Below are 230,686 nucleotides of genomic sequence, written 5' to 3'. Positions count from 1 at the left end.
CCGGAGGTCAGCGAGTTCCTGAGCGGCATTGCCCTCAACGAGGGCGTCTACGGCGCGCTCAAGGCGTACGCGGCCACGCCCGAGGCCGCGGCGCTGACCGGCCCGCGGCGCCGCTTCTTGAAGAAGACCCTCGACGATTTCCGGAGGAGCGGCGCCGAGCTCGACCCGGCTGGCAAGAAGCGCCTCTCCGAGATCGACGTCGAGCTCGCCACGCTCACCCTGCGCTTCTCGCAGAACGTGCTCGACGCGACGAACGCCTTCGAGTTCGTGGTCGAGGACGCTGCCCGCCTCGCCGGCCTGCCGCCGAGCGCGGTCGAGGCGGCCCGCCAGGGCGCCAAGGACAGGGGCATCGAGGGCTACCGCTTCACGCTGCAGGCGCCGAGCTACATCCCGGTGCTCACGCACCTCGACGACGCCACGATCCGCGAGCGCTTCTACCGCGCCTTCAACACGCGGGCGACCGAGGGCGACCACGACAACCGCCCGCTCATCCGCCGCATCCTCGAGCTCCGCGGGGAGAAGGCGAGGCTGCTCGGCTACGCGAGCTTCGCCGATCTCGTGCTCGAGGACCGGATGGCGAAGACGGGCGCCGCGGCGCGCCGCTTCGTCGACACGCTGCGGGCGCGCACCGAGCCGGTCTTCGCCCGCGAGAAGGAGGAGCTCGCCGCCTTCCGCCGCGAGATCGAGGGCCCGGACGCGCCGCCGCTCGCGCCGTGGGACGTCGCCTACTACGCCGAGAAGCTCCGCCGCGCCCGCTACGATTTCGACGACGAGGCGCTCCGCCCCTATTTCCCGCTGGATCGCGTCGTCTCCGGCCTGTTCGAGATCGCCCACCGCCTTTACGGCGTGCGCATCGCGCCCTGGCAGGCCGCCCCCACGTGGCACCCGAGCGTCCGCGCCTACCAGCTCGTCGAGCCGGAGGGCGCCCAGAGCGCCGCCTTCTATCTGGACTTCGTGCCGCGGGAGCAGAAGCGCGACGGCGCCTGGATGCACGGGCTCGTCACGGGCGCGCCGAGCGAGGATGGGCGCGCGAACGGCGAGGACGCGCGCCACCTCGAGGTCCTCGCGGGCAGCTTCACCCCGCCGGTCGGCGGCCGCCCCGCGCTGCTCAACCACCGCGAGGTCGAGACCCTGTTCCACGAGTTCGGCCACATGATGCACCACGCCTCGAGCCGGGTGCCGATCCGGAGCCTCGCCGGCACCAACGTCGCCTGGGACTTCGTCGAGCTCCCCTCGCAGATCATGGAGAACTGGTGCTGGGAGCGGGAGGCGCTCGACCTCTTCGCGCGCCACCACGAGACGGGCGCGCCGGTCCCGGACGACCTGCTCCAGCGGATGCGCGCGGCCCGCACGTTCCGCGCGGGCGCCGTGACGATGCGGCAGCTCGGCTTCGCCGAGATCGACCTCGCGCTCCACATGGACTGGACTGGAGAGCAGGGCGATGTCGTCGAGTTCGCGCGCGAGGTCCTCGGGCGTTACTCGCCCGTCCCGCTGCCCGAGGGCTACGCCATGATCGCCGGCTTCTCGCACCTCTTCTCGAGCCCGGTGGGCTACGCCGCGGGCTATTACTCGTACAAATGGGCCGAGGTGCTGGACGCCGACGCCTTCTCCCGCTTCCAGGAAGAGGGACTGTTCAGCCGGAAGGTGGGCGACGCGTTCCGGGGCCAGATCCTCGCGCTCGGCGACACGCAGGACCCGATGGATCTCTACAAGAGCTTCCGGGGCCGCGAGCCCACGCTCGACGCCCTGCTCCAGCGCAGCGGACTCGCCTGAGCCTCCGGGGCGGGCGGGGGGCCGCAGCCATCACGGCGACAAACTCCCGCTCTGGCCATGTGACCGAGCGAGCTCTCGTGAGGCGTTAGCCAAGCTCGTTCGGTCACGCTCAGGGCATGAAGGCGCCGCTCTCCACCCCGCCATCGCTCACCAACGTGGAAGTTTACGTGGTCGTGGACGTTTACGTGGTCGTGGTCGTGGTCGTCAACGATAGGCCGTGAACGACCACGGCCACGACCACGGCCACGACCACGACCACGTAAACGACCACGTAAACGTCCACGTAAACGACCACGTAAACGTCCACGTAAACGTTCGGATGTAGGAGGATGCGGCGCGAAGCTTGGTTAACGCCTACGCCTCATCGCCCCCCGTAGGCGCGAAGAGACCGTGTTCTTCGCGCGGCGAGGGGAGGGCCGATGTCTGAGCCCAAATGACAAAGCTCCTCCGGCGAAGCCGGAGGAGCTTTGTCTCAGGCGAGTCCGGCGGGGCCCCCGCGCCGCGCGAAGAACACGGTCTCTTCGCGCCGGGCCACCTCGGACGACCGCCCCAAGGAGCCGCCGGCGCTCATCGCGCCGGCCCCCCGTGGGATCACTGTATCTTGAAGTTGCAGGCCGACAGCGTGGCCGTCCCGATCGTCTGCGTCATCGCCCAGTTCGCGAGCGAAGCGACGCTGGCCTGCTCGGACCTGAACGCGTAGTTGTTCGCGAGCTGCACCTCGGCGCCGTTCTTCGGCCGGATGTACACCGAGTACCGCTTCGCCGCCACGTCGACCACCATCCGGACGGTATAGGTCGTCCCGCCGGTGTACGGGAACACCTGGAGCGCCTGGTACCTCGCGCCGTTCCGGACGCGGACATTGCCTTCCTCGTCGAAGATGACGATCGCGGCGAGCTGGGTCCACTGGCTCGCGGAGCTGGTCGAGAGGCCGACCACGGCGTCGATCTTCGACGCGCTCGGCGTCACGTCCCAGGTCGCCGTGAAGGTGCCCCGCTGGGTCGACGGCAGCGACGTATTGAACCACTGGCCAGCGTTGACGACCGAGCACACCGGCGTCGTGGGCGTGGGCGTGGTCGGCGTGGGCGTCGGCGTCGTGGGCGTCGGCGTGGGGGTCGTGGGCGTCGGCGTCGTGGTCGTCGTCGTCCCGAACTCGAACGCGCCGATGTCGACCGCGCCCACGGCCGTCCGCCGCTGCGCGGTGCCGACGGCCTGGAGCGCCGCCCTCGGCGGGTGGTAGAGCGGCATCGCCAGCGGCGACGGGAACGTGCGCCCCGAGATCCCCGTCGTCGAGCTGACACCCGTGTTCCGCAGCGGGCTCGTCGAGAGCAGCGTCACGTCGCGGTTGCCGATGCTCGTGAAGCCGGGATCGCTCACGATCAGCGTCCCCGTGAAGCCGGAAGGCACCGTCGTGCCCGTGGGCACCGCGTTGTTGACGCCCTTGATGAGCGGGCTGCCGGTCGTCCAGCTCGCGTCGTCACGGAAGACCTGAACGCTCCCGCCCCCGACGCGATAGAAGATGTTGTTGTGCAGCTCGATGCTCTCGATGCCATCGAACAGGTGGATCGCCGCGCTCGACCCCGCCATCAGCAGGAACGTGTTGTTCACGAACCGATAACGCCCGTTGGTGTCGCCGGTGCCGTCGCCGCCGACGCGGATCACGTACTGCGTGTGCGTCTTGCGGAAGACGTTGCCGACCACATCGGAGTCCTCCCGCGCGAGCCCCGGATCCTGCCCGTCGGGGCCGATGAGCTCGAGGTCCTTGTAGAGCCCGCCCTCGATCCAGTTGTAATAGATCTCGTTCCGCTCCGCGCGGGTCTTCACCGCGTTGCCACCGATTGCATCGTGGACATAGCTGTGCTGCATCCGGAACACGGAGCCCGGGTAGGCGGACTCGTCCGTTGCGATGTAGATCGGGTGCTTCTGCGTACCGTTACCGCAGTTATAGACCTCCACGTATTCCACCGTCAGCGAACCTGAATCGCTGTCGGCGCCCAGGATCCCGTGCGATGGGCAATCGTGGATCACGGAGTCACGGATCGTGACATCGTGCCCGTGCTGGAAGATGCACCGCGAGGTGCCGCCCGTCACATCGAACCCCTCGAAGACGATGTGGTTGGCGTTGAGCTCGATCGTGTTGGTCCCGCCCTTCAGGACGGGGCGCTTCCCGCCGACCCGCACGCCGCGGATCGTGATCTTCGAGGTGGGCGTGCCCCATTTCGTGAGCCTGATGTCACCCGAGTACGTCGCGTTGCCGTCGACCTCCACCACGTCGCCCGCCTGCAGTCTGCCGGCTACCTCACCGATGGTCTTGTAGGTGCGCGTGGGACCGACTTGATACGTCGTGCCGGCCGCCTGCTCCTCCGCGTCCAGCTCCTCTGCGGTCACGTCCTCGTCGAGCGGCGCGCAGCCGAAACCGACGATCGACACCGCCACGAGCGAAGCGATGAACTTACCGGCGGCAAACGACCGCGACCCAAAGCCTTGAGAAATCGAATGCATGGCTTTTTCTCCCCCGGCGTCGTTGAACCCCTGTGGTGAACAGGACCGTAACGGGCGAAAGCATCAGGGGGCAGAAGAGGAGCCTCCCGCTGCGTGCCTTCGCGCCGCGAACCATCGGTGCAGACCATTCAGCACCAGAGGGGCGGATACCGGCGCTCTCGTGAAACAACTTATTCCCGGATTAACACGACGGGTCAAGACGAAATGCTTTCGAAAACGAAACGAACACCCAATTAGGTCGCACACCTCGGCCGCTTTTCACATCGCGGTTGCAAATTTTCGATGCAGAACTGCAATGCGCAGTCCGTCCGCTGATGTAAGGAAGGTATAGAGAAGTGGTCGTCCGCTCGCTTGAATCCAGACAAAATCCCCGGGAAATGTGGGTAAACCTCCAATGCGACTGGGTTCTCCATGTCAGCCAACGACCTTTACCTACCTTCCCCCGCATTCGCTATCTCGGCCGCGGCGCCTGTGACCCGAGTTAGGCCGCGCGCTTCCTCGGCGCACCGCTGCGCTGCAAGCAAGAAACAGCTCGCAGTCCTGCTCGATTGCTTGGCGGACGGTCAGCTATCCGGGTCGCCGCTGGCCTGCGAAGGTCGAGCGCCGTTCGCCGTGCCCTTCGTGCGCGCGGTCGTGAGCCGCGCCGCCGGGGTCCATGCGCGCGACGCGGGCTCGCGGGAGATCGTGGAGAGGGACGACGGGCCGGCGTTCGACGGGGAGATCGGGGCGTCCGCGCGGCGCGCGCGCGGCTCGCCGAGCGCGGGAGATGGGCGAGAATCGGTGGGTATCGGCGGGAATCGGCGGGCAGGAGAGCGCTCAGCGCCTCCCCTTGAAGCCCATCATCTGCTGCACCACCGCCTCGCTCTCCTCGGCGATCGCGCCCTCCTGCGCCGCGCGGTCGGCGCAGTCCTCACAGACCTTCTTCTTCTTGCTTCCGACCTTGATCGTCTTGAGCTCGTCGACCTCGCTATTGCATTCGCGGCACGTGGGCATCGCCAGACCTTCCTTTCGCCGCGCCAGCATATCGCACCGATCCCGCGCGCGCCGAGATCGCGCCGCGAGCGGACCGCGGGGCTCGCCCGCCCGATGTTTGGCCCGGACGAGCCCCGCGACCTAGGCTCGCCGCGTCACGAGGACACCCAAGGAGGCTCCCATGGATCGGAGGCAGGGCGCGCGCGCTCAGGTTGACTTCCCCGTCTCGGCGCTCGTCGATGGCCACCGGCACCGGTGCCGCGCGATCGATCTCTCCCCCACGGGCATGGTCGTCGAGCGCGCGCCCGCGCTGGCAGGCCGGGCGCTGCCTGCCGTGACCCCGTTCGAGCTCGACCTCGGGGTCGGGCGCCCCATCCGGCTGCGCGCCCGCCCGGTCTGGGACCGCGACAACCTGCTCGCCGTCCGCTTCGTCGTCATGAGCGACGCCGACCGGCTCACCATCGCCGAGCACCTCGATCAGCGCGCCCACCGCCGCGAACCCCTCCATTAGAGCGGCGGTCTCCCGCTTCGGATACGGGCCCACCTCGACGTTTTCGGTGCTCAGCGCACCGGAGTGCGCTTGCGCGCCGAAAACGCCGATCTGGGCCCGTCTCCTGTGCGGGAGACCGCCGCTCTGCTCGGGATGGGGCAGAGGGGGCGGAAACCGCTGGAGATGGGGTAGACGCCCCCGGGGGTGAACGCATTGAGCTGGATCGGGGGGGCACGTCCCCGACACGATGCTCGCCTGCAAGAATGAAATCGCAGGATTGCAACACGGGGAGGATGCGCCCGGGACATCTATGCGAAATTTAAATCTATTTCCATCTTCTCGCAGTGGCATGTGAGCTGCTAATTCACGGACGAGCGTTGCTGGTGCGGCCTCTCCCCCCCCGGGCCCCGGCGACGCTTTTTTCTTTTTGTCGCTCGATGAAGCGACGAGCGGTGGGCCACGCTCTACGTGCGTGGCTCTCTTCGCCGCCGCGCAGCGGAGATCGACGCGCGCGGAATGCTGGCGGCGGAGCGGCGAAGCTCGTCGAGCGCGTGCTCGGGCAGGCGCGGGGCGCGCGGCTCGGCGGCGCCTGGGTCGGGGGGGGCGGCGCCTGGGTCGGGGGGGGCGGCGCCTGGGTCGGGAGGGGCGGCGGGCGCGCGGGCGCCCAGGTACGGCCAGAGGCTCTCGCGGATGGGCGCCGGCAGGACGTTCTCCAGGTACTCGAGCGCGGTCCCGCGGAGGTGGGCGTCGTCGGCGTGGAGCGCCCTGTAGGCGATCTCGAGCGGCTCACGCTCGAGGCAGAGGGAGAGGACGCGGAACACGTGCTCCAGGCTGCGGCTCGTCCGCTCGACGAGCAGGCGCTCGGCCAGCGGCGCCTCGACCGGGGGCGCGACGTTGGGGGGCTGGGCGTCCCACACGCGGCGACCGATCGCGATCTCCCGCATCGCCGCCTCGATCACGTCGTCGCGCCGCAGGTGGACAGGCGCGCGCTGCTGGAGGAGCCGCGCGAGCGCGACGCCGCACTGATAACGCACCTCGAAGCGCTCGTCGGCGAGGCCGAGCATCAGGCCCTCGGCGGCGCGCTGGGTGGGACAGGCCTGGAGCACCCGCGGGATGCGGCGCCGGAGGGCGACGCTCACGGACGGGTCGAGGAGCGCGTCGAGGAGCTGGCCGGTCGCGCGGGGGGCGACGGCGCGGAGCGCCCGGATCGCCTCGGAGGCGAGCCCCTCGCGCTCCAGGAGCGGGAGGAGGTGCGGCACGAGCGCGGGATCCGGCTCCCGGACGAGCGCACGGCGGATCCGCTCGGGATCACCGGAGCGGAGGTCGGCCGTGGCGGCGAGCACCGGATCCGACGCCAGCGCGGCCGAGGCGGCGCGCGCGGACAGCGGCCCGTCGACGCCCCTGCGATCGCCCGCCGGAGGCCGCGGCGAGCCCCCGGGGGCGTGGCCGGAGAGCGGCGCGGGGCCGGGGCCGGAGAGCGGTGAGCGGCCGGAGAGCGGCGGGCCGGGGTGCGACGTGCGCTCGCCGTCGGCAGGGCCGCGCCCGACGTCGGGCCGCGCCGCCGCGCTCCGGAGCGCAGCGAGCTCGGCGAGGACCTTGTCGCGGCTGAGCGCGTCGACGGTGCCGCTCAGGGTGCGGCGGGTGGTCGCGTCGACGACGTTCGTCGGGTCGAGCGAGACGGCGCCGGAGCGCAGGCTGCCCTCGAGCGCGGCGACGTAGCCCCGGTGCAGCCGCGGCGTGAAGAGCAGCGTGACGCCCGCGGCCGCCGCGCCGAGGCCGAGCAGCAGCGGGAGCGACCCGCCCGGGGCGAGCACGAGCAGGCCCATCGCGAGGCCGCTGCCCGCCGCGGTGCCGATGCGGTCGAAGCCGACGTCGATGAGCGTCTTGATCGACCGCTTCTGGTCCGGAGGCAGGGGCGTGTAGAGGAGCTCGTAGCCCGAGCGGAACAGCGAGTTCCGGAGCACCGCGTCGGTCGCGCGGACGATCGAGGCGGCCCAGAGCCGCGGCGCGACCACGAGGGAGAGGGTGCTGGTGACGACCGCGGCCGGAAGGATGCCGATGGTGGCGGCGAGCCCGAGCCGGTCGAGCGAGAAGGTGGCGGCGAGCGACTGCACAAGGAAAGAGAGCACGCTCACCGAGAGGTGGAAGAGCGCGAAGAACGAGAGCAGCGCGTTGTGGTCGGTCATCGCGGCGGCCGCCTCGGCGCTGAGGGCGACGTCGAACAGCGCGCCGCTCACGGCGCCGAGGCCGACGAGCAGGCCGAGGTCGCGCAGGTGGCTGCTGTCGCGCAGCGCGGCGAGCCCCGACCCGCCGGCGCCAACCTCGGTGCGCCCGGCCTCAACCTCGGTGCGCCCGGCCTCAACCTCGGTGCGCGCCACCTCAACCTCGGTGCGCCCCGCCCCGCCGGCGGCGCCGGCCGCGCGCGCCAGGCCGGCGCCCAGGTGGTGGGTGGCCCAGGCGGTGAGCGCGCTCACCGCGGAGAGGGCGAGGAGCATCGTCGGGGCGTCGATGAGGCGGCTGGCGCGCCAGGCGAACAGGCCGCCGATCACCCCGCCGACCGTCCCGCCGCCCGCGATGCGCCCGATGGAGTGGCGGGCGGTGTGGGGGTCGAAGCGCTCGTTGACGAGCGACCAGAAGGCGGAGATGAGGGTCGCGCCGAAGACGGCGATGTGCAGGTAGAAGACAAGGGCGGCGGCGCCGGGCGCGCGCCGGGCGAGGCCCCACTCCAGGGCGAGGAGCGCGGAGCTCGCGGCGAACGTGGCCGGGACGACGCGCGCGGGAGAGAGCTGGAGGAGCGCGCGCGAGAGCAGGACGACCGCGCCGAACGACAGGACCGCGCCAGCGGCCATGACCTTGGGGACATCGGCCGCGCCGAAGCTGGCGAGGAAGAGGGCGTCGCGCGTCGCCCGGCCGGCGACCTGCTGGGCGATCATCGCGCCCGAGGCGATGGCCGCGACGAGAACGGGCCTGTCGCTCGCGATGTCCTCTCCCACCTGTGCCCTGGGCATCCTAGGCCGGTTCGGCGGCGAGCACGCGGGCGTCGGTGACGATGGCCCCGAGCGGGACGTCGCCCGGGGTCGCCGGCACCTCGGCGACGAGCTGGAAGTCGAACACGACGCCCACGGAATGCGCCGGCGGGCAAAAGCGCGGCAGGGTGCTGTCGTAGTAGCCGGCGCCATAGCCGATCCGGTGCCCTCGCGGATCGATCTGCAGGGCGGGCACGACGATGACGTCGAGCGCAGCGGCCTCCTCGTCGGTCGCGTCGGGCTCGCGGAAGCCGAGGCCGCGCTCCTGCATGGCCTCGGGGTCCTCGACGAAGCGGAAGGTCATGGCGCGCGACTCGGGGTCGATGGAGGGGTAAGCAACCCGGGCGCCGCGGGCCCGCAGGAGCGGATCGAGCCCCCGGAGGTCGACCTCGTTGCGCCCCTCGATCGGGTAGAAGAGCGCGACCCGCCGGGCCGCGGCGAGGGCCGGCAGCTCGGCGAGCGCGCGCTGGATCCGGCGCGATCGCTCGAGGATGGCCTCGGCCGGGATGGAGCTGCGGACGGCCCGGGCGCGCTTCCGTAGCTCGGCTTTGGCGCGGTAGCGCAGGGCGGCCTCGGCATCGGGGTCCATGGCTCGGTGGTTCCTCCGGCGCGCATCCTAGAGAGCCGCCCCGGGCCGGGGAACCGCCATGTGCGAAATCGATGGGAGGTGGCGCAGTTGGCCCCAGGTGTGGCGCTCTTGCACCGAGCGCGGGGGCAGCGGCTCGCGCTGCGAGCGCGGGGGAGCGGGACGGCCGGGGGCTCGGTGCGCGCAGGGAGCGGGCGGAGAGAGCGGGAGCGACCGCGCGGAGGGCGCAATTGCGAGCGGCTGGCCGGGGTGAGCCCACGGACGAGCCCGGTGGCACCGTTCGTGCTATTCGCGACGACCGCGGCGCCTGCGTGGATGGCGGCGACCGCCGCCACCGCGCGATCCGCGCAGACAGCACCCTGATCGCGGAGAGGCGACAGCGGAACGGGGCCACGGCGAAAGCAGGAGCCCCCGACGCCGGAGGAAGCGATGTTCTGGGAGGATTTCAAGAAGTTCGCGATTCGAGGCAATGTCGTCGACATGGCCGTGGGCGTCGTGATCGGCGCGGCGTTCGGCAACATCGTCAAGGCGCTGGTGGATAACCTGATCATGCCGCCGATAGGCCTCCTGACGGGCGGCATCGATTTCAGCCGGCACTACATCGTCCTGAAGCCCCCGAGCGGCCCCGGTCCGTACGCGACCCCCGAGGAGATGGTGAAGGCCGGCGCGGTGCTCCTCCAGTACGGGGTCGTCATCAACAACCTGGTCAGCTTCTTCATCGTCGCGCTCTGCGTCTTTCTCCTGGTGCGGCTCATGGGGAAGCTTCATAGGCAGCGCGCGGAGGAGGTGACGACGAAGGAGTGCCCCGAGTGCGCGATGAGCATCCCCATCAAGGCGGTGCGCTGCGGGCACTGCACGGCGGCTCTGAAGGGCGCCTAACGCATAACGGAGAGATCACCGCGCGGGCGGCGCTGCGGGCGCGGCTCGCCGGTGAGCGGGCTCCCCGTCGACGCAGCGCCCGTTGACGCCTGTATCGTCCGGAGGGGAGCGCGGCAGCGGAGCGCCGCGCTCTGGCTCAATGATTCTCGACGGGCACGCCGGCCTCGAGCACGGCCTTCTTCAGCGTCAGAATCTCTTGCTGGCTGTCGGTGAGCTCCATCGAATGAAAGCCGGGTGGAGCGGTCGGGCCCATGTGGATCGGGGCGACCGCGGTCTCCAGGATCGGGATGCCATCGAGCCGGCGCTGGTCGGTGCGGGGCCTCGGCTCGCTGAGCACGGGGAGCAGGCTCGGAGACGCCGTGACCCGAGGGCTCAGCGCGTTCACGCGATCGGGCGCGAACAGCTCGAGCGCGGTGCGCGCGATGCACGTATGATCGAGTGTGCCGTGGAACGGCACGCCGCGCGGCGCCCACGGCGAGATGACCAGGGCCGGCACGCGAACGCCGAGCGTATCGAACGGCGCCGCCTCGCTCGCGGGCGACGGCGGCGGGCGCACGTGGTCGTAGAACCCGCCATGCTCGTCGTAGGTCACGACCAGCGCCACGTGCGGCCAGGCCGGGCTCGCGATGAGGTGGTTGTAGATGCGCGCGATCAGGTTCTGACCGCGCGCCACGTCGGCCGGCGGATGGTCGTCGTTCGCCCAGTTCAGCAGCGCGTCCACGTCGACCAGCGTGAAGTTCGGGTCGATCCACGAGACGCTTGGCAGCGTGCCTTCGCGGCAGGCCCTGTAGAACGAGGAGATCTTCGCGATCGGCAGCCCGCGGTGGCCCTTGTATTTCTCGACGGTGCGCAAGAACGCGATGTCGTGCGAGTAGTAGCGCCACGAATCGGCCGGCAACAGGTCGAAGAACGTCGCGCGGTCGATCCATTGCAGGTTCCCCGTGCGCCCGGCGCTGGTTCCGCAGAGCGCGAAGAACCGGTTCGGCCACGTCGGGCCCGCGAACGAAGCGAACCACCGGTCGCAAACGACGTACTGGCGCGCGAGGCTATCGTACGTCAGCAGATCGCGCTGGTCGTACCAGCTCATGATCTCCGCGACGTGGCTGTTCGTGCTGTAGCCTTTCACGAAGCCGTCCATCGCGCCGCCGTTGATCTGCCGCACGACGTCCGTTCGTAGATGATGCGGGCGGATCCGGGCTCTCGTGCTCTCGAGATGATATCCCGTGATCGGCGTACCGTTATCGTCCGAGTTCGTCGCGCCGATCACCCCATCGACGTCCATGCCTGTGCTGCGCAGGTAACCAATCATGTGATCGAAAGAGCGGTTCTCGAGCATCACGATGACCAGATGACGGATGTCTGCCATGTTCCACCGCTCGCTTTCCCATGCGGCTCAGCGTTCTGTCGGCCGACGCGGCCGCGCAGGGCCGGTTTCACTATCTTGAATTCATCTACCGCAATCTGCCAGGGGAGAAGAAAATCCAAACATTTCGAAGACGTCAAGCCCCAGCTGCGGGGCCCCGCCCGGGTCGCCCGAACGTTTTCTATGCGCTCCGCCATCCCCCGAAAAGCGGTGCCACTTCACAGGGTCACCTACGTGCACGCCACGGGGCTCGTGTTCGAGGGCCTCTCGACCCTGCTCGACGAGCGCATCCCGCCGCCGCGCCGAGCCACGGCCCTCGCGCGGCTCCGGCGGTACGCCGGGCTGGAGGCGGGCGACGCGCCGATCGCCGAGCAGGCGAGGAAGAGGCTCGACCAGGTCGCCCGGGCCGTCTTCGCGGAGAACAGCGCCAACATGGAGGGGTGGGCTCGTTACTCCGAGGCCATCCTGCTCCCGTTCATGCCGCCCGAGGGCCAGCTCGTCTCCCTGCAACACCGCCTGGTCCGGGCCGCCCGAGGCTTCCTGGACCCGGAGCTCCAGGCGGGCAAGATCACGCCGGCCGCCGCGCGGACCTTCCTGGAGAAAGAGGTGGTCCTCTCGCCGCTCCTCGCGCAATCGGAGGTGGAGCGTTACACCTTCCGCGCACCGGGGCAGGCGACCTCGTACTTCTACGGGTTCACCCGGCTGATGGAGCTGCGACGAGAGGTCGAGTCCATGATGGGCCCGCGCTTCGACGCGCAGCGATTCCACGATTTCGTGCTCGCCCAGGGCATCCTGCCGCCGAAGCTGCTTCGCAAATCCGTCATCGAGCGTTTCGTGCCGGCACAGCGGACGCCCTGAGCGGCGGAGGGCCCGCGGCGCGCTCTGGATGAGCTCTCGCAGGCTGTCGCCAGGATCGGATCCGGGCTCAGCCACACATTGCTCCGCGGGTCGTAGTACCGCGCCCCGAAGTAGTAGAGCCCCGTCGCCTGGTCGAGCTCCTTGCCCGTGAACACGTACGCCCGCCTGAGCTCGTAGCGCGAGTCCGACGCGTCGATCCACAGCTCCCCGCTCGGGAAGTACTCGTCCCGCTGCGTCAGCGTCTGCTCGTTGTTCGACGCGAAGCTCGTGCTGCCCAGGTGGTCCGGGTGGTAGTACAGCGTCGGCGGGTCACGGAACCAGTCCGGATCCATCTTGCTCGCGATCCGCGTCTGCCCCGCATAGATGTGCTTCGTCACGAACCGCCCGTCCCGCAGCGTCAGGTGCTGGTCGTGGTACGCCGTCTCCTCCTCGCCGCTCACGTGGTGCAGGTGCACCCGCCGCTCGCCGTCGCCGTCGTACAGCATCCGCGACAGCACCTGACCGTTCTGGCTCACCCGCGTGACCCGGTTCTCCTCGTTCCAGTCCGTCGTCCGCGTGTCCGAGCCACGGTACGTCCAGCCGGTCTGGTTGCCGCTCGCGCCCGGTTGAACGGCAGCAGGTACCCTCACCGCGAGCACGGCGTAGACCAGGCGCTCGCAGCATTACCATGAACCACCCAGAAAACTTCTTCTACCCAAACCACACAACAAGTCTTACCCCATCGTCACCAAATCTCTCCGCGAGACAACCCATGAGCTTCATTAACAGACCAAATTCCGTTCCCACAATCGCATCTGACCTACGCAAAACAGGCCTGCGAAATACCCGATCTCCAACCACCACCTCTTGCTCAGTCTCCAGCACCTGACACACCCAGTCATACCCCGACTTGTTCAGCCACTTTCCAGCCAACCGCTCCCTCCCGTCACCACAAACAACAAACTCGCTAACCCTCCGATCCCTAGTCAACGCCAATTCGTCCCAGTTGACCCGAAGAAGCTCGCCATACCCAACCCAGCTTGGCGAACTATCGCCACGAACATATTCAGCCACTCTCTCACTCAAATTGACACCACAGTCTCCAGGCACTCCCCGCTCAGCAAACAGTGGCACAAAATTAGCGTAGTTATCCACACCAAATAAGCATGCGTTGAGGTCGTAATGCTGCAAGAGCAAACTGCTAACGTTGACAACATCGTACCATTCGCCCCCAACCCGAAACTCGACAGCTCCATAGATCTGAGACATCAGCCATCACTCCGGAAGCCTGAGCACATTATCCGCCCCAATTCTCTTCGCAGTGAAATCAACGACTCTTTGCGGGGTATCAGCCGAGAAGCATGCTCGCACCCCAACCTTCCGCTCTCCTGCTGCATGTTGATATAACCTGATGACGCGTCCCAGATTGCCCAGATCATCTCCTTTTTTTGGCCCTCCAACCATCACAAGATCTCCGTTTTTTGCCACGACGTCAACATCCGTGCTCCCGAGATTGGGTGCCTCAATTCTCTCGCCGGAAACCTTTCCCTCAGTAAGCTTGGCCGCCGCGGCCTCACGAGCAGCACCGACCGCCTGACGTTGTGCCCCACGTGAGCCCTGTGGCCCCAACTTGGCTTCGGTGCCCTTCTGGGCAGGGGCCCCCGCCTGCGCCGTCTTCGCCGCGGGCGCCGGCTGCGGGCCTTTAGCCGGCTGCGCGGCCTGCGGCGGCTGCGCCGGCGCAGCGGCTGGCTGCGCCGGCGGCCGTGCAGCCTGCTGCTGCTGCATGACGAACCTGAACAGCAGCCGGCGCATGCCGTCCCCGATACCGCGAGACGTGCGTCCCGCCGCCGCAGCGGAGCCAGCGTTCATCCGCTGCAGCATCTGCTCCTGGTGGAACTTGCCGCCCTCCGGCCCGTTGAAGCAGCTCGGGTGCCGGCACCCATTGGCCCCGGGAGGGAAGTTCCGGCTCGCCCCTTGCGTCTGCCGCCCATCCGGGTCGACGAGGTTTACCGGGTTGTTCAGCGTGTAGCTGTACAGCCCGAGGTTCCCCGGGTTGAACACCCCTCCGCTCGTCCCCCCCTCCATGTACTCGTCCAGGATCGGATCCGGGCTCAGCCACACATTGATCCGCGGGTCGTAGTACCGCGCCCCGAAGTAATAGAGCCCCGTCGCCTGGTCGAGCTCCTTCCCCGTGAACACGTACGCTCGCCTGAGCTCGTACCGCGAATCCGACGCGTCGATCCACAGCTCCCCGCTCGGGAAGTACTCGTCCCGCTGCGTCAGCGTCTGCTCGTTGTTCGACGCGAAGCTCGTGCTGCCCAGGTGGTCCGGGTGGTAGTACAGCGTCGGCGGGTCACGGAACCAGTCCGGATCCATCTTGCTCGCGATCCGCGTCTGCCCCGCATAGATGTGCTTCGTCACGAACCGCCCGTCCCGCAGCGTCAGGTGCTGGTCGTGGTACGCCGTCTCCTCCTCGCCGCTCACGTGGTGCAGGTGCACCCGCCGCTCGCCGTCGCCGTCGTACAGCATCCGCGACAGCACCTGACCGTTCTGGCTCACCCGCGTGACCCGGTTCTCCTCGTTCCAGTCCGTCGTCCGCGTGTCCGAGCCACGGTACGTCCAGCCGGTCTGGTTGCCGCTCGCGTCGTACCGCATCTCCCGCGGCCACGGCATCGACTCCGCCACCAGGTGCTCGTCGATACGCCTCGGCGCGTGCGGCTGCGGGCCCGGGTACTGGTACTCCGACCGGTACGTCTGCTCCCGGATCGCGTGGTCCTCGCGCCATCCGTCGCACCCAGCCGGAACCGGCGTGGGGCACGTCTGCGGCACGTACCGGTAGCTTGCCTGGTCCTTGGTCAGGATGTTGCCAATCTCGTCGTACGAGAACGACAGCCGGTACCGGTACTGCCAGTCTCTCCGGTCCTGGTACGTCCCGCTCGCCGAGAGCAGCTGATACAGATCATCGTACCCGTACTGCTGCGTCGTCGGCCCCACCAGGACCGAGCCCGGCATCGACTGGTCGTACGGCACCTCGTTCCGCACGCGCTCCAGGTTGCCCGCCACGTCGTACTCGTACCGCATCCGCTGGAACGCCCTCGCCGGCTGCCCGCGCTCCACGAGGTACCGGTCGCGGTGGTCCGCGTTGATCTGCTGAAGCCGCCGCGACTTCTCGTAATACCGATACGACGTCGCGATCCCGTTGCCATGCACCACCCTCACCCGCTGCTCGAACTCGTCGTACCCGATGTGCAACAGGTACTGCGTCACAGCCGGCTCGTCCGGGTGCTGCGGGTTGATCTGCGTGTTCGTTCCCACGGCCGACCGCACAAGGCCACCTCGGTCGTAGCCGTACGTCACCACCTCCGCGCCGGAGCCAGGGAACTTCATCGACAGCAGCCGCCCGAACGCGTCGAAGGCGTACTCCATCGTCGCCTGGTACGGCCCCCGGTGCGGCTCCCGCAGCCGGGGGAACTCCGTCGTCAGCTTCGCCACGTTCCCCAGCCGGTCATACCAGAACGTCCTCTTCCCCGCCTCGCTCTGCTCCTCCACCAGCCGCCCGGCCCGGTTGCCGTGCTCGTCGCCCGCCTCGCTGGGCGCGCCGTACACATAGGTCACGTCCGCCGAGTCCGGGTAGTTCACCCGCCTGAGCCGGTTGAAGTCGTACTCGTACCGGATCAGCTTGCCCGCGCCCTCCGCCAAGAGCTTCGCCGTCTGCCGCGCCCCGACGTTGCCTGACCGGTCGTAACGCCACTCCGTACGCCCCATGTCCGGGCTCGTCAGCGTCACCATCCGCCCCAGCGTGTCGTACGCCGCGGTCGTCACGTTCCCACGCGCGTCCATCACCCGCACGAGCTCGTCGACCGCGTTGTACCCGTACCGCGTCATCAGGGTGGTCCACGCCTCCGACCCGCGCAGCCGATTGCGCTCCTCGATCGCCACGATCGCGTTGTCCACGTCCTGGTACGCCTTGCGCACCTTCCCCTTCGGGTCGACCTCCGTCGCCACGAACATCGCCACGCCATCGAGCTCGTCGATATCGTAGCTCGTCGTCGTCACCGCCTCGCCGGTCTCGGCCTCCTCGTCCGGCTCCCTCTGCTCGACGATGCGCGAGAGCACGTCGTACTCGAACGTCGTCGGGTGCTTCAGCGGCACGTCCACGAACGCCGTGGTCTCGCCCGTCGCGAACACCGGCTGCCCCTGCTGCCAGACGCGCCCCCGCTCATCCAGCACCATCCGGCCGCTCACGCTCATGCCCACGACCGGGGCCGCCCCCGTCCCTGGATCCTTCTCCAGGTCCTTCTTCGTCTGGATCACCCGGTCCAGCCCGTCGATGAACGTCACCGTGTCGATCGGATCCCCCGGGTGCTGCACGTCCTTGTGCCGCGTCCGCGCCCACGCCGGCATGGCGACGCTCTCCCCCGGCTGAAGCGCATACTCGAACGCGATCGTCGCCTCCGCCGCCGCCAGCGGGTCGTCCGGACCGAACACGGCCCGCAGCCGCCCGAACGCGTCGAAGTCGTAGTGGACCTCATGGCCGTTGACGTCCCGCACCGCGCTGACCGCGCCGTAACGGTAGTCCGACGACGTCTCCGAGAAGTATCCGAACGAGTCGTCCACCCGGGAGAGGTACGTCTCCGCGACATCGTCGTACTCGTACGTCAGCGTGAAGCCCCGCGGCTCGATCGCCTGCTCCAGGTTCCCGTACGCGTCGTGCGAGAACTCCCATCTTGGATTCGTCGACGCGTCTCCCGTGTACGGCGCGCCCGTCGCCGGATCCTTGCCGCCGATCACCGTGTTCGTGATCCACTCCACCGCCCCGGTCGCCTCGTTGTACCCGGCGGTGCGCTCCCGCAGCAGCCTCCCCGCGCTGTCGCGCACCTCGACGCTGTCCGCCCGCACGATGTGCGGCCCGTCGTACGTCACGTGATGGATCGTGGTCGTGACGTCGTCCTCCAGCGTGCCTGGCTCGCCGTGCTCGATCACCCCGATGAGGTTGCCGCGGTCGTCCCAGTCCCGCTCCTCGCTCGTCTGTTTGCCAGGCGCGCTCGGGTCGGTCGTCTTGCCCTCGTACCACGACATCGTCCGCAGCTCTTCCTCGGGGAAGAACGAGCCCGTCAGCGTCGGCTGCGCCCCGGGCGCGCGGTACGCCACCTGCTGCCGGCTGAACAGCCGCCCCTCGGCATCCTGCTCGATCACCTCGGCCACCAGCCCGCGCCGCCGCGCGGCGCCGTGCCGTTGATCTGCCGGCTCACGCTCGACCAGTGCCCGCGGCCCTCCAGCTGGTAGACGAGGAACGCGCGCGCGAGCGCCCGTGGATCGGTGTCCATATGGAGCGACAACGATTGCTCTCCGCCCGTGCGCGTCACGGTCGCCCGCTCGGACATCGCCGCGAACTGGTAAGCCCCGGCGAGCCGCCCCGCGAGCACGCGATCAGCGAGCTCCACCTCGGAGAGGCCGCGCGTGGGCGCGCCGGCAGTCCAGAACAGGATCTCCTGCGGCCCGCGCTCGCCCGAAGGAAGCCACTCGATGACGACGTGCTGGGCCGTGACCGCCATGGGAAAACGCGTCCAGCGCTCGCCCGTGCCGTGGAGCGGCACGTCGACGAGGCCGGAGACGGCCTGAAGCTCGGCGCCGTCCTCCGCACGGACCGTGAGCGCGCCCTCGCTGCGCCCGTACAGCGAGAGCGCCTCGAGCGCGGTGGGCTGCGGAAACGAGACCCGGATCCGCACCTTCTCCCCGGTTTCGCTGCGAAGGCCCGTATCGCCTCGGCCGTCGAACAGGACCCACGGGTCCGCCCCTGGGCCGGCGCCGGCGGCGCGAACGTCCGCTGGCAAGGCCACCATCGGGACCACGGCGAGGCCGCCAGGGCCGCCGGCGGGGCCGCCCGCGCTCGCGAGCACGGCGGCGTCCCCGGCGAGCGCCGCCGCGAGCTCGGCGCCGCCGCGAGCGCCGGTGAGCCGCGCGCGCAGGGGATCGCCTATCCGGCGCAACGTCAGCGCTCGAGCCCACGCGCCGAGGGGCGCGCTCACCACCATGAGCAAGAGAACGCAACCCGCGCACCGCCGCCACACCCGTCTCATCCACCCGGACGTCATCGCTTGCCTCCGCGGCCGCGAAGGGAGTAAACGACATCGTAAATAGCAATTACAACCGATAACAGACGGGGCGTCCTCGCCGCGAAAAGCGCCAGCTCCGGCCGGTTCTCAGCACGATTTCAGCGCATCCTCAGGCGCTCCGTCTCCGAGCCATCGAATTCAGACTACCGGATGCGGAGAAGTTCGTTATCCTGTCATGCTCAAGCAACAATCCTTGGTTCGCCCTCTCGACCGCCCGTGCGGCGCGGGGGTGGCCGATCACGCCGTTCACGGAGGTGACCTTGCGCAATCTCACGATCGGGGACCTGAAGCTCGCGCTGCGCGATCTCTTGACCGACAAGGCCGATGAGCTGCGCCTGTCTGCGACAGGCAAGCTGTATGAGCCGCGGCTCAGGGCGAAGCAGAAGGAGATCGACGCGATCCCCGACGCCGCCGGCACGCAGTCGCCGCTGGCCAGGGAGCTCGCCGAGGCGGACGCCCGGCACGACGGCCTCGGGGCGGCCGTCTTCTTCCTGTGCAAGGCCGTCGAGGCGCACCCCGCCTTGCCGGCGGCGCTCAAGGAAGCGGCGGCGACCGCGCAGCAGGCGTTCGTCCCGAAGCTCGACGTGCTCCGCGCCCCCTACGCGGACGAGGCGTCGGCGGCGCTCGACAACCGGCCCGAGCTGACCCGGCTCAAGGCGGAGCTGAAGGCCACCGCGACCCCCGGCGGAGGGACCCTGCACGACTGGGTGAAGGCGTTCGTCGCGGCCGGAGACGACATCGACGGCCTGCTGCGCAGGCGCGCCACGCTCCTCGCGACGGGCGAGAACGCCGCGGCCACCGGCCCGCTCCGCGGCGCCGCCGTCGGGCTGCTCGGGCGGTTCCGGGAGGCGCTCCGGGACGAGATCCAGGAAGAGGGCAGCAAGCTGCCGGCCGACCACGAGGCGCGGCTGTTCGCCTACGTCGACAAGCTCAACGCCGATCGCGAGCGGGTCGGGCGCGGGCGCGCGGCGCCCGAGCAGGCCCCGCCCACGCCCAGCCCGCCGACGGTGCCCAGCGCGTCGGCGCCGGCCACGCCGGTGGTGAGCGCCGATCCCGAGCTGTAGCCGGACCGCTCGCGGCGACATGCGGGGGGCGTGAGCGGCGAGGCCGCCGGGCATGTCCGATATCCTTGGGGCCTGCTCGGCGAGGCACCCGCCCATGTCGCGACATCCCGGGAGCCGTGACGGAGCAGGCACCCGCCCATGTCCGACATGCCTGGGGGCCTCGCCTAGCAGGCACCCGCCCATGTCCGACATGCCCAGGGGCCTCGCCCAGCAGGCACCCGCCCATGTCCGACATGCCCAGGGGCCTCGCCCAGCAGGCACCCGCCCATGTCCTTTCTCCTGGGTGCCCTCGCATCCTAGGATGCGCCCGTGTCGTTCATCCCGCAGCAGGGCAATTTCTTACGCATGCGCTCGCGCCTCTACCTCGTCGATGACGTCGCCCGGGGCGCTGCCGACAACCAGGTGCGCGACGAGGTCCTGGCGCGGCTGGTCGAGCTCAACCGCGTCCGCACGGAGGACGAGCGCACGCGCGGGTGGCGGTGGTACGAGACGCGGGCAAACTGGACGACGATGGCAACGACTGAAGCAGGCGCGCTCCGCGCGCGCGGAAGCTCGCGCCCGCTGCTCACCAGAGAACACGATGCTTAGACAGCTGGAGCTCAACGGCATCGGTCCGGCCGACAAGCTCACGTTCGGGCCGCTCGCGGGACGGCTGAACCTCCTCACCGGCGACAACGGCCTCGGCAAGTCGTTCCTCCTCGATGTCGCCTGGTGGGCGCTCACGCGGACCTGGCCGCAGTACCCCGCTGTCCCCAGGCGGCCCGACGCGTCCATCGGGTTCGCCTTCGACGGGACCAAGGGGCTCACCGAGGACGTGTCCCCCTGGATCGCGAAGGCCCAGGATTGGAAGCGAAGGCGAGGGCGGCCATCGAACCCCGGCCTCGTCCTCTACGCGCGCGCGGACGGGGCGTTCTCGGTCTGGGATCCGGCGAAGAACTACCGCCTCTACCGCGGCGTGGACGGCAGCGAGCGGGAGATGCTGCCCGCCTACCACTTTACGCCGGGTCAGGTCTTCGATGAGCTCCGCACCGGCGACAACCAGGTGGTCTGCAGGGGATTGCTCGACGACTGGACCCGCTGGCAGCAGTCCCATGACCCTCGCTTCGCGATGCTCTCCCGGATGCTCGAGGCCCTGTCCGAGGATCCGGAGCGGCCCATGGAGGCCGGCAAACCCACGCGGCCCTTTCTGGAGGACGTGCGCGACGTCCCCACGATCAAGATGCCTTACGGCGACGAGGTACCGGTGATCTTCGCCGCGGCCGGAATGCAGCGCATGCTCAAGCTGGCGTACCTTCTAACCTGGGCGTTCTCGGAGCACGAGGAGGCGGCGCGGCGACAGGCCCTCCCGCTCTCGGAACAGGTCATCCTGCTCATCGACGAGCCCGAGACCCACCTCCACCCCAGGTGGCAACGCGCGGTGCTCCCGGGGCTCCTCAGGACGATCGGCGCGTGGGACGCGCATGCGCCGCGCGTCCAGGTGATCGCCGCCACGCACTCCCCGCTGGTGCTCGCGTCCGTGGAACCGCTGTTCGATCCCGAAGCTGACGCGCTCTGGAAGCTCGATCTCGTGGACGGCGCCGTGCAGATCGCGCAGGACGCGTGGCACAAACGGGGGGACGTCAACCGCTGGCTGATGTCCGACGTGTTCGATCTCGGCGCCGCGACGTCCGCAGAGGCAGAGGCCGTGCTGCGCCATGCGCGGCAGCTGCTCGGAGACTCGAGCCCTGATGCGGCCGAGGTCCGGCGCGTCAACGAGGCGCTCCTTCGCGCGCTCCCCGAGATGGATCCCTTCCTGGTGCGCTGGCGGTATTACATCCAGCAGCACTCTGGCGGGGAGTCCGCGTGATTCGCGTCCAACGAGCCGCCGAGCCTGCCGAATTCGACGCCAAGGTCCGACAGAAGGGGAAGGCGGCGCTAAAGGAGCTGATCGGCTCGACCGAAGCGCCCAGACGACGCGGACCCAGGCGGGAGAAGCTCGCCGAGGGGATCGACGATATCCCCTCCGAGGCCCTCCCCCCGTTCTGGGTGCAGGCATTGCCGGAGCTGCGTGCGGCCTACCGGGACATTTGCGCCTATCTCGGAATGTACATCGACCCGGCGACCGGCCTGGCGACGGTCGACCACTTCAAGCCGAAATCGAATCACAAGGCGCTCGCCTATGAATGGAGCAACTTCCGGCTCGCCTCGCATCAGATCAACACGAACAAGGGCGATCACGAGGACGTCCTCGATCCCTTCGAGATCCAGGACGGCTGGTTCGTCATCGACCTGGGCACGTTCAAGGTCGAGCCTGCGGATAGCCTCGACGATGACGTCCGCGCCGCGGTGATCGCTACGCGGGATCGGCTGGGGCTGAACTCCCCGACGTTCTGCGCGAGCAGGGCCCGTTACCACGACCTGTACCTCGGGCTGAGGACGGATCCCGACGACCCGGAGGAGCCCCTCCCGCTCGCCTGGATCCGCCGTCATTGCCCGTTCATGGCGCACGAGCTCCACCGCCAAGGTCGCCTCCGCCCTGCTGATCGGGAATCCACCCGCTGACCCCGGGGCGCGTGAGATAGCTCGCCACCGCGGCGGCGGGTACGAGCCGAGCGCACAACACGGCGCGGTTGTCGGCCTCGTCGTCGACGACACCGATCGTGCGGCGGTCTCCCCAGGTGCCCTTGACGGCCTACCCGGCCGAAGCGCTGTTACCCGGCCGAATCGCTGTCCACCGGCAGCCGACTTTGCTTTGATGAAGGCCTTCATGTTCCGCCTCAGCACCGTGCGCGCCAAGCTCACCGTCCTCGTCGCGCTCTCGTCGCTCGCGACCCTCGCGGCCCTCCCCGTGCTCTCCTGGGTGATGCACCGGCAGCTCCTCGCGCAGATCAGCGAGCGCGTGCCGCAGGCGATCCGCAACTTCCGGCTGGAGCTCAGGCAGCAGCAGCGCGCCATCTCGGCGACCTCACGCCAGGCGTCACGAACGCGCGAGCTGGTCGAGGGGCTCCGGCTGCGGAACGAGGCGGCCGTGGGGACGGCGCTCGAGGCCGTCATCGCCGCTCATCCCAACGTCGCCATCGTCGCCTTCGATGAGCTCGGCGAGCTGGTCGCGGCGAGGGGGCTCGACGCGCCGCCGCCGAGCACGGAGGAGGTCCCCGGGCTCACCGAGGGCCTCTCGGGCCTCGCCGAGATGGACGACCTGCGGGACGTGCTCGTCCATGGGTGCGATGGACAGCAAGGCTCGCCGCCTGCGTACATGATCGCCCAGCATGCGAGGAGCGACGCCGGATCGCTGCTCGCGTGCATTCCCATCGATCACACCTACTTCGACGAAGTGGCGACGAAGCTCGGCGTGGAGATCGCGCTCGTCGACCCGTCGGGCAAGAGGGTCACGGGCACGGCGCGCTTCCCGACCGAGCTGCTCCAGGGCGCCGCCATCGGCGACGAGACCCACCCCACGATCGTCGAGGAGGCGAGCTCGCTGTGGGCACTCTCGCGCTTCGCGCCGCGATCGCTCCGGGGCAAGGCCGGCGATTTCTCGATCGTCATGGCGCTCGACGTGAGCGACGTCAGGAACATCGTGCGCCAGAACCTGATGTTCGCCGCCGGCGTGCTCACGGTCGCGGCGCTCTTCTCGCTGCTCCTCGGCGCGCGCCTCGCAAGCACGATGTCGCGCGCGCTCTCCCGCGTGAACGTCGCCCTCAAGCAGCTCGAACAACAGCGGTACGTCCACGTGGAGGCGGTGAAGACCGGCGACGAGCTGGAGGATCTCGCGACCGGCTTCAACTCGATGGTCGACGGCCTCAAGGAGCGCGACAAGCTCCGCAGCACCTTCGGCAAGTACATGACCGAATCCGTGCTCGAGCACCTGCTCTCCGGCAAGGTGCAGCTCGGCGGCGAGACGCTCACCGTCTCGATCCTCTTCTGCGATATCCGGAGCTTCACGACGATCAGCGAGCGGATGAACGCCCATGAGCTCGTGGGGCTCCTCAACGAGTATTTCACCGAGATGGTGGCCATCATCCTCGACGAGGGCGGGGTCGTCGACAAGTACATCGGCGACGCGATCATGGCGGTGTTCGGCGCGCCCGTCCCCAGGCCGAACGACGCCGTGCGCGCCGTGCGCGCGGCCGTCCGCATGCGCGCCGCGCTCGAGCGCTTCAACGAGCGACTCACCAGGCGGGGAATCCCGGCGCTGAAGACCGGTGTCGGGATCCACACCGGCGAGGTCGTCGCGGGCAACATCGGCAGTGAAGCGCGGATGGAGTACACGGTCATCGGCGACGCCGTGAACCTCGCCTCACGCCTGGAGAGCGCGACCAAGGAGCTCGGCGTGAGCGTGCTCCTCAGCGAGGACACTCACCTCCTCGTGAAGGACGTCTTCAACACACGTCCCATCAGCGAGATCACGGTCAAGGGCCGAGTGCAGCCGGTGATGACCTACGCGGTGGCGGATCTCTGACGAGCGCAAAGGGGCGCAGGGGGCGTGCACGAGGCGCACGTCGTGCATTGTTCGCGGCGACCCGCCGAGGGCCGCCGCCAGGACCACGAGCAAGCGGCTCCGCCGGGTCAGTCGGCCAGCACGTCGCGCGGGCGGCGGGCGATCAGCGCGTGCCCCTCCAGGACCTCGCGAACGGTGCCGTCCGCGCCGGCGTACTTCGCGATGGCTTTGCGGACGTCGACGGCCAGGTCCTCCTCGCGCGACCCCGGCCGGCCGTGCCATGTGGCCGCGAACGACAGGGCGCGGTCGACGAAGCGCTCCACGGGCGTCTCCCGCTGCTCGAGGACGGAGACGCGCTCGAGATGGCTGAAGGCCGAGTCGAGCAGCACGGCTTCGTTCTTCGCGGACTCGCGGATCTGCGGGCGCGCTGGATCATCGGTCGAGTACTGGTCGATGAGCGCCTGGAACTCCTTGTGCCACGCGTTCGCCGGGACCTCGGGGTAGCTCTCTCCGAACAGCGCCACCGCGCCGCCTCGCTCGAGCAGCGCGTCCAGCGACTTGATGGTCTCGGCGCGATCCATCCAGTGGAAGGCGCGACCGATGGTGACGAGCTTGAATCGGCCGAGGTGCGGCCCGAGCTCATACGAGCTGCCGTGAACGAACCGTATCGACACGTCCGCTCGGGCGGCGTTCTCCTTGGCCGCAGAGAGCATCTCGGGCGACGGATCGACCGCGGTCACCGGCCCGGCGAGCGGCGCGAAGTCGATCGCGAGGAAGCCTGGGCCGGTCCCGAGATCGAGCACGCTGGCGCCCCGATCGAGCCCGACCAGCTGGGCCACCCGGCGGCTGAGGAGCTTCGGATAGGAAGGGCGGCCAGTCGTGTAGTACCGCGAAGCGGTCTTGAAGCGTTCCGGGTAGAAGAGTTTGCGTTCTGACATGGCGGTGGCACCTCTCCTGGCCTCAGGCCAGCGTCGCGGGCAGCAAGCCCGGGCCGCCGACGCTGCTCCTCTGCGAGCACAGGGCCAGCAGCCGAGCGCTTCGGCAGCGCGGATGCGCGGCAGCGGATGGCGCAAGCACAGGACGTACCACCGGCGAAAGCCGCGCGCTCGCCAGCGCCGCGGCGCGACGCTGCTGGCTCCGGAGCAGCGCTTCAGCAGTGCAGCTGGCCTGGAGCGAGGGGCCGGAAGTCCTCGCACTTCCGCCGTCATGGGTGTGACACGACATTCCCGCGGCGTGCTCAGCGGGTGGTGGTCCTTAACGTGGTCGTGGTCGTTAACGTGGTCGTGGTCGTTAACGTGGTCGTGGTCGTGAACGTGGTCGTGGTCGTGGTCGTGGTCGTCAACGGCTCAGTCGTGAACGTGAACGTCGACCGGAAGTCGACCAAAGATTCGGCAGAACGTTCACGTCCACGGTCGTGTCGTCGACGACCACGACCACGACCACGACCACGACCACGACCACGTTCACGTTCACGTTCACGACCACGACCACGTTAGTGGCCGCGAACAGGTCCGTTCAGCCCCCCGCGAGCAGCCGCGCAATCTCCCCGCGCTGCCGGCGCGCCGAGCGCGCCAGCGAGAGCTGCCCGGCCGCCCGGTACAGGTTGTGCGCGACCCGCGTCGGAAAACGCGACGGGTCCCAGCCGAAGTACCGGTCCTCGAACGCATCCCGGCAGAAGCGCGCCGCGAGCTCCAGCGCGATCCGCTCCGCCGCGTCCACGAGCGCCTCCTGCTCCTCCGCACCGAACGGCCTCGCCTCGCGGTAGCCAGCGACCGCGGCGGCGAAGACCTCGAGATCGAAGCGCGTCTCGGTCGAGTCCTCCCCGACCGGATTGCACCACGACCGCCACGCGTCGCCGAGCTCCACGTCGATCGACTGGAGCGCCAGCGTGTCCAGGTCGAGCAGGCAGATCCCCTCCCCCGCCTCGGAGAAGCGCAGGTTCGAGATCTTGAGGTCGCCGTGGCAGTGCCGGACCGGCAGGTCGAGCCGCCCCCGCCACGTGCGAAACGCGTCGAGAATGGCGTCCGCCAGGCGCCGCCCCTCCCCGCCCGTGGCCGCGCCGTCCAGCCGCTCCATGTGGAGCGCCGTGTCGTGCGCGCCCGCGCGGACGTGGCGGTACACGTGCTCGAGATCGTCCACCGCCCGATGGAACCGGGCCGCGAGCTCCCCCGCGGCGCGCGCCAGCCCAGGAGAGCCGACCCGGTGGTGCGTGCGGCCAGGGACGAAGTCCATCACCCGCCACACCGCGCCCTCCGCGTCGCGCGCGCACAGGGCGCCGTCGCCCGCGCGCAGCAGCCGCGGCGTCGCGAGGCCGCGGGCGGCCAGGTGAGCCGTCACCGCCTCGATGTCGTCATGGACCTCCGGGGCGAAGATGGGGCTCACCCGCTGGACCACGTACCGCGGAGGGTCGCCCGCCAGCCAGGTGCCGTTGATGAGGCCCTCGTCCTCGCAGCGGCGCACGGAGAGGCCGCTCAGGGGCGCCCACACGTCCGGGATCATCGGGGCTGGAGGCTAGCTGCGCTCAGTCTCGGGGGGCAAGGGAGGCGGCGCCGAGACCGCCGAGACCGCAGAGACCGCCGAGACCGCAGAGACCGCCGGGACCGCAGAGACCGCCGCGGCCCGCCGGCGCAGCATCCACTGCGCCCCGAGCCACGTGACGACGCCGGCCCCGAGGCCGAGCCAGGCGGAAGCCGCGGGGACGCCGGTGCGCTCCACCAGGACCGCACCGCCGAGCAACGTCGCGCACAGGCCCACCGTGAGGGCCAGGTTGTCGACGGCCGAGAGCCGGCCGACGAAGCGATCCGGCGAGAGCCGCTGGATCTCCGAGCTCGACAGCACCCAGTTCGCCCCGCTGCCCAGGCCCCACGCGAGCACGATCGCGAGCAGCGCGGCCGGGTGGCGGGTCACCGCGAACACCGCGATCGCACCGAACGTCACCCAGACGGCCCCGGTCGCCGCGCGCTCGCCCCGCAGTCCGCGGCGGACCAGCGCGACGCCGACCAGCGGGCCGACCCCCGTGCCCGCGCCGCGCACGCACTGGAGAACCCCCAGCGTGAGCGCGCCCGTGCCCGCGAAGGGGAGCTGCGTCGCGAGCAGGTTGAGCAAGAGGAGCGCCCCGCCGTTCGCCATGTGGACCGGCGTCTTCGCGAGCACCGCGTCGAGCAGCGGAGGACGCTCCCACGCGTGCCGCCACGCGAGCACCATGTCGCGGCGCACCGACGCGAGCGCCGACAGCATCCCGCCCTCCGCCGGCCGCCCCTCCGCCACCATCGGGGGGAGCCCCCGGAGGAACAGCGCCGACAGGCCGAACGACGCCGCGTCCAGGGCGAGCGCCGCCGCAGGGCCCAGCCCCGCGATCAGGCCGCCGAACGCCATCCCGACCGCGAACATGACGCTCCACGTCGCCGACGCGATCGCGTTCGCCTCGAGCAGCTCGTCCTCCTCGACGACATGGCGCAGCACCGCGCTCTGCGCCGGCAACCGCAGCGCGCCCACCGACGCGCGCGCGAAGACGAGGACCTGCAGCCCGACCACGTTGCCGGCGACCGCGGCGCCCAGCATCCCGACCGTGAGCGCTCCCTGCACGACGCTCGTCGCGATGAGCAGCCACCGCCGATCGAGCCGGTCCGCGAGCACCCCCGCCACCGGCGCGAACAGCGCGATCGGGAGGTGATGCCCCACCATCACCAGCGCGAGCGCCACGACCCCGCCCCCCTCGCCCCCCAGCGCGAGCAGGCTCACAGCGACGAAGCTCATCCAGTCGCCGAGCAGCGAGACGACCTCGCTCATCCAGACGCGACGGAACGCAGGACGGCGGCGGAGCAGGCCAGGACGGCGCTCCGGGCGGCTGCCGCTGTTCATCCAGGGCACACCATGGTAATCGCGCTCTGTCTCATGCGGATCTGCGCCATCATTCCCGCCTACCAGGCCGAGCGCAACGTGGGGGACGTCACACGGGAGGCGCTCCGGGTCCACGGCCTGGCCGGCACCGTCATCGTGGTGGACGACGGATCGACCGACAGGACGGCCGAGCGGGCGCGCGCGGCCGGCGCCACGGTGCTGAGCCACCCGGAGAACCAGGGCAAGGGCGCCGCCCTGCGCACAGGGATGGAGTTCGCCCTCGCCTCAGGCTTCGACGTCGCGGTCACCATCGACGCGGACGGACAGCACCCGCCGGAGGAGGCGCGGCGCCTCATCGAGGCCGACGCCGACCCGGAAGCGCTGGTGCTCGGCATCCGGGATCTCGTGGGCGCAGGCGCGCCGCGCGCGAACCAGATCTCGAACCGGATCTCGAACTTCTTCCTCTCCCTCTTCGCCGGCCGCCCCTTCGCCGACACCCAGTGCGGCCTGCGCCGCTACCCGCTCCGGAAGACACTGTCGCTCGGCGCCCGCGACGAGGGGTACGCCTTCGAGGCGGAGATCCTCCTGCGCGCGGTGGCCGCCGGCGTCCGCCTCGTCGAGGTGCCGATCCGGGTCATCTACCCGCCCGAGGGCGAGCGGCTCACCCACTTCGACAGCGTGCGCGATCCGGCGCGGATCATCCGCCGGGTGGTGGCGACGCTCGCGCTCACGCGCGGGCTCCGCCACGTGCCGGCCGCGCCGACGCTGTCCGCGGACGACCCGGTCCGCCCGGCCACGGCGAGCGCGCTCGCCACGGAGCTCGACCCCCACCCGCGGCAGCCGGCGACGGCGCCTCCCTGATTTGCGGCCGTCGCGCCTCGCACGCCACCGCCGCAAGCTCCTCGCGGCCGCCGCGCTCCTCGCCGCGCCGGCCCTCGCGCACCTCGGCATCGCCGCCGCGACGCGGATCGAGCCGCCTCCGATCCGCGCGGCCGCCGGCGAGCCCGAGGCGGGGCCCGGAGGGCTGCGCGTGCTCGGCCCGGCCTACGTGCGCCGCCGCGGCCGGATCCTCGAGGCGCGCCTCTCCGGATCTCCGGAGGAGATCGGGCACCAGCACGGGCGGCTCTTCTACCCGGAGATGGCCCAGAACGAGGGGACCCTCTACGAGCAGTTCCACCACTACGTGCCCGTCGCCCCGCTCCGGTGGCTCATCATGGACCTGTCGCGCCTCGAGTTCCGCGACGTGGACCAGGGCATGACCGAGGGCGTGCGGCGCGAGATCGCCGCGCAGGCCCGCGCCTTCTCGCCCGACCCGTTCGACGGCGTCCTCCCCACGTACCACCGCTTCGTCTTCCTCCAATCGCTCTACGACATCGCGCTGTCGTTCGAGCACTCGCCGCTCATCGGCTGCACGAGCTTCGCGCTCACCGGGACGGCGTCGGCGGACGGACACGCGGTGCTCGCCCGCAACTTCGACTTCGAGGCCGGGCCCGTCTTCGACGAGGGCAAGGCGGTGTTCCTCGTCCACGAGCAGGGGAAGATCCCGTACGCCTCGGTGTCCTGGCCCGGCCTGATCGGCGCGGTGACGGGGATGAACGCCGCGGGCCTCGCGCTCGTCGTCCACGGCGGGCGGGCCGGCGAGCCGCGGGCGGCAGGAGAGCCGGTCGTCCACACGATGCGCGAGGTGCTCGGCCGCGCGCGCAATGTCGACGAGGCGCTCGCGATCCTCGAGGCGCGCGCGCCGATGGTCTCGCACCTCGTGATGCTCGTCGACGCGGGCGGCGAGGCGGCGATCGCCGAGCGGGCGCCCGGCGCGCCGCTGCACGCGCGCCGGGGCCGCGGCAAGGTGCCGCTCACCAACCACTTCGAGGGGCCGCTCGCCGGCGATCCGCGCAACCTCCGCGTCCTGGCCGAGACCTCGACCCGCCCGCGGCGCGCCGCCTCGACGAGCGGCTCGCGGCGCTGCCCGAGGGCGCGACGGTCGAGGCGGCGATCGACGTCCTGCGCGACAGGCGCGGGCGCGGCGGCGCGCCGCTGCCGCTCGGCGACCGGCGCGCGATCGACGCGCTCATCGCCACCCACGCGGTCGTCATGGACGCCACGGCGCGCGTCCTCTGGGTCAGCGAAGGCCCCCACCTCGCCGGCCGCTTCCTCCGCTTCGACCTCACCCGGCTGCTCGATCCGGCGTTCGACCCGGCGCTCGACACGGCCGAGCCCGACGCCATGCCCGAAGATCCGCTGCTCACGAGCGGCGACTACGCCGCCTGGGAGCGCGCCGGCTCCCCCCACGAAGGCGGTGAGCGCGGCAACGACAATCCTTAAATAAACAGACGCAACTAAATAACCGCTCCGTCCCTCGCGCAAGCGCGGCGGCGCCGTCTCCATGCCGTGACGCCGTGGTGGTGAGCGTGGCAAGCGTGGTGTGTGTGTGGCGAGCGAGCGCGACAGCCGCGCGCCCGGGATGCGCCTCATCCCGCGGCGAGCACGAAAGCGCCGCGCCGCCGCGCCGACGAGGGCCCTCCCCGCAGCGCAGCGGCGACACACCCGACGCGAAATCGCAATTATTTCGGCGTGGTTTCGGGGTGCCATCTCTTCACACGCCCGTACACCGGAGGTGGGACACCTCTCGTCCGGCGTGGCCTTACCGCAAGATTGCCTAGCGCGACCTTCCGTCCGACAATGCGATTCGGGGCGCCAAGGTCGCGGCATCGGAGCGGCGACCGGGTCGACCAGACCATGACGGACATCAACCTGATCAACACGACCCTCGATCAACGGTACCTCATCCTCGGGCTGCTCGGGGAAGGCGGGATGGGGGCGGTCTACGAGGCTCGGCACCTGGGCACGGGCCGCCGCGTCGCCGTCAAGGTGATCACGAGCAAGCTCGCGCAGGACGAGGCGGTGATGGCCCGCTTCGAGCGCGAGGCCAGGGCGGCCGGCGCGATCGACAGCGAGCACATCGCGAGCGTGCTCGATAGCGGCAGGGACCGCGCGACCGGCCTGCCCTTCCTCGTGATGGAGCTGCTCAACGGCGAGGACGTCGACCAGATGCTCCGGCGGCTCGGCCCCCTGCCGCCCGAGCTCGCGCTCTGCATCGTGGCCCAGGCGTGCATGGGCCTCATCAAGGCGCACGACGCGCGCGTCCTCCACCGCGACATCAAGCCGGCCAACCTGTTCCTGGCGCGGCGCGACGGGGGCGAGTACTCGGTCAAGCTGCTCGACTTCGGCGTCGCCAAGATCCAGGCCGACGACTCGTTCGAGCACCACCAGGAGCTCACGGCCACGAGCAACCTGATCGGCTCGCCCATCTACATGTCGCCCGAGCAGGCGCGCAACATGCGGGACGTCGACGGCCGGACCGACGTCTGGTCGCTCGGCATCGTCCTCTTCAAGATGCTCGCCGGGCGCACCCCCTACAGGAACTCGCGGGGGCTCGGCGAGCTCATCGTCGCGATCTGTTCGACCCCGGCGCCGCCCATCCAGAGCCTGGCGCCCTGGGTGCCGTACGAGGTCTCCGAGATCGTCGCGCGCGCGCTCCAGATCGACAGGAACCTGCGCTTCCAGAGCGCGGCGGAGATGCTCGACGAGTGCCGGATGCTCCTGCCGCACGGCATCTCGATCTACGAGAGCATGCTGCGGCCCCTGCCCGACTCGCTGCAGGCCGACGCCCCGCCGCCCTCGCAGGGGCCGCCGAACCCCGACGCCCCGACGCGGCGCCCGCCCACGCCCGTGGGGACGCCCCGCAGCTGGCAGAACAGCGCGGAGCTCTCGCGGCGCACGCCGACGCCCGCGGGCACGTCCCGCAGCTGGCCGGACCCCGGCGAGATCTCGACGCGGCGCCCGCCCACGCCCGTGGGGACGCCCCGCAGCTGGCCCGAGCACGTCACGCACAGCGGGCACCTCGGCCAGAGCGGGCAGCACCACGCGACCCAGAGCGGCCACCACACGACCCAGAGCGGCCACCACACGACCCCGCACGGCCTCCTGATCCGCGGGCTCCCGGACGGCCCGCCCTCGAGGACGGTCTCGGGCACCTCCGTGCCCTTCCAGAAGACGATCATCGTGGCGGGCGACCAGCCGACCGCCCACGTGCGGCCCCGCAGCAGGGCGGCCCCGCTCGTGGCGGCGGCGGCGCTGGTCGCGGCGACGGGCGCCCTCGTCGGCGCCTGGCTCGTGCAGAAGACGACGGCGGCGGCGTCCGCCCCGGCGACCGGCGGGACGCAGCCCGCGCCGGCGGCCGCCGCCCCGGCCGCGGCCACCGCGGCGCCGGGGGCGTCCGCGGCCCCGGCCGAGCCGGCCGTGCAGATCGATCCGGAGCGGCTCGGGAGCTTCAACCCGCTGCCCGCGGTCATCACGTCCTCGAGCAACCCGCTCACGGACGAGAAGATCAACCTCGGCCGGATGCTCTACTACGACACGCGGCTCTCGAAGAACCACGACCTCGCGTGCAACTCGTGCCACCCGCTCGACCGCTACGGCGCGGACGGGGCGAAGGTGTCGATCGGGCACGCCCACCAGAGCGGCCGCCGCAACACGCCGAGCGTGTACAACTCCGCGGGGTTCTTCTCGCTCATGTGGGACGGGCGCTTCGACAACGTCGAGGCCCAGGCCAACGGGCCGATGATGAACCCGAGCGAGATGGCGATGACGCCGGTGCGGCTGGAGGCGACGCTGCGCTCCATCCCGGAGTACGTGAAGGCGTTCGGCAGGGCGTTTCCGAACGATCCGTGGCCCGTCAACGCGAACAACACCGCGAAGGCGATCGGCGCGTTCGAGCGCAAGCTGATCACGCGCGGGCGGTGGGACCTGTTCCTGGAGGGGGAGCCCGAGGCCCTGACCAACGCGGAGAAGGAAGGGTTCAACACGTTCGTCGAGGTCGGCTGCGTGACGTGCCATTTCGGCCCGCACGTCGGGGCGACGATGTTCCAGAAGCTCGGCCTCGTGCGGTCGTGGCCGGACACGATGGACCGCGGCGTCTTCGAGATCACGAAGAAGCAGGCCGATTTCATGGTCTTCCGGGTGCCGACGCTCCGCAACGTGGCCATGACGGCGCCGTACTTCCACGACGGGTCCGTCTCGTCGCTGCAGGAGGCGGTGCGGCTCATGGGGAAGCACCAGCTCGGCAAGGACCTGTCCCATACCCAGGTCGAGCAGATCGTGGTGTGGCTGAAGAGCCTGACGGGCGAGCTCCCGAAGGAGTACATCGCGAAGCCGGACCTGCCGGAGAGCGGGCCCAACACGCCGAAGCCCATTGCGGATTGAGCGCGGCCCGCTCGTCTGACATGAGGAGGACGAGACGAGGATGCAGCGACGATCTTTCCTGAAGGGGCTCGCGGCGTGCGGCGGGGCGCTGTCGCTCGGCAGCCACGCGCGCCGCGCGCGCGCGGACGAGGTGGGCGACGCGCTCGCCGAGATCACGCGGGCGCGCGCGTCGGTGAAGACGCTGGTCGCGCCGTTCACGCAGGAGCGGAGCATCGGCCTGCTGGCGACGGCGGTGAAGAGCGACGGCGAGATGACGCTGGTGCTGCCCGACCGGCTCCGGTGGGAGCTGAAGCCGCCGGACGCGATCACCTACTGGATCACGCCCGAGGGGTTCGGCTTCGCGACGCCGAAGGGCGCGACGGGCGCGGGGCGGGGCGCGGCGGGGCGCTTCGGGGCGGTGCTGTCGGACCTCTTGGTGCTGCTCGGCGGCGACCTCGGGAAGCTGCGGGCGCGCTACGATCTGTCGATCCCGAGCCGCGCGGACGGGATCACGCTGGCGGCGCGGCCGCGGGCCGAGGAGGTCGCGAAGCACGTGCGCAGCCTCGAGATGACCTCGGGGCCGGAGCTGTGGTCGGTGCGGCGCGTGGTCATCGAGGAGCGAAACGGCGACCGGAGCGTCATCGCGTTCGGCAAGGTCGCGCGCGACGTGAGCGTGGATCCGGCGCGGATGAAGGCGCCGAAGCAGGGCTGAGCGGGCGCGCGGGCGCGCGGGCGGCGCGCGTGGCGTCGAGGACGCGCGCGCCGTCCGACCAGGAGCAGCGCTTCGAGAGGCCATCGCCGCTCGGCCCGAGGGCGGCTGTGCGCCGCGCGCGGGCCATTCGACAGTTTGCGACAGATCGAGCGAGTGATCTCGTCATGCGACCGGGTTCGTCGGTCGGCGTCGTTCTCAACAATAAATAACACTATTTAACGATTGCTCCCCTGCGAGGCGATCATGCGGTGAGCGCGCCTAGCACATCACCGCGCCACAGGCCTCTTCCGCATCGTCAGGTGATGTCATGCTCCGTCGATGGGTGGGCTAGACAAGCCCTCTCCTTCGTGTCATGACCTGCGCCCGTTGCTCGAGCGTTCCCCGTAACCCACGATCCTCTCGGGCTCGCAGCGAAGCGAGCGCCGAGCCCGGTGAATCACCTCGACCGTTGGCGCACACTGCATCTCCCGCATAGCATTGGATGTGCTGCGGGCCGCATGCATCGATTCGATGGGTGAAGCGCCTGGGTGCGCGCAGGTGGTCTTGCGTGCTTGAATCGAAAGGAACCGTTCGTGACACTTGGCATGACTTTTTCTGGGCATGCGCCCGGCGCCGCACAGGACGACCTGTCTGGATCTCGGAGCGCCCTGACGTCACTGCCTGAGCTGCTCGCTCGCCGCGCGGAAGAGCTCGGCGACGCGCCCGCGTACGTCCATCTCCACGAAGGCGAGGAGGAGACGGCGGCGCTCTCGTTCGCCGCGCTCCACGCCCGCGCTCAGGCGATCGCCGCCTTCCTCCGCGCGCGCTATCCGCCGAAGAGCCGCGTCCTCCTCCTGTTCGCCCCTGGGCTCGAGTTCATCGAGGCGTTCTTCGGCTGCCTGCTGGCGGACATGGTGGCTGTCCCGACCTCGCTCCCGCGGCCGAATCGGACGGAGTCTCGGTTCGACGCCATCACGGCCGACTGTGCCCCTGCGTGCGCGCTCGCCGCGGGAGCGGCGCCGCGGGAGCGGAGCGGGTCGACGTCGCGCTCCGGGCTCGCCGTTCACACGCTGGAGGAGTGCTCCTCGGGCGCCGACGCCGCACGCGCGGGCGGCGCGCGTGGCGTCGAGGACGCGCGCGCCGCCCGCGGCACGATAGATGACGTCGCTTATCTGCAATATACCTCCGGCTCGACCTCCAGCCCCAAGGGCGTGATGGTCAGCCATCGCAACGTCCTGCAGAACTGCCGCATGCTCGCCGAGGGGTTCGGGATCGAGCGCGGCGACACCTTCGTCAGCTGGCTGCCCCACTTCCACGATCTGGGGCTGATCCACGGGATCATGCTGCCGCTCTTCGTGGGCGGCAGGTGCATCAGCATGCCTCCGGCGTCGTTCATCTTCCGGCCCATGCGCTGGCTCGAGGCGCTGTCGCGCCACCGCGGCCACCACAGCGCGGCTCCGAACTTCGCCTTCGATCTCTGCGTGACGAGCTCGACCGCGGAGCAGCGCGCACGGCTCGATCTGTCCGCATGGAAGACGGTGATCAACGGGGCCGAGCCCGTCCGCGCGGGGACGCTCACGCGCTTCCTCGAGGCCTTCGCGCCGAGCGGATTCCGGCCCGACGCGCTGCGGCCCTCCTACGGCCTGGCCGAGGCGACGCTGGGGGTCAGCGTCTCGCCGAGGCGCCCGCCGCGCGTCGTCCGGGTGAGCTCCACGGAGCTGCAACAGGGGCGGGCGCGCGCCTGCGCCGCCGCGGAGCCCGGCGCACAGGAGATCGTGAGCTGCGGCCGACCCCTGCCCGGCACGCGCGTCGCGATCGTCGATCCAGCCAGCGGAGAGCCCGCGCCGGATCTGCAGGTGGGCGAGGTGTGGGTCGAGGGCAGCGCGGTGGTGAGCGGCTACTGGAAGAACCCGGAGGCGACCAGCGCCTCGTTCGGCGCGCGGCTGCGCGGGGCGGGCGACCTGCGCTTCCTGCGGACCGGCGATCTCGGGTTCTTGCAGGAGGGAGAGCTGTTCATCACAGGGCGGCTCAAGGACGTCATCATCGTCCGGGGACGCAATTACTATCCGCAGGACCTCGAGCTCGCTGTGTGCTCCGCCCACGAGGCCTTTGCGCCCGACGCTGGAGCGGCCTTCTCCGTGGGCCTCGAGGACGGGCTGAGCCTCCCTGTCGAGGAGCCGGAGGCGATCGTCGTCTGCCAGGAGATCAAGCGCGGGCAGCGCGGGCTCGATCTCGAGGCGCTCGCGCGCGCCGCTCGGCGCGCCGTGGCGCAGCAGTTCGGGCTCCCGGTGCACGCGGTCGTGCTCCTCCCCCCGCGCCGCCTCCCCAAGACCACGAGCGGGAAAGTGCAGCGGAGGGCGTGCAAGGCGGCCTTTCTGCGCGGCGAGCTCGGGCCCCTCGGCGTGTTCCACGGCGCGAACGCGCGCGATGGCGCGGCCGCGGCCCAGGACGGGGCCTCCGCGACGGGAGGCGCGCAGCCCGGCGGATCGAGCTGTACCGCGCGCCTCGGGGCGCTCGTGGGAGACCTCCTTCAGGTGGACAGCGCACAGCTGCGCTGGGACGTGCCGCTCGTCGAGATCGGGCTCGAGTCGGTCAAGGCGATCCAGCTGGCGGAGCGCATCGCGGGGCTCAGCGGAAGGCAGGTCTCGCCGGCGAGCTTGATCGAGGGAATGACGTTGACCGAGCTGTCGCGCCTGCTCGCGGGGCCGCTCTCGCCCGGCGGCCGCGAGGGAGAGGCCCCCGTCGTCAGCCCAGGCGACGACGACCCGGGCGCGCCCTTTCCCCAGACCGACGTGCAGCGGGCGTATCTGGTCGGGCGGGAGAGCGCCTTCGACCTCGGGGGCGTCGGCTGTCACGGCTACCTCGAGCGGGAGTGTGATGGGCTGGATCTCGAGCGCTTCGAGCGAGCGTGGAATCGGGTCATCGCACGGCACGGGATGCTCAGGGCCGTGTTCACCGGAGACGGGCTCCAGCGGGTGCAGCGGACGGTGCCCCGCTTCGAGCCGAAGATCTGGGACCTCCGCGCGATGACGCCGGCCGACGCCGGCCGGGCGCTCGAGGACATCCGTCATCGGCTGTCCCACCGCGTGTTCGCGCCCACGGAATGGCCCCTGTTCGACGCCGGCGTGTCGCTCCTTCCAGACGGCCGGCGCCGCGTGCACATCAACCTGGATCTCCTCGCGCTCGACGCCTGGAGCTGCGGGATCGTCTCGCGCGATCTGGAGCGCTTCTACGAGCAGCCCGAGCTCGAGCTGCCGCCGCTCGGCGTGACCTTCCGGGACTGCATCGTCGATGCGGAGCGCCATCGACAGACAGCGGATCACGAGCGCTCGCTCGCGTTCTGGCGCGAGCGCGTGGCGAGCCTCCCCCCGGCGCCCGACCTGCCGCTCGCCGGGAAGCCTCGAGACGTCACGCCGCCCCGGTTCGTGCGGCACAGGGGGCGCCTCGATCGGGCCGCGTGGGAGTCGCTGAAGGGCCGGGCGAAGGCGAGCCGCCTCACGCCTTCGGCCGTCGTCCTCGCGGCGTTCGCCCAGGTGCTCGGGAAGTGGAGCGCCCGCCCGGAGTTCTCGCTCACGCTGACGTCGTTCGAGCGCCCGCGGCTGCACGAGGACGTCGCGGCGATCGTCGGCGACTTCACCACGGTGGTGCTCGTGGGCTTCGACGTGGGCGGGCGCAAAGCGGTCTCCGAGCTGGCGCGCGCCACCCAGGACCAGATCTGGAGGGCAATCGAGCACCGGCGCGCGGGGGCGATCCCGGCGCTCCGCCAGGCGCACGCGCCGAGCGTCCCCGTGGTGTTCACGAGCCTGCTGGGCCAGGGAGGGGCCGAGCCGCAGTCGCTGTTCTCCTGGCTCGGCAAGGAGGTCTTCATGGTCACCCAGACACCGCAGGTGTGGCTCGATCATCAGGTGACCGAGGACCAGGGGGAGCTCGCGTTCTCCTGGGATGTCGTCGAGGGGCTCTTCCCCGAGGGGATGGTCGGAGCGATGCTCGAGTCCTATCTCGATCTGCTCACCCGGCTGGCGCGCGGCGACGAGGCGCTCCAGCGGGCGAGGGTCGCGCTCCCGGTCGCGCAGCAGGAGGCGCGCGCCCGGATGAACCGGACGCAGCGGCCCGCGCCGGAGGAGCTGCTCCACGCGGCGTTCCTCCGGAGCGCGGCGGCCCGCGGCGGGTCGCCCGCGGTGATCGCGCCCGAGGGGAGCATCACCTACGGGGAGCTCGACCGGCAGAGCAACGCCCTCGGCCGCGCCTTGCGGGGCCGCGGCGCGCGTCCCAACACCCTCGTCGCCGTCGCCTGCGAGAAGGGCATCGCGCAGGCGCTGGGGGCGCTCGGCGTCCTCAAGTCCGGGGCTGCCTACCTGCCTGTGGATCCGGCGTGGCCCCGAGAGCGGCTCTGGGGGATCCTGGCGCAGGGCGAGGTGCAGATCGTCCTTACCCAGGCGCGGTTCGCGGAGCCGGCCCGGTGGCCCGCGGGGACGATCGTCGTGCCCCTGGACGCGCCGGGCGGGCTGTCAGAGGACGAGTCGCCCATCGAGGCCGCTCAGCAACCCGACGATCTGGCCTACGTCATCTTCACCTCGGGCTCGACGGGGAGGCCGAAGGGCGTGGCGATCGATCACCGCGGCGCCGTGAACACCCTCGCGGACGTGAACGCGCGCCTCGGCGTGAACGCGTCCGATCGTGTCCTGTCGCTCTCGGCGCTCGCCTTCGATCTGTCGGTCTACGACCTCTTCGGCCTGTGGGCGGCGGGGGGCGCGGTGGTGCTGCCCGAGCCGGGCCGGCTGCGCGATCCCGGCCACTGGGAGGAGCTGATGTCCCGGCACGGCGTGACGCTGTGGAACACCGTCCCGGCGCTCATGCAGATGCTCGTGGAGCACCGGGCGGAGCGCCCGGGCGCCCCCGCGCCCCTGCGCGCCGTGCTCCTCAGCGGGGACTGGATCCCGGTGACCCTGCCCGATCGCATCCGCGAGGCGTTCCCGGGCGCGTCGGTGCTGAGCCTCGGCGGGGCGACGGAGGCGTCGATCTGGTCGATCGCCTATCCGATCACCCGCGTGGATCCGAGCTGGAAGAGCATCCCTTACGGCAAGCCGCTCGCGAACCAGCGGTTCCACGTGCTCGACGGGGCGATGGAGCCGTGTCCCGACGGGGTGCCCGGGCGCCTCTACATCGGCGGCATGGGCCTCGCGCGCGGCTACTGGCGGGACGAGGAGAGGACGCGCGAGCGCTTCGTGACACACCCGGAGACCGGAGAGCGGCTGTACTGGACCGGCGACCTGGGACGCTGTCTGCCGGACGGGAACATCGAATTCCTGGGACGCGAAGACTTCCAGGTGAAGATTCAAGGGCACAGGATCGAGCTCGAGGAGATCGAGGCCGCGCTGCTGCAGCACCCCGACGTGGCGAGCGCCGCTGTCTCGGTGGGGAGCACGGCGAGCGGTGGAAAGCGGCTCATCGCCCATGTCGTTCCGGCCCCGGGCAAGGCGCTCGAGGCGCCCGCGCTGCGGGCGTTCATCGCCTCGAAGCTCCCGGACTACATGGTGCCGAGCGCCTTCGTGGAGGTGCACCGCCTCCCCCTCACCAGCAACGGCAAGGTCGATCGCAGCGCCCTTCCGGATCCAGCGCGCGAGTCCGGCGTGGAAGAGCAGGTCATCGCGCCTCCGCGGGACAATGCGGCTGATCCGGGGCTCGCGCCCGGGGTCGAGGCGCTGCTCCGCGAGCACCCGAGCGTCGCGGCAGCGAGGGTGGAGCGCGCCGCGGACGAGCGCGCCGGGCTGGTCGCGTACGTGACGGCCCGAGAGGGCGCGGCGGACCCGGAGGTACCCTTGCTGCAGGATCCGATCGCGAGGCTGAAGTTCAAGCTGAGCAAGCCGGCGCAGCGCGATGATCTCTCCGGGGCCGCCATCCCCCTGATCGCGCGCGCGCGCACGGACGAGGATCTCTCGGCGTTCGCGCGGCGGCGCAGCTATCGCCAGTTCCGGAGCGAGCCCATCGCCTTCGAACGTCTGGCGCGCTTCCTGAGGCAGCTGTCTCCGGTGAGGCTGCCGGGTTATCCGCTCGCCAAGCAGCTCTACGCCTCGGCGGGCAACCTGTATCCGGTGCACGTGTACCTGTATGTGAAGCCGGATCGGATCGAGCGGGTCCCCGGAGGCACGTACTACTTCCACCCGGAGCGCGAGCAGCTGGTCGCGATCCAGCCCGGCGCGGACATCGACCGCTCGGTCCACGGGGGCCCCAACGGGCAGGCGTTCGACAGCTCGGCGTTCAGCGTGTACCTCGTGGCGGATCTAGGCGCCATCGAGCCGGTGTACGGCAGCCGGGCGCGGGATCTGTGCCTCATGGAGGCCGGCGTCATCGCCCATCTGCTCGAGTCGACGGCGCCGGATCACCAGATCGGCCTCTGTCAGACGGGCGGGTTCGATTTCGCGCAGGTCGCCCACCTCTTCCAGGTCGGCCCGCGCCACGAATACCTCCACGGCCTCGTCGGGGGGGCCATCTCGGACGCGGACACCACCCTCGAGGCGCTGGCCCGCGAGTCGGCGGCGCTGGCGGCCATGGTCGACGCCGCGACGCGCGCCGCGCCGCCGCAGGGCGCCGCCCTGGCGAGGCCGGAGCGGCCGCGCGATGGGCTCGCGCGAGCGCTCTCGTCGTACGTCGCAGAGCGCTGGACGGAGGAGCCCGTCAGGGTGGTCGTCGTCGACAGGCTCCCTGGCCCGGCGGAGGGCGCGCAGCGGTCAGCCCCGGAGGGCGCGCAGCGGTCAGCCCCGGAGGACGCGCCGCCGCCCGCAGAGCGAGCCTGGGCGAGGCCCTCCGCGGCGGCGAGCGACGGGCTGGAGAGCGCCATTGCCAGCATCTGGGCCGAGGTGCTGAGACGCCCGCGCGTCGGTCACGACGACAACTTCTTCGACCTCGGGGGCGATTCGCTCCTGCTCGTCAGCATGGCGCGCAGCCTCCGCGAGCGCTTCAGCCGCGATGTTCCCCTTGTGCACCTGTTCGAGCATCCGACGGTGTCCCAGCAGGCGGCGTACCTGAGGACGCTCGGGGTGAACGCGCCCTCCTCGGCGAAAGGCGAGGATGCGGCGGCGCCCGGGGCCGCGCCGGGCGCGGCGGAGGGCGCCCGGTTCGACGCCATCACCGCGCGCGCCCGGCGGCAGCGCGAGCGCGGCCTGGAGCGGCGCGGGCTCGCGCCGTCCGCGTCGGAGCAAGCCTCGCGCCAGGGCAAGCCGGAGGATTGAACGATGCAGGACCTCGGAGATCTGCGCGACGCCATCGCGATCGTCGGGCTGAGCGGGCGGTTCCCGCAGGCGAACGATCCAGAGGCGTTCTGGAGGAACCTGCGCGATGGCAGGGAGTCCATCGCCCGCTTCACGGAAGAGGAGCTGATCGCCGCCGGGGTCCCTCGCGCCCAGGTGAGGGATCCGGGCTACGTCAAGGCGCGACCTTGCCTCGACAGGCCGGAGTGGTTCGACGCCGACTTCTTCGGATACAGCGAGCGGGAGGCGCAGTGGATCGATCCGCAGCAGCGGCTGTTCCTCGAGTGCGCGTACGAGGCGCTCGAGGACGCAGGTCACGACGCCGAGCGGTTCCCCGGCTGGATAGGCGTCTTCGCCGGCGCCAAGATGAACTCGTATCTCCTCTCGCACCACCGCGCGCTGCTCCACAAGTTCGAGTCCTCCGAGGCGATGCAGCTCCTGATCGCGAGCGACAAGGACTACCTGACGACGCGCGTCGCGTACAAACTCAACCTCAAGGGACCGAGCATCAGCGTCCAGACGGCCTGCTCCACAGGGCTCGCGGCGGTCCATCAAGCATGCCAGAGCCTGCGCGCCGTCGAGTGCGACATGGCGATCGCGGGCGCGGCGTCGGTGATGTTCCCGGAGCGGCGCGGGTACTTCTACGAGAAGGGCGGGCCATGCTCCCCCGACGGCCACTGCCGTCCTTTCGACGCTGACGCCGCGGGGACCGTGTTCGGCGACGCGGTCGGGGTCGTCGTGCTGAGGCGGCTCGAGGACGCGATCGCGCAGGGCGATTTCATCCACGCGATCGTCCTCGGGTCCGCGACGAACAACGACGGCTCCGCCAAGGTCGGGTACACCGCCCCGAGCGTCGACGGGCAAGCCTCGGTGATCGTGATGGCGCACGAGGTGGCCGGCGTCCGGCCGGACACCATCGACTACGTCGAGGCGCACGGGACCGGCACGTCGCTCGGCGACCCCATCGAGGTCCGCGCCCTGGAGCAGGCCTTCCGGCGCGCCGCCGCCCCGCTCCGCCGGTGCGCCCTCGGATCGGTGAAAGGGAACGTGGGCCACTCGAACACGGCGGCCGGCATCGTCGGGCTCATCAAGACGGTGCTGGCGCTCCGGCACGCGCAGATCCCGGCCACGCTCCACTACCGGCGGCCCAACGCGGAGATCGACTTCGACAGCTCCCCTTTCTATGTGAACACGGAGCTCCGCGCCTGGCCGAGGGACAACGGCCCTCGGCGAGCGGGCGTGAGCTCGTTCGGGATCGGGGGAGCGAACGTGCACGCGGTCCTCCAGGAAGGGCCGGTCTATCACCCGACCCCCGGCGGAGAGAGCGAGATCCTGGCGCTGTCGGCCCGGAGCGAGGCCGCCCTGGCAGCGATGCGATCGCGCCTCGCGGAGCACCTCGAGGGGCACCCGGAGATCTCCTTGCGCGACGCGGCGTTCACGCTGCTCGAGGGGAGGCGGAGGTTCCCGCACCGCGATTTCGTCGTCGCGTCGTCGTCGCCGGACGCCGTCGCGCGGCTGCGCGCGCCCAGGCCTGGGCGAGGGGCGCGGACGGGCACCGCCGGCGTGGTGATGCTGTTCACCGGCCAGGGGAGCCAGCACCCTGGAATGGGCTGGTCGCTGTACGAGGAGCACGCCGTTGTCCGGGAGATCCTGGACGAGTGCGCGGAGCGGCTCCGGCCGCACCTTGGCCGCGATCTGAGAGCGCTGCTGTTCAATGGCCCGGCCGAGGAGCTCCGGGAGACGGAGGTCGCTCAGCCGGCGTTGTTCGCCGTCGAGTACGCCGCGGCGCGGCTGCTCGAGTCGTGGGGAGCGCGCGCCGAGGCGCTCCTCGGGCACAGCGTCGGCGAGCTCGTGGCGGCCTGCGTCGCGGGGGTGTTCTCGCTCGAGGACGCGCTCCGGGCGGTCGCGGTGCGCGCAAGGTTGATGCAGTCGCTGCCGCGCGGGGCGATGCTCGCGGTGCCGCTGTCCGAGGGGGCAGCGCTCGAGAGCCTGCCACAAGCGCTGTCGCTCGCCGCGGTGAACGGGCCCGAGCTGTGCGTCGTCTCCGGCCCCGAGGCGGCCATCGCGAGGTACGAGGCGCAGCTCGGCGCGCGCGGGATCAAGGGCCGCCGGCTCCAGACCTCCCACGCGTTCCACTCCGCCGCGACCGAGCCGATCCTGGACGAGTTCCGCAGGGCCATGGCGGGGATCACGCTGCGCGAGCCCCGGATTCCCCTCCTCTCCAACGTCACCGGCGGGTGGATGACGGGCTCGATGGCGCGGAGCGCCCAGTACTGGGCTGACCACCTGCGGCGCGCGGTCCGCTTCGGCGACGGCGTCAAGGCGGCGCTCGAGGGCGAAGGACCGCACCTGTTCGTGGAGGTCGGGCCCGGCTCGACGCTGTGCTCGCTCGTGCGCGCGCAGCTCGGGGGGAGCGCGGAGAGCGCGGCCGTTCCCCTGCTGCCAGGGCCGGGCGACACCGGAAAGGGCCGGCGCGTGCTGCTCGAGGCGGCCGGCGAGCTGTGGGCGCGCGGCGCCGACCTGCGCTGGCAGGCGGTATTCCCGGACGCCCGGGCGCGCCGCGTCCCATTGCCGACCTACCCCTTCGAGCGGAGGCGCCACGCGGTCGAGGACGGGCTGCCGGAGCCGTCCACGGGCACGGCGGAGACGATGGCCCACGAGGGCGCGGAGGACACCGGAGGAGCGCGGCTGTTCCGGCTCCGCTGGTCTCGTCTCCATGAGGCCGCCCCGCTATCCCGGCTCGAGAACGGGGCGCCGTGGCTGCTCCTCACCGACGCAGACGAGGGCGCGGGCGCGCTGGAGGCGCACGTCCGCGGCTCGGGCGCTCGCGTGATCACCGCGCGCCCCGGGCCGGCGTTCGCCGCGTCGGGCGACCTCGCGTTCGTCCTGCGCCCTGACAGCGAGGAGGATCTCCGGGCGCTGCTCTCGACCCTCGACGGGCAAGGCCTCTTTCCCGGACGCATCGTCCACCTGTGGAGCGCGCTGGGGGGGCCGGGCGAGGGCGCTGAAGCGATCTTGCGGAGGGGCTTGCTCAGCGTGTGCGCCGTCTCGCGGAGCCTCGGCGCCGCGCCGCCAGGGGCGGGGATCGAGCTCGCGATCGTGACCCGGGGAGCCCACGCGATCGCCGGCGAGACGACCCCTTCGCCGGACCACGCCGCGCTCGTCGGCCTCTGCCGCAGCCTGGGCAACGAGCTCGCCGGCGTCCGCTGTCGCGCCGTCGATGTGGTCCCGCCGCGCGACGGGGAGGCCGCCACATCGTGGGCGCGGGCCCTCTTCCGGGAGCTCGCGGGCGAGCCGGAGCACGACCTCGTGCTGCTGCGCGCGCAGCAGCGCTGGGTGCCCGCGTTCCAGGCGATCCTCCCTCCATCGCCGGCCGCGGAAGCGTCGCGCTTGCGGCGCGGGGGCGTCTACCTGATCACGGGCGCCTTCGGCGGGATCGGGCTGCGCCTTGCCGAGCACCTCGCGCGCGCCTGGGCGGCGAAGCTCGTGCTGATGGGGAGGACGCCGCTCCCGCCGCGATCGGAGTGGTCGAGCTACCGGGAGCGCGACGGGGCGCTGGCCGCGACCGCGGAGATCCTCGAGGCGCTCGGGCGGATGGAGGCGGAAGGCACGGAGCTCGTCGTCGCTCCCGGGGACGTCGCCGAGCCGCAGGACGTGGCGCGCGTCTTCGCCGAGGCGAGGGCCCGCTTCGGGCGCATCGACGGGATCTTCCACGGCGCCGGGATCCCGGGCGCCGGCCCGCTCGAGGCGCGGACGAACGAGGAGATCTGCCGGGTGCTGTCGCCGAAGACCACCGGGACACGGAACCTCGCCGACCAGCTCGGGCGGGAGGGAGAGCAGCCCTTCCTCGTGCTGTTCTCATCGACGTTCTCGCACCTCGGGGCGATCGGACAGGCGGACTACGCCGCCGCGAATGCGTACCTCGACGCCTTCGCCGGGGCGTACCAGAGCGCGACCGGCAACCCGAGCTTCGCCATCGCCTGGGACGGCTGGGAGCAGATCGGGATGGCGGCGCGGGCCGGGATCACCCGGCCAGGACCGTTGCTGCCTGGGCCAGGGTCGAGCCTCCGGGGGCACCACCCGCTGATCGATCGGGTGGACGGCGCGGCGCCCGGGCCCCGGGTGTTCCACAAGCGGTTCAGCCTGGCGCGCGACTGGCCTGTCGCGGAGCACCGGACGCAGCGCGACGGGCTGGTCTCCGGCACGACCCTGCTCGAGATGGCGCGGGCCGCGGCCACGCTCGCGGGGAGGGGCGCCGTCGAGCTGCATGAGGTCCGCTTCCACACGCCCTGCCGCGTGGAGGACGGGGCGCCGCAGGACGTCTGTCTCGAGAGCGAGCAGCGCGGGGCGCGGACCGAGTTCTCGATCTTCGCCCCGGGCCCTGCCGGGGTCAGGGAGCGGCTCGCGTCGGGCACCTGGACGCCCGCGCTCGACGAGACGCGCGAGCACGCGCCTGTCGCGTCGATCCGGCGGCGCTGCCGCCCGGCGGCCGCGCGGCAGCTCTTCGAGGCCGTCAACGCGAGCGGCTTGCTCCGGTGGGGACCTCGCTGGGACTGCATCGAATCGCTCCACGTCGGGGAGGACGAGGCGCTCGCCGAGCTCGGCCTTCGCCCGGAGTTCGCGGCGGATCTGTCCGTGTACGGTCTGCACCCGGCGCTGCTCGACGTGGCCACCTCGGTGACCGCCGTGCTCGACCCTCGAGGGATCTACCTCCCTGCGGGGTATGGCCGCGTGGTCTGCCTGGCGCCCACTCCATCGAGGCTGTTCAGCCATGTCCGCCTGCGCCGCGACGATACCGAGCCTGGCCGTGCGCTCTCCGCGGACGTGACCCTGCTCGACGAGCAGGGGCGGGTCATCGCCGATGTGACCCGCTTCGTCCTTCAGCGCGTCCACGGCGGCGCCGCCCTCGCCGCGCCGTCGCGAAGGGCGTCGCGCGGCATCGCCCCGGAGGACGGGATGAAGGCACTCGAGCAGATCCTCGCGCTCACCGGGCCCGAGCAGATCGTGGTCTCGCCGCGCGACTTCCCGGCCCTCGCCGAGCAGCAGCGCCGCGCCCGGCGGGAGCCCTCCGCGAGCCCGCGGCGGCCCCTCGGCGATGACGAGCGGCCTCGCGACGAGATAGAGCGCGTTGTGTGCTCGCAGTGGGAGGAGCTGCTCGGCCGGCGGCCGATCGGCATCCATGACGAGTTCTTCAGCCTCGGCGGCCACTCGCTCCTGGCGATCCAGATCCTCTCGCGGATCAACGACGCGTTCGACGTCGATCTGCCGAAGCAGGACATGTTCGAGGGGGCGACCGTCGCCCGGCTCGCCGAGAAGATCACGAGCGCTCTCGCCGAGCGCCTCGCGGTGCTCGAGTCGATGACAGACGCGGCCGCGCCCGGCGAGCCGTCCTGAGCCGTGAACGCGCTGGAACCTTGGAGAGGAGCGTCGAGGTGAGCGAGCTAGAGCAGCGGATCAAAGGCCTGTCGTCCCAGGAGCTCAAGGCGCTCGTCGCGAAGCTGAAGGGACAACGTCCGTCCGGCGGCGGCGCGGCGGCGGGGCCGCAGCGGAGCGGGACGCGGTCGAGGTTCCCCCTGTCGTTCGCGCAGCAGCGGCTCTGGTTCCTGTACCGGTACGCGCCCGACAGCCCTGCATACAACCTCCAGGGGGCCGCGCGGCTCCGGGGCTCGCTCGACGTGGCCGCGCTCGAGCGGGCCCTCTCGCTCCTCGTGGAGCGGCACGAGATCTTGCGGACGCGCTTCGGCGAGGACGCCGAGGAGGCCTACCAGGAGGTGCTGCCGCCGTCCGGCGTCGCCGTGGCGGTCACGGACCTCTCCGCGGTGGATCCGGCGGCCCGCGAGCGCGAGCTCGCCCTCCAGTGCGCAGAGATCGCCCAGGCGCCCTTCGTCCTGGAGCGAGGCGACCTCCTCCGGACAGCGCTCTTTCGCCTGGCCGCAGAGGAGCACGTCCTGCTCATGGCGACTCACCACATCGCCAGCGATCACTGGAGCTGGGGCGTGCTGCTCCGGGACCTCGGCGCGCTCTACAATGAGCTCGTCGCGGGGCGCGCCCCGCGGCTGGCCGAGCTGCCCGTCCGGTACGGCGATCACGCCGTCTGGCAGCGGAGCCAGTGGAGCCAGGAGCGCCTTCAACGGGCGCTCGCGTACTGGAAGGAGCGGCTGCGCGGCGCGCCGGCGCTCCTCGAGCTCCCGCTGGACCGTCCGCGCCCGGCCTCGCAGGCGCACCGGGGGGCGAAGGCGTCGCTCACGCTGTCACCCCGGCTCGGCGCGGCGGTGAAGGCGCTGTGCCAGCGGGAGGGCGTCACCCTCTTCATGGCGCTCCTCGCCGCGTACCAGGTCCTCCTCTGTCGCGTCACGCAGAAGCTCGACGTCGTGGTCGGGTCGCCCGTCGCCGGGCGGACGCGGCGAGAGATCGAGCCGCTCGCCGGGATGTTCGTCAACAACCTCGCGCTCCGCGCCGACCTCTCGGACAACCCCAGCTTCGTCGAGCTGCTCCGCCGCACGAAGCGCGACGTGCTCGACGCCTTCGCGCACGACGATCTGCCGTTCGAGCTGCTCGTGGAGGCGCTGCAACCCGAGCGGAGCACGTCCCACGCGGCGCTGTTCCAGACCCTCTTCATCCTGCAGACCGCTGCCGCCGATCTGCCGGCCTTCACCGGGCTCACGGTCGAGCCGGTCGAGGTGCCGGTGACGACGTCGAAGTTCGACTGGACCGTCGAGGCCTGGGACCGCCCGCAGGGCCTCCGGCTCGATCTGGAGTACGACACCGACCTGTTCCGCAGCGATACGGCGGAGCGGATGCTCAGGAGCTATGAGGCGCTCCTGCGCGCGGCGGCGGCGCGCCCCGACACGCGCGTGCTCCACCTGCCGGTCGTGCACGAGGCCGACGCGCTGCACCTCGATCAATGGAACCGGACAGAGCGACCTTTTCCCGAGGAGCTCTGCGTCCACGAGCTCTTCGAGCGGCAGGCGCAGCGCCATCCGGAGCGCGTCGCGCTCGCGTTCGGCGAGGGCGAGATCACGTACGGAGAGCTCGACCGCGCCTCGGCCCGCCTCGCGCGCCGGCTGCGCGCGATGGGCGTCGGTCCGGACGTCCCGGTGGCGATCTGCATGGACCGATCGATCGATCTCGTCATCGGGCTGCTCGCGATCCTGAGATCGGGCGGCGCCTACGTACCCCTGGATCCCGCGCTGCCGGGCGAGCGCATCGCCTATATCCTGCGCGACGTCGGGGCCGCCGTCCTGCTCACGCAGCGCGCGCTGCGACGCCCGCTCGCCGGCGAGCCGCAGCGGACGGCGTTCTTCGAGGATCTCACCGAGGATTCCGGCCTGGCCGAGGAGCCGCTCGCGGCGCCGCCCTGCAGCCGGAACCTCGCCTACGTCATCTATACGTCGGGCTCGACCGGGCACCCGAAAGGCGTGCAGGTCGAGCACCGCAGCGTCGTGAACTTCCTTGAGGCGATGCGGGAAAGGCCCGGCCTCGACGCCGGCGACGTGCTGCTGTCGGTGACCACGGCGTCCTTCGATATCTCCGTCCTGGAGCTGTTTCTGCCGCTGAGCGTCGGCGGGCGGACGGTCCTCGTGTCCGCCGCCGAAGCGCGGGACGGCACAGCGCTCCTGCGCGCGCTGGAGCGCTCGGGGGCGACGGTCATGCAGGCGACGCCGAGCACCTGGCGCCTCCTGCTCGCGGCGGGGTGGACGGGCAGCCCGCGCCTCCGCGCGCTGGCAGGCGGGGAGGCGCTGCCGCCGGACCTCGCCCGGGAGATCGGCGCGCGCGCGGGCTGCCTCTGGAACCTGTATGGCCCGACGGAGACGACCGTGTGGTCCGCCGCGGCGCGCGTCGACGATCCGGACACGATCACCCTGGGATCCCCGATCGCCAACACGCGCATCTACCTCCTGGACGAGCGGCGCGAGCGGCTCCCGATCGGCGTGGCCGGGGAGCTCTACATCGGCGGAGCGGGCCTGGCCCGCGGGTACCACGGCCGGCCTGACCTGACCCGGGAGCGGTTCGTGGACGACCCGTTCTCGCCGGCGCCGGGCGCGCGGATGTACCGCACCGGCGACCTGGCGCGCATCACGCACGACGGGCGGCTCGAGTTCCTCGGCCGGATCGATCATCAGGTGAAGATCCGCGGCTTCCGAATCGAGCTCGGCGAGATCGAGGCGACCGTGGCGCGCCACCCCGGCGTCGGGGAATGCGTCTGCGCGGCGCACCGGGACGCGGTGGGCGAGGCGGTGCTCGTCGCCTATTACGTGCCCGCGGCGGGGCCGGTGAGCCCCGAGGCGCTCCGGGCGCACGCGCGCGCGTTCTTGCCCGAAGCCATGCTGCCGGCGCGCTTCGTCGAGCTGCCCCGGATGCCGCAGACGCCGAACGGCAAGATCGACCGCAAGGCGCTCCCGGGCCTGGACGCGCTGGAGCGCCCGCCGGCGCGCGATCGGCAGGAGCCGGCGACCGAGATGGAGAGGCTCGTGGCCGCCGTCTGGGAAGAGCTCCTCGGGCGCGCGCCGGGCAGGACCGACCATTTCTTCGAGCTCGGGGGCCATTCGCTGCTCGCGATGCGCGCCGTCTCCCGCATCCGCGAGCGCGCCGGCGTGGAGGTGCCGCTCCGGTGGCTGTTCGACACGCCGTCGCTCGCCGATCTGGCGCGGCGGATCGAGCAGCTCGCGCGTCCGTCGACGCGTCCGGCGCTGCGCCGCCGCGACCCGGGCGGGGTGATCCCGCTGTCGTACGCGCAGACGCGGCTCTGGTTCCTGGACCGGCTGGCGCCCGGAACAGGGGCCTACAACGTCGGCGGCGCGGCCGAGATCGCGGGGCCCCTGTGCGTGCGCTCCCTGGAGCGCGCGATCCACGCCGTCATCGAGCGGCACGAGGCCCTCCGCACCGTGTTCCGCGTCGTGGACGGGGCTCCCGTCCAGATCGTCCAGCCATCGGCGCAGCTCGACTTCGAGGAGGTCGATCACCGGGCGCTCGCCCGGGACGCGCGCGAGGCGACGGCGCTCGCGCGGCTGCGGCGGATGGCGGGGCGCCCGTTCGACCTCGCCCGAGGCCCCCTGGTGCGGGCCGAGCTCGCGCAGCTCGACGACGAGCGGTACCTGTTCGCGTTCGCGATGCACCACATCGTGACCGACGGCTGGTCGCACGAGATCTTCGTGCGCGAGCTCGCCGCCGCCTACGAAGCGATCTCGGCGGGCGAGCGCCCGCGCTGGGAGCCGCTCCCGGTCCAGCACGGCGACCACGCGGTCCACGAGCGGCAGCGGTGGGACGAGGCGGCGCGGAGCGAGGAGATCGCCTTCTGGAAGGCCGAGCTCGCGGGGGCCGGCCAGACGCTCGATCTCCCGACGGATCACCCTCGCCCCGCGGAGAAGCGGTACCAGGGGGCGCGGCACCACTTCCGCTTTTCGCGGGCGCTGACCGAGGCCGTCGAGGACCTCGGCCGCGAGCGCGGCGTGACGCCGTTCATGGTCCTGATGGCCGGGTTCCTCGCGCTGCTCCACCGGCTCAGCGGGCAGGCGGATCTCCTCGTCGGGACGCCGATCGCTGGGCGTGATCACCCCGAGCTCGAGGGCGTCATCGGGTGCTTCGTAAACACCCTTGTCTTCCGCGGCGATCTCGGGGACGACCCGGCCTTCAGCGCGCTCCTCGCGCGGGTGCGCGGCGCCGCGGTGCGCGTGTTCGCTCACGCGGACATCCCGTTCGAGCGGCTCGTCAACGCCGTTCGGCCGGAGCGAGATCTCGGCCGGACTCCGCTGTTCCAGGTGATGTTCGCCTTCCAGCCCAAGGTGCCAGCGCCGGTCTCGCTGGGCCGGGCGCGGGTGACGCCGATCGACCTCGATCCCGGCACATCGCAGTACGACATCACCCTGTCGATGCAGCGCGACGGGGCGACCCTGAGCGGTCATATCGAGTACGACACGGCGCTGTTCCGCGAGGCGACGATCGCGCGCCACGCCGAGCTCCTCCAGCGCCTCCTCACCGAGGCGGCGCGCGAGCCCGAGGCGAGGGTCTCGGCGCTCCTCCGCGGCGAGGCGCTCGGACCCGCGACCGCAGCGGCTGCGCGCCGGGGGCTCTCGGCGCCTGCGCTCCCGTTCGTGCGGAGCGACCTCGCGGGGGAGCCTCCTCGGCTCGTCCGCCGCGCCCGGCGCGTCGACGCCGGGCTCCTCCGCGGGCTCGAGGCGCGCGCGGCGCTCCTCGGCGTGGCCCCGGGCGCGGCCGTCGCCGCCGCCTTCGCGCAGGCGGTCGCCGCGTGGAGCACGTCGCCGCTGGCCGTCGTGGTCGGCGCGCCGGGCGAGCCGCAGAACGGATTGCTGTCCGTCTCCATCGGCGCAGGGAGCGGGCAGATCGAGGTGAGCCGCGGCGTCAAGGCGCCGTTCGTCGACCTCGCCCGGGCCTTCGACGAGGCCATGGCGCGCGCCGCGCCCGGGACACGAGCGCCGGACGAAGCCGTGCGTCACCCCGGCGCGACGGCCGTCCGGCTGCGCGTCTGTGCGCCCTTCCGACCCGAGGGAGGAGGACAAGGCACGCAGGCTCCCTGCATCGAGCACGAGATCCAGCAGGACGACGAGGGCTTCGTGCTGAGCTTCGGCTCCGCCGACGATCTGTTCCCTGAAGGCCTCGCGGCGGATCTCCTGGAGGCGTACGCGGCGCTCCTGAGCCGCCTCTCCCGGGACGGCGCGCCCTGGACCAGGGCGGCGACCATCAAGCTCCCTGAGCGGCAGCGGGCCGTCCGCGCCGGCGTCAACAGCACCACCCGTGAGGTCTCGAGCGACCTCCTGCACAGCGGGTTCATGCGGCAAGCGGCGCTGAACCCCGCTGCGCCGGCGATCATCAGCCCCGAGGGGACGCTCACCTACGGGGAGCTCGATCGGAAGAGCAGCGCGCTCGCCCGTCGCCTTCGCGCGCTCGGAGCCCGGCCGAACGCGCTCGTCGCTGTGGCCGCGGCGAAGGGGTGGGCGCAGATCGTGGCGATCCTGGCAGCCCTCAAATCGGGGGCGGCGTACCTGCCCGTCGATCCGGAGTGGCCCATCGAGCGCATCCGCGCGGTCCTGGATCAGGGGGAGGCGGAGATCGTCCTCACGCAGGAGCGTCTGGCCTCCTCGCTGGCCTGGCCCGAGGCCCTGCGCCTGATCGCGGTCGACGACGACAGCGCGTCCGCGTCGGAGGACGACAGCCCGGTCGCGGCGGTCCAGGGGCCGGACGATCTCGCCTATGTGCTGTTCACGTCGGGCTCGACGGGGAAGCCCAAGGGCGTGGCGCTCGACCACCGCGGCCCGCTGAACACGATCGTCGAGATCAACGAGCGCTTCCAGGTCTCCTCATCGGATCGCGCCCTCGCGCTCTCCGCCGTTCACTTCGATCTCTCGGTGTACGACGTGTTCGGCCTGCTCGGCGCGGGAGGCGCCCTGGTCATCCCCTCGCCCGAGGCGGCGCGGGATCCGGCGCACTGGCGGCACCTCATCGAGACCCACCGGGTCACCGTCTGGAACTCGGTGCCCGCGCTGATGCAGATGTTCGTCGAGCACCTCGGCGGCGCTCCTCCGGCGTGCCCCTCGCTGCGCTGGGTCATCCTGAGCGGCGACTGGATCCCCGTGCCGCTGCCCGATCGGATCCGCCGCGCTTGCCCGGGGGCGCGGGTCATCGGCGCGGGGGGGCCGACGGAGACGTCGATCTGGTCGATCTTCTATCCCGTCGGAGAGGTGGATTCGACCTGGAGGAGCATCCCTTACGGCAAGCCCCTCCCGAACCAGCGTGTCCACGTGCTCGACGAGCGCATGCACCCGTGTCCCGACTGGGTCGTCGGCCGCATGTACGTCGGCGGGATCTGCCTCGCCCGCGGCTACTACCGGGATCCTGCGCAGACGGCGGAGCGCTTCCTCGAGCACCCGGAGACGGGCGAGCGGCTCTACTGGACCGGCGATCTCGGGCGATTCCTTCCGGACGGGAACATCGAGTTCATCGGGCGGGAAGACTTCCAGGTGAAGATCCAGGGAAACCGCATCGAGCTCGGGGAGATCGAGGCCGCGCTGGCGCAGCATCCCGAGGTCGAGCAAGCGGTGGTGTGCGTGGAGTCGACCCCGAGCGGGGCCAGGCGCCTCGTGGCCTGCTACGTGGCGGCACAGGGCGCCGCGCTCGAGCCTCGCGCCCTGGAGGAGGTCGTCGCCGCGAGGCTGCCGCAGTACATGGTACCCAGCGCGTGGGTCGCGCTGGAGCGCATGCCGCTGACGGCCAACGGCAAGGTCGATCGGAGCGCGCTCCTCGAGCTCGCTCACCGGCACCACCAGGGGGCCAGCGCGGCTTACCGGGCGCCGTCGTCGGAGGCAGAGCGCCGCATGGCAGCGCTCTGGGCCGGCGTCCTCAAGCTGGATCGGGTGGGCGTGGACGACAATTTCTTCGCGCTCGGAGGGGATTCGCTCCTTGGCATTGCGCTCGTCGAGCGGGCGCGGGAGGCGGGGCTCGATGTCACGCCAAGGCAGCTCTTCCAGCACCAGACGATCGCGCGCCTTTCGGCCGCCTGCGCCTCGCTGGAGCGCGCGGCGGTGGACGTCGAACCAGAGAATGGGGAGCGGCCGCTCACCGTCCTCCAGCGCTGGTATCTGGAGGAGGCCCCCGGGCGCACCCGCCCGGCGCGCTGGAACGTGAACCTGCTGCTGGAGGCCGTGGCGCCGCTCGATCTCGACAGGCTCGCGCGCGCTTCGCTCGTCCTCGTCAACCACCATGAGGCGCTCCGCGCGCGCTTCGAGCGCACCCCGAGCGGCTTTCGCCAGGTGATCGACGCGCCGTGGACCGAGGCGCCGTTCGCCTGCGTCGATCTGTCCGGGATCCCGGAGGATCGGCGCGGGACCGAGATCGAGCGGCATTGCGATCGCATGCAAGACGAATACGAGCTCGAGCGCGGGCGGCTGTTCCGGATCGTGTTTTTCCGGTGGGACGAGCAGGGGAGAGGGCGGTTGTGGCTCAACGCGCACCACCTCGTCGTCGACTGGATGTCGATGATGATCGCCGCGCTCGATCTGCAATCCATCTACGATCAGCTCGCGACGACGGCCACGCCCCGCCTGCCGCCCGCGGGCGCCTCGGCCGGCCGCTGGACGCGCGCGCTCGAGCGGTGGGTGAGCGAGGAGATCCTGCCCAACGAGCGCGCCTACTGGCTCTCGCTGCCCTGGAACGAGATCGATCCCCTCCCAGCGGACCACCCGGCGACCCGCCATCTCTGTACGGTGGAGTCGGTCCGTGATCACTGGGCGTCGCTCTCGGAGCAGGAGTCTCAGGTCATCTTGCGGGACTTGCCGGCGCGCTTCGGGGTGAGCACGGAGCACGCGCTCATCGCCGCGGTCCTCCGCGGCGTGACCGCGTGGACGGGCCGCGATTGGCAGGACATCATGGTCCTCAACTCGGGGCGTGATCTGATGCCCCATCGCCCGGAGCTCGACGCGTCGCGCACGGTGGGGTGGCTGAGCGCCGAGCGGGTGCTCGTGCTCCGGCGCTCGAGCCAGCGAGAGCCGCTCGCGGCGCTGCTCGATACGAGCCGGCAGCTCGATCGCATCCCGAACGGGGGCCACGGCTACAACCTCCTCAAGTACCTGGGCGGCGACGCCGGGCTCAGCGCGGAGCTCGGGCGGCTCCGGAAGCGACCGGGGATCCTTTTCAACTACCAGGGGCGCGTCGAGCCGCCTGCGCAGGGCTCGATCCTCCGCGTGGCGAGCGAGTCCACGGGGTACGACGAGGCGGCGACGAACCTGAGGTTCAACCTGTTCGAGTGCCACGTCCTCGTCCGCGGAGGGGCCCTGACGTTCCGGTGGCGCTACAGCGCGAACGTGCATGCGCCGGCGACCGCGCAGCGGGTCGCCGGTGACGTCATCGACGATCTGCAGGCGATCGCGCGCGCTTGCGGGTGAGCGGAGCCCGCGCGCGTGCGCGCGGCGGGGCGAGGGATGGACACACTACGTTTGGATGAGCCCAAATTACGTTTGGATGAGCCCATATGAAGACGTTCGCAATCGAGTTGCCAGACCAGAGGGTCGTTCACGATCGCGTCCCCGACATGGCGAGGACGCTGCATCTCCAGGTGCAGGGCTACTTCCGGCCCCGCGTGCAGAGCCTCCTGACCAGCGGAGAGGTGACCGTGATCGACGTCGGCGCGAACATCGGTCTCTTCGCGCTCGAGGTGCTGAAGCGCACAGGCGGGCGAGCGCGGATCCACTGCTTCGAGCCGATCCCCGAGACCTTCGAGCTCCTCCGGATGAACCTGGGATCGTCCGGCTCGGAGCGCGTGCGCCTGCACCGCGCGGGCCTGGGTCGGGCCGCGGGCACGGCGACGTTCCACTACGCTCCACGCCAGGGCGCCATCTCGAGCATGTACGACATGATGGCGAGCGACGACAAACAGGCCACGCTCGCGGCCATCTACGACGAGCGGATCCGGGAGAAGCACCACGCGGATCTGCCGGCCTATATGAAGCACCTCCCGCGCGCGGTGAACTCGGTGCTCATCGACTGTCATGCCTGGTGGATGAGGCGTGGAATGAGGCGAGTGGAGTGCGAGCTCGCGACGCTGTCCGAGCTCATCGAGCGGGAGCAGATCGGGCAGATCGACCTGCTCAAGATCGACGCCGAGAAGGCCGAGATCGACGTGCTGGAGGGCATTCGCCCCGATGACTGGGGGAGGATCCGGGCCGTCGTCCTCGAGCTGCACGACTTCGGCGGGAGAGGCGAGCGTGTCCGGCGGATGCTGCGCGATCACGGGTTCGAGGTGGAGACCGACCAGATCTGCCCCGAGGACGTGATCATCACCGTGGCGGGGTACCGGTAGAATGCGGGAGCGTCGACGTCAACCAAGCTTCGCGCCGCGTTTTCCTACATCCGAACGTTTACGTAGTCGCAGTCGTAGTCGTAGTCGTAGTCGTGGTCGTGGTCGTAGTCGTGGTCGTGGTCGTGGTCGTGGTCGTCAACGATAGGCCGTGAACGACCACGACCACGACCACGACCACGACTACGTAAACGTTCACGACCACGTAAACGTTCACGTTCACGACCACGTAAACGTTCACGTTCACGTTCACGACCACGTAAACGTTCACGTTCACGTTCACGACCACGTAAACGTTCAGGTTGGTGACCGATGGTGGTAACGCCTATGAGAATGCGGGGGAGCGCCGGCCGCGGGGCGCTCGGCGGCGCCCCCCCTCCTCCGCCGTCAATCGTCGGTGGCAGGCAGCAGGCGCACCACGCGCTGCGACCACAGCTCGATCAGCTCGGCGATCACCGCCTCCCGATCCTCCACGCCGTCGAGCAGCTCGCGGAGCCGCTTCCGGCCGTCGGCCCGCCAGAGGACCTCGAACGCCTCGGCGGAGACCGGGGTTCGTGCGTCATTGTAGGTCGTGACGATCGCGCGCTCGACCTCGTAGCCGCCCGGCGTGGGCCCTCGCAGCGAGAGCAGCTTCACGAAGGTCGGATACGAGGGGACGAGCTCCGCATAGGCCGAGAGCGGCGCGGGCTTCTTGTGGACGAGGTGGTCGCCGACGACCAGCTTGTCGAGCCGCGTCGTCAGAAAGCAGGTCACGCAGTCGTCGACCGAATCGACGATCGGCTCGGCGTTGTTGTTGAAGGAGGTGTTGAGCACCACCGGCACGCCGGTGATGTCGCCGAAGGCCCGGATGAGCTGCCAGAAGCGCGGGTTCATACGCCTGGAGACCGTCTGGACCCGCGCGGTCCCGTCCACGTGCGTGACGGCGCCGAGCAGCTGTCGCTTCTGTTCGTGGACGGGCACGGTGAAGATCATGAAGGGCATGGTCTCCGCACCGCCGAGATCGAAATAGTCGCGCGCGTCCTCCTCCGTCACCGCGGGCGCGAAGGGCCGGAACTCCTCGCGCTTCTTCACCATGGCGTTGATGATGTCCTTGTTCGCCGCCGGCCTGGGATCCGCCAGGATGCTGCGGTTGCCGAGCGCGCGCGGGCCGAACTCGGACCGACCCTGCGCCCACCCGATCACGCTGCCCGCCGCGAGTAGCTCGGCGGCGGCCTTCGGCGCGTCGGCGAGCTCCTCCACGCGGATGAAATCGCGCCACGCGTCGAGCGCTCTCCGGATCTCGCCCCGCTCGCCGATGTGCCTCCCCCAGTACGGGTGGCTCATCGCGGGCATCCGCCGCGCCGGGGCCTTTCGCGCGTGCACGGCCATGGCGGAGCCGAGCGCACAGCCGGCGTCGTGCGCGGCCGGCTGGACGAACACCCGCTCGAACAGCCCGGAGCGGAGGATCTTCCCGTTCAAGGTGCAGTTGTGCGCGACGCCGCCCGCGAAGCAGAGGTTCACCTGCCGGGTCTCGCGCTGGAAGTGCCGCAGGCAATGGAAGACGATGGTCTCGAGCGCCTCCTGGAGCGAGGCGGCGATGTCCTTGTGGTCCTGCGTGATCGGCTCCCGCGGCGCGCGCGGCCGGATCGCGCCGTGGAGATCGGCGATCTTGTCGAAGTCGATGGCCCATGCGCCCTCCGGGAGCAGCGCGACCATCGCCTGGAACAGCGCCCGGTACCTGCGCGGATCGCCGTACGGGGCGAGCCCCATGACCTTGTACTCGTCGAACGGCGAGAACCCGAGGAACCGTATCACCTGGACGTAGAAATTGCCGAGCGAGTCCCGCTCCGGGATGTCTCTCAACGAGCGAAGCTCTCCGCCGGAGCCGATGGAGACGGATCCCGACTCGCCGTCGCCGCAGCCGTCGAGCGTCAAGACGAGGCTGCTCTCGTACCCCGAGCCGATCAGGGCGCTCATCGCGTGGGCCGTGTGATGCTTGACGAACTGGATGCGCTCGGGCCCCACGTCGACGCCGAACTCGGCGAGCACGAGGCGCCTCATGACGTCGTTCGCCGTGCGCAGCTCGGGGCCTTTGGAGAAGAGCCCGCGCTTCACCTGGGCGTCGCACCATTCTTCGCTGATGTAAAAGCAGAGGTAGTCGACCTCGTCGACGCGGAGCCCACGGCTCTCCAGGCAGAAGCGGGCCGCCTGGAACGGGGCTTTGTTCGAGTGCTTGAGGCGGTTCAGCCGCTCCTGCTCGATCGCCGCGACGACCTCGCCGTCCTCGAGGAGGACGGCGGCGCCGTCATGCGACGTCGCCGCGTTGAATGCTGGTCTCGGATAACCGAGATGGTCCGGCTCGTGACCCCCGCTGATTCCAAGGATTCGCATGCATGGAGGGTAGCCTTCGAATGCGATAAGTAAAGCTCGCTCACGCGCAGATCGACGCGCTGACACGGCGATCCATGCGAGATTCGAGCGGCGCGTCCGACGGGCCGAGCGGGGCTGCTTTTATTTTGCAGGAGGTAATCCGCACGACGAGGTCGTAGAGCGGGCGCCGCGGCGCCAGGCGAAGCTCAGCATTCGCACTCGTCCTCCCCTTCATAGGACTTGGCGACGAAGCTCATGTCGTACGGGTAGTTCGCCTCGGGCGGCCCATAGACGCGGAGCAGCAGATCGTTCGCCGAATCCGCGCCCCCTCCATCGAGCCATACCCGTCCATGATCGCTCTCCTCGGCCCCGAGGAGCTCCATCGTGGCAGCGCTGTAGACCTCCACGATCAACGTGTTCTCTGGACCGGGGGGCGGAGTATACTGCTCACAACCCTCGCCGCACAGCCCTGCCCCGGAGGCCAGGACGCGAAGGCTCCAGTTGACCTCCTCGATGCCGAGAGAGGTGGTGTCGAGCAGGTACCAGTCCTCGTCGCCCTGGCAGAGGACGAGATCGATCTTCGAAAACCACGCGCTGGGACCAAGGCTGTCGTCGGTGTGGTCATAGGCGAGCGGAGCCGCGGAGGTGGACGCGTCGTTCGCCTCGTAGGCGTCGTCCGCGCAAACAGACGCTCCGCCGCTCCCGGTCGCGGCCCCGCCCACGCCAGCCCCACCAGTGCCGCCGCTGCCGCCGCTGCCGCCGCTGCCGCTGCTGCCGCTGCCGCCGCTGCCGCTGATGGCGCTACCGCTGATGGCGCTGCCGCTGATGCCGGTGCCGCCGCTGCCGCTGGCATCGCTGCCGCCGCCTCCTTCGGCGCCTGGGCCTACGGCATCGTCCAGCCAGCGCGAGCAAGACGTCGTTGCAAACAAAGACGCGTAGAGCGCTGCGAACCCCATGAGACGAACCGAGCTGTGAATGAGCGACATGATAACTCCATTGGGCACAAATGAATAACCAACTCCAGGGCGAAGCTTCGCCCTGGAGGCGCAAACACCGAGCGTTCGCACAAAGCAGGTCCAGAAGCGAATCACCAGCTCATGCCATTTTCATATTCTCGCGACTCCTTCCTTTTTCATGGCGCCATCCCTGTCACCGCGTATCCTTATCGGCGATGGATCCGCATCGTTCGATCGTCCCTCATCGCTCTCGTGATCGCCGCCGTCCTCATCGCCCTCATTCGATGCGCTCGCGCGCCGATCGCGGCGCTCGCTTCCGGAGCATCGCGTGGGGCGCCGCGCTCGCCGCCGTCCTGGGGTGCCGTTCGTCGCCGGCTCCGCCGGCCCGTCAGGAGGTCATCGACATCCATGTGCACCTGACGGAGGCCAACGCGGTGGCACCATTGCTCGCGCACATGGCCAAGCACCACATCGATCGCGCCGTCGTCCTGGCGAGCCCGGACCTGACAAGCGGCCGCGGCGGCTCGGGCCTCTCGGGCTACCGCGCAGGCAATGAGCTCGTCCTCGACGCCACAGCGGCTCACCGTGGAAAGCTCATTCCCTTCGTCACCCTGGATCTGGGTCACGACGACCTCGCGTACCTCGCCGAGCTGCGCAGCCGAGGCGCCTGCGGCGTGAAGCTTTACCAGGGGCACAACCTCTTCCACGAGCGTCCCCTCGACGACCCCTCGCACCAGGCGATGTGGCAGGCGCTCGCGGATCAGGCGATTCCGGTTCTCCTTCATGCCAACACCGTCCGTTACAGGAGCGAGCTCGAGGCGGTCCTGCGCGCCTTCCCCGACCTGAGGCTCGTGTGCGCGCATCTCTGCGGCAGCCGGACCGACCTCGCGCGCATGGAGTCCCTGATGGAGGCGTTTCCGCGCCTCCTCGTCGATACGAGCCATGGGTCTGCCGGCCCGGCGACAGAGGGCTTCGCGAGCCTCGAGCGGGATCGCGCCCAGCTCCTCAGGCTGTTCTCTCGCTGGCCCGAGCGCTTCCTGTTCGGGACCGACCTTGTGACAAGCGGGCTGGACCCCATGTCGATGGAGCTGTGGGACCTGCAGGCGGAGTCGAACATGGGTCTCTTGAAAGAGGACAAGTTTCGCTTCTTTCGTCAAACCGCCGATCAATCGGCCCGCACCATCGGCACCTATCAGGGCCTTCACCTGCCCCCCGAGCTCCTGGGCCCCGCCCTCGGGCAGAACGCCGCGCGATGGCTCGGCGCCTGCCTGCGCTGAGGGCCACCTCGCGGACCGCCGTCCGCGGCCTCAGGGGCCGAACTTCGCGAGGAAAATCGCCCGGGTAGACGTCGGAGTCACCAGCGGCCCCGTGCCAAAGTCGATGGTGCCGACGAACGGCCCGGCGGCGTACACGTCGCCGGTCGCGTCCATGGCCGTGGAATAGCCGTACTGTTGCTCCCTGCCGCCTGTGTGCTTCACCCAGCGGACCGTGCCCGTCGCGTCGAGCTTCGCGACGAAGGCATCGCCGTAGGTGCAGTCCATCGGGCCCGTGCCGAAGTCGACGTCGCCGTACATCAAGCCGGTGATCGCGATGTCGCCGTCCACGGTCGCCGCGGCGTCCAGCGCCGTCTGCGGCCCATACTGCCCGAGGCGCTTGGCCCAGAGGAGCTCACCTGCCGGGTTCAGCTTGGTCACGAAGGCGTTGCCGCCCCACGTGACGGAGCCGGGTTCGAGAGGACCGTACCCTCCCGCGCTCACCAGCGGACCTGCGCCGAAATCCACGCTCCCGAGGAACGTCCCGCTGATGACGACGTTTCCAGCGCCGTCGACCGCGACGCCGTACGCCCTCTGGAGCGCCTCGTCGCCGAACCGTTTGCTCCAGACGTGCTCACCGGCAGCATCGAGCTTCGCCACGAAGATATCCTCGCTGCCCGCGGTGGTCAGCGGCCCGCCGCCGAGATCGATCGCCTCGGCGTAATAGTCGCCGAAGCTGCCGGCGAGGACGACGCTGCCCGACGCGTCGAGGGCGACGTTGTGGATCTCCGTGTAGCCGAGCTGCTTGCTCCAGAGGCAGCTCCCCGCAGGGTCGAATTTCGCGATGAACGAGTCGATGTCACCGACGCTGGTCAGCGAGGCGCCGCAGAGGCTGATCTGGCCCATGAACGTCCCTGCCACGACGACGTTCCCGGCTGCATCCATGGCGAGGCTGTCCGCCCATTGATCACCATCGACGCCGATTCGAGCCGACCAGACGTGATCTCCGTCTGCCGTGAAGACGGCCACGAAGGCGTCGCCATCCGACTCCTGCCCCACGAGCAAACCACCTCCGAAGTCGACGCCGGTCCCGTAATACGTCCCCGCCGTGGCAATGAGCCCCGCCTGGTTGACCGCGACGTCACGCGGGTAGGCGGAACCGGGGAATTCCTTGTGCCAGAGGGGTTCTCCTTCGCCGTCGAACCTCGCGAGGGAGAAGACCAGACTGCCCCCTGTCGAGAGCGGACCGTCGCCGAAGTCGACGCCATCGGCGACCGCCGTCGCGACGACGAGGTTGCCGGGTTCGTCCACGGCGATGCGGCTGCCCACCCATACGTGGGGTTGGCGTGGGTTCGCGGCGAAGTGCCGGCTCCACAGAGGATCGCCGCTGCCGACGGCGCCGCCGGCGCCTGCGCCGCCGCTGCCGGCGACGGCGTCGCTGCCGCCTGCGCCGCCGCTGCCGCCTGCGCCGCCGCTGCCGCCGGCGCCGCCGCTGCCGCCGGCCCCACCGTTGCCGCCTGCGCCGCCGCTGCCGCCGGCCCCGCCCGCTCCCGTCGCGCCACCTCCGGCGCCATCATCGCGTATGGGATCGAGCGGGATTCTGTCGCATGCGGCGACAAGCGTCATGAGCACGGTGCATCCAGGTACGAGGAGGTGTTTCAAGGAGGTCTCTCCTATCTCGATTGAAGAAGTGCGCGTGGCTTGCTCCTATGAATGGCCGCCTGTCGTGGCGGCGGCTCACCTCTGGACGACGACGCCGAACGAGAACGACGCGAGCGGGCTGAACGTCGAGATCACCCGTCCTGCGAACCGGATATCGACAGGCGGGATCGCCGCGCCGCCGAGCGCGCCCGCCGTGAGAACCACGGAGTCGATGAGCCGGAAACGCGCCTCGCCTCGCCCGTACACGAGGGCGGTGAACGTGGACTCATCGCTGTCGATATAGGGCGGTCTCGCATCGCCGGACGCGCTCACGTAGCTGAGACCCACGCCGGGGGAGAGGACGAGTCCGAATCGACGGCTCCTCTCGATGGGCGCGAGGGCGAGCTCGGCGCCGAAGAGCGAGCGGCGAAAGCGAACCTTGCCTTCCGCCGCCTCGATCTCCGGACCGATGATCGACAGGTCCGCCAGGAGCCCGGCGCCGATCCGGGCCGAGGGCCAGATGCGGAGCGAGGCATCGAGCGCCAGCGAGGCGCCAGGCGCCTGCCATCCCAGGGCGATCGCGACACCCACCTCGACGAGCGGGGCCCTGGGCGCCGCGGGCACCGCGAACGGCGGCGAGGGCGGCGCCCAGGCGCGGAGCGGCGGGCTTCCCCACGCCTCGCCGGGCAACGCGGCAGGAGGCGCGACGGGAGAGGGCTGGACCGGAGCCGGAGCCGGCGCGACGGCCGCCGCCGCTGGTCCGACGGCCGCCGGCGCTGGTCCGGCGGCTCCGGCGGGGGCCCCGGCCGTCGACCGGAGCGCCCGCACCAGCTCCGCCGCGCGGAGCACCCGGGTGTCGAGCGGGCCGTCGGGCGCGACGCTCGCGACCAGGTCCGCGCGCCCGCTCGAGTCCGACCAGATTTCGATGGCTCCCTGCTCGCCTTCAGGGATGACGATGAGCAGCCCGCCGGAACCAGCCGCCGCCGGGCTCGCTTCGACCCGTACCTGCAGGCCCGCCGCTTCGAGCTCCTGCGAGAGGCGGTACGCCAGCGCCCCGCGCGCGCCGGCGACGACCGTGATCGGCGGCGCCTCGTCGGCGGAGCACGGGGCCGCGAACGCCGCGAACGTCAGCGAAGCGACGAGCGCGCAGCCTATCGAGCTCGCCACGGCGCGCGCTCGCGGCGAGCGCAGGCGGCGCCGGCGTGGCGGCCGCGACCTCCGCGGGCGAAGGCTCGATCCAGCATGCAGGCTGCCGAGCGGAGGCCTCAATCGGCCCCATGGACGAGCGTCGCCGCGAGCCCGGCGTGGGCGCCGTTCGGGTACGCCGCGAGGTAGCGCGCGGCGAGCTCGCTGGCGCGCGCGCGGAGCTGGAGGTTCCTCGCGCACTCGATCGAGCGGCCGAGCGCCTCCGGCGCGAGCGCGCCGCGCGGCCTCTCCGCGAGGTACACGGCGAACCAGCGCTCGGCCTCCGCCCAGGCGCCGCGCCCGTCGAACGCCATGCGGCCGAGGTGGTACGCCGCTGCAGCCGCGGCGTCGCTCCCGGCAAACCGCTGGCGCGCCGCCTCGTAGAACCTGGCCGCGACGCTCGGCTTGCGCGAAAGCCGCGCAGCGGAGCCGAGATCGACGAGCTCCGCGCCGCCGGCGCGCCCGAGCACCGTGTCGATGCCGAGGAGCTCCACGTCCGCGAGCGCCTCACCGAGCTTGCCCGCGGCGAGGTGCGCGCGCCACCGCTCGGCGGGGGAATCGGCCAGGGGCTCGCCCGCGCGGGGCCGCGGCGAGCCAAGGGACGGCGGCGCGGGCGCGGGCGCGGGAACGGACGCGGCGGCGCTCGGGCTCGGGAGGGGGGCGGGAGGCCGAGCGGACGGGATTGCCTCCGGATCAGGCGCCGGCGACGACGCCTGCGGCGCAACGGATCGAGGAGCCGCGCACGTCAGCCGCGTCGCTTCGGGGGCGGCGACCGCGCGCCCCGATGGGTCGACGCACGGGCCCAGGATGCGCACGCGGCCGGTGATCATCGAGACCGAGAGCTCCTCGGCCTCCGTGTTCCACGTGACGTCGAACTCGGTGCCGATCACGTGGACCTCGAAAGGCCCCCCGGCCACGACCCACCGGGTGTCGTCGCGATGCACGACGCGCACGTGCAGCGAGCCGCGCTCGAGGAGGACGCTCGCGCCCCGGGGGCCGACCTCGGTCACGCGGGCGCGCGTTCCGGGCGAGAGGTCCACGCGCGACCCGTCGGAGAAGTCGAGCCCGACCTGCGACGCGTCCGCCGCCACCCACCTGCCGACGGCGCCGGGCGCCCCTGCGACCCGGTAGGTCAACGGGTCGCCCGGCGAGAACAGCACGAACCAGAGGACCGAAGCGGCGACGCACGCCGCGGCGAGCGCGACGCCGAGCCGCCGTGAGAGGGGAGCCGCCCCGGCGTTCAGCGAGAGCGCGGCCTCCTTGCGGTAGATCGCCTGGAGTCGATCCGCGGTCGACGGCCGCACCAGCCGCTCGAGCGCGGCGTCCTGGTGCGCGGCGACCCGGCGCCCCACGGCCGCGACGTCTTTGGTCCTCACGTCCATCGGTCGCCCTCCGCGAGCCAGGTAGAGAGAACTTCGTCCTTCTTGCAGCGCTCGACAAACGCGAGCTCCGCGCGCTGGATCCGGCGCTTGACGGTGGCGAGCGACACCTTGCACGCGGAGGCCACCTCGGTGAGCTCCTGGCCCTCCACGATGCGCAGCGTGAAGGCCAGCCGATCGTCGGCGTCGAGCGTCTCCAGGGCGCGGTAGAAGGCACGCACGCCCTGCCGGGCCTCCGGGTCGGCGCTGGCCGCGACCTCCGGCATCTCGTCGCTCGCGAAGAACGCGAGCCAGCGGTGCCTGCGCTTCTTGCGGAGCGCCTCGCGCGCGACGAACACGGTGACGCTGGTGATGAAGGCCTTCAGCGCCTCGGGCTCGCGCACGTCGTCGATGCGCGAGAACACCCGGGCGAACACGTCCTGGACCAGGTCCTCGAGGCTCCGGACGTCGCCAAGGATGCGAAACAGCATCCGCTCGACGAGGCCCGCGTAAGCGTCGAGCAGGCGGCGCTCCGCCGCGGGGTTCCGAGCGTGCAGGCCGCGCAGGATGTCGGCTGAGGTGAGCTGCGCGCCGGCAGGGCCGTCCGGCGGACGGGGCTTTCGAACGACGCGGAGGTTCGCGGACATCGGGTAGCCTCTAGATGGCCGGCCCCCGCCGCGACGGCTCAGATCGGGCGTGCGGCGTCGCCCTGCGCCCCCGCCCCTGGATCATGCTTCGACCCGGCGCCTCGGGATTTGCTCACGCGCCGGGCACGGCCGCGGCCTCGAGCAGCTCCAGCGCACCCGCTCGGCGGCCGAGGCCTCTCGCCCCGGAGGGCTCGTGCGCCCGCCAGAGGTCCATCATTCGGCGGTACGCCCCGCCGCGGCGGAGGAGCGCCGCGGGCGGGCCCTGCTCGACGACGCGCCCGCCGTCGATGACGACGACGCGATCCGCGCGCGTGGTGGTGGAGAGGCGGTGCGCGATGAGCAGCGTGGTGCGGCCCCGCGAGAGCCCCTCGATGGCCTGCTGCACCGCCGTCTCGCTCGCGATATCGAGGCTGCTCGTGGGCTCGTCGAGGATGACGACCGACGGGTCCTTGAGCAGCGTGCGCGCGATCGCGAGGCGTTGCCGCTCCCCGCCGGAGAGCGCCACGCCGCCGCGGCCGACGAGGGTCTGATACCCCAGAGGGAGCCGCTCGATGAACCCGTCCGCGCAGGCGGCGCGCGCCGCGGCGCGGAGCGCCTCCTTCGTCGCGTCGGGCGAGCCATACCGGAGGTTCGCCTCGATGGTGTCCTCGAAGAGGAACGGCTCCTGCGTGACGATCCCGAGCTTCCGCCGGAGCGCGCGCTGCGACAGCGCCCGGAGGTCGTGCCCGTCGATGCGGATCGCCCCGGAGGTCGGATCGTGGAGCCGCAGGAGCAGATCGGCGAGCGTGCTCTTCCCGGCGCCGCTCGGGCCCACGACCGCCACGAACTCGCCGGCGCGGATCGAGAGCGAGATCCCGTCGATGACCGCCCGCCCGGCGGCGCGCTGATAGCGGAAGCTCACCTTGTCGAGCTCGAGGTCGCCGCGGATGTGCTCCGGGCTCACGGCGCGCTCCGGATCGGCGACCGCGACCTCGGCGTCGAGCACGCCGAAGATCGCCGCCAGGCCGACCTCGGCGCGGCGCGCCGTCTCGTAGACGCCGAGGAGCGTCTGCGCAGGGCCATAGAGGCCGCCGACATAGCCGAGGAACGCGACGAGCGTGCCGACGCCGAGCTCCCCGCGGAGGACGAGCAGGCCCCCCACGCCGAGCAGCACCACGCGGCCGATGTTGACGCACACGCTCCGGCCCGCGGAGAGCCGCGTCTGGAGCCCGATGCTCCGGAGCACCTCGCTTTGCGCCTCCTCGACGGAGCCGATGAACCGGGCGTGCTCGTCCGCCTCGCGCGCGAACGCCTTGACCGTCTTGATGCCCGAGAGCACCTGCTGAAAGCGGTTGTAGATACCGCACCAGCGGTCGAGCACCTCGCGCTCGCGCTCCACGAGGCGCGCGGTGGTCGCCCTGCCGAAGAGCAGCGGAGGCACGATGAACCCGACCGCGACCAGCGCGAGCAGCGGGCTCAGCCGGAGCATGATCCCGAGCGAGACGACGAGGTAGACGAGCGCCGGGAAGAGCTGGAACGCGACAGAAGAGAGGCAGTCCATGAGCGACGTGATGCCGCGATCGACCCGCGTCATGGTCTCTCCGACGCCCCTCTCCTGATGGTACGAGAGGGGCAGCGCGTGCAGCCGCGCGGTGGTCTCGTCGAGCAGGTCCCGGTTGATGCGGAGCCGCACCCGCCAGACGGAGAGCGCCCCCAGGCCCTCCGCGATCTGCCGGAGGACGACGAGCGCGCACAGGGCGAGCGTCATGCCGGCGAGGGCCCGGGCGCCCTGCTCCCCGGGCGCGGCCGGCCCGCTCCCGGGGCCGAAGACACCGGCGCTCGCCGAGATCTGGTCGAAGATCGCGCGGTGCGCGAGCGGCTCGAGCGCGGGCAGGCCGCCCGAGACGAGGGTGAGCGCGAGGCACACGGAAAGCCGGCCACGGTGGGGAGATAGGTAATTCAGACTGCGGCGCAGGTCACGAATCAGGGATCGCTTCACGGCCAATGCTCATTCGCGCCTCATCGCAGCGCAGGAGAAGCGCGCCAGGCGCGCCCCGATACGAGCAGGGGATAGCCCTAGGCGCAACGGCGTTCTCTGTGCATCAGAATGGAATCATCGGTGTCCCAAGAACCCGCGGACCCGAGGGATCCTTGGAGTCTGGATCACGCGCCTGCGCGGGCGGCGGCCGCGATGACCCGCGCCAGCGGCGACCGGCGACATGGCGCCGCCGGGGCCCTCCGCGCGATCGCGCAGGGTCAGCGCGCCGGCGAGACGTCCACCACGCTCGCCGGATCCGTCACCGCGCCCGGTCCGAAGTGGAACTCGAGCGGCTCGTTGTCGAGCCATTGCGGAAGGAGGTTGTTGTAGAACGCGCTCTCGCGGTGGAGGTCCGACCCGCCGGGGAGGCCGAAGCGCATCTTCGGGCCCTCCGGATCCGCGTCGATGATGAGGCGGATCGACGGCCCGTTGGCGAAGGCGAAGCTGGGCTTCTTGCCGTCCGGCGGGAGCGCGCGCGATCTCGGGCTGGCGACGTTGACGGTGAAGAGCCCGCCCGGCGCGGCGTAAGGCCCCGCGTTGTACACCGCGAGGCCGAAGTTATCGAAGATGCTGCGGAGCGAGAGGGTGTGGACGCGGCCCCAGCGCCAGTCGTCCGCCGGGCCGATGACCGCGAGCGAGGCGGCCGCCTTCGTGAGCGCCCGGAGCACGATGTCGTCCTGCGTCTCCGCCACGCCGTCGGTGGTCACGTCGTCCCAGAGCAGGGGGCCCGAGCTCAGGCGCGCCGGATCGCGCAGCGCGCGCGCCACGAAGGCCAGCCCGAACCCGGGCTCATCGACGCCCGCCGCCGCTGCCTCGTCGCCCAGCGCCTCGCTGACGATCGCATAGAACGTCGCGTGGAACGCCGTGCAGCCGATCGACTCGGCGGCGAGCGTCGCGTCCTCCACCTTGCCCGCGCGCGCCGGATCGTGCCCGTCGAGCCCTGTCGGACACGTATAGTCCCAGGCGGCGAGCGCGTCGACGACGGCCTGCTCAGCGTCCGTCAACGTCGCCAGCTCCGCCGCCGAGAGCACGGCAGGCACGACGAAGCTGCCATAGAGCGAGTACGTGTCGCCTTGCATCGCCGTCATGGTGTCGGGCGAATGCGCGTCGCCGCCTCCGTCGAGCAGATCGAGGATCCGCTGCTCGCGCGTCCCGTCGGCCTTGCCCCACGCCTGGAGCGCGCCCTGCCCGTCGTTCGTGGGATCGCCGTCGGCGGTCGCGCCCGTCATGTCGCCGTTCGCCGTCGCGATCGCGGCCGCAGGCGGGTTGAGGAGCTGCGGCAGCTCGGCGAACGGGATCGGGTCGCCCCACTCGGCGCTCCCGTCACCCGGGAGCGGCAGCCACGCGGGCACCTCGGGCGACGCCCAGGGCCGCGCCGGCACCTTGCTGTACGGGAACCATCCGATGTTCCCCTCGGTGTCGACGACGACGAAATTCTGGCTGACGGTGCTGGTCGCCTCGAGCCCCGTCCTGGCTTCGGCGACGCTTCCAGCGCGCCCGAGGGCGAAGAACGCGTCGAGGTCCGTCCCGCCGTCGTGCCCGCGCCACCGGATGGTCACGGCGGTGCCGGCGTCCGCGTCCTCGCTCACGATGGGCCCGTGGTGCGGGACCCAGCGGAAGGTCTTCTCGATCGTCTCGCCGGAAGCCGCGTCCTTGAACGAGAACTTCTTCTCGACGATCGCCACGTCTTCCCCCTTGAAGTCGACCGACGCGCCGTCCCCGGTGAGCGTCTCCAGGTAGACGTCGGCCAGGTCGTAGTACGCGGTGGTCACGCCCCAGCCGATGGACTCGTTCTGTCCGACTATCACGCCCGGCATGCCCGGAATCGTGGCGCCGGCGACGTGGTATTCGCCGTCGCCCCTGCTCTTGGCGTCGAGCTCGACGGGGAACCAGATGCTGGGATTGCCGAGCAACAGGTGCGGATCGTTCGCCAGGAGGGCGTGGCCGCTCTCGGTGCGGCCCGGGCCGACAGCCCAGTTGTTCGACCCGGCGTCGCCCGCCATCTTGCGTCGGCCGTCGCCGACCTTCGCCGCGCGCTTCGCCGCGCCCGCGAGGAGCGCCCGGCGCGGCGAGAGCCGCGACACGGCCTCGGGCGCGAAGGGCCGCACGAGGTCCGCCGTCTGCGCGGCGGGCACGGTGGACGCGTCGAACACAGGCGCGGGCGAGAACAGATCGGCGGCGAGCGCCGCGTCGAACAGCGGTATCTGCGCCGCGAGCTCGAGCTCTTGCCCGCTGTTGTTCGAGAGGTCGTTGAGCACGTAGAGGCCGACGGCGGTGCTGTCTTCCGGCCTCCAGTCGCGGATCGCCTCCTTCACCATGAGCGCGAGGTTGTACTCGACGGTCAGCGTCGCGCCGTTCCTCTTGTTCCGCATGTCGGCGAGCCAGGCGTTCACGCCGCGCGCATACGCGTCCAGATGCCCTTTCACCTCCGGACTCGCCTGCTCGTAGAGCGCCCTCTCGAGCGGCTCGCCGTCGCGCGTCGTGAAGAAATGGCGGTTCCGATAGTCCTGCTCGAGCACCTGCGCGCCCGCCTTCACCAGCCCGCCGAGCGACCCCTCGACGAGGTTGCGGATGAAATCCATGAAGAAGAAGCGGTTCTGAGCGTGGAAGTAACCGAGCGCGGCGAAGCAGTCGTCGTCGGACGCGCACTCGAGGTGGAGGACCCCGAGCTCGTCGGTCACCGCCCGGACATCCCCGTCGAGATCGGGAATCGTCACGCCGCCGGCGTCCGATCCCCCGGCGCCGCCGCCCGCTGCGCCCCCGCCACCCGCTGCTCCTCCGCCGCCTTCACCGCCATTGCCACTTGCCGCGCTGGACGGGGCTTCGCCGTCGTCGCCGCACGAAACGGCGGCCGCCGAAGCGGCAAAGACGAACGCAAGAACCAGCGAACCGAAACGAGCCGTACGCATCATCAGCGATACTCCTTCTGCCTTCGGGCGCACGATATCACGCGCCTTCGGCGGGAACGGCGAACTGTGCGCGTCGATAGCCTGCCGGAGCAGAGGGCGAGATCCGCAGCGCCACATCGTGGAGCCGGGGCTCCCGGCGCGCCCGCCGCCCGGAGCGCGCGCGGCCCCCGCCGGACCGCCTCCGGCCCGGCCGGGGCGCGCGGCGTCGATCCGGGGGCGCGACGCCTGGTTCCCCTCGCCGCGATCTCGACTATGACGCCGGGCATGCGACGCCTCCTGCTCCCCCTCTCCCTCCCCGCCCTGACGCTCGCCGCCGCCTGCTCCGGCGCGCCCCCGGAGCCCGCCCAGTCGGTGCCCTCCCCGCGCGCGCACGACGGCCGACCGCCCGCGCCCGCGCCGTCCCCCGCCGAGCCTGGAGCCGCGGCGCCTCCCGCCCCGGAGGCCGGCGCGCCCCCAGCCCAGACGGGGACGGCCGGCGGGGAGACCGCCGCCGCCGAGGAGCAGGCGTGCCCGGCCGACATGAAGCTCGTCGAGGGCGAGTACTGCAGCGAGGTCGAGCACAGCTGCCTCCGCAGCTGGTACGACAAGTCGAACAAGAAGACGATCTGCGAGGAGTTCGCCCCCACCCCGGCCCGCTGCACGGGCGACAAGACGAAGAAGCGCTATTGCATCGACACGTACGAGTGGCCGAACAAGAAGGGGGAGCGGCCCGAGGTGATGAACCGCTTCCACCAGGCGCAGGTCAAGTGCGCCGCCGTCGGCAAGCGCCTCTGCACCGAGTCGGAGTGGACGCTCGCCTGCGAGGGCCCCGAGATGAAGCCGTTCCCTTACGGGTACTCGCGCGACGCGACGAAGTGCAACGGCGACCACATGTGGGACGATCCCGACATGAAGAAGGTCGCGAAGCGCGACCCGACCGAGCTGGCCCGCCTCTGGAAGGGGGTGCGGAGCGGGTCGCAGCCCCAGTGCATCAGCGACTATGGCGTCGCCGACCTGCCCGCGAACACCGACGAGGTGGTGGCGAGCGAGACGAGCGGCGGCTGGCGCGGCAAGTTCGACAGCGTCCACACCGGCGGCCCCTGGTACAAGGGCGTGCGCAACCAGTGCCGGCCGAAGATCTACACCCACGACGAGGGGTTCTATTATTACTTCCTGAGCTTCCGCTGCTGCGCCGAGCCCGACGGCAAGGCCACCGAGCCGAGGACGCCCCGGCAGGTCCAGGAGGGGTGGGACATGGCTCGCGTCGAGCGGATGGCGCAGTTCACGGTCGAGGAGATGCGCGGGAAGCTCGAGCTCAAGCAGCAGGGCAAGTGCGAGTGCAAGGCGACCGACATCCTGTGCAAGACGATGTGCGGCACGCTGCTCGGGCCGGGCGCGGTGGACGCAACGCCGGGGGGCGGCGCGCCCGCTGCGTCAGGGAACGGCGAGAAGCGGTGAGCGGCGAGGCGCCTGTCGGGCGCTGCGTGGAGCGCGAAGGGGCCGCCTCCACGCCGCAGCCTGCGGGATCCCCTACATGCGGGCGTCCGTCAGCATCGCCACGACGCGCTCGATCGACCAGTAGCCTGCCATTGCGCCCATCGCATACACAACGCCGCGCCTCACCGTCGCTGGCTGCGTGGGGACCCGCGCGGCCAGGAGGCGCAGCGCGACCACCAGCGCAATCACGCCGAGCTGGCCGATCTCCACGCCCACGTTGAAGAACAAGAGCGCGATCGGCACATGCCTCTCCGGCAGCCCGATGTCGAGCAACGACGAAGCGAACCCGAGCCCGTGAAGCAGCCCGAAGGCGAACGTGACGGCCCAGGGGGCCCGGCGCGTGAGCGAGTCGGTCGACCGTAGGCACTCGCCGCAGACCAGAACGATCGAGAGCGCGATGGCCGCTTCGACCGGCGGGGCAGGCAGCGTCAACCAGCCGAACACGGCGCAGGCGAGCGTCAGGCTGTGCGCGACCGTGAAGGCCGTGACAGCGCCGAGAAGCTTCCGGCGGCCGCGCACGAGGAGCGTGAGCGCGATGACGAAGAGGAGATGGTCGAACCCGGTCAGGATGTGCTCGATGCCGAGCCACGAGTAGTCGACCATGATCGGCCGGAGCGCGCGGAGCCCGGCGGAGGCGGGAATACCGTAGACCACGAGGCTCGGGTCGTTGCCTGTCAACACCCGGACAAGCCGGCTTCCATTCCGCCACTCGACAACGACCATCACGTTGGTCTCGGTCCCCGCGAGCCAGGGGAGCTCGATGGTGCCGACCAGGCCGTCGTGACCGCAGTCGAGATACGCTCCCTCGACCTTGCAGGCCGGGGGGAACACGGCGGGCGTCGCGAGCTCGGCCTCCAGCGCTGACGAGCTCGCCTGCCAGCGCACGAGGAACCGCCCGTCGTGACCTTCCACCTCCGTCAGCGAAAGAAGCGCCGAGTTGAGCGCGTGGCCAGCCGCGGGGGCGGGCGCCAGGAGCAGGGCCAGCAAGAATGGCAGGGACCGAGCCAGCCGGAGCAGACGCGAACGACTCAAGGATTCTCCTTGAATCTGTACTGCGCGAGGAGGCTCTTGACGAACTCGTCGACGGCTTCCTTCTTCCTTGCGGCGGCCCAGTCGGTGGTGAGGATCGCGCGGATCGCCTCGCGGCTGGGCAGCCCCCCGCTTACCTGGTTGACCCGCACGAGCAGCAGGCTGTCCTGGGTCTCCAGGGGCTGCCACGTCGCGAGCGCCGAGCTGCCAATGCTCTCGGAGACCGCCGGTCCGAACTTGTCTGCGAGTGAATCGCGGGTGAGGTTGCCACCCACGATCGGACGACCGAGCGTCCTCGGGTCCGCACCGTCGGCCAGCGCCCGTCGATACGTCGACCGCTGCTCCTCTGCCGCCGGATCGCTCCTGGGAAAGGTCACGACCTCGAAATCGTACCGCAGCGGCGTCTCATACTTGCTCCGGTGAGAAGCCAGCCACGCGTCCAGCTCTGCATCCGTCGGCTCCCGCGCCGCCACCGGCTGAGCCGCCCGTGTCCGCAGCTTCTCGGCCAGCGCGACCCGCACCGTCGCATCCTGCCGATCGAGCCCCTCCCGCAGCGCCTCACGGTAGAGCACCTCGTCCCGCTTCCACCCGTCGAGCGCCTCCGCAAGCTCCGCCGCCGTCGGCGCCCGCCCCATGTTGTCGCGGAACTGCCGTTCCAGGTCCGCCTTCAGCCCCGTGCTGACGACGATCTCCCTGGGATCGCCGGCGACGAGCCGGTGGCCGAGGAACAAGAGCGCGCCGATGAAGAGGAAATGAATGACTGGTTCGCGGAGCAACCGAGCGAAGCTCCCCATGGTGTTACCGCTGATGTCAGGCATGGGACGCGCTCTCGCCGGGGGAGAGGAGACCCAAACGCTTAGAAGACGTCAAGCCCCAACCGAGGGATCTGCCCTGGTTGGGGCGGCTACGCCCGAAGCCGCGCCGGTGACGGCGCGGGGCTTCGGGCGGCTCGCGTCACGGCGAGAGCGTGACGGACTTCGCGTCGAGCGCCACTTCGTAGTAGCCGTGCGGATCCCACTTGAGCGGGGCGCCGTTCTGCTTGAGCGTGCCGCCGGTGACCGTCACGCGCACGTACTTGCCCGGCGGGAAGTTGGTGGGGAGCGTCCAGTTGTAGGTCGTGTCGTTCCCGTTCTTGGTGTTGGTGCCGTCGGTGATCGCCTTCTGGCCGCGCCAGTAGGCACCGATGGTCTCCATGGTGCCGATCCACACGTCGCCGTATGCCTTGACGGCCTTGACGTGATCGACCCAGGCCTGGAACGGGATGGGCTGATAGGCGCCGTCGTTGCCGCCGGTGAAGCCGTGGATGCAGAAGGTCCGCCACTTCTTGCCGCTTCGCGCGCTCGAGACCTCCGAGTCCATCTGCGCCTTGGAGGCGTTGGTCGGGGGAATGTAGGTGGGCAGAACGAACGGATTGCTGTTGTCGTTCGGGCCGATCAGGGCGTTGGACACGCCGCGATTGATCATGAAGCGCGTCCGGGCGATGCCCTCGTATACACCCGCGCCGTTCGGGGCCGCCATCGTGTACGGCGTGACGTCGTACTTGTCCTTCATGTCCTTCGTCGCGGCGTCCGTATCGGAGCCGTTGTCGTTGCTCGAGTGGCTCCTCGTGTGGTTGGCGAGCTCGTGCCCGCGCGTCAGCGCCTGTTTCCAGACCGCGTTGTTCGCTTCCTGCTTACCGGTCCAGACGTAGAAGGTGAACGGCACGTCGAGCGCCATCATCTCATCGAAGTGCTGGATCTGGGTCTGGTTCACGTCGTCGAAGCTGTACGTCACGGCGCCCGCGAAGCCGGCCCAGTCGACGACCTTGAACCCGCCCGCCCCGCCGGCCGGCTTCGGCACATTGCCACCGCCGGGCGCCGGCGGAATGCCGGAGTCGGGCAGCGATCCCCCATCACCGCCACCGCCCGTCCCACCTCCACCCGCACCCGCTCCGCCGGTGCCAGCCGGGTCCGAGCCGCCGGTGCCGGCCGGGTCCGCGCCGCCGGTGCCGGCCGGGTCCGCGCCGCCGTCGCCCCCGGTCGACGCCGAGGTCGTGCTGGGCTCCCCGCCGCTGGAGGAGGAGCTTCCCGGCGTGCCGCCGCTGCTGCTGCTGCTGCTGTTGCTGCTCGTCGTCTGCTGGCCACCGGTGGTGCCGCTGGAGGTATCCTCCCCGTCATCACCGCCGCAGCCGCTGACGTGCAGCGTGCCCAGCAACAACATCGCACCGAGCGCCAAGGACGATGACGCAGGAAAATTTTCGAAGTGGAGGAATCGCAAAGAGTTCGGCATGAGGTGAGGATACAAATTCCCGGAAGGCGCTCAAAGGATTATGCACGACGCACGCGGCTCGACGCATCGCACGAATGGCTCACATGTTACCAAAAGTAGCGAGCGGCTCACGTTACCAAACGTGGCGAGCGGCCCGCGTGTTACCAAAAGTAGCGAGCGGCTCAGATGTTACCGAAAGTAGCGAGGGCCGCGTCGGAGCGCTCCGCCGTATTCTTCTAGCGGCGCGGCGACTGCCGGAGCGTACCGGGCTTCGCGTCGGCCTCATGTGCAGCGCTGTCCCCCTGACTCGCCAGGTGTATTCCAACCCGCCTGGACGATCGGCAAAGCAGACGGGCGGCCCCGTGTAGACGGCCGGAGGAACCGCCCGCCGCGTGGATCCACGGGTTCGCTTCACGGATCCCCCTGGTGTCCGAGCAACACGCGTCGACACCATCGATGCAGGCGCACGTCGTCGGTCGCGAACGACCAGCGGGCGGCGAGCCATCGCTCTGCGGGCTCGAACAGCGCGTCGAGGTGCTGCGCCTGCAGCCACTCCCGGGCGAGGCGTCGGTCGCGATCCGTGGCGGTCGTGGTGATGAACGGCGTGAGGTAGATGACGGCCGACAGGGGATCGAGCCGAGCGTCTCCCACGATGGGTGGGCCCCCGAAGTCGATGACGGCGCTCACCTGCTGGCCTTCGACCAGCACATTGCCTGGATAGAAGTCCATGTGCACGAAGCTCGGTCGCTCCGGCTCGGGCAGCGCCGCGGCCAGGCGCGCTGGATCGATGCCGTCGAACGCGCTCCCGGCGCAGGCCAGGCTCTTCCTTGCTCGCAGCTCGAGGTAAGCGCGGTAAGAGGGCGTCCGGATCGGCTCGGCTTCGCAGAGATCGCCGTACCACGCAGCGCTCACCCGCAGGGCTCGAAGGTGCGTCGAGGCCTCGAGATAGCAGGTGATGAGGCGTTCACGCTCGGCGCCGGCCGCCTCGCCGAGCACCTGCAAGAGGGGTCGCCCGGGGAACCGCTGCTCGAATGTGATGAGGCGGCCGTGCAGCTCGGTCATCTCCAGGACACGGGGGATCGAGAACGGCACCGCGCTCGCGGGCTCGTGGAAGCCCTCGAGCAGCTGGGCTCGTCGAACGACCGTCTCCCGGACGGTCCCGGGATGGTGGACGCGCACGACCCGCTCGCCGCCCAGTGCGAACACGCAGGCTTCACCGCCGATGCCGAGCAGCGCATCCCGGGTCAGGCCGAGATGGCTCATCACCTGCAGCAGAGGCGCGTCGTCCTCGATGCTCATTCCGGGGCCCACCCTAGCAGCCTCCGCGCCTTTGCGATGTCCGCAACGCGCGAGCTCCCAGCCGTCCAGTCCGGCGGCTCGGCGACCTTCGGGAGCCCGCGCCCTGAGATCGAGAGGACGGCGTTCACCACGCCGCGCGCCCGTCAGAAGAACGTCTTCAACAGGCCGATCGCGCCCTGCTTCCATGGCACGCGATGGGTCACGCCCGAACGGCTCTCGAACTCGCTCCGGTGCGCCCGGTACCACTCGAGGTTGCGCACCAGCGCGTCCTTGTTCGAGTACTTCGGCGCGTAGCCGAGCACCCGCTCGGCCTTCTCGATCGACACGAACGAGTCCTTCGATGCCGTCTCGTAGACCCACTTGTAGAGCGGCGACACGCCCATCGCCTCGAGCGCGCGCAGGCCGAGCACCGCCGGCGCCGCCGGGAAGGGCACGATCTTCTTGCCCTTGCCCACCGCGTCGAGCACCGCCTGGTAGTCCTCGCCCATGGTGGTGAACTCCTTCGCGCCGATATTGAACGTGTCGTTGGCGACCGACGCATCCTTCGTCATGCACAGGTAGATGGCCTCGCAGAGATCGGCCACGTCGAGGAGCTGGTAGCGGTTCTTGCCGTCGCCGATCATGGGGAAGCCCTTGCCGTCGAGCGCCCAGTCATAGAGCAGGGCGAAGACCCCGAGCCGCTCCGGGCCGATGAAGGACTTGGGCCGGATGATGGGCACAACGAGCCCCCGGCCGCGCTCCTCCAGGCACACGACCTCGGCCTGGATCTTGGCCTGTCCGTACGGACCCACGCCGTCGAGCCGGTCGTCCTCGCAGAGCGGGTGGTGGTCGGGGATGCCGTACACGGCCGTGGAGGAGATGTGCACCGCGCGCTCGACGCCGTGGCGGCGCGCGGCGCTCATGACCACGCGCGTGCCGATCACGTCGGTCGTGTAGATCTCCTCCGCCGTGTACAGGGGCAGCGCGGCCGCGGTGTGCACGACAAAGTCGTGCCCCTTCACCGCCGCGTCGACGGCCGCCGCGTCACGGATATCCCCGCGCACCTCGCGGATGCTCGACCGCTCGGGGTAGTCGAAGTCCAGGAGATCGAGCGACGTGACTTCATAGCCGCGCTCGAGCAGGTGCCGTACCAGATTGATCCCGAGGAAGCCCGCGCCGCCCGTGATCAGGACCTTCTTCTTGCTCATCGTCTTGCAACCTCGCTTCAGGAATGAGGAGAGCCGCCGACGCTCACGCGCCGCGCGCCTCGATGATGGCCCGAGCCTCGGCCGGGTGGCGCTTGCACTCGAGCAGCGCTCCCAGCAGGAGCGGCGCCACGATGGTGGCGTCCGACTCGATCACGAACATCGGCGTGTCCGCGGTCAGCTTGTCCCAGGTGATCTTCTCGTTGGGCGTGGCGCCGGAGTACGAGCCGTAGGACGTTGTCGAGTCGGAGATCTGGCAGAAGTAGGCCCAGGGCCGGGCCGGTTCGTCGAGATCGTACTTGAGCGACGGCACAACGCAGATGGGGAAGTCTCCCGCGATCCCCCCGCCGATCTGGAAGAACCCCACGCCCGCGCCTGCGCTGAGCGCGCGGTACTGATCGTAGAGCTCGGCCATGTACTCGATGCCTGACTTCACGATGCTCGCGCTGCACTCGCCCCGCTTCACGTAGGACGCGAAGATGTTGCCGAAGGTCGAGTCCTCGTGGCCCGGGACGACCAGCGGCAGCCCGGCCTCCGCGGCGGCGAGCAACCAGCACTCCTCGGGCGGTCCACGGTGGAGCGCGGGCTCGACCGCCCGGACCAGCTCGTAGAAGTACTCGTGCCAGAAGCGGCGCTCGCCGCTCGCCGTCGCCCGCTCCCACCTGGGGACGATGTGCTTTTCCACCGCGCGGAAGGCCTCGTCCTCGGGGATGCTTGTGTCGGTCACGCGCCGCATCCGGTTGTCGAGGATCCGCGTGTCGTCCTGCTTGGTGAAGTAACGGTAGTCGGGGAAGTCACGGTAGCCGTCGTGCGCCACGAGGCGAAACAGCGACTCCTCCAGGTTGGCGCCGGTCACGGACATGCCATGGATCAGGCCGGCACGGATGGCCGGCGCCAGCGTGATGCCGAGCTGGGCCGAAGACATGGCTCCGGCCACGGCCCAGAACATCTTCCCCCCGCGCTCGATGTGCTCCCAGTACGCGAGGAGCGCGTCGCGCGTCGCGCGGGCGTTGAAATTCTTGTAGTTGCGGAGAACGAACGAGAGGAGGGGCAGCGTCGTCGATGCCGACTTCGTCACAGCCATGTTTTGCCGAGCCTCGGCGACCACGAAGATCGTCCCGGTGGTCTCGGGTCGCGCAGGCCACCAGGGACGCGCTACGGACCGACACATGCCGGGCCGCCATCGACGCGTCGGGTGGCTTCGGCGGGGACCGTAGCACAAGTCGCGAGGATCGTGTCAAGTCCGTCTCGACGGGCGGGAACCGTGCAGGAGACATGCGCCGCCACGGACAGGGCGAGCGCAGCGGCAAGTACGACATGGCCGGCGACGGCATGGCGCTGGCCCACCTGCACGAGGAACACGCGGGCGCGCTCCGCGGAAAACACCCCTTCACGTGGGAGGAGCTCGAGCTCTTGCGGGAAGCCGGTGAGTGGCTGCTCGACGACCTCACCCCCGACGGCGCCCGCCTGCCCGCCGCGAAGCAGCGCGGCGAGGCCGAGGCGATGCGCGGTCCGCGGCCCGCCTCGAGAACTCTCCGCCGCCTGCCTCGGCGGCGAGCGCTTTCCAAAAATCAGCTGCTCTGCTCGACGCTGTGGAGGTGGCACCACTGCCAGCAGAACGACAAGCGCTCGCGCCTCGCAGGCCGGAGCGCGATGGCGCACGCTCTGGACGGTGCGACCCGCGTCCGTGGTCGTGTTCTCGATTGGGATGCCTATACGAAATAGTTTTTGGGGATTCATCTCGGCCCACCAGGCGGCGATGTAGAGTGCTGAAGTGACGAATGTGGTCGCAGGCGAGATGGAGGGGGGGGGGGCGGGTCGTTTTGCGCTGCCGCCTGGCATATCTTGCTCAGATTTTTCACGAACGCGCAGAAGATGTTCGCGGAACAACACAAGAACCTTGGTGTAGTGGTCAACAAGTCATGAAGCACACGGTCGATCAACTACTGGAAATCGTGTACCGATATTTCCCCCGTGGGATCGGCGGTCCCGACCCGCACCAATTTTGGCAGGACGACTCACAGCGCGAACAGACTGAAGAACATGCCCGGCTCGTGGCTGCGCGGATCCAAGCATCCAAGGACGAGCGCTGGCATGCTATGCGGCATCGCATTTCAGAGCGATTTCCTGATATGCCACTCATGAATCGATCTCTCCACCTACCTGCCGGCACCTGCGACGCATGTTATTCGTTCACAGTCGATCTGCCGAACGCGCCCGACCGTCGAACGCTTTGGTTTCACGTGAGCTTTCTGGCTCCATACTATGTCGTTTACAGCTATCGCATGATCGATCTTGCTATGCCGCCTGCCGGCTTCGTGGTTCCGTACGGCATTAATTTCTCCATTTCACGAGGTGCTTTGGGGCCCGATCTCGTACTGAACCCGGATGATGAGAGGCTACATAGCGCGACCGTCACACGACGTGAGTTCACCTTCGATCTGGCGCCAGACGAACGGCCTTGCGCGACGTGGATTGCCCATGAGATCGAGTCGACCTTCGGTTGTCAGCCCATGCCACCGGAGGTCGGTACCACGCTCGTGCCGGACGTGGTGGTTAGCATGCGCGGCGCGACGCTGTACGATTGCCTTTTCAGCCTAGATAATCAGTGGGTGGAGCCGGCGCCGCCCGAGAGCGGGGCGGTCGTGACGCTCGACCCGAGTAGCTTGACAGAACGGTTCATTACGGTGCTTACCGTGCTCCGCGCGCACTACCAGATCGGAATACTGCTCGATTTGCCCAGGATGATTCAGCAGATGCCGGAGCCATATCGACAGTCGTTTGGGCTTTATTGGTCGGCATCTACAGACGGCTTCCTGCACAAGGACAAGATGCTGGAGGAGCTTGCGCGCATGCGCCCGCACGACGAATCGCCGAAGACTCTCCGCGCCATGGCGGCCAAGCGCGAGCTCGAAGCGCTGGTCGCTTCGTGGGACGGTGAAGGCGAGCCGCCGGCCGCCATGGTCGCTTGGGCCTCCAGCTTCCTGGCGAGCTGGCCCGTGGACTCGGTCGCCGATCTCTGCGCCGATCCTCGCATGACGTGACTTCGGCTATTCGGGAAACCGAAGCGTCTCGTGGGCCTCGCCGCTCTCCCCCACCGTCGTGCTGCCATCGTAGTTCCAGCTGGTGCCGCCCTTGCCCGGCTGTCCGGTCTCGATGGTGACGCCCTCCAGCGTGAGCTGGTCCTCGTCGAGGTAGGCGATGCCGATCGAGTCGCCGCCGCGCCCGGGGCCGCCGTAGCCGCCGGGCCCTCCTTGGCCGCCCTGGCCGCCGTAACAGGCGGCGAGTTCATCTCCCAGCGTTCCGCCCGGTGCGCCTCGGCCGCCTATGGCGCCGCGCTGGGGTTCCCCGCCGTCGCCGCCGTAGCCGCCAAAGTCCGCCGTGATCTTGGTGTCGCGCACGGTCAGCCGGGCGTGAACCGCGAGAACGCCGATGCACGGCTGTCCGTTCGCTCCCCCGCGGCCTCCTCGGCCTCCGCAACCGCCGGCCCCTCCCGAGCCTCCTCCTGGGCCTCCCTTCGACGCCACGCCGCACACGGCGAGCCCGCCCCGACGACCGCCGCCGCCGCCGCCGCCCTGGCCCGGCGTGCCCCAGGTCCCCTCGCCCCCCGTGTCGCCCTCCCACCCTATGTCGGTGAGGCGCCCGATGCCCTTGCCCGGCGCGCCCTGCGTTCCCGAAGCCCCAGGGCCCCCCTCGGATCCGCTGCTACAACTGCGGTTGTCCTGCTCCCCGATACCACCGCTTGCAGGCGGCAAAAGGTCGGCGGGCTCCCCATCGCCTCCATCCTCGGCGCTGTCGGGGCGGCCGTCCCCTCCCTTGCCGCCAATGCTCGTGAGCCCGCTCTCGCACTGGTTCACCACTGCAGGCCCGCCGGCGACGATGGCCGCCGAGCACGCGTCCCCACCGAACATGCCATCCGGTCCGTCCGGTTGCTTGTACTGCCACTTCTCGCCTGCGTGGCCTCCATTTCCTCCGCGGGTGGAGATCTCGCTCCGCAGAATCTCCACTGCCGTGCTCGACTGAACGAGCACGCCGACCTCGCCCGACGAGGGGACGTGGAGATCGGCCAGCGTCGACACCCCGTCGGCGGCCCCGCTGTCCTCGGGGCCCGCGGGCTCGACGATTATCATGGGGCCGAAGACCCGATCGTGATTCAACAGGGTCCACGGGCGCAGGGGGTCGCGCACCCATTTCCGGCAGTGGAAGCCCCCGAGAAGATCCACGCCGGAGGGCACCCTGATCTCCTCCACGATGAATCCCTCATTGCAGAGGAACACGCGCCCTCTTCCAGCGCGCGCGAGCTCGATGGCGCGTGCGACGGTGTACACCGGCTTCGCCTTCGTGCCGGGGTTCCTGTCGTCGCCGCCACCAACGTTTCCGGCGAGGAACACGCCGCAGCCGTCGTCGAGGATGTCGGCGGCGACGTGCTCGACGCAGACCGACTCCGGGGGCGGCTCGTCCTCGCACGAGGTGCCTTCACAAGGCGTCACACCAGGGTCGTTCACGCCGGGCGCAGTTCCGCAGCCGGTCGCCCACGGGGACAGCAGAAGGATCAAGGTCGCTGCGGTGCTCTTCCTCATATGCGTCTCCTGACGTGTGCCGCCAGCACAGGGCGATTCATTGAGGCGGTTCCGGATCTGGCGCATCGAACCGGTACCAGAACAGCGCAGTCCCGTCTTTCCCCTTGCCGAGCCCGGTTTCCGCGAGTGCATTGCCGCCGAGCCCCCCGCTGCCGGCTTGTCCAGGCAAGACCGTCGCATCCTGCAAGATCGTCACGGAGGCGCCCACGGAGCCGATGCCGAGCGAGTGGCCACCGAGACCGCCGCCGGCGTCGCCTCCGCGACCGCCGTTGCCGCCAAAGCCGCCGCGGCACCCTCGTGACGAGTCGATCAGAAGAGCGTTTCCGCCGAGGCCGCCGGCAACGCCAAGGCCTCCCCACTGGCCGGTTCCGCCGACCCCGCCATTACCGCCCTTGGCCCCGAGGACCGTGCTGGCATCGACGGTGAGGTCGCTCCCCTGCAAGGCCACGATCGCGATGCTCGCGCCGCCGTAGTCGCCTCCCTTGCCCCCCTTGCCCCCGCACCCGCCGCTGCCGCCTGATCCGCCGGCCGCCCCGCCCTGGGGCCGACCTGTCGGACACGCGTTCATGGGGCCGCGCCCCTTGCCGCCGCCACCCCCGCCGCCGCCCTGACCGACGCCGCCCGGCTTCCCGTCGTCCCCGCGGACGCCGACCCATCCATGGAAGCCTAAGAGGCCATCGCCAACCGCTCCCGCAGCGCGGTCTGCAGGGGCGCCGTCTGCCCCCTGCTCCCCTGGCTTGCACGCCATGCTGGACGACGCGCCGAAACCACCCAGGCCGACGTCGGGCGGATTCTCGTCCGGCTCCGGCAGTCCTGACGTTCCGTCGCCGCCCGTCTCGAGGCCTCCATCACCCCCCTGGCCACCCGTCGACTCGATCCCGTCGCCGCACGCGGTCACGACCGGAAGGGCGCCCACCGTCTCGTTCGCGGTGCAGGCGTCCGCGCCGTCGTTCCCCAATACGCCGGCGTTCGTGCGGAAGCTCGGCGCGTCCTCGCCCGGCTCTCCATCCTTGCCGTCGCCTGCGAGGATCACGCTCGACTGCACGATCGCCGTGGCCCCATGCTCCAGGATCATCGCGATCGACGACTTGTGGTCGCCGGCGGAGGCGTCGGCCGCCACGGCGCGTACGCCGAAAATCTCCGACGTCGTGTCGTCCCCCGCGATGACGGCGTCGTCCCCCCCGAGGACCCGCACCGGGATCCCCACGGGCGGCGCGATGACGGTCAACGCGTTCTGCTCGTCGAGCGGCCCTCCGTAGGACCAGTCGCCGCCGGCACACAGACGGCCGCCCCAGAGGTCGACCCCCTGGGGGAGCGAGATGGCCTCCTCGAACAATCCGCTGCACGCGTACACGCGCCGGGTCGGCGCCTGGCCGTCGCGTCGAACCTGCGCGGCGAGGCCGATCGCACGTTGCAACGTCCTCACCGGCGCGTCCTTCGTGCCGAGGCTGTTGTCGTCGCCCTCCTCGCCGACGAACACGCCGCACATGTCGAGCGCCGTCGCCGTCCTCGGATCCCCATCACAAGGAGATGGCTCCGGCGGCGGAACCTCGCACCAGTAGCTGTCCGCACAGCTGTCGGAGTAGCACCCCGTGTTCCCGGCGGCGCCTGCCAGACCGAGCGCGACGGACGCCAGCGAACGGAGGACCCCTCGACTGCGACCCATCGATCTAGAACGCATGACCTCGCCTCTCGCTCACCACGGTCCCTCGACGAGCACACCCGCTCGTTCGCTCGTCGTCACCGGCACGATGCGAAGGCCAGCGGCTTTGGGCGCACCACCGAAAAAGGCAACCTCCGTGAAGAACGAGGCCGCCGTCGCCACGCCGAACACGGCGCTCGTCGCCAGCGACACCTTGCCGAGGGTCGCGAACAGATCCCGCTCGTTCACCCGGTCACGAATGCCGGCGCACGCCGCCGGTGCGCTGGCTTCCCGGCACGTATGTGACGTCCACCCCTGCGCGCGAAGCGTGATGTCCCGCTCGCGCAGATCACCGTGGACGACGTGAGCGCGCAGGAGAAAGACCGCGCCGGCTGCCGCAGTCGCCGTCGTCACCACGATGCCGCCTATCCGCGCCGTCCCCGGCCAGGAAGCCCATGGGCTGGGAGGCCGCGCCTGCGCAGCCGCCGGAGAGCTCATGGCTCGCGGCGCTTCGCTCGATGAACCCGGCGCGTCCTCTCCGGCGCTGCTCACCGACGCGCGCGGACAATGAAGCGAGATCTCGTGCTCCGCCTTCGCCACGGTGCGCAAGGTGTGGAACGCATCTTCGCGGCCCGGTGCTCGGGCTCGCACCGTGTGCAGGCCGGGCTCGACGAACAGCGTGTAGACGCGCGCGACGCGGCCGATCGGTTTGGTGTCGACGATCACCTCGGCGTCCGGCGGGTCGACGGAGAGACGGAGCTTCGCGACGTGCGGTGTTGCCTTGCGCTGCCCTTCCTCGAATCGCTTCTGCAGCGCGGCCGGCAGCGCCTCGCGCTGCTCGAGGCTCCAGGCCAGGTGTTCGGCCGCATCGCGGTATTTGCCCAACGCGACCTCGCAGAGGCCGAGCTCCCCGGCAATCTCCGCGCGCTCGCGCTCCGTGCTCGACGCCGGGTCTGCGGCGTCGAATGCCACCTTGTAGGCGGCATATGCCTCGGTCCACTGCCCCGCCGCGCGCGCCCTCTGGCCACGGCGAACATGGTCCTTCACCGTCGAGTTCTCTCTCGATCTTGTCATCGACGAGCCGCCCTGGGCGCGCGCTGCGCTCGTCAGGCATGTTGATGCCCCGAGCGCAAGGAGAATCGAGAGGAGCTGTGGAGCGCAACGCATGTCACGACGGTAGTTGCGTCAACTGCTCGGCGTCAATGGCGGGTGAAATCGCCATGCGCTTGCGTTTGCCGTGAGAAATTTCAGAGCAAACCAGCAACGTTGTCATCTCTCCCAGAGGGCGGGTGCTGTGCGAGCGCGCAGGCGGAGCGTTGGCGCACATTGTCCTACCAAAGTGAGCCGGCCCCTTCACTTTTCTGACCCCGGGAGGGCCGCTCAGACGTGCTACCGGCATGGGCAAGCCAGCGGGGACCTTCAGCAGCTTCGAGCTCTTCCGGCGCCTGGCGAGGCGCTTCCGCGTCCCGGCTCGCGATGCCGAGGACGTCGCGCAGGACGCGCTGCTCCGGGGGCTCGACGCCGAGGGGCGGATCGAGGCAGGCGGGGACCCGGCGCCTTACCGCGTCACGATCGCGGCCAACCAGGCGCGCGACCATGTTCGAAGCGCGCGCCGCCGGCGAGAGGTGCTGACGCCGTCGGACGACCCCGAGCTCCACGACGAGCACCCCACGCCGGAAGAGCTGCTCAGGTGGCGCCAGCGGGAAGCCCTGGTGCGCGAGCTCATCGACGGTGTCGAGCCGAAGTACCGGGGCATCTTGATCAAGCATGACCTCGAGGAGATCCCGCTGACCCAGATCGCCGCGGAGCTTGGGCTTCACCCTGACGCCGTGAAGACGCTGCACCGTCGAGCCCGCGAGCAGCTGGAGGAGGCGGCGCAACGCCGGAGGGCGAAGCAACGCTCGCGCGGATGGGACGAGACCCCCTGCGTCGTTCCGTTCGGGCTCACTCCACGCCAGGGGTGGATCGGCTCCCTGCTCCGCTGGAGTTGGAGGCTCCTGGCGCAGGGGGCGGGCGTCGTGCTCATGAGCGCCATGGTCGCTGCCGTGACCTCCTCGTCCACGCTGCAGTCGTGGGTTCGATCGGCTCTCGATGACGGGTGGCCCGCGCTGACGGGGCCGGCCTCCGCGTCGCTCCCCGCGGAGCGCCGCGCCGGGCAGGCGGGGACGTCCTCCGCATCGCCCGCAGCCCAGGCCGCTGCGCTCCCCGTGGTGCGCGGCGCCGGACAGGATGGCGCCGGTGCGACCACGACGCCCGCACCGTTAGTAACGGCTGCTCCGCATGCGTCGTCCTCGACGACGCACGCGCAGCCGGCGATCAGCGCGCGCGAGAGGAGCCTGATCAGCCAGGCCCGGACGGCCATCGAGGCTCACAGCCCAGAGGCGGACCTCGAGGCGCACCGGCTCCTCGAGGCACATGCGGAGGAGTTCCCGCGCGGTCGGCTCGCGGCCGAGCGCGAAGAGATGCTCAGGCAGCTTCGCTGACGGCTCGGCTGTCCATCAACAGCCAAGCAAGCGGTGAGGTCGGTGCTGTCGTGAGGCAGCACAAGGCCGAGCTCTGCCATGCGTTGGACAGGAATGCTCACGGTTCAGGAGGGAACATGGAGGAGATGCTGGGTGCGATGTGGCTCGTCTCGCCGCTCGGGCTCGCGATGATCGCCTGCGTCGCAATCGGTTTCGCGGTCACCGCGCGCGAAGCGCTGGGACGCGAGCGCGGGCTCCGTGAGGCGCGCGAGCACGCGCATGATGACGAGACGTCGACCCTCACCGATGCGAAGGAGCAGGCAGCAGGGGAGCGGGACCGATTCCGGCGTCTTCTGGACTGTCATGTCGATGCGGCGCTCGCGGAGCTGACAGACGCCCGCGCGCGCCAGGTCCCCTGGCCAGGAAGGGTCCTCGAGTCGTTCTGCGCGACGATCCCTTCGTGGAGGAGAAAGCTGGCCGAGAGCACGGGGCTATCGCCGAGAGAGGTGGAGCAGCTGCTCAGGAGCGACCTTCCTATGACCCCCGGCCTTGCCCCCGGCAGCTGGAGGCCTTCACCGGCACGCCTGCGCGGTACTGGGAGCGCCTGTGGCGGCTGCACGACGACTATCGAGCAAACGCAGAGGAGACCATGGTGATCCCGGTCGGCGAGCCCGTCACCAGGCGGGAGAGCTCTGCGCGTCCGCTGTCGTCACCCGCGCCGACCTCGGTGCCGCCACTTCCGCCGACGACGCCTTCTCGTGCGCTCGACGTTCCTCCGCCCGTGGTGCCGTCTCCCGAGCAGGCGGCCAGGAGCCCGCGGGCGAAGCTCCCACCGCCTCCACTGCCGCGGCTTCGGTCGCCGCTCCCTGTCCGCGCCGCCGCTGGGTCGGAGCTCGCCCGTCGCGCTGGGGCGCTGACGAGCTTCCCAGTACAGCAGGATGAAGGGGGGGCGAGCGCGGCCAGTGCGTCCGACTGGGAGGACGCGGAGCGCTCTCCGCTGAACACGACACTTCCGGGAGTGGGGAGCCATGGATGAGCGCAGCTGTCCATCGCCGTCGGGGGAGGGTGAAGCCACGGGTCGTCCGTCGAATGAAGACGAGCGAGCCGACGCGCACGCGCGCCTGTTTTGCCCAGCGCTCGTTCGTGCCGTGCTGAGCTTGCTGGGGAGGCTGGGGGTCCCACGGTGCCATCGTACCGACGTGGCAGGGCAGGTCTGGCTCACCGCCTGGGAGAGCTGGCCCAGGTTCGATCCGAAGCGCGGCAGGCCGGAACGCTGGTTGAACGCGATCACCGTACACGTTGCCTCGCACTATCACGAGCGTATGCGGCGCCGCAGGGAGGAGCTTGTCGATTTGATCGAACTCGCCGATCCCGCGCCGGATGCCTTCGCCGCGATGGAATCCGACAGCATCAGAACGGGCACCATCGACGCGGTGAACGAGCTCGATCCGAAGCTGCGCTTTGTTCTCGTGGCACACGATCTGGATGGGATCCCGATGGCCCAGGTGGCGGAAGGCGCGGGGCTACCTCTCTCTACGCTCTACAAGCGGCGCGCGAAGGCCATCGGCGCGCTGCGCGACATCATCGAACTCCGGGTAACCACGGAGGATTTGGCCCGGACAGTGAAGTCGCGATGAGCATCAAAGGCCTGGCTGTTCACTTGCGACGCGACTTGGATGACCATGAGGCGGCGAGCGCACAGGGGGCGTCGTCCTCGATGCGCATTCGGCGGATGCGCCTAGCCGATCTCGAGCTTGCCTTTCCGTCTCCCGCCGGCCTGCTGACGCGGCTCCCCGCCACCGGCGCGCCGCCCTGTCCGTGCCGCCGGTTGCGCCGGGTCGACCTTGCCCATCGCTGCGCATGCGAGCTCGGGCAGGGTCTCCTTCATCCACGTGGGGTCCACGGCGCCTGAACCGGAGAGGTAGGCGCGGCAGGCCTGATGCGCCGGCCCGAGCAGCACGACGTCGACCATCGCCTCGGACGAGCACGCCCCGGAGAGGACGCCGAGCTCCGAGAGGTGCGCGACCGTCTCCGCCTTGAGCCGCGCCTTGGTCTCCCGGAGCGCGGCGCGGTGATGCCCGTCGAGCTCCAGCGCGAGCGCCTGGTACATGAAGCGCGCCTCGGCCTCGTGGTCGAACACCCAGGTCAAGTGCGCCTCCACCAGCGCCCGCACCGCCGAGCGCGCCGTCCTCGCGTCGAGCACGCGCGCGGTCACGTACCCCACCAGCCGCTCGAAGGTCCGCTCCAGCAGCGCCGCCACCAGCGCCGGGAAGTCCTCGAAGAGGTGGTACACGCTCGAAGGGCTCGCGCCCGCCTCCTTGCGGACGTCCTCGATGCCTGTGCGCAAGAGGCCCCGCTGCTCGAAGCAGCGGAGCGCCGCGTCCAGCAGCGCCTCCCGGCGGGCCACGCCGTTCTGTCGAGCCACGGCCATGGCCCTCCCCTACCCCAGCCGCGCACCGCTGACCAGCAGGCCCAACTGGAAGATTCTTCCAATTTTATCTTGGAAGTTTCTTCCATTTTGTTTACCTTCCTGTCGAAAGCGAGGTGTCACATGGATCTGGGGCTGGAGAAGAGAGGCGCGCTGGTGACCGGTGGCTCGCAGGGGATCGGCAAGGAGGTGGCGTTGCAGCTCGCGGCCGAGGGGGCCCGCGTGGCGCTCACCTACCGGAGCGAGCGGGAGAAGGCCCGAGAGGTCGTGCAGGAGATCGAGCGGCGAGGCGGCGAGGCGCTCGCGCTGGAGCTCGACCTCGGATCGGTCGAGTCGGCCAAGGGGGCGGTCGCGGCCACGCTGGCGCGCTTCGGGCAGATCGATGTGCTCGTCAACAACGCTGTCCGATGGAGCGAGCGCCTGCCCTGGGAAGCGCCGCGCTTCGAGGACATCCCGCTCGCGGAGTGGCAGGGCGTCATCCACGACAACATCGACGGCGCCTTCGCCGCGATCCAGGCCGCGGTGCCCTCGATGCGCGCGCGCGGATGGGGGCGGATCGTCAACATCTTCTCGGGCGTGGCGCTCGACGGGGTGGTAGGCGCAGGGCCGTACGCCGCCGCCAAGGCGGCGCTCCACGGGCTCACGTCCGTGCTCGCGCGCGAGCTCGGGCCGCACGGGATCTTGGCCAACGTGGTGGCGCCGGGCTTGACGCTGACCGACAAGGTGAGCGCGCATGTATCACCGGAGTTCGTCGCGCAGCGCGGGAAGGCCTATCCCGTGGGGCGGCTGCTGCGGCCGGAGGAGGTGGCGTCAACGATCGTGTTCCTGTGCTCGGCGGCGAACACCGCGGTCACGGGGGAGATCGTCCGCGCGAGCGGGGGCCGACCGATGTAACCGATGGAACTGCCACCCACCCGGCTACGGCGCCGGCGCGCCGTCCACCACGGCTGCGAACTCCGGATCGGTCAAGCTCTTCATGAAGGCCACGACGTCCGCCTTCTCCTCCGGCGTGATGGTGAAAGCCCTGACGAGCGTGCTCTTGTTCGGGTTCTCGCTGCCCACGCCTGCGAACGGCCCGTCGTCGATGGTCCTGCCTCCTGCGGCATAGTGGTCGACGACCTCCTCCAGGGTGGCCACGCTCCCGTCGTGCATGTAAGGCGCCGTCAGCTCCACGTTGCGCAGCGAAGGCACGCGGAATTTCCCCTTGTCCGCCGGGTCGCCGGTGAACTCGAACAGCCCCTCTCCGCCGGGCGGATAGTCCCCGTCCGAGCCGAGGTTGTAGAGGCCGGTGTTGTGGAAATCCATCTCCGCCTGCTTCGTCTCGGCGCTCCGGAAGGCGGTCGTGAGGTTGATCCCGCTGTGGCAGTGATAACACTCGAGCCGCTCGGAGAAGAAGAGGTCCATGCCGCGCAACGCCGCGTCGGACATCGCTCCCGCCTCTCCGCCGTAGGTATAACGATCGTACGCGGAGCGCCCGGAGAGGAGCGTCCTCTCGAACGTCGCGATCGCCTTCACGACGGTATCGAACGTGATCGGCTCGCTCTCGCCGGGGAAGGCGGCGACGAACGCGGCGTTGTACGCCTCATCGTTGCGGAGCCGGTCGAGAACGACGTCCTCGGCCCCGGTGATCCCGAGCTCGACCGGGTTCTCGCCGAACATCGGGACGAGCGCTTGCTCCTCGAGCGACGACAGCGTGGGGTTGCCCCACGTGAGCAGCGGGAAATAGGCGACGTTGGCCAGCCCCATCGCGTTGCGCGGGATCGCGTCCCCTGTCGAGCCTGTCGGGGTAGGCTTGCCGTCGGCAAACCCCCTGTCGCGCTCGTGACACGAGGCGCACGCCATGGTCCCGTTGCCCGACAGGCGCTCGTCGAAGAACAGGGCGCGCCCGAGCGCGACCTTCGCCTCGCTCATCGGGTTGTCGGGCGGCACCCACGGCTTCGGGAAGCCGACCGGCAAGGCGAGCTCGTAGCTGTCGACCGGCAAGGTCGCTTCCGTCTCGCTCCCACATGACGCCGCCGCGAGCGCGACGAGCGCCGCCGACGTGCTCGCGCGGATCACTCCAGCAGAATGCGGCGCTGTTCGTTGTGACACAGGTTACACGCTCCAGAGATGGTTGGAAACGGCATCTCGTTGGTCCCCTCGCCGTCTTGGGACCGGAGGAAGAAGAACAGCGCTTGGTCCGGGAAGGGCAGCGGCTCGGTCGTGAAGAAGTTCCCGTTCCCGTCAATGGCAACGGAGAGCACGAGATCTCCCTCGCCTCCGCCGGCCGTGCGGAGCTCGACCGCTCCGCCTGTCACCGGCGCGCCCGACGGCGCGTATACCGTCCCGGCCGTGGTGAAGATCCCCTTGCCAGGCCCGTGGGGCTGATGGCAGCCGAAGCAGTTCTGCCCCATGTTGTGGCTGCGCTTCTCCGCAGCGGCGCTGATGTTCTCCACGTCGAGCGCCGGATCGCGCTCGAAGCGAGGGTCGCCCGGGAGGATCTCCGCGTCGCTCGGGCCATCCATGCCCTCGTCGGAGGCACCGCAGCCGGCAAGCGCACAGACCAAGAGCGGCGCGAGCAGGCAGGTCCCTGTTCCAAGGAGGTACATCTCACTCCACCCGGAAGGCGGTCTGCGCAGCGGACGGGTTCACGCCATCGAAGCCCATTCCGAGCGCCTTGAAGACGGGCGGGCATTCTGGGTCGCCCTCGAAGGACATGCAACCGGAGGTGCGATCCGTCTCGCCGTCGACCTGGTGGTCGAGATCGGACTCGGCATAGAATCTGGCGATATCAAAAACGATGGTGCTCGAATCCGGGTCGACCCCGTCGATACGTATCTCGGCGAGGTTGTCAGCGGCGCACGAGTAACCCTCGCTCACGGTACCCTCGCACTTCGTACCCCCGAGGTGGAAGAAGTACGTCGAGTTCATCGTCGAGATGAGGTCGAGGCGCACGAACTTGTAGCCGCCCTTCCACGACCACCACATACCGGGAATGTTCAGTGGCGCCGGGGCCGTCGCCGCGTCCAGGTGGTTCATCTCCGGGGGCAAGCCCACGTTGAACCTGACACCAGCGTAATCGCCGGCGGGGGCAGTGCCGACGACCTCGGTCCTCGTCTCCGGGCTGCCGGTCTCGCAGGAGCCCGTGCCGTCCTCGAAGTCGAGGAACGCGATCTTGTCGCGCTGCCACTGGCCATCCTGCTCGAGCGAGAGGGGCTCCTCGGACCCGTCCCCGTGAACGAGCCGCACGTCGTAGACGTACATGCGAAAATCGAGCGCATTCACCGACGATCCGGTCGTGCCGACTCCATCGAAGGTGTCGGTGCAGGAGAACGGCCTGTCGCCGACCTTGGCGGCGAAGCGCAGCGCGAACGTCTTCGAGACGACGTCCTCATCGCTCCCGCCGCACCCGCTCAGAGCCGCGAGACAGGCCACGACGAGGAGCGTGACACGAGCCATTGAACAAACCATCGGGCAACCTTTCAAGCTACGAAGCCACAACGGCGTCACCACCGCACCGGAGCGGAGCCTACTCGAAATTCGTCGCTCCTGGGTGCAGCAATTTGTCGCAGCTCGTGGCCGTCCTTCAAGGGGAACCGGCCGAATCGGGGAGAAGAGTTTTCCGACGCGGCCACTGCGCCGCGGTCATAACGAGATGTCCCTGCTGAGCCTCCTCTCCAATCAACCGGGATGGCAGGTGCACTCACGCGTCGCGCTCCCGGAGCTCGTCGTCGAGGCGCTCGTCGTACTCGTCGCGCGCAGCCGCAAGGGTGCCTCCGGACGGAGCGGCCTGCGCTGCGTTGCTCCGCCACGATCGCAGCAGGGCAAAGAGCCCGAGGAAGGTCACCGCGATGCCCAGCATCAATCCCAGCGCGACCTGGCCGAGCGTGCCCGACGAGGGCGCCGCGCGGAGGCGTTCGCCGTAACGCACAACGAGGTCCTGCTCGATGGCGTCGGCCGCCTCGCCCCGACGGAGGCGCGCGTGGATCTCGCGACGAAGATCGCGTGCCACCTCCGATTCGTGGACATCGAGCGTCTGATCCCAGCAACAAGGCGCGAGCAGACGCGCTGCAAGCGCCCTCTCGCCAGGCGCCGGGGTCGAGTCGACGAGCTCGGAGGCGGCCTGGCTGGGCGGCGCGGGCTCGGCCCTAGCGCTGAGCGCCACGCCCGCGACGGCGGCGGCCAGCGCCACCGCGCGGCGCCAGCGCCAACTCCGCGGCGATCGGACACGCAGAGGCGAACTCACGTCGCGCGCGCCGTGAGGGGAACGGACCGAGTCATTCGCAGCGCCGCGGTGCTCTCGCTGGCTCATGGCGAAACAGACTACCGCTGCCGGCCTCCACGGCCCTGCGACACGATGTCGCGCTGGTCACCACGCGGCCAGATGCGCGCCGGAGGCCGCGATAGGGCAGCATCGTTCGACGGGATGCGACACCGTGACGCATTGCTCGACCTGCACGGCGCGACCTAATGTCGCGCGCATGCCGCACGAGGTTCTCTCCCCCTCCACATCTTCATCTTCGCGGCCATCGCTGGCAGGTGTCGGAGCGCCGGTTCGCCGGCGCGGCCGCCTGCGCCCGGTGCAGATCGGGCTCTGCGTCTCTGCGCTCGCGGGGATCGCGCTCCTCGGCGTGCGGTCGCGCGTGCGCGAGGCGCCCGCCTCGCCGCCCGTGCTCGGCGAGATGCCGGCGTTCTCGATGACGGATCAGGACGCTCGTCCCGTCACGCGGGAGTCGCTCCGCGAGCAGACGCTGATCGTCGACTTCTTCTATGCGAGCTGTCCCGTGTCCTGCCCGAGGCTGTCGGCGCAGATGGCGGCGTTCCAGGAGCGGATCGCCCAGCGCAGCGCGGCGCGCGGACAGGCGCTCCCCATCCACCTCATCTCGATCACGCTGGACCCGGAGAACGACACACCCGACGTGCTGCGCTCGTACGCGGCGCGCTACAGCAGCGGCCGTGGTGCCTGGTCGTTCCTCTCCGGTCGGAGCGAGGAGCTGAATCGCGTGGTGGTGAAGGGGTTCAAGATCCGCTTCGAGCGAGCCGACCCGTCGGCCGGGCTCGGCGCGATCATGCACGGCGAATGGTTCGTCCTGGTCGATGGGCTCGGTCGCATTCGTGGCTACTATCAAATCGGCGATGAAGAACGAATGAACGAGCTCGTCCGCGACGCGGAGCGATTGGCCTCGAAGGAGCTGACATGAGCCGATCGATGTGCTCTCGCCTCGGCGCCGTTCATCTCGCGCGGTCCCTGCTGCTCGGGGCGGCGATCGCAACGAGCCTCACGGTCGCGTGCTCGAAAGCGTCCACCGCCGCTCCGCGTGTCCACCACGCGACGGGCGCCGTCCGCTCGCTCGGCCCTGGGCGGGCCTATGTCAACATCGCGCACGACGACATCCCGGGCTACATGAGCGCGATGACGATGTCGTTCGAGCCCCAGGGCCCGTCGCAGCTCGACGGTATCGAGGTCGGCGACCGTATCGCGTTCGATTTCTACGAGACGGAGGACGCCCGCCGTGTCCTTACGCGGGTCGAAAAGCGCAGGTGAGCCGACTGCCGGGCGGCGAGCGTGGATGGGGGGCCGCGCGATCGGCGCCGCGTTCGTCGCCGCGGGGCTGGGAATCGTCACGTTCACGGCGCTCTCCTTCGCTCCGTCGGCGAACGGCGCCTTCGCCATTCACGGGATCGAGCTCGGGATGACGGCGAGCGAGGTCGTCCGGCGCTTCGACGCTGGGCCGACCGGACGCTGGAGCGAGGCCACGGGCTGCGCCGGGCCTTCGATGGAGTGGTCGCGGGGCGATGCGGCGGCCGCCAGGGCGCCCCTCTCTGCGCGCTTCGAGTTTCATGAGGGGTTGCTCATGGCCGCGCGGATGCGCGTGACGCCCGAGGACCCGAGCGCGCGCGGCGCGCGGCTCGAGACCTCCGCCCAGTTCGTGCTCGCGCGTGAGGCGCGGGACGACGGCTCCTCGTTGCTCGTGCTCCTCGCTCGCGGATGCCCCGACCACGAGGCAGAGGTCGAGCAGCTCCTCAGCGGCAGCTCCGCAAGGCGCTGAAGCGGCGCAGACCGCGCGCCGCCTCAGCCCCGCACGGCGCAAGTTCTTCAGCGCGGTAGCGCTCAACGCGCCGCTGCCCCGGTCTCCAGCATGTACTCGGCGATCTGCCGGAGGCGCTCGTCTCCGAGCGAGGCGAACGGTGGCATCTGAGGCGCATCAGCGCGCTTCTTCCCGGGTGCCCGGGCCCACGTCACGATGCCGTTCGGGTTGCCTGCGTAGATCTGAGCGATCTCGGTGAGCGGCGGCCCGACGATCCGACGGTCGACGCCGTGACAGGCGCCGCAGGTGTTGTGGAAGAGATGTTGCCCATCGCTGACGCCCGCGGCGGCGCGCTCACGTCCCACGCGAAGATCGTACGCCGCTTGGGCCGAGTCATCGACCCACCGGCGAGTCACCTCCTGCATTTCAGCTCGATGCTCGGCGAGAGCGACGCCCCGGTACATGTGTCGACCGAAGGCCATGCAAAACACGGTGAGCGAGATGTACCCGACGATGAGCGGCAGACGTTTGCCGTGCGGCTCGGAGACCGACAGCTCTTTCCACATCATCCAGACCGCGGGGACCGCAACGCCAGCGCCGATCAGGATGGGGGTTACGACCGACACGTGGAAGCCCTTCGAAGGGAGCGTGAATAGCACGAGCGGCCCGACGATGAACTGCGCCAGCGAGACGGCGAACGCGACGGAGTAGAAGATGCGCCGAAGCCGCGGTCGCGTGAGCCGCTCGAAGGTCTCCTCGGCTGGAAACTTGCTCCGGCCGAAGTACCAGACTCCGAAGAGGCTCGTCAGGATGAGTGACGCGCAGAGGAAGTGAAAGTATCGAGGGAAGACGTTCGGTAGCAGAAGCGAGCTGAAAAAACCTCGAACCCCAGTCCAGCGCTCCGGGAACATCATCAGGTTCACATTCGCCAAGAACACGAGCGGGATGACGAGAAAAAGCGCTACCGCGAGTCCGAGGATCGCGATATGAAGCCCCTTCTGTGTCTCGAGCCGATCCCACGTGTACTTGTGGAGGTAGAGGAGAAGGAACGTCGTCGCGATCGCCGGGATCAACAGGATCCACGCCGTACCCGTGAGCGCGTTCGCGGTGTAGAAGTGGATCGTGTACAGAACGTTGATGAGGAGGAGCGGCGCGACGCCGAGCACCACGGCGAGGCTCTTGTTGACCGTGACGGTCGCCGCGAGCGCGCGTGCGAGCTTGTCGAAGTCGCGGTCACGAAGGCCGCGGATCTCGAAGCCGAGCACGAGAAGCGAGCCGCCCACCATCAGGTTGACGAAGAGAATGTGGGCGATGAAGGCAATGACGAGCAGCCCCTCCAGCAGTCCCTGACTTGCTGGGAGCGGGAGGGGAATGTCTCTCGGGATCGGTGTCGGGTTCATGTCCTGCGAATCCTTGAATTCTTGACGGGAGCGGTCACGGGTCGACGGCGAGCGTTCCGTCGCTTCGTCGCTTCGGCCGCGGTGGTGCCGCGACCCCCGTGACCTGCGCTCCTTCGATAACGTCGCGCTGGGTCTGAAGGCTCTCGAGCCACGCTGCGAGAGCCTGCTTCTCCTGTTCGTTCCCGGGGAATGGCGGCATAAAGGGCCGCGCGTTGTGCATCGCCCCGATGTAGCTGGCGATGGCATCACGCCGCCAGGGCTCCGCGTAGTCCCACGAATCTCGGTTGCTGTACATGCCTTCGAGGAGCCCGCGGATGCCGTTCACACCGTCGACCGTGTGACATCTCGTGCATGCGAGGTTGAAGATCTCGCGCCCGGCCTCGAGCTCATTCTCCGGCGTGATCCGGCGGACCGCCGTGTACGTCGCGTGCGCGAGGAGCCCGTCGCGCTGCAGCAGCGGATAGTCTTCCTCACGGAGCCCGTTCGCGTACAGATACCCGGCGATCGCGTACGGCTTTCGAACGAACTCGCGCACGCGCTCGAACGTGCCGAGGAGCAGGACGGTTAGCACCGCGGGCACGACGAACGCCCAGCGACGGAGGCTAGCCGGACGAGCGGCCCCCCAGGCCATCACGAGCGCGATAGCGATGCAGGCGCCACCTAGCACCCACAGCGCAGTGCGCGCCCATCCCTCGAGCAGCTGCGTGAGGAGCGCGACGGGGATGTTCGCCTGCATCGCCGCGGGGACGACGCGCGCATACCACCAGCCGCCCGCGACGCACGGGAGCGTCCAGAGCAGGGACCAGTGGGCGATCGACCTCACCGCTCGCGCGCGAAGCGCCGATCCGCGCTTGGTGACCCACAGCAACGCGGCGAGGCCGAACGCGCCTGCCATGACCATGGCGAGGGGGGTGCGGAACGCGAGCTGCGGCAGGTAGATCGGGTTGAACATCCCGCTAAAGAGCGTTCGGTCGGTGCGCCACGAGCCGGGGTCCATCATGAATCCGAGGATGGACACGATCAGCGCCATCGTGATCCATGAGGCGATGGAGAGCGCAGCGCCCAGCTTGACGTGCGCCCGCTTGCGCGGCCCGGTCCACCTCTTCCAGCTCAGGTAGTAGGCCAAGATGAGAACGACCTCGGTCACGAACACGAGCCATTCGGTGAACCACGTCCAGAAGAAGACCCGGATCAGGCTCCCGATGGCGTACGGGTTCACGAGCGACGCGGAGAGCCAGATGCCCACGCCGGTGAGCGCGCCGACGGTCGTCGTGACGATGAAGAAGAAGGAGAGGAGGCGGTGCGCCAGAGCGTCCCAGGACTCATCGCCGGTCTGGACGCCCCGTCGTTCGAGGTAAGCCACCAGCGGAATGCCACCGACTGCCATCCCATGGTTGATGACCACGTGCAGCACCGCGATGATCGCGATGAGCATGCGGTTGTTGAGGAAGTCGAGGTGGAATACAGGCAGGTCCATGCCTCGCCTATGTGCATGAACTCGGGCCATTTTTCAGCGTGGCCAAGGGTCGCGCGACGAAATGCCGCGTGGCTCCAGCCGCAACGACTCCCCCACGTCGCGGCCTCGGCGGCGCCGCGCCGTCGAGCGCGCCATGCGTCATCGCGGCAGGCTCACCCCGAAGGCACTCCCGCACCTCCTCTCGACGCGGGCCCTGGCCTCGAGCGCGCAGCCGTCACGGATTGGCGCCCGATCACCGCGGGCCCGGGCGCTTACCGATCTTGCGCTGCAGGGAGCGACGATGCAGCCCGAGAAGCGCCGCTGCACGGGTGATGTTGCCGCCGCAGCTCACGAGCACGCGGTCGATGTGTTCCCACTCGACACGTTCGAGCGACGGCACGGAGGTCGGCGGCGGCTCGTCGGCGGGCGACCCGTCGTGGTCGAACGCCGCGACGATCTCGTCGATGTCGGCGGGCTTCGTCAGATAGTGGACGGCCCCCGACCGAACTGCATCCAGGGCCGTCGCGATGCTGCCGTAACCGGTCAAGACCACGATGCGGGTGGTGGGGTCGAGCTCGTGGAGCTTCCGCACGGCATGGAGGCCCGACGTGCGCGGCATGCGGAGATCGACGACTGCGCACTCAGGAGTTTCGAGCTGAGCGTGGCGAATCGCCTCCTCGGCGGATGGCACTCCGACCGCCTCGAAGCCTCGTTCTGCGAGCGCACGCACGAGACGGTCACGAAAGGCATCCTCATCATCGACCACGAGGACAGAGCGGCCCTCGTCCTCATGGCCGTGCTCACGATGCACGGCCTGGCTCATGCTCCCCCCGCAGCGCATCGCGAGCGAGGCAGAGCTCCACGGCGGAGCCCCCTTCTGGCCGAGCCTGGAAGAGCAGGTATCCGCCGGTACGCTCCGCGTAGGCCCGCGCGAGATAGACGCCGAGCCCCAAGCCGCCGCGGTCCGCCTTCGTCGTCACGAAGGGCTCACCTAGCTTCGCCTGGATGTCCGCCGGAATCCCCTTCCCCCGGTCCAGCACATGGAAGCAGAGGCGCTCGGCCGCGACGATGCGCAGCTCGACAGGCTCTTCGACATCGGCGTCCTCCTGGGCGTCGAACGCGTTGCGGATCAGGTTGTGGAGCATCTGCGCGAGGGTCTTGACCGGGGCCACGAGGGCGGCAAGGCTGCTGGCGTCGTCGTCGTACGTGAGGCGAAGATGCGGGATGAGCACCGGGGACATGAGACGATGGAGCTCCGCGACCACCCGTTCAAGCGTCACCCGAACCGGCATCTCGCCGACGGACTCGCCCGCGCGTGCGGAGATGTCGGCGAGGATCTCGCGGCAACGCGCCACCTCGCGACACACCAGGTCGGCGTCCGCGGCTAGCCCGCAGCTCGGAGGCTCGCGTCGCAGCCCGATCGCCAGCTCCTTCGCGGCGAGGCCGATGGTGGCGAGCGGTGAGCCGAGCTCGTGCGCCGCGTTCGCGGAGAAGCTCGAGAGCGTGGCGAGACGCTCGTTCTGCGCCGCGAGGCTGGCGATCTCTGCCAAGCGCTGTTCCCGCCCCCGGATCGCTCGCGACACACGCCCGACGAAGTGCGCCACGAACCCTGCTGCGAGGACATAGGCGATCCACATCCCGACGAGGTGCGTCGACCAACGCCCGTGATCATGGAACGCCAGGTGTTGTGACGGGATGAAGAAGAGTGCGGCGAAGGCCGCGACGGTGAGGACGACAACCGTCCAGGCCAGCCGGGCCTCGAGCAACAGCGCCGCGAGCGCCACATGCACAAGAAAGAAGACGGTGAAGGGATTGCTCGCCCCTCCAGAGGCTGCCAGCATCATCGTGAGGACGACAACATCAAGCGCGAGGACCGCGGGGAGTCTCCAGGTGCTGGTGGACGGCTGGCCCCATAGCAGGAGGCCAGCGTTCGTCGCGGCAGTGAACGTCACCAGGCCGAGGAGCGGCACATACGGCAAGTCGAGCGCGAGGATCACCCGGACCAAGACCAGGGCCATGAGCTGTCCGGCGACCGCGCCCCAGCGCAGCTTGAGCAACCAGGACAGCCCGAGCTGAAGCTCCGTTTCTTCTTCGAGAGGTTCGGCTTTCCTGCGCCGTGCCAGGATGGGAGCCGCTGCACCCGCTGTCGTGGGAGCGGCCGTATCCAAGCGGTCGACCCGCATGACGACGCTCATGGGGTGTTCGTACCGCAGGAAGTGGAGCAAGTCACCGCGGCGTTTCGTCGCGCCGGCGTGTCCCCGCGCCGCCCCCTCGCCAGCCTCGCCCCGCGAGGGCGGCGACCTCGACAGGGCCGAGGCGTCCTGCAGGGCGACCGCCTCCTCGCGGTCCTCGATGCGCTCAGGCCGATTCAGCTCCCGTCCCTCGGCCGGCGCGCGTCGGAGCCTCACCCGAAAGGCGAAGCGAACAGCGCTTCGCTCACCTCCGCGAGCGCGGGGTCGTCCTCGCCGCCGCAACCTGAAAGCACCGCACCAAACAACAAAATGACGACGCAGCCTCGCTCGAAGCTCGCCATACCTGCTCCTCTGAATGGGTGGAGCCCCGGGACCTTATCAGGTTCTCGTCGCGGAACTCTGCGACAGGTTGCCGCAGCGCGGGAGGTGATGGCGCGAGCGGTCCAATGCGCCTCCCGGCCCCACGGGCGGCGAGCCCGCGCGCCAGGCGGCCAGAGCCCACCGCGTCGAGCACCGCCTGGTAGTCCTCGCCCATGGTGGTGAAGTCCTTCGCGCCGATCTGGGAGCGGCCCGCCGGAGGCTCGGCCGGGCTGTTCAAATTCCCGCGGTTTGTCGGGTCCTGCAGCATTTGATTCTGCCCGCGAGGTATCTCGCTGTCCGAGGATCGCTCGAGGATCGGTCTGGCGCTTGCAAACGGACGAGCATGAGCAAGAACCGACCAGCCTCGTCACGGACGACCGTCGCGCTCGCCGAGAGGCCGATTTGCCGCGGCGTCGTCGCGCTCGTCGCGACATCGCTGGTCGGCTGCGGCATCGCCAGCGTGTGGGCGCAGACGAGCTGTCCGACCCCGCCTCCCGACGCGATCGCCCGCGCACAGGAGGCTTGCCGGGTCGCGGTGCAACGGCCGGAGCAGAGGAAGACGTCCCACGACCTCTCCGACATCTTCAGCGCGCGGAACGCCGAGCCGTCCTCTCCCGTGTTCCTGAGCCAACCGAAGCAGGGGAGGGTCTCGGGGTTCGACTTCTACCGGGATCCGCTGAACTCGGACAAGCCGAACGAGGATCCCACCGCCATCATGAAGCAGGAGATCGCGAACAAACCCAACGTCATGCGCGCTCAGCAGAAGCTCCTCGAGCAGCGCTACGATCTCACGCCCAGGTTCGACCCCGTCGCCAAGATGTCGCGCGGCAAGCCGCTCTGCGTTGGCCCGACGGCGCGGCTCCAGAGCGGGTTGACCTGGGAGAAGCTGGCCGCCATGCCTCCCCTGGAGATCAAGCGGCAGGGTGTCTTCCCGTATCCGTCGCTGCCCCATCCCCTGCAGGCGAACGGCGGCCAGGTCTTCCCGAAGATGCAGATCGCGATGTTCCCGCGGCTCGAGCGCTTCGACGTGGACTTCGATCTGCCGGAGGCGTTCCTGCCCGAGTTCCCGCCCGCGATGTTCCTGAGCAACCGGCCGGAGCTCGGCGACGTATCGCGCGGTGAGGTGGTGTCGATCAACAACTACTACCGGCTCTTCAAGGACCTCCTCACGCCGGTGCAGCTCGACGGGCTCCGGCTCCTCCTGACCTCGTTCCCGCAGGAGGAGTTCAACCCGACCGACGATCGCAAGTCGCGTGATCCGAGCCTCGGCGTGACGTGCCTCGACTGCCACATCAACGGCCACACGACGGGGCAGTTCCACCTGAACCCGGACATGCGCCCGCAGGAGCGGCGCCTCCGCCTCGACACGGTGAGCTTGCGAGGGGTGTTCAACCAGCAGATCCACGGATCGAAGCGGAGCCTGCGATCCGTCGAAGACTTCACGGAGTTCGAGCAGCGCACGGCCTACTTCAACGGCGATGCCATCCACGCCATGAAGAAGGGCATGAACATCCTCGACCGCATCCAGGTCAGCCACATGGCGCAGCTGCAGAACATGCTCGATTTCCCGCCGACGCCCAAGCTCGACCCGGCGACCGGCCGCCTCGACCGCGCGAAGGCGACCCCGAGCGAGCTGCGAGGCGAGCAGATCTTCTTCGGCAAGGGTCAATGCGGGAGCTGCCACGCGGCGCCCTTCTACCTGGACAACCAGCAGCACGACTTGCATCTCGAGCGCTTCCTCAAGGACGAGCCGGGGGACGGCCCGATCAAGACCTTCACCCTGCGCGGCATCAAGGACAGCCCGCCGTACCTGCACGACGGGCGTTGCCTGACGCTCGAGGACACGGTGGAGTTCTTCAACATCGTGCTCGGCTTGAACCTCTCGCGCGACGAGAAGAGTGATCTCACCGCCTTCATGCGGCAGCTGTAGCCGTCAGCTGCTGCGGCCGGAGGAAGTGGCGCCGACCATCCGGTCGTCGGCGATGCCGATGGGTCGAAATCCTGCTACAATCCCGAGATGTCGTCCAGGAATGCCGTGCTTGCCGAGGCTCTGCAACTTCCGCCGGAGGAGCGAGCAGACGTCGCGAAGCGCTTGATCGCGAGCCTCGACGGACCAGAGGACGAGGACGTTGAGGCTGCCTGGCTCGCCGAGGTTGAGCGACGTCTGCAGGACGTCGACCGTGGCACGGCGAGCGCCGAGCCTTGGGACGCTGTTCGGGAACGGCTCGCTACACGTCTCCGCACGAACCGCAAATGAAGATCGTCGTTCTCGACGAGGCAGACGCCGAGCTTACCGCCGCCGCGGACTGGTATGAGCAGGAGCGAGAGGGCCTCGGTGAGGATCTGCTGGCCGAGGCCGATCGTGTACTGAGTGCAATCGCGGCGAGCCCAACCACATGGCCCCTCGTTGCGGGCAGCAAGGTCGTCCGCCGGTTCCTGTTCACACGGTTCCCGTATATCGCCTACTTCGTCATCCGGGACGAGCATGTCCTCGTGCTGGCGTTTGGCCACACGAGTCGAATGCCTGGCTATTGGCGGAGCCGACTTAAATAGCGAGCGAGAGAGACCACGCCTGTCCAACAAGACGCGAGGCCGCTCCCCTTACCGCCCCTCCCGGGCCTCCTCCACCACGAGCGCGCTCTTCCGCCCCACCCGGTACGTCCTCACCGGCTCTCCCCGGACGATCCGGTCGTGTTCGCTCCAGCGCGCGGCCTCCCCTTCTGCGACGCGCCGGGCGGCGCGCTCCGCGAGCCGCTCGGCGATGCGCTCCACGCCGCGGCGGACGTTCGCGCGCTGCGAGCGCTCATCGGCGACGCGCACCGTGATCCCGCTCGGCCGGTGGTGGATCCGGACCGCCGACAGGGTCTTGTTCACGTGCTGCCCTCCTGGCCCGCTCGCCCGGCAGGCCGAGATCTCGAGCTCACCCAGGTCGACGCCCTCGCCCGCGCCCGCCCCGGCGTCCGCCGCCGCAGCGTGGATCGCCACCCCCGCGAACCACCGCTTGCGCGCCGCCTTCCCCCGCGCCGCGCTCCGTTCGACCAGCGCGTGCGTCCCGAGCTCGCCCTCCAGGCAGCGCCGCGCGTCGCCCTCCACCAGGATCTCGACCGAGGCCGGCGCGTCCTCGTCGCCGTGCACCGTGACGTCGACCACCACGAGCCCGCGCTCCTGGCAGAGCGCCTCCATGCGCTCGGCGAGCCGCGCCACGAAGCGCCTCACCTCGATCGGCCCCCGCCCCGCGCTGATCTGCACCCACGACCGGCTCATCGCTTCACCGTGAGCACCGGCACGAGCGGCGCGACCGGGGTCGCCAGGCCGGCCTCGACAAGGCTCTCGATCACCGGCTCGATCGGCTTGTACGCGTCGGGGTGCTCCTCGAGCAGCAGCGCCGGATCGTCGCACACGACGCGGCCGCCGAGCTCCGTGCGGACGAGCTCGCGCCGCCGGTACCTGGCCGCGATCTTCTCGCGCGCCTCGCTGCGCCCCATCTTGCGGCCCGCGCCGTGCGCGACGGAGCGCAGCCCAGCCTCCGCGTCGCACGAGCGCATCACCCACGACGGCGCTCCTCGCGACCCGAGCACCACGGTGAAGTCGCTGCCCCGGGCGGGCGCCGCGCCCTTGCGGTGCACCCAGGCCAGCTCGCCGCCCACGGCCTCGCGCGCGACGTCGTTGTGGGTGAGATCGAGCCCGCCCGTGATCGTCGACGCCCGCGAGGCGCCGAGCGCGCGCAGCATCCGGTAGGCGAGCAGGAGCCGGTTCGCCCGCGCGAAGCGGCACGCGCCGGCGAGCTCGCCGAGGTAGGGCTCGGCCGCGTCCCCCTCGAGCACCGCGCCGCCCCAGCGCTGCCCGAGCGCGCCGCCGAGCCCGCGCGAGCCGGAGTGCGCCACGACGACGAGCTCCCCCGCGGAGAGGCCGAGGGCCTTCGCCGACGCAGGGTCCCGCAGCGCGCCGACCCGGGCGACCTCGAGGAAGTGGTTCCCGCCGCCGACCGAGCCGAGCGCGCCCTCGTAGCCCGCGCGGTACGGCGAGGCGTCCCCGCTCGGGCGAAGGCTGTCCTCAAGCTCCGCCGCCGCGAGCCGCGCGAGCGCCTCGGGCACGCCGTCGAGCTCGGCGAGGCCGCGCGCCCCGCGCTCCCAGACCCGCTCGAACACCGCCCGCGGGTCGCACTCGGCGAGCGGATCGTCGTCCATGGCCTGCCGGGCGCGCCGCTCGAGGGCGTCCGGCGCCATGCGGCCGATCGACGTCGCGACGAGCCGCACGCCGCAGCCGGCGTCGCCGCCGATGAGCTCCGGGACGACCCGGTCCGCGAAGGCGAACGCCGCGCCGATGGGGATGCCCCGCCCTGCGTGAAGGTCCGGCATGCCCACGGCGCGGACGCAGCCGGGCAGCGCGGCGACGCGCGCGAGCTGCTGGACGGCGTTGCCCTCGAGCCAGACGTCGTCGCGGGCGACGAGGCGGGCGTGAGCAGGAAGGGCTGCGCTGTCGGCGGGGGCTTTCATCGAGATCTCCGGGGCAAGCGGCCAATACGGCAAACGCAGGCGCAAACGAGGATGGGAATGCCCATGGGAATGCGGAGGAGACTTGCGGCTTCCGTGCCAGCGCGCGGCCCGCCCCGACGCCGGCAAAACGCTTCTACGTGGTGCACTGCGCACCATGTAAAGTGATTCATCATGCACCACATCTGGTGTACGGTGCACCAGTGAATCGCCTCCTCCTCACCTGGTCGGACGCGGGCACGCTCGGCCCGGCGCCGGCGCATCACGGCCGCCGGCCCGAGGGCGATCGCGGGCCGGTGCTGCGGCTCCTCGACCAGGAAGAGAGCCGCTACGACGCCATCGTGGTCCTCACTATCCCGGCGGGCGAGGCGCCGTCGCGGGCGCTCGTCGAGCGGGCGCGGGCGCGCGCGCCGCGGATCGAGCTCCGGGTCGTGGACGTCGACGATCCGTCGGACCACGCGAAGCTCTTCCGGGCGCTCGGGAAGCTCTCGGCGCAGCTCAAGCGCGCCTTCCCGCCGGCGGCGTGGGCGACGGACGTCCTGCTCTCGGCCGGCACGCCGCAGGCGCAGACGCTCTGGGTCATCCTGGTGCAGGCGGGGATCCTGCCGGCGCGCATGCTCCAGGTGATCCCGGCGGCGTTCGTGCCGCACCCGCACCCGCAGCCGGTGCGCGAGGTCCGGCTCGACATCGAGGGCTTCCCCGAGATCCGCGCGCTGCGCGAGGAGGTCGTGCGCCTGCGGGCCGAGGCGCGCGTGCGCGACACGGTGCTCGTCGGCGAGAGCGAGCCGATGCGCTTCCTCCGCGCCCGCATCGCCCGGGTCGCCGCGACCGATGTGCCTGTGCTGATCGTCGGCGAGACCGGGACCGGAAAGGAGCTCGCGGCCAGGGCGATCCACGAGCACAGCCCGCGGGCGAGAGGGCCGTTCATCGCGGAGAACTGCAGCGTCTTCGCCGAGGGCGTGCTCGCGAGCGAGCTGTTCGGACACGAGGCGGGGGCCTTCACCGGGGCCGCGGGGCGGCGGCGCGGCGTCTTCGAGCAGGCGCACGGCGGGACGCTGTTCCTCGACGAGATCGGCGAGCTGTCCCCGCGGGTGCAGGCGTCTCTGCTGCGCGTGCTCCAGGACGGGACGCTGCGGCGGGTGGGCGGCGAGGCGAGGATCGAGCTGGACGTCCGCGTCCTCGCGGCCACCCACCGCGACCTCGGGGCGATGGTCGAGCAGGGGACGTTCCGCGAGGATCTGTATTACCGGCTCCGCGGCGCGATCATCGAGGTTCCCCCGCTCCGCGCGCGGGGTGGAGACATCGAGGTGCTCGTCGACGCGTTCCTCGACGAGGTGCAGTCGCGGCGCAAGGGGCGCGGGCTCAAGGTGACGCGCGAGGCGTTGAGGAGCCTTTACCAGCACCCCTGGCCGGGCAACGTGCGCGAGCTGCGCGCGGAGGTGCAGCGGTGGGGCGTGTTCTGCGAACACACGGTCGACGTGGGCGACCTCGCGCCGGAGATCGCGTCGCCGGCGGCGCGGCCGGCGAGCGGCGGCGCCGGCGGGATCGCGCGAGCGACGGCGTCGGAGGCAGGCGGCCAGGAGGTCGCGCCGCTCGCGGAGGCCGTGGCGTCGGCCGAGCGCGCCGCGATCGGGCGCGCGCTCGAGGTGCATCAGGGCAACCTCTCCCGCGCGGCGCGCGCGCTCGGCATCGACAGGAACACCCTCAAGCGAAAGATGGCGGCGTATCACCTCCGCAAAGGCGGCGCGCCGCGCGACGCCGTGAGGGGCGAGGATCCGAAGAAGCTGAAGCCGCCACCGTTACCGAACAAAGAGAAGAAGACGACGAACAACCGATGAAAGGGCGAACGGCGCCCGCGCCGTCGGCGTCAGCAGCAATGTCCTCGATGTCCTGAGGCCGTGCGCCCGAAGGCCGGAGGGCGATGCCTACGCCAGGTGCACCCACGAGCGCGCGCGCCTGGTTCACCGCTTGCATTGCTCCATCGAGCAAGCTGGGAGGTCGTGCGAATGCTGGCGCTCACATACCATGGGCCGAGGAACGTCCGCGTCGAGGAAAACCCGGAGCCCCGGGTTCAACATCCGAACGACGTGGTCCTGCGCGTGAGTCGCGCCACGATCTGCGGCTCTGATCTGCACCTCTATCATGGCTACGTGCCTGACACGCGCGTGGGGACCATCTTCGGCCATGAGTTCACCGGCGTCGTGGAGGAGCTCGGGGCCTCGGTGCAGACCCTGAAGCGCGGCGACCGCGTCGTCGTGCCCTTCAACATCGCCTGCGGGACGTGCTTCTTCTGCCAGCGAGAGCGCACCTCCGCCTGCGAGAACACGAACCCGCTCACCACGCTCGCCAGCGGGATCTTCGGCTATTCGCACACCACCGGCGGCTACCAGGGCGGCCAGGCCGAGCGCGTCCGCGTCCCCTTCGCCGACGTCGGCCCCATGAAGATCCCCGACGACCTCTCGGACGAGGACGCTCTCTTTCTCTCGGATATCCTCCCCACGGGGTACCAGGCCGCGGAGATGGGGGACATCGGCCCCGCGGACACCGTGGCCGTCTTCGGCTGCGGGCCCGTCGGCCTCGTGGCCCAGCGGTGCGCATGGCTCCTCGGCGCGCGCCGGGTCATCGCCGTCGATTCGGTCGGTTACCGCCTCGATTTCGCGCGCCGGCACAACAAGGCAGAGACGCTCGATTTCAGCAAGACCCCTGACGTCGTGTCCACGCTCCGGGACATGACCGACGGCCGCGGGCCGGACGTCTGCGTCGAGGCGGTCGGCCTCGAGGCGAACGGCTCGGCGCTGCACGACGTGCTGGGCAAGGCGCTCAAGCTCGAGGCCGGATCGCCCGTCGCCCTCAACTGGGCGATCCAGTCGGTCCGCCGCGGCGGGAGGGTCTCGATCATCGGCGTCTACGGGCCGCCGTGGAACCTGGTCGACGTGGGCGCGGCCATGAACAAGGGCCTGACGATCAAGGCCGGGCAGTGCGACGTGAAGCGGTACATGCCCCGCCTGCTCGAGCACATCCGCAACGGGAACATCGACCCGAGGGCGCTCATCACCCACCGAGCTCCGCTCGATGCGGCCGCGGAGATGTACCGGGTGTTCGCGGCGAGGACCGACGGGATCCTCAAATGCGTGCTCGTTCCGCGGGGGGCCAAGTGAGCTCGGTCATCGAGGGGGAGACGATCATGGAAGCCGAGATCGTAGTGCCGAGGGAGCTGCCGTACTGGGGAGTCGATCTTTGCCCCGAGGACAGGCCCGGCGTCCCGAGGGAGGTACCGCCGCGCCTCCTGGAGAGCGCGCACTGGCTCGAGCCCGAGCAGCAGCCGATCGAGGGGCTGGTGCTCAGGCACCCAGGGCGCGCCCGTCCGACGCCGGTGTTCAGCACGGCCTTGCCGCCGAGAGGAGCGAGCGGGGCGCTGCGCCGCGCCGCCTACAAGGTCCCGGATCACCGGCTCTCCCACTGGGTCGCGCTGTTCATCGCGGATCGGGTCGACGTGATCGAGAGCTTCCCTCTCGACCTCTTCAAGAGACTCAAGAGGCGGGTCGTCAGGGCAGGCAAGCTCAGGCGCCCGGCGTCACAGCGCGCCTGACAGAGGCCCCCTGAGGTGGGTGTCGCCGTTCGTGGATCATAGCTCCGGGATGCCGAGCAGATCGGCGGCCTCGCCCATGCTGCGGACCAGGGAGCCCTCCACCGCGTCATCGCTCTCGCGCTGAACGAGCGAGAAGAGCTGGCCGAACGGGGTCTCGAGCTGCGCCGACGTCGGATCCTCGGAGCTCCACAGGTCGGGCACCGGCGGCAGCGCGTCGCCGGGGAGCGCGGCGTAGGCATCCTCGAGCCGCTCGAAGCCATCGAGGACCGCCTGATCGACGGCGGCGGCGTCGCCCTCCTTCGAGAGGAGCCAGCGCTGGAACGCAGCGTAGGTCAGCCTCCCTGCCGCCACGTTCGCGCGCATGTCGGCGAGGGTGTACTGCGCATAGCGGGACTCCTCCTCGCCCGTGGCGGCCTTCGCCACCTTCTCGACCTGCTCGCCGAGCGAGCCGATGACCCCCCGGAACGCCGACGGCGCGTCGAGCGCCAGCCCGCGAAAGTCGGATTGCATCTTCCTCGTGTCCGCCACCAGGCGGGCGCAGAGGCCGCGCTTGAACGCCTTGGCCTCCGCCTCGGTCGCGGGGAACGCCGCGGCGCGGTACCTGGCCCCGAGGCCCGACTCGAACTCGACGACCGCAGGCGGAATGGCGTCGGACCAGAGGATCCGCTCGATGGCGTGGACGCCGGTCACCCCTTCGCCGTCGAACGGATCGGCGTCGGCGGCCGCCTCGATGAACGCGTCATACCGGGCGTCGGTGGACACATCGAGATCCCGGAAGAGGACCGCGATCGCGCCCTCGACGTGCTCATAGGCCCACCGCGCCTTCTTCCACTCGGCCTTCATCGCGTCGACGGCGTCCTTGTCGGCCGCCGCGCTCCACCCGTCCTCGTCCGGCTCGGGCGCAGCGGCCTGCAGCGCCGCCGCCGCGGCGGCGAGGCCGTCGAGGTTCGTCTGGATGATCGCCTTCACGTCGAGCACGGCCTGCTCCTCGTAGCCAGGGGCGGCGAGCGGCTCCTCGCCTTCGCTCCCGCACGCGGCGAGCGCGGACGAGGCGGCGACGGCAAGGCAGAAGGGAAGACGCGCGCGATGGATGACCATGGGGAAGAGCTCCTGTCTTGGGGCGCTGGGGAGGAGCGCACAGAGTCGAACAGCGCCTCCTCAACGAGCCTTGTAAATGAACGCCATCCTCGCGAGGCACATCTCGTCGAACGCCGTATCCCCGAGGGACACGTCGACCGGGCTCGTCGTGTGTCGCTCGCTCAGCGCCGCCCGCAGATGGGGGTTTTCCAGAGAATTGTCGTACGTGCACCTGATCTTCAGCGCGTCGCCCGGCGCGAGACGCGGCAGATCTGCAATCGCGGCGTCGACCTGGTAGAGGCGCTGCCACGTGAGGTCCCAGGACGGGTCCTGCAGCAAGCACTCCTCCGTCTCCTGGCCGGAGGCCCCGCCCGCGTGCTCGATGTCGATCTTCACGTCGTTGCCGATGTAGTGCATGTGCGGGCCGACGCCGTAGACGTGGAGGTCCGGCGTCGGGTGACCGTTCATCGTGGCAGGCAGCGTGAAGCGCATGCGCTCGACGTGGTCGTGAGCGCCTGCCGGGATGCGGAAGGAGGCGCCTCGCTCGTCGTCCGGACCGGGCTGCAAGCCGTCGCCGTTCGCGAACTGGCGAGCGTAGTTGCCGACGAGCGCGAAGATCAGCTCGTACTCGGGGGGCGACGGCGTGAAGCGCATCTGAAAGCGTGTGCTGTCCGGGGCCGCCGTCGCCCCGGCCGGGTGGTAATGGATCTGCATCACGAGCCGTGAGCCCGCCGGTATCGGGGCGCCCACGTTCGGTCCAGCGTCGAAAGGTCGGCCGCCGGGCGCCCAGGCCGCGACGACGCCGCCCTCGACCCGTGGGCCGCCGAAGCACTCGTAGCTGCCGTCAGGGCCGGCGAGCGCCTCGCTCTCGCCGCGCTCGTCGAGGAACATCAACGCGTGGTGCACGATCTTCGAGTTTCCGACCAGGAAGCTCCACCCGTTCAGGTACCTGGTGTCGGAGAGCTTCGGATCCAGGACGAAGCAGCGAAACTGATCCGACTCGCCGCTCGCGACGAACGGCGCCATCGGCGCCAGCTCCTGCTCCGCGCCGTGAAGCTCGTCCGCACCCGACGCGAGGGGAGCCGGCGTGAGGGCGCGCTCCCCTTCCGGCGCCCCTCCTGCGCTCCACGCCTCGAACCTCGCGATCTCCTCGCCGCTGAGCCGGAGATCGGCCTTCCAGCCATGACGAGGCCTGCACTCGTCCGTCTCGAACGCGCCCCAGGGGGGCATCGTGCGCTCCCTCGTGACCTCGGCGATCAGCTCGGCGACGCTCTTGGCGTCCTCGTAGCTGCCCAGACCGAACGGGGCGATCCCACCCGTGGAGTGGCAGCTCACGCAGCTACGCTGAAGGAGCGGCTCGATATCGGCGTGGAACGTCGGCGTCCCGCCGGGCGCGTCGGAGCCGCCGGCGCAGCCCGCGAGCGGAGCGGCGGTCAGGATCATCCGCAGGAGGGCGCCTCGTCGCGCGCTCACCGGGTCCTCACGGGTCATACACCTCGGCGTTGCACTCGATGGTGAGCTTCCCCGCGTCCTGCGTGCAGACCGGCGGGCTGTAGCAGTTTCCCACGCTCATGGATTCGGCGGCATCGCCGACGCAGTCGCACGAGGGCTCCGGCATGCAGGGGACAGGGATCGTGTGACAGAAGAGCTGCGGCGGCGGCTTGAACGGCTCTTCGTGGGGCTCGTCGAGGATCTCGCAGTACTGATCGGCCGATCTGCAGAAGTAGCTGCCGCAGGCGAAGGTCCCTGGAGGCGCGGCCGCAGGGGCGCACGTCTCGGCCGCGCCGATGCTCTGCCCTGCCCGCTCCGCCTCGCAGGCGCTCGCGTAGGCGCGACCGTCGCAGGCGCAGACCTGCGTGTCGCTCTGACACGTCGTCGGTCGCAACAGGCATGCTCCGTCCTTCCCTCCACATGCCCCCGGCGGATAGTAACAGAACTCGTCTTCGGCGCAGATCGTCCCGCTGCACAGCGCCGCCTCTGCGGGGCTCGGTCCGCCTCCGGCGTCATCGGCTCCACATCCGGCGAGCGCCAGCGCAGAGCTCAACCACAGGAGCCCTCGGGCCACATCCATGCACATGGACAGATTCATATCAGGTTCTCCTGTCCGCCCGCAGATCTACCGCGTCGAGCCTGTCAACGAGGAGAGGTTCGAGTCGACAGGCTCTTCTACCGGCAGCGACGAGGGCAGCGGTGTGGAGATTGAGTGACGAGCTGAGCTGCTGTACTTCGGCGATGATCTGGCCCCGACGTCGTGCTCGTCGACCAATTTGAATTCCTATGCAACGATAGCGCAACAAAATCTCCATCACAAAAACAAGAGCCCTTGCAATAGGGTAGATTTTCCATCCAGGGGATAGATCTCTCGATCTTGACGGGAACGCCGTGAGCGCGGAGCGCCGTGCGCCTGGTGGGGAAGGAACGTATTCCATGGAGACACAAGGAGATAGGGATCAGCAGAAGGAGCCTCGTAAGGCTCCCCTCGCGCGGATGTTCGGCCTCGCGGTCAGCGTCATCGTGCTGGCGCTGTCCATGGGGACCGGGGTTTCGGCGTGCGCCGGCGCGGGCGGCGACGAGCGCGCGAACGACGATCCGCAGGGGGTTTACGACGGGCAGGAGGAGGAAGGCGCCCTCGAGCCGAGCGAGACGACCTCGGCCGCGCTCAACGGAACGGTCTCGACGGATCCGAACCTCAAGATCGCCTTCATCGGGGACACGGGCACGGGGAGCAGCTTCACGAGCGTGCTGAACCTCGTGCTCAGCGAGGGCGCGGCGGCGGTCGTCGTCAACGGCGACATGTCGTACTCCGCCAACCCGACCACGTGGTGGAACCAGGTCGAGTCGGTCCTCGGCACGACGTTCCCCGTGTTCATCTCCCGCGGCAACCACGATGACTCCTCCTGGAGCGGCTATCTGCCCAAGGCGGCGAATCACCTCGGCGGCGCGACCCGGGTCGCCGGCGCGCACGACGCCAACTACAAGACCACCTTCCGCGGCCTCGTGCTCGTGACCGCCAAGAAGGGCGATAACGGGGCGACGCACATCACGCCGTTCCTCGACACGGACACGCACATCTGGAAGATCTGCCAGTGGCACCAGAATCAGGCGGCCATGCAGGTGGGCGGGAAGGGCGACGAGATGGGCTGGGACGTCTACGAGACGTGCCGGAAGCAGGGCGCGATCATCCAGACGGGACACGAGCACAGCTACGAGCGGACGAGGACGCTCACCAACATGACCTCGCAGACAGTCGACCCCACGTGCAACGGCGCAGGGGTCCTCTGCGTCGGAGGAGATGGAACGAACGGGCGGACGTTCGTGACGGTCGCCGGCCTCGGCGGGAACAGCATCCGCACCCAGACGCGCTGCACACCGACGACGTTTCCGTACGGGTGCAGCAACACGTGGGGGTTCATCTACACCTCGAACCAGAGCGCGAACTACGGTGCTCAGTTCATCACCTTCAACGTCGGCGGCAACCCCAAGGCGGCCACGGGTTACTTCAAGACGATCAGCGGGACGACCGCCGAGACGTTCTCGATCACCCATGACTGAGCGTTCCAGGCGACTCTCGCGATCGTAGCAGGGGTGCATGTTGCGCGAGCTCTCCCCCGGCCGCCGCGGGCTCATGGCCGTCGCCGCGCTGGCCGCCGCTTCCCACGCGACGGCCCTCGGCGGCGGCTACGTCTGGCTCGATCACGCGCACCTCCGGGAGGGGCGCGCGCTCGCGGCGCCCTCCGGCTGGCTCGGGCTGTTCACCCGGGGCTTCGCGGATACCAGCTTCTACCGGCCGCTCATGGCGCTGTCGCTCTCCATCGACGCGGCCGTGTCGAAGACGCCCGGCTTCTTCCACGCGGTCACGCTCGGCTGGCACGCGCTCGCGTCGGTCATGACCACCGTGGCGGCGCGGGCCCTCGGCCTCTCGCCCCGCGCGGCGCTGGCGGCCGGGCTGCTCTTCGCGGTGCATCCGACGACATCCCTGGTCGCTTCCGCGATCGCGTTCCGCTCGGAGGCGATGATAGCGGTCTTCCTCCTTGCGCTCGTCGCCGCGCACCAGGCGCAAAAGCCCGCTCTCGCAGCCGCGGCGCTCTTCGCCGGCGCGCTCACGAAGGAGACGGCGTGGCTGCTTGGTCCGCTGTTCGTCCTGGCGCTCTCCGCTGAACGACGTCGGGAGGGCGGCTCCCCGGCGCATGGGGGAGCCGCCCTGCACGCCGGGCCGCGCCCACAGGCATCCTCCGCTGACGGCGCGACGCGCCTGCGCCTGCTCGCAGCGGAAGGCGCCGCGTTCGCGGCCGCGACCGGCCTCCGCCTGCTGTACGCGCCCCGCTTCCGGGCCCAGCATCCCGCGCTGCCGCTCGACGAGAGCGTCGGCACGAGGCTCGCTGCGCTCGGGAAGAGCGCCCTGGCGCTGGTCGTGCCGCTCGACCAGAGCATCTGCGATGCGTTCCGGATCACCCGCACGGCGAGCCTTTCGGCCCTCTTCGGCGCCGCCGTGCTCGGTGGCGTCACCCTGCTCGCGTCACGACGGCGGGGCGTTGCATGGCTCTTCGCGCTCTCTCTCCTGCCGTCGCTGCAGCTCGTGCCGATCATGCGCTGGTGGTCGCCCCATTACCTCTATGTGCCGCTTGCGTTCGGCGCGATGCTCCTCGCCCACGCAGCCGACCGCCACGGCCGGCGCCTGTGGGCGCTGGTCCTTGTCCTCGGCGTGCCGTTCACGGCGCTCTCGCTGCGCGAAGGACGAAGGTATGCGAGCGATGAGCGCCTCTGGGCGCCGGAGGTGAGCCGCGAGCCCGCGTGCCGCGAGGGGCAGTTCTTCCTCGGCGAGGTGGCTCGGGACGCCCGCGACTGGGAGGCGGCCGCGTCGCGGTACGAGCGAGCCGCGGCGCCCGACGCCGACCATCTCTCGTACGCCGATGAGCTCGCGGCGCTCCAGAACCTCGGCGCTGTGCGCTTCGCTCAAGAGCGGTGGGCCGACGCTCGCGCTGCGTGGACGTCCGCGCTCGATCGCTCCGGCGACGATCGGGAGAAGCGCCAGATCACCCACAACCTAGCGACCGTCGCGCTTCGCAGCGGTGACCCGGCAGAAGCGGCCCGCCTGCTCGAGCCCGAGACCAGCCGCAAGGACGCGCTCCCCGAGTCGCTCCTCATTCGAGCCAGGGCATTGCACGATCTCGGCCGCGAGGACGAGGCTGTCGAGCTCGTGAAGAGGCTCCAAGGCATGGCGCAAAAGCGCGCCCGCGCTCGGTGAGCCGCTCGGACCCGCCGCATGCGCAGGCTGCACAGGCGTGGTGCGGAGCTGCGCTCAGGACCGCGGCGGCAGGAGCCCCGGCGAGCCTCCCGCTACCGCGTTCGGCAAGGCGCGCTCGTACCGATCGAGCGTGGCACACGCGATGCCGGAGCGGGACCGGGGCCTCCAGGGCCATGACGAGAGGAGCCGAGCGCATGCGCACTGGATGGATGGAAGGTAAAGGCCAGGGGAGTTCGGGCATGCGGCGCGCGAGGTTCGGCGCCGCCGAGCAGACGGCATGAAGGCCGCCGACGCGCTCGTTCTCTTCGGAGCGACGGGCGACCTGGCCTTCAAGAAGATCTTCCCGGCGCTGGCCGGGCTGATCCGCCGCCACAAGCTGGACGTGCCCATCATCGGCGTGGCCAAGAGCCCGTGGAGCATCGAGCAGCTCTACGCCCGCGTCCGCGAGAGCCTCGAGCGGGCGGGCGTGTTCGAGGCCGGCGTCCATCGCGAGCTGTGCGCGCGGCTCTCGTACGTGAGCGGGGATTACGCCGATCCGGCGACGTTCCACCGCCTCCGCGAGCGGCTCGGCACCGCCCAGCGGCCGCTCCACTACATGGCCGTGCCGCCCGCCCTGTTCGAAGAGGTCGTCAAGGCGCTCGATCGCTCCGGGTGCGTGCGGCGAGGGCGGCTCGTCGTCGAGAAGCCGTTCGGCCAGGATCTGGAGTCCGCTCGCGCGCTCTACCGCACGCTCGCGAGCGTCTTTCCGGAAGAGGAGATCTACCGGATCGACCACTTCCTCGGCAAAGAGCCGGTCCAGAACATCGTTTATTTTCGCTTCGCGAACGCGCTGCTCGAGCCGGTCTGGAACTCCCACCATGTCGAGAGCGTCCAGATCACCATGGCCGAGAGGTTCGGCATCGAGGGCCGCGGCCGGTTCTACGACGCGACCGGGTGCATCCGTGACGTCCTGCAAAACCATCTCCTGCAGGTGCTCGCGTGCCTCGCCATGGATCCACCCCCGTCCGGCGACGCCGACGCCGTGCGTGCGGAGCGCGTCCGGCTGCTGCGGGCCATCACGCCGCTCGATCCGGCGCACGTCGTCCGCGGTCAATACAACGGGTACCGCGGCGAGCCGGGCGTCGCGCCGGGGTCGCAGGTCGAGACGTTCTGCGCCGCGCGGCTCCGCATCCACACATGGCGCTGGGCGGGCGTGCCGTTCTGCATCCGCGCTGGCAAGCGCCTCGCCGTCACGGCGACCGAGGTGCTCGTCCTGCTGCGACGGCCTCCGCACGCCGTGTTCGAGGACGTCGGGCGCGGGGCTCCAGACTACGTGCGCATCCGGCTCGCTCCGGCGCCGGAGCTCGCTGTCGGCGTGCGGATCAAGGCGCCCGGCGAGCTGATGGCCGGACAGGCGACCGAGCTGCTCGTGACAAGCGACCTGTCCGAGGCGCTGGCGCCCTACGAGCGGCTCCTCGGCGATGCGCTCGCAGGCGATCCGACCCTGTTCGCGAGCCAGGCCGAAGTGGAGGCGCAATGGGCCGTTGTCGATCCGGTCCTGGACCAGGCGACTCCGCTCTCGCCCTATGAGCCGGGCAGCTGGGGCCCAGCCGAGGCCGACCGCCTCGTCGCCGACCTCGGCGGGTGGCGTACACCGACCGTGGCCACCCCGCTGGCGAGGAGAGCCGCATGACCGGGATTCGCGTGCTGCTCGCCGACGTGGACGGCGCGCTCCTCACGCCCGAGGGCGCGCTCACCCCCAGGGCGGAGCAGGCGGTGAGTCGGCTCCGCGACGCCGGCGTCGACCTCGCGCTGATGAGCAGGCGCTCGCCGCGCGGCCTGCGCGGCCTGCTCGGGCGGCTGGGGATCGCGACCCCCGTCGCCGCGTTCGGCGGCGCCATGCTGGTGCGGCCGGATCTCTCCCTGATCGAGCAGCACCCGATGGACAACGGCGCGGCCGCGGTCGTCATCGCGACCCTGGAGCGACACGGCGCCGCGGTCTGGGTCTACCAGGGTGACGACTGGCTGGTGCGCCGCGCCGACGCGCCGCACGTCGCGCGCGAGCAGGCGGTCGTGCAGTGTTTCCCCAGGGTCGTCGAGCGCTGGGAAGGCGTCGTGGACAGCGCGGTCAAGATCGTCGGCGTCAGCGACGACGCCGAGGTGCTGGAGCGCGGCGAGTCGGACCTCCGGGGGGCCTGCGCGTTCTTCTCGGCATCACGCCCCGTGCCTCATTGCATCGAGGTGATGCACCCTCGGGCCAACTCCGGAGAGGTCGCGAGGGCCCTCTCGGCGCGCCTCGGCGTCCCCGGCGCAGCCATGGCCACGATCGGCGAGCTGCCCGACCATGTGCTCATGTTCCGGGAGTGCGGGCTCAGCATCGCCATGGGGCAGGCGCGCGCCGTCGTGCAGCGACAAGCCGACTTCATCACGCTGTCGAACGCCGACGAGGGCTTCGCGCACGCCGTCGAGACCTGGCTGCTCGCCACGAGCGGTGGTGGCCAGTGAGGGACGAGCGTCACGCGCGGTCTCCGGCCCGGGGCGCCTGTCACATGCTGGCCACCGGCCGCTGTCGCGCGCTGGACCCGATCAGCAGCATCGACATGCCGCTGACGAGGACGTTGACGCCGACGAGCAGCCCGATCGCCCACGCCGCGGTGCTCGGCCAGCGCCACCAGATCAGGACCCCGAGCGCCAGCGCGAGCAGCCCGTCGAACAGGAGCCAACCCCAGCTGGGCATCTCGCGGTGCTGGAGCGCGCGGACGATCTTGAGGAAGCCTTCCGCGAAGAAGAACGCCGCGAGGATCAAGGTCAGCGTGACCGTGCCCGTCACCGGGAAGGCCACGATCAGGACGCCCGCGGCGAGCTGGATCAGGGCGCCCGCGAGCGACCAGGCGGAGTTGGCCCATCGCCGGTGCTGGACGGCGTGGACGCCCTGAAAGAGGCCGCTCGCCACGAGCACGCCCCCGATGGCGACCGCCGTGACCAGCGAGGCGATCACGGGCATGAGGATCGCGAGAGCACCAAGCACCAGAAGGGCAATGCCGAGCCCGATGAACGAGCCGCGGTTCTCCCGCAAGGTATGGGGCTCGACCAGTTGCAACCCGAAGCTCGTCGTGTGAACAGGGTCCTCCCAGCGATCAGCCATGTGTGTACCCTCCTCTTCCCGGAGCTGGAGTTTCGCCGTCATCGTGAACCGTGAATGGAAGCCCAGCGCCTCACCGGCGCGCCTGCCCGCCGCAGCGAGCGCCACGCGCTCCGCCGAGAGCGCATGAGCCGGGGGGGGGCACGGCAGGGGTCGGACCACGGCGAACAAGGTGCCGTCCCCGAGCGGTGTCAAGTGACCCCAGAGCGGCCGGTCTCGCGCTCCCGTGATCGGGTTGCTCACCCCCCGCACGCCCAGGCGATGGCGGACGGCCCTCTCCGCGGCGTGGTTCTACCAAGAATCGGCGCGGCCGGGCCGCTCGGCCGGCGAGCCAACGCAGGAGCGCCCGCCCGCGCTCACTCGTACCACGTCGGCACGATCTCCCGCACCTCGGGCAGCGCGGCGATACGACAGACCTGGTCCCATGCCGCGTCCTCGAGCGCGCCATGGCGCGCGGTGCACTCGGCGTCTCCCGTGGGGAAGAAGTACAGGGTCTCTTTCGACACATCGCACCTGGCGCGCCCGCCCGACGAGCCGGCCCGGATCGTGGGCGCGATGCCCCGCACGCGCGCGAGGAGCGCCGCGTCGCCCGACGGCAGGCAGAACTCCAGGGATCCATCGTTCACGCACCCCGTGTCCCTGGTGAACGCGAGCTTCTGGGTCGGGCACGACGGCGCAGGGGGCGGAGGCCCCTCGACGACCCCGTCCCCCGGCATGGACGGCGGCGCGGACGTACAGCTCGCCAAGCACGCTATCAGCCAACGAGAGATCGCGAATCGTCGCATGGATCCACTCCCCATGTGCGCGAGCGGCGCACCTGCAGCCGATATCGCACAGACGTTGGTCCTGTCAACCCGGAGGTCCCGCAGTTTGGGCTTGACGTCTCCAGAACGTTTCGGTGTGCTTTCCCACGGTTTCGGCGGGCTTCAACCTCGACGACCTCGGGCTGGTGCAAGGATGAACGTGCGGCTCCTCCTCTCGCTGTCTGCGCTGGGCGCTCCGCTGCTCGTTGCGACGAGCGGCTGGGCAAAGGACTACTACGTGGCCCCGGCGCCCGCCGGCAACGACGCGAACGCCGGCAGCGAAGACGCGCCGTTCGCGTCGATGGCCAAAGCGCAGAGCGTGGCCATGGCCGGCGACGTCTTCTACTTCAAGGGCGGCACGTACGCGTACACGGAGGGCACCACCACCTGCTCGAGCGGGACGGCGACCATCAGCGGTGTGGTGCTGAACAAGAGCGGGAGCGCCGGCAATCCCATCAGGTACTGGGCCGCGCCCGGCGAGAAGCCCGTCTTCGATTTCGACGGCATCAGGGATTCCTGCCGTATCAAGGGCATCCTCGTGTCCGGCAATTACATTCACCTCAAGGGGCTCGAGATCAAAGGCGTTCGCCAGAACAACAACCTGAACCACGAGTCCTGGGGAGTGTGGAACCAGGGGAGCAACAACATCTTCGAGGCGCTCGACGTCCACCACATCATGGGCGCCGGCATCTTCATCCAGCGCGGCAGCAACAACCTCGTGCTCAACTGCGACTCGCACGACAACTTCGACGAGCTCACGTCGAACGGCGCGGGCGAGAGCGCGGACGGCTTCGGCTGTCACGTCGGCGCCCGGGAGACGGGCAACGTATTTCGAGGCTGCCGCGCCTGGTGGAACGCGGACGACGGCTACGATTTCATCAACTCCGGCGCAGCCTGCCTCGTCGAGAACTCGTGGGCCTGGTACAACGGCTACAAGCCGGGGACGCAGACCGGCATCGGCAACGGCAACGGCTTCAAGGGCGGCGGCTACGGCGCCGATCCGGCGAAATTTCCGGCCGAGCCCGCGGCGCACACGGTGCAAAACTGCCTCGCCGCCTTCAACAGGGCGGCAGGGTTTTACGCGAACCACCACCCGAGCACGCTCTACTTCTACAACAACACTTCGTACGGCAATCGCCCCGACTTCAACATGCTCGGGATGGATTCGAACGGGAAGGACATCACCGTCGGGGTTTACCGGAACAACCTGGCGTTCGGCGGGACGCTGTTTTCGAACCGCAACGACGCCGACGACGCGAACAACTCCTGGACGGCGGGGGGTGTCACGGTCTCGAACGCGGACTTCCAAAACCCGTCCGAGATGGGGCTGGAAGCTCCGCGACAGGCCGACGGAAGCTTGCCCGTCCTCACGAATTTCCGCCTCGCGCCGGACAGCGACGCCATCGACAAGGGCGTCGACGTCGGGCTGCCCTACGCAGGCTCCGCTCCGGATCTTGGCTGCTTCGAGGCGGGGCTGGTCGAGACCGCGGGGGCCTCCGGCGCTGGCGGAGCGGGGGGCGCCGGCGCGGGCAGCGGCGGTACCGCGGATACGGGGTCGGGCGGCGCAAGCGCTAGCGAAGGAGCCACGAGCGGAGGAGCGACGAGCGGCGACGCAACCAGCGGCGGCACGACGAGCGTCGGTGGCGGCGGAACCTCGGGCACGGGCGGCGGTGGCACCAGTCCGAGCAGCGCCGACGATTCAGCCGGCTGCGCGTGCAGTATGCCTGGCGGCCACCGGCCAGGCGCAGCGAGCCTCGCGCTCCTCAACCTCGTGCTGTGGACCTTGAGAATGCGCCGGAAGCGCCGAGCCTCAGCCAGCGCATGAGCGCTGCCGCGGCCCGCGTGCCGCAGCCCTTCGCCGCTCTCTTGAATTTCGTACGAAGCGCGTTGGAACAACCATCACGTTGTTCTAGCGAGAAATGAACCGCCAAGACGCCATGAGACGCCAAGACGTCATAAAATAAAACAATATCTTGGCGTCTTATGGCGTCTTGGCGGTTCGAAATTCTGCGCATTTCGGGCAGTTTCAACCCGTTTGTCGCGCTAGACGGCCTATTGCCGGCGTGGTAATGCGTCCATCGCATGACCCCGAGCTCCAAGCCCCCGCTCCAGATCCGACGCGGCCATCTGTGGCCGCTCCTGTTGGCCCCGAGCGTGTTGTTGGCGAGTGCGGCCTGTTCTGACGGCGGCGCGGCTGACACAGACACTCCAGGGAGCGGCGGGGCTCAGACGAGCGCCGGCAGTTCGGGCGCAGGCGGCACCGTCACGACGGGTGGCACGACGGCGTCCGGCGGCGGCGCCACGGGCTCGGGCGGCGACGGTGCTGGGAGCGCCAGCGGGGGCGCCACCACGGGGACGGGCAGCGACGGAGCTGGGGGCGCCACCACGGGGACGGGCGGCGGATCGGGAAGCGGCGGAGGGCCCACGATCGACCCCGATGCGATCTTCGCGGCTCCGGATGGCTCGGCGGACGCGTCGGGAACGGTGAGCGATCCCATGACCTTGGCCGCCGCCCTCCTTCAGGCGGATGCGGGCGACACCATTTACCTGCGCGGGGGCACCTACGCGCTCAAGGCGACCCTCAGCCTGACCAAGGACGGCATGAGCGGCGCAACCATCGAGCTGCGCGCCTATCCCCTGGACAGCGAACGCCCCTTGCTCGACTTTTCCGCCATGGCGGAGAGCTCCAGCAATCGCGGGCTCGTCTTGTCCGGCGACTACTGGCACATCTACGGCATCGATGTTCTCCGAGCCGGCGACAACGGCATGTTCGTCAGCGGTTCGCACAACGTGATCGAATACTCCACGTTCGTCGAATGCGCCGACACCGGACTCCAGCTGGGCGGAGGGGCGGCCGACAACCTGGTGCTCAACTGCGACTCGTATTTCAACGCCGATTCCAGCCTGGAGAACGCCGACGGCTTCGCCGCCAAGCTCGACGTCGGCACGGGCAACAAGTTCGTGGGCTGCCGCGCCTGGAACAACCTCGATGACGGCTGGGACGGCTACCTGCGCCCTGCAGACAACGTCACGACGACCTACGACGGCTGCTGGGCCATCGACAACGGGAAGCTCAAGAATGGCTCGGTCGGCGCGGGCGACGGCAACGGCTTCAAGTCCGGCGGCAGCGACGGCAAAGATCTGCACCACAACGCCGTCTACACGCGGTGCATCGCCGCGGGGAACGTCAACGACGGCTTCGACCACAACAGCAATCGCGGCAGCGTCACGATCCTGAACAGCGCGGCGCACGCCAATGGCAGCAACATCAACTTCAGCACCTCCAACATCGCGGCCTCGTTGACCATCAGAAACACGATCTCTCTGGGGACGAACGGGTCACTGTCGGCGACGACCACGAACATCACCAACAACAGCTGGCAAGGCGGACTGTCCGCCACGAGCGGCGACTTCGTGAGCGTCGACACGAGCCTGCTCAAGGGCCCCCGCAAGGCCGATGGCAGCTTGCCGGACATCGACTACCTGAAGCTGGTGCCTGGCAGCGATCTCCGCGATGCGGGCATCGACGTAGGCGTGGAGTACAGCGGATCCGCGCCGGATCTCGGCCCCTTCGAGAGCGAAGAGTAGTCCCACCAGCACAGGCGCGTGAGCCAATCTGCTTGGCGCCCTGAATCCATCAAGCCGGCTTCTTGCCGAGCGCGAGCCCGATCCCGACCGCGGCCGCGCCGATCACGAACGGCAGGGCGCCCATCGAGGCGCCGATCGTCACGCACTGATTGGCCTCCTCCGTGCCGACGCGCCGGATCATCTCGCGCTGCGTGGCGTCGATCTCGACGCCGGGATAGCCGAGCGCCTCGTCCACGCGGGCGAGCCCCATGGAGCGGCCGAGCAGCCCGACCGACACGGCGCTGAGCCCCAGCAGCACGGCGACAGCGCCCGGGATCCAGGCAAAGCCGCGCGCCTTCGTCGCCAGCATCGCCGCCCCCACAAGGCCGGTCGCGATGCCGGCCGTCCCGGCAAGGAGGGCGAGCCACGCTGCCCACCCGCAGGCCTTGAACGCCTCCAAGACGCTGTGCATGCTGTCCCACTAGCGCAGCGCCGGCCCGGAGAGAAGCTCAGGGGGCCGTGCGCCCTGCGCGCCAGGGGCGCTGACGGGCAGACATTGGATACACAGGAAAATTGTGACCCACCTCAGCCTGCGGCTGGGATAACATCCCCTGGGACACCGATGGACGCGCAGAAGACCGTGGCGCTCGAGGCGGACCTGGACGCATTGCAGAAGGAAGTGCAGCGCCTGCGCTCCCGGGTCGCCGAGCTGGAGGGGGCCGACCGCAGCTTCCCGGAGCGCTTGCTCGACGCGCTGCCCAGCCTCGTTTACGTGCTCGATCTCGATGAGGGGCGGTACATCTATCGTAACCGGGAGCTCGCGGACCTCGTCGGAGGGGGCTGCGGAGCGGCCGAAGGCCCGCCCCGCGGTGACGGCCTGTCCCCGACAGTCCATCCGGACGATATCGGTCGCATCGAGGAGTACAGGGCTCGCGTGGCCGCCTCGGAGAGCGGAGAGCAGGCGACGGTGGAGTACCGTGTGCGTGGTCGTGACGGCGGCTGGCGATGGTTCCTCGAGCGAGGCGTCGCGCTCGGCCGCGATCCCGAGGGACCGGGGCGCCGGATGCTGGGATCGGCGCACGATATCACCGCGCACAAGCATACGGAGCAGATGCTCGAGCGGAGTGAGAGCCTGCTCCATGCGTTCCTCGAATACACGCCGTCGATGATGGTCGCGGTGGACGCCGCGGGCCGCCTCCTCCTCGTGAACCGCGAGATCGAGTCCTTTTACAGGATGAGCCGCGAGGAATTGCTCGGGCGGGTCGTCTACGACATTCTCCCGGCGCCGGCGGCCGCCTCGATACGAAAAGCCAATGAAGAGGTAGCGGCCGCCGGACGCCCGGGCGCATCCGAGCACGTGCTCGTCTTCCCGAGCGGTCCGCGCACCTACCTGTCGACCAAGTTCCCCATCCGCGACGCCGAGGGGAAGATCTACGCGGTCGGGACGGTCTCGGTGGACATCAGCCGAACGAAGCAGGCCGAGGCCGAGCGCGCGGAGATGCAGCGTCAGCTCATCGAGATACAGCAGGCGACGATCCAGGAGCTCATCACGCCGCTCCTGCCGCTGGCGCGCGGCGTCGTCGCGATGCCGATCGTCGGGAGCGTCGACCCCGCGCGCGCCGAGCAGATCCTGACGACGTTGCTTGAAGGGATCGCCGACCGGCAGGCCAAGATCGCCATCCTCGACATCACCGGGGTGAAGATCGTCGACGAGCGGGTGGCGCAATCCTTGGTCGACGCGGCCCGGGCCGCGGGGCTGCTCGGCACCCGGGTCGTGCTCACCGGGATCAAGCCGCAGATCGCGCAGACGCTCACGACGATGGGCGCCGATCTGAGCGGCATCGTGACCACAGGGACCCTGGAGAGCGGCATTGCCTACGCGCTCGGACGCCGGCTCCGCCGGTAACCGAGCGCGCTCCCACCGAGAGGCCGGGTGTACGCCGCTACGCACAAGGCCTTCACAGCATTGGCGGAGCCCGCGAGGATCGGAAGAGCAGTATTCTTACGCCCCTGACGGTGTATCCTAGAGCGGCGGTCTCCCGCACAGGAGACGGGCCCAGATCGGCGTTTTCGGCGCGCAAGCGCACTCCGGTGCGCTGAGCACCGAAAACGTCGAGGTGGGCCCGTATCCGAAGCGGGTGACCGTCGCTCTGGTGATGACATGCGCCCGCGCCCATAACGGAACGCGGGGCGCTGTCGGTACAACGTGCGATGTGACCCAGGAGGTTGCCTATGAAGCCTGGAGTGATGCCGTTACGTGGCGCGATCGTGGTGACCATGGCCGTCAGCCTGGTCGCGGGGGCGGCGCTGGCCCGCGGCGTGCCGATGCTGCAGAGTTACGATCCGATGCCCGGTCCCTCGCCCTGGGGCCCTGACGACGAGGCGGGCGCCTCCAACACGCAGACGCCGGACAAGGTCCTGGAGGGCAAGCGCCTGATCAAGGAGGGCAAGGTCTACCGCCTGGGTCACGTCTACGAGCCGGGGATGCCGACGTTCCCGGGCAACCAGGGGCTCTCGATGGAGGCCGGGCCGACCGCGGTGATCCAGCAGCAGGTCACGAACTCCGAGGTGATGCACGGGGAGTTCGGCCAGATGGGGACGGAGTTCGACGCGCTGGGCCATTTCGGCTACATCCCGCCCGGGAGCACGGACCCGGCCGACGCGCTCTTCTACAACCAGTTCACTGGCGCCGAGATCCTCACGGAAGACGGGCTCGCGCACCTCGGCGTCGAGCATGTGAAACCGCTCGTCACGCGCGGCGTGCTCCTCGACGTCAAGCGCTACGCGAACGGCGGGCAGACGCTCGCGTTCGGCCAGGAGATCACGCTGCCCATGGTGATGCAGACGCTGCGCGCGCAGAAAATGGACGCGCGCGACATCGGCGTCGGCGACGTCGTGCTGATCTTCACGGGCTGGGAGGAGAACTGGGAGCTCGGCACCGAGGGGTATTACACGCAGCCGGGCGTGGGGTTGGCCCAGCCGGGGATCGGGCTCGAGGTCGCGAAGTGGCTCTCATCGAAGGGCATCGCCTGCGTCGGGTCGGACAATTTCGGCATCGAGGTCACCCCGCCGAAGCCTCCGGTGGCGCCGGGGGTGGTCTTCCCGGTGCACCATCACCTGCTGGTGAAGAGCGGAATCTTCATGCACGAGGTGATGGTGCTCTCGGAGCTGGCCGCGGATCTGGCCGCGGAGCTCCAGCAGCATCCCCACGGCCACAAGAGCCCCTACGAGTTCTTCTACGTCTACAGCCCGCTGCCCCTCCGGGGCGCGTCCGGCTCACCGGGGATCCCGCTCGCGATCCGGTGAGCGGATCGGCGCGCCGGGGCCGCGCGCGCCCCAGTGTCGCCAGTCTCCTCTGGGCCTCTGTCGTTCGAGCTCTCTCTTCAGGGGGCCAGAAGCGCCCTCAGCCACGCCGCGCAGACGTCAACCGAGGCGCTTTCTCATGCTCAGGCTCGTGATCCGGTAGCCGAGCGACTCATAGAGCCGCCGCGCCCGCGTGTTCTGCGCGAAGACGTGGAGCTCGATATCCCGCGCGCCCAGCCCGCAGGCGGCCTCCTCGGCGAGGACCATGACCCGGCGCCCGAGGCCTCGGCCGCGGGCGTCCTCACGCAGATGAATATCGTAGATGAACGCGCTTCGAAACCCGTCCACGCTGGTGATCCCGATCCAGAGGTGCCCGACCACGGCATTCCCTTCCAGCACCGAATAGAGGTGGTGGTCGGGGGTGCCGAGCCCTTGCGGCAGGAGCGCCTCCACCTGGGAGCGCGCGTTGCGCTGCGCGTCCGGAGGTCGGGCGTCCACGGCGCTCGCGCGCTCGCCCGCGTACGAAGAGATCACGAGCTCGACGAACGCATCGAGCTCGGTGGCATCGAGCGGCCGCAGGGCGACGAGCAAGTCGGTCATCGGTAGATCCTACTTTCGCCTGCCCGGCCGATGAGCGGACCATGACCCGGCGCTCGAGGAAGTCCGCCCGCGCATCAAGTGTAGGCAACGATGCCCCTGCTGCGCTTCACCGTGGCAGACGCAAAGAAGCCACCGCAGTCGTCCTTCCGACGGCATCCTTCGCACGCTTCGAGGTAGACGTTCTTCCAGTCCGAAATGCTCTTTCGCGCAAACCGATGTAGCCTCGGGTCCAGAGCACATAGCTGATGATTGTAGATCGACGTCATCAATCCGGCCCGTTCCAGCGTCATGACGGCCTCGCCAAGGGCGCTCTGGTAGTCAACCGGATCAATCCACAGCGCCTCGAGATTGGCCTTTGCGAACCCCACGGGCTCGAGGCCCATGAACGCAACGTGATCCACGAAGGTCAGGTTCCTCGCAACGAACCGTGCGAACTCGGGCATCCGCACGACAGTCTCGCGATGGATCACAAACCGCAGCTCCACGCGAACACGTCGCCGCTTCAGGTTCAAGATCCCCCGCACCGTCTCGTCGAAGGCTCCCCTGGCCTGCACGACATAATCGTGCTCCTCCGGTAGATCCGAGTAGAGCGGGATGCCGAACATCAGGTCCGGATGCTTCACGTCACCTATGCAACGCGCAAAGCCGCCGTCGGCGAACCTCCGACCGTTGGAGAGCACATGCACGCTCGTGCGAGGCAGGCATCGGCGGAGAAGCACGAGAAGCTGGACGAGCCGCTCACCGAGAAGAGCTGGTTCACCGCCAGTGATCCCGATCTCTGTGGCCTCCGAGGAAATCAACGGGATAGCCTGCTCGAGATCGTCCACGAGCCAGCTGTCGTCGTGATCTTTGGGCGGCTGAGAGCACATCAGGCAAAAGTTATCACAACGCTCGGTAACGAGGAACGTGTTCGACCGGGAGGCCGCTCTGTAAAGCGCCGAGACCGAGCCCCGCGCGGGGTCAATCCGCACCACGTCCCCATTCCGCAGGTAATGGTGCTCCGAACCGAGGAGATAAACGTCCTTCCGATCCGCAATTCCCATCCCTCGGCGCAGGAGGTATCCTCGAAAGCCCAGCGGCAACTCAGGCGCGTCAGCAGACAGTAGAAGCAGGTTGTTCGCTCGCTCCGGCTCGGAAAGCGCAAGATCTTCCGAGACCCGCGCGATAAACGGCGTGTGCGACGTCGAAGACAATGCTCGCAAGCCTCGCGCCGATAGCTTCACCAACATGAGTTCACACCCAGCGCAGCAGGATGTCCCGCGCTTCAGCGTCGGTCTCGAGGAGCCCGATGAGGTGCCGCAATACGCCCATCTGTTTCGCACAGAACGAGCTGAATGCCTTGTGCCCAACGGCATCGCCCTGCGTTGCCCGGTGGAATACAGGGTCCGCGCCGCAATAGGGAAGGAAAGGACAATCGGCGCACATGGGGCTACCCTCGAGCATGGTGTCGCTCAGCGACGAGAGGAGTGCTTCAGATGTCATCAGGGCCTCGTAGTCCTCCTGATCGACGTGTCCCAAGCGGAAGGTCTGGTCGCCCATCTCGGCCAGCATGCGCCCCTCGTCCGAGGCGTACACCGCCCCGTCGTAGTTGTACACGAGCGCCCCAATCCCGATGCCCGCTGGGGACTGTAGATCGACGTATGCAGAGCCCAGGGGAGAAAATATCTTCTGAAGCAGGATGGTCGTGTAGTCCTCCCGCAAAAGGTAGCCTCCAGCATTGATTCGCAGGATGTGCGAAAGGCCACGCTTGTAGAAATCGAGCCAGTCTTCAACACCATATCGCTTGACGAGGCTCCGCGTTGCGAATCCGTACGGGCTCAGGCTTCGAAGAAAAATGCCGTGGAATCCGAGACGCACGTACTCGTCAATAATCTCGTGAACGCGATGCAAACTCCTCGGCGTTGTCGTCATGAGCGCCGAGACCCGGTCCGGTCCGAGGACCTCACGCGCCCTGTGAATCCCATCAATCGTCTTCTGGTAGCTGCCGCCCCCGCGCGTTGGCCGCTGGGAATCGTGCAAGTCGGCCGGCCCGTCCAGCGAGGTTGACAAGTACACGCCGTGCTCGTGGCAAAAGGACAAGACGTCGTCTGACAGGCGCGACAGGTTGGAGGTGATCACGAACTGGAGATCGCGTCGATGGCGCTGATTAAGCTCCTGCGCGCGCTCCACGATGCGACAGACCAAGGGGAAATTAAGGAGCGGCTCGCCCCCCTGAAACTCGATCTTGATGCGCTCGCTCGGGCTCCGAAAGACGAGGTCCAGCGCCTTGTCGGCGTGCGCCTCCGTCATGTCGTACTGGGTGACGTCCTCTGATTGCCTGGAAACCTGGCAATACTGGCATGAGTGATCGCACCGCAGCGTGACGACGAAGATGTGGAGCCCCGTGAACTCCGCGATACGATCCACGCGGCTCCTGTACTTCAACGCCAGCAGATCAAAGGCAACAGAAGAGTCATCTTCATAGAGAAAGTGGCGGGATTTCAGCGTTCTATACGCGTTCGTGTCCTTCGCGAGCCTCCGCTCGACGAACGCGACGAGCTCGTCGCGCTCAAGGCGAACGTACTCTCCGACGTCGTTCGTTACGATGTAGGTATTTCCGTCAAGATGGCCGAGTCTGAGAGGCAGGAGGCAATATCCCGCGCGTGGTGCGTAAGCGCTCCTCGGCTGAAAGACTGGATGCACGATGTCATCCTCGAGGAGGAATGCGCGCGCGAGAGAAGGCATGCGCGAGGATGAGCGTCCGAAGCGATACTGTCTCTTCCCCGACCTTCTCCCGAAGCTCTTGATCCAGCAGCTCCTGAAAGAAGACCCTCGCTACTTCGAGCGCTGCCTGCTCGCCGGTCGCAGGCGGAAAGGCGAGCGTAACGTCGAGCGAGTGATCATCGATCTGGCCAATCACGGCGGTGCACTTCGCGGCCATCCGGTAGGCGGCTTTCTGCACGGCCGCAAGGCGGTAAGCACGGAGATCGACGGTGAACGCGATACGTCCATCTCGGAAGGCGAACGGCGCACCTGTATCGGCCCTCGTGGTCTTCATGCGACTACCACTGGATCACGATCATGCCTGTCTGCCCCTCGGACAGAAAAATGCGGGTGTTCGTGTCGCCAACGAATTGGTTCACCACGCGGACCTCGTGTGTGCCCGACGCCAGGACGAGCGTCGCCGTAGAGTCCGTGCCCACGAGCTTTCCATCCACGAAGATCCTCCCACCAGGATAGGCCACGAGCGACACGACGGCCGGCTTCGGCGGTGGGGGCGGAGGCTCAGGTGCAGGCTCCTCGTACGACCCCCTCCAGCCCGACCCGTGACCGCCGGAGTAGTGGCTGCTGTGAGATCGATGCGACTGATGGGAGCGATGGGAGCGATGGGCGAGGTACATCGGCTGCTGGATGCCGGGCGCGGTGAGCAGCAGCGGGTCGTCGTCGCCGTCGTCGTCGGGCCTTCGAGGCGCCTGCGCGAGCGCACTCGGGACGAGCGTGTTCGACGATGTCGCTCCCTGGATGATCGCCATGACGGCCGTTCCGAGGGCGACGAGGGGGGACCGCGGAGGCACACCGCAGTATCCTCGGGGTAAGGCCGCGGAGTCAAGACGGCCACGTAGCTGGTGGCGCGAGCGTGCTCCGATGAGGCCGGTGCGGCGGCAAGTCGTAAGGGGGCTCGTGGGCTCTACACGGATCGCCTGGATATAAGGTACGCTTCCACGGGATGGCTCCAACGCCGTACCGAGACGAGGAGAACGGCAGCCCGACCGCGAGCGTCGACCTGCCGGCTGCGCTGCGAGCATGGGCACGCACCGAGTTTGGTGCACCCCGACGGATCGAAGAATTGATCACCTCCGTGAGCGAGCGCGACGAGGTGATCACGCGCGTCGCGACGACGGTGATCCGCCGCGACCTCGTCCCGCAGCGCATCCCCACCCACGACCGTAGGAGCCGCAGCGCGAGCCCTGAGGATCCTGCGTCGCTCGATCCTTTCAGCGGCACGATGGAGGAGCTGCGCACGCGTACGGAACATGTCGATCGCTGCGCGTCGTGCAGCGGCAGCGGCATCGGCCCGTGCCCAGCGTGCAGGGGCAGCGGCAGGCAACCCTGCGGGAACTGCTCCGGCAGCGGGAAGGTCCTGAAGCATTACAAGAAGTCAAGCAAGTACATCAACTGCTCGGTATGTCGCGGCGGCGGCGCCGTAGGGTGCGGCGAATGCTTGTCCAAGGGGACGATCACATGCGTGGGTTGCTCGGGGAGCGGCCGGCAGCTCGTCTGGTGGACATACCGAGAAAGTGCGCGGGTTGTCGTACAGCTCTCCACCGACAGCCCCATCGTGCACGCACACCCTCAGCTGCTGGAGGACCGGTTCCTCGGGCCATCCGACCTGGAGGCGTTCGTGCGGCTCGCCTCGGTGGAGGCCGAGGGGAGCATCGCCCGAGGAACACTCTCGCCGGAGGACGACATTGCGGCGCGAAGACAGACGCCCGCGCTCGATCGTCGGATCGAGCGGATCCGGGCGCAGCAACTTCTCCGCCTTGGCGTCCTCCGGCGCGACGTGCACTACGAGATGTGTGGTGCCGAGGGGACCGTCGTGCTGTCCGGCGCGAGCCTCGCCGGGGCCTCGACGCCAGCAGCCGTGGGCCCTATCCGTCGCCGTCTGGTGCTTTGGGGGCTCGCCTCGTTGGTGCTGCTCATCGGCGGTGCCTGCTACATGTCGGCCCTTCTCGGCCCGACCAGTTATTTTCGCTCGGTCAACCGAGCCATCGCGTTTTCCTCGTTGACCGGCATGGCCACGGCGATCGTAGGAGTCGGAGGGCTGCTTCGCGCGCTTCGCCCCGGCGTCCGCTTCTGGCCGCTTGGCATCATCGCGCAGGTCACGACGGTGATCAGCGCTGCGGCGTTTCTGCTCTGTCCCGTGGTCGCTTATTTTGGTAGGCCAAGCACGGAGGAGCTTCAGCATGCAGTCACCGCGGGAGATCTCGACCGTGCGCGGGTCGTCGCGGAGGCTCTCGAAGCTACGGCGCCTTCCGAGAAGTTAGCGGACGCCATCGACGAGCTCCGTCTCGCAGAGGCGGAGCGGCTCTCTGGAGATGCGCGTCTCGACCAACTGGACGCGGTCGCGTCGCGGGACGGCAGCCATGCAGGCCGGGCCAAGACAAACGCGCAGCATGCACGCATCGAGGCAATCGAGGCAGCGCTCGCGGCGAACCGCGTTGCGGATGCCGTCGACCTGCTCAAACGCTGGTCGTTGCAGCTCTCCGATGCCCCGGAGCGCGGCGAGCTCGAGGCGCGCGCGTTCGAAGCGCAGGGAGTCGCCTGTTCCGACGATATATGCCGGTTCGCCGCAGCGAGGGGGGCCAAGGCGGCCCGCAGCTCTCCGGAGCGCGAGGCCATGCTCGACAGCGCGCGGCGGAAGGTGACGGAAGAGCTCGACACCCGAACGGTCCCCGCGAGCGATCTCCTCGCCCGAGTACGCTGGCTTCGATCGTTGTCGAAGCTCGCTGTGACGGCGCAAAAGGCCGCTCGAGGCGACAGTGAGGTTCAGGAAAAGGCAAACGCAGCGTCGGCCTGGGCGCGCGCCGAGCTCGGCAAGGTGGTCCTGATCGGTGCACCGGTGCCCGTGGTGGACGAGCTCCTCGAGCGGGATGCGGGCTCCGCAAGCTCCGGGTGGCCCGAGCTGAAGGGCGTGTCGGTGTACGCGGCGAAGGTCGGAAGCGTCTGCTCCGGCCTTTTCGTGGTCGGGGCAACGCCGGGGGTGCGGTCCCTCTACGGCAACGAAGAGGGGCTCCGCCGGCTGCTCGCGCAGGCCACGGGTCGCCCCGAGGCGACGTTGCGCGCCCGTGCGGCCTCCTCGAAGACGCACTCGGTCTCAACATGGGTTGAGGGCAGCACACCGGTGATGGCGCGGTGGAACGACACGACGTTGATGGAGTTGCGCATCGGGAGGGCGAGTCCCTGAGCGGCTCCAACGCTTCAGCGCGCTCGCCGCACGCCAGATTTGGCTCCCTTTCATGGTGACTTCGCGACCTGCCCGCAGGAGCTTCGGTATTCGCCCAGCTTGTCGGTGAGCCAGCGCGCGCGCCCGGAGCCATGCGCGTGACGGGGAATGAGGTCGACGGCGCGCCTGTACCCGGAGCGCGTCGGGGCAGCGCCCGAGCGCGAACAGGCTCGCGGCGTACGTGTCGAGGGTCGAGGCGTCCCAGGGGGCGAGCATCGCGGCCTTCGTGGCCAGCGGAAGCGCCTCCTGCGGGTGCTCCGTGGTGACGAGCGCCCACGCGACACAGCACAACCCGTGACCCACAGCAGCCACGAGGCGAGCAGCAGGAGGCAGATCGCTGGGTTTTCACGTACATGAGCGCCCTCCCGCGCGGTCCGTTGCGGGTGGCAAGCATGGACGAGGCAGTCAGCGGCCGTCCATCGACGCGAGAAGGGGAGAGAGAGATAGATCCGTTCAAGCGCTCCCCCACCGCCTCGCGCCTCCGGCGCTGCGGAGAAGCAAACAGCTCATCGAGCCCCTCGATCCGAACCATTCCACGCAAAGCCAAGGCTCACCCGCATTCATCACGCCATGGCCCCATGTGGCATCGCGTTCAATGCGGCGTCAGAGCGCATGGAACAGACGCTGAGCGGCTGGAGAGGGCCTTCGCCTCGTCCGCCTGGCAGCGCGTCGCGCCCTGGTCTCACGTCGCACATTGTGGGTCGCGTTCCACGCCGAGGTGGACCCAGGTCCCGGTTCAATCCGTCGGCAGGGACGGCACGAGCGAGCGTCGTACAGCTGACTGCGCCGGCCGAGCGCATCCCTTGCCGCTCCTGTCCGGGATTTGCCACTGCGCGTCAGAGCGATTCACGCGATTGGGCTCGCCCCGCAGGTTTCCAGGACGTGTCCAAGGCGTCTCTTCCGGCGGCGTCGAGGGAACAACCAGGCCACGCCGGCGAACTCGACAGCTCCACCCGGGGTGCTCGGCCCGCTCGCTCGCTCCGCTGCTCCCGGTCTGATAGAATGGTCGTTGGCCATGCTCGAGCTCCTCCGCAACGCGCACCACACGGTGACGATCGACCCGGTCTTGCAGATCGCGCGGGTCACGCGGAGCCCGCTGCCGACCGAGTCTGCCGCGCAGTTCGAGGCGCTGTGGATGGAGGTGGGGCGCGCGCTCGACCGGGTCGACCGCCATCGGCTGTGTCTGCTCATCGATCTGCGCGCGGCGGCGGGGCGGAATGATCCCCAGTTCGAGGCGGCGATGCAGCGGATTCGGCCGGTCGTGATGGGCGGCTTCCGGCGCATCGCCATCCTCGTGCGCACGACCGCGGGGGCGCTGCAGATCCAGCGCCATGTCCGCGAGGACGGCATCGAGCGGATGATCGGCAGCGACGAAGCCCGGCTGCTCGACTATCTCCGCGAAGCACCGGCGCGCGTCCGTTGATGCGGGTCGCGATCGGCGCAGCCCCCCAGGAGGCGCGCAGCTGCGCCGTCTGCGATCTGCATCGAAGTGTCCTCCGTCCGGCAATATCCATCGCGGTGTCGCATGATCCGTGAGGAGACGATGATCCGAAGTCACCCGCGGCGCCGCCGCAGGGCGCACCGCTGCCAACCATGCTCCATCCCAGGTCGCCCCCCGGCGCGGGCCACGGCACGCCCTCTACAGTGCTCAGGCGAGCCAGACGCGGCTCACCTTTCGTGACCAGCCGGCGACGATTTTTGTAACTCATCGAAAACGAACGACTTTGTGGGCCAGCGACCGCGCCCCCCACGCGGGCTCCCGGCGACCTCCTGGGCCGGTGAGGTATCGCACTCGAGGGACGTGGCCAGTCGAAGACAGGGACGGATCACCTCTCCTGGACGCCGCGAGCCATGTCCTTCTCGAGGTTGTACAGCCCCTGTACTTCGGTTTTCTCGTTTGCTGTGGGATGTGCTTGTCAGTTCGCGAATTGGCCGTATAGTAGATTCGAGTCGCGCCCCTGCCGTCCGCAATGCAGTCATGCGGCGTGTTGCAGCGCTCGTGTCGCTCCGCCAGGTCGAGGCTCCATCCGTCCCAGGTTCGCTCCGGCGATGTTTTGGACGGTGTGTTCCGTACCGGAGAAACACGGCGCGACGGGAGGACAGCGGGGCATGCCTGGCGCTCGATGAGCGGCCGAGTTGAAGATTGGCAGTCTACTCGATGGGGGGAGCGGGGTATGGAGGTACGGACCTATCGCGGTATCGAGGCTCGTGTTCTCAAGGATCCACGGACCTCGCGGCGGCTCGCCATCGCGCACGTGGTGAGCAGCTTCCAGACCGGCGGCGCCGAGCAGGTGGTCGTCGATCTCGCCGCGTCCCAGCGCGCCGCGGGCCATGACGTGCTGGCGGTCGCGATCGCGGAGGATCCAGACGGCCCGCGCGCGGAGCAGCTCCGGCGGCGCGGGGTCGAGGTGCGCCTCGTGCCGAAATGCCCGGGGTTCGACGCGACGCTCACCGCCCGCCTCGCCGCGCTGTTCGCGACGAAGGGCGTCATGCTCGTCCACGCGCACAACCACCTTTCGCTCATCTACGCGGCGCCCGCCGGATGGCTGCACCGGGTCCCGGTCATCCACACGAAGCACGGCGTGTCCCAGGACATGCATGGACGGCGCTGGCTGCGCCGCGCCGCGTCTGCGTTCGTCGATGCCCATGTCGCGGTGTCGCAGCCGACCGCCGCGGTCGTCCTCGGCCGGCGCGAGGTCGACCCGCCGAAGCTGCATGTCGTGGTGAACGGCGTCGATCTATCGCGGTTCGCGCCGGATCCTGCGGCCAGGGCGCGGGTGCGGGCCGAGCTCGCGATTCCGCGAGACGCCTGGGTCGTCGGGAGCGTGGGGCGCCTCTCTCCCGTGAAGAACCACGCTTTGCTCGTGCGCGCCGCCGCGACGTCGCTGCCCCGGAACGGACGGGTGCTCCTCGTCGGCGAGGGCGCCGAGCGCGGGCGGCTCGACGCCCTCGCGCGCGAGCTCGGGGTGTCCGAGCGCGTGCTGTTCGCAGGGGAGCGCCACGACGTGCCGGCGCTCCTCGCCGCGCTCGACGTGTTCGCGCTGCCGTCCCTGTCGGAGGGCCTGCCGCTCGCGCTCCTCGAGGCGATGGCCGCTGGGCTTCCGGCCGTTGCGACCGACGTGGGCGGCGTATCGACCGTGCTCGTCCACGGGGAGACGGGCTACCTCGTGCCGTCCGACGAGGTAGCGCCGCTCGCTGCAAGGCTCTCGGAGCTCCACGCCAATCCGGCCCGCGCCGCGCAGATGGGCCGGTGCGGCCGGAGGCTCGCGCTCCGGCGCCACTCCGCCATCCGGATGGCCGAGCGCTACATGGATCTGTACGCGCTGCTTCTCCTGCGGCGCTCGCAGCGTGTCGCCGCTGTCCGCCCGAGCGCCGTGCTCGCCCGGATCTGGGGCGCGAACCAGGCGCCGCGCGCGACCACCGCCGCCCCGCGCCGCGACGACAGGCGAGCTCTCGACGAGCACCCGACGTCGCGCTCGCCGGCGCCGCCCGCGAGCTGATCAGGCGGCGGAGCGCCGCCGTCACCGGACGCTGCTGCTTTCAAACGCTCTCGAGGGGGGATGACTCATGTCGAACGCAATGCGATGGCTCTCCGATCTCCTCGCCGCGCCGTGGGCGACGAGACCATTCACGCCGATGATGCACGGACATTCGACCATCATCGTGATGCATCGGCTCGCGGACCCGGATCGCGGGATCGAGGGCCTCGATCCACGGGCCCTCCGGCGCGCGCTGCAGTTCCTGAGGCGCGAGCGGTATCCGATCGTGCCGCTCGAGCGGGTGTTCCGGAGCCTCGCGGGCGAGGAGCCGCCCATCGACCGGGGCGTCGCCTTCACGATGGATGACGGCACGATCGACCAGGCGACGGTCGCCGCGCCGATCTTCGCGGAGTTCGATTGCCCGGCCACCATCTTCGTGGTGAGCGGCTATCTGGACGGCGATCTGTGGTGCTGGTGGCACCGCGTGGAGCACGTGTTCGAGACGACGCGGCGCCGCGAGCTCAGCGTGACGATGGACGGCCTCCGCCACGTCATCCGCCTGGACGACGGCGTCCCGCGGGCGCTGCTCGCGCGGCGCTTCATGGAGCGGTGCAAGCGCGTACCCGAGACCGAGAAGCTCCGCGCCATCGAGCGGCTCGCCGCCGCGGCCGAGGTCGATCTCCCGGCGCGCCCTCCCGCGCGTTACGCGCCCATGTCGTGGGATGACGTCCGCGCGTGCGAGGCGCGCGGCATCACGTTCGGTCCGCACACCGTCACCCATCCGGTGCTCTCCAGGACGAGCGACGCGCAATCGAAGCACGAGATCCACGTGTCCTGGGCGCGCCTGCGCGCCGAGGCCAGGCGCCCGGTCCCCGTCTTCTGTTATCCGAACGGGCATGTGGGGACGGACTTCGGTCCTCGCGAGTGCGCGACGCTTCGCCGGCTCGGCTTCCTGGGAGCCGTGACCAACTGGCCTGGCGACTATGCGACCGTCGACGGATTCCGTAGCTCTGCGGACGCGCCGTTCTCGGTACCCCGGATCGACTTCGGCGCGGATCACCGGAGCTTCATCCGCTCGGTGTCGGGCGTCCTGCGGACCAAGCACGTGCTGCAGCGGCAGCTCGCCCTGCGAGGCGCGGCGGCGCCGGTCGATCCGGGCCCGACGCTCGATGGATCTCAGGACGAAGCCCAGCGCCCGTCGGCCTCGCCGGTCGAGTGATCGTGGAGCTCGCGCGCGGCCGCTCATGCGGTCGCGGACGGCGCAGCCCCGCCGGCGTGCGCCGGAGCGCCACGCGCTGCTCACCGCGAGTGGATCGCGTGCGCCCGAGGAGCCCGGCCGGGCGCTCACTTCTTACGATACGCGCCGGGCGTCGTTCCCGTGCGGCGCTTGAACGCCGTCGTGAGGTGCCCCTGATTGGAGAAGCCGCACTCCAGGGCGATCTCCGCGATGGACAGCCGCTCGTCCTGGAGCATGGTCATCGCCCTCTCGATGCGGCGTGAAATGACGTACTGGTGCGGAGTCTGGTGAAAGGCGTTCTTGAACAAGCGCGAGAAATGGTCCGGCGAGTAGCCCACCAGCCCCGCCAGGTCGACCAGCCCGAAGTTCGAGGAGAGCTCGCTGTCCACGAATTTTTCGATCTGGGTGCGCTGGCTCCTCGAGAGGCTCGCGTTGCGCAGCGAGATCTCCGCCCCTGATCCCGCTCCGTACCGCGCGGATAGGTAGGAAGCCAGCGCCAGGCAGAGCGACTGCACGTAGACGGCCCCGAAGTACTCCTGGCCCGCGGCCTGCGCCTGCAGGCGATGGACCAGGTCGACGACATGGGCGTCCACCAGACCGAACCGCGGCTCCCGCTCCGGGACCAGCACGCCGGACGGAGACGCGCAGAGCGCCAACATGGATGCTTCGGGGAAGTTCACCGACGTGCACACGGAGGGCCGCCCCCGCCACGCGACGCTGTACAGCCTGGTCCTCCGCGGCAAGAGATCCATCATTCCCGAGAGCCGCTCGAAGGAATGCTCCCGGACCTCGCCCGAGCTCGGCTCCGCGAAGCGGATGTCGACCTGCGAGGGGCCTCCCGTCCAGACCAGGACCGCATCGCTCTCCGCCGAGAGTCCCTCGAGCCGGCCGCTCTCGGGCACGTGCCCGATCCGGAGGGGCAGCCCCACCCAGTCCGATCCGGTGAGAGCCGCCCCGTACTTCGTTGAAAACTCCGCGGTCATGCGTGGGGTCGCCCAGGAGCATCGTCGGCGTCGAGGAAGACGGGGGTCAAGCCCCTCGTGCGCTGGGCGTGTGAACGCACACGCACCGCTGCACGCTGGTGCTGGCGCTGGCGCTGGGCCGATCGGGTCCCGCGCGTCGGGATCCTGAAAACGTTCGCCGGGAATTTGAACGACGTCGATGCGAGCGCCACGTACCGTTCCCTTCACTTCCTCGCAGAGCCCGAGCGGGTGGTGCGGCGCTGCGCCGAGCCCCCGTCCCCTCTGCCAACAACACAATTTTCTTCGGTCGTTGACCGGGAGCGCTGCTCACATGTCTACCTCGACCTCTCCGCTGCTCGTCCGCCGTGGCGCATTCGGCACCTTTGCCCGCGGGATTCCGCTCGTGGGCCTTCTCCTGGTCGGCTCTATGGCCTGCTCCAGCGCTTCGGATGGGTCGTCCGATGACTCGACTGGCTCCGGAGGAGGTGCTTCTTCTTCTTCCTCCGGCGGCCCCCAGACGACGAGCACGGGCGAGGGCTCGGGCGTCTCCTCGACCACGAGCGGAGCTGGCAGCACGACGACGGCGGCGACCAGCGGCTCGGGCGGCGAGGCATCTTCCAGCAGCTCGAGCAGCGCCGAAGGGGCTGGGGGCGCGAGCAGCAGCAGCAGCGCTGCGGAAACCTCGAGCGGCAGCGGGGGCTCGCCCGAAACAGGGTTCCAGCCTTGCCCTGCGACGGGCCCTTGCAAGATCCTGCCCCTCGGGGACTCGATCACCTTCGGTCTCGGCTTCGACGGCGGGTACCGGGTCGAGCTCTTCCACCTTGCCACGCAAGACGGCCACGAGGTCACGTTCACGGGCACGCAGCAGATGAACGGCCCCGCGATGGTCGACGGCAAGCCGTTCCCCCGCAATCACGAGGGCATCAGCGGAGAGACCATCCAGCAGATCGCCAACCGTGTGCCGACCCCGGCGCTCCGCGACGTGCCGCACATCGTGCTGCTCCATGCCGGCACCAATGACATGTATCAAAGCCCGAACGGCGCCGACACCCGCCTGGGCGCCCTCATCGACGAGCTGATCGCCGGCGCGCCCGACGCGCTGATCGTCGTGAGCAACATCATTCCTTTCCCGAGCGGCGCAAACGCGGTCAGCACGTACAACGCCAAGGTCCCCGGGGTGGTCCAGGAGCGCGCCAACAAGGGCGCGCACGTCATCTTCGTCGATCAGTTCAAGGATTTCCCCACGTCCGAGCTCGGCGACGGGGTCCATCCCAACAAGGCCGGCTACGCCCGCATGGCGGGCGTCTGGTACGACGCGATCTCCGACTACCTGAGGTGAGCTGGGCGCCGGCCCGATCGAGAGACCGCCGCCCCGCTCGGAGCGCGGCGGCGCGATTGCCCGACACCACGAGCATTCCGTCCCCGCGCGCTGAGCACGGCGCAACAGCGGCCGATTGACGACCACGCTTGCGTGCGCCGGCGCGCGATGTGTACGCTCGTCCGGTGCGCGCCTCGGTCGGTGAGATGCAGGAGCACGGCGGGGCCGGCCATCTCGGCGCGTCTGTGCGCGTGTTCTTTCGCGAATTCCTGACGGACACGGGCGCGCAGCGCACAGCGCGCCAGCGGATCCGGACCGCCGCTCGCGTGAGGCTCCTTGTCGCTGCACCCATCCTGGTGCCGTCGGGATTGGCATTATCGACATTTGCGGAGCGCGCTCCTCACCCGGCGCACGCGCGCTTCATCGTGGCCGCCTGGTTCGCCATGCTGGCGGTCTTCATCGTCGCGAACGGGGCCTTGTTGGCGGTCACGCGGGCCTCGGGGCGGGACGCCTCGTTCATCGCTCGCGCGCTGACGTATGCCACGCTGACCGCCGAGCTCGCGTCGAACCAGCTCGTCATGCATGCCACCGGAACGCTGGTGTCGCCGGCGGCCCTGTACATCGTGATGTTCGTCGCGCTGTACCGGATCTTCCTCGGCTTTCGGTTCGGCCTCTTCACTGCGGTCCTCGGCTCCTGTCTGTACTGTGGCGTGGGCACCCTCGAGCTCACCGGCGTGATCCCGTCGCCTCCATCGTTCAGCCCGCCTTTTCCACACCTCTTCTATGCTGAGCCCGCGGCCGCGGCGGCCGTGATGGCCGACATGTCCGCCGGCATCTTCCTGGTTTTCTTCGCGTCGAACTACGCGGTGAATCAAACCGCCAAGCTCCATCGCTACCTCACGGAGTCCGTCCTCCGACGCTACCTGCCGCCGTCGCTCGTCGAGCGCGCTGCGCACGGAGAGCTGCGGATGGACGCCGAGCCCGAGCGGCGGGTGGTGACCGTGATGTTCACCGACCTCGTGGGGTTCACATCGCTGTCGGAGCGGCTCGGCGCCGAGGCCGTCGGGCGGCTGCTCAACCAGTACCTGTCGACGGTGGCTGACGTGGCGCACGCGCACGGCGCCACGGTCGACAAGTTCGTCGGGGATGCCGTCATGATGGTGTTTGGAGCCCCCGATCTTCTCGACCCGCCCGAGCAGGCGCGTCGCTGCGTCGCGCTCGCGCGCGACCTTCAGGCCACGCTGCCGAGCCTGGGTGATGGTGTTCGCCTCGTCGCCCGCGCTGGCATCAACACGGGTGACGCCGTCGTGGGCAATTTCGGGTCGCTGGCGCACTCGGACTATACCGTCATCGGGCCTGCCGTGAACATCGCCGCGCGGCTCGAGACGGCGAGTGAGCCTGGCCGTATCCTCATCGGCGAGAGCACGGCGAAGCTGCTGGACGGCGCCGTACCGCTGGAAGCCGCCGGCGAGCTCCGGCTGAAGGGCGTGGCCGCGCCGGTGCGAGCCTTCTACGTCAAGTGACCGGTTCACCGTCTACGTGCCCGGTGCTCCGGGCCAATCGATCGTGACCATCCTCGTCGGTCGACCCCGCTGGCGACGAACACCTACTTGAGGGCGGCGAGCTCGCCGGCGCGGCGCGCGGCGGACGATACCCGCCCGAGGGCATCGGCGAGCGCGCCGCGCGGATCCTCGGGCAGGTCGACCGAGCGCCACGCCACGTAGCCGTCCGGGCGGACCAGCGATGCTCCCCCGGCCCCGAGGCCAAACGCCCTGCTGAAAGCCCCTTCATCGGATGGCAGCACGTCCGCGCCGATGCGGACGCATTCGAGCTCGATGCCCAGCTGCTCGCCGACCTGCGCTGCGGCGGGGCACCACCGCGCGTCCTCGGTGAGCAGCACCCAGCGTCGCTGGAGCAGATCGAGCGTCGACAGCCGCTCGCCACCCCTCACCACCCACGCGTGCGGCGCGCGCGTGCCGGGCTGACCCGCCCATTGCTCGGGCCGCAACGCCGGCGGGAGCCCGTCGCCGGCGCCGAGCACCGCCGTCGATCGGACCAGCTGTCCGAGCTCCATGGCGTCGTCGTCGATGATCGGCGCGCCTCCGGCGGTCCCGCCCGCGTGCGCCTTGTAGTCCTCCCGGGCGAAGATCTGATCGTGCCGGAGCCACGCGATCGGGCGCCGCTCGGCGTCATACGTGTCGAGCAGCTCCGGCGTCGACGCGCCCGACAGGACCGCTGACAGCTTCCACGCGAGGTTGTGGGCGTCCTCGATGCCCGTGTTCGCGCCGTAACCACCCCGGTTGGGCGGCAGCGTGTGCGCGGCATCCCCGGCGAGGAACACCCTGCCGGACGTGAATCGATCCGCGACGAGGGCGCTGATCTCCCAGCGCCCGGTGGTGACGATCTCGACTTCCAGGTCCGGCCTGCCGATCGCCCTGGATATCAGCGCCCTCAACGTCGCCGCGTCGCGCTCCTCGTCATCCCAGAAGATCAGCACCCAGCGGCCATCGCCGTACGTGGTGAGGAACGCGCTGAAGCCCGGCTGCTCGATCGCGAACTGCGTGACCCCCGTTCGAAGGTACTCCTCGAGCGGAGCCCGGAAGAGGACGCTGCGCGCCGTCCTGATGTGCCCTCGCCCGGCGCGGCCGATCCCGAGCGCCTCGCGGATCGCGCTGCGGTGGCCGTCCGCCGCCACCAGGTAGGAAGCGCGCAGCGCGACCTCTCGCCCGTCGCGCCCGCGCAGCCAGGCGGTCACGCCGCCCGGGTCCTGCTCGAAGCGGGTGAGCTCGGTCCCGAGCCTCACGTCGGCGCCGAGCTCGATCGCCCTGTCTCGAAGCCTGGGCTCGAGGCGATCCTGGGCGATCGCGGCGCCAGCGCACGGCGAGCGCTCGATCGCGGGCGCCGCCTGCTCACCGGGCGTCCACGGGACCTCCTCGAACCACTTCCCCGCGAGGCTCTCGACCCGAGCCCGGCGCAGCCGGAAGCCGGGCGGCACCTGCGGGATGTGCGGTCCAAGCCCGACCGCGCGATAGAGCTCCAGCGTCCTCGGCGTGTAGCCGATCGCGCGTGGATGCGGCGAGCTGCCAGCGTGCCGCTCGACCAGCACCGTGCGCACCCCTCGCCAGGCCAGGAACACCGCGGCCGACAGGCCGACCAGGCTGCCCCCGACCACGAGCACCGACGTCGATTCTATGTGCATGAAAACCGTCCTTTGATACAGTGTATCACTACGATACAGTGTATCGATCCGGATTTGTTGTCAACCGGGTGCCGATGCGGACAAGACGAGGCGAGCGATGACCGCACGGCAGAAGACACCGCACGCGACCGGCGCCTCCCTCATCTGGGAGCGCCCGGAGCCGGCGCTCCGTCCCGCTCCCGGGCCGCTGAGCAGAGACCGGATCGTGCGCGCCGCGATCGCGCTCGCCGACGCGGAAGGCCTCGCCGCGGTGTCCCTGCGCAAGATCGGGGCGTCGCTCGACGCGGGCCCGATGCGCCTCTACGGCTACCTGGACACCAAGGAGGAGCTGCTCGAGCTCATGGTGGACGCGGTGTACGGGGAGATGGCGTCCGCAGGGCCGATCCCCGGCGACTGGCGCGAGGCCCTCCGGACGATCGCCCACCGCACCCGTCGGGCCGCCAGGGAGCACGGGTGGTTCATCGATCTGCTGGGCGGCCGCCCCCACCTGGGCCCGAACGCCCTCGCGCACCTCGAGGCCTCGCTCGCCGCGCTGAGCGGCGCTCCGGGCTTCGAGGACATCGACGCCGTCATGATGGCGGTCGGGACCGTCAACGCCTATGTGATGGGCGCCATCCGCGCCGAGGCCAACGAGCTGCGCGCGGAGGTCGCGAGCGGCATGGATCAGACCGAATGGCAGCGGGCGTCGGAGGCGTACATCCGCCGGATGATCGCCACCGGCCGCTTCCCGACGCTCGCCAAGGTGGTCGAGGACGCCACCCACCCGCCCGCCGACGCCGCGTTCGACAGGGGTCTCGACTGCGTGCTCGACGGCATCGCGGCGCGCCTCTCCTGCGGAGCGGCAGCGGGAAGAGGCCTCCGCGAGCGGCGGTAAGCCGCGGCCTTCCTAGAGCACTCGGAGGAACGCCGTGAGGTCGGCCTTCTCCTGCGCCGTCAGCTTCGTGCCGAGCACGAGGTTGAAGAACTCCACCGTGTCCTCCAGCGTGAGCAGGCGCCCATCGTGCAGGTAGGGAGGGCTGTCCTTGATGCCGCGCAGCGGGAACGTCTTGATGGGGCCGTCCGCGGTCGCCATCCGCCCGTTGATGAGCACGGGCTTGAAGAAGCGCTCCGCCCGCAGGTTGTGCATCAGGTTGTCCGTGTAGTACGGCGCGACATGGCACGTCGCGCACTGGCCCTTGCCGTTGAAGACGGCCTCTCCGCGGAGCTCCTCCGGCGTGGCCTTCGCGGGGTCGAGGCGCCCGTTCAACGCGAGCTTCGGCGCCGGGGGGAAGTCGAGGATCTCCTGGAACTCGGACATCGCGTGCACCTGGTGGCCTCGGTCCAGGATGTTGATGCCCTTCTTCACGGCGATGACGATGTCGCCGTCGAAGTACGCCGCTCGCTGCTCGAACTCGGTGAAGTCCTCGACGGTCTTGAGCGCGCGCTGCGAGCCGAAGAGGCGCTGGATGTTCACGCCGCGCAGCGTGGGGGTGTCGACGCGGTGACGGAACTCCTGCGGCCGGATGTCGCCCACGAGGTGGGTCGCGTTGTTCGTGTGCCCGTTCGCGTGGCAATCGAAGCAGGCGACGCCGAGGCTCGCCTTCTCCGAGCGCCGGTCCGAGGTCGCGTTGAACTGCATCTGCGGGAACGGCGTGACGAGCAGGCGGAGCCCCTCGAGCTGCTTCGGGTTCAGGATGCCGTTGAAGAGCTCGTAGAAGTTGTCGATGGTGACGAGCTGCCCCTTGGAGACGTCGCCGAGATCAGGCCGCGTCGTGAGGTAGATCGGCGCCGGGAACTCGGAGATGAGGTGATCCGGAAGATCGAAGTCGAGATCGAAGCGCGTGAGATCGCGCCCGGTCTGGCGCTTCAGCTCGTCGATCTGGAGCTTCGGGAAGACCATCCCGCCTTCCGGCTGGTTCGGGTGGGGCAGCGGCAGGAAGCCCTGCGGCCAGAGCCCCTGGTCCCGGATGGCGTCGGGCGTGAGCGCCGCCAGCGACTCCCACGTCGTCCCCTTCTCGAGCTTCACCCGGACGCCGCCCTGGACGGGCTTGCCGCGCGACATGGTGACCCCCGGCGCAGGGCGGTTGGCGAGGTCGTACCGCGCTTCGAGCAGCGTCTGGTGGCGCTTCATCACCGCGGGCTTGTCGGCCTTCATCCGGGCGACCAGCTCGGCGAACGGCTCCTTGTCGACGACCGGCAGGTAGCTCGTGCGCGGCGTGGCGGGGCCGGGCGGCGGATTCGCGTTCATGGGCGCCCTCGGGCCCGTCGGCGCGACCGCCTCGGGCGTCCCCGGCGGCGCGTCGCGCGTGCTGACGGGCTCCAGAGGTCCCGCCCCCGGCGTCGAGGCGCAGTGCACGAGGCCGAGGGAGAGCGCCGCAGTGCACGCGACCATGCACGTGACATCCATTCTCTTCACAGGCATAAGAGAGGCTCCTTCACGAGGGGTACGTCGTCAGAAATGGCCGGCCGAGCGCCCCGCCTCTCGGCGCGCGGAGCTCCCGCCCGGTGCACACGAATGGCGGCTCGCCGGGCACAACTGCCGAGGCGCCATGAGCAGTTCCGCCCGCAGGCGACTCCTGTGCCAGGGGCGCGCCCGCCGTGCGCTCCGTCCCTGATCAGGCGCGGAGCGGGGCAAATTGCGCGGGAGATCGTGCCTCCTCGCTCGGATCGGCAAACGAGCACGCCTCGCGCCATCGCGGGTCGCCCTGCCCACGGACCTCACGAGCGCGCTCCGTCCAGCCGAGGAGCGGGGTGGCGCGAGGCAAACTGCCACGATGCGTGGCATCATGGCCCGCTCCGCGTGCGCGACCGGGGCGCCGCGGCGAGCGCGCCCCCCACGGCGGTCGGTTCAGCCGTCCCGCCGGTGCCGCTCCGGCGTGACGCGGAAGAACGGCGCCTTGACGTCCTTCGCGTTGAAGAAGAATACCCGATCCCAGACGGGGACCCGCTCCCGCTCCGCCAGATCGTACACCTCGCCTCGGGACAGGCTGCCGACGAGCTTCGCGCTCGAATGGCCTCGCATCCTCCACCGGAACTCGTACGGGAGCAGGACGCTGGGGTCGCTGAACATGCCGCGGCGCTCGGCGAAGCTCCGCCGCGCGGCCTCGGAGAGCTCCCGGGCATGACGGAGGTTCGGGGCGACGATGTAGGTCGTCGCCAGGCCCTCCTCGAGCATCTGCCGATTGATGAGCCGACCTCGCGAAAGGACGTATCCGAGCACGCGGCCGTAGGCGTCGAACGGCTGTTCGTCCGTCTGGATCTCGACCTCGGCGCCGTCAGGGAGCAGCTCGGAGAGCCGCTCTGCGGCCACCTCGGCCCAGTGACCTTGCGAGGCGCCGAGGAAGTGCGTCTCCGGCGTATCGATCGAGAGCATCCGGACAGGATGGGTCACGCCGCGCTCGTCGCGCACGCGGAGCGTGTCGCCGTCGACCGTCCTCACCACCTCGGCGACGAAGCTGTCGCCCGGCAGCTCCCGGCGCAGCCCCCGCCTCCGGGAGACAAGAGACACGTAGTCGATGAACCTCCGGAACTCCGGAAGCAATCCTGCCATCGCCCCCTCCTATGATGGATAGCCCCACAGAAACCGCCGTCCGCGCATCGCGCGGACTTTCGCCCTGTCCAGGCGGCCTGTTCCATGAAGATATAGAGAGGGCCCTGGCCCTAGGAAAGCGCTCGCCGCGCCTGACCCGCGGGGCCTGAGGTGGCCTGAAGCGCCGGTGGGATGGAGAGGGAGATTGGAACGCCAAGGCGCAAAGGCGCCAAAAGACAAGAGAGAGCTATTTTCGTCCTTCGCCCCTTGGCGCGCTGCCGTTGCAATCTTCTTCTGGCGCCTTCACGAGCTTTTTTCTCTTGTTTTGGCGTCTTTTAGCGTCTTTTGGCGTTCAATTCTTCCTCTCCTATAGCACCGTTCATCCCACCGCCTTCCGGGCCTCGCCGGCGCCGATCTCCTCCAGCAAATCGTCCTCGTCCTCCCCCGCGGACACCTTCTCCAGCGCCAGCCTCAGCTTCGGCTCGGCGCTCGCCTCGGCGGCGACGCGGATCCGTCTCTCCACCGCTTCGCCCCCGTGCGGGCGCGCCGCGAGCGCCGCAGCGACGCGCTGCTCCGGCGGCGCAGAACCGTCCTCGACGATGCGCAGCACCTCTTCGAGGTCGTTCCCCGCCGTCCGGTATCCGGTCCTGGCCACCAGCGACTCCAGCGATTTCTTCCACTCGGCCAGCGGCCGGCCATTGCGCGCGATGACCTCCAGCAGCCGCGCCCGATCCTGCGTCGCGACGACGGCCCGAGCGGCCTGAATACGCTCGATCAGCGCCGTCGCCTCGGCGCGGCTGGCCGCCGGGACGGTGATCGACTTGCCGTCCCGCAGGCCGATCTTCACGAAATGATAGACGCCGCCAACTCCCCCGTGGGTGAGAGTGATCTGGACGATGGCCCTGTGCGGGAAGAACCGCCGCCGGAACGCGCTCTTGACCATCACTCCGTCTGTGCCGATATGCACCCAGTTCGGCGTCACCTTGGCCCAGAGCCAGGCCGCGACGCCCAGGAGCGGCACGAGCCCGCCCGTTGCCGTCATCGGAGCGAGGGGCGCGATTGACCACTCCGCGATGGCCATGAACAGCAGGATCAGCACCGCCAGCACACACGGGGCGAGGATCAGGACGAAGATGGCCAGGAGACAGCCCGCGATCTTGCGACCGCTGGAGTCCTCGCGGTACGTGCGCATCCGCACCGCGCGCGCCTGCGTGCCCGCCCCGGCCCGCGACAAGAGATCGATCGCCTCCTCCTCCGAGGCCTGCTCGACGGCGGCGACGCGCCCATCCGAGAACGACAGCACCGCGGCGTGGCCGTTCGGCGTCCGCTCCGTCCAGCCGCCGGTGAGGCGCGCGAGAGGCAGACTGCTCTCCTTCGCTCCCTCCGCGATCAGCAGCCGCTCGCCCTCGATCTTCACGCTGCCGTCACGGAGGCGGCGCTCGCCCGGTCCGCGGTCCGCGCCGGCGAACGACAGAGCGCTGACGAAGTAGCTGCCAAGGCCGATCAGCGCAGCGAAGAGCGAGGCCTCCTCCGTCCCGAGCACGGCCAGCCCCCACGGAGCGGCGAACGTGCCGACGAGCGATGCGACGACCAGGGACCCGAGGAGGCGCTTGGCGCGGCGGACATCCTGCACCTCGACCTTGCAGAATCGCTCGGGCGAAGCCGCGCCGGGAGCGTCCTCGCTCATCGCTGCGGCCGCATCGCCGGAATGTGCTCGCCGTGATCCGCGGTGGTCATCGCTCGAGGTTAGCCCGGGAGCGGAGGCTCGGGGCGGCGATTCCGCCGGAGGGGCGCCGGCCGTTCCGGCCGCGGCCGGCGGGCTGAATCTCTGCCCCACGGCGGGCAACAGACGGTCATGAGCAATCGAGATGCACTGCGGACGTCATCCAACGGCCTGACCTGTCGCACGAGAGGCGCCGTCTCAGCGGTCCTGATCCTCGCTGCCGCATGTGACCCATCGGCGGGTGCAGGCGGCTCCGGCGGTGAGCCGGGGACCGGCGGCAGCGATGCAGCGAGCAGCGTGTCCTCGGGCGGGGGCGGCGGCGAGGGGGGCCGCGGCGAAAGCGGCCACGGCGGCAGCGGCGAAGGCGGCCATGGCGAGGGCGGCCACGGCGGCAGCGGCGAAGGCGGCCATGGCGGCGGCGAAGGTGGCCACGGTGAAGCGACCGGCGCGCCGCGCTGGTCTGCGCGGTTCGGCGCCGCGGGGAAGGACGTGGGCTACGGCGTCGCCGCGGACGCGTCAGGCAACCTGTACGTCGCGGGGTGGTTCACCGGGGCCGTCGATTTCGGGGCGGGTCCGCTCGTGAGCGCGGGCGGCGAGGACATCTTCCTCATCAAGCTCGATCCGCTCGGCAACGTGATCTGGAGCAATCGATTCGGGACTGACACCGATGAGCGCGGAGGCGCCGTCGCCGTCGATGCCGCCGGCGATGTCCTCTTGACCGGCTCCTATGTCGCGAGGGATCCCAGCTTCTCGGACACGCCTCCGGCGACCGTCGACCTCGGCGGTGGCCAGCTGCCTCACGCCCCCGCTCTGAGCTTCTCCGGGAACACAGAGCCCCTGTTCGTCGCGAAGTTCGACGAAGACGGCGATCACCTCTGGAGCAGAGGGTATCCGCCTGTCGGCTTCGCATGGGAGCCCGAGACGTACGATGTCGCCGTCGACGCAGCAGGCAACGTCGCCGTCCTGTACGGCTCGCTGTACGATGGCGGGCAACCGACCCCCGAGGGGAACAGCGCGGTCAAGGTGCTCGACGCGTCAGGCAACCAGCTCTGGGAGGCGCAGAACGACCTGGGCGACGGGATCGAGGGCAGCGTCGAGTTCGACAGCGCCGGCAACATCGTCGTGGTCGCCTGGCAGCATGAGGGCTACGGCTCCGGATGCCCCTGCTCCCAGGCCATCGTGGTGAAGAAGCACGACCGAGCCGGCGCCCTGCTCTGGAGCAAGATCTTCGAGGGCGAGGACATAACGGTGCTGGGCGGCGCCTCTGCGAGCAGCGTCGCGATCGACGCGTCGGACAACATCCTCTTCTCCGGCTATGTCGCGGAGGCGATCGACCTCGGAGGAGGCCCGTTGGCCCCGGGGTCGACGTTCGTCGCCAAGCTGACGCCCTCGGGCGAGCATCTGTGGAGCAGGGAGGCCCCCCACGGCGATCGCCTCGCCCTGGATCGGGGTGGCAACATCGTCGAGATATCCGAGGGGGCAGCGGGCCGTGGCTTTCGCCTCACGAAGCTCGATCCAGATGCGGCGGAGCTCTGGAGCCAGGATTTCGCCGGCGCCCTCGCGAGCCACCTGGCGATCGACAGGGAGGGGCGGATCGCTGTGACAGGCCAGCTGACCGGCACGGCCGATCTCGGCGCTGGTCCGCTCGTCTCCGCCGGCGCGAAGGACATCTTCATCGCCGCGTTCGCTCCTTGAGACGGGCGGCTCACTGTCCTTTTCGAACCCCAGGCCGCATCCGGGCCACCGATGGCACAGCGAGGCGATCAGAGAGCGAATCGCGGGCGCAGCATGCGCGGAGAGCGGGGGAGGGCAGCGCGCAAGGGCTGCGCCGTCACGAGCGACCGTGGCACCCCCGCCCACCGGGCGAGCGTCGCCACCGCGGCGTCCCTGTCGGCCGGGGCGAGGCCGCCGATGTGCGCGCCGTGGTTCTCGCCCGGCGCGAAATAGCGATACGAGTCCACCGCCGCGCCGAGATCGAAGGCCCCGGCAGACCAGGGGTCGTTCTCGCCGTAGATGAACAGGAGCTCGCTGCCTTCGGTAGCGACCCAGCGCGCGACGTCCTCCATCGCGGCAGGCAAGAACTCCGGCTCGACGGGGATGCTCGGCAGGCGATCGACCGACCTCCAGTCGAACGTGAGCAGGTCCGCGACATCAGCGGTGTCGGGCATGGGGGCGCCGAGCTCTGTGTAGCATTGCCAGTAGTACGGCTCGAAGGCGAGATACGCAGCATCGGCGCCGGCGCTCACGGGAGAGATCAGGCCGAGGGCCAGCCACAGGTCGTCGTCGGACGCCGACGCATCCGGGATCTGGCCGCAGTTGACCTCGTGCGAGTAGAGCCAGAAGTAGAACGGGAGCCATATCACGGCGCTCTCGAGCTGCGCCTCGACGCCGAACAGATCGTAGGTCAAGCCCAGCGCGTCCGCTTCCGTCTCCGCGCGCTCGAGCATCGCCGGGCGCCGGAGCAGCACCTCGCGCCGGAACGCGGCGATGCGGTCGCGGCAGTCGGCCTCGCCGACCTGGTTCAGGAAATCGATGTAGCGTGGATCTTCCACGCCGTGGCTGAGCGGAGTCACGTAGGCCACCGTGCCGTCGACGTCATCGGGGTAGAAACGACGATGGTAGACGGAGGACATTCCCCCCTTGCTCGCTCCCGTAAAGATCCATCTCCCGGTGTAGATCGCGCGGAACGCTTCGACGACGCGGTGGTGATCGGCGGCCGCCGCTTCGATCGTCATCTTGGTCCAATCCGCCGGGTCCGGGCGCGACGGCTGGAAGAACCGGTGCTCGATGTAGATCTGGTTTGCGTTCAAGAGCGCGGTGGGCTCTTCGATGTACTGCTCGGAGAGAAAAAGCGAGTAGCCGGTCGCGGCGAGCACGAGCGGCGCGCTCGAGTCGCGGTGGTGCAGCGCGAGCCGCTGCCGGAAGCGCTCGCCACCCGGGGCATCGTGATCGACAGGTTGTTCGAGCTCGATGACGAAGAACCGATAGCCGGGGATCTTGGACGCCTCTTCCGTGACCTCGGCGACGTCGAGCGCGCGCAGCTGATCCAGGATATCCACCGGCGCGCCGCCGCCGCCGGCCGACCCGCCCACGCCGCCAGCGCCGCCGCTGCCATCGGTTGCGCCGCCGCTGCCACCGCCGCCATCGGTCGCGCCGCCGCTCGTACCGCCCTCGCCGGTCGAGCCGCCGCCGGTCCCGGCGCTCGCGCTTGTGCTCGAGCTCGCGGACCGTCCTCGGTCCGGCGTGCTCATTGCCAGGGTGAAGTTGCCAACGCGTGGGCCTGCACGGCGCGTCGAGGCGAGCGCCGGTTATTCACAGGTCCAGGCGCCCGCCCGCACGATCATGCCCGTGGCGCAAGCCCATCGCTCCGCCGTGATGGCCTCGATGAAGCAGGACATTGCTCTCGCGTCGATGTCAGGATCCTGTGTCCCGCCGGCGCAGCCCCTCTCATCGAACTTGACCGCGATCCCAGCGCCGCACGGAAAGTTCATAGCGATGACGCAATCCTCGCCGATCTCCAGCAGGTGCTCCGTCGCAACGTCGGCGGAGGTGCCTCCAGCTTCGCAGAACACCGGGCGCTCTGCGCAGGGCGTGAGGCCCTCGAGCGGGATGGGATCGAACTCTCCCTCCGAATCGATGATCCCACCGAAACTCCGGTCCGGGGCGCCGCCCTGGCCTCCAGTGCCGCCCGAGACGTCCGGAACACCCGTGCCGCCGGCGCTGACGCCTGCCTCCGGTTCGCTCGCTTCACAGCCGAGACAGCTCACGACGGAAATCACAAGCAATCGATGTGTCCATTGCATCGACAGAGCATAGAGAGCTTCCATGCGGAGCACAACGCGACCCGCCGCGCGGGGTCGCCCTGCCCCCCAACCCAGGTTGGGGCGACCCGGACCCGCAAAGGCGCAAAGGCGCAAAGACGCTAAAAGACAAGAGAGAACATTAGCCTCCCTCGCTCTCTTGGAGCGCTGGCGTTGCGATCTTCCTGCGCCTTCACGAGCTTCTCTCTCCTCTCTTGGCGTCTTTGCGCCTTTGCGCCTTTGCGTTCAATTCTTCTTCTCTTGACGCCTGGGCGGCTCGCAGCTCGTGCCAGCACCAGGCGGCAGCCGGAGGAGCGCCGCTCGCCGTCCCGCTCCGGCTTGGGGCTACGCTTCCTCCGCGCTTTCCCGTTACGATGACCAGCGCGATCGCTTCGGTAGATCGCCGGGGGGCATGGGACGTCTGCATGCGGCCCCGCGCTGGGCTCCCGGGGGCGAGGGCCACCGCGGCGAGGAGGTCTTGGATGTCGTCGCATGAACAGGTAGAGCCGGCCGACACGCCGGCAGAAGAGGGCGCAGCGAGGGCGGGGGCCGAGCTCGCGCGCCGCAGGCGCGGCCTGCGCTTCCGGCTCGCGCTCGGGGCGCTCGCGCTCGCCGCCAGCGTGACCGCGCTCGTCCTGAGCCACGAGACGAAGCCCGAGAAGACCAGCGCGATCGGCGCGCGGCTCGAGCTGTCGTCGGGGGAGGTCACGCTGGCGGCGAGCGCGCAGGACGACAGGAAGTCGACCGTGGTGTCCGGTATACCGGTCCCGGTCGGGGCGAAGCTCGCGACCGGAAAGGGCGCGCGGGCGCTCGTCCGGCTCGCCGACGGCTCGGCGGTGTTCCTCCGCGCAGACTCGGAGATCGCGCTCCGCGCAGAGGGGCTCTCGATCGCCCAGGGCGAGGTCTGGCTCGACGCGCCGCCCGAAGGGCGCGGCGGGCTCTCGCACGCGCTCGGGGACGTCAACGTCTCGGCGGCCGACGCCGGCCTGTCGATGAGGCGCTCGGGCGACGCCGTGAGCGTGTACGTGGCGCGCGGGCTCGCCGTCGTCGCGGCCCCCGGCGGGCGCGTCGAGGTGCACGCAGGGGAGCAGGCGACGGTCGCCGGCAGCGCCGCGCCCAAGGTGGCGCCCCTCGCCTACTGGGAGGACTGGACCGGAGGCATGGGCGACCACCGGCCGCTCGCAGGCGAAGGCAGCGGATCGGGCCGGATCTACGGCGTCGACCTGCAGGGCGCCCCAGGGGCGCAGGCGCGCACGCTCGAGATCAGCCGGCAATCCGTGCGGGCCGTCCTGCGCGACGGCATCGCCGAGACCGAGGTGGACCAGACCTTCTCGAACCCGGGCGGACGCCAGGTCGAGGGCTGGTACTGGTTCACCGTGCCCGAGCGGGCGATCGTGAGCTCGTTCGCCGTCGAGACCAACGGCGTGCTCGTCGAGGGCGAGGTCATCGAGCGGAAGGAAGCGGCGCAGCGGTACCAGACCGCCGTGCAGACCGGGCACGAGCCGGCGCTGCTCGAGTGGGTCGACGGGCACAGCTACCGCGCCCGCATCTTCCCCGTGCCCGCCAGCGGCTCCCGGCGCGTCGTGCTGCGCTACGTGGAGTTGCTCAGCGCGCCATCAGGTAAGCTTGCTTACGTTTACCCGATGCGCGCGAGCGAGCCCGTGCAGATCGGCGAGTTCTCCCTCTCCGTGGATCTCGGCCAGGCCGGCCAGGGGCTGCAGATCGCGACGCTCGCCGACGCGGTGATCGAGGACGGCGGGCGGCGGGTGAGCATGCGGCGGAGCGGCTACGAGCCGCGCGCGGACTTCCAGCTCGAGGCCTCCGTCAAGGCCAAGCCGTCGCCGCTGCGGGTGTCGCGCTTCGCCGCGGGCGAGGACCGCGCGGACTACGTGATGGCCAGGTACGTGCCCGACGTGGACTGGGCCGAGCTCAAGGAGCTGCCCGCCGACCTGGTCGTCGTGGTGGACACGTCGGCGTCGGCCGACGAGTCGGCGCGGCAGCAGAAGGCCGCGGCCGCCGAGGCGATCCTGCGGGCGATGTCGCCGTCGGACCACTTCGCGCTGATCGCGCTCGACTCGGCGCCGGCCGTCCTGCACCCGAAGGACGGGCTGGCCGAGGCGTCGGACAAGGAGATCTCCGCCGCGCTCACGCGGCTGGCCGAGCACGCGACGGGGGGCGCGACCGACCTCGGCGCGCTGTTCGAGTCGGCGCTCGGGCGGGTGCACGGCAAGGAGCAGCCGGCGGTCATCTACATCGGCGACGGGCTCGCGACGAGCGGCGAGGTGACGGGCGCGCGCCTCGCGGAGCGGCTCCGGCGCTCGCTCACGGGCTCGCGCGCGCGCTTCTTCACCGTCGGCGTCGGCGAGAACTCGAACCACGCGCTGCTCCGCGAGCTCGCGCGCGCCGGGGGAGGACAGGCGTTCCGGATCGACGAGGCCGAGGGCTCGACGTCCGAGGTGCTGCGCCTCGCCGGCGCGATCAAGACGCCGACCATCACCGATCTCGCGATCGACCTCGGCGCAGGGCTCGACGAGCCGATGCTCACCGCGAGCGGCAAGGTGTCGCGCGGCGAGGAGGTGGTGCTGCTCGCGCGCACGCACCACGCGCTGCCCACGAAGGCGATCGTGAAGGGGCGGCTCGCGGGGAAGGAGTACACCCGCGAGCACCCCATCGAGCTCGATCGGGGCGTCGGCGCGGCGCTGGTGCCGCGCTTCTGGGCCGCCGAGAAGATGCGGCGGCTGCTCGCGGACGGCGACGACATCGAGGCGCACCGGGGCAAGGTGGTGGAGCTCGGGCTCGACTACGGGCTGATCACGCCGTTCACGAGCACGCTGGCGCTCGAGAGCGAGCAGGCCTACATGAACCAGGGGATCCGGCGGCGGCGCTCGCCGCTCCGGGGCGAGCGGCTGACGTCGCTCACGCCCCAGCGAGAGCGCGAGCTCGCGGCGCTGCTCGCGCCGCCCTCCACGGCCGTCGCCGCCGGGTGCGGGAGGAGCGAGCCGAGCGCCAGCTACGAGGAGAGCCCGGCGAAAGAAGGCGGCTACGGCGCGAGGGCGCAGGCGGCGGCGCCAGCGCCGGCGATGGCGCCCGCGATCGCGGAGCAGGGCAACGAGCGGGACCAGAGCGCCCGGGGGGATGTCGCCTCGCCCGGCGCCGCACAGGCGGCCCCGCCCCCTGCGCCCACCGCGACGGCGGCGCCCCCGGCAGAGGAGGCGGAGGTGAAGCAAGAGCCGGCGCGGCTGAAGCAGGAGGCCGCGGCGAACCAGGCGGACGCCCCCCGCCCGCTGGATGCGCCCATGAGCGCACCGGCGGCCGGCGAGCCGCCCGCGCGGCGCGCGGCCGGCGCGCTCGGGTTCAAAGGCGCGGTGGGCGGCGGCGGTGCGATCACGCCGTCCGACGCCATCACGCGCCTGGAGAAGGCCCGCAAGACAGCGCCCGCGGCGGTGCGCCCCGCTCCCCGGACCTCCCCGCCGCCGAGGCGCCCGCAGGTCGCGATGGCGCCGTGCAGCGACACCGCGCGGCGGCCGCTCGCCGAGCGCATCGTCGTCTGGTCGAAGCGCCTCGCCCGCGCCACGGCGGCGGAGGAGCTCATCGCGCGCTACGAGGGCGCGCTCACGACCTGCGAGCTGCCGGACTGGCGTTCGAGGGCCGCGCTCCTCTCGCTCCTCCAGGCGAAGGTGTCCACCGAGGGCGGCGCCGAGGCGCTGCTCGCCCGGTTCGCCGGCGAGCCCGAGGCGCAGCGGTTCATCGCGCACGCGCTCCTCCGGCGGAGCGTGGATCCCGCGATCTCCGCGGCGGTGCGGCGCACGCTCTTCGGGGGCGTCGATCCGAGGGCGAGCTGGGCGCTCCTCGACGAGCGGCTCGCGGCGCTCCCGACGGTGGACGAGCGGCTCGCGCTGGTGCGGCAGGCGCTCACCGACCGGCCCGACGATCCGGAGGGGGAGATCCGGCGGGTGCGCCTGCTCGCGGAGGCGGGCCGGAAGGACGAGGCGCTCGCCTACGGGCGGCGGCTGCGCGACCGCGGCTTCATGAGCCCGGCGCTCGCGCTCGATCTCGGCGACGTGCTCGCGTCGAGCGGCTTCGAGGCGGACGCGCTGCGCACGTACTCGGAGGTCGTCGAGTTCGATCCGGCGAGCCCCGCGTCGCGCGCGATGCTCGGCGACGTCTACCTCCGGCACGGCTGGTACGCGGCGGCGTACCGCCAGTACACGACGCTCACGGACCTCGCGCCGGCCGAGCCCCAGGGCTGGCTGAGGCTCGCCGCGGCGGCCGCGGGCAGCGGGCGCGTCGACGAGGCGCTCCGCATCCAGCGCAAGGTCGCCGCCGCGGAGGGCACGCCGGGGGCCGACGATCCGCGCGCGTGGGCGCGGCTCCTGTCGGCGGCGCGCATCGGCCGGCTGCTCGCCGGGGGCGCCGCCCCCGGCGCCGAGGCCGAGAGCCTCGCCCGCAAGCTGAAGGAGCTCCAGCTCTTCAGCGGCCCCGGGGCGCTGCGCGTCGTGCTCTGGGAGGACTACGCCGCGGAGCTCGCCCTCGCGGCGCGGGACGGCCAGGTGGACGCGGCGCTCGGCGACGGCACCTTCGCGCCGGCGGTCGGGCTCGCGGCGGTGCAGCTGCCCGCCTCGGAGCTCGCGCGCCTCGAGTGGCGCGTCCGGTTCCGCAGCGATCCGCCGGGCAGGGACGTGCGCTTCGTGGTGACGACGATCGTGTGGGACGGCGCGTCGTTCCAGGTGACGAGCGCGCCGGGGTCGATCGGCGCGAAGGACCGGGAGGTCGCGCTGGCAAGCGGCGCGCTGCCATGATCGACGTCTCGCTGCTCGGCTGGCTCCTCATCACGCTGACCTCGCCGCTGTCGCTCGTCCTGCTGCTCGTGGCGCTCGGCTCGGTGGCCTACCTCGGCGTGACGGCGCTCGAGGCCGCGCCCCGCCAGCGCGGCGCGCGCGCGGTCGGCACGGGCGCGGCGGCCTGCGCGCTCGCGGCCGGGATGATCGGGCTGCGCGTGGGCGCTGGCGCGGGCGCGGCCGTCCCGACGGCCGCCGTGGGGATCGCCGCCGCGGCCGCGATCGGGGCGACCGCGGCGTGCGCGTGGACCTTCGGCGCGCGCGCCGCGGCTGCGCTCGGGGCGGCGCGGGCCCGCCGGAGCGCCGCGGCGCTGCGGGCCGGCGACGAGCGGCGCCGCCTGCTCGCGGCGAGCCAGCGCGCGTACGCCGAGGGAGACGACCTCGCCGCCGAGACGGCCTCGGCCGACGACGCCGTCGCGCGGCTGCGCGCCGCGGTCGGCGCGCTGGCCGACGCGCGCGCCGCGCTCGAGGCGAAGCGCGCCGGCGCGCAGGACGGGCCCCGATCGGAGACGCGACCGGAGGCGAGCGCGCTCGCCGAGGACCTCGCGCGCGCGTGCGACGAGGCCGCGCTGAAGCTGTCGATGGGCCAGCGGGTGCTCGCCGCCGCGGAGGCCGCGGCGCTGCGGATCGCGTGCAACGCGCCCCTCCGGCGGCTGCTGCGGCGGCGGCCGCGCGAGGCCACGCAGGCGCTCGCGACCCTGGGCGCGGGCGCCCTCGCGCCGGCGGCGGCGTCGCTCGAGGCGTTCCTCGGCGAGGTGCGGGCGGCGCGCGTCGAGGTCATGGAGATCGCGGGGCGGCGCGCGCCGGGCGCGCTCGGCGCCGTCGACAGTGCGGCCGGTCCAGAGGCGGCGGAGGGCCCGGCGGCGCTCGCGTTGCGCGAGCTCGCCGCGATGGAGTCGGCGTACGGCGCGCTGCTAGAGCGGCTGCGCCTGGCGGAGCTCCACGCTTCGACGCGCGCGTCTGTCGAGCAGGTCGAGAGCGCCGCGGGCGCGCTCTCCGCGACGGCGAGGGCAGCGGCGATCGACCCGGCGGCGATCGGCGCGCTCGTGACGGAGATAGCGCGCGCCGAGTCGGCCATCGCCGCCGCCGCGCCGGAGGCCGGGGGCTCGCGCGCGCTCGCCGAGGCGCTCGCCGCGGGCTCGGCGGCGCTCGATCGGAGCGACGCGACGTCGCTGTCGGAGCTCATCGCAGCGCTGCGCGAGCTCCGCTGAAGCGAGGAGCGACGACCGCCCCTGAAAATCGAACGGAAAACGATGCCTGGCCGTAAGGGGTGCAAGGCATGCCCTTGGCGCGCGGCGCCCTGGGAGCCTCCCCGAGCGAGGTCGGTTGAGCTAGGCTTTGCGTGTGGTTCAGGCCCTCCCTGCCGGTTATCTCTTCGACCCTGCGGACCCGCGCGCGCCGACGAGCGAGCAGTGGGCGCGGATGACCCCGGCCGAGCGCGCGCGCGTCGTCGACATGCTCCCTGCCGAGGTCCCCCTGGAGCTCATGCCTCCCGAGGGAGACGCGCACCGCAAGGCGAAGCGCGATGCGCTCGACGCCCTGGACGGCTTCTTCCGCCGCACCGCCCGGAAGATCTACCTCTCTTCCGAGCTCGCCGTCTTCTATCCCGGCGAGCCGCGGTTCGCGCCCGACCTGCTCGCCGTTGTCGACGTCGAGCCCCACGAGCGCATGCGGTGGGCGGTCGACCACGAGGGCAAGGGGCTCGATCTCGTGATCGAGGTCCACGTCGCCGGCAGCCGCACGAAGGATCACAAGCTCAACGTCGACCGCTACGCCCGGCTCGGCATCCGCGAGTACTTCCTCTTCGACCGCGCCCGCCTGCGCCTGCACGCCTACAGGCTGCCCGCAGCCCAGGAGAGCGATCCCTCACGCCCGCGCGCCTACCAGCGCATCGTGCCTCAGGCTGGCCGGTTCGCCTCCGAGGTGCTCGGCCTCGATCTGCTGGTCGACGGCCCTCGCCTCCGCTTCTTCGCGGGCAACGCCCCTCTCGAGGACGCGGACGAGATGATCGCTCGCCTTGGCGGGATGCTCGATCAGGTCATCTCCCACCAGGAGGACGCGCAGCGCGTCGCCGAGGAGCTTGCTGCGGAGCTCGACAGGGAGCGGCACCTGCGCGAGGAGGAGCAGCGCCTGCGCGAGGAGGAGCAGCGCCTGCGCGAGGAGGAGCAGCGCCTGCGCGAGGAGGAGCAGCGCCTGCGCGAGGAGACAGAGAGGCAGCTTGCGCAGGCGCGCGCGGAGATAGAGCGGCTCAAGTCGCGCTGAGCGCCTGGCCGGCGAGGGGGATGGCCGCTCGAGTCTTCCTCGCCAGCCCCGCCGCCGCGCCGCTCATCAGCCCTTCAGCTTCGCCGCCAGGAACCGCCGCGCCTTCTCCCACGCGTCCGCCGCGGCCTTGGTGTTGTACCGCTCTCCGGACGGGTTCGCGAAGGCGTGGTCGGCGTCGTACCGGAGCACCTCGTGCTCGATGCCCGCGTCGTGGAGCGCCTTGTCGAAGTCGTTGACGACCTCGGGCGGGATGCCCTTGTCCTGGTTGCCGAAGATGCCGAGCACGGGCGCCTTGATCGCCTTGAGCTGCGCGGGGTCGGTGACGAGCCGGCCGTAGTAGATGACGGCCGCGTCGAGCTCGGGCTCGTTCAGCGCGAGCTTGAGCGACCACGCGCCGCCGAAGCACCACCCGATCGAGGCCGTGCGGGGCGCGAGGACGCGCGCGTCCGTCGTGAGGAAGCGGTGCGCCGCGCGCACGATCTCGATCCCCTTCGCCTCGTCGACCGCCTTCATCGCCGCCATCGCGTCGTCCGGCGTGGTCGCGACCTTGCCGCCGTAGAGGTCCACGGCGAGCGCCGCATACCCGTCCTCCGCGAGGCGATCGGTCCAGTGCTTGATGTGCTCGTTCAGGCCCCACCACTCGTGGATGACGACGACGCCCGCGATCGGCGGCTTCGCGTCCCGCGGCAGGCTCAGGTACGCCTTCGTGCTGGCCACCTCGACCGTCTGTCCTCGCGCGGGCGGGGCCTTGTCCGCCCTGAGCTGGTGGAGGGCCTTGAAGTCCTCCTCCGAGAGCAGCCCGGTCGGGCTATCCGCGGCGCCGGACGACGCCTGCACCGGCGCCGCGGCCCCGGTCGGCGGCTCGACGCGGGGCGTGGGAGACGAGGCAGAGCAGGCGGTCGCGACGAGCAGCGCCAGCGGCGCAGCCAAGCGGAGGCGGCGGAGGTGGGACAGGAGCGTCATGGCCCGCACCCTACCAGCTCGGAGCGGTGCGCCGGAAGCCTCGCCGCGAGGCGTCGCGCCCGCCTACGTCGCGACGCGCAGGCGCAGCTGGCTCGACGCGACCCCCCGCCGGACCGCAGACGCCAGCGTATCCGGGGCGAACGGCTTCGCGACGAACGCATGCGCGCCGAGCCGGAACGCCCGCTCGCGCTCGCGCGGCGAGGACATCGACGAGACGATGACGACCGCGACGTCGCGATGGTGCCGGCTCTGCCGGATGAAACGGATGAGCTCGAGGCCGTCGATGTCCGGCAGGTGGATGTCGATGATCACCGCGTCGTAGGCGCCCCGGTGCATCCGCCGGAGCGCCTCGAACCCGCTCGCCGTCTCGTCGATCTCCACCGCCGGCCCGAGCTGTGGCGCCCCCTCGAGCGCGGCTCGCATGTGCGCCCGCATCGCGGCGGAGTCGTCGATGAGGAGGATGCGGGTCATGCGGGGGTCCGGTTCGAGCTCTCGAGGGGGCGCCTAGTACACCAAAACCGACAAAATCAGAAGCGTCCGTCGGCTTTCCGACAGGCGAGGGCCCCCTCCACGTCCGGCTACGCCTGCACCGTCATCGCCCGGAGGGTCCCACGCCGAGCGGGAGCACGGCGATCGTGCCTCGCCTTCCTCGGACAAGGCCCGCCTGGTCCTCGGGCGAGCGGGCTCATCCTCTGGAACGAGCCGACCTGTACAGGCGGCCGCCAGGCCCCGAACCGTCGCCGCCCCCCGCCGGCAGCCGCTCCAAACAACGGGATCCGCGCTGGTCAGCTGCCCCGCGGCGGCCTCCGAGGACCGGCACGGCCCCTCCTCGCGCCCGCGGCGTGATCATATCGGCCCGTTCCGGGAATTCGTCTGAGTCACACAGGAAACCTTGTGCGCACCGCGCGCGCTGCACTTCTTCGCCAGGGCTGCTTCGAGGAGAGCCCTGGCTCTTCCACTAGGTATCTGGACGAGGCGAGAGAGAGACGAGATGCAACGAGCCCGGCGGCCAGGGCACGGTCCGTGCTCAGCAGGTTGGCGTGAGATGCTCCCGGGGAGGTCGGTCCTGTCCTCACCAGCCGCCCGCGAGTCGACTCGGCCTCAGCATCGGAATGTCCATTTCTCCCTCGGTCTAGAAATCAATCGATCCTTTTGACGACGAGAGCGAGCGACGATATCCCATCTGTGGTCCGTCGCTCCGCGATCGCGCACCTCGGCGCGTCGCCCGGTTCTTACTTAGGAGGGCCAAGCCCGTATGTCCTTGAAGCACTGTCTCACCGTGAACAGCGGGTGGGGCAGCCTGTCCTCGGGCGGCTTCGGTACCCGTGCTCCCCGACCCATCCTCGGCGCGCTCATCCCGTCGCTCGTCATGGTGGCGTGCCAGTCCGAGACCGGGAACGGCGATGACGCCCCGGATGACGCGGCGCCGACGAGCGCCTCCTCGGGGACGAGCGGCGCTGGCGGCGTCGACCGCGGCCCTACCGCCGGCCGCGGCGCGAGCCTGGGCAGCGCCGGCGCTGGCCCCGACGCTGGCGCACGGGCGAGGCGCCGCTCCGTGTCCGGTCAAACCAGGGTGATTGCACGGGTCAGATCGGCGACTCATCGAAGGAGACCGTTGTATGGGTAACAGGCAAGGAGCCGTGCCGCGAGATCTGATCGACTGGGTCTTCAACCGTCGGCAGCCCCTCGTCAAGCTCGGGGCGTTCGCCATCACCAAGCCCGTACTCGTTTCCTGCAGAGAGGACGACGAGATCGGCGGCGACCTGCGCGGGAGCGGCACCGGCGGCGGAGGAGGCGCATGGAACGGCCCTGGTGGCACGGGCAGCAGCACCGCGGGCCCCTTCGCCACCAGCCCGAGCAGCGCGGGCGGCGGCGTGAGCGCAGGAGGCGCCGACGCGCTGGATCCGTTGATCTTCAAGGGCGCCGGCAGCTGCCGATTGACCGCCACCGACATCGGGGGGTCGTCCTTCATCGACGACAGCGAGATCCCGAACGACATCAGCCTGTTTCGCAACGACATCCGGGACGACCACCCCGGCTGCGAGCTCAGGCTCTATGTCCGCCTGCTCGACGCCCGGAACAACCACGAGCCCATCCCCGATGCCGAGGTCTACATCTGGCACTGTGACGCGGAGGGGCACACCAGCGGCTTCGAGCATCAGGACCCCTCCACGCCGTTCACGGGCGCGGCCGAGCGTACGCCGGAGAGCCAGGATCGCTTCTGCCGCGGCGTGCAGCTCTCCGACCGCAACGGGGTCGTGGGCTTCAAGTCGATCTATCCCGGATCGGAGGCAGGGCGGCCGGTCCACGTCCACATGGTCGCTCGCATCAACGGAGCCACGACCAGGCGGATCACGACGCAGCTCTATTTCGAAGCGGACCTCAGCGCGGAGGTCTTCCAGAAGGAGCCCGCCTACGCGGCTCGCTCGACGAACATCCCGGCGTCCAGCCTCAATCCGCCTCCAGGAAGCGTGGTCATGCCGACGACGTACACCTCGGGGCTGGTCACCAGCATTCTCGACATCATCGTCGATGCCTGAGCGCGTGGAAGTCCCCCCCGGGGGGCGCCCGGGGGGCAGTGCGTCACCGTCCCCAGTTCGACCCGGGCCACCCCTCGGCAAGCCGGAACGGCGCCTGCCCGCTGCCTGCCGGACGACACGAAATTTCGAGGAAACAGGGCACCTCTCCCCTTCGCGGCGCCCGCGCGGCGGACAATCTCGCTCCGGGGCGCCAGACTGCGGTAGGGAGGTTCCATGAGCGACACGGATCGGCTGGATCCCGGGAGCATGGCGCGCGCGTTCCGCGAGGCGCGGCGCCGGGGGATGGATGTGGAGCCGGCGGTCCTGTTCCACGACCTGGGGCGCATGCGGGCGCGCATCGGACGGATCGACGCGGCGTTCCCGCCGGGCGCCCTCCACACCGTGGCGATCAAGGCGAACCCCCTCGTCGAGGTCCTGCGGGCGGCGGTCGACTGCGGCGCTGGGCTCGAGGCGGCCTCGCTCGAGGAGGTGAAGCTCGCGCTCGCCGCCGGCTGCCCTCCGGACCGCATCGTCTACGACTCTCCCGCAAAGTCCCGCGCCGACATCGCGGAGGCCCTCGGCCTGGGCGTGCGGCTCAACGCCGACAACCTCGATGAGCTCGCTCGCATCGACGAGCTCGTCCGTCACGAGGGGGCGGCCAGCCGCATCGGGCTGCGCATCAACCCGCAGGTCGGGGCCTCCAGCATCGCCCTGACCAGCGTCGCGGATCGGCGGTCCAAGTTCGGGGTCCCCCTCGAACAGGCCGACGCCGTGCGCGCCGCCTTCGCGCGGTATCCGTGGCTCGCCGGGCTGCACGTGCACGTCGGCTCGCAGGGGTGCGCGCTCTCGCAGCTCGTCGACGGGATCGGCCGCGTCGAGGCGCTGCGCCAGGAGCTCCGGCGCGCGATGGGGCCGCTCGCCGCCGGCACCATGGATATCGGCGGCGGTCTGCCGGTCGCCTACCGGAGCACGGACCGCCCCCCGGCGCTCGAGGACTACGCGGCCGCGCTGCGGCGCGAGGTGCCGACGCTCTTCGAGGAGGGGACCGCGCTGATCACCGAGTTCGGGCGCTGGGTCCAGGCGGGCTGCGGCTTCGCGGTCTCGCGGGTGGAGTACGTAAAGAAGGACTCGGCCGGGCGCACAGCGATCCTCCACCTCGGGGCCGACTTCCTGCTGCGCCGCGCGTATCACCCGGACGACTGGCACCATGACTTCATGGCGCTCGATCCCGAGGCCGAGCCCAAGGAGGGGCCGCTCTCGCCGTGCACCCTCGGCGGCCCGCTCTGTTTCGGCGGCGACGTGCTGGCCCGCGAGCTCGCGTTTCCGGAGCTGTCGCCCGGCGATCTCGTGCTCATCCGCGACACGGGGGCTTACACGCTGAGCATGTGGTCTCGCCACTGCAGCCGCGGCATCCCTGCTGTGCTCGGCGTCGACGCCGACGACATCCGGGTCCTGCGCGAGCGCGAGATGCCAGAGGACGTCGTCGCATTCTGGAGCCGCGACCGCGGCCGGCCATGAGCCCGCCGCGCGGCGTTCACACGGACGTTTCCACGGGAATCCAGCATGTGGCAGCATGGAGCGGCGAGCGCTGCGGCGTGGAGGAGCTGAGATGAGATCGAGCGGAGCTTCGTGGGTCTTCGGGCGATGCGCACGAGCGTGGCGGGTCACGCTCCTGGGAGCCGTGCTGTGCGTGCCGCCGGTCGCCAGCACGGGCTGCGGAGACGACGATGTGACGACCCCCGCCGCGGTGTCCAGCGGCAGCGGCGGCGCGGCGGGCACCACCTCGGGCGGAGGCGGCGCTGGGGGCTCGGGTGGCTCCGGCGGCAATGGCGCTGCCGGCTCCGGCGGCTCCGGCGGCAGCGGCGCTGCCGGCTCCGGCGGCTCCGGCGGCAGCGGCGCTGGCGGCTCCGGCGGCTCGGATGGCGCCGGCGGCGCTGGCGGCTCCGGCGGCTCGGATGGCGCCGGCGGCGCTGGTGGCTCCGGCGGCTCGGATGGCGCCGGCGGCGCTGGTGGCTCCGGCGGCTCGGATGGCGCTGGCGGCTCCGGCGGCGACACCGTGAGCGTGCAGATCATCGCCTTCAACGACTTCCACGGCAACCTGGAGCCCCCGACCGGCAGCAGCGGCAGGATCACCGTGCCTGCCACACCCACCAACACCACCGTGGACGCCGGCGGCGTCACTTACCTGGCGTCGCGCGTCGCCGCGCTCCGCGCCACGAACCCGAACACCGTGGTGGTCTCGGCCGGCGACCTCATCGGCGCGAGCCCGCTCGTGTCGGCGCTGTTCCACGATGAGCCCACGATCGAGGCCATGAACCTCCTCGGCCTCGACATCAACGGTGTCGGTAACCACGAGTTCGACAAGGGCACAGCGGAGCTCCTCCGGATGCAGTACGGCGGGTGCAGCCCGGCCGACGGCTGCACGGACGGCACCTTCTTCCCGGGCGCGAACTTCAAGTTCCTCGCCGCCAACGTCGTCGTCGACACGACGAGCGGCAGGACGCTCTTCCCGCGCTACGACATCCGCGAGTTCGACGGCGTGAAGATCGCCTTCATCGGCATGACGCTCGAGGACACGCCGTCCATCGTGACGCCGATCGGCGTCGCGGGGCTGTCGTTCATGGATGAGGTCGATACGGTGAACGACATCGTCCCGGAGCTCCAGGCGCAGGGAATCGAGGCGATCGTCGTGGTGCTCCACGAGGGAGGGCTCCCCACCGGCCTCTTCAACGAGTGCCCGGGCATCTCTGGCCCCATCGTCGACATCGCCACGAACATCGACCCCGCCGTGGACGTGATCGTCTCAGGGCACACCCATCAGGCGTACAACTGCATCCTCGGCGACAAGATCGTGACGAGCGCGGCGTCGTTCGGCCGCCTGGTGACTGACATCGATCTGGAGATCAGCAAGAGCACGGGCGACGTGACGGCAAAGACGGCGAACAACGTCATCGTGACGCGCGAAGCGCCCGACGCGGGCGTGAGCACCCTGGTGACGCGCTACAAGGACCTCGCGGCGCCGCTCGCCAACACGCAGATCGGCACCATCACCGCGACGCTCGACCGCGCGGTCCCGGCCATGGGCGCCGGGCTGTTCACGATGGGCGCGGTGATCGCCGACGCCCAGCTCGCCGCCACGCGCGACGCGAGGACCGGCGGAGCCGAGATCGCGTTCATGAACCCGGGAGGCATCCGCGCGGACATCACGTACGCGGCCTCTGCCACCGAGCCCACTGACGGGGTGGTCACGTTCGGCGAGGTGTTCACGGTGCAGCCCTTCGGCAACAGCCTGGTCGTGATGACCCTCACGGGGGCGCAGATCGACACGCTGCTGGAGCAGCAGTTCCGGCTGGACGCGGGGGGCGTAAGGCAGAGCCTGATCCTTCAGATCTCGGACGGCTTCACGTACACGTACAGCCAGAGCGCGCCCATCGGCGCGAAGGTCGACATCGCCTCGATCCGGATCAACGGCGTCCCGATCGAGGCGGCGCGGACCTACCGGGTGACGGTGAACAGCTTCCTGGCGACGGGCGGCGACGGCTTCACCGTGCTCAACGACGGGACCGATCGGCTCGGCGGCGCGCTGGATCTGGACGCGCTGCGGGACTATTTCGCGGCGAACTCGCCCGTCTCCCCGCCCGTGCTCGATCGGATCACGGTCGTGCCCTGATCGGCCCTCTGGATCGGTCGTTCACGTCTCGGGTGCCTCGTCACCCGTGGACGAGCTGGCTCTTCCAGCAGATGGCGGATCGCGTAGAAGAATGTTCTGTTCTCACCCCAGCGTCAGCTTGCCGTCGATCTTCAAGCCCAGGAGCGGCTCGCAGGCCGAGTCGTTCGCCTCGACGCAGCCCGTCTTCCCCTGGAACGCCGTGCCTACCTGCGGCGCCCACCAGCCCTCCAGGCACGCAGGCTCGCCCCCCTAGCTGCGCGGCCTTCGTGCGTAGAGGAAGCGTGCATAGCCGATCTCGGCGGCGTTCTTCGTGAGCTCGACGTTGGCCCACGCGATGACATCACCGAACGGACGGTCCTGAAAAGGCCATCGCGTCCGTCGTGTCGAGCGCAGGTCGTCGTCGGTCGCCTGCTCGATCACCGCTCGCCACTGGCCTTGAAGCCTTCCGAGCCACGCGCGCACGTCGTCGGCGTTGCCAGGCCACGTCACGTCCTCGCGAGCGAGAGCGCCGTCGCCGAAGGCGTGGTCGAGCACCATGGACCACCAGAAGCCGAGATGCCACGTCAGCCACGCGACGCTCGGCGGGCCGAGATCGTATCCCTCGTGCTCCGGCCAGTCGGCGCGCCACTGGCCATCGGGGGTTTGACGAACGTGCAATCCCTGGTCAGCAGGGCGCCACAAGCACTCTTCGGTGGAAAGCCCGTCGAGGTGAAAACTGGTGAGCTGCCAGGCTATCTCGAACTGCCGTAGCAAGTAGCCGCCGACCTCGCTGGCCATGGACGAGGGAGCGGCGTCAGGGCTGTCGCATCGCATGGCCCCGAGCCTAGCATGCCCGCTGCCCCTCTTCCTGCCCGCGCGCCGAGACCAACGGGATCCGCACCGCGCCCGCCGGATCCCCGTTGATCGGCCCTCCTCGGAGGACGACTCCCGAGCTTCCGGCGACAGGCGATCATCATGACAGCTCCGGTCGGTCACGCCGAGCGAGTCCTGGGAGTGCTGTCTTGCGTAGGACGCGTGATGCTACTTCAAGGAGGCGCGCGGGATCCCCGTGGCATCAAGACATTCTCATGAGCGGGGTCTCATCGAGCGGACAGCGTCGACCGGCGAGGGGCGCCCGCCGGCGCGGCTCGAACGCGCCCGGCGGTCGGTCGACGCAGCTGTGGGAAGGAAGCGAGCCCGCTCCCTCAGGCCGGATTCACCGCGATCTGCATCTGGGCGATCACGATGTCCCCTTCCAGCACGGCCTTGGCACGAAGCCCGCTGTTGCCGGCTTCGTCGGCCTTGATGGCGCCCTGGTAGTAATTCGCCAGGCTGCCGGTGGTGCGCGCCTTGTACGGATCGTACTTGGTATGAACGGAGTCGGTGAAGGCGGGATCGAAGTAGAACTGCGTCGTGAAAATGTGATCTCCACCCTGGTACGTGGTGCGCCCCTTCGACATCGACCCCTTCTTGAAGCAGACGAAGTGGATGTGAACGTCGCGGCCGTTGTACCAGCCGGGGAAGATGCTCCGGAACGAGACGACGCCGTTCGCGTCCGTGGTCTGCACGCCGCGACAGAAACGGTCCGTGTTGTTGAGATCGTTCTGCCCCGGCCTGCCCGTGTACGGCGCGTCGGGCTTCTGCTCGTTGGCGCCACCCCTCGTCCCGAAGCCGCTGTAGAACCCCTGCCCGTCCGTGTGCCAGATGTAGACCTCCACGCCGGCCAAGCCCACGCCATTGCCGTCGCAATCGGGCTTGCTCATGTCGAGCACGCGCAGGTGGAGATGCATCTCCACGCCGGGCGGCGCGCTCTCATTGTAGCGACCACGAATGTCCTGTCGGACCAGGGAAATGTCGTCGTTCTTCTCGAGCTCGTGAATGAAGAAGGGGCCCTGGCCGGCGCCGTCCGTCTTGTTGAGCGCCCTGCACGTCGGCACATTGTCGAACGGCGGCGCCGTGAGGCCGTCACCGCTGCCGCTACCCCCACCACCTCCCGTGCCCGGCTCGGAGCCTCCCTCGCCTGAGCCGCCCGAGCCCGCCGTGGCGCTGGTGCTGCCCGGTCCCGCGCCGCCCGAGCTCGCCGTGGAGGTGGAAGGGTCGGCCCCCCCGCCTCCCGAGCCCGAGCCCGAGGCCGAGCCCGTGGACCCGCTGCTCCCGGAGCTCGTGGAGCTTCCGCCGCCGGTGCCTCCGGGCTCCTCCGACTCGCCGCCATCTCCGCACGACACGGTGACGGCAATCACCCCCAGCCCCAGGAGCGCCTGGCGCCGGTCAACGACCTTGAACAACGGGCCCTGGGTCTCGGTATCTCGTTCCTTGCTCATAAGAAACTCTCCTCAGGTGGTCCGATGACCTGTCCGTCCGGCGGACAAGGCGCCGAAAAGGCGACAGCATCTTCCCAAGAACGGCGACAGTAAAGCATGGCGCCGCGGGGCGTGGAAGGCGGGACCCGAGCTAATCCCACATTCCCGCCCTCATGTAGTTATCCTCCGCTGTTTCACGCGCTTCGGCGCGTCATGGATCGAGGGTGACGGAGGCCTGCGCGCCACCCTGGATCCACGTGCGAAGAACCTCGATCGCCGCTGGGAATCCCGTGGTTCGGGCCGGCATCGGTCGCTTGTTGCATGTCCCCTGGCAGGAGGCCCCGCGGCCAGCGGCTGTGGAGTAGGACGAGGCCCCTTCGATGCACGAGTGCGTTGTGGACACGGCGCACTTTTGCAGAATGGATGCGAGTCGACAAGGGACCTTCTGTCGCCCGAGACGCCAGGGAGGCGGGCTCTACCGCGAGTGATGCCAGCACCCGACGTGGTCGACGTGCTTGCAGCCCAGACAGAGCTGCGAGAACGCGGTTTCAATGGGAGTCTTCACGATCCGGGCGTACTGGATGTCGAGCGTCGCGCGACTCCGCCGTTGGCGGGCGGCGCGGCCGAACGGGGGGCGCTAGTCGTTCACCGCACGACCATGATCGGGCAGCGGTGGCCACACCATCCGCTGCCCGGCCGCGAGCGCGGGCGAACGATGGATGGCGGGCGGCGCCGCGAACGACGCCTCCGGCGTGCCGCCGGCCGCGGCGTCCCTCGGCCACCAGTCCATGCTGAGGTGGATGTGGTGATGGTGATATGGCCACCCCTCGCCGTACGCCATCCGGTCCGAGAAGCTCGCGAGCTCGTCGTCGGTGATCTTCCGCCGATCCCGGGCCGGAAGAGCGTTCAGCCTGGCCGCCGTCCTCGAGAGGAACGGCGCGATCACCTTGTCCACGCCGACGACGCGCGTGCGGGGCGAGCGGAACAGCCGGGCCATGAAGAACGCCTCCCGCTCGAGGTCGACGATGTGCTTCCGCTTCGCCGCCGAAGAGCAGTACCCGTCCTCGTGCTTCGACCCGTCTCCGCAGATGATCTGCCCATCATTCGATCCGTCGGTCTGGAAATAGGCGATGTCGATGTTGCCACCCTGGTCGTGCGTCGACTGGGGGTGACGCGGGCTGTCGACGTCGTAGCCGGGCGTGACGCCGTTCATCTGGCAGACGTCGATCAGCGAGAGCGGCGTCGTGCCCGGGAACGCCCGCATCGTCTCGGCGAGGGCGTCCCGGACGAGCATGATGAGCTCGCGCCTGGCAAAGCGGTAATTGCTGAACGTCTCCCAGACGTAACCGCCGCCGACCACCGAGTCGTCGGGATCGGGGAACGGGAACGGCAAGAGCCCGCCGCCGCCCTCGCCGAAGCCGGCGCACTCGTCGAACGAGAAGCCGGCGTCCACGCAGCTCGGGCCATCGACATACGGAGTCGATGTCACGTCCAGGCCATAGGTGTTCTGCGCGCCGTCATGGCCGACGACCCGGACGAAGTACTCGGCGCCACCCCGCTCGGAGTAGAATCCATAGAACTCGGTGTCCGTCTCTTGATCGCGGTACGAGTACGGGTACTGCGCGCCGTCGCGCGAGCCGAGCAGGCGGCCCACGCCGTCATAGACCACCAGATCGATGTCCCCCGCGGCCTGACGGAACCGGATGCCCACGCGGACGATGGTCCGCTCCGGCACGACGATCTTGAACCAGTCCTCGTCCCCCTCGCAGAGGGTGAGCTCGTTCGTGACGCCCGTAGGCGCGGTCGCCGCTGCTCCCAGGTCGTCGTTGGGCTCGAGGGCGTCGCCCTCGGCGCCGCAGCCGGAAGGGCCCTTGCGGCACTCGCCGCCATCGCAGGAGCTGCCCTCCGGGCACCAGCCGGACGGGACGTCGGGTGAGCACGCGACCTCGTCCGATACGCAGAGCTCCCCGAGGCAGGTCGTGCCCTCCGGGCAGGTCGACGCGGCGTCGCAGCCAGCGTAGCAGGCCGACCTGCCCTCGCCGTCGACGGTGTGACACACGTAGCCAGGCCGGCAGTCGAGATCGCTGCCGCAGGTGTTCATGCACACGGGCGAGCCGCCCTCCGCCGCGGGGAAGCAGCCCGCGCCCGGCCCGCACTGGTCGTCGCTCTCGCAGTCGAAGGCGAGGCAGTACCCCTCCACCCAGCCGTTCGGCGACGAGGGGTCCTCGTCGCGATAACAGGTCCCGCCGCGCAGCGAGCACGCCTCCTCGTCGTCGCAGGCCGCGCCGACCTCCCCGGCGCCGACCGTATCCTCCGCGCACGCCGCGCCGCAGGCCGCGTTGCACCCGTCGCCGCGCCGAGGAGAGCACAGGCCATGACGGTTCTGCACGCCATCGCAGGTCGCTGGATCATAGAGGGGGTAACACACCCCCGAGTCGGAGAGGATGTCCGTGTTGAAGCAGCGAGAGCCGGGCGCGCAGCCCTGCTCGCTGTTCGGCGCCGTACACAGCCCCGCCGCGCGCTGCATGCAGATGCCGAGCATGCAGACGGCCGCCTCGCCGTCGCAGTCCGCATCGCAGCTGCAGCTCGCGCCGACGGGCTGGTGCTTCTGGCCCGCTCCGCCGCTCTGCAGCTTACTGTCGCCCGTCAACTCCGATTCCCATGGGTCCACATCACACGCTTCCAGAGAACCCATGAGCGCCGGCACCACAACGAAGAGCCATCGCCAATGCAGATCCATGTCACCCTGCCTATTGAGAAGTGCGAGACCGCACCTGGCGAGCGTTCTAGTCACAGGCGAGGGGTAACTGGTTATTGAAAAGAGCGCATGAGTCACGCAGGATACCCCGCGCGAAGATATTCCCAGCTTCGCAGCGGTGTTGTCGTCCCCGCGCGTGGGGGCGCCTACGCGATGAGCGGCAGGCGCACGCCCGCCGCGGCGGACTCGCGGTCATCGGACGTACCGGCCGCGTCGCGCGGCCAGGGCCGCGCGGCTAGGCGATCGTCGGCGGGTCGACCCGGGGCGCCCTACTCGTACTTCTGGCTGACGCGGAACGAGCCGAGCGAGCGTACGCCCGTCGCGTGCTGCTCGAGCAGCGCGAGGGCCTCCTTGAACGCAGGCTCCTCCGTGCTGCCCTCGCACTCGACGAGGAAGAGGTACTCTTCAGGGCTGTCGGGCAGCGCGCGAGAGACGATGCGCGTGAGGTTGATGTGGTGTCTCCCGAGCGCGGAGAGCGCCGCGACCAGGGCGCCCGGGCGGTGGTCCAGCCCGAACAGGAGCAGCGTCCGCCCCCCCGACGCCGGCGGCTCCGCGGTCTTCCCGACGATGAAGAAGCGCGTGATGTTCTCGCCCTTCGCGCCGAGCTTCGGCACGAGGATCTCCAGCTTGTAGATGGCCGCCGCGCCCTTGTTGCCGATCGCGCAGGCCTCGCCGTCCTGCGCCGCGCGCTCGACGGCCTCGGCGGTGCTCTCGGCCTCGAGGATCTGCGCGTCTGGGTAGGTCTCGCGCAGCCAGTCGCCGCAGTGCTTGAGCGGGACGAAGTGCGAATAGATGCGCTTCGGCGCCACGCCCGCCCTGCCGAGGAGCGACAGCGTGACGTGCAGCGAGAGCTCCTCGCACACGGCGAGCGCGGCGCCGGTGCCCTCGCGGCGGATCAGCTGATCGACGGTGTCGTAGATCGGGCCGCCCAGCGCGTTCTCGATCGGCACGACGCCGTAGGTCGTCGCGCCGCCGGCCACGGCGTCGAACACCTCCGAGATGGTGCGCCGGGGCGTGAGGTCCGCGCTCGCGTCGAAGCGCCGGGACGCGACCTCGTGGCTGAACGTCCCGGGCCGCCCGAAGTAGGCGACCCGCTGGCGCGGCGCCGGGACCTCCGCCGCGTCGCTCGCCGCGCCGTCGCCGCGCGCCGTCCCTGGCTTCCCCGCGTCAGCCGACATGAGCGATGGGCGCCCCGCCCGAGCCCGCGCGGACGGTCGCGACACGCCCCGAGCAGGGCGCGCCGCTCCGCCCTGGGGCCGGCATCCTTCGATGGAAGCTGTGCATCGAGCGCCGCCTGTCTACCGGCGCGATGCGGCGGAGTCCAGCGAGGAAAGCGGCGGCGCCTCGCCTGCCTGCCTGCCTGCCTGCCTGCCTGCGCGCGGAGGCGCCCGCCGCCGCGGTGCACCAGGCCGCCGCCGAGCCCGCCCGCGCGGCGATCGCGCCGCAGCTGCCAGGTGGAGCACCATCGTGCTCGACGATGCCCGAAGGTACCCTGGAGCAGTTCGGATGAGGAACGATCGTTACATCGCGAGAACCATCGTCGAACGACGCTTTCCCGAGCGATTCGGCCTGCATGCGCGCGAGTGCGCACGCGGAGGGTGGCGCAGGCGATAACCACATGCGCATACACCTGACCACTTTTTCGATCAAATTTCGCCTGTGATCGCCCCGACCAGTTTTTGCAAGTTCCGTTTCTTGTGATAACGATCGTTACGCGATGTCGGGAACGGGGCGTCGAGGCCACGGTTCAGGGCCGCCGAACGACAGAGAAGGCGCCTATTGGCGGATCTTCAACAAGAAAACGATCGTGCTCGTGCGGCGATGGCTCCGCCTCCTGGGGGTTCCGCGCCGGGATCGCTGGGACATCGCGCAGAACGTGATGCTCGCGGCGCACGAGAGCTTCGGGAACTACGATCCGGAGCTCGGGCCGTCCGATCGCTGGCTGAACAAGATCGCGGTCCACGCCGCGTCCCACTACGGGCTGCGCGAGCGGCGCCGGAGGGAGGAGCCGTTGCCGGACGACTTCGACGCAGAGCTCGACGAGCCCTCGGCCGAGGAGCAGATCATCTCGGAGTGCGATCGCCTGTTCGTGCTCGCGGTCCTGCGCGAGCTCGACGCCGAGTTCGGCGCGATCCTCATGGCCCACGACATCGAGGGCGTCCCGATGGCGGACTTCGCGAGCCGGGCCGGAATCCCCCTCTCGACGGCGTACAAGCGGCGGAGCCGAGCGCTCGCCGCATTTCAGCAGCTGGCCACGCGGCGCCTCGCGTCGATGCCCGGCGCAGAGACGCGGGGCGGTGGCCGGCAGGAGTCCGGCGCCGGGCCACCTCGCGTCACGGGCTGGTCCGCGCGGACGTGAGGGCTCAGCAGGGGCTCATCGCCCGCGCCGGCTCGATGACGAGGGGGCGGAGCCGCGCGACCCGCGCTCCTCCGACCGAGGCCGCGAGCGGAGCCGCGCGCGCTCCGGATCCTCGTTGATGAGCGCGAGGATGGCCTGCTTCTTCGGCGAGTCGTCGGGCTCGATCAACAGGAAGAGGAGCGCCTCCTGGAGGGCCTCGGGCGCGCGATCGAAGCGATCGGCGACGACCGCGGAGACCGGGCTCCTCCCGTCGCCGGGCAGGAGGAGCCGAGCATCGCAGTCGAGCCCCTGTGCGATGAGCGCCAGCGCGCCGAGCCCGAGATCGCGTTCGCCGCGCTCGACCTGCCGCAGGTAGGTCGCCGAGAGGCGCGCTTTCTCGGCGAACTCGGCGTAAGTGAGCCCGTGCAGCTGCCGGAGCACGCGAATGGCCCGACCGACCTCCTTGGGAAGCTCATCGCTCATGGCCGGCGCAGCCTATCAACTCCCGCCGCGGCCGGAAAAGGACGATCGCACGTTTCTCCCTGCATTCACGCGAAACGCGCGTCGATGACCGTTACTTACTATAACTGATTCAGCTCCTCCAAGAGCGCCCGGGAGTGCGAGTTCTCGCGCTTCTCGATCGCTATGTCGGTGAGGAGGGGCGCTTGGCCGCCGCTCGGATCGAGGCGCGGTCAGCGATGCGATGGTCGCGTCGGTTGCGTCGGTTGCGTCGGTTGCGTCGGTCGCGTCGGTTGCAGCCGCTGGGCGCTTCTGTCATTCCTGGCGCGTTCGCTGGCAGGATGTGCGCTGTATCGAGCGCGTGTCTCGGCCCCTTCGGGGGACGGCAAGGGGTTCGATGATCCGTCTGGAGCTTTCAGGAGAGCACACCCGGCTGCACTCGACGCTGTGCGCCCAGTGCCCGCAAGGCCCCGCGGGGTGCTGCGTCAGCCCGCCCGAGCTCGACTGGACGGACATCGGGCGCATCGTCTCCCTCGACGGCCGTGCCTGGCTGCTCGAGCAGATCGCCGCCGGCAACCTGCTCCCCGTGAGCCGCGGACTCGATCTCCGGCGCGTGCGGAAGCGGGAGGAGCGCACGGCCCCGCGGCAGTCGAAGTGCGTCTATCACGGCGCGCGCGGCTGCACCGTCCCCGCCGAGCGGCGCGCCGCGACATGCAATTACTTCCTCTGCGAGGACGCCTTCGCCGAGCGCACGGACGGCCAGATGGATCCTGCGTCCGCCGAGAGCCGCCGGGCGCACGCGCTCCTCCGGGACGTCTACGGCCGCTGGGACCGTGAGCTCGCCGAGGCGGTCGCCTCCCGCCCGGAAGGGCCGACGTGGGACGCGGCGTTCCTCGACTGGCTGGGCGCGGAGTTCGAGCGGCTCTCGCGCGCGTCGCGCGACGAGCTCGGCGAGCTCACCGCGCCCGGCCTCACCCCGCCCGGCGTCACCTCGCCTGGATAGAGAGCGCCTCAGGCGCAGCGAGCGCGCCCGTTTCCCCGCGGATCGCCCGTCACAGCATGGCGACCGGATCCACGTCGATCATCACCCGGGCGTTCCGATCAAGGCCATCCCTTATCAGCCCGGCCAGCGCCGCGAGCGCCCCCCGGAGCGGACCGCGCTCCCGCGCCCTCAGGAGCACCCGGAACCGGTAGCGCCCGCGCAGGCGCGCGATCGGCGCCGCCGACGGGCCGAGCACCTCGACGCGCCGGGCGACCCCTTCGGGGCAGGTGCGGGCGTGGGCCGCGAGCTTCGCCGCAGCGCCGCGCCCCACGCCCTCGTCGACCGCGTCGATCCGGAGCAGCGCGAGGCGCGTGGCGGGCGGATAACCCACCTCCTCGCGGTCGCGGATCTCCCGCTCGAGGAAGCCAGGCACGTCGTGCGCCGCGGCGAACGCGATGGCCGGGTGCTCGGGGTTGCGCGTCTGGATGAGCACCCGGCCGGGGCGGTCGCGCCGCCCCGCACGCCCGGCCACCTGCACGAGCAGCTGGAAGCCGCGCTCGGCCGCGCGGAAGTCGGGCAGCCCGAGCGCGGCGTCGGCGTTCACCACGCCGACCAGGGTCACGTTGGGCAGGTCATGGCCCTTCGTGACCATCTGCGTGCCGACCAGGATGTCGATCTTGCCCTCGCGCATCCTCGCGAGGATCGCCTGCGAGCGATCCTTGCCGGCGACGTCGCGATCGAGGCGCGCCACGCGCGCCTCCGGGAACGAGCCCGCGATCGTGGCCTCGAGCCGCTCGGTGCCGAGCCCCTCGAGCAGCAGGTTCCGCGCGCCGCACGAGCCGCAGCGGTCCGGCAGCGGCCCCGCATAGTCGCAGTAGTGGCAGCGCAGCCGCCCCCCCTCCGGCCGCTCCTCGAGCGGCGCCGCCGGCGCGGGCGCGCCGGCCGGCGAGGGCGGGCGCGCGTCGCGGCGCCGCCCGCGGTGGTACGTCAGCGCGACCGAGCAGGCGTCGCACGTGGTCAGCGTCCCGCACGAGCCGCAGACGACGCTCGGGGCGAAGCCGCGGCGGTTCAGGAAGAGGATCGCCTGCTCCTTCGCCGCGAGCGTCTTCTCGAGCGCGCGGTGCAGCGGCAGGGAGATCAGCGGATCGCCCGAGGGGCCGGCGCCGAAGCGGCGGAGATCGACGAGGGAGACCTCGGGGAGGCTGGCCTCGCGGTGCGCGCGGTCCGGCAGGCGCAGCTCGGCGAGCTTGCCGCGGCGCACGAGCGCGACGGACTCGATGGAAGGCGTCGCGGAGCCGAGCACGCACACCGCCCCCGCGCGGTGGGCGCGGAGCAGCGCCATGTCGCGCGCGTGGTAGCGCACGCCCTCCTCCTGCTTGAACGAGCCGTCGTGCTCCTCATCGACGAGGATGAGGCCGAGGTCCGGCACCGGCGCGAACAGCGCGGAGCGCGCCCCGATGGCGACGCGCACCTTGCCGACGTGGAGGCTCGCCCACATCGCGTGGCGGTCGGCGTCGCTCAGCCCGCTGTGCAGCACGGCGAGCTCGTCGCCGAAGCGGGCGCGGAAGCGCGCGACGAGCTGCGGGGTGAGGGCGATCTCCGGCACCATGACGAGCGCGCCGCGGCCCCGCTCGAGGCAGCTCTTGATGGCGCGCAGGTACACCTCGGTCTTGCCGGAGCCGGTCACGCCGAAGAGGAGGAACGCGCTCGGCCGCGGCTCCTGGGCGATGCGCCGCGGCTCCTGGTGGGTGCTCGCGGGGTGCTCCCCTCCCCCGGGCGGCGCGGACAGCGCCGCGAGCGCCGCGTCGATGCGCTCCGCGGCCTCGGCCTGCGCCGCGTTGAGCTCGGGGGGCACGTCGCGCTCCTCGGCGCGGCGGAAGAACGGGTCGCGCGGCGGCTCGCGCTCGTCCAGGGTGACGAGGTTGCGCTCGGCGAGCTTCTTCAGTGCGCTGCGCGCGTTGCCGAAGCGCTCCTCGATCCGCGCGACCGGCTGCTCGCCGTTCGCGCGGAGCAGCGCGAGCACCGCCGCGGCCTGCCCGCGGAGCGTGCCGGGCTCCTCGACCACGTCGGTCGCGCTCGCGTACGCGACCTTGCGGCCGCCGACCTGCTTGGCGCGGCCGAGGTCGAGGACGCCGTCGAGCTCCCCCTGGGCCTTGAGCGCGCGCACCTGCTCGCGCTCGATCGCCGGCAGCGCGAGGCGGAGCACCTCGCCGATCGGCGCGAAGTAGTAGGCGGCGAGCTCCTGCAGGAAGGCGAGCAGCTCCGCTGGCAGCGCCGGGCGCGCGTCGACGAGCGCCGCGAGCGGCTTGATCTTCGACGGATCGATGGCCGCGCTGCGCTCGCTGACGGCGAGCACCACGCCCAGCAGCTTGCGCCGATGGAACTCGCAGAGGACGCGCGCCCCCGGTCGCACCTCGCCGGCGAGCGCGGCAGGGACCTCGTAGGTGAAGGCCTGCGAGAGCGGGACGGGCACCGCGACGTCGGCGAGGAGGGGCATCGCTCCGGGAGGGCCGCGCGCGGCGCGGCACGGGCGAGATACCAGAGAACGCCGCCCAGGACGAGGAACGCAGGGCATGCGCGCGGGCACCCGCCCTGGGCGCAAAAGGAAAGAGTCCAAAAAAAAAGCGCCGCCGGGGCCTCGGGGGGGGGAAGGCCGCGCCGGCAGCGCTGGCCGGACATAGAGCACCGTCCATGCCATCCGCGCGATTCGCGATCCGAACGTATTTCACTCCAGATGGGTCGCTCGCTGATTTCGAACCTGAAATTTCTGTAGAGCACCCTTGCAGAAGCGAACTGTGCGGCCAGCTCGGGCGTCGCAGACGCACGCACCGCGGGAGGGGATGGGAACGCCCTACCCGCTCCGCGGGGTCCGCCGATTGCTCGGGATCCGGTCAGGGGTTCACCGCTGGACGGTCGGCGGGGCGGGCGCCATGCGCTGGAAATCTGCGCAGCCACGCGCCTCGGAGGAGGGGACATGATCGGAACCGCAGTCTTGGGGGGAATCGAGGAGCAGGACTGGATCGACCAGATCGCCGACCCGCTTCAGCGCGGGATCCAGTCCGTGCTGAGGCGCGCGCCCACGGTCGCCAAGGTGCTGCATGGCGAGTTCCTCGGGCACCCCTTGCACCCGGTGCTTGTGACCATCCCCATCGGCGCCTGGTCCTGCGCGCTGGTGCTCGATCTCGCCGGCATCGGCCGCAGGCGGCGCTTCCATCGGGGAGCGGACGCGACCGTGGCCATCGGCCTCGGCGGGGCGCTCGTGGCCACCTTCGCCGGGCTCGCCGACTGGAGCACCACCCTCGGCCCCGCGAAGCGGATCGGCTTCGTCCACGGCGCCTTGAACCTCGCGATCGCTGGCCTGTACGGCGCCTCGCTCGCCTCCCGGGCGATCGGGCTGCGGCCGCTCGGGATCGCGCTGTCGACCGCGGGGTTCGGCCTCGCGGGGGCGAGCGGCTGGCTCGGCGGAGAGCTCATCTACCGCTACGGCGTCGGCATCGGCAACGACGCGTGCGCGCGGAAGCCGGAGATGCAGGTGCCCGTGCCCGAAGCGCCGATCGCCGACGCGGGGTGATCGCGACGAGCGCCGGCGCGCCCGACGGGAGCGAGATACGTTCTCCTCGCCCGGGCGGGCGCTAGCGCGCCGCGAGATAGCGGCCCGCGATGACGAGCGCGGCGAGGACGAACAGCAGCGCGCCGAGCAGGAGCAATGGCACGAGCCTGCGCTGCTGCGAGCGGGCGAGCGAGGGCTGCGTCCTGGCCCAGGGCGGCGGCTCGGCCACGGCCCGCGCGGCGGGCTCTGCGCCCTGCGCGCCGGCCGCCCTCGTGAGCCGCGCGGCGGCCTCCATCGCCGGCGGCGCTGCCATCGCCATCGCCGGCGATGCTGCCGCTGCCATCGCGCCTTGCGCACCGCCCTCCACCGCGCTCGGCGTGACGGCCCCCCTCGCGCTCGGCGCGAGAGCCACGGTCGCGATCGGCTCGATCACCACAGGCGGACCGAGCTCCAGCGCGCGCACCGCACGCTCGCGCGCCCGCCGGGGCGCGACCAGCTCCGTGCCGAAGTTGTCTCGCAGCCACGCCCCGAAGCGCAGCGGGCTGGCCGTCAGCTCGGCCGCCGCCGCGTAGGCGACGATGTCCTGGAGCATCGCCGCCGCGCTCGGGTAGCGCTCGTCGGGCGCCACCGCGAGCGCCCGCGCCACGATCGCGTGGAGCGCCGCCTCGTCGGGGAGCCCGCGCTCCACGAGCGGTGGGATCGACGCGCGCCGCGCGAGCTCGAGAAGATCGCCCCGCGCCGCCTCCTTGGAGAGCGCTGCGCCGGGGCCCGCGCTGTACATGCGCCGGCCGGCCAGCAGCTCCCAGAGCAGGATGCCCGCCGCGAAGACGTCGGATCGCGCGTCGACCGCGTCGCCCCGGGCCTGCTCGGGGCTCATGTAGCCGGCCTTGCCCTGCAGCGCCTCGTCCATGGCGCCGCAGCGCTCGTGCGCGCGGGCGATGCCGAAGTCGCAGAGCTTGATCTCGCCATCGAAGCTCAGGAGCACGTTCGACGGCGAGACGTCGCGGTGCACGACGCCCTTCCGGTGGGCGTACGCGAGCGCCTGGAGCGCCTCGGCGATGATCAGCAGCGAGAACGCGACCGGGAACTTCACCTTCTGGCGCGCGCAGCGGCGGAGCAGCTCGCGAAGGTCGAGGCCCTCGACGTACTCCATCGCGATGAAGAGCGAGCCGTCCTCGCGGCAGAGGTCCTCGACCTGCACGATGGACGCGTGGCGCAGCCCCGCCGCGAGCCTGGCCTCGCCCGCGAGCATCTCGAGGAAGCGCGGGTCGTGCGCGAACCTCGGGGCGACCTCCTTGATGGCGACGAGGCGCGCGGCGCCGAGGTCCGTGCGCACCCGGGCCAGGTAAAGATCGGCCATCCCTCCCTGGCCGATGTGATCGAACAGCGTGTAGCGGCCGATCTGGCACGGCAGCAGCCGCCCTCCGCGGGGCGCCGCCCGGCGGCGCGGGGCTTCCTCGCGCGCGGCGCCGAGGGGGAGAGCGGGCAGGCCGGAAGGCGGGTACGGGAGCGTGCCTCCGCGACGCACATCGAGGCGATCGATCTGCACGAGCCGTCGTCGCAGACTTCGCCCGGGCGGGCCAACTAAGTGGACGCCGCGCCGTTCAGGCCCTGCGCCGCGCAGTCCACGTCAGTCCACGTCGGTCCACGTCAGTTCACGCGCAGCGCGCGCGGGCCGCTCAGTTCACGTGCGGCGCGCGCGGCGGCGGGCTACATCCGGCGCATGGCGTTCAGCGCAGGCTGGGGACCGGCCTTTGCCGGGTCGTTCATCCGCATCGTCGACGACCGGGGGCGCAAGCACGAGTGGCGCTCGCCTCCGCGGCGCATCGTCTCGCTCGTCCCGAGCGACACCTACTCGCTCCTCCGGCTCGGCGCCCGGGATCAGCTCGTCGGCCGCACCCGCTACTGCGTCGCGCCGGCGGGGGACGTCGAGGGCATCGAGCTCGTCGGTGGCACGAAGGACGCCGACGTCGACCGCATCGCCGCGCTCGAGCCGGACGTCGTCGTCGCGAACCAGGAGGAGAACAGCAAGCGCGACATCGAGCGCCTCGACGCCGCGGGGCTCCGGGTGCTCGTCTCGTTCCCGAAGCGGGTCGCCGACGGTGTGGCGCACCTCGCCCGGCTGGCGCGCCTGCTCGGGCACGTCGCGACGAAGCCCGGCGCGCCCGCGCCCTCGGCGAATGTGGAGCACGGCGCCCCGGGCCAGCCGCCGCCGGCCACCGCGCGCGAGCTGGTCGCGGCCGCCTACCGCGCCCACGCCGCGGCCGAGGCGCGGCGCCGCGAGCGCCCGCCGATCCGCGCCTTCATCCCGATCTGGATGGACCCGCTGATGACCGTCCACGGCGACACGTTCATCTCCGACGTGCTCGACCTCGTGGGCGCGCAGAACGTCTTCGAGGATCGGCCCCGGCGCTACCCGCTCGCGGCCGACCTGGGCAAGGCGCCGCCGCTGCCCCCCGAGCGCGTCCAGGGCCGCGACCTGCGCTACCCCCGCGTGACCCTCGACGAGGTGATCGCTCGCGCCCCGGAGCTCGTCCTGCTGCCCGATGAGCCGCACGCCTTCACCGACGCCGACGCGGCAATATTTCGCTCCCTCGACATCCCCGCTGCCCGCCGTGGCCACGTGATCAGGTGCGACGGGAAGGACCTCATGTGGTACGGCGCGCGGGCGCTCGAGGGGCTCAGTCGGCTGCGCGAGATCGTCGACGCCGCCCGTCCCTGATGCACGCGCGGCCGTCGGGTCAGGGGGTGCGACGCCGAATTCCCGCGGCCTTGCGGCCGAGCAAGCCCCTCCTCGCCACGCCGCAGTTGGGGTAGGAACGTAGGATGACGTGGACACGGGAGACGTTGCGGGCAGAGATCATCCAGCTCCTGGAGGGACACACGGCCGGCGAGGTAAAGATCGAGGAGTCGAGCCACCTCGTCGCCGACCTCAGCCTCGACTCGCTGGGAGTGATGGAGATCGTCGCGGATATGGAGGATAAGTTCGACCTCTCGATCCCCGACGACATGTTGCGCGAGGTCGACACGGTCGCCGACGTCGTCAAGGCCATCGAGCTCCGGCTCAAGAACGAAGGAAGGCTCTCGGGATGACGGCTGTTTGGAAACCGCGGACGGTCGCTCAGGCGATCGAGGACGCAGCGGCGAGCACGAAGACGGGCTATCGCTTCATCGAGGAGTCGAGCGAGAACGAGCCGTTCTTCACGCACGGGGGCATCGAGCGGGCCAGCGCGCGCTTCGGCGGCGCGCTCCAGGCGCTCGGGCTCGGCAAGGGCGATCGCGTCGCGTTGATCCTGCCGGACAACGCCGATTTCATCTTCGCCTTCCTGGGCGCGATCCGCGCGGGCGTCATCCCGGTGCCCATCTACCCGCCGACCGGCCTCGGCAAGCTGACCGGCTACCTCGAGAACACGCTGCACATCGTCGCGAAGAGCGGCGCCAAGGTCCTGCTCACGAGCGCCGAGATCAAGCGGATGCTCGGCACGATCCAGGCGCAGGCGCCGGCGCTCGAGCAGATCGTGGCGGTGGAGGGCCTCCGGGGCGCCCGCGAGGAGCTCAAGCCGGTCAAGGTCGAGCTCGACGACGTGTGCTTCCTCCAGTTCACGAGCGGCTCGACGTCGCGCCCGAAGGGCGTGGTGCTCACGCACGCGAACCTGGCGGCGAACGTGCGGGCGATCGTGGATCTCGGCCTGGGGGTGCGGGAGTCGGTCGATACGGGCGTGTCGTGGCTGCCGCTCTACCACGACATGGGGCTCATCGGCTTCGTGATCGCGCCGCTGTACTACGTCAACACGATCACGTTCCTGCCGCCGCTGCTGTTCCTGAAGCGCCCGGTGCGCTGGCTGGAGACGATCACGCGCCACCGGGGCAACGTGTCGTTCGGCCCGAACTTCGCCTACGCGCTCTGCGTGAAGCGGATCCGAGAGCAGGAGATGGCGGGGCTGGATCTCTCGACGTGGCGGGTCGCCGGGTGCGGCGCCGAGCCGATCCGGGCCGACAACCTGCGCGCGTTTGCCGAGAAGTTCGCGCCGGTCGGCTTCGACGAGAAGGCGTTCGTCTGCTCGTACGGGATGGCCGAGAGCACGCTGGCGGTGTCGTTCAGCGCGCTCGGGGCCGGGCTGCAGACCGACGCGGTGGACGGCGAGACGCTCTGGAAGGAGGGCAAGGCGACGCCCGTCCCGGCCGACGGCGAGGGCGCGTCGTCGCTCGTGCAGTGCGGGTCGGCGTTCGAGGGGCACGAGATCGGGGTCTTCGCGTCGGACGACGCGGAGAGCGCGCGCCCGCTCGGCGATCGCGAGGTCGGGGAGCTCCGGCTGCGGGGCCCGAGCGTGATGCCCGGCTATTTCAACGACCCGGATCTCACGAAGGAAGCGTTCGCGGGCGGCTGGCTGCGGACCGGCGATCTCGGGTACCTCGCGGAGGGCAAGGTCTATATCTGCGGGCGCTCGAAGGAGGTCATCATCGTCAACGGGCGCAACTACTACCCGCAGGATCTCGAGTGGGAGGCGAGCCGCGTCTCCGGGGTCCGGAAGGGCAACGTGATCGCGTTCGGGACGATGAAGCCGCACAACGACCGCGAGCGCGTGGTCATCGTCTTCGAGACGCCGGCGTCGGACGAGCAGGAGAAGCAGGCGCTGAAGGGCGAGGTGCGCCGCGTCGTCCAGCAGGCCATGGGGCTCACCGTCGATGACGTGGTGGCGGTCGGGTCGGGCATCCTGCCGAAGACCTCGAGCGGGAAGCTCCAGCGGAGCAAGACGCGGGAGCTCTACGAGAACGGGGAGCTGCTGATCCGCAGCTCGTCGCGCGAGGGGGACCGGCTGGACGCGGCGAAGGAGTTCGCCAAGAGCCAGATCAACTTCTTCCGCCACGCGATCTTCCGCGGGCGGGGGGGATGATCCTGGAGGGGGGGTCGGAAGGGGGCCCCTGGAGACTGCAGGGGCTGCCGGAGGGGGCAGGGAGCGCGTGCGGCGCGCGTGGGGCCCCGCCGAACTCGCATGGCCGTTGAATCGCCCTTGACGGGCGATTCAACGGCCATGCTCAGACACGGCCCGTCCCCACGCGCGCCGCACGCGCTCCCTGCCCCCTCCGGCAGCTCTCGGGACAGCGAGCGATGGCCCTTTCGGCAGCTGATCGCGGCTCCGTCTGGTTGCTCTCAGGATACAGACCGATCCGCCTCCGACAGCTGACCGCGGCTCTGGCAGCTCTCAGGACAGCGATACGTCACTGAACGCGCTGCGACCTCACGGACGGAGTTCGAGCGAGCGGGCGAGCGGGGGAAGCGCGAAGGCATGGCCGCTCGTGCGGTGGGCCGTTATCGTCGAAGGGCGTCCATGCCTGCGTGGCTCAATCAGCTGCTGCCGATCCTGCTCCTGCTCACGGCCATCGCGGTCGTCATGCGGCGGCTGCCGAAGATCGATCTCGGGCACTCGGAGGAGTTCCGGCGCCGGCGGTTCTTCAACTGGTTTCCGCTCGGGCTCACGTACGCCTTCCTCTACATGGGGCGGTACAACCTCTCCGCCAACGCGCCGGAGCTCGGAGCGCTGCACCTCGTCAGCAAGCAGGAGTTCGGGAACATCGACGGCTGGGGCTCGGCCGTTTATGGGGTCGCCTTCCTGCTGAACGGGCCGCTCACCGACCGGTGGGGCGGGCGCGCCACCATCCTGCTCGCCGCGGGCGGATCCGCGCTCATGAACGTCCTCTTGGGCGTGGCCGTCCGGTTCGCTCAGGAAGGGCAGCTCGACCACAGCACCGCCATCACCGCGATGACGGCGCTCTTCTCCGCCAACATGTATTTCCAGAGCTTCGGCGCCGTATCCATCGTCAAGGTGAACGCGCCATGGTTCCACGTCCGCGAGCGCGGGATGCTCGGCGGCATCTTTGGCATCCTGATCTCGCTCGGGCTCTACTTCGCCTACGACTGGAGTCGATTCATCGCCAAACACCTGCCGATGCCGTGGGTGTTCCACATCCCCGCGCTGCTGCTGCTCGGCTTTTTGGCGCTCGATGTCTTCCTCATCCGCGACACGCCGGGCCAGGCGGGGTTCCGGGACTTCGACACCGCCGACGCGTCCTCGGGCGACACAGGCGAGCGCTCGGGGGCGATCGAGGTCGCGCGGCGCATGTTCTCGCAGCGGGTCATCTGGATCATCGTCGCCATCGAGTTCTGCAGCGGCTTCCTCCGCAACGCCGTCATGAAATGGTATCTCATCTTCGCCGACAAGACCGGGCTCAAGGGCTTCGTGTCGGCGCACTGGGGCATGCTCCTCTGCATCGCCGGCATCCTGGGCGGGGTGTTCGCCGGCTTCATCTCCGATCATGTCTTCGATTCGCGCCGCGGCCCGGTGGCCTCGGTGCTCTACGCAGGCCTCGTGTTCGGCGCGGTCATCGTCCTCTTCACGCTGAGCTTCCCCATCGCCGGGTGGACCGTCGTGTTCATGTCCCTCTGCGTGATCGGCGTCCACGGCATGCTGTCCGGGACCGCGAGCATGGATTTCGGCGGGAGGAAGAACGCCGGCGTGGCGACTGGCATCATCGACGGCTTCGTCTACCTGGGCACGGCGGCGCAGTCGTTCCTCTACGGGAGCATCCTGCCCTCGGGGGACGCGGCGAAGCACCCGGGGAACTGGATGTCATGGCCCGCTGCCATGCTCCCGGTCGCGCTCGTCGGCTTCGCGCTGGCGACCCGCGTGTGGAACGCGCGGCCCGCGCGGCACGCAGCGGCGCGCTGACGTGGCGCGAACGGCGATGTGGCGATCTCGCCCGCTCGAGAGTTCGACCTCGTATTGTTACGAGGATCGAACTTGACATATCGACTGCAGATGCATTCTATAGGCGCATGAGCTGGCTTACTGAAAGAGCCCATTCTTTCGATACCGTCGTCTCGCCTCGCGCCGTCGGCACACCCTCTCGCCCTGGTGCCAGCCGATGATCGATCGGCTGAGGCGCCTCCTCTCCTCGCGCCACGCCCCCCTCGTGGTCGCCTTGCTCGCGGCTGTCCTCTTCGCGCCCACGCTCGGCACGGGGTACATGATGGATGACTACATCCACCGTATCTCCTTCGACCCCGAGCTCCGCGCGCAGGGCGGCCCGTGGGGGGATTGGGATATCTTCCGCTTCCAGGACGCCGATCGCGGCCATCTCCACCAGTCCATGGATCGGGGCACGACCCCCTGGTGGACCGCGCCGGATTTTCGCCTCGCGTTCCTGCGGCCCATCGCGTCCCTCAACCACGCCCTCGATTATCGCCTGTGGCCGGACGCCTCCGTCGTGATGCATGCCGAGAACCTCGCCCTCTACGCGATCCTGGCGCTCCTCGCGGCGGCCATTTACCGCCGTTCCCTCGGCGCCACGGTCTGCGCCGGCCTCGCCGCGCTGATGTTCGCGCTCGACGACGCCCACGCGTTCACCGTCGCCTGGATCGCCAACCGGAACGCCCTCTGGGCCGCCGTCTTCGGCTTCGCCGCCCTCCTTGCACACGACCGGTGGAGGCGCGACGGCTGGACGCCCGGCGCCGTCCTCGGCCCGGCCGCCTACGCGCTCGGCATGCTCTCCGCGGAGGCCGCGGCGGCGACGCTCGCGTACCTCTTCGCCCACGCCGTCTGGATCGAGCGCGGCACCCTCCTCTCGAGGGCGCGCGTCCTCTTGCCTTACGCCGCGATCGCGATCGTGTGGGCCATCGCCTATCGAGCGCTCGGCTATGGAGCGGCGGCTGGGGGGCTGTATGTCGATCCCGTCCACGAGCCGACCGCGTACATCGCCGCTGTCGGCGAGCGGCTTCCCGTCCTCCTGCTCGCGCAGTTCACCCTCGTGACGTCCAGTCTCTGGATCTTCGTCCCCGATCAGCATATCGCCGCCGCGGTCGCCGTTGTCGTCGTCCTGGTCGGCCTCGTCGCCGCCGCCCTCTGGGCCGGCGTCCCGCGAGCGCGCATGTCCGGCTTCTTCGCCACCGGGGCCGTGCTCTCGCTCCTGCCCGCCTGCGCCACCTGGCCGAACGACCGGCTGCTGCTCTTCTCGAGCCTCGGGGCGTTCGGGCTCATCGCGAGCCTCATCACGGCGCCCCGGGAGGGGCTCGGCCGCGGCGCGCGCAGGCTCGCCCGCGGCGGGGCGGCGGCGATGATCGCCTTCCACCTCGTCCTCGCGCCGCTCCTCGTGGTTCCTCGATCGCTCTCGAACGCGCGCATGCTCGACGGCCTCGTCCGGCGGGCCGCCGCGAGCCTGCCGCCCGCAGCGGAGATGGCGGACCGCACGCTCGTCGTCGTGAACGCGCCGGATACCATCGCCGCGGGCCTCGGCGTGACCACCCGCTTCATCCTGGGCGAGCGCATGCCGGCCACCATTCGCCAGCTCGCGGTGACGAGCCTCGGGACGATGCACCTCCTGCGGAGCGATGAGCGAACGCTCGTCGTCACGCTCTCGGAGGGGTTCTTCCATAACTCGATGAGCACGATCCACCGGACCGCGCGGTCTCCCATGCGAGCAGGCGAGCGGGTCGAGCTCGCCGGGATGACGGCGACCGTCCTCTCGCTCACCCCGGACGGCAGGCGGCCCCTGCGGGTCGAGTTCCGCTTCGATCGGCCGCTCGACGATCCGGGGTTCGTATGGGTCACGTGGGTCGACACGCGATTCGAGCGCTTCGAGCTGCCGCCTGTGGGGGGTGAGCGGGTCCTCCAGGCGATCGATCTTCAGAAGGCGTTCACGGGGGGGTGAGCAGTTCGCTCGGACGATCACTCCGCCGAGCCGAGGTGCCTGCGGAGAAACTCGATCGTCCGAGCCCACGCGAGGTGGGCCGCCTGCGGGTGGTAGGCCTCGGGGCGCGTGTCGTTCATGAAGGCGTGGTCCGCGTCGTAGACGTGGAGCTCCATCGGCTGCCCGCACGCCGTGAGCTCCTTCTGGATCGCCCTGGCGAGGGCAGGCTTCGCCCACGTGTCCCGCGCCGCGAAGTGGGCGAGGATCGGGGCCTTCACCCTGGTATAGTCGGTCGCCTGGCCAGGAATGCCGTAGAAAGGCACCGCTGCCGCGAGCCTCGGGATGGTGGCGGCCGCGGAGAAGCAGAACGCGCCGCCCATGGAGAAGCCGACAGCGCCGATCTTGCCGTTGACGCGCTCGTGCTCGGCCAGGAAATAATAGACCGCGCCGGAGATCTCGAGGAGGGCGCGCGACCAGTCGAGCGCATGGATCAGCTGGCTTGCCTCGCTCGGATCGTCCGTGACCTTGCCGTGGTAGAGGTCGAGCGCGAGCGCGACGAAGCCCGCCTCGGCGAGCCGCTCCATGGTGGCGCGGACATGATCGTTGAGCCCCCACCACTCGTGAAGGAGGACGACCGCCGGCGCCTTATCCTCCCGCTCCGGCAGCGCGATCTCTCCCATGCCCTGCCCTCCGAGGATCGCAGGAAACGAGACCTTCTGAGGCATGGTTCTCCTGGTTCGATGAGAACAGCCAGGGCGCGCGGCGCCGAGGGGGCCTGACCGGCGGCGCGCGCGGCGCACGCTCGGGGGAGAGGCGCCGCGCGCGGTCAGGTCCGGATCGCCTCCACGTACAGCGTCTCGTCACGGTGCATGACGAGATCGATCTCGGCCACCTTCGGGGCCCTCCCGCGCCGGAAGGAGCACCGCTCGATCGACTTCTCGTCGAACCCTGCCTCGCGGAGCACGTACACCATCTCCTCGAAGTCGTAGATCCACTGGTGACCCCAGTACTTGAAGATCTGGTTCACCATCCACGCCGGCCGGCGCTGCACCTCGGGGAAAGCATCGCTGCCTGCCTCGGGGTACATCCTTCCGAGCTGCTCGATGATCCGCGCGTGTTTGTTGAAGAACGTCCGCGCCGGGTCCCGGTAGCCCTCGACGTAGATCGCGAGGTCGGGCGTGGAGATGCGGAGCACCCCGCCGGGCTTCAGCAGGCGGTGCGCCTCCTTCAAGAACCGGATCGCGCCTTCCTGCGAGATGTGCTCGATGAGGTGCTCCGAGTGGAGCCACTCGAAGGACGCGTCGGGCAGGGGGATGGGCGTCGTGACGTCGTACTCCAGGTAGTGGGCACGGCCATCGAGGATCGCGATCCGGCCATATTCGGTGGCCTGGCCCCTGTGCGTCTCCACCTTCAGGAGATCGATGTTCACGCAGGCAGGCCTGAGGTTCCAGAAGGCGCACCCGACGTTGAGGCCCACGAGCCCCCGCGCCGCAAGGAAGGCCTCCGAGTACGGAGGCGCATGATCCAACAACTCGACCGTTTGGATCTGATCAGTGAGCATGAATGTCGACCTCGTGAAACCTTCCGGTGCTATCGCGCTCGACCGGGGACGTCGCGCACTCATGTGCCCGGGCACCCCGAGGCGACGATTCGCTCTATTTGGCTGGCGCGAACCGGCATGTCAAGCGCGCTACCGGGGCGGCGCGGTCAATCGTCCACCGGCACCGGCGCGCACCCGCATACGGCATACCGCAATGTTTCCCATTTGTGAAGGGAGCGCGTCGCCTTCTTCATGTTTCTTAATACAGCTGCAGCGCCAGCGATCCGCGCGGCACGGCGTGGACTTGGAGTGGCCCGATACGCCAGGTCCGCTAGAGTTGCGGCGCCGCGGGTCGCTGTGTCCCGAGGAGGCAGGCTGACGACCCGCCAGGCAGCGGAGCTGCCTCATTCGTTACCGTTCCTCGGCAGACGTTGGTGGACGTTGCATGACTTCCATGAGTGATTTTTATTGCGTATCGCTGTCACCAGTCCATTGGCCCCATCCCGGCGTCGCGGTCGCCACGGCGCGCGCCGGCGGCGTTGCGGTGCTGGATCGCGAGCTGTGCGGCGAGCCGGAGCTCCCGCTGGCGCGCGAGAACCTCCGCCTCCTCGTCGACCACGCGCCCCCGGGCTGCCCCGTCGGGCTCCGCCTCCGCTCGGACCAGATCGCCGCGAGCGCGGAGCTCCTCTCAGCGCTGGAGCCGCGCCCGCACTGGCTCGTGATCTGCGACTGGCAGGACGCCTCCGCACGCGCGGCGCTCGCCGCCCTGCCGCCGTGCCGCGGACGCAAGCTGTGGCTCGAGATCCGGGACCGCGAGGGGCTCGATGCCGCAGGCGCGCTCTCGTTCGACGGCTGGCTCGCGAAGGGGCGCGAGAGCGGCGGCTTCATCGGCAAGGAATCGGCGTTCCTGCTCGCGCAGCGGCTGGCCCGGCAGCCGCGCCCGTTCCTTGTCCAGGGCGGGATCGGCCTGCACAGCGCCGCCGCCTGCCGCGCCGCCGGCGCGGCGGGCGTCGTCGTCGACGACCAGCTCCTCCTGCTGCGTGAATCGCCGCTGCCGGAGCGCGCCCGCGCGAGCCTGTCCGGCCTGGGCAGCACCGATACCGTGATCGTGGGCGAGCGCCTGGGCGCGCCGCTCCGCATCGCAGCGCGCCCCGATCTGCCGGGCAGCCAGGAGGTCGTGCGGCTCGCGGAGGAGCTCGAGCGGAAGGAGCTCGACCCCGAGGCGCGACGCCGCGCCTGGGTCGCCGGGGCGCGCGCGCTCCTCGGGTGGGATCGGCCTGACCGCTGCGCCTTGCCGCTCGGCCATGCCGCCGGCAGGGGGGCCGAGTACGCCCGCAAGTACGCGACGACCGGGCGCTTTTTCCGCGCGCTGCGAGACGCCGCGTCCGGGCACCTCGAGCTCGCGCGAAAGCACGACGTGCTCGCGCAGGACGGCCCGCTCGCCCGCTCGCACGGCACCCGTTATCCCATCGTGCAAGGCCCCATGACGCGGGTCAGCGATCGGGCCGAGTTCGCGGCGGCGGTGGCCGACGGCGGCGCGCTCCCGCTGCTCGCGCTGGCGCTGTTGCGCCGCCCCCAGGTGGACGAGCTGCTCCGGGCGACCCAGGAGCGGCTCGGCGACCGGCCATGGGGCGTCGGGATCCTCGGCTTCGTTCCGCCGGAGATCCGACAAGAGCAGCTCGCCGCCGTCGCGGAGGTCCGGCCCCGCCATGCGCTCATCGCGGGGGGCAGGCCGGACCAGGCCGCCGAGCTCGAGGCGCAGGGGATCCCCACCTACCTCCACGCGCCGACGCCCGCGCTCCTGCGCACCTTCCTCGAGCGCGGCGCGCGGCGGTTCGTGTTCGAGGGCGCCGAGTGCGGCGGTCACGTCGGCCCGCTGAGCAGCTTCGCCCTGTGGGATGCGATGATCGACGCGCTGCTCGACGAGAAGACGCCCGACGCGGAGGCCGTTCACGTGCTGTTCGCGGGCGGCATCCACGACGCGCGCTCGGCCGCGATGGTGTCGGCGATGGCCGCTCCCCTCGCGGCCGCCGGGCTCCGCGTCGGCGTGCTGATGGGGACCGCGTATCTCTTCACCGCGCAGGCGGTCGCGAGCGGCGCGATCGCGCCGAGGTTCCAGCGAGAGGCGCTCGCCTGCGATGGCACCGTCACGATCGAGACGGGGCCGGGGCACGTCATCCGCTGCGCGCCCACACCCTTCGTGGGCGAGTTCCAGGCCGCCCACGACCGGATGCGGCGGGAGGGGCAGGCCGCGGCCGCGATCAGCGCGTCGCTCGAGCAACTGACGCTGGGCCGCCTGCGGATCGCGTCCAAGGGGATCGAGCGCGGCGAGGGCGGCCAGCTCGACGCGGCCGACGACGAGCGGCAGACGGCCCGCGGCCTCTACATGATGGGCGACGTCGCGTCGCTGCGCTCGGACATCGTCGAGATCTCGTCGCTGCACGAGGAGGTGTCCTCGGGCAGCCGGAGGGCGCTCGGCGGCCTCGTCCAGGCCTCGGTGGAGCACGTGCCGCGCCGCGCGGCGGAGCCCGCGCGCATCGCCGTGATCGGCGCGGCGTGCCTGCTGCCGAAGGCGCAACGGCCGGAGGAGCTCTGGCGGAACGTCCTCGGCAAGGTCGACGCCATCCGCGAGATCCCCCCGCAACGCTGGGACTATCGCCTCTACTACGACCCCGACCCGCGGGCGGAGGACAAGATCTACTCGAAGTGGGGCGGCTTCATCGACGAGCTCCCCTTCGACCCGCTGCGCTACGGGATCCCGCCCGTCTCGCTGAGATCGATCAGCGTGGCCCAGCTCCTCGCCCTGGAGGTGACCCGACGCGCGCTCGCGGACGCGGGGTACACCTCGGGGGGCTTCGATCGCGAGAACACCGCCGTGATTTTCGCGGCCAACGGCACGGCCGATCTCGAGCAGGCGTACGTGGCGCGCGGCCTCCTCCCGCTGAGCGTGGGCCGCCCAGCGCAGGCGGCCCTCGCGCGACTCCCCACGTGGTCGGAGGAGAGCTACGCCGGCATCCTCGCGAACGTCATCGCCGGGCGGGTCGCCAACTCGTTCGATCTGCGCGGCCCCAACATGACCGTCGACGCGGCCTGCGGCTCCTCCCTCGCGGCGCTCGATCTCGCGGTCACGGAGCTCGTCTCCGGTCGGTCCAACGTCGCCGTCGTCGGCGCCGTCGAGATCGAGCAGACCCCGCATGGGTACCTGGCCTTCAGCAAGACGAGGGCCTTCTCCCCGCGAGGCCGCGCGAGCGTGTTCGACGCCAAGGCCGACGGCATCGTGATCAGCGAGGGCATCGGCGTCCTGATCCTGAAGCGGCTCGCGGACGCGGAGCGCGACGGAGACCGCATCGACGCCGTGATCCAGGCCGTCGCCGGATCGAGCGACGGCAAGGGGATGGGGCTCACCGCGCCCAAGCCCGCCGGCCAGCGCATCGCGCTCGAGAGGGCCTACGGGCGGGCGGGCATCGATCCGGCCACGATCGGGATGTACGAGGCGCACGGCACCGGCACGGCCGTCGGCGATCGCGCCGAGATCGAGACGATCGCGGGCGTCCTCCGCGCCGCCGGGGCGCCGCCCCAGCGTTGCGCCATCGGGTCCGTGAAGTCTCTCCTCGGCCACACAAGGAACGCCGCGGGCCTGGTCGGCGTGCTCAAGGGGCTCCTCGCGCTCCGGCACCGCGTCCTGCCGCCCCACGCCGGCGTGGACACCCCGATGGATCCGCTCACGTCCGAGGACTGCCCGATGTACCTGCTGGACGAGCCGCAGCCCTGGCTCGCGGGGCCGGCGCCTCGACGCGTCGGCGTGAGCGCGTTCGGCTTCGGAGGGACGAACTTCCACGCAGTCCTGGAGGAGTACCAGGGCGACTTCGCGGCGCCCGCCCTCGGGGCCGCCGATTGGCCTCACGAGCTGGTCGCCGTCGAGGCCCCCGACGCGCCGTCGCTGGTCGCCGAGCTGGAGCAGCTGCAGCGCGCGCTCCGGCCGGGGCGCGACGCCGTGAGCCTCCGCGACGTCGCCTTCACCTGCGCGCTCGCGGCGCTCGATGGACGCGCGCGACGCGCCTCGAACGCGGCGCGCGCGGCCGTCTACATCGTCGCGGACGACCGCGAGCACCTCCTCGGCGCGGTCGAGCAGGTGCTCTCGCGTCTCCGTCTCCACCTCGAGTCCGCGCGCGAGCCAGAAGGCTCGTTGCCGGCCCACATCCACCTCCGGATCGCGCCCTGCCCGGAGGCTGGCAAGACGGCGTTCCTCTTCCCCGGGCAGGGCTCGCAGTACCCCTCGATGGGCCGCGAGGTCGCCCTGTACTTCTCCGAGATGCGGGGCGCCATCGAGCTCGCCGACCTTCGCCTCGAGGGCCTCCTGCCCGCTCGCCTGAGCCGCTTCATCCTGCCGCCGGCCGCGTTCTCCGAGGAAGCAAAGGAGCGGCAGCGCCGCGAGCTCACGGCCACGCGGATCGCGCAGCCAGCCATCGGGGCGATCAGCGACGGGATGCTGCATATCGCGCTTCGCCTCGGACTTCGCCCCGACGTGCTCGCCGGCCACAGCTATGGCGAGCTGACCGCGCTGCGCGCGGCGGGCGCCCTGTCGCGCGAGGACTGGCTCGCGCTCTCCGAGACGCGCGGGCGGCTCATGGAAGAGGTGCCCTCGGAGCCGGGCACGATGGCGGCGGTGATGCTCTCCCGGGCCGAGCTCGAGCCCCTCCTCGAGGCGTTCCCGGCGGTCTGCATCGCCAACCACAACGCGCCCGAGCAGTGCGTCGTCTCGGGCGAGCTGGGCGCGATGCGCGCCGCCGTCGACGCGCTGACCGCGAAGGGGATCCGCGCGCAGTGGCTCCCGGTGTCGAGCGCGTTCCACTCGCCCCTCATGCGCGCCGTCCGGGCCCCGTTCACCGCCGCCCTCGAGCGCACGGCGATCGCGCCGCCGCAGATCGAGGTCCACGCCAACGCGACCGGCCGCCCGTATCCGCGCGATCCCTCGGACGTCCGCGCGCTCCTCGCGGCGCAGCTCGAGGCCCCCGTCGACTTCGTCGCGCAGGTCCGGCGGATGTACGAGGACGGCGCGCGGACCTTCGTCGAGCTCGGGCCGAAGGCCACGCTGACCGGCCTCGTCCGGCGGATCCTCGACGGGCAGCCGCACTTGGCCGTCAGCTTCGACGGCGCCGGGGGCGGCCTGAAGGGTCTCTTGCAGGCGATCGCGTCGCTCGGCGTCGCTGGCGTCGGGCTCGACCTGCCGGCGCTGTTCGCCGGGCGGCCCTGCGGTCGGCTCGACCTCCGCGCGCTCGCGGTCGACCGTCCTGAGGCTCCGCTCCCCGCGTGGCGCATCGACGGCGGGCGCCTCCGCCGCGCCGACGAGCCCGTGGGCCTTCTCGGTGAGCGCCCGTTCCTCGATCACGACACCGCCCCCGCGGTCGAGGTCGACGACCTGCTTCCGGAGGCCGGCTCCGGCGCCGGGGACATCCCGCTCCTCGCCTACCGCGAGCACCAGGAGACGATGCGCCGGTTCCTGACGATGCAGGAGCGGATCACCACGGAGTTCCTCCTCCGGCTCGGCGGCGACGGGGACGGGGCTGCGCTCGCTCCGCCTCCGGCCCCGCGGCTGGACGGCCAGGCCGCCCCGCTCGCGGCGCCCGGTGCGTCGCCGCCTCCGCCGCCGTCCGCAGCGCTCGGTGGCCCCACGCCGTCGCCCGCGGCGCTCGCGGCAGCGGGTGCGGAGGAGCGGGACCTGGCGCCCGCGATGCTCAAGCCGGCGGCGCTGCGGAAGACGCTCACCACCCTGGTCAGCCGCCGGACGGGCTACCCGGAGGACATGCTCGGCCTTGACCAGGACATGGAGGGGGAGCTCGGAATCGACTCCATCAAGCGGATCGAGATCCTGGAGACGCTGCTGCGCGAGCTCCCGCAGCCGGTGGCCGCGCGGCTCCGGTCGTCGATGGACCGGCTCTCCCGGATCCGGTCGATGAACGGCCTCGTCGACGTCGTGTCGAGCGAAGCTGCGGCGCTGCCCGCCGGCGAGACGGGCGAGGGCGCACCGGCGCGGCCGCGCAACGGCGCAGGCGCTGCCGGCGCGGACCTCGGTTCGGCGGCGCAGGCCGTCGGCCCCGGCCCGGGCCAGGCCGGTGAGGGCGCCGACGGCGGTGTGCCCCTCCCGGGCTCCGCCTCACCCGGCGGCGCGCGGGCGGGGGCGTGCCCTCGTTTTGTCATGCGCGCCGAGCGCAAGGCGCTGCCCGACGATCCGCCGGCGCAGCTCGAGGGGCTCTTCCTGGTGACCGAGGACGACCTGGGCGTCGGCGCGCGCCTGTGCGCCCTGCTGGCGCAGCGCGGGGCCAGACCGATCGTGATCCCGCGCGATGCGCTCGAGGAGTCCGAGCGCATCGCGCGCCATGTCGCCGCCGCGCGCCACGAGCACGGCGCGGTGCGCGGGATCGTACACGTCGCGTCCCTCCACCGCGGCGCCGTAGACGGGCTCGCCGCGTTCCGGCGCGGCAACCGGGTACAGGTGAAGAGCCTGTTCTACACCGCGCAAGCCTGCGCCGGCGAGCTGGCCGAGGCGCGGGGCGAGCCCCTGCGGATCGTGGCTGCAACGCTGATCGGGGGCAGCATCGAGCAGGGCAGCCTCGACGGATCTGCGTCCAGCGCCGGTTGCCACGGCGTCCTGCGGTGCGTGGCGCACGAGCACCCCCGCACCGTCGCCAAGGTGGTCGGGCTCGACGACGCGCTGCCGCGCGACGCCATGGCGAGCCGCATCCTCGACGAGCTGTCGCGCGCGCCGGACGATCTCGAGGTGAGCTATCTGAACGGCCAGCGGACGGTCGTGTCCACCGCGCCCGCGCCGCTCGAGCTCGCCGGGGAGCGCCGCGACTGGGAGCCGGGCCCCGGCTGGGTCGTCCTGGTGACCGGCGGAGCGCGCGGCATTACCGCGGCGATCGCGGCCCGGCTTGCCCGTCCGGACGTCCGGCTGATCCTTGTCGGGCGGTCCGAGATCCCCGAGGGGGATCTCCAGGACGAAGGCAGCGATGATGTCGAGGCGCTGCGCCGGCGCGCCATCCTCGACATGCGGAGCGCGGGGCGCGACCTGCTGCCCGCCGCGATCGAGGCCGAGATCAGGAGCAAGCGGCAGGCGAGGGAGCGCCGCGCCACGCTCGATTCCCTGCGCCGGCGCGGCGCCGCCGTGGAGTACCACGCGATCGACGTGCGCGACGAGGATCGCTTCCAGGACCTGCTCACCGGCGTGTATCGTCGTTTCGGCCGGATCGATGCGGTCGTCCACGGCGCCGGTGTCATCGAGGACCAGCTCCTCGCCGACAAGCGCCCCGACTCGTTCGACCGGGTCTTCGACACCAAGGCCGACAGCACCTTCCTCCTCGGGCAGGCGCTGCGCCCGGACGAGCTCAAATGGTGCGTCCTGTTCAGCTCGATCTCCGGGCGGTTCGGGAACCGCGGTCAATCCGATTACGCAGCCGCCAACGAGGTCATGAGCCGCCTCGCGGCTCAGCTCGACGCGCGCTGGCCCGCGACGCGGGTGGTCTCGATCGGATGGGGGCCTTGGCGCGAGGTCGGGATGGCCGGCGAGGGCGTCCTCCGGCGGCTTTCGGCGCAGGGGATCGTGCCCGTCGACGTGGAGTCCGGGTGCGGCTTCTTCTCGGAGGAGCTCTCGTATGGTCCCAAGGGCGACGTCGTGGTCGTCGCCGGCGAGGGGCCGTGGCGTCACGGCGGCGACGCGGCCGGCACCTCGCCCTCGGGCCAGGACGCCGCGCTGCCGGCCGAGCCGCGGGCAGGTCACGCGACGAGCAGCGCCTCCGACGCCGGGTAGCCGCCGGCTAGACGCTCGTGGCGGCGCCGCCGCGCGCCTCGAGCGTCTAGTTCCGCCCGCCCGAAGTCCGGCCAGGGGATGGCCGGACTTCGGCGCCGCTTCGCGGCGGCTTCGCGCGGGCGCCCCCTGCCCGCCTGGCCGCGCGCCCCGCCCTACCGACGCGGGCCCGGCGCGCGCTTGCGAGCCTCGGCGACCGTCTTCTCCAGGGCCGCCACGGCGCGCCCGACGCCGTCCTCGGCGCGGAGCTTCTCCCCGAGCCGCTGCGCCCGCTCGCGCATCGCGCCGTCGCGCGCGAGGCGTGAGATGGCCTTGGCGAGCCTGTCGGTGGTGAGCTTCTTGATCGGCAGCGGCGCGACGCCCACGCCGAGGTCGGCGATCCGCTGCCCCCAGAGCGGCTGATCGTAGCCGAACGGCACGGCCATCGATGGGATCCCCGCGCGCATCGCGGCCGCCGACGAGCCGGAGCCGCCGTGATGCACCATCGCCGCCACGCGCGGGAGCAGCCAGTCGTAGGGCACCGTCTTCACCTTCAGGACGGTGTTCGGGAGCTTGATGTCCTTGAGCCCTCCCCACCCGGCGATCAGGATGCCGCGCTGCCCGGCGCGCTCCAGCGCGGCGACGACCTCCTGCGTCAGCTGCTTCGGATTGCGCCCGACGATGCTGCCGAAGCCGATGGCCACCGGCGGGTCCCCGGCCGCGAGGAACTCCTTCAGCTCCTCGGGAGGCTGGTAGTCGCGCCCTTCATCGAAGATCCAGTAGCCCGTGACGTGCATCCAGTCCGCCCAGTCCCGCGGCTTGGGGAGGACCTCGGGGCTGTACCCGAACAGGTGGCTCGTGTTCCGGATCGTCCGCAGCTCGTCCCGCCAGTGCCTCGGGGGCAGGCCGAGCTCCTCCTTTCGCCACCGGTTGATCTGGTCCGAGCCCGTGCGCGAGACGGACTCGGCGAGGAGCCAGGTCAGGCGGTTGTAGAGCGGCCCCAGCTTCCACACCGGCGCGTGGAACGGGTTTGGAAATCCCCACGTCGGGATATGCGGGACCGGATTCGGGCTGACGACGACGTAAGGAATGCCCATCTTCTCGGCGATCGATGGGCCGACCTGCAGCCAGGGCCAGCACAGGAACACGTCGGTGCCCCGGACAGCGTTCCAGCACTCGCGCAGGTGGTTGACGACGTACGTTTGCAGATTTTCACTGAGAAACTTGCTGAACTCGCCCGCGTGACCGGACTGCTCGCGCAGGGCGACGGCGAGGCGGCTGGAGTAGAACTCCTCCGCGCTGCCGCCGAGCTGTACATACTCCAGCCCGCACTTGCGGACGAACGGCTCGAAATCCACCTGTGTGGCGAACCGCACCTCGTGTCCGGCAGCCTTGATACCGGCTGCGAGCGCGACGAGCGGCTGGACGTCTCCTCGTGAACCGCTCGCGACTACCGTGTAATGCATCGTAATTCTCCTGGCCGTCTCCTTCGAGCGGCCCCTCTCCCGACGTGGCCCGGCGGCGCGTGACAGCTCCGCCCTCCGCTCCCCTCCGGGAGAGCGGCGAGTCGAGAGGGGCGCGCCGGGCCGATCCAGCAGGCTACGCCGTGATTCGAAGTCCCCTGCACACGAGATCGGAGAGCTGCGCGAGGGACAGGTCGCTCGGGGGTTGCTGGTCCTCTCCGAAGACGTCCTTGTAGGTGAGCGACCGGCCGATGCGGTCCTTGAGCAAGAGCACGAGGTGGATCACGTCCATCGACTTGATCCCCAGGTCGCCCATCAACGTGACGTCAGGCGTGAGCTCGCCGGGCTCCTGGTCGAGATCCGCCATGAGCTCCTCGACGGTCTCGATAACGCAACGCCACACGTCCGCCTTCGTACGTACCTTCATTCTCGCTCCTTTGCTTCCAACCCTTGCTCGGGATGTTCATGGATCGGACGCCCACCGGAGAGCCGCGGCCGCGGCGCGCAGGCGTCCTTTGCTGCCACGCGGGACAGCAGGCTCGCGACGCGGCGCTCGCCGTCGTCGCCGAGACGATACCAGGCGTCGAGCTCACGCTGGTCGAGCATCACGTGCGCGAGCGCCCGCGCCCAGATACCCCAGCTCGCGCTCAGGAAGGAGCGATCGACCGCGTCGACGGCGCCGGCCGTCGCCCCCGCCTCCGCCTCCCGCGGTGCGCCGCTCTCCGGCGGCCCGCCGCCGAACAGCAGGCGATGGATCGCCCCGGGGAAGCGCACGAACCGCTGCTGGAAGCCCTCGACGCGGGCCACCTGCGCCCCGCTGCCGTCGACCATCTCGAACGTCGCCTCCGTGGTGCCCGAGCGCTCGAGGCGGACGTGCCCGCGGCAGCGCACGCGCCCGCCCCGCGGCAGCGACCGCCGATACCAGACGACGCGCCGGGCCTCGAACGGAAACACCCCGAACTGGCGTTCCCCCCGCTCGAGGAGCCAGAACGCGACGAGCTGACCCGTGCAGTCGAGGAGCGCCGGGTCGAGCCGGAGCTCCAGGGCGTCGAGCCCGGGCAGCGCGGTGATCGCCAGCTCGGCCTCGATGCTGCGCTCTCCGACCGCGAGGACGCGCTCGATCCCGCGGTAGGAGCGCCCGTGAAAGGCGAAGCCCGAATAGAAGCGCTCCGCCGACCACGCGCGGGGCGGCAGCGCGCCTGGGTCGGGCGGGAGCGAAGGCGGCGGGGCGGGCAGAGGAGCGGCGGAGACGTGTACCGTGCCCTCGAACGCCAGGTGCCGCCGCGGGCCGCCGACCTCGAACAGCCTCACCCTCACCCGGGCATCGCGCCCGTCCTCGGGCATGCGCTCGGCGTGGACCGCCACCGTGAGCCTCCCTCGGTCGAGCGCCAGCCATCGCCCCGCGCGGATGTCCGAGAAGGACGCGGGCGGCACGCCGGTGAGCCGCCAGGCTGCCTCTGCGAGGATCTCCAGGCTGAGCGTGAACGGAAGCACGGGCAAGTGAGCCCCGCCCGCCCGGCGCTGCGGTGAAGGCGGCCCGAGGCTGTGATCGAGCACGAACGGGTCGCGCCGCCAGTCGAAGCGCCGCTCGGCGTGCAGCTCGCGGCTGTCGAGCCGCAAGACATCGCCGAGCAGGGGGCAGCCCGCCTGCGCCGCGGCCGCGGCCTGCGCCGCCGCCGGTTCACCCGGCCGCGCGGCCGACAGCGGCGCCGGGGCGGCGCGGGCGAACCGCGTCACACGCCGGGCCGCCGTGAGGACGCGCGCCTCGCGCTCCCCAGCCTCGGCCATGAGCGCAGCATGGAGCGCGCGGATCGTGAGCGCGCGGCGCCCAGGATCCGCGGCCTGCGCGGCGCCCCCGCCGCGCGGCTCCAGGGCGGGGGCTCGCCCGCGGCTCGCCTCGCGGCCGCCGGGCTCGACCGGCGCGGGGGTGCCCCGCAGCACCGCGTCGCACAGCAGATCGAGCGGCTCGACCCGGATGGCGAGGCCATGGGCGTACAGCTCGCCCACGAGGTGCTTCAGCTGCAGGGTATCGCCCCTGTGCTGGGATGAGGCGGGGACGGCCAGGTGCGGCTTCCCGCGCAGGGTGTCCTCCACGAACGCGGTGAGCCGGTTGTTCGGGCCGGCCTCGATGAACGTCCGTGTCCCGCCGTCGTACAGGTCCTCGATCATCTGGCGAAAACGCACTGGGGAGGACCATTGCGCGGCCAGGAGATCGAGGGCCGCAGACGGCTCGTCCGGCACCGGGCTGCAGGTCGCGCAGCACCGCACCGGCGTATGGGGCACGCCCGTCTTGAAGCGATCGTAATGGACGCGCAGCGCGCGCTGCCACTCGCCGAACAGCGGTGTGTGATAGGCGCGCTCGAAGGGCATCCGTATGCAGACGGCGCCGGCGCCGCCCATCGCGTCCACCGCCGCCTCCACCGCAGGCAGGGTCCCGGCGATCACGACCTGGCTCGGGCAATTGTCCATCGCGATGAACAGCTGGCCCTCGTGGCGCGCCAGCAGCGCGTCGAGGAGGCCCCGGTCGAAGGCGTTGACCGCGACCATGCGCTCGGGGAGCGGCGGCGCGGGCACGGCCCGGCCGCTGAGGCCGATGTGAGCGATGACGTCGCAGAGCGCGCGCCGGGTCGACACCTGGATCGCGCCCGCCGCGATGAGCGCGGCGTGCTCACCGTTGCTGTTGCCCACCATGACGTCGGCGCGCACGCCGAGCGAGAGGAGCATCTCGTGGGAGGCCAGGCTGGCGATCAAACCCACCTGCGCCCCGCGCTCCATGTCGACGAGCCGGCGCTCCCGGGCGAGCCGCTCGCCCTCGCTCGCCGCGGGCTCGCGCGGAAACACGATCTCGCTCGGCGGCGTCTCCCGCGCGCTCGCATACGCTGCGTCGAGGGCGTCGAACCACGCGCGGGAGGCCGGCCAGTGGCAGTAGAGCTGCTCCAGCATCCCCTCGTACTGGGAGCCTTGCCCCGGGAAGAGGAGCGCTACCTGGCCTGCCGGAGCGCCGCTCCCACCATAAATGCCGCTCCGCACGCGAAGGCGGCCCTCCCCCGAGCGCGCGAGCGCGGCCTTGCCGCGCCGGAGCTTGTTCGCGAGATCGCGGCGATCGAGCGCGATGACCGCGAGGCGGCGCTCGGCGACCGGCTGGCGCGCATGGTCGCGCGCCAGCCGGCGCAGGGAGACCGAGGGCTCCGCCTCCGCGCGGGAGATGAGCGCGTCGATCGCGCGCGTCAAGCCCGCGCCGTCAGAGGAGGACAGGAGGAACAGCTCCGCCGTGTCGCGAGCAGGCGCGACAGGGGCCGAATGCGCCCCAGGGGCCTCCGCGCCGCGCGCCTCCTCTGCGATGGATGCCACTCGTGTCAACTGGCTCCCTTGCCTCGATGCGTCCGGCCGCGGAATGACCGCCCAGGCCCAGCGCGCGCGGAGTCTCCCCGAAAACGATCTCCATCGCAAGGCGAGAAGTGATCTGGACGCAGGGATTCGCCGCGGGGCCCCTCGCGCAATTTTTGCTGTGTGAGCATGTAAGTATGCGAGATATCTTCTGTTTCATGGCCAATGGCGCGACGAAACCTCCCGGAAGCTTTACAATACTTCACAATGGATAAGCCAAAGCTTCATGCCCGCGCACGAGGGTGTTTCGCTGTCCGACTGCGGGATCCGGGACACGGCGAGATCGCCGCGACCGTGAAACGCCGGGTCGAGGTGATCGAGGGTTGACAGACTTTGCATCCGAACCAGAATCCGTACGCCCGATCGCAGTCCCGAATTGGCTGGTCTGCGGCCGGGCGATGCGGGCCCTCGCTGGCTTTCAGGTGTCGTGGAAGGCGCTCGCGCGCCAGGTGCAGACATGAAGAACATCCTTGTCACGGGGGGCGCGGGCTTCATCGGCTCGAACTTCATCCGGTATGTGCTGGCGGAGAGGCCCGGGGTGCAGGTGGTCACCCTCGACGCCTTGACCTATGCGGGGCGCCGCGAGAGCCTGACCGGGCTGCCGGAGCAGCGGCACGCCTTCGTGCACGGCGATATACGCGACAGGGAGCTCGTCGAGCGCCTCCTGTCCGAGCGGCGGATCGACACCATCGTTCATTTTGCTGCGGAGTCCCACGTGGACCGATCGATCGCCGGCCCGGAGGCGTTCATCGAGACGAACGTCGTCGGCACGTTGCGCCTCCTGGAGGCCGCGCGCACCGCGTGGCTCGGCCGCGGCGCCGCGGAAGGCAAGCGCTTTCACCACATCTCCACCGACGAGGTGTTCGGCTCCCTCGGGCCGACCGACGCCGCGTTCCACGAGGGTACACCCTACTCGCCGAACTCGCCCTACGCCGCGTCGAAGGCCGCCAGCGATCACCTGGTCAACGCCTACGTCCACACCTACGGCCTGCCGGCGACCATCACGAACTGCTCCAACAACTACGGCCCGCGGCAGTTCCCCGAGAAGCTCATTCCGCTGATGATCCTGAACGCGCTGACGGGCAAGCCGCTGCCCGTCTACGGCGACGGCGCCCAGGTGCGCGACTGGCTCTACGTCATCGACGGCTGCGAGGCCATCCTGCGCGTCCTCGAGCGCGGCCGCGCCGGACAGAGCTACAACATCGGCGGCGGCAATCAGCCGACCAACCTCGAGATCGTCCATCAGATCTGCGCGTACCTCGACACCCGCTTCCCCGAATCGCCTTATCGGCCGTACAGCAGGCTCCTCCGGTTCGTCCCGGACCGGCCCGGGCACGATCGGCGGTACGCGGTCGACTTCCGGAAGATCGAGCGCGAGCTCGGCTGGCAGCCGCGCTTCTCCCTGGAAGAGGGGCTGCGCGAGACCATTGAGTGGTACCTCGCCAACCCGGAGTGGCTGTCCGCGATCGGGCGGCGCGACGATTACCACGGCTGGATCGAGCGGAACTACACGAAGCGAGGAGTGGACCAGTGAAGGGAATCATTCTCGCCGGGGGCCGCGGCACGCGCCTCCACCCGGTGACCCGGGCCGTGAGCAAGCAGCTCCTGCCGGTCTACAACAAGCCGATGGTCTATTACCCCCTCTCGATACTGATGCTCGCGGGCATCCGGGAGATCCTCGTGATCAGCACGCCGGAGGACCTGCCGCTCTACCAGCGGCTCCTCGGCGATGGCCGGCAGTGGGGCCTCACGCTCGCCTATGCCGAGCAGGACCAGCCGCGCGGGCTCGCCGACGCATTCCGCATCGGCCGCGGCTTCGTGGGCGGCCAGCCCGTCGCGCTCGTGCTCGGGGACAATATCTTCTATGGCACTGGGTTCCCGGAGACGCTCCGCCGCGCGGCGCGGCTCGACGTGGGCGCGGTCGCCTTCGCGTACCCCGTGAGCGATCCGCACCGGCACGGGATCGTCGAGCTCGACGCATCAGGGCGCGTGATCAGCCTGGAGGAGAAGCCGCGCGAGCCGCGCAGCCACTTCGCCGTGCCGGGGATGTACTTTTACGACGGCAAGGTGTGCGACATCGCGGCGTCGCTCAAGCCTTCGGCCCGCGGCGAGTACGAGATCACTGATCTCAACTGCGTGTACCTCGCGCGCCGGGAGCTCAGGGTCGAGATGCTCGGGCGGGGCACCGCCTGGCTCGACGCGGGCACGCACGAGTCGCTGCTCCAGGCGTCCAATTTCGTGCAGACGGTCGAGCTGCGCCAGGGGCTGATGATCGCCTGCCCCGAGGAGGTCGCCTACCGCATGGGCTTCATCGGCCGGGAGGCGCTGGCCGCGCTCGCGGACGAGCTGCCAGGCGAGTATTCGGATTATCTGCGCAATCTCTTGAGAGAACACCCCGTGCGCCGCTGGGGCACCGCACCGGTTGAGCCTGCGTGAAACAGCGGGAAGGTTGGAGATGAGTCGGCTCGATATCGTACGCTGGATCGATTTCCGCTCCGTGGTGGATGAGCGCGGAGCGCTGACGTTCATCGAAGGGATGAAGGACATCCCGTTCGAGATCAAGCGGGCCTATTACCTGTACGACGTCCGCCAGGACCGGGGAGGGCACGCCCACCGCGACACGCAGCAGGTCATCGTCCCGCTCGCGGGGCGCTTCGTCCTCGAGCTCTCGGACGGGGTAGAGAGCCGGCGGTTCGCGCTCGACTCCCCCACGCGAGGGGTCCACATCGTGCCCATGCTCTTCATCCGGTTGCTCGACTTCGCGCCCGGCACCGTCGTCCTCGTTCTGGCGAATACCCATTACGACAAGTCCCGCTCGATCCGGTCCTGGGAGGAGTACGTGCAGGAGGTGAGGGGAGCGTGACGGCGCGCGCGACGCGGCCGCAGGGCGGCGCTCGCGGCGCCCTGCGCCGCGGCCGGCTCGGGCGGCGCACCGGCGAGGAGAGCGTCGAATGAAGGTCCTGCTCCTCGGCAACTCCAGCCTTGCGCGGAGACGCGTGCTGCCGGCTCTCGCGCGCCTCGGCGTGCGCGACATCGATGTCGCGTCGGTCTCCCGGAGCGCCGACGTCGCCTTGCCGCCCGGCGCGGCGGGCCGCTGCTACGACGACTACCGCGCGGCGCTTGCGCGCAGCGACGCCGCGCTCGTGTACGTGTCGACGATCAACTCCACCCACGAGGAGCTCGCCGAGCGCGCCCTCCAGAGGGGCTTTCACGTCGTCGTCGACAAGCCGGCTTGCCTGTCGGCCGAGGCCTCTCGCCGCCTCGTGCGGCTCGCCCGCAAGCAGGGGCGGTGCCTCGCGGAGGCCACGGTCTACGGGTATCACCCGCTCTACCGCGAGGTCCGCCGGATCTTCGGCGACACCGGCCGCTCGCCCACGCGGCTCACGGCGACGTTCAGCTTTCCTCCTCTGCCGGCGGACAACTACCGTTACCGCGCCGCGCTCGGCGGCGGATCGCTGCTCGATCTCGGGCCGTACGCGGTCACCCTCGGGCGGCTCTTCTTCGCCTCCGCGGCGCCGGAGTCGATCGCTTGCCGCGTCGTCGAGCGCGCCGGCGAGGTCGAGTCGTCTTTCAGCGTGCTCATGACCTTTCCGGGCGGCCGCTCCATGGTCGGCCATTACGGGATGACCACCGGATACCAGAACCGCCTGGAGGTCCTCGGCCCAGACGTGGTCGTGACCATCGACCGTGCGTTCTCGCCCCCCGCCGATCAACCCATCCAGCTCGGCGTGAGCGAGCGCAACCATCGGCGGACGGTCGATGTCTCCACGGCGGACAGCTTCGCGGAGTTCTTCCGCAGCGTCTTCGAGGCCATCGCGCGCGGCGAGCACGAAGAGTTCGCCAGGGATCTGCTGGCCGACGCGATCCTCCTCGATGAGCTGCGCCGCGCGGCGCTCTGAGCGCGCGGCCTCACCGACCGCGCCCCCTCGACTTCGAGCGCGCTCTAACTCTTACCGTGCTCCGCCAGAGGTGCTCCTCGAGGGCTGGACCAGAGGACAACGGAGGACTCGCTGCGCGCGCCGTACTCGGCGAACGTCATCACCACCTGTCCTCGACCGCCTCCACCCGCACCTCGCACGCGCCATCCCCCCTGAGCGGCGACTTCGTCTCTTGCGCGCGGAACCGCGTCCCCATCTTGAACAGCCCGCCATACGTCTCGGCGTCGATCGGCCGCGCCGTCCCGAAATCGACGCGGTGCAGGAGCTGCATGATCGCGAGCGCCGTTCCCTGTTGAAACAGGAGCCGCCCCCGCGCCGTGGACCCGTGCTTCATGGCGTAATACGCGCTCTCGTGCGTGATCGGCGCCCGCAGCACGAGCGCCCGGCCCGGCTGGAACTCCGGCGCGGAGAGCGCCCCCCAGCCGAGCGCGCGGGCGAGCCCGAGCAGCTGCTCGAGGCGCTCGTGCTGATCCCTGCCCACCGGACCGCACGCCGCCTCGAACGACGAGGACGAGAGCATCCCCCCGAGCAGGTGGAACGCGCCCGTCTGCGCCGCCTCCCGCACGAGCGCCTCGAACACCGGGACGAGCTCGGGAGACCGCCGCTCGATGAGGTGCACCGTGTCGAACGTCTTCTGATCGATGTAGCCCACCGGCACGAGCGCCAGGTTCACCCCGTACGCCGAGATGAGACCGCGCTCGTCGGACCGCAGCGCCCCGAGCTCCTCGAGCATCGCGCCCTCGACGCGCTGCGCCCGCGAGAGCGGCCCGCCGTCGGGCTCCCAGCGCACGCGCGCCGACTCGATCTGCTTGCGCGTCAGCGCCTCGCCGAAGCGCGGCCGCTCCGACCGCCGCGTCAGCAGGAAGGTGCAGGCCGCGTCGCCCCGCGCGACGCACGTCACCTCGTCGGCGTCGAGCCGCCCCCAGTCGGACGGGAACGCGAGGCTCGCCGCGGCCGCGCAGTAGCCCGAGGCGAACGCGTCCACCGCCAGCCGGTTCTGGACGCGACCGCCGTACTTCGCGAGGAAGCTCGTCCCGTGGAAGAGCGAGTCCGCGTGCACCACGCCGCCCTCCGCGCTCACCTCGAACCGTAGCCGCCCCTGCCCCATCGCGGCGAACAGCTCGCCCGCGAGCTCGAGCTTCTCCCGCGGCGATGCCCCGTGGCGGTCCTCGTACAGCGGCTCGAGCAGCGCGTGCGCCGCCTCGAACGCCGCCTGCCGGCGCACGCCGCGGCTCTCCCCGCCGAGCGCGTCGAAGATCGTCTGCTCCAGGAAGAGCGCGAAGTGGTGCGAGTGCGCGACCACCAGCTGATCGGCCACGTGGAGCAGGCCGTGCGGGAGGATCGGGCCGACCAGATCGCCGAGCGGGCCCTCGATGCGGCCCCGCAGGCCGTGCCGGAGCGCCGTCACAGGAGCCTCCGGAGCGCGGCGCGCTCCAGGCCGAGGATGTCCGCGACCGCCGTCTCGACGAGCACCATCGCCTCCGCGCCGAGCCCGTCGGGGTGCTCGAGCGCGAGCGGCGTCAGCCCGGCGCGCAGGGCGAGCCGGAGCCGCGCCACGTGAGGCTCCGGCGCGCGCGCCTCGAGCAGCGCGAGCAGCCGCTGGATCCGCGCGACCTCGGCCGACGGCGGATCGACGGGCGGCGGCGTCCCGCCGGTCCGGCGCGCCGGGATGCTGGACGAGCCCCTCGGCGGCGCCGACCGCGCGACGCCCCGCACGAGATCGTCGACCGTGTCCGCGCTGAGCGGCTCCTCGAAGAGCCCCGACGGGTCGCTCAGCATCTCCTCGGGCGGCTCCTCGAGCGGCAGCTCGGGCGCGAGCGTCGCGGCGAGCCGCTGCGCCACGAGCCGCGCCATGCCGAGCGGCATCGTGGCGTCGAACAGGCTCGCGACGACGCACGCGCGGACGCGGCGCAGGAGGACGGTCCGGCCGCTCAGCTCCAGCGTGACCACCGGGTCCGGGAGCTCCTCCGCGCGGCCCTGCGAGCGCGGCGGCTTGCTCGACGATCGCGCGCCGCGGCTCCGGGCGGGCCGGATCGAGCCCTCCCGCTCCGGGACGAGCCGCTGCGCGGCGAGCTGGCTCCCGAGGTACGCGTCGCGCAGCCCCGCGGCCACGTCGCTCGGAGAGAGGGCCGCGCCCTCGCGGACGAACACGGCGTGGACGCGCGCGTCGCCGAGGTGGAACACGACGATGGCGTCGAGGCCGCCGACGCCGTAGCCGAGGCCGTCGAGCGCGATCGGCGCGAGCGGGTCGTCGTCGTCCAGCGCGCCCGCGACGGCCGCGACGCCACGACCGAACGAGGGCTCGCCGTGCTCCGCGCTCACCCGACGACCCCGACCGCGGCGTCGAGCGCGTGCCGGCACGCGATCCGGACGGCGTGCGCCTCGCGCGGCGTGAGCGGGCCCGGACGCATCAGGCCGACGATGTACGCGGCGGAGCGCACCTGGAAGCCGATGAGCTGGAAGAACGGCCCGTCGCCGACGCAGAGCTCGAAGCGCTGCGACGGGGCGCCAGGCAGCGCCGCGACGAGCGAGCCGATCGCCGACGCGATGAGGCCCGAGGCGGCGAGCCTCGCCTCCGTGTCGCGGATCGCGCCGGCGAACGGGAGCCCGGCTGCGTCCGCGAGGAACACGTCCGTGGCGCCCGTCGCCTCGGCGATCCACTCGATCACCCGCTCGCAGCGCGCGACCGGCCCGCCTGCCGCGGCGAGGTCCGGGAAGCGCGGCGCGCGGCCCGCCGAGAGCGCCTCGATGGCGCCGTCGAGCCGCTCCTCGAGGGGCTCGCGCGCCGCCGCGAACGAGGGCGGCGAGCCCAGAGGCCGCAGGTCGAGCGGCGCGCCGCGGCGCGAGTCGACGTCGTCGGCGGACGAGGGCAGCGCGCCCCGGAGCCCGAGCTCGCCGCCCACGCCGGGGCTCGACAGGGGGCTCGACATGGGCAGGAGGTCGCTCGAGGGCGCGAGCTCCTCGAACGACGGCGAGAGCGGCGACGAGGACATCGGCTCGGGCTCCACCCGCGAGGGCGGCGGCCGCGACTCGAACGACACGAGCGGCTCGACTGCGGGCGCGACCGACGCGGCCCGCGGCCTCCGCGACTTCGACCGCTTGACCAGCGCCGCCGCGGTGACGACGGCGCCGTCGACATCAAAGGAGGAGCGAGATCGGGCCATCGTCGTCGTCCGGCGAGGTGGGGTCCAGGCGAACCAGCACGTCGTTCGCGAGCTGATCGAAGACACGCGCGAGCGGCGGAGGGCGCTTCTGCATGAGCAGGAGCGGCGCCCCGCGGAGAGACGCCTCGAGGAACGCCTCGTCGCGCGGGATGACCGTATCGAGGATGATCCCGTCGGGGAACTTCGTCCAGAGCGTCTCGGCCACGTCGAGCGACGCGGACGCCTGCCGGTCGAACATCGACAGCACCATGCCGAGCAGCGACAGGTGCGGGTTCTTCTCGGCGCGGACGCGATCGATCACCGCGAGCAGCTGGCCGATCGAGCGGAGCGCGAGCGGCTCGGCCTGGAGCGGCAGGAGCGCGTGCGTCGCCACCTCGAGCGCCCGCGTCGTGACCTTGCCGAGCCCCGCGGGGCAATCGACGACCACGATGTCGAAGTCGGGCGAGAGCCGCGCGAGAACGCTCGGGAGCACCGGCCCGCGGGCGAGCGCGTCCTCGAAGCCCGCGACGGTCGTGGGATCGACCCGGCCGACGGTGAGCACCTGGAGCTGCGGCTCGCGCGTCCGGAGCAGCACGGACTCGAGCCGCTCGGCGCCCGTGAGCAGCTCCGCGACGCCCGGCCGCGCGCGGTCGGCGAGGCCGAGCGACAGCCCGAGGCTCCCCTGCGCGTCGAGCTCCAGGATCAACGCGCGGTTGCCTGCGCGCCCGAGGGCAAGCCCGAGGTTGAGGGAAATCGTGGTCTTTCCGACGCCGCCCTTCTGGCTCGCGACCGCGATGACGTGCATGGACTCCCTGCCGGCGCGCTGTCATGGCGCCCGGGGGCCATCCTAACAGGACGGGTGCGGCTGAGAACTAGTCCCGTCCCTGACGAGCGCGAACTAGAGCAGCGAGATCCGCTTCATCAGCGTGCCGCACAGATCGCTCTGGGGGTTGCGCTCGCGCTCGATCTTGAGGCCGGCGCGGAAGATCTTGTCGGCGCTCTCGACGTTGCCGAGCACGACGTGGCAGAGCCCGAGGAGCTCGTGATCGCCGGGATCGCCGTGGATCGACACGAGCTCGGTCAGCGCGGGGACCGCGGCGCGGTGGGCGTCGATCATCGCCTCGGTCGGCGTCGACGGGACGCCCTTGGCGAGGATCATGAGCCGCAGCACCTGGCGCTGATCCTCGGGGCGCTGCTTGAGGAACTCCGGCTTCTGGAAGAGATCGCGGTACCCCCGGTAGGCCGCGTCGAGGTCGCCACCGCGCGCGAGGGCGACGATGGTCTTGACCGCCTGGACGAGCGTCTCATTCGGCATGACGAGACGATACACGGCCCCGCGCCCCGCGGCGAGACCGCCGCTGCACCGGCGCGGCGTGTCGCCGAAAAGCCGCGCGCGTGGACGTCGCGCGCTTCCGTCACCGTCGTCTGCGCGCGCGGAGCCCGGCAAAGCGGCGCTTGCGGCCGCTGTACGGCGTGGTAGTCGCGTTGAGCTCGGTTGCCCATGCGCTGGTCGTCCCTCTGTTGCCTCTCCGCGATTGCCCTCGCCGCGCCTGCGGCGCTCGGGCAGCCTGAGCCGCGCGCCGAGGCGCCCGTGGCGCCGCAGATCCTCGAGCACGTGGACCCGGAGTACCCGCCCGAGCGGCTCGCGGAGGGCGTCGACACGACGGTCACGCTGTTCGTCACGGTCGAGAAGGACGGCACGGTCAGCGACGCGGTCGTGGCCGAGTCCGGGGGCGCGGCGTTCGATGACGCGGCCATGAAGGCCGTGCGGAGGTGGCATTTCTCGCCGGCCATGCGCGGCGGCACGCCGCTGCGGGCGCGGATCCGGGTGCCGTTCCACTTCGCGCCGGGCCCCCACGAGCAACAACCCGCGCCGACGCAGACCGAGGCGCCGAAGGCGGCGGATCGCCCGGCGGCGCCCCCGCCGCCCCGGCCGGCGGCGCCGAAGCCGGTGGAGTTCGCCGGGGGCGTCGCGGGCCCGCACGCCGTCGCCGAGCCCGGCAAGCCGATCGAGATCCACGTGCAGGGCCGCCCGAACCCGCCGCGCCGCGCCGCGAGCGACTTCCGGATCGGCCGCGCGGCGCTCTCCGCCGCGCCGCACGCGACCGCCGCGGATCTGCTCCGCACGGCGCCCGGCGTCCACGTCGCGCACCCCGAGGGCGAGGCGGTCGCGCAGCGCATCTTCCTCCGCGGGTTCGACGCGGAGCACGGCCAGGACGTCGAGCTCCGCGTCGGGCAGATCCCGCTGAACCAGCGCTCGCACCTCCATGGCCAGGGCTACGCGGATCTCAGCGTGATCATCCCGGAGGTGGTGCGGTCGCTCCGCGTCGTCGAGGGCGTCTACGACCCGCAGCAAGGCGACTTCGCGGTCGCGGGCAGCGCGTACTTCGACCTCGGCGTCGAGGAGCGCGGGCTGCTGCTCAAGGGCACGCTCGGCTCGTTCGGCACGCGGCGGCTGCTCGCGCTCTGGGCGCCGGAGGGCCAGTCGGAGGACACGTTCGGGGCCGCCGTGGTGCGCACGACCGACGGCTTCGGCGACGGGACGCGCGGGGCGATCTCCGGGGGCGCCGTCGGCCAGTACCGCGTGCCGCTGCCGGACGAGTACTCGGCGCTGCTGCACGTCGCGGCCCACGGCGGCCGCGCGAACCTCGCGGGCGTGCTCCGGCGCGACGACATCGAGGCGGGGCGCGTCGGCTTCCACGACGCCTACCCGGATCTCGCGGCCCGCGCGCAGTCGGCCGCGTCGACGCGGCTTCAGCTCGCGCTGAGCGTCGAGCGGTCCGACGACGACGGCTCTCAGAAGAGCGCCTGGCTCTGGGCGGCGACGACCGGGTACCGGAGCCGGATGAACTTCACCGGCTACACGCAGCGCTCGCGCCGGCGGCCCGAGTGGGTCGGCAGGGGCGACCTCATCGAGCAGGCGAACCAGGACGCGGCGCTCGGCGGCGGCATCGCTTACCGCACGCCGCGGATCCCGCTCGCGTCCTGGCTCTCCGGCCAGGTCGCCGTCGGCGCCGAGGTGCAGACCGACGGCATCGACCAGGCGCAGAACCTGCTCCAGCCGCCGCAGAACGAGACGTGGGATCAGCGCGTCGACGCGTCGATCCAGCTGACCGGGATCGGCGCCCACGCCGACGCGCTGCTCGAGCTGTCGCATTACGCGCGCCTCCGCGGCGGCCTGCGCGCCGACCTGCTCGTCTTCGACGTGGACGACCGCATCGGCAACTTCATCCCGGCGGCGCAGAAGGAAACGCACATCGAGGGGTTCCGTCGCACGGCGGCGGGCCTGGCCGCCGGCCCGCGGGTGACGCTGGAGCTCGATCCGCTGCCCGCCCTGCGCGTCTCCGCCTCGTACGGGCACGGCTACCGCTCGCCGCAGGCGCGGCTGCTCGAGGACGGGGACAACGCGCCGTTCGCGACCGTGAGGAGCTACGAGGCCGGCGCCACGCTGCGCCCCGGCGGCGGCCTCAGCGTGACCGCGGCCGCGTACGAGACGCGCCTCTCCTACGACCTCGCGTTCGACGCGGCGGAGGGCGCGCTCGTGCGCATCGGCCGGACGACCCGCCGCGGGCTCGTCGCCTACCTGCAGGCCGCGCCGAGCCCCACGCTCACGGCGGGCGTGAGCGCGACGCTCGTCCACGCCACGCTGGACGAGCCGCCCCCGCCGACGCCAGAGAACCCGTCGCCGCCGTACGTGAAGGGACAGCAGCTCCCGTTCGTGCCGCCCGTCGTGGTGCGGGCCGACCTCGCGCTGAAGCGGCCCGTCTTCACGATCGCCGGCGCGCCCGTCGAGGGTCGGCTCGGCTACGGCGCGACGTTCCTCTCCCCGCGGCCGCTGCCGTACGCGCAGACCGCCGCGCCGGTCTTCGTGGTGGACGCGTCCCTCTCTCTCCGGCGGAGCCTGCGCGTCGGCCGCGACGCCGCGCAGGGCGGCCCCTGGATCGAGGTCGGGGTCGAGGCGCAGAACCTGCTCGACGCCGAGTACGCCGACGCCGAGTACTCGTTCAAGTCGACCTGGCCCGGCGCCGGGGGCGCGTCGCAGCCGTCGATCCCCTCGGAGCTGCCGGCCCGGCACATCAGCGCCGGGTCGCCGCGCTCGATCCTCGCGAACGTGACGCTCTCGCTATGAACGCCCCGAACCTCTCCCCTGGCGCGCGCCGCCTCCTCGCCGCTGTCCTCCTGGGGTCGCCCGCGTTGTCCGCATCCGCCTGCGCCGGCACCGGCCAGCCCGAGGTCACGTACGCGGCGCACGCCGAGGCCGACGTCCCCGGGGAGATCGCCGCGGGCGCGTGGACGATCGCGCTCGACGAGGCGACGGTCGCCTTCGGCCCGGCCTACTTCTGCGCAGCGGACTCCGGCGCGTCGACGCTGTGCGAGACCGCGATCGCCGAGCTGACCACGATCACGCGCGTGAACCTGCTCGACCCCGCGCCGCAGCCGCTCGGCCTGGTCCACGGCTTCGAGGGCGAGATCCGGAGCGTGTCGTTCAACTACGGCATCCACTGGTTCTCGACCGAGTCGTCGCCCACGCCGGCGCCGGAGGCTCCCGGCGTCAGCTCCGTCCACCTGCGCGGGCGCGCGACGCGGGGCGCGGAGGCGCTCGACTTCGAGGCCGACGTCGACGCCGTGCCGCAGCGCCAGGGGCTGCTCGCGGTGCCGAGCCTCGCGGTCGCCGCGAGCGTCGGCGCCGCGCCGGTCCGCCTCGCGGTCCGCTTCGACGTCGTGGACGAGTGGCTCGCGAGCGTCGATTTCGACGCCCTGGCCGAGGGAGGAGCGACCAGGGTCGCCATCGCGCCGGGGTCGCCCGCGCACCAGCGGCTGCGCTACGACATGATCGCGGTGCACCGGCCGCAGTTCCTCTGGTCGACGTCGCCATGAGGCGGTCTCCGTGAGCCGCCGTCCGGCCCGCGCGACGGCCGCAGCGCGGCGGCGGCCTGGCCGGAGCCCCGCCTGCCGGTGGCGAGCGCGCTGGCTCGTGGCGCTCGCGCTCGCGGCGCAGCTGTGCAGCCTGACGCACGCGTTGCTCGTCCGGCACGCCCGCTGCGAGCACGGCGAGCTCGTCCACGCGGCGACGATCGCAGCCGCCGCGGCGACGCTTCACGCCGAGCGCCGTCCTCCCGGCGACCAGCCCGGCGCGCCCGGAGCGCGGCCCGGCGGGGGTGACGACCTGTGCGACGCGCTCGCGCCGCGCCACGAGGGCGACGAGCACTGCGACGCGTTCGCGCTGCGCGGCCAGCTCGGCGCGCCAGTGCACTGCGTTGCAGAGGCCACGCTGCTCGAGGTCGTCCGCCTCGCCTCGATCCAGCCCTCGCCCGAGGTCCGACCCATTCCCTTGCTGATCCTGGCGCCGAAGAGCTCCCCGCCGGCGGCCTGAGCATCTCACGAGGCCAGAGGGTGATGCGGGCGCTGGGCGCGCGAGGAGCGCGGGCCTGCGCTCGCCGGGCGCGTTCGTGCGCGCTCGTCGGGATTTCGAGACGACTCAGGAGCTTGATCATGATGCAGAGACTGAAGGTGACAGGGTTCATGGTGGCGGCATGCGCGCTCGCGCTCGTCGCCGGGTGCGGCGATGAAAGCGGCGCGACGTCCGAGACCGGCGCCGTGCAGATCTTCGTGGAGCCGGAGGACACCATCCCCGAGGGCCTGGAGCCGGGCACGGGGGAGGAGAACATCGCTGACGGCTGGAAGGTCACGTACGAGCGGTTCCTCGTGACGATCGGCAACGTGCGCGCGGCGCGCTCGGATGCCGAGGAGACGCTCGGCGATGCATCGGTGTTCGTGCTCGACCTCAAGAACGCCCCGGCGACGAGGTACGTGATCGCGAATTTCCAGGACGTGAGCGCGGTGCGCTGGGACCGCTTCGGGTTCGACCTCCCGAACGCGAAGGCGGGGGTGAAGACGCTCCCGCCCACCACGGCGGCCGACGTCGACCTCATGGTCGAGGGCGGCTATTCGCTGTTCTTCGAGGGATCCATCGAGAAGGCGGACGGCGAGTCGTGCCCGCCGCCCGGTGGCGCGTGCGTCCCCGCGGCTCGGGTGCGCTTCAGCTGGGGCCTCTCGGCCGGGACGTCGTTCGACGATTGCGCGACCGAGGACGGGATCAACGGGTTCAGCGTGCCGACCAGCGGCACGGTCGCGGTGAAGCCGACCATCCACGGCGACCACTGGTTCTTCGACAACATAACCGCGGGCGTGGAGCTGACCAAGCGCTACGCGCAGTACATCGCGGACAGCGATCTCGACGGCGACGGGGAGACGACGATCGACGAGCTCAAGCAGGTGAACGCCGCCGATGTCTTCGGCGACGAGTACAACCTCGCCGGCGCGTCCGGCGGCCCGATCGAGACGGCGTACGACTACGTGGTCGCGCAGGCGCGCACGCTCGGCGACTTCCAGGGTGACGGAGAGTGCCCGAGGCGCGCCGTGCTGCCCTGATCGGGTGAAGGCGGCGGGCTGCGCCGATCGCGCCCCGCTTCGCTTTACCGCCTCTCCTTTTCAAGCACGGCGCTATGCCGGGCCGAGCTGACAGGCGCTCGTACACCCGTCGCCGTCAGCCGTGTTGCCGTCGTCACATTGCTCCCACTCCGGGTCCACCACGCCGTCTCCGCACACCGCGCCGGCGCTCGCCCCGCCCGCGCCCCCCGCTGCGCGTAGCTGGCAGTCGCTCGAGCACGCATCTCCATCCGCCGTATTGCCATCGTCACATTGCTCCCACTCCGGGTCCACAACGCCATCTCCGCACACCGCGCCGGCGCTCGCGCCCCCCTCGCCCCCCGCTGCGCGTAGCTGGCAGTCGCTCGAGCACGCATCTCCATCCGCCGTGTTGCCGTCGTCGCATTGCTCCCACTCCGGGTCCACAACGCCGTCTCCGCACACCGCACCCGCGCTCGCCCCGCCCGCGCCCCCCGCTGCGCGGAGCTGACAGTCGCTCGAGCACGCATCTCCATCCGCCGTGTTGCCGTCGTCGCATTGCTCCCACTCCGGGTCCACAACGCCGTCTCCGCACACCGCGCCGGCGCTCGCCCCGCCCACGGCGCTGCCTCCGGCCGCGCAGTCCGTCGAGGAGGAACAACATTCGACACACGCCCCCGTGCCCGAGCTCTCCTCTGGCGAGTCGACCCCTTCGATGAAGCGCACCTCGCACGCGGCCTGCATCAAGAACAGCCCTGCGACGGCGAGCAGCGGACGGCGCGAAAGAAGATGATGACGCATGACTCTCCCTCTCGAAGCGAAGCCGAGTTTTGCCTCGCTCTGGTAAGTGGACGCGAGCTCCTCTCCGTGGCTCACCAAAATCAACGAGTCAGAAGAATCCGGCGACTCAGAAGCTCACCTGCAGGCCGAGGCTCGGAAGCAGCGCCGGGCGCCCGGTGCGGCCCACCTCCACACCAGCGATGGTGAAGACAGGCTGTCTTGCGAGCACGAGGACGTCGAGCGCCGCGTGGGCGGCGAGGTACGGCAGGACGCGGGCGCCGAGGCCGGCCCCTGCGGAGACGCCGGCGGTGAGCCAGTCCTGACGCCGGTCGCGATAAGGAGGGTTCGCCCGGCCGGCAACCGTCACATGATAGACGCCCGCGCCGAGCGAGATCACCGGATGGATCCGCCACGCCTCGGGGCCGGCGGCGTACGCCAGGCCGATCATGGCCGCGGTCTGCCGCAGCGCCACGCGCCCGCCGGGAGCGTCGAGGTTCCTGGCCATGACGGCCGGCACGAGGGTCCCGCGCAGGGAGACGCCGGCCGCCAGATCGTATCCCACGCGGAAGTAAGGCCCGGGGACGACCCCGACGTCGCCGGCGAACGCTGCCAGCCCCGCCTCGACGCTCAGCCGGCGCTCGTCGGACGTGGGCGCCGTGGGCGCCCGGGGCGCGGCGCTCCGGGGGTCGAGCCGCCCGGGCGCGGCCGACCCGCGCGCGGCCCGGGATCCGCCCGCAGGCGCGGCCGCCCCGCTCGCCGCCGTGGCTCGATCCGCGGGCGCGACGGCCGCTCGCGGCTGCAGCAGCGCCGCGTCGAGCGCGATGGCCTCGCGCCTCGCCGGCGCGGCCGCGTCGGCGATCCATTGCGCCACCCGCGCGGGCAGCTCACGCCGCTGCTCGCCGCTCAGCTCGAGCAAGCTGGCCCGGAGCAGCTCCGCCGACCGCACGGCGAGATCGCTCGCCGCGTTGCTGGCACCGGGGACGCCGAGCTCCACGCGGCGGACCAGCGTCTCCTTCGTCGCGTGATCGGCGATCCACGCGTCGGCGACGGCTCCGCGGTCGGTCTCGAGGATGACGATGGCCGCGAACACGCCGTCCGCGCCCTCGATCTGCGCGCGCCCGTCGACGCCCGGCGCGCCCTCGAGCGAGCGGACCGAGAAGCCCACGGCGCGCAGCTCGCCCGCGAGGCGCACCGTGGCCTCCTCGACGACCTTCCCTGCGTGCGGCGCGCGCACGACGATCACGCCGATCTCCTCCGCGGCGCTCGCCTCCCGGGACACGAAGAGCGCGGCGCACAGCGCAAGGGCAAGCCCGAACCCGCTGCGCCTCATGGGCGGCGGAGGATCGCCGCCGCGGCGGCCGCGAACGCCCCGCGCGGGTGGTGCGCGAGGTACTGCTCGGCGATCGGCCGGGCCGCGCCGTCGCCCTGGGAGGCGCGCAGCACGATCATCTTCCGCCCGAGCGCCTCGGCTGCGAGCGAGCCGGCCGGCGACTCGGCGAGGTACCGATCGTACCAGTCGATGGCCGCCGCGGGCGAGCCCGCCTCCGCGATGCGACCGAGGAGGAACGCCGCCGAGCGCGCCTCGGGCGAGCCGGGGAAGCGCGAGCGCTCGGCGAGCAGCGAGCGCCGCGCGAGGTCGTTCCGCCCCGTGTAGCGCGCAGCATCGGCCAGCGCGGCGATCTCCGGGAGCGGGCTCGCGGCGATCGTCGCGTCGACGCCCCGCGCCTCCGCCACCGCGATCGCCCCGGCGAAGTCGCCGCGGGCAACATGCTCGCTGCAGCTCCCCGAGGCGGGCGCAGGCGCCGCGGGCGCGCGGACCGCAGCCGAAGCTGGCGCGAGCGTCGCCATCGGATCGGTCGCTACCGGCGCTCCCGCCGCGGCCGGCGCTCCCGCCGCGACGGGCGCTCCCACCGCGACCGGCGCTCCCACCGCGACCGGCGCTCCCGCCGCGGCTGCCCCGCCCATCTCGGCCGGCGCCCCGGCGTCCTCCGGCATGCCCATCTCGGCCGGCGCCCTGGCGTCCTCCAGCACGTCGGTCCTCGCCGGCGCGTCGGCTTCGCGCAGCCCGCCTCCTTCTGGCGCACGCGCGCCGGCGGCGCTCAGGTCCGCGATCGTGAGCTCGCCGCGGACCACGTCGGCGACCAGGCGCTGGCCGCCCTGGAGCGCCACGCCGCCCGACGCGAGCGGGCCGCGGACCGCGACCGAGCCGCTCTGCATGGTCAGCTCGAGCCGCTCGCGCTCCCAGCTCAGGTCGAACTCCGTACCCGTCACCCTGACGGTGAACGGCCCTGCCGCCGCGACCCACTCGGCCTCGGGCAGGTGCGCGACCCGGAAGTGCGCGGCGCCGCCCTCGATGTGGATCTGCGCGCCGCGCGCCGTCACGCGGGCGATGCGCCCGCGCGCCCCCGGGGCGAAGCGGACGGTCGTCCCCTCGCTGAAGCGCGCCGTCGCCCCGCTGGTCCCCCCGCGCACGTAGGTGTCCGCGAGCGCCGCGCCGTCGGCGCGTTCTCCCGGCGCGACACCGTCGACCTGGTACGACAGGCGCGCCGCCGGACGCAGCGCCCAGAGGCCCAGGATCACGAGCAGCGGCGCGAGCGCCGCCGGCAGGAGCCAGCGCCGCCGCGGCGCGAGCGGCAACACGGGGCGCTCGACCTCGTCGATCAGCCGCGCGCGGCCGCGGGCGAGCGCGCGGTCCGCCGGCGAGGCCGCCCCCGCCTCGCGCGCCAGCGCCGCGAGCCGCCGCAGGGCGACCTCCGGCGACACCCCGGGCTTCGGATCAGCCATCGCTCGCCTCCTCCACCGGCTCGACGTAGGCCGCGAGGAGCGGATCCCGCTCGGCCATCGCGTGGACGCGCGCGGTCACCTTGGCCAGGTGGCGCTTGGCCGTGGCCAGGGACATCCCGCTCGCCTGCGCGGTCTCCGCGAGCTCCAGCCCCTCGATGTGCCGCAGCACGAAGAGGAGCCGCGCCCTGTCGTCCAGCCTGTCGAGCAGCGCGTAGAGCCGCGCGAGCGCCTCGCGCGCGCCCTCGTCGACGCCCTCGGCCGGCTCATCCGGCAGCACGCCGCTGTCGGTGAGCGAGAACCAGCGCCGGAACCGCCGGCGCCGCAGGGCCGACCGCGCGACGCGCACGGCGATGCCGAGGAGGAACGGCCGCAGCGCCCCGGGATCCCGCAGGTTCTTCACCTCCCGGAAGAACTGCAGGAACGTCTCCTGGGCGTGGTCCTCGACGTCGCCGCCGGGCCCGAGCACGCGGCGGAGCAGGCCGTGCACCAGGGCGCCGTAGCGGTCCCAGACGGCGCCGGCGGCGCCTGGCTGGCCCTCGGCTGCCGCGCGGGCGAGGCCGGCGTCGTCCAGATCGGCCACGGGGCTGGCGCGGACGAGGGTGAGCCGGGGGGCGAGGGCTGCGCTGGGCAAGACCACGGGAGCTGGAATAGGTGGTCGCGAGCGGGTCCCGGTGGCTCATAAAAACGACGAGCGGGCGACCCCCGCACGCGCCCCGCGCAGAGGGAGGCGCCGCTCCACCAGGGAGGCGACGGGACGGGAGCTGTCAGCTGCTCGACGGTCCACACTCGTTCCCATCTACGTCATCGGGGACAGCGTCGTCGAAGGCTCGACGACCGCGCGCATCGCCGGCCCCGGTATCGACGAGCTCGCGCCCATCACCGCCATCAACCTGCGACAAAACCGCCGAGGTGCTCTCCACGAGGCGCCCGTCGCGGGGAAGGCGTAGCTCCGCGCGCTGCGGCTCGAGCTCGCTGGCAGCCGTGGTCTTTCGACTCCTAACGCAACAATCACCGACCCAACAAGGGCTACCGGCGATGCGCCCCCGCGAAGACTGACTTCAAAGCCCATCCGAGCGACATCGGATCACACCTGTCTCCGCCGCTCAACAGAGGGCTTGGCAGCATTCGTCAGTCATCAGCCGCGACTCAGAGTCACAGCCGTCTCCCTCCGACGCGCTGGGCAGCACGAGATCGTCATCGGAAAGGCGATCGAAAGGAAGGCGAAGGCAGCAGCAGTTCGAGCATTTATCTGGCACAGGAGGGTGAGCCAAGAGCTCGGCCACGTGCGGCGACAATCCACGAGCACAGCCCGTCCGATTCATCGCCTCGTTGGGCCGCGTCCGTCAACCGTCAGGAGAGCACGTCGGTGGCCGTCTTCGCCCCAAGGACGTTATCGATCCAGCGGTCGAGGATCGCGATGTCCGTGCATGCGTGAATGCGCGCGCTCTCGTTCACCGTCAGCGCGATCCCTGCGCGCGCAAGCAGCCGCAGCAGCGTATCCCTCTTGCCCTTGAGCTCGCCCTCACGTAGGCCCTTGAGCTCGCCCTCACGTAGGCCCGCGAGCTTGCTGCGATCCATGAGCTCCCGCACGAACGGAAACCTCGCCTCGTCTTCGATCTGCCGCTCCATGACCAACGCCTCCAGAGCCCGCCGCATGGGCTCACGCAACCCGCTCCAGATGACCTGAAAGTAGACCATGGCGTGCTCCTGGTCGAGCCGACCCAGCGCAACGAGCGCAGCCTGGAGCACGGCGAACCCGTTCGGCCCATTGCCGTGCGCCACCGCCGACAGCACGGCCAGCTCGGCGTCCTTCTCCGCGTCCGCTGGGTCGGTGATCTCGGGGACGACGGCCGGACCGAGCACCAGCGGCTCCACATGGCCGAGGCCCAGGCCGAGGTCGATGCTCTCCGCCGCCCAGGCGGCCACGCCGGCGTCCGGTGCGATCACGAGCACGACCGTGCCGCAGCGCTTCTTGGCGCGCACGACCGTTACGTACGACGCGAAACGACGGGAGAACCCGAGGAGCGCTCCAGCGCAAGGGTGGCGGCGCCATGGCGGAGAGTGGCAGCCACCCTCCCCCTCCTTGGTACGCTAGCCCAACGTATCGGCGTTCGGCCGCGCGTGCCAGAGAGACGCCCGAACAGGCCGCCCCGCGGCTGCTGGCGCTCGCGGAGGCGCGGCTCGGCTGAGGCCTCAGGCGCCGCGCAACCTCAGCGCCTCGGCGACGGTCGCCGACCCCAGCGCGAGGTAAGCAAGCCTCTCCTCATCGCCTGACGTCGATTCCTTTTTCTCTTAGGCGCCGGATGATGTCCTGACCGTTCATCTCCCAGAGGTCACCAGGGTCGATCTCTTCCACCTGGCCGTCCCTCCTCTTCACAATCCACACCTCGTATTCGCGATTCTTTCTATTCCTGGCGGTGCCAATCGCGATGGATGCGACCTCCGCGAGACGAAATCCCTTCACGGTCGGCGCGAACCAGAACCCCGTAGTCTGCTCCAGCTTCTGGTCGTCGAGGACGACCCGATCCATCGCCAGCATCGGCGCGAAGAGGCCGCCGGCCACCGCAGAAACTCCAAATGCGATCAAGGCGATTATCATCGGCTGACGCTTCCACAGCAGGAGCGCGCCGATCGACGCAGCGAGCACCGCGATGGCGATCGCAATGCCGGGCACATAGCTTGGGAACCTGTAGATCATGCTGTCTTACCTGACGTACCTGGCGTTCTACCGCGAGACCCGGGCGAATGTGAGGGACGGGATCGTCTCAACCGCGGGGATGCGGGGCGCCGGCGAGGGGCTCTAGCGCATCTCGTGCTCGCGCCAGAAGGCGAACGCCTCGTCCAGGTACACCTCCTTCGCGCCGTGGCCGAACGGGTGCTCGGCGACGCGCACGGGCCAGCCCGCGCTGCGCAGCACGCCGGCGAGGGCGCGGGCCGAGCCGCCCACCGTGTCGTGGGCCCCGAAGCCGATGTAGAACGGCCTCGGCGCGAGCGTCGCGAGCTGGGGCGTCGCGTGGCCTCCACCGCCGGACATCGCGCCGAACCCGTCGGCGTCGATCCCGCCGCGCAGCGCGAGCGCCGCGGCGAAGTACGCGCCCGACGACGAGCCGGCGACGTACACCCGCGAGAACGAGACGCCGGCGATCTCCTCGAGCTTTCTCCGCTTCTCCACGAACGTCGCGACGAGCGCGGCGGCGTGCTCCTCGTACGCCCGCTCTCCCGTCGGCCAGCCCCGCCAGCTCGCGTAGCCCTTCGGCGCGAGGCCAACCTTGCCGCGCGGGATCAGCGCGGCGACGCCCGCGCGCCGGGCGGCGTGGGACACGACCGTCTCGACGTTGGTCTTCTGCTCGCTCTCCTTCCCCGGCGGGACGATCCCGTGGAGATAGAGCAGCAGCGTCCGGGTCGGCGCGTCGGGCAGCACGTAGCATGTCTCCTCGTCGAGCGCGTCGACGCCGTCGATGCACCAGTCCGTCTCGACGCGCGGCGGGCGCGCTCGGGGCCACGGCGCCGGCTCGGGCGGCGCAGTCGCGGCCGCGGTGACGGCCGGGGTCGGAGCCGCAGGCACGAGGCCGGCATCCGCTGCATCGAGCGCGGCCCCGTCGGGCGCCGGCGCGCGCGCTCTCCTCGGAGCGTCTGCCGTGTTGCTGCATGCGCAGAGCGCGACCGCGAGCGCGCCGAGCAACGCCGCGATCCACCGCGCCGCGCCTCCGGAGCAGGACCCCATGACGCGACACCCAGGGCCGGCCAGCTCGCCGCTCGCTACCAGCTCGCCGCTCGCTACCAGCTCGCCGCTCGCTACCAGCTCGTCGCTCGCTAGCCGCCCCATCACCCTGCGCGCGCGTCGCTCACCGCGATCAGCGCCCCGAGCGCCGCCGCGCACACCGTCTCCGTGCGCAACGTCAGCGCGCCGAGGCGCACCCGCTCGAAACCGAGCGCCGCGCACATGCCGAGCTCCTCCGGCGTGAACCCGCCCTCCGGTCCGACCGCGAACGCCGCCTCCATGCCCGGCGACAGCGCGGCCAGCCGCGCGCCGAGCGGCGTCTCCGCGTAGGGATCCAGGCACATCCCCAGCGCGCCGCCCTCCGTCGACGGCGCCGCCCGCGCCTCGGCGAGCGCCGCCGCGAGGCTCATCGGCGCCTCCACCCGGGGCGCATCCCCGCGGCCGCACTGCCGCGCCGCCTCCACCGCGATGCGGCGCCAGCGCTGGCTCCTGTCCTCGGCGGGCCGCGCCACGCTCCGCGCCGAGATCGCCGGGATGATCCGCGTCGCGCCGAGCTCGGTCGCGTCGCGCACCACCGCGTCCATCTTGTCGCCCTTGCCCACCGCCTGGATCCACGTCACGCGCCGGCCAGGCCGCAGCGCGGCCGGGCGGGGCGCGTCGATGCGCGCCTCCGCCCCGCGGCGACCGATCGACTCGAGCGTGGCCTCCGCCTCGACGCCGAGCTCCGGATCGAACACGACGAACCGATCCCCCTCCCGGAGGCGGTGCACCCGCACGACGTAGCTCGCCGCCTCGGGCGGCAGCGCGATCACGCCGGCCGCGATCGCGCCGAGCGGCACCCGCAAGAGCCCCTGCCCGCTCATCCGGGCGAGGACGCCGCGCCGCCCGGCCCGCGGAACAGGAGCGCCACCCAGCCCTCGCCGCCCGCGTCGCCCCGCCCGGCCCTGCGATCGCCGCTCGGCGACGCCGGATCCGGCCGGGTCGCGACGTGCTCGAGCGGGCGCGGCAACGACGTGTACCGCGCGATCAGATCGTCGCGTTCGCTCTCGAGGATGCCCGACAAGATCAGCCAGCCGCCCGGCTCGAGCACACGCGCGAGCTCCGGCGCCAGCGGCCGGAGCACCCGCGCCTCGATGTTCGCGACGACCCACGGGAACCGCCGCGTCACCCCCTCGACCACGCCGGCGCTCGCCTCGATGCGGCCCTCGAGGCCGTTGCGCGCCGCGTTCTCGAGGACCACCTCGATCACATCCTCGTCGTTGTCGATCGCGACCGCCCGCTCCGCGCCGAGCAGCAGCGCGACGAGCGCGAGGATGCCGCTGCCCGTGCCCACGTCGAGGATCTCGCGGCCGCGGAGCTCCGCCGCGTGCTCGTCGAGGAGCTCCGCCACGAGCGCCGTCGTCGCGTGGAGCCCCGTGCCGAACGCCCTGCCCGGCTCGAGCAGGAGCACCCGCTCACCCTCGCGCTCGGGCGCGCGCTCCGCCCACGGCGGCACGACTGTGATCGTGGGCGTCAGCGCGAACGGCGCGAAGTGCTCCTTCCACGCGTCGCGCCAGGCGTCGCCCACCACCTCCTCGAGCCGCGCGGCGAGCGGCGGCGAGAGCTCCCCGAGCGCCGCGATGGCCTCCATCGCCTCGCCGTGATCCTCGAAGCTGGCGACGAGCGTCACCTGGCCCGAGCGCGCGCCGCGGACGAGCGTCTGCTCGTCGCGCTGCTCGACGCCGCTGGCGCCCAGCTCGAAGAGCAGGGCGCCGATCTCGTCGGCCTCCGGCTCCGGGACATCGACTGCAACGAACGGGTATCGAGGCTCCACCTGGCTTGCTCCGTGACGGGCCGCCGGCCTAAAGAGCGGCCGCGGCGCGGACGGGAGCCTAACGAAATTCCCGCAGAGAGGCGCGGCCGATCGCGCGGAACCGCTGGAACACGCGGAGCATTTTTAACGTCCGACGTAGCGGCGCCGCGCCGGGACCGAGACGAGCACCTCGGAGCGCGACGCCGGCGGCGGCACGCGCTCGCCGTCGTGGAGCACCATCGCGGTGAGCCGCCCCCCGTAGACCGCGCCCGTGTCGATCCCGGTCGCCCACGCGTGCATCTGCGGCTCGCTCCGCGCGTTGTGGCCGAACACCACGTGCGGCGGGCCCTGGTACGTCTGGCCCCACAGCGTCTTGCCCCCGCGGCGCTCGACCGGCTCGCCGTAGCGGCCGAGGCAGCGCACGTACATCAACGTGTGCGGATCCTGTCGCTCGATCGGCAACCCCGGGATCAGCCCCGCATGGACGACACGGAGCCCGTGCTCCGGCAGATCCAGCCAGTACGGCAGCGTCTCGAGCCACGCCCAGTCCCGCTTGCGGAGCTGCTGCGCGGTCTCCTTCGAGAGCTCCCCCAGCGGCTCGCCGCGAGGATCGCTCCGCCCTGCACGCCAGCGGAGCAGCCGATCCTCGTGGTTGCCCCGCACGGAGATCGCGCCGACCTCCCGGAGCAGATCGAGCGTTCCGCACGGATCGGGGCCGCGCACGATCAGATCGCCGACCATGACGACCCGATCGCCCGATGCGAGGCCCACGTGCTCGATCAGCCGCGCCAGCTCATCCCGGCAGCCGTGAACGTCACCGATGATGATCGTGCGCGGCATCTCACACCCAACGTAGCAGGGACGCCCGTTCCATGGGGGGCGCCCAGGCCCGTCCCCCCGGGCACGGCAGGACCGCGCGGCCCCGCCGGCGAGCGCGCGGCGGCCGCCACGCGCCTCCGCGCGCCGCGATCGGAATTTTACATGCAATTCAGGAGTTTTGCACGCGAGCCACCTGGACGGCGCCGCGCCGGGCCTCGGTCAGGCGCACTACGGGGAGTCGATCTTCGCGCGCTTCGGGATCACGACGATCCCGCCCTCGCTGACGAACCACTTCTTGCGGTCCTCCTCGAGGTTGAAGCCGATCTCGGCGCCGGCGGGGATCTCGACGTCCTTGTCGATGATGCAGCGACGGAGCTTGACGTGGCGCCCGATCTTGACGTCCTCGAACAGCACGCATTCCTCGATGTGGCTGAAGGAGTTCACGCGGACCCGGTTCGAGAGCACGCTGCGGTGGATCCTGCCGCCGGAGATGATGCACCCGAGCGAGACCAGGCTGTCCGTGGCGATGCCGACGCGCGCGTTCGCCTCGTCGCGGAACACGAACTTGGCGGGCGGGTCGTGGCTGATCCCGGTCCGGATCGGCCAGCGCGGGTTGTAGAAATTGAACGCCGGCTGGATGCTGACCAGATCCATCTGGGCCGCCCAGTACGCGTCGATCGTCCCGATGTCGCGCCAGTACCCCGCGCCCTCGTCCTCGCCGGGGACGCGGTTCTCGTGGAAATCGTAGACGTAGACGCGGCTGCCGCTCTGGACCATGCGCGGGATGATGTCGCGCCCGAAATCGTGCGCGCTGTCCTCCGTCGCGGCGTCGTGCTCGAGGACGTCGAGCAGCGCCTTCGTCTTGAAGATGTAGTTGCCCATCGACGCGAGGCACATGCCCGGCCTGCCGGGCATGCTCGGGGGATCCTGCACCTTCTCGTGGAAGGCGAGGATGCGCCCCGACTCGTCGCACTCGATGACGCCGAAGGACCGGGCCTCCTCCTTCGTCACCGGGATGGCGGCGACGGTCACCTCCGCGTCGCGCGACAGGTGATCGTGCAGCATCTGGCGCACGTCCATCTTGTAGACGTGGTCGCCGCCGAAGATGCAGAGGTGCTCGGGCGACTCGTCCGTGATGACGTGCTGGGTCTGGTAGACGGCGTCCGCCGACCCCTTGAACCAGCTCTTGCCCGTGCGCTGCTGCGCAGGGACGGTCTCGATGAAGCTGTCGAGCATCGGCGAGAGGCGCCAAGCTCGGGCGATGTGCTCGTCTAGCGACGCGCTCTTGTACTGCGTGAGGATCTTGATGCGGTGCAGGCCGGAGTTGACGAAGTTCGAGAGGACGATGTCGATGATCCGGTACCGGCCGCCGAACGGCACGGCCGGCTTCGCCCGGTCGTGCGTCAACGGGCCGAGCCGGCGGCCCTCGCCGCCAGCAAGGATCATCACCAAGACCTTCGACGCTTCGAAAGCGGCGCGCAGGTTCGTCTCGCGCATGGGACGGAGAGGGTACTCGATCGATGTTGCCATCGCGAAGAGCGGAAACGCGTCCTTCGCGTATTCGAGGCAACCCGGGACCGGGAGAACGCCGCGGAGAGCCGCGCAACCCGGCCTGGCGGCGCCGAGCCCAGCCGGGCGGGGCGCGCTGCGGGCCTCGCCGAGCGCGCCTCTCGTGCCCTCCTGCCCCGCGACGGGCGGCGCCGGCAGCGGCCCGTCGCGCTCTGCCGCCCTCCGCCCCTCCGCCCGCCCTCCGCCGCGGTGCGCTGCCGCGCGCCGATGCGCGACGATGCGCGACGATGATCGATGAAGAGAGGGGGACGTCTCCGTTTCTCTTTACGATCGAGTCGCGGCCGTGTTAGCCGTTTCCGCCGTCGCGCGCGCATGCGAGAGGCGCCTGACCCGCACGCGGCGCACCGCTGTCCGAGGGCTATTCCAGCGCTGGATCTTTCCTGCTGGAGGTGCCCGTCACGCTGACCTTGGAGATGCCATGAACGCCCGATTCGGTCGAACCCTCCTCGCCGCCATCCTCCTCGTCGCGGGCACTTCAGGGTGCGGAACGGACGAGCAGCCCTACCAGGCAAAGCCCGCCTTCAGCGGCCGCAAAGCGACCCTGCCCGCGGTGCCGACGCTGCCCGCAAAGAACAAGAAGCAGGGCGACGCATACACGGTCTGGGGCGTCACGCACGACCTCCGGAGCCGCGTCCACTTCGAGGACGTGAACGGCAAGAAGATCTCGATCGTCGGCTACATCGTCAAGACGAACCTCGCCGAGGCCCCCGCCTGTGCCGTGCACAAGACGGGCAAGGGTGACCCGCCGGACTGCAAGGCGCCGGTCCCGAGCTTCGCGATCGCCGACGAGAAGGGCGAGACCAAGGACATGATCGACGTCATGGGCTGGGCCTCGAACTTCGCGCAGATCTACAGCATGATCGAGGCGATCGACAAAGCGCCGCGCGGCAAGGAAGGCGAGGCGAAGCTCACGGACGAGTTCTGGGGCCAGGAGCTGCCGAACCCGATCCCGGCCGTCGGCGCGAAGGTGAAGGTCACCGGCACCTACGGCGTGACGTTCACGAAGTCGACCGGCGGCGCGGCGGCCAACCCGAAGTACGGCATCATGTCCGCGGAGCAGATCGAGTTCCTCGAGCCGCCGCCCGAGAAGGCGACCCTCCCCGGCATGAAGCGCAAGCCCTGACGCCGGCGCGTCGGGCCGCTTCACGCCGCTTCACGTAAGGATGGACCGGATCCCGCTGCTCGGCTCGGTCGCCGCCGACTCGAAGACGGCATCGACGAGCAGCCGCCGCGCCGACTCGTCGTCCGCTTCCCGGCGATCGACGCGCACCAGCGACGCCGGCGCCTGACGGGTGATCGAGTCGAACGCCTCCCGATCGAACCGGTACAGCTCCTCCATCACGATCACGGCGTACGGCTGCGACGCCGCGCTCGTCGCCCGGAGCGAGCGCAGATCGCACTCACGCACCACCACCCCGAGCCGGGCCCCCGCCTCCCGGCACACGGCGACGAGCTCGGCAGGACAACCGGCCACGATCACGAGCGGAGCGGGCGGAGCGTTCGGGACCACGGCCTTGCGGGGCTTCGTACCGTCCTCCATGGGCGCCTCAACGTAGGCCATGAGTTGAGTACGCCGGCAAGGGAATTGTTTCGTCAGGCACGACTGGCGAACCGGTCTTTCTGCGCGATACGGCGGCGATCAACGCACACCGGGTCCCTGCTGGATGTGCCACCCCCGGCCCTCTGCCACGCCGATGAAACGGATCCGCCCCGACCGCTCCATATCGTCGACAAGCTCCTCCGCCTCGAGCTGCGAGATGTCGATCCGGTCGCAGAGCACGTCCCGGAACCGGGTCTTGCCCTGCACGTAATCCTCGTCGATCAGCGTGCCGAGCGAGCTCGCCAGGATCTCGGCGGCCAGGTCGAGCGCAACCACGGGCGTGACCACGGTCTCGGCGGTCGTGCGGACGCTCTCGTCCGTCGTCTGGACGGCCGCGTCGCCCATCGTGACGCTCGCGTCTCCGGTGATGAGGGTGCCGTACTCGACGGTGCTCCGATCGGTCGTCATGACTCCACCTCGTCCGGGCTCGGGCGGGTCCGGAGGCCGCGCCCGCGCCAGGCTTCCTCCCTCGCTATGGAGCGCAGGAACGCCGAGCGGAAGCCGAGCGGACGCTGACACCGCGAGGGCGCCTCCGGAGACGTCGATCCCGGCGGCGATTTCAGGCGGCAATCCGCCGAAGATCAGGGAAGCTACCGCTCCTGCCAGGCCCATCGCTCGAGGGGGGGAGGCCCTGGGCCACGAAATCATGATGTCGTCCCGCGAGTACTCCCCATCACGCCCCAGCCGCACGGGGGCGGCGCGCACGCCGATCCCCCGCGCGCGGGGGCTGATCCCGTTCCAGCTCGTCGGTCGGGTGCTGCTCCACGCGATCCTCGTCGGCGTGACGGCCGGCATCGCCGGCTCGCTGTTCTTCGCCGCCCTCGAGCTCGCCGAGCACGAGCTCTTCGTCGCGGTCACCGGCTACGAGCCGCTCCGCGCCAAGGGCGAGGCGGTGCTCTCGAGCGCGCGCATCGGGGCGTTCCGGCCGTGGCTCGTCCTGTTCCTGCCGGCGTTCGGCGCCCTCGTCGGCGGGGTCCTCACGACGAAGCTCGCGCCCGAGACCCGCGGCGGCGGCGGCGACGCCTTCATCCGGGCGTTCCACCACCTGGGCGGCAACTTCCGCCGCCGCGTCCCGTTGGTGAAGGCGATCGCCTCGATCTTCACGCTCGGCTGCGGCGGCGCCGGCGGGCGCGAGGGGCCGACGATGCAGATCGGCGGCGCGATCGGCTCGATCATCGGCCGCGCGCTCCGGGTGGACACGCGCGAGCGGCGGATCCTGCTCATCGCCGGCGCGGCCGCGGGCATGGCGGCCGTGTTCCGGACGCCGCTCGGAGCCGCGCTCCTCGCCGTCGAGGTGCTGCACCGCGACGACTTCGAGGCCGACGCGCTCATCCCGTCCATCCTCGCGAGCGTCGTCTCGTACTCGGTCTTCATTTACTTCTTCGGCGAGTCGACCCTCTTCGCGCACGCGCCCCGCTACCCGTTCATCCCGAGCCACCTCCCCCTCTACGCCGTGCTCGCGCTCGTCGTCTCGCTCGTGGCCACGGTGTTCCTCCGGACGCTGCACGCCGTGGAGCACACGGTGCACCGGATCCCGCTGCCGCCATGGGCGAAGCCCGCGCTCGGCGGCCTCGCGCTCGGCGCGCTCGTGACCCCGCTGCTCATGCTCCTCGGGCCGCGCTTCGACAGGCCGGGGCAGGGGTTCGGGATGCTGGGCGCGGGCTACGGGGCGGCCCAGATCGCGATCACGGGGGCCGCGTGGCTGCCGGGCGGGTGGACCTCGGTGCAGCTCCTGCTCGTGCTGCTCGCCACGAAGATCGTCGCGACCTCGCTCACCGTCGGCTCGGGCGGCAGCGCGGGGGACTTCGGCCCCTCGCTCGTGCTCGGCGCGCTCACGGGCGGGGCCTTCGGGCGCGCCGCGGAGCTCCTCCTCGGCGACCCGCGCATCGACCCCGGCGCGTTCGCGCTCGTCGGGATGGGCACGTTCTACGGCGGGATCGCGCACGTCCCCATCGCCTCGCTCGTCATGGTCTGCGAGCTCGCCGGCAGCTACGACCTGCTCGTGCCGCTCATGCTCTGCGAGGGCATCGCCTTCGTGGCGCTCAGGCACAGCACCCTGTACCGCGCGCAGGTCGCGACCAAGCGCGAGTCCCCGGCGCACCGGGGCGAGCTCATCGTCGACGTGCTCCGCAGCATCCGCGTCGCCGACATCGTCATCCGCAGCCGCCCGTTCGTGTCGTTCGAGGCGCGGACCCCCGCCTCGATCGTCGTCGAGCGCATCGCGGCGTGCGAGTGGCAGGACACCTTCCCCGTGCTCTCCGAGGACGGCAAGGTCGTTGGCACCATCGACGCCGAGATCCTCCGCGCCACCGCGACGAGCCCCGAGCTCTCGGGGCTCGCGATCGCGCACGACATGATGGCGAGCCCCGCCTCGGTCAGCGAGGCCGAGGACCTGCACCACGCGCTCCAGGTGCTGCTGGAGCTGCGCGTGCGGGAGCTCCTGGTCACCGACGCCGAGGGCAAGATCGTCGGCATCCTGGACGAATCCGACGTCACGCGCGCCTACCACGACGCGACGGCGGAGCTGGAGAGCGCGGGTCAGTAGGGCTCTCGGAGCAAGCGACAAACGACGGCGCGAGGCGGACGCATGGCGCGCTCGCCCTGGAAATTCGGGAATGGCCCGCTTTCCGACGCCTGCGCGGCGGCGCGGCGGACACGCGCGTGTCACGGGCGTCCGCGCGCGGATGTCCCGGTCGCGCCGCGCGCCCGATCGTGGTTCGGGCGTAATGACGCAAGCGCGCAGACCCCACCGCTTTCGGGAGTCTCCTGAGCTTTCAATCTTGGATTCCACGCAGCGACGGAACGGAGCGCGTGGGGAATACTCTCGTTCATCCGGGGAATTCGGGGTCCGGAGAGCGCGAGGGAGAACGGCATGCTGGTCGATACGCTCGGAGGTCGGACGGTGCGGCGCAACGCGGAAGTACGAACACGATCGAGCGCGCCGAACAGCCGCGCCAAGCTCGTGGTCGTCGTGGACGACGAGCCCAACATCCAGGAGGTCGTGAGCATGATCCTGGAGAGCGAGGGCGGCTACGAGGTGCGCTGCGCCTCGAACGGCGAGGAGGCGCTGGCGCTGCTCGACCAGATCGCGCCGCCGGATCTGCTCGTCGTCGACATCATGATGCCGGTGATGGACGGCTGGGGCCTGATCACGGCGCTCCGGCACAACGAGAAGACGGCCCGTATACCAGTCATTGTTTCATCCGCGTCTTCAAAACATGACGCGACGAGCCTCGGTGTCGCTAAAGTGCTGCCCAAGCCGATCGACTACGACGCCTTCCTCGCCGCGGTCGACGAGCTCACGCGCTCCAGAGAGCGCCAGATCCTCGACGCCGAGTAGGCCGAGTCGATCGGCCGACCGCGCCACTGCCTCCATCACGGCAGAAACCGGAAATGGCCCATGGACCTCGGGGGCCGTCCAGCGGTAGCTTCACTCCAGTGTTGTTAGAGAACCCGGGTGCCGGCCTCTTCGCCGGCTACACTCCCCTCCCCGGCGCCTACGACGAGCTGTTTGGTCGAGACGGCGCTCCTCGCCCCGAGTTCCTGCGCACTGCCACGCTCCTCGGCGCGCTCGCGCCGAACGAGTTCGCGCGCGCGCAGCACCTCGCGGAGCTCGCCCTGCTCAACCAGGGCGTCACGTTCTCGGTCTACGCGGACCAGCGCGGCGCGGAGAAGATCTTCCCGCTCTGCCTCATCCCCCGGATGCTCTCCGCGGCGGACT

The 230,686-nt window shown here is 70.7% G+C and carries 172 protein-coding genes and 1 pseudogene (2 of these 173 cut by a window edge); 78 read left to right on the top strand and 95 right to left on the bottom strand.

Annotated features, from left to right (window positions below; all coding sequences use genetic code 11):
• Positions 1–1,773 carry the 3' portion of a M3 family metallopeptidase gene (locus POL72_RS49385; protein WP_272104321.1) on the top strand. Its footprint begins 282 nt before the window's first position, so the window shows 1,773 of its 2,055 coding nt (coding positions 283–2,055); its start codon lies off the left edge, out of view; it ends in the stop codon at positions 1,771–1,773.
• 181 nt (positions 1,774–1,954) lie between these two features.
• Here the strand turns inward: POL72_RS49385 and POL72_RS49380 are convergent, their stop codons facing one another.
• The 3 genes from POL72_RS49380 to POL72_RS49370 all read right to left on the bottom strand — a co-directional run bounded on the left by POL72_RS49380 (position 1,955) and on the right by POL72_RS49370 (position 5,265).
• Entirely contained in the window at positions 1,955–2,080 is a 126-nt protein-coding gene (locus POL72_RS49380) for a hypothetical protein (protein WP_272104320.1), read from the bottom strand.
• 284 nt (positions 2,081–2,364) lie between these two features.
• Positions 2,365–4,272, bottom strand: a complete 1,908-nt coding sequence (locus POL72_RS49375; RefSeq protein ID WP_272104318.1) for a right-handed parallel beta-helix repeat-containing protein — start codon at positions 4,270–4,272, stop codon at positions 2,365–2,367.
• Positions 4,273–5,088: 816 nt separating this feature from the next.
• Positions 5,089–5,265, bottom strand: a complete 177-nt coding sequence (locus tag POL72_RS49370; RefSeq protein WP_272104317.1) for a hypothetical protein — start codon at positions 5,263–5,265, stop codon at positions 5,089–5,091.
• A 160-nt stretch (positions 5,266–5,425) separates the two neighbouring features.
• On the opposite strand from POL72_RS49370, the gene POL72_RS49365 reads away from it, so the two are divergent.
• The gene (locus tag POL72_RS49365; RefSeq protein ID WP_272104316.1) at positions 5,426–5,755 is read left to right on the top strand and encodes a PilZ domain-containing protein; all 330 of its coding nucleotides are present in this window, start codon (positions 5,426–5,428) and stop codon (positions 5,753–5,755) included.
• Between the two features lie 443 nt (positions 5,756–6,198).
• Here the strand turns inward: POL72_RS49365 and POL72_RS49360 are convergent, their stop codons facing one another.
• Positions 6,199–8,727, bottom strand: coding sequence for a hypothetical protein (locus tag POL72_RS49360; RefSeq protein ID WP_272104313.1), 2,529 nt, complete (start codon positions 8,725–8,727; stop codon positions 6,199–6,201).
• Between the two features lie 16 nt (positions 8,728–8,743).
• Positions 8,744–9,349 carry a 5-formyltetrahydrofolate cyclo-ligase gene (locus POL72_RS49355; RefSeq protein WP_272104312.1) on the bottom strand — a complete coding sequence of 202 codons (606 nt, stop codon included), beginning with the start codon at positions 9,347–9,349 and terminating at the stop codon, positions 8,744–8,746.
• A gap of 426 nt (positions 9,350–9,775) precedes the next feature.
• Here POL72_RS49355 and mscL point away from each other — a divergent pair, with 426 nt between their 5' ends.
• Positions 9,776–10,225, top strand: a complete 450-nt coding sequence (gene mscL, locus POL72_RS49350; protein WP_272104310.1) for a large conductance mechanosensitive channel protein MscL — start codon at positions 9,776–9,778, stop codon at positions 10,223–10,225.
• Between the two features lie 136 nt (positions 10,226–10,361).
• On the opposite strand, the gene POL72_RS49345 is transcribed toward mscL, so the two are convergent.
• Entirely contained in the window at positions 10,362–11,591 is a 1,230-nt protein-coding gene (locus POL72_RS49345) for a phospholipase C (protein WP_272104309.1), read from the bottom strand.
• A gap of 207 nt (positions 11,592–11,798) precedes the next feature.
• Between POL72_RS49345 and POL72_RS51095 the strand changes: the two genes are divergently transcribed.
• Entirely contained in the window at positions 11,799–12,446 is a 648-nt protein-coding gene (locus POL72_RS51095; protein WP_272104307.1) for a DUF885 family protein, read from the top strand.
• 65 nt (positions 12,447–12,511) lie between these two features.
• Here the strand turns inward: POL72_RS51095 and POL72_RS51500 are convergent.
• The 4 genes and pseudogenes from POL72_RS51500 to POL72_RS49320 form a co-directional block, all read right to left on the bottom strand.
• A pseudogene (locus tag POL72_RS51500) lies at positions 12,512–12,778 on the bottom strand (RHS repeat-associated core domain-containing protein); the annotation flags it as partial.
• 358 nt (positions 12,779–13,136) lie between these two features.
• A complete protein-coding gene (locus tag POL72_RS49330; protein WP_272104305.1) occupies positions 13,137–13,694 on the bottom strand; it encodes a hypothetical protein in 558 nt (185 codons plus the stop codon).
• 6 nt (positions 13,695–13,700) lie between these two features.
• A complete protein-coding gene (locus tag POL72_RS49325; RefSeq protein ID WP_272104304.1) occupies positions 13,701–17,621 on the bottom strand; it encodes an RHS repeat domain-containing protein in 3,921 nt (1,306 codons plus the stop codon).
• Entirely contained in the window at positions 17,618–18,520 is a 903-nt protein-coding gene (locus POL72_RS49320) for a hypothetical protein (protein WP_272104302.1), read from the bottom strand. The genes POL72_RS49325 and POL72_RS49320 overlap by 4 nt, the downstream gene beginning before the upstream one ends.
• 281 nt (positions 18,521–18,801) lie before the next feature.
• On the opposite strand from POL72_RS49320, the gene POL72_RS49315 reads away from it, so the two are divergent.
• From POL72_RS49315 to POL72_RS49295, 5 genes are all read left to right on the top strand, one after another.
• Positions 18,802–19,605 (top strand): hypothetical protein, encoded by an 804-nt coding sequence (locus POL72_RS49315; RefSeq protein ID WP_272104300.1) that lies wholly within the window; start codon positions 18,802–18,804, stop codon positions 19,603–19,605.
• A 309-nt stretch (positions 19,606–19,914) separates the two neighbouring features.
• On the top strand, positions 19,915–20,193 hold the full coding sequence (locus POL72_RS49310) for a hypothetical protein (protein ID WP_272104299.1): 279 nt from the start codon (positions 19,915–19,917) through the stop codon (positions 20,191–20,193).
• Complete coding sequence (locus tag POL72_RS49305; protein ID WP_272104297.1) at positions 20,186–21,451, top strand: ATP-binding protein; 1,266 nt, start codon at positions 20,186–20,188, stop codon at positions 21,449–21,451. Before POL72_RS49310 ends, POL72_RS49305 begins: the two co-directional genes overlap by 8 nt.
• The gene (locus POL72_RS49300) at positions 21,448–22,146 is read left to right on the top strand and encodes an HNH endonuclease family protein (RefSeq protein ID WP_272104296.1); all 699 of its coding nucleotides are present in this window, start codon (positions 21,448–21,450) and stop codon (positions 22,144–22,146) included. Before POL72_RS49305 ends, POL72_RS49300 begins: the two co-directional genes overlap by 4 nt.
• Before the next feature lie 205 nt (positions 22,147–22,351).
• The gene (locus POL72_RS49295; RefSeq protein ID WP_272104294.1) at positions 22,352–24,046 is read left to right on the top strand and encodes an adenylate/guanylate cyclase domain-containing protein; all 1,695 of its coding nucleotides are present in this window, start codon (positions 22,352–22,354) and stop codon (positions 24,044–24,046) included.
• A 107-nt stretch (positions 24,047–24,153) separates the two neighbouring features.
• Here the strand turns inward: POL72_RS49295 and POL72_RS49290 are convergent, their stop codons facing one another.
• The 4 genes from POL72_RS49290 to POL72_RS49275 form a co-directional block, all read right to left on the bottom strand.
• Positions 24,154–24,963: a class I SAM-dependent methyltransferase gene (locus tag POL72_RS49290; protein WP_272104293.1), complete on the bottom strand. Its 810-nt coding sequence runs from the start codon at positions 24,961–24,963 to the stop codon at positions 24,154–24,156.
• Between the two features lie 400 nt (positions 24,964–25,363).
• On the bottom strand, positions 25,364–25,504 hold the full coding sequence (locus POL72_RS49285; RefSeq protein ID WP_272104291.1) for a hypothetical protein: 141 nt from the start codon (positions 25,502–25,504) through the stop codon (positions 25,364–25,366).
• Positions 25,505–25,540: 36 nt separating this feature from the next.
• Positions 25,541–26,524, bottom strand: a complete 984-nt coding sequence (locus POL72_RS49280; protein WP_272104289.1) for a phosphotransferase enzyme family protein — start codon at positions 26,522–26,524, stop codon at positions 25,541–25,543.
• Between the two features lie 12 nt (positions 26,525–26,536).
• A complete protein-coding gene (locus POL72_RS49275; protein WP_272104287.1) occupies positions 26,537–27,886 on the bottom strand; it encodes an MFS transporter in 1,350 nt (449 codons plus the stop codon).
• A gap of 12 nt (positions 27,887–27,898) precedes the next feature.
• Here POL72_RS49275 and POL72_RS49270 point away from each other — a divergent pair, with 12 nt between their 5' ends.
• From POL72_RS49270 to POL72_RS49235, 8 genes are all read left to right on the top strand, one after another.
• A complete protein-coding gene (locus POL72_RS49270) occupies positions 27,899–28,726 on the top strand; it encodes a glycosyltransferase family 2 protein (protein ID WP_272104286.1) in 828 nt (275 codons plus the stop codon).
• Between the two features lies 1 nt (position 28,727).
• Entirely contained in the window at positions 28,728–30,191 is a 1,464-nt protein-coding gene (locus POL72_RS49265; RefSeq protein WP_272104284.1) for a C45 family autoproteolytic acyltransferase/hydrolase, read from the top strand.
• Between the two features lie 410 nt (positions 30,192–30,601).
• Positions 30,602–33,127 (top strand): cytochrome c peroxidase, encoded by a 2,526-nt coding sequence (locus tag POL72_RS49260; RefSeq protein WP_272104283.1) that lies wholly within the window; start codon positions 30,602–30,604, stop codon positions 33,125–33,127.
• Positions 33,128–33,167: 40 nt separating this feature from the next.
• Positions 33,168–33,818 (top strand): LolA family protein, encoded by a 651-nt coding sequence (locus tag POL72_RS49255; RefSeq protein WP_272104281.1) that lies wholly within the window; start codon positions 33,168–33,170, stop codon positions 33,816–33,818.
• 572 nt (positions 33,819–34,390) lie between these two features.
• Positions 34,391–41,026: a non-ribosomal peptide synthetase gene (locus POL72_RS52425; protein ID WP_272104280.1), complete on the top strand. Its 6,636-nt coding sequence runs from the start codon at positions 34,391–34,393 to the stop codon at positions 41,024–41,026.
• 3 nt (positions 41,027–41,029) lie between these two features.
• Positions 41,030–46,438: a type I polyketide synthase gene (locus tag POL72_RS49245; protein ID WP_272104278.1), complete on the top strand. Its 5,409-nt coding sequence runs from the start codon at positions 41,030–41,032 to the stop codon at positions 46,436–46,438.
• A gap of 38 nt (positions 46,439–46,476) precedes the next feature.
• Positions 46,477–54,939: a non-ribosomal peptide synthetase gene (locus POL72_RS49240; RefSeq protein ID WP_272104276.1), complete on the top strand. Its 8,463-nt coding sequence runs from the start codon at positions 46,477–46,479 to the stop codon at positions 54,937–54,939.
• Positions 54,940–55,025: 86 nt separating this feature from the next.
• Complete coding sequence (locus POL72_RS49235) at positions 55,026–55,853, top strand: FkbM family methyltransferase (protein ID WP_272104274.1); 828 nt, start codon at positions 55,026–55,028, stop codon at positions 55,851–55,853.
• Between the two features lie 58 nt (positions 55,854–55,911).
• On the opposite strand, the gene POL72_RS49230 is transcribed toward POL72_RS49235, so the two are convergent.
• The 3 genes from POL72_RS49230 to POL72_RS49220 all read right to left on the bottom strand — a co-directional run bounded on the left by POL72_RS49230 (position 55,912) and on the right by POL72_RS49220 (position 59,185).
• A complete protein-coding gene (locus POL72_RS49230) occupies positions 55,912–56,133 on the bottom strand; it encodes a hypothetical protein (RefSeq protein ID WP_272104272.1) in 222 nt (73 codons plus the stop codon).
• 104 nt (positions 56,134–56,237) lie between these two features.
• Complete coding sequence (locus POL72_RS49225) at positions 56,238–58,220, bottom strand: carbamoyltransferase family protein (RefSeq protein ID WP_272104271.1); 1,983 nt, start codon at positions 58,218–58,220, stop codon at positions 56,238–56,240.
• A gap of 185 nt (positions 58,221–58,405) precedes the next feature.
• Entirely contained in the window at positions 58,406–59,185 is a 780-nt protein-coding gene (locus POL72_RS49220) for a hypothetical protein (RefSeq protein ID WP_272104269.1), read from the bottom strand.
• Between the two features lie 254 nt (positions 59,186–59,439).
• Here POL72_RS49220 and POL72_RS49215 point away from each other — a divergent pair, with 254 nt between their 5' ends.
• On the top strand, positions 59,440–60,432 hold the full coding sequence (locus tag POL72_RS49215; protein ID WP_272104267.1) for an amidohydrolase family protein: 993 nt from the start codon (positions 59,440–59,442) through the stop codon (positions 60,430–60,432).
• Between the two features lie 30 nt (positions 60,433–60,462).
• On the opposite strand, the gene POL72_RS49210 is transcribed toward POL72_RS49215, so the two are convergent.
• The 6 genes from POL72_RS49210 to POL72_RS49185 all read right to left on the bottom strand — a co-directional run bounded on the left by POL72_RS49210 (position 60,463) and on the right by POL72_RS49185 (position 69,973).
• Complete coding sequence (locus tag POL72_RS49210; protein WP_272104266.1) at positions 60,463–62,070, bottom strand: NHL repeat-containing protein; 1,608 nt, start codon at positions 62,068–62,070, stop codon at positions 60,463–60,465.
• 75 nt (positions 62,071–62,145) lie between these two features.
• Complete coding sequence (locus POL72_RS49205) at positions 62,146–63,216, bottom strand: hypothetical protein (protein ID WP_272104264.1); 1,071 nt, start codon at positions 63,214–63,216, stop codon at positions 62,146–62,148.
• Between the two features lie 98 nt (positions 63,217–63,314).
• Positions 63,315–64,616 carry a FecR family protein gene (locus tag POL72_RS49200; protein WP_272104262.1) on the bottom strand — a complete coding sequence of 434 codons (1,302 nt, stop codon included), beginning with the start codon at positions 64,614–64,616 and terminating at the stop codon, positions 63,315–63,317.
• Complete coding sequence (locus tag POL72_RS49195) at positions 64,607–65,239, bottom strand: RNA polymerase sigma factor (RefSeq protein ID WP_272104261.1); 633 nt, start codon at positions 65,237–65,239, stop codon at positions 64,607–64,609. The genes POL72_RS49200 and POL72_RS49195 overlap by 10 nt, the downstream gene beginning before the upstream one ends.
• A gap of 112 nt (positions 65,240–65,351) precedes the next feature.
• Complete coding sequence (locus tag POL72_RS49190) at positions 65,352–67,217, bottom strand: ABC transporter ATP-binding protein (RefSeq protein WP_272104259.1); 1,866 nt, start codon at positions 67,215–67,217, stop codon at positions 65,352–65,354.
• Positions 67,218–67,474: 257 nt separating this feature from the next.
• A complete protein-coding gene (locus POL72_RS49185) occupies positions 67,475–69,973 on the bottom strand; it encodes a penicillin acylase family protein (protein WP_272104258.1) in 2,499 nt (832 codons plus the stop codon).
• Positions 69,974–70,429: 456 nt separating this feature from the next.
• On the opposite strand from POL72_RS49185, the gene POL72_RS49180 reads away from it, so the two are divergent.
• Positions 70,430–71,602, top strand: coding sequence for an SUMF1/EgtB/PvdO family nonheme iron enzyme (locus POL72_RS49180; protein WP_272104257.1), 1,173 nt, complete (start codon positions 70,430–70,432; stop codon positions 71,600–71,602).
• A gap of 72 nt (positions 71,603–71,674) precedes the next feature.
• On the opposite strand, the gene POL72_RS49175 is transcribed toward POL72_RS49180, so the two are convergent.
• The 6 genes from POL72_RS49175 to POL72_RS49150 form a co-directional block, all read right to left on the bottom strand.
• Positions 71,675–72,673 (bottom strand): HupE/UreJ family protein, encoded by a 999-nt coding sequence (locus tag POL72_RS49175; protein ID WP_272104255.1) that lies wholly within the window; start codon positions 72,671–72,673, stop codon positions 71,675–71,677.
• Complete coding sequence (locus tag POL72_RS49170) at positions 72,670–73,488, bottom strand: peptidylprolyl isomerase (protein ID WP_272104254.1); 819 nt, start codon at positions 73,486–73,488, stop codon at positions 72,670–72,672. The genes POL72_RS49175 and POL72_RS49170 overlap by 4 nt, the downstream gene beginning before the upstream one ends.
• A gap of 136 nt (positions 73,489–73,624) precedes the next feature.
• Complete coding sequence (locus POL72_RS49165; RefSeq protein WP_272104252.1) at positions 73,625–74,869, bottom strand: polysaccharide deacetylase family protein; 1,245 nt, start codon at positions 74,867–74,869, stop codon at positions 73,625–73,627.
• A gap of 459 nt (positions 74,870–75,328) precedes the next feature.
• Positions 75,329–76,216 carry a phosphotransferase family protein gene (locus POL72_RS49160; RefSeq protein ID WP_272104251.1) on the bottom strand — a complete coding sequence of 296 codons (888 nt, stop codon included), beginning with the start codon at positions 76,214–76,216 and terminating at the stop codon, positions 75,329–75,331.
• A gap of 143 nt (positions 76,217–76,359) precedes the next feature.
• Complete coding sequence (locus tag POL72_RS49155; RefSeq protein WP_272104250.1) at positions 76,360–77,403, bottom strand: NAD-dependent epimerase/dehydratase family protein; 1,044 nt, start codon at positions 77,401–77,403, stop codon at positions 76,360–76,362.
• A 43-nt stretch (positions 77,404–77,446) separates the two neighbouring features.
• Entirely contained in the window at positions 77,447–78,484 is a 1,038-nt protein-coding gene (locus tag POL72_RS49150; protein WP_272104249.1) for a deoxyhypusine synthase family protein, read from the bottom strand.
• Between the two features lie 233 nt (positions 78,485–78,717).
• Here POL72_RS49150 and POL72_RS49145 point away from each other — a divergent pair, with 233 nt between their 5' ends.
• Both POL72_RS49145 and POL72_RS49140 read left to right on the top strand, forming a co-directional pair.
• A complete protein-coding gene (locus POL72_RS49145; RefSeq protein WP_272104248.1) occupies positions 78,718–79,125 on the top strand; it encodes a hypothetical protein in 408 nt (135 codons plus the stop codon).
• A 197-nt stretch (positions 79,126–79,322) separates the two neighbouring features.
• Entirely contained in the window at positions 79,323–80,444 is a 1,122-nt protein-coding gene (locus tag POL72_RS49140; protein WP_272104246.1) for a hypothetical protein, read from the top strand.
• Between the two features lie 6 nt (positions 80,445–80,450).
• On the opposite strand, the gene POL72_RS49135 is transcribed toward POL72_RS49140, so the two are convergent.
• From POL72_RS49135 to POL72_RS49125, 3 genes are read right to left on the bottom strand one after another with little or no spacing between them, the layout of a single operon-like run.
• Entirely contained in the window at positions 80,451–81,980 is a 1,530-nt protein-coding gene (locus POL72_RS49135) for a hypothetical protein (RefSeq protein WP_272104244.1), read from the bottom strand.
• A gap of 37 nt (positions 81,981–82,017) precedes the next feature.
• Positions 82,018–83,646, bottom strand: coding sequence for a hypothetical protein (locus tag POL72_RS49130; RefSeq protein WP_272104242.1), 1,629 nt, complete (start codon positions 83,644–83,646; stop codon positions 82,018–82,020).
• Positions 83,647–83,676: 30 nt separating this feature from the next.
• On the bottom strand, positions 83,677–84,696 hold the full coding sequence (locus POL72_RS49125) for a hypothetical protein (protein ID WP_272104241.1): 1,020 nt from the start codon (positions 84,694–84,696) through the stop codon (positions 83,677–83,679).
• Positions 84,697–85,019: 323 nt separating this feature from the next.
• Between POL72_RS49125 and POL72_RS49120 the strand changes: the two genes are divergently transcribed.
• The 3 genes from POL72_RS49120 (at position 85,020) to POL72_RS49110 (ending at position 87,721) form a co-directional block, all read left to right on the top strand.
• The gene (locus POL72_RS49120; protein ID WP_272104239.1) at positions 85,020–86,105 is read left to right on the top strand and encodes an RNA polymerase sigma factor; all 1,086 of its coding nucleotides are present in this window, start codon (positions 85,020–85,022) and stop codon (positions 86,103–86,105) included.
• 116 nt (positions 86,106–86,221) lie between these two features.
• Positions 86,222–86,740, top strand: coding sequence for a hypothetical protein (locus POL72_RS49115; RefSeq protein ID WP_272104237.1), 519 nt, complete (start codon positions 86,222–86,224; stop codon positions 86,738–86,740).
• A 492-nt stretch (positions 86,741–87,232) separates the two neighbouring features.
• Entirely contained in the window at positions 87,233–87,721 is a 489-nt protein-coding gene (locus POL72_RS49110) for a sigma-70 family RNA polymerase sigma factor (protein WP_272104547.1), read from the top strand.
• 101 nt (positions 87,722–87,822) lie between these two features.
• Here POL72_RS49110 and POL72_RS49105 read toward each other — a convergent pair whose 3' ends face one another.
• Positions 87,823–88,515: a TetR/AcrR family transcriptional regulator gene (locus POL72_RS49105; protein WP_272104235.1), complete on the bottom strand. Its 693-nt coding sequence runs from the start codon at positions 88,513–88,515 to the stop codon at positions 87,823–87,825.
• A 120-nt stretch (positions 88,516–88,635) separates the two neighbouring features.
• On the opposite strand from POL72_RS49105, the gene POL72_RS49100 reads away from it, so the two are divergent.
• The gene (locus tag POL72_RS49100; RefSeq protein WP_272104234.1) at positions 88,636–89,406 is read left to right on the top strand and encodes an SDR family NAD(P)-dependent oxidoreductase; all 771 of its coding nucleotides are present in this window, start codon (positions 88,636–88,638) and stop codon (positions 89,404–89,406) included.
• Between the two features lie 24 nt (positions 89,407–89,430).
• Here POL72_RS49100 and POL72_RS49095 read toward each other — a convergent pair whose 3' ends face one another.
• The 4 genes from POL72_RS49095 to POL72_RS49080 all read right to left on the bottom strand — a co-directional run bounded on the left by POL72_RS49095 (position 89,431) and on the right by POL72_RS49080 (position 92,803).
• Entirely contained in the window at positions 89,431–90,603 is a 1,173-nt protein-coding gene (locus POL72_RS49095; protein ID WP_272104232.1) for a methanobactin export MATE transporter MbnM, read from the bottom strand.
• Positions 90,567–91,100 (bottom strand): carboxypeptidase-like regulatory domain-containing protein, encoded by a 534-nt coding sequence (locus POL72_RS49090; protein WP_272104231.1) that lies wholly within the window; start codon positions 91,098–91,100, stop codon positions 90,567–90,569. The genes POL72_RS49095 and POL72_RS49090 overlap by 37 nt, the downstream gene beginning before the upstream one ends.
• A 1-nt stretch (position 91,101) precedes the next feature.
• Positions 91,102–91,950, bottom strand: a complete 849-nt coding sequence (locus POL72_RS49085) for an MbnP family copper-binding protein (protein ID WP_272104229.1) — start codon at positions 91,948–91,950, stop codon at positions 91,102–91,104.
• A 244-nt stretch (positions 91,951–92,194) separates the two neighbouring features.
• The gene (locus POL72_RS49080) at positions 92,195–92,803 is read right to left on the bottom strand and encodes a cytochrome c-type biogenesis protein (RefSeq protein ID WP_272104227.1); all 609 of its coding nucleotides are present in this window, start codon (positions 92,801–92,803) and stop codon (positions 92,195–92,197) included.
• 124 nt (positions 92,804–92,927) lie between these two features.
• Here POL72_RS49080 and POL72_RS51090 point away from each other — a divergent pair, with 124 nt between their 5' ends.
• The 3 genes from POL72_RS51090 to POL72_RS49065 are packed head-to-tail and all read left to right on the top strand — an operon-like array spanning position 92,928 to position 94,541.
• The gene (locus POL72_RS51090; RefSeq protein WP_272104225.1) at positions 92,928–93,692 is read left to right on the top strand and encodes an SCO family protein; all 765 of its coding nucleotides are present in this window, start codon (positions 92,928–92,930) and stop codon (positions 93,690–93,692) included.
• Complete coding sequence (locus tag POL72_RS49070; RefSeq protein WP_272104224.1) at positions 93,689–94,036, top strand: copper-binding protein; 348 nt, start codon at positions 93,689–93,691, stop codon at positions 94,034–94,036. Before POL72_RS51090 ends, POL72_RS49070 begins: the two co-directional genes overlap by 4 nt.
• 25 nt (positions 94,037–94,061) lie before the next feature.
• Positions 94,062–94,541, top strand: a complete 480-nt coding sequence (locus POL72_RS49065) for a hypothetical protein (protein WP_272104222.1) — start codon at positions 94,062–94,064, stop codon at positions 94,539–94,541.
• 62 nt (positions 94,542–94,603) lie between these two features.
• Here the strand turns inward: POL72_RS49065 and POL72_RS49060 are convergent, their stop codons facing one another.
• The 5 genes from POL72_RS49060 to POL72_RS49040 all read right to left on the bottom strand — a co-directional run bounded on the left by POL72_RS49060 (position 94,604) and on the right by POL72_RS49040 (position 99,909).
• Positions 94,604–95,920, bottom strand: a complete 1,317-nt coding sequence (locus tag POL72_RS49060; RefSeq protein ID WP_272104220.1) for a c-type cytochrome — start codon at positions 95,918–95,920, stop codon at positions 94,604–94,606.
• A 34-nt stretch (positions 95,921–95,954) separates the two neighbouring features.
• A complete protein-coding gene (locus tag POL72_RS49055) occupies positions 95,955–97,397 on the bottom strand; it encodes a cytochrome c (protein WP_272104218.1) in 1,443 nt (480 codons plus the stop codon).
• A 232-nt stretch (positions 97,398–97,629) separates the two neighbouring features.
• Positions 97,630–98,199, bottom strand: a complete 570-nt coding sequence (locus tag POL72_RS49050) for a response regulator transcription factor (protein ID WP_272104217.1) — start codon at positions 98,197–98,199, stop codon at positions 97,630–97,632.
• Positions 98,177–99,571, bottom strand: coding sequence for a sensor histidine kinase (locus tag POL72_RS49045; RefSeq protein WP_272104215.1), 1,395 nt, complete (start codon positions 99,569–99,571; stop codon positions 98,177–98,179). The genes POL72_RS49050 and POL72_RS49045 overlap by 23 nt, the downstream gene beginning before the upstream one ends.
• Before the next feature lie 209 nt (positions 99,572–99,780).
• Positions 99,781–99,909 (bottom strand): hypothetical protein, encoded by a 129-nt coding sequence (locus tag POL72_RS49040; RefSeq protein ID WP_272104213.1) that lies wholly within the window; start codon positions 99,907–99,909, stop codon positions 99,781–99,783.
• A gap of 362 nt (positions 99,910–100,271) precedes the next feature.
• Between POL72_RS49040 and POL72_RS49035 the strand changes: the two genes are divergently transcribed.
• From POL72_RS49035 to POL72_RS49030, 3 genes are all read left to right on the top strand, one after another.
• Positions 100,272–101,858, top strand: coding sequence for a cytochrome B6 (locus POL72_RS49035; RefSeq protein ID WP_272104212.1), 1,587 nt, complete (start codon positions 100,272–100,274; stop codon positions 101,856–101,858).
• Between the two features lie 87 nt (positions 101,859–101,945).
• Positions 101,946–102,185: an addiction module protein gene (locus POL72_RS52125; protein WP_373372339.1), complete on the top strand. Its 240-nt coding sequence runs from the start codon at positions 101,946–101,948 to the stop codon at positions 102,183–102,185.
• Positions 102,182–102,481 (top strand): type II toxin-antitoxin system RelE/ParE family toxin, encoded by a 300-nt coding sequence (locus POL72_RS49030; protein WP_272104211.1) that lies wholly within the window; start codon positions 102,182–102,184, stop codon positions 102,479–102,481. The genes POL72_RS52125 and POL72_RS49030 overlap by 4 nt, the downstream gene beginning before the upstream one ends.
• A gap of 48 nt (positions 102,482–102,529) precedes the next feature.
• Here POL72_RS49030 and POL72_RS49025 read toward each other — a convergent pair whose 3' ends face one another.
• The gene (locus POL72_RS49025; RefSeq protein ID WP_272104209.1) at positions 102,530–103,192 is read right to left on the bottom strand and encodes a peptide chain release factor-like protein; all 663 of its coding nucleotides are present in this window, start codon (positions 103,190–103,192) and stop codon (positions 102,530–102,532) included.
• Positions 103,189–104,424: an RtcB family protein gene (locus POL72_RS49020; protein WP_272104208.1), complete on the bottom strand. Its 1,236-nt coding sequence runs from the start codon at positions 104,422–104,424 to the stop codon at positions 103,189–103,191. Before POL72_RS49020 ends, POL72_RS49025 begins: the two co-directional genes overlap by 4 nt.
• A gap of 200 nt (positions 104,425–104,624) precedes the next feature.
• On the opposite strand from POL72_RS49020, the gene POL72_RS49015 reads away from it, so the two are divergent.
• From POL72_RS49015 to POL72_RS49005, 3 genes are all read left to right on the top strand, one after another.
• Positions 104,625–106,259, top strand: a complete 1,635-nt coding sequence (locus POL72_RS49015) for a sigma-54 interaction domain-containing protein (protein ID WP_272104207.1) — start codon at positions 104,625–104,627, stop codon at positions 106,257–106,259.
• 168 nt (positions 106,260–106,427) lie between these two features.
• Positions 106,428–107,579 carry a zinc-dependent alcohol dehydrogenase gene (locus POL72_RS49010; RefSeq protein ID WP_272104205.1) on the top strand — a complete coding sequence of 384 codons (1,152 nt, stop codon included), beginning with the start codon at positions 106,428–106,430 and terminating at the stop codon, positions 107,577–107,579.
• 26 nt (positions 107,580–107,605) lie between these two features.
• Positions 107,606–108,010: a hypothetical protein gene (locus POL72_RS49005; protein WP_272104203.1), complete on the top strand. Its 405-nt coding sequence runs from the start codon at positions 107,606–107,608 to the stop codon at positions 108,008–108,010.
• Between the two features lie 36 nt (positions 108,011–108,046).
• On the opposite strand, the gene POL72_RS49000 is transcribed toward POL72_RS49005, so the two are convergent.
• The 3 genes from POL72_RS49000 to POL72_RS48990 are packed head-to-tail and all read right to left on the bottom strand — an operon-like array spanning position 108,047 to position 111,158.
• Entirely contained in the window at positions 108,047–109,108 is a 1,062-nt protein-coding gene (locus POL72_RS49000; protein ID WP_272104202.1) for an imelysin family protein, read from the bottom strand.
• Between the two features lie 60 nt (positions 109,109–109,168).
• Complete coding sequence (locus POL72_RS48995) at positions 109,169–110,560, bottom strand: hypothetical protein (RefSeq protein WP_272104201.1); 1,392 nt, start codon at positions 110,558–110,560, stop codon at positions 109,169–109,171.
• A gap of 7 nt (positions 110,561–110,567) precedes the next feature.
• On the bottom strand, positions 110,568–111,158 hold the full coding sequence (locus POL72_RS48990) for a hypothetical protein (RefSeq protein ID WP_272104200.1): 591 nt from the start codon (positions 111,156–111,158) through the stop codon (positions 110,568–110,570).
• A gap of 356 nt (positions 111,159–111,514) precedes the next feature.
• On the opposite strand from POL72_RS48990, the gene POL72_RS48985 reads away from it, so the two are divergent.
• The 4 genes from POL72_RS48985 (at position 111,515) to POL72_RS48970 (ending at position 116,816) form a co-directional block, all read left to right on the top strand.
• A complete protein-coding gene (locus POL72_RS48985; RefSeq protein WP_272104199.1) occupies positions 111,515–112,639 on the top strand; it encodes a metallophosphoesterase in 1,125 nt (374 codons plus the stop codon).
• Positions 112,640–112,676: 37 nt separating this feature from the next.
• Positions 112,677–114,332, top strand: coding sequence for a tetratricopeptide repeat protein (locus POL72_RS48980; protein WP_272104197.1), 1,656 nt, complete (start codon positions 112,677–112,679; stop codon positions 114,330–114,332).
• Positions 114,333–114,609: 277 nt separating this feature from the next.
• A complete protein-coding gene (gene zwf, locus POL72_RS48975; RefSeq protein WP_272104196.1) occupies positions 114,610–116,004 on the top strand; it encodes a glucose-6-phosphate dehydrogenase in 1,395 nt (464 codons plus the stop codon).
• Positions 116,001–116,816, top strand: coding sequence for an HAD hydrolase family protein (locus POL72_RS48970; RefSeq protein WP_272104194.1), 816 nt, complete (start codon positions 116,001–116,003; stop codon positions 116,814–116,816). The genes zwf and POL72_RS48970 overlap by 4 nt, the downstream gene beginning before the upstream one ends.
• Before the next feature lie 40 nt (positions 116,817–116,856).
• Here POL72_RS48970 and POL72_RS48965 read toward each other — a convergent pair whose 3' ends face one another.
• Complete coding sequence (locus POL72_RS48965) at positions 116,857–117,456, bottom strand: HdeD family acid-resistance protein (protein WP_272104193.1); 600 nt, start codon at positions 117,454–117,456, stop codon at positions 116,857–116,859.
• Positions 117,457–117,809: 353 nt separating this feature from the next.
• Positions 117,810–118,199, bottom strand: coding sequence for a hypothetical protein (locus POL72_RS48960; RefSeq protein ID WP_272104191.1), 390 nt, complete (start codon positions 118,197–118,199; stop codon positions 117,810–117,812).
• Between the two features lie 211 nt (positions 118,200–118,410).
• On the opposite strand from POL72_RS48960, the gene POL72_RS48955 reads away from it, so the two are divergent.
• Positions 118,411–120,081, top strand: coding sequence for a right-handed parallel beta-helix repeat-containing protein (locus POL72_RS48955; RefSeq protein ID WP_272104189.1), 1,671 nt, complete (start codon positions 118,411–118,413; stop codon positions 120,079–120,081).
• A gap of 400 nt (positions 120,082–120,481) precedes the next feature.
• On the opposite strand, the gene POL72_RS48950 is transcribed toward POL72_RS48955, so the two are convergent.
• A complete protein-coding gene (locus tag POL72_RS48950; RefSeq protein ID WP_272104188.1) occupies positions 120,482–120,754 on the bottom strand; it encodes a hypothetical protein in 273 nt (90 codons plus the stop codon).
• Between POL72_RS48950 and POL72_RS48945 the strand changes: the two genes are divergently transcribed.
• Positions 120,753–121,844: a right-handed parallel beta-helix repeat-containing protein gene (locus tag POL72_RS48945; RefSeq protein WP_272104186.1), complete on the top strand. Its 1,092-nt coding sequence runs from the start codon at positions 120,753–120,755 to the stop codon at positions 121,842–121,844. The genes POL72_RS48950 and POL72_RS48945 overlap by 2 nt on opposite strands.
• 49 nt (positions 121,845–121,893) lie before the next feature.
• Here POL72_RS48945 and POL72_RS48940 read toward each other — a convergent pair whose 3' ends face one another.
• A complete protein-coding gene (locus POL72_RS48940) occupies positions 121,894–122,295 on the bottom strand; it encodes a hypothetical protein (protein ID WP_272104184.1) in 402 nt (133 codons plus the stop codon).
• A 150-nt stretch (positions 122,296–122,445) separates the two neighbouring features.
• Between POL72_RS48940 and POL72_RS48935 the strand changes: the two genes are divergently transcribed.
• The gene (locus POL72_RS48935; protein ID WP_272104183.1) at positions 122,446–123,729 is read left to right on the top strand and encodes a PAS domain-containing protein; all 1,284 of its coding nucleotides are present in this window, start codon (positions 122,446–122,448) and stop codon (positions 123,727–123,729) included.
• Between the two features lie 326 nt (positions 123,730–124,055).
• Positions 124,056–125,129: a cyclase family protein gene (locus tag POL72_RS48930; RefSeq protein ID WP_272104181.1), complete on the top strand. Its 1,074-nt coding sequence runs from the start codon at positions 124,056–124,058 to the stop codon at positions 125,127–125,129.
• A 117-nt stretch (positions 125,130–125,246) separates the two neighbouring features.
• On the opposite strand, the gene POL72_RS48925 is transcribed toward POL72_RS48930, so the two are convergent.
• From POL72_RS48925 to POL72_RS48905, 5 genes are all read right to left on the bottom strand, one after another.
• A complete protein-coding gene (locus POL72_RS48925) occupies positions 125,247–125,726 on the bottom strand; it encodes a GNAT family N-acetyltransferase (protein WP_272104179.1) in 480 nt (159 codons plus the stop codon).
• A 74-nt stretch (positions 125,727–125,800) separates the two neighbouring features.
• Positions 125,801–126,955, bottom strand: a complete 1,155-nt coding sequence (gene hxsC / locus POL72_RS48920; RefSeq protein ID WP_272104178.1) for a His-Xaa-Ser system radical SAM maturase HxsC — start codon at positions 126,953–126,955, stop codon at positions 125,801–125,803.
• 4 nt (positions 126,956–126,959) lie between these two features.
• Positions 126,960–128,408 carry a His-Xaa-Ser system radical SAM maturase HxsB gene (hxsB, locus tag POL72_RS48915; protein WP_272104177.1) on the bottom strand — a complete coding sequence of 483 codons (1,449 nt, stop codon included), beginning with the start codon at positions 128,406–128,408 and terminating at the stop codon, positions 126,960–126,962.
• A gap of 4 nt (positions 128,409–128,412) precedes the next feature.
• Positions 128,413–128,763 carry a His-Xaa-Ser system protein HxsD gene (gene hxsD, locus POL72_RS48910; RefSeq protein WP_272104175.1) on the bottom strand — a complete coding sequence of 117 codons (351 nt, stop codon included), beginning with the start codon at positions 128,761–128,763 and terminating at the stop codon, positions 128,413–128,415.
• 4 nt (positions 128,764–128,767) lie between these two features.
• Positions 128,768–129,280, bottom strand: coding sequence for a peptidase associated/transthyretin-like domain-containing protein (locus POL72_RS48905; RefSeq protein WP_272104173.1), 513 nt, complete (start codon positions 129,278–129,280; stop codon positions 128,768–128,770).
• 284 nt (positions 129,281–129,564) lie between these two features.
• Between POL72_RS48905 and POL72_RS48900 the strand changes: the two genes are divergently transcribed.
• The 4 genes from POL72_RS48900 (at position 129,565) to POL72_RS48885 (ending at position 136,407) form a co-directional block, all read left to right on the top strand.
• Entirely contained in the window at positions 129,565–131,670 is a 2,106-nt protein-coding gene (locus POL72_RS48900) for a DnaJ-like cysteine-rich domain-containing protein (protein WP_272104172.1), read from the top strand.
• A 1,054-nt stretch (positions 131,671–132,724) separates the two neighbouring features.
• The gene (locus POL72_RS48895; protein ID WP_272104171.1) at positions 132,725–133,132 is read left to right on the top strand and encodes a hypothetical protein; all 408 of its coding nucleotides are present in this window, start codon (positions 132,725–132,727) and stop codon (positions 133,130–133,132) included.
• 751 nt (positions 133,133–133,883) lie between these two features.
• Positions 133,884–135,209, top strand: coding sequence for a glycosyltransferase (locus tag POL72_RS48890; RefSeq protein ID WP_272104169.1), 1,326 nt, complete (start codon positions 133,884–133,886; stop codon positions 135,207–135,209).
• Positions 135,210–135,276: 67 nt separating this feature from the next.
• Positions 135,277–136,407, top strand: coding sequence for a polysaccharide deacetylase family protein (locus tag POL72_RS48885; protein ID WP_272104167.1), 1,131 nt, complete (start codon positions 135,277–135,279; stop codon positions 136,405–136,407).
• Between the two features lie 125 nt (positions 136,408–136,532).
• Here POL72_RS48885 and POL72_RS48880 read toward each other — a convergent pair whose 3' ends face one another.
• Complete coding sequence (locus tag POL72_RS48880) at positions 136,533–137,408, bottom strand: helix-turn-helix domain-containing protein (RefSeq protein WP_272104165.1); 876 nt, start codon at positions 137,406–137,408, stop codon at positions 136,533–136,535.
• A 310-nt stretch (positions 137,409–137,718) separates the two neighbouring features.
• On the opposite strand from POL72_RS48880, the gene POL72_RS48875 reads away from it, so the two are divergent.
• Together POL72_RS48875 and POL72_RS48870 are read left to right on the top strand one after the other, a co-directional pair.
• Complete coding sequence (locus POL72_RS48875) at positions 137,719–138,726, top strand: SGNH/GDSL hydrolase family protein (RefSeq protein ID WP_272104164.1); 1,008 nt, start codon at positions 137,719–137,721, stop codon at positions 138,724–138,726.
• A gap of 347 nt (positions 138,727–139,073) precedes the next feature.
• The gene (locus POL72_RS48870; protein WP_272104162.1) at positions 139,074–140,228 is read left to right on the top strand and encodes an adenylate/guanylate cyclase domain-containing protein; all 1,155 of its coding nucleotides are present in this window, start codon (positions 139,074–139,076) and stop codon (positions 140,226–140,228) included.
• 83 nt (positions 140,229–140,311) lie between these two features.
• Here the strand turns inward: POL72_RS48870 and POL72_RS48865 are convergent, their stop codons facing one another.
• A complete protein-coding gene (locus tag POL72_RS48865) occupies positions 140,312–141,904 on the bottom strand; it encodes an FAD-dependent monooxygenase (protein ID WP_272104160.1) in 1,593 nt (530 codons plus the stop codon).
• Positions 141,905–142,001: 97 nt separating this feature from the next.
• On the opposite strand from POL72_RS48865, the gene POL72_RS48860 reads away from it, so the two are divergent.
• Positions 142,002–142,778: a TetR/AcrR family transcriptional regulator gene (locus POL72_RS48860; protein WP_272104158.1), complete on the top strand. Its 777-nt coding sequence runs from the start codon at positions 142,002–142,004 to the stop codon at positions 142,776–142,778.
• A 12-nt stretch (positions 142,779–142,790) separates the two neighbouring features.
• On the opposite strand, the gene POL72_RS48855 is transcribed toward POL72_RS48860, so the two are convergent.
• The 3 genes from POL72_RS48855 to POL72_RS48845 all read right to left on the bottom strand — a co-directional run bounded on the left by POL72_RS48855 (position 142,791) and on the right by POL72_RS48845 (position 147,099).
• Positions 142,791–144,305 carry a cytochrome B6 gene (locus POL72_RS48855; protein ID WP_272104156.1) on the bottom strand — a complete coding sequence of 505 codons (1,515 nt, stop codon included), beginning with the start codon at positions 144,303–144,305 and terminating at the stop codon, positions 142,791–142,793.
• A 426-nt stretch (positions 144,306–144,731) separates the two neighbouring features.
• A complete protein-coding gene (locus POL72_RS48850) occupies positions 144,732–145,433 on the bottom strand; it encodes a thermonuclease family protein (RefSeq protein WP_272104154.1) in 702 nt (233 codons plus the stop codon).
• Between the two features lie 358 nt (positions 145,434–145,791).
• A complete protein-coding gene (locus POL72_RS48845; RefSeq protein WP_272104152.1) occupies positions 145,792–147,099 on the bottom strand; it encodes a hypothetical protein in 1,308 nt (435 codons plus the stop codon).
• A 333-nt stretch (positions 147,100–147,432) separates the two neighbouring features.
• Here POL72_RS48845 and POL72_RS48840 point away from each other — a divergent pair, with 333 nt between their 5' ends.
• A complete protein-coding gene (locus POL72_RS48840; protein WP_272104151.1) occupies positions 147,433–148,830 on the top strand; it encodes an SBBP repeat-containing protein in 1,398 nt (465 codons plus the stop codon).
• Positions 148,831–148,898: 68 nt separating this feature from the next.
• Here the strand turns inward: POL72_RS48840 and POL72_RS48835 are convergent, their stop codons facing one another.
• A complete protein-coding gene (locus POL72_RS48835) occupies positions 148,899–150,386 on the bottom strand; it encodes a S28 family serine protease (RefSeq protein WP_272104149.1) in 1,488 nt (495 codons plus the stop codon).
• Positions 150,387–150,443: 57 nt separating this feature from the next.
• Positions 150,444–150,914, bottom strand: coding sequence for a hypothetical protein (locus POL72_RS48830; RefSeq protein WP_272104148.1), 471 nt, complete (start codon positions 150,912–150,914; stop codon positions 150,444–150,446).
• A gap of 503 nt (positions 150,915–151,417) precedes the next feature.
• Here POL72_RS48830 and POL72_RS48825 point away from each other — a divergent pair.
• The 3 genes from POL72_RS48825 (at position 151,418) to POL72_RS48815 (ending at position 158,035) form a co-directional block, all read left to right on the top strand.
• Positions 151,418–155,734 carry a VIT domain-containing protein gene (locus tag POL72_RS48825; protein ID WP_272104146.1) on the top strand — a complete coding sequence of 1,439 codons (4,317 nt, stop codon included), beginning with the start codon at positions 151,418–151,420 and terminating at the stop codon, positions 155,732–155,734.
• Positions 155,731–156,984, top strand: coding sequence for a hypothetical protein (locus POL72_RS48820; protein WP_272104144.1), 1,254 nt, complete (start codon positions 155,731–155,733; stop codon positions 156,982–156,984). The genes POL72_RS48825 and POL72_RS48820 overlap by 4 nt, the downstream gene beginning before the upstream one ends.
• A 133-nt stretch (positions 156,985–157,117) precedes the next feature.
• Positions 157,118–158,035, top strand: coding sequence for a Uma2 family endonuclease (locus POL72_RS48815; RefSeq protein ID WP_272104143.1), 918 nt, complete (start codon positions 157,118–157,120; stop codon positions 158,033–158,035).
• Between the two features lie 66 nt (positions 158,036–158,101).
• Here the strand turns inward: POL72_RS48815 and POL72_RS48810 are convergent, their stop codons facing one another.
• Complete coding sequence (locus POL72_RS48810; RefSeq protein ID WP_272104141.1) at positions 158,102–158,998, bottom strand: dienelactone hydrolase family protein; 897 nt, start codon at positions 158,996–158,998, stop codon at positions 158,102–158,104.
• 63 nt (positions 158,999–159,061) lie between these two features.
• Positions 159,062–159,469 carry a response regulator gene (locus POL72_RS48805; protein WP_272104140.1) on the bottom strand — a complete coding sequence of 136 codons (408 nt, stop codon included), beginning with the start codon at positions 159,467–159,469 and terminating at the stop codon, positions 159,062–159,064.
• A 1,148-nt stretch (positions 159,470–160,617) separates the two neighbouring features.
• Between POL72_RS48805 and POL72_RS48800 the strand changes: the two genes are divergently transcribed.
• The 3 genes from POL72_RS48800 to POL72_RS48790 all read left to right on the top strand — a co-directional run bounded on the left by POL72_RS48800 (position 160,618) and on the right by POL72_RS48790 (position 165,187).
• On the top strand, positions 160,618–161,538 hold the full coding sequence (locus tag POL72_RS48800) for a dioxygenase family protein (RefSeq protein ID WP_272104138.1): 921 nt from the start codon (positions 160,618–160,620) through the stop codon (positions 161,536–161,538).
• A 213-nt stretch (positions 161,539–161,751) separates the two neighbouring features.
• On the top strand, positions 161,752–163,035 hold the full coding sequence (locus tag POL72_RS48795; RefSeq protein ID WP_272104136.1) for a type III PLP-dependent enzyme domain-containing protein: 1,284 nt from the start codon (positions 161,752–161,754) through the stop codon (positions 163,033–163,035).
• Positions 163,036–163,126: 91 nt separating this feature from the next.
• Positions 163,127–165,187: a bifunctional metallophosphatase/5'-nucleotidase gene (locus tag POL72_RS48790; RefSeq protein ID WP_272104135.1), complete on the top strand. Its 2,061-nt coding sequence runs from the start codon at positions 163,127–163,129 to the stop codon at positions 165,185–165,187.
• A gap of 249 nt (positions 165,188–165,436) precedes the next feature.
• On the opposite strand, the gene POL72_RS48785 is transcribed toward POL72_RS48790, so the two are convergent.
• From POL72_RS48785 to POL72_RS48770, 4 genes are all read right to left on the bottom strand, one after another.
• Positions 165,437–165,964, bottom strand: a complete 528-nt coding sequence (locus tag POL72_RS48785) for a DinB family protein (RefSeq protein WP_272104133.1) — start codon at positions 165,962–165,964, stop codon at positions 165,437–165,439.
• 407 nt (positions 165,965–166,371) lie between these two features.
• Positions 166,372–167,487, bottom strand: coding sequence for a peptidase associated/transthyretin-like domain-containing protein (locus POL72_RS48780; RefSeq protein WP_272104132.1), 1,116 nt, complete (start codon positions 167,485–167,487; stop codon positions 166,372–166,374).
• A gap of 616 nt (positions 167,488–168,103) precedes the next feature.
• Positions 168,104–170,116, bottom strand: coding sequence for a PPC domain-containing protein (locus tag POL72_RS48775; RefSeq protein WP_272104130.1), 2,013 nt, complete (start codon positions 170,114–170,116; stop codon positions 168,104–168,106).
• Between the two features lie 377 nt (positions 170,117–170,493).
• Positions 170,494–171,402, bottom strand: a complete 909-nt coding sequence (locus POL72_RS48770; RefSeq protein WP_272104128.1) for a prephenate dehydratase — start codon at positions 171,400–171,402, stop codon at positions 170,494–170,496.
• A gap of 5 nt (positions 171,403–171,407) precedes the next feature.
• On the opposite strand from POL72_RS48770, the gene POL72_RS48765 reads away from it, so the two are divergent.
• On the top strand, positions 171,408–171,734 hold the full coding sequence (locus POL72_RS48765; protein WP_272104126.1) for a hypothetical protein: 327 nt from the start codon (positions 171,408–171,410) through the stop codon (positions 171,732–171,734).
• A gap of 297 nt (positions 171,735–172,031) precedes the next feature.
• Complete coding sequence (locus tag POL72_RS48760) at positions 172,032–172,583, top strand: sigma-70 family RNA polymerase sigma factor (RefSeq protein WP_272104125.1); 552 nt, start codon at positions 172,032–172,034, stop codon at positions 172,581–172,583.
• Positions 172,584–172,598: 15 nt separating this feature from the next.
• Here POL72_RS48760 and POL72_RS48755 read toward each other — a convergent pair whose 3' ends face one another.
• A complete protein-coding gene (locus POL72_RS48755; RefSeq protein ID WP_272104123.1) occupies positions 172,599–173,045 on the bottom strand; it encodes a helix-turn-helix domain-containing protein in 447 nt (148 codons plus the stop codon).
• Between the two features lie 373 nt (positions 173,046–173,418).
• Between POL72_RS48755 and POL72_RS48750 the strand changes: the two genes are divergently transcribed.
• Positions 173,419–174,024, top strand: a complete 606-nt coding sequence (locus tag POL72_RS48750; protein WP_272104121.1) for a hypothetical protein — start codon at positions 173,419–173,421, stop codon at positions 174,022–174,024.
• A gap of 49 nt (positions 174,025–174,073) precedes the next feature.
• Here POL72_RS48750 and priA read toward each other — a convergent pair whose 3' ends face one another.
• The gene (gene priA / locus POL72_RS48745; RefSeq protein WP_272104119.1) at positions 174,074–176,500 is read right to left on the bottom strand and encodes a replication restart helicase PriA; all 2,427 of its coding nucleotides are present in this window, start codon (positions 176,498–176,500) and stop codon (positions 174,074–174,076) included.
• Positions 176,501–176,977: 477 nt separating this feature from the next.
• Here priA and POL72_RS48740 point away from each other — a divergent pair, with 477 nt between their 5' ends.
• Positions 176,978–177,574: a DUF2231 domain-containing protein gene (locus POL72_RS48740; protein ID WP_272104118.1), complete on the top strand. Its 597-nt coding sequence runs from the start codon at positions 176,978–176,980 to the stop codon at positions 177,572–177,574.
• A gap of 61 nt (positions 177,575–177,635) precedes the next feature.
• Here the strand turns inward: POL72_RS48740 and POL72_RS48735 are convergent, their stop codons facing one another.
• Complete coding sequence (locus POL72_RS48735) at positions 177,636–179,102, bottom strand: serine/threonine-protein kinase (RefSeq protein WP_272104116.1); 1,467 nt, start codon at positions 179,100–179,102, stop codon at positions 177,636–177,638.
• A 174-nt stretch (positions 179,103–179,276) separates the two neighbouring features.
• Here POL72_RS48735 and POL72_RS48730 point away from each other — a divergent pair, with 174 nt between their 5' ends.
• From POL72_RS48730 to POL72_RS48710, 5 genes are all read left to right on the top strand, one after another.
• Positions 179,277–180,275, top strand: coding sequence for a helical backbone metal receptor (locus POL72_RS48730; protein WP_272104114.1), 999 nt, complete (start codon positions 179,277–179,279; stop codon positions 180,273–180,275).
• Between the two features lie 104 nt (positions 180,276–180,379).
• Entirely contained in the window at positions 180,380–180,646 is a 267-nt protein-coding gene (locus tag POL72_RS48725) for an acyl carrier protein (RefSeq protein WP_012239660.1), read from the top strand.
• Complete coding sequence (locus POL72_RS48720; protein ID WP_272104110.1) at positions 180,643–182,448, top strand: fatty acyl-AMP ligase; 1,806 nt, start codon at positions 180,643–180,645, stop codon at positions 182,446–182,448. The genes POL72_RS48725 and POL72_RS48720 overlap by 4 nt, the downstream gene beginning before the upstream one ends.
• A gap of 435 nt (positions 182,449–182,883) precedes the next feature.
• The gene (locus tag POL72_RS48715; protein WP_272104108.1) at positions 182,884–184,281 is read left to right on the top strand and encodes an MFS transporter; all 1,398 of its coding nucleotides are present in this window, start codon (positions 182,884–182,886) and stop codon (positions 184,279–184,281) included.
• 196 nt (positions 184,282–184,477) lie between these two features.
• A complete protein-coding gene (locus POL72_RS48710; protein WP_272104106.1) occupies positions 184,478–186,259 on the top strand; it encodes a hypothetical protein in 1,782 nt (593 codons plus the stop codon).
• 17 nt (positions 186,260–186,276) lie between these two features.
• Here the strand turns inward: POL72_RS48710 and POL72_RS48705 are convergent, their stop codons facing one another.
• Both POL72_RS48705 and POL72_RS48700 read right to left on the bottom strand, forming a co-directional pair.
• Complete coding sequence (locus POL72_RS48705) at positions 186,277–186,963, bottom strand: dienelactone hydrolase family protein (protein ID WP_272104104.1); 687 nt, start codon at positions 186,961–186,963, stop codon at positions 186,277–186,279.
• Between the two features lie 101 nt (positions 186,964–187,064).
• Positions 187,065–187,799, bottom strand: coding sequence for a class I SAM-dependent methyltransferase (locus POL72_RS48700; RefSeq protein WP_272104103.1), 735 nt, complete (start codon positions 187,797–187,799; stop codon positions 187,065–187,067).
• A 433-nt stretch (positions 187,800–188,232) separates the two neighbouring features.
• Here POL72_RS48700 and POL72_RS48695 point away from each other — a divergent pair, with 433 nt between their 5' ends.
• A complete protein-coding gene (locus POL72_RS48695; protein ID WP_272104101.1) occupies positions 188,233–195,585 on the top strand; it encodes a type I polyketide synthase in 7,353 nt (2,450 codons plus the stop codon).
• Between the two features lie 152 nt (positions 195,586–195,737).
• On the opposite strand, the gene POL72_RS48690 is transcribed toward POL72_RS48695, so the two are convergent.
• The 3 genes from POL72_RS48690 to POL72_RS48680 all read right to left on the bottom strand — a co-directional run bounded on the left by POL72_RS48690 (position 195,738) and on the right by POL72_RS48680 (position 200,375).
• Complete coding sequence (locus tag POL72_RS48690) at positions 195,738–197,027, bottom strand: glycosyltransferase (RefSeq protein WP_272104099.1); 1,290 nt, start codon at positions 197,025–197,027, stop codon at positions 195,738–195,740.
• A 133-nt stretch (positions 197,028–197,160) separates the two neighbouring features.
• Positions 197,161–197,451: an acyl carrier protein gene (locus tag POL72_RS48685; RefSeq protein WP_272104098.1), complete on the bottom strand. Its 291-nt coding sequence runs from the start codon at positions 197,449–197,451 to the stop codon at positions 197,161–197,163.
• Positions 197,448–200,375: an acyltransferase domain-containing protein gene (locus POL72_RS48680; RefSeq protein WP_272104096.1), complete on the bottom strand. Its 2,928-nt coding sequence runs from the start codon at positions 200,373–200,375 to the stop codon at positions 197,448–197,450. Before POL72_RS48680 ends, POL72_RS48685 begins: the two co-directional genes overlap by 4 nt.
• A 493-nt stretch (positions 200,376–200,868) precedes the next feature.
• On the opposite strand from POL72_RS48680, the gene rfbB reads away from it, so the two are divergent.
• The 4 genes from rfbB to POL72_RS48660 all read left to right on the top strand — a co-directional run bounded on the left by rfbB (position 200,869) and on the right by POL72_RS48660 (position 204,310).
• The gene (gene rfbB / locus POL72_RS48675) at positions 200,869–201,945 is read left to right on the top strand and encodes a dTDP-glucose 4,6-dehydratase (protein WP_272104095.1); all 1,077 of its coding nucleotides are present in this window, start codon (positions 200,869–200,871) and stop codon (positions 201,943–201,945) included.
• Positions 201,942–202,847: a glucose-1-phosphate thymidylyltransferase RfbA gene (gene rfbA / locus POL72_RS48670; RefSeq protein ID WP_272104094.1), complete on the top strand. Its 906-nt coding sequence runs from the start codon at positions 201,942–201,944 to the stop codon at positions 202,845–202,847. The genes rfbB and rfbA overlap by 4 nt, the downstream gene beginning before the upstream one ends.
• Positions 202,848–202,866: 19 nt before the next feature.
• The gene (locus POL72_RS48665; protein WP_272104092.1) at positions 202,867–203,274 is read left to right on the top strand and encodes a sugar 3,4-ketoisomerase; all 408 of its coding nucleotides are present in this window, start codon (positions 202,867–202,869) and stop codon (positions 203,272–203,274) included.
• 88 nt (positions 203,275–203,362) lie between these two features.
• Complete coding sequence (locus POL72_RS48660) at positions 203,363–204,310, top strand: Gfo/Idh/MocA family protein (protein ID WP_272104091.1); 948 nt, start codon at positions 203,363–203,365, stop codon at positions 204,308–204,310.
• A 139-nt stretch (positions 204,311–204,449) separates the two neighbouring features.
• On the opposite strand, the gene POL72_RS48655 is transcribed toward POL72_RS48660, so the two are convergent.
• The 5 genes from POL72_RS48655 to POL72_RS48635 all read right to left on the bottom strand — a co-directional run bounded on the left by POL72_RS48655 (position 204,450) and on the right by POL72_RS48635 (position 208,807).
• On the bottom strand, positions 204,450–205,757 hold the full coding sequence (locus tag POL72_RS48655) for a hypothetical protein (protein ID WP_272104089.1): 1,308 nt from the start codon (positions 205,755–205,757) through the stop codon (positions 204,450–204,452).
• Positions 205,754–206,671 carry a hypothetical protein gene (locus POL72_RS48650; RefSeq protein WP_272104087.1) on the bottom strand — a complete coding sequence of 306 codons (918 nt, stop codon included), beginning with the start codon at positions 206,669–206,671 and terminating at the stop codon, positions 205,754–205,756. Before POL72_RS48650 ends, POL72_RS48655 begins: the two co-directional genes overlap by 4 nt.
• Positions 206,668–207,513, bottom strand: a complete 846-nt coding sequence (locus POL72_RS48645) for a hypothetical protein (RefSeq protein ID WP_272104086.1) — start codon at positions 207,511–207,513, stop codon at positions 206,668–206,670. The genes POL72_RS48650 and POL72_RS48645 overlap by 4 nt, the downstream gene beginning before the upstream one ends.
• Positions 207,488–208,297, bottom strand: a complete 810-nt coding sequence (locus POL72_RS48640; protein WP_272104085.1) for a ParA family protein — start codon at positions 208,295–208,297, stop codon at positions 207,488–207,490. The genes POL72_RS48645 and POL72_RS48640 overlap by 26 nt, the downstream gene beginning before the upstream one ends.
• Before the next feature lie 93 nt (positions 208,298–208,390).
• Positions 208,391–208,807 carry a hypothetical protein gene (locus POL72_RS48635; RefSeq protein ID WP_272104084.1) on the bottom strand — a complete coding sequence of 139 codons (417 nt, stop codon included), beginning with the start codon at positions 208,805–208,807 and terminating at the stop codon, positions 208,391–208,393.
• Between the two features lie 186 nt (positions 208,808–208,993).
• Between POL72_RS48635 and POL72_RS48630 the strand changes: the two genes are divergently transcribed.
• The 4 genes from POL72_RS48630 (at position 208,994) to POL72_RS48615 (ending at position 213,924) form a co-directional block, all read left to right on the top strand.
• Positions 208,994–211,621, top strand: a complete 2,628-nt coding sequence (locus POL72_RS48630) for a TonB family protein (RefSeq protein WP_272104082.1) — start codon at positions 208,994–208,996, stop codon at positions 211,619–211,621.
• Entirely contained in the window at positions 211,618–212,370 is a 753-nt protein-coding gene (locus POL72_RS48625) for a hypothetical protein (RefSeq protein WP_272104081.1), read from the top strand. Before POL72_RS48630 ends, POL72_RS48625 begins: the two co-directional genes overlap by 4 nt.
• Before the next feature lie 10 nt (positions 212,371–212,380).
• Complete coding sequence (locus POL72_RS48620) at positions 212,381–212,866, top strand: hypothetical protein (RefSeq protein WP_272104079.1); 486 nt, start codon at positions 212,381–212,383, stop codon at positions 212,864–212,866.
• Positions 212,867–212,985: 119 nt separating this feature from the next.
• Entirely contained in the window at positions 212,986–213,924 is a 939-nt protein-coding gene (locus POL72_RS48615) for a hypothetical protein (protein ID WP_272104077.1), read from the top strand.
• A gap of 72 nt (positions 213,925–213,996) precedes the next feature.
• Here the strand turns inward: POL72_RS48615 and POL72_RS48610 are convergent, their stop codons facing one another.
• The 11 genes from POL72_RS48610 to glgC form a co-directional block, all read right to left on the bottom strand.
• A complete protein-coding gene (locus POL72_RS48610) occupies positions 213,997–214,701 on the bottom strand; it encodes a DUF4215 domain-containing protein (RefSeq protein WP_272104075.1) in 705 nt (234 codons plus the stop codon).
• A 106-nt stretch (positions 214,702–214,807) separates the two neighbouring features.
• Positions 214,808–216,010 (bottom strand): hypothetical protein, encoded by a 1,203-nt coding sequence (locus POL72_RS48605; protein ID WP_272104073.1) that lies wholly within the window; start codon positions 216,008–216,010, stop codon positions 214,808–214,810.
• The gene (locus tag POL72_RS48600) at positions 216,007–217,464 is read right to left on the bottom strand and encodes a tetratricopeptide repeat protein (protein WP_272104071.1); all 1,458 of its coding nucleotides are present in this window, start codon (positions 217,462–217,464) and stop codon (positions 216,007–216,009) included. Before POL72_RS48600 ends, POL72_RS48605 begins: the two co-directional genes overlap by 4 nt.
• Entirely contained in the window at positions 217,457–218,101 is a 645-nt protein-coding gene (locus POL72_RS48595) for an RNA polymerase sigma factor (RefSeq protein ID WP_272104070.1), read from the bottom strand. Before POL72_RS48595 ends, POL72_RS48600 begins: the two co-directional genes overlap by 8 nt.
• Before the next feature lie 713 nt (positions 218,102–218,814).
• The gene (locus POL72_RS48590) at positions 218,815–219,447 is read right to left on the bottom strand and encodes an RpnC/YadD family protein (RefSeq protein WP_272104069.1); all 633 of its coding nucleotides are present in this window, start codon (positions 219,445–219,447) and stop codon (positions 218,815–218,817) included.
• Between the two features lie 280 nt (positions 219,448–219,727).
• Positions 219,728–220,162: a hypothetical protein gene (locus tag POL72_RS48585; protein ID WP_272104067.1), complete on the bottom strand. Its 435-nt coding sequence runs from the start codon at positions 220,160–220,162 to the stop codon at positions 219,728–219,730.
• A gap of 102 nt (positions 220,163–220,264) precedes the next feature.
• Positions 220,265–221,290, bottom strand: coding sequence for an alpha/beta hydrolase (locus POL72_RS48580; RefSeq protein WP_272104066.1), 1,026 nt, complete (start codon positions 221,288–221,290; stop codon positions 220,265–220,267).
• Positions 221,290–222,048 (bottom strand): RsmE family RNA methyltransferase, encoded by a 759-nt coding sequence (locus tag POL72_RS48575; RefSeq protein ID WP_272104065.1) that lies wholly within the window; start codon positions 222,046–222,048, stop codon positions 221,290–221,292. Before POL72_RS48575 ends, POL72_RS48580 begins: the two co-directional genes overlap by 1 nt.
• Positions 222,045–222,998 (bottom strand): 50S ribosomal protein L11 methyltransferase, encoded by a 954-nt coding sequence (locus POL72_RS48570; RefSeq protein WP_272104063.1) that lies wholly within the window; start codon positions 222,996–222,998, stop codon positions 222,045–222,047. Before POL72_RS48570 ends, POL72_RS48575 begins: the two co-directional genes overlap by 4 nt.
• A 123-nt stretch (positions 222,999–223,121) precedes the next feature.
• Positions 223,122–223,817: a metallophosphoesterase gene (locus tag POL72_RS48565; RefSeq protein WP_272104061.1), complete on the bottom strand. Its 696-nt coding sequence runs from the start codon at positions 223,815–223,817 to the stop codon at positions 223,122–223,124.
• Between the two features lie 207 nt (positions 223,818–224,024).
• Positions 224,025–225,293: a glucose-1-phosphate adenylyltransferase gene (glgC, locus tag POL72_RS48560; protein ID WP_272104545.1), complete on the bottom strand. Its 1,269-nt coding sequence runs from the start codon at positions 225,291–225,293 to the stop codon at positions 224,025–224,027.
• Between the two features lie 490 nt (positions 225,294–225,783).
• On the opposite strand from glgC, the gene POL72_RS48555 reads away from it, so the two are divergent.
• Positions 225,784–226,488, top strand: coding sequence for a hypothetical protein (locus POL72_RS48555; protein WP_272104060.1), 705 nt, complete (start codon positions 225,784–225,786; stop codon positions 226,486–226,488).
• A 30-nt stretch (positions 226,489–226,518) separates the two neighbouring features.
• Here the strand turns inward: POL72_RS48555 and POL72_RS48550 are convergent, their stop codons facing one another.
• Together POL72_RS48550 and POL72_RS48545 are read right to left on the bottom strand one after the other, a co-directional pair.
• Positions 226,519–226,905: a hypothetical protein gene (locus POL72_RS48550; protein WP_272104058.1), complete on the bottom strand. Its 387-nt coding sequence runs from the start codon at positions 226,903–226,905 to the stop codon at positions 226,519–226,521.
• A 99-nt stretch (positions 226,906–227,004) separates the two neighbouring features.
• Positions 227,005–227,373: a hypothetical protein gene (locus POL72_RS48545; protein WP_272104056.1), complete on the bottom strand. Its 369-nt coding sequence runs from the start codon at positions 227,371–227,373 to the stop codon at positions 227,005–227,007.
• Positions 227,374–227,611: 238 nt separating this feature from the next.
• Between POL72_RS48545 and POL72_RS48540 the strand changes: the two genes are divergently transcribed.
• From POL72_RS48540 to POL72_RS48530, 3 genes are all read left to right on the top strand, one after another.
• Entirely contained in the window at positions 227,612–229,510 is a 1,899-nt protein-coding gene (locus POL72_RS48540; RefSeq protein WP_272104055.1) for a chloride channel protein, read from the top strand.
• 327 nt (positions 229,511–229,837) lie between these two features.
• Entirely contained in the window at positions 229,838–230,305 is a 468-nt protein-coding gene (locus POL72_RS48535) for a response regulator (protein WP_272104054.1), read from the top strand.
• A gap of 98 nt (positions 230,306–230,403) precedes the next feature.
• Positions 230,404–230,686, top strand: the start of a protein-coding gene (locus tag POL72_RS48530; protein ID WP_308738146.1) for a circularly permuted type 2 ATP-grasp protein. 1,301 nt of this gene lie beyond the right edge of the window; only the first 283 of its 1,584 coding nucleotides appear in the window; its start codon is at positions 230,404–230,406; its stop codon lies off the right edge, out of view.

The sequence above is a fragment of the Sorangium aterium genome, assembly GCF_028368935.1.
GTDB classification, from domain to species: Bacteria; Myxococcota_A; Polyangia; order Polyangiales; family Polyangiaceae; genus Sorangium; species Sorangium atrum.
Note: the sequence above shows the minus strand (reverse complement) of the source record. Positions and strands in the feature narration are given on the sequence as shown.

Excerpts from the sequence above, each read along its gene's own strand:
- POL72_RS49375 (WP_272104318.1), bottom strand. The coding sequence starts at position 4,272 with ATGCATTCGATTTCTCAAGGCTTTGGGTCGCGGTCGTTTGCCGCCGGT.
- POL72_RS49370 (WP_272104317.1), bottom strand. The coding sequence starts at position 5,265 with ATGCCCACGTGCCGCGAATGCAATAGCGAGGTCGACGAGCTCAAGACG.
- POL72_RS49365 (WP_272104316.1), top strand. The coding sequence starts at position 5,426 with ATGGATCGGAGGCAGGGCGCGCGCGCTCAGGTTGACTTCCCCGTCTCG.
- POL72_RS49355 (WP_272104312.1), bottom strand. The coding sequence starts at position 9,349 with ATGGACCCCGATGCCGAGGCCGCCCTGCGCTACCGCGCCAAAGCCGAG.
- mscL (WP_272104310.1), top strand. The coding sequence starts at position 9,776 with ATGTTCTGGGAGGATTTCAAGAAGTTCGCGATTCGAGGCAATGTCGTC.
- POL72_RS49345 (WP_272104309.1), bottom strand. The coding sequence starts at position 11,591 with ATGGCAGACATCCGTCATCTGGTCATCGTGATGCTCGAGAACCGCTCT.
- POL72_RS49330 (WP_272104305.1), bottom strand. The coding sequence starts at position 13,694 with ATGTCTCAGATCTATGGAGCTGTCGAGTTTCGGGTTGGGGGCGAATGG.
- POL72_RS49320 (WP_272104302.1), bottom strand. The coding sequence starts at position 18,520 with ATGACGTCCGGGTGGATGAGACGGGTGTGGCGGCGGTGCGCGGGTTGC.
- POL72_RS49305 (WP_272104297.1), top strand. The coding sequence starts at position 20,186 with ATGCTTAGACAGCTGGAGCTCAACGGCATCGGTCCGGCCGACAAGCTC.
- POL72_RS49295 (WP_272104294.1), top strand. The coding sequence starts at position 22,352 with ATGTTCCGCCTCAGCACCGTGCGCGCCAAGCTCACCGTCCTCGTCGCG.
- POL72_RS49290 (WP_272104293.1), bottom strand. The coding sequence starts at position 24,963 with ATGTCAGAACGCAAACTCTTCTACCCGGAACGCTTCAAGACCGCTTCG.
- POL72_RS49280 (WP_272104289.1), bottom strand. The coding sequence starts at position 26,524 with ATGATCCCGGACGTGTGGGCGCCCCTGAGCGGCCTCTCCGTGCGCCGC.
- POL72_RS49275 (WP_272104287.1), bottom strand. The coding sequence starts at position 27,886 with ATGAACAGCGGCAGCCGCCCGGAGCGCCGTCCTGGCCTGCTCCGCCGC.
- POL72_RS49270 (WP_272104286.1), top strand. The coding sequence starts at position 27,899 with ATGGTAATCGCGCTCTGTCTCATGCGGATCTGCGCCATCATTCCCGCC.
- POL72_RS49260 (WP_272104283.1), top strand. The coding sequence starts at position 30,602 with ATGACGGACATCAACCTGATCAACACGACCCTCGATCAACGGTACCTC.
- POL72_RS49255 (WP_272104281.1), top strand. The coding sequence starts at position 33,168 with ATGCAGCGACGATCTTTCCTGAAGGGGCTCGCGGCGTGCGGCGGGGCG.
- POL72_RS49245 (WP_272104278.1), top strand. The coding sequence starts at position 41,030 with ATGCAGGACCTCGGAGATCTGCGCGACGCCATCGCGATCGTCGGGCTG.
- POL72_RS49235 (WP_272104274.1), top strand. The coding sequence starts at position 55,026 with ATGAAGACGTTCGCAATCGAGTTGCCAGACCAGAGGGTCGTTCACGAT.
- POL72_RS49225 (WP_272104271.1), bottom strand. The coding sequence starts at position 58,220 with ATGCGAATCCTTGGAATCAGCGGGGGTCACGAGCCGGACCATCTCGGT.
- POL72_RS49220 (WP_272104269.1), bottom strand. The coding sequence starts at position 59,185 with ATGTCGCTCATTCACAGCTCGGTTCGTCTCATGGGGTTCGCAGCGCTC.
- POL72_RS49215 (WP_272104267.1), top strand. The coding sequence starts at position 59,440 with ATGCGCTCGCGCGCCGATCGCGGCGCTCGCTTCCGGAGCATCGCGTGG.
- POL72_RS49200 (WP_272104262.1), bottom strand. The coding sequence starts at position 64,616 with ATGGACGTGAGGACCAAAGACGTCGCGGCCGTGGGGCGCCGGGTCGCC.
- POL72_RS49195 (WP_272104261.1), bottom strand. The coding sequence starts at position 65,239 with ATGTCCGCGAACCTCCGCGTCGTTCGAAAGCCCCGTCCGCCGGACGGC.
- POL72_RS49180 (WP_272104257.1), top strand. The coding sequence starts at position 70,430 with ATGCGACGCCTCCTGCTCCCCCTCTCCCTCCCCGCCCTGACGCTCGCC.
- POL72_RS49170 (WP_272104254.1), bottom strand. The coding sequence starts at position 73,488 with ATGCCTGACATCAGCGGTAACACCATGGGGAGCTTCGCTCGGTTGCTC.
- POL72_RS49165 (WP_272104252.1), bottom strand. The coding sequence starts at position 74,869 with ATGTTGTTGCTGGGCACGCTGCACGTCAGCGGCTGCGGCGGTGATGAC.
- POL72_RS49160 (WP_272104251.1), bottom strand. The coding sequence starts at position 76,216 with ATGAGCATCGAGGACGACGCGCCTCTGCTGCAGGTGATGAGCCATCTC.
- POL72_RS49155 (WP_272104250.1), bottom strand. The coding sequence starts at position 77,403 with ATGAGCAAGAAGAAGGTCCTGATCACGGGCGGCGCGGGCTTCCTCGGG.
- POL72_RS49150 (WP_272104249.1), bottom strand. The coding sequence starts at position 78,484 with ATGGCTGTGACGAAGTCGGCATCGACGACGCTGCCCCTCCTCTCGTTC.
- POL72_RS49145 (WP_272104248.1), top strand. The coding sequence starts at position 78,718 with ATGGCCGGCGACGGCATGGCGCTGGCCCACCTGCACGAGGAACACGCG.
- POL72_RS49140 (WP_272104246.1), top strand. The coding sequence starts at position 79,323 with ATGAAGCACACGGTCGATCAACTACTGGAAATCGTGTACCGATATTTC.
- POL72_RS49135 (WP_272104244.1), bottom strand. The coding sequence starts at position 81,980 with ATGAGGAAGAGCACCGCAGCGACCTTGATCCTTCTGCTGTCCCCGTGG.
- POL72_RS49130 (WP_272104242.1), bottom strand. The coding sequence starts at position 83,646 with ATGGGTCGCAGTCGAGGGGTCCTCCGTTCGCTGGCGTCCGTCGCGCTC.
- POL72_RS49125 (WP_272104241.1), bottom strand. The coding sequence starts at position 84,696 with ATGACAAGATCGAGAGAGAACTCGACGGTGAAGGACCATGTTCGCCGT.
- POL72_RS49120 (WP_272104239.1), top strand. The coding sequence starts at position 85,020 with ATGGGCAAGCCAGCGGGGACCTTCAGCAGCTTCGAGCTCTTCCGGCGC.
- POL72_RS49115 (WP_272104237.1), top strand. The coding sequence starts at position 86,222 with ATGGAGGAGATGCTGGGTGCGATGTGGCTCGTCTCGCCGCTCGGGCTC.
- POL72_RS49105 (WP_272104235.1), bottom strand. The coding sequence starts at position 88,515 with ATGGCCGTGGCTCGACAGAACGGCGTGGCCCGCCGGGAGGCGCTGCTG.
- POL72_RS49100 (WP_272104234.1), top strand. The coding sequence starts at position 88,636 with ATGGATCTGGGGCTGGAGAAGAGAGGCGCGCTGGTGACCGGTGGCTCG.
- POL72_RS49090 (WP_272104231.1), bottom strand. The coding sequence starts at position 91,100 with ATGTACCTCCTTGGAACAGGGACCTGCCTGCTCGCGCCGCTCTTGGTC.
- POL72_RS49085 (WP_272104229.1), bottom strand. The coding sequence starts at position 91,950 with ATGGCTCGTGTCACGCTCCTCGTCGTGGCCTGTCTCGCGGCTCTGAGC.
- POL72_RS49080 (WP_272104227.1), bottom strand. The coding sequence starts at position 92,803 with ATGAGCCAGCGAGAGCACCGCGGCGCTGCGAATGACTCGGTCCGTTCC.
- POL72_RS49070 (WP_272104224.1), top strand. The coding sequence starts at position 93,689 with ATGAGCCGATCGATGTGCTCTCGCCTCGGCGCCGTTCATCTCGCGCGG.
- POL72_RS49065 (WP_272104222.1), top strand. The coding sequence starts at position 94,062 with ATGGGGGGCCGCGCGATCGGCGCCGCGTTCGTCGCCGCGGGGCTGGGA.
- POL72_RS49060 (WP_272104220.1), bottom strand. The coding sequence starts at position 95,920 with ATGAACCCGACACCGATCCCGAGAGACATTCCCCTCCCGCTCCCAGCA.
- POL72_RS49055 (WP_272104218.1), bottom strand. The coding sequence starts at position 97,397 with ATGGACCTGCCTGTATTCCACCTCGACTTCCTCAACAACCGCATGCTC.
- POL72_RS49050 (WP_272104217.1), bottom strand. The coding sequence starts at position 98,199 with ATGAGCCAGGCCGTGCATCGTGAGCACGGCCATGAGGACGAGGGCCGC.
- POL72_RS49045 (WP_272104215.1), bottom strand. The coding sequence starts at position 99,571 with ATGAGCGTCGTCATGCGGGTCGACCGCTTGGATACGGCCGCTCCCACG.
- POL72_RS49040 (WP_272104213.1), bottom strand. The coding sequence starts at position 99,909 with ATGGCGAGCTTCGAGCGAGGCTGCGTCGTCATTTTGTTGTTTGGTGCG.
- POL72_RS49035 (WP_272104212.1), top strand. The coding sequence starts at position 100,272 with ATGAGCAAGAACCGACCAGCCTCGTCACGGACGACCGTCGCGCTCGCC.
- POL72_RS52125 (WP_373372339.1), top strand. The coding sequence starts at position 101,946 with ATGTCGTCCAGGAATGCCGTGCTTGCCGAGGCTCTGCAACTTCCGCCG.
- POL72_RS49030 (WP_272104211.1), top strand. The coding sequence starts at position 102,182 with ATGAAGATCGTCGTTCTCGACGAGGCAGACGCCGAGCTTACCGCCGCC.
- POL72_RS49025 (WP_272104209.1), bottom strand. The coding sequence starts at position 103,192 with ATGAGCCGGTCGTGGGTGCAGATCAGCGCGGGGCGGGGGCCGATCGAG.
- POL72_RS49020 (WP_272104208.1), bottom strand. The coding sequence starts at position 104,424 with ATGAAAGCCCCCGCCGACAGCGCAGCCCTTCCTGCTCACGCCCGCCTC.
- POL72_RS49010 (WP_272104205.1), top strand. The coding sequence starts at position 106,428 with ATGCTGGCGCTCACATACCATGGGCCGAGGAACGTCCGCGTCGAGGAA.
- POL72_RS49005 (WP_272104203.1), top strand. The coding sequence starts at position 107,606 with ATGGAAGCCGAGATCGTAGTGCCGAGGGAGCTGCCGTACTGGGGAGTC.
- POL72_RS49000 (WP_272104202.1), bottom strand. The coding sequence starts at position 109,108 with ATGGTCATCCATCGCGCGCGTCTTCCCTTCTGCCTTGCCGTCGCCGCC.
- POL72_RS48990 (WP_272104200.1), bottom strand. The coding sequence starts at position 111,158 with ATGGATGTGGCCCGAGGGCTCCTGTGGTTGAGCTCTGCGCTGGCGCTC.
- POL72_RS48985 (WP_272104199.1), top strand. The coding sequence starts at position 111,515 with ATGGAGACACAAGGAGATAGGGATCAGCAGAAGGAGCCTCGTAAGGCT.
- POL72_RS48980 (WP_272104197.1), top strand. The coding sequence starts at position 112,677 with ATGTTGCGCGAGCTCTCCCCCGGCCGCCGCGGGCTCATGGCCGTCGCC.
- zwf (WP_272104196.1), top strand. The coding sequence starts at position 114,610 with ATGAAGGCCGCCGACGCGCTCGTTCTCTTCGGAGCGACGGGCGACCTG.
- POL72_RS48970 (WP_272104194.1), top strand. The coding sequence starts at position 116,001 with ATGACCGGGATTCGCGTGCTGCTCGCCGACGTGGACGGCGCGCTCCTC.
- POL72_RS48965 (WP_272104193.1), bottom strand. The coding sequence starts at position 117,456 with ATGGCTGATCGCTGGGAGGACCCTGTTCACACGACGAGCTTCGGGTTG.
- POL72_RS48955 (WP_272104189.1), top strand. The coding sequence starts at position 118,411 with ATGAACGTGCGGCTCCTCCTCTCGCTGTCTGCGCTGGGCGCTCCGCTG.
- POL72_RS48945 (WP_272104186.1), top strand. The coding sequence starts at position 120,753 with ATGACCTTGGCCGCCGCCCTCCTTCAGGCGGATGCGGGCGACACCATT.
- POL72_RS48950 (WP_272104188.1), bottom strand. The coding sequence starts at position 120,754 with ATGGGATCGCTCACCGTTCCCGACGCGTCCGCCGAGCCATCCGGAGCC.
- POL72_RS48940 (WP_272104184.1), bottom strand. The coding sequence starts at position 122,295 with ATGCACAGCGTCTTGGAGGCGTTCAAGGCCTGCGGGTGGGCAGCGTGG.
- POL72_RS48935 (WP_272104183.1), top strand. The coding sequence starts at position 122,446 with ATGGACGCGCAGAAGACCGTGGCGCTCGAGGCGGACCTGGACGCATTG.
- POL72_RS48930 (WP_272104181.1), top strand. The coding sequence starts at position 124,056 with ATGAAGCCTGGAGTGATGCCGTTACGTGGCGCGATCGTGGTGACCATG.
- POL72_RS48925 (WP_272104179.1), bottom strand. The coding sequence starts at position 125,726 with ATGACCGACTTGCTCGTCGCCCTGCGGCCGCTCGATGCCACCGAGCTC.
- hxsC (WP_272104178.1), bottom strand. The coding sequence starts at position 126,955 with ATGTTGGTGAAGCTATCGGCGCGAGGCTTGCGAGCATTGTCTTCGACG.
- hxsD (WP_272104175.1), bottom strand. The coding sequence starts at position 128,763 with ATGAAGACCACGAGGGCCGATACAGGTGCGCCGTTCGCCTTCCGAGAT.
- POL72_RS48895 (WP_272104171.1), top strand. The coding sequence starts at position 132,725 with ATGCTCGAGCTCCTCCGCAACGCGCACCACACGGTGACGATCGACCCG.
- POL72_RS48890 (WP_272104169.1), top strand. The coding sequence starts at position 133,884 with ATGGAGGTACGGACCTATCGCGGTATCGAGGCTCGTGTTCTCAAGGAT.
- POL72_RS48885 (WP_272104167.1), top strand. The coding sequence starts at position 135,277 with ATGTCGAACGCAATGCGATGGCTCTCCGATCTCCTCGCCGCGCCGTGG.
- POL72_RS48880 (WP_272104165.1), bottom strand. The coding sequence starts at position 137,408 with ATGACCGCGGAGTTTTCAACGAAGTACGGGGCGGCTCTCACCGGATCG.
- POL72_RS48875 (WP_272104164.1), top strand. The coding sequence starts at position 137,719 with ATGTCTACCTCGACCTCTCCGCTGCTCGTCCGCCGTGGCGCATTCGGC.
- POL72_RS48865 (WP_272104160.1), bottom strand. The coding sequence starts at position 141,904 with ATGCACATAGAATCGACGTCGGTGCTCGTGGTCGGGGGCAGCCTGGTC.
- POL72_RS48860 (WP_272104158.1), top strand. The coding sequence starts at position 142,002 with ATGACCGCACGGCAGAAGACACCGCACGCGACCGGCGCCTCCCTCATC.
- POL72_RS48855 (WP_272104156.1), bottom strand. The coding sequence starts at position 144,305 with ATGCCTGTGAAGAGAATGGATGTCACGTGCATGGTCGCGTGCACTGCG.
- POL72_RS48850 (WP_272104154.1), bottom strand. The coding sequence starts at position 145,433 with ATGGCAGGATTGCTTCCGGAGTTCCGGAGGTTCATCGACTACGTGTCT.
- POL72_RS48845 (WP_272104152.1), bottom strand. The coding sequence starts at position 147,099 with ATGAGCGAGGACGCTCCCGGCGCGGCTTCGCCCGAGCGATTCTGCAAG.
- POL72_RS48835 (WP_272104149.1), bottom strand. The coding sequence starts at position 150,386 with ATGAGCACGCCGGACCGAGGACGGTCCGCGAGCTCGAGCACAAGCGCG.
- POL72_RS48825 (WP_272104146.1), top strand. The coding sequence starts at position 151,418 with ATGTCGTCGCATGAACAGGTAGAGCCGGCCGACACGCCGGCAGAAGAG.
- POL72_RS48820 (WP_272104144.1), top strand. The coding sequence starts at position 155,731 with ATGATCGACGTCTCGCTGCTCGGCTGGCTCCTCATCACGCTGACCTCG.
- POL72_RS48810 (WP_272104141.1), bottom strand. The coding sequence starts at position 158,998 with ATGACGCTCCTGTCCCACCTCCGCCGCCTCCGCTTGGCTGCGCCGCTG.
- POL72_RS48805 (WP_272104140.1), bottom strand. The coding sequence starts at position 159,469 with ATGACCCGCATCCTCCTCATCGACGACTCCGCCGCGATGCGGGCGCAC.
- POL72_RS48800 (WP_272104138.1), top strand. The coding sequence starts at position 160,618 with ATGGGTAACAGGCAAGGAGCCGTGCCGCGAGATCTGATCGACTGGGTC.
- POL72_RS48795 (WP_272104136.1), top strand. The coding sequence starts at position 161,752 with ATGAGCGACACGGATCGGCTGGATCCCGGGAGCATGGCGCGCGCGTTC.
- POL72_RS48790 (WP_272104135.1), top strand. The coding sequence starts at position 163,127 with ATGAGATCGAGCGGAGCTTCGTGGGTCTTCGGGCGATGCGCACGAGCG.
- POL72_RS48785 (WP_272104133.1), bottom strand. The coding sequence starts at position 165,964 with ATGGCCAGCGAGGTCGGCGGCTACTTGCTACGGCAGTTCGAGATAGCC.
- POL72_RS48780 (WP_272104132.1), bottom strand. The coding sequence starts at position 167,487 with ATGAGCAAGGAACGAGATACCGAGACCCAGGGCCCGTTGTTCAAGGTC.
- POL72_RS48770 (WP_272104128.1), bottom strand. The coding sequence starts at position 171,402 with ATGTCGGCTGACGCGGGGAAGCCAGGGACGGCGCGCGGCGACGGCGCG.
- POL72_RS48765 (WP_272104126.1), top strand. The coding sequence starts at position 171,408 with ATGGGCGCCCCGCCCGAGCCCGCGCGGACGGTCGCGACACGCCCCGAG.
- POL72_RS48755 (WP_272104123.1), bottom strand. The coding sequence starts at position 173,045 with ATGAGCGATGAGCTTCCCAAGGAGGTCGGTCGGGCCATTCGCGTGCTC.
- POL72_RS48750 (WP_272104121.1), top strand. The coding sequence starts at position 173,419 with ATGATCCGTCTGGAGCTTTCAGGAGAGCACACCCGGCTGCACTCGACG.
- priA (WP_272104119.1), bottom strand. The coding sequence starts at position 176,500 with ATGCCCCTCCTCGCCGACGTCGCGGTGCCCGTCCCGCTCTCGCAGGCC.
- POL72_RS48740 (WP_272104118.1), top strand. The coding sequence starts at position 176,978 with ATGATCGGAACCGCAGTCTTGGGGGGAATCGAGGAGCAGGACTGGATC.
- POL72_RS48730 (WP_272104114.1), top strand. The coding sequence starts at position 179,277 with ATGGCGTTCAGCGCAGGCTGGGGACCGGCCTTTGCCGGGTCGTTCATC.
- POL72_RS48725 (WP_012239660.1), top strand. The coding sequence starts at position 180,380 with ATGACGTGGACACGGGAGACGTTGCGGGCAGAGATCATCCAGCTCCTG.
- POL72_RS48720 (WP_272104110.1), top strand. The coding sequence starts at position 180,643 with ATGACGGCTGTTTGGAAACCGCGGACGGTCGCTCAGGCGATCGAGGAC.
- POL72_RS48715 (WP_272104108.1), top strand. The coding sequence starts at position 182,884 with ATGCCTGCGTGGCTCAATCAGCTGCTGCCGATCCTGCTCCTGCTCACG.
- POL72_RS48710 (WP_272104106.1), top strand. The coding sequence starts at position 184,478 with ATGATCGATCGGCTGAGGCGCCTCCTCTCCTCGCGCCACGCCCCCCTC.
- POL72_RS48705 (WP_272104104.1), bottom strand. The coding sequence starts at position 186,963 with ATGCCTCAGAAGGTCTCGTTTCCTGCGATCCTCGGAGGGCAGGGCATG.
- POL72_RS48700 (WP_272104103.1), bottom strand. The coding sequence starts at position 187,799 with ATGCTCACTGATCAGATCCAAACGGTCGAGTTGTTGGATCATGCGCCT.
- POL72_RS48695 (WP_272104101.1), top strand. The coding sequence starts at position 188,233 with ATGAGTGATTTTTATTGCGTATCGCTGTCACCAGTCCATTGGCCCCAT.
- POL72_RS48690 (WP_272104099.1), bottom strand. The coding sequence starts at position 197,027 with ATGCATTACACGGTAGTCGCGAGCGGTTCACGAGGAGACGTCCAGCCG.
- POL72_RS48685 (WP_272104098.1), bottom strand. The coding sequence starts at position 197,451 with ATGAAGGTACGTACGAAGGCGGACGTGTGGCGTTGCGTTATCGAGACC.
- rfbB (WP_272104095.1), top strand. The coding sequence starts at position 200,869 with ATGAAGAACATCCTTGTCACGGGGGGCGCGGGCTTCATCGGCTCGAAC.
- POL72_RS48665 (WP_272104092.1), top strand. The coding sequence starts at position 202,867 with ATGAGTCGGCTCGATATCGTACGCTGGATCGATTTCCGCTCCGTGGTG.
- POL72_RS48660 (WP_272104091.1), top strand. The coding sequence starts at position 203,363 with ATGAAGGTCCTGCTCCTCGGCAACTCCAGCCTTGCGCGGAGACGCGTG.
- POL72_RS48645 (WP_272104086.1), bottom strand. The coding sequence starts at position 207,513 with ATGGCCCGATCTCGCTCCTCCTTTGATGTCGACGGCGCCGTCGTCACC.
- POL72_RS48640 (WP_272104085.1), bottom strand. The coding sequence starts at position 208,297 with ATGCACGTCATCGCGGTCGCGAGCCAGAAGGGCGGCGTCGGAAAGACC.
- POL72_RS48635 (WP_272104084.1), bottom strand. The coding sequence starts at position 208,807 with ATGCCGAATGAGACGCTCGTCCAGGCGGTCAAGACCATCGTCGCCCTC.
- POL72_RS48630 (WP_272104082.1), top strand. The coding sequence starts at position 208,994 with ATGCGCTGGTCGTCCCTCTGTTGCCTCTCCGCGATTGCCCTCGCCGCG.
- POL72_RS48625 (WP_272104081.1), top strand. The coding sequence starts at position 211,618 with ATGAACGCCCCGAACCTCTCCCCTGGCGCGCGCCGCCTCCTCGCCGCT.
- POL72_RS48615 (WP_272104077.1), top strand. The coding sequence starts at position 212,986 with ATGATGCAGAGACTGAAGGTGACAGGGTTCATGGTGGCGGCATGCGCG.
- POL72_RS48610 (WP_272104075.1), bottom strand. The coding sequence starts at position 214,701 with ATGCGTCATCATCTTCTTTCGCGCCGTCCGCTGCTCGCCGTCGCAGGG.
- POL72_RS48605 (WP_272104073.1), bottom strand. The coding sequence starts at position 216,010 with ATGAGGCGCAGCGGGTTCGGGCTTGCCCTTGCGCTGTGCGCCGCGCTC.
- POL72_RS48600 (WP_272104071.1), bottom strand. The coding sequence starts at position 217,464 with ATGGCTGATCCGAAGCCCGGGGTGTCGCCGGAGGTCGCCCTGCGGCGG.
- POL72_RS48585 (WP_272104067.1), bottom strand. The coding sequence starts at position 220,162 with ATGATCTACAGGTTCCCAAGCTATGTGCCCGGCATTGCGATCGCCATC.
- POL72_RS48580 (WP_272104066.1), bottom strand. The coding sequence starts at position 221,290 with ATGGGGCGGCTAGCGAGCGACGAGCTGGTAGCGAGCGGCGAGCTGGTA.
- POL72_RS48575 (WP_272104065.1), bottom strand. The coding sequence starts at position 222,048 with ATGAGCGGGCAGGGGCTCTTGCGGGTGCCGCTCGGCGCGATCGCGGCC.
- POL72_RS48565 (WP_272104061.1), bottom strand. The coding sequence starts at position 223,817 with ATGCCGCGCACGATCATCATCGGTGACGTTCACGGCTGCCGGGATGAG.
- glgC (WP_272104545.1), bottom strand. The coding sequence starts at position 225,293 with ATGCGCGAGACGAACCTGCGCGCCGCTTTCGAAGCGTCGAAGGTCTTG.
- POL72_RS48555 (WP_272104060.1), top strand. The coding sequence starts at position 225,784 with ATGAACGCCCGATTCGGTCGAACCCTCCTCGCCGCCATCCTCCTCGTC.
- POL72_RS48550 (WP_272104058.1), bottom strand. The coding sequence starts at position 226,905 with ATGGAGGACGGTACGAAGCCCCGCAAGGCCGTGGTCCCGAACGCTCCG.
- POL72_RS48545 (WP_272104056.1), bottom strand. The coding sequence starts at position 227,373 with ATGACGACCGATCGGAGCACCGTCGAGTACGGCACCCTCATCACCGGA.
- POL72_RS48540 (WP_272104055.1), top strand. The coding sequence starts at position 227,612 with ATGATGTCGTCCCGCGAGTACTCCCCATCACGCCCCAGCCGCACGGGG.
- POL72_RS48535 (WP_272104054.1), top strand. The coding sequence starts at position 229,838 with ATGCTGGTCGATACGCTCGGAGGTCGGACGGTGCGGCGCAACGCGGAA.